This window comes from Peribacillus glennii (assembly GCF_003429105.1).
GTDB classification, from domain to species: Bacteria; Bacillota; Bacilli; order Bacillales; family DSM-1321; genus Peribacillus; species Peribacillus glennii.
Window position 1 is genome coordinate 979,192 of record NZ_QVTD01000003.1, and the last position, 230,686, is coordinate 1,209,877.

Annotated in this window: 233 protein-coding genes, 1 other RNA gene, 5 pseudogenes and 1 riboswitch (2 of these 240 running past the window's edge); of the genes and pseudogenes, 38 read left to right on the forward strand and 201 right to left on the reverse strand. The window is 44.2% G+C overall.

Features of this window, described 5'->3' with window-relative positions; all coding sequences use genetic code 11:
- From D0466_RS06185 to D0466_RS06200, 4 genes are all read right to left on the reverse strand, one after another.
- Nucleotides 1-530: the 5' portion of an ABC1 kinase family protein gene (locus D0466_RS06185; protein ID WP_117321649.1), read on the reverse strand. The gene continues 1,159 nt to the left of window position 1, outside the view; 530 of the gene's 1,689 nt are visible here — the first part of the coding sequence; the start codon lies at nucleotides 528-530; the stop codon falls past the left edge of the window.
- Between the two features lie 231 nt (nucleotides 531-761).
- Nucleotides 762-1,250, reverse strand: coding sequence for an aldehyde dehydrogenase family protein (locus D0466_RS06190; protein ID WP_117321650.1), 489 nt, complete (start codon nucleotides 1,248-1,250; stop codon nucleotides 762-764).
- A gap of 36 nt (nucleotides 1,251-1,286) precedes the next feature.
- Complete coding sequence (locus D0466_RS06195) at nucleotides 1,287-3,434, reverse strand: DNA topoisomerase III (protein ID WP_117321651.1); 2,148 nt, start codon at nucleotides 3,432-3,434, stop codon at nucleotides 1,287-1,289.
- A 217-nt stretch (nucleotides 3,435-3,651) separates the two neighbouring features.
- Nucleotides 3,652-4,353 (reverse strand): FAD-binding oxidoreductase, encoded by a 702-nt coding sequence (locus D0466_RS06200; protein WP_117321652.1) that lies wholly within the window; start codon nucleotides 4,351-4,353, stop codon nucleotides 3,652-3,654.
- Between D0466_RS06200 and D0466_RS06205 the strand changes: the two are divergent.
- A pseudogene (locus D0466_RS06205) lies at nucleotides 4,338-4,756 on the forward strand (RrF2 family transcriptional regulator). The gene D0466_RS06200 and the pseudogene D0466_RS06205 sit on opposite strands and share 16 nt — an antisense overlap.
- A 148-nt stretch (nucleotides 4,757-4,904) precedes the next feature.
- On the opposite strand, the gene D0466_RS06210 reads toward D0466_RS06205, so the two are convergent.
- From D0466_RS06210 to D0466_RS22125, 4 genes are all read right to left on the reverse strand, one after another.
- A complete protein-coding gene (locus D0466_RS06210) occupies nucleotides 4,905-5,903 on the reverse strand; it encodes an HD-GYP domain-containing protein (protein WP_117321653.1) in 999 nt (332 codons plus the stop codon).
- A 66-nt stretch (nucleotides 5,904-5,969) separates the two neighbouring features.
- A complete protein-coding gene (locus D0466_RS06215; protein WP_117321654.1) occupies nucleotides 5,970-6,170 on the reverse strand; it encodes a zinc-finger domain-containing protein in 201 nt (66 codons plus the stop codon).
- A gap of 8 nt (nucleotides 6,171-6,178) precedes the next feature.
- Nucleotides 6,179-6,841, reverse strand: a complete 663-nt coding sequence (locus D0466_RS06220; RefSeq protein WP_117321655.1) for a reverse transcriptase-like protein — start codon at nucleotides 6,839-6,841, stop codon at nucleotides 6,179-6,181.
- Nucleotides 6,842-6,905: 64 nt separating this feature from the next.
- Nucleotides 6,906-7,058, reverse strand: coding sequence for a hypothetical protein (locus tag D0466_RS22125; protein ID WP_158555851.1), 153 nt, complete (start codon nucleotides 7,056-7,058; stop codon nucleotides 6,906-6,908).
- Between the two features lie 71 nt (nucleotides 7,059-7,129).
- Between D0466_RS22125 and D0466_RS06225 the strand changes: the two genes are divergently transcribed.
- Both D0466_RS06225 and D0466_RS06230 read left to right on the forward strand, forming a co-directional pair.
- A complete protein-coding gene (locus tag D0466_RS06225) occupies nucleotides 7,130-7,531 on the forward strand; it encodes a reverse transcriptase-like protein (RefSeq protein ID WP_117321656.1) in 402 nt (133 codons plus the stop codon).
- On the forward strand, nucleotides 7,528-8,439 hold the full coding sequence (locus D0466_RS06230; protein ID WP_117321657.1) for a DMT family transporter: 912 nt from the start codon (nucleotides 7,528-7,530) through the stop codon (nucleotides 8,437-8,439). Before D0466_RS06225 ends, D0466_RS06230 begins: the two co-directional genes overlap by 4 nt.
- A gap of 153 nt (nucleotides 8,440-8,592) precedes the next feature.
- On the opposite strand, the gene D0466_RS06235 is transcribed toward D0466_RS06230, so the two are convergent.
- Nucleotides 8,593-8,862: a DUF6123 family protein gene (locus tag D0466_RS06235; RefSeq protein ID WP_117321658.1), complete on the reverse strand. Its 270-nt coding sequence runs from the start codon at nucleotides 8,860-8,862 to the stop codon at nucleotides 8,593-8,595.
- A 186-nt stretch (nucleotides 8,863-9,048) separates the two neighbouring features.
- Here D0466_RS06235 and D0466_RS06240 point away from each other — a divergent pair, with 186 nt between their 5' ends.
- Nucleotides 9,049-9,183: a small, acid-soluble spore protein L gene (locus D0466_RS06240; protein WP_117321659.1), complete on the forward strand. Its 135-nt coding sequence runs from the start codon at nucleotides 9,049-9,051 to the stop codon at nucleotides 9,181-9,183.
- Between the two features lie 45 nt (nucleotides 9,184-9,228).
- Here the strand turns inward: D0466_RS06240 and D0466_RS06245 are convergent, their stop codons facing one another.
- From D0466_RS06245 to D0466_RS06265, 6 genes are all read right to left on the reverse strand, one after another.
- Nucleotides 9,229-10,062, reverse strand: a complete 834-nt coding sequence (locus tag D0466_RS06245) for a 5'-3' exonuclease (RefSeq protein ID WP_407675622.1) — start codon at nucleotides 10,060-10,062, stop codon at nucleotides 9,229-9,231.
- A gap of 151 nt (nucleotides 10,063-10,213) precedes the next feature.
- Entirely contained in the window at nucleotides 10,214-10,945 is a 732-nt protein-coding gene (locus D0466_RS06250) for a DNA polymerase beta superfamily protein (protein ID WP_158555852.1), read from the reverse strand.
- 45 nt (nucleotides 10,946-10,990) lie between these two features.
- Nucleotides 10,991-14,689 (reverse strand): dynamin family protein, encoded by a 3,699-nt coding sequence (locus D0466_RS06255; RefSeq protein ID WP_117321662.1) that lies wholly within the window; start codon nucleotides 14,687-14,689, stop codon nucleotides 10,991-10,993.
- Between the two features lie 121 nt (nucleotides 14,690-14,810).
- A complete protein-coding gene (locus D0466_RS22130) occupies nucleotides 14,811-15,008 on the reverse strand; it encodes a hypothetical protein (RefSeq protein WP_158555853.1) in 198 nt (65 codons plus the stop codon).
- Nucleotides 15,009-15,083: 75 nt separating this feature from the next.
- Nucleotides 15,084-15,623 carry an isoprenylcysteine carboxyl methyltransferase family protein gene (locus D0466_RS06260; RefSeq protein ID WP_325048681.1) on the reverse strand — a complete coding sequence of 180 codons (540 nt, stop codon included), beginning with the start codon at nucleotides 15,621-15,623 and terminating at the stop codon, nucleotides 15,084-15,086.
- The gene (locus D0466_RS06265) at nucleotides 15,623-16,711 is read right to left on the reverse strand and encodes a type III polyketide synthase (RefSeq protein WP_233522585.1); all 1,089 of its coding nucleotides are present in this window, start codon (nucleotides 16,709-16,711) and stop codon (nucleotides 15,623-15,625) included. The genes D0466_RS06260 and D0466_RS06265 overlap by 1 nt, the downstream gene beginning before the upstream one ends.
- A 148-nt stretch (nucleotides 16,712-16,859) precedes the next feature.
- Between D0466_RS06265 and D0466_RS06270 the strand changes: the two genes are divergently transcribed.
- The 3 genes from D0466_RS06270 (at nucleotide 16,860) to D0466_RS22135 (ending at nucleotide 18,428) form a co-directional block, all read left to right on the forward strand.
- Nucleotides 16,860-17,315 (forward strand): chemotaxis protein CheX, encoded by a 456-nt coding sequence (locus D0466_RS06270; protein ID WP_117321663.1) that lies wholly within the window; start codon nucleotides 16,860-16,862, stop codon nucleotides 17,313-17,315.
- Between the two features lie 559 nt (nucleotides 17,316-17,874).
- Entirely contained in the window at nucleotides 17,875-18,237 is a 363-nt protein-coding gene (locus tag D0466_RS06275; protein WP_117321664.1) for a hypothetical protein, read from the forward strand.
- Nucleotides 18,234-18,428 (forward strand): hypothetical protein, encoded by a 195-nt coding sequence (locus tag D0466_RS22135; protein ID WP_158555854.1) that lies wholly within the window; start codon nucleotides 18,234-18,236, stop codon nucleotides 18,426-18,428. Before D0466_RS06275 ends, D0466_RS22135 begins: the two co-directional genes overlap by 4 nt.
- Nucleotides 18,429-18,491: 63 nt before the next feature.
- On the opposite strand, the gene D0466_RS06280 is transcribed toward D0466_RS22135, so the two are convergent.
- Nucleotides 18,492-19,022: a hypothetical protein gene (locus D0466_RS06280; RefSeq protein ID WP_117321665.1), complete on the reverse strand. Its 531-nt coding sequence runs from the start codon at nucleotides 19,020-19,022 to the stop codon at nucleotides 18,492-18,494.
- A gap of 437 nt (nucleotides 19,023-19,459) precedes the next feature.
- Between D0466_RS06280 and D0466_RS06285 the strand changes: the two genes are divergently transcribed.
- Genes D0466_RS06285 through D0466_RS06295 form a run of 3 tightly spaced genes read left to right on the forward strand, consistent with a single transcriptional unit; the run spans nucleotide 19,460 to nucleotide 21,764 of the window.
- Nucleotides 19,460-19,612, forward strand: coding sequence for a cytochrome c oxidase subunit 2A (locus D0466_RS06285; RefSeq protein ID WP_117321666.1), 153 nt, complete (start codon nucleotides 19,460-19,462; stop codon nucleotides 19,610-19,612).
- Between the two features lie 20 nt (nucleotides 19,613-19,632).
- Nucleotides 19,633-20,112: a cupredoxin domain-containing protein gene (locus D0466_RS06290; protein ID WP_117321667.1), complete on the forward strand. Its 480-nt coding sequence runs from the start codon at nucleotides 19,633-19,635 to the stop codon at nucleotides 20,110-20,112.
- Entirely contained in the window at nucleotides 20,109-21,764 is a 1,656-nt protein-coding gene (locus D0466_RS06295; RefSeq protein WP_117321668.1) for a b(o/a)3-type cytochrome-c oxidase subunit 1, read from the forward strand. The genes D0466_RS06290 and D0466_RS06295 overlap by 4 nt, the downstream gene beginning before the upstream one ends.
- A gap of 173 nt (nucleotides 21,765-21,937) precedes the next feature.
- Here D0466_RS06295 and D0466_RS06300 read toward each other — a convergent pair whose 3' ends face one another.
- A complete protein-coding gene (locus tag D0466_RS06300; protein ID WP_117321669.1) occupies nucleotides 21,938-22,855 on the reverse strand; it encodes a DMT family transporter in 918 nt (305 codons plus the stop codon).
- Between the two features lie 49 nt (nucleotides 22,856-22,904).
- Nucleotides 22,905-24,428, reverse strand: coding sequence for a carboxypeptidase M32 (locus D0466_RS06305; RefSeq protein ID WP_325048682.1), 1,524 nt, complete (start codon nucleotides 24,426-24,428; stop codon nucleotides 22,905-22,907).
- Nucleotides 24,429-24,537: 109 nt separating this feature from the next.
- On the opposite strand from D0466_RS06305, the gene D0466_RS22530 reads away from it, so the two are divergent.
- On the forward strand, nucleotides 24,538-24,681 hold the full coding sequence (locus tag D0466_RS22530; protein WP_199484510.1) for a hypothetical protein: 144 nt from the start codon (nucleotides 24,538-24,540) through the stop codon (nucleotides 24,679-24,681).
- A gap of 73 nt (nucleotides 24,682-24,754) precedes the next feature.
- Here the strand turns inward: D0466_RS22530 and D0466_RS06310 are convergent.
- From D0466_RS06310 to D0466_RS06350, 11 genes and pseudogenes are all read right to left on the reverse strand, one after another.
- Nucleotides 24,755-26,669: pseudogene (locus D0466_RS06310) on the reverse strand (ATP-dependent DNA helicase).
- Between the two features lie 209 nt (nucleotides 26,670-26,878).
- Nucleotides 26,879-27,055, reverse strand: a complete 177-nt coding sequence (locus D0466_RS22140) for a hypothetical protein (protein ID WP_158555855.1) — start codon at nucleotides 27,053-27,055, stop codon at nucleotides 26,879-26,881.
- A 111-nt stretch (nucleotides 27,056-27,166) separates the two neighbouring features.
- Nucleotides 27,167-28,306, reverse strand: a complete 1,140-nt coding sequence (locus D0466_RS06315) for a THUMP domain-containing class I SAM-dependent RNA methyltransferase (protein ID WP_117322235.1) — start codon at nucleotides 28,304-28,306, stop codon at nucleotides 27,167-27,169.
- On the reverse strand, nucleotides 28,224-28,658 hold the full coding sequence (locus D0466_RS22145) for a PAS domain-containing protein (protein WP_158555856.1): 435 nt from the start codon (nucleotides 28,656-28,658) through the stop codon (nucleotides 28,224-28,226). The genes D0466_RS06315 and D0466_RS22145 overlap by 83 nt, the downstream gene beginning before the upstream one ends.
- A 269-nt stretch (nucleotides 28,659-28,927) precedes the next feature.
- Nucleotides 28,928-29,317, reverse strand: an RNA gene (gene rnpB, locus D0466_RS06320) — RNase P RNA component class B.
- 299 nt (nucleotides 29,318-29,616) lie between these two features.
- Nucleotides 29,617-29,928: a cell division regulator GpsB gene (gpsB, locus tag D0466_RS06325; RefSeq protein ID WP_117321670.1), complete on the reverse strand. Its 312-nt coding sequence runs from the start codon at nucleotides 29,926-29,928 to the stop codon at nucleotides 29,617-29,619.
- A gap of 118 nt (nucleotides 29,929-30,046) precedes the next feature.
- Nucleotides 30,047-30,592: a DUF1273 domain-containing protein gene (locus D0466_RS06330; RefSeq protein WP_117321671.1), complete on the reverse strand. Its 546-nt coding sequence runs from the start codon at nucleotides 30,590-30,592 to the stop codon at nucleotides 30,047-30,049.
- Between the two features lie 235 nt (nucleotides 30,593-30,827).
- Complete coding sequence (locus D0466_RS23600; RefSeq protein ID WP_267897382.1) at nucleotides 30,828-31,373, reverse strand: CotD family spore coat protein; 546 nt, start codon at nucleotides 31,371-31,373, stop codon at nucleotides 30,828-30,830.
- A gap of 344 nt (nucleotides 31,374-31,717) precedes the next feature.
- The gene (locus tag D0466_RS06340) at nucleotides 31,718-32,971 is read right to left on the reverse strand and encodes a ribonuclease H-like domain-containing protein (RefSeq protein ID WP_117321672.1); all 1,254 of its coding nucleotides are present in this window, start codon (nucleotides 32,969-32,971) and stop codon (nucleotides 31,718-31,720) included.
- A gap of 126 nt (nucleotides 32,972-33,097) precedes the next feature.
- Nucleotides 33,098-35,365 (reverse strand): DEAD/DEAH box helicase, encoded by a 2,268-nt coding sequence (locus D0466_RS06345; RefSeq protein WP_117321673.1) that lies wholly within the window; start codon nucleotides 35,363-35,365, stop codon nucleotides 33,098-33,100.
- 213 nt (nucleotides 35,366-35,578) lie between these two features.
- A complete protein-coding gene (locus D0466_RS06350; protein ID WP_233522554.1) occupies nucleotides 35,579-36,352 on the reverse strand; it encodes an alpha/beta fold hydrolase in 774 nt (257 codons plus the stop codon).
- A gap of 387 nt (nucleotides 36,353-36,739) precedes the next feature.
- Here D0466_RS06350 and D0466_RS06355 point away from each other — a divergent pair, with 387 nt between their 5' ends.
- Nucleotides 36,740-37,207 carry an Hsp20/alpha crystallin family protein gene (locus D0466_RS06355; protein ID WP_117321674.1) on the forward strand — a complete coding sequence of 156 codons (468 nt, stop codon included), beginning with the start codon at nucleotides 36,740-36,742 and terminating at the stop codon, nucleotides 37,205-37,207.
- Between the two features lie 105 nt (nucleotides 37,208-37,312).
- Here the strand turns inward: D0466_RS06355 and D0466_RS22845 are convergent, their stop codons facing one another.
- The 4 genes from D0466_RS22845 to D0466_RS06375 all read right to left on the reverse strand — a co-directional run bounded on the left by D0466_RS22845 (nucleotide 37,313) and on the right by D0466_RS06375 (nucleotide 40,068).
- Nucleotides 37,313-38,041, reverse strand: a complete 729-nt coding sequence (locus D0466_RS22845; RefSeq protein ID WP_233522555.1) for a YppG family protein — start codon at nucleotides 38,039-38,041, stop codon at nucleotides 37,313-37,315.
- 92 nt (nucleotides 38,042-38,133) lie between these two features.
- Complete coding sequence (locus D0466_RS06365) at nucleotides 38,134-38,505, reverse strand: YppE family protein (RefSeq protein WP_117321675.1); 372 nt, start codon at nucleotides 38,503-38,505, stop codon at nucleotides 38,134-38,136.
- A 112-nt stretch (nucleotides 38,506-38,617) separates the two neighbouring features.
- The gene (locus D0466_RS06370) at nucleotides 38,618-38,896 is read right to left on the reverse strand and encodes a hypothetical protein (protein ID WP_117321676.1); all 279 of its coding nucleotides are present in this window, start codon (nucleotides 38,894-38,896) and stop codon (nucleotides 38,618-38,620) included.
- Nucleotides 38,897-39,087: 191 nt separating this feature from the next.
- On the reverse strand, nucleotides 39,088-40,068 hold the full coding sequence (locus D0466_RS06375) for a DUF2515 family protein (RefSeq protein WP_117321677.1): 981 nt from the start codon (nucleotides 40,066-40,068) through the stop codon (nucleotides 39,088-39,090).
- 294 nt (nucleotides 40,069-40,362) lie between these two features.
- On the opposite strand from D0466_RS06375, the gene recU reads away from it, so the two are divergent.
- Entirely contained in the window at nucleotides 40,363-40,965 is a 603-nt protein-coding gene (gene recU, locus D0466_RS06380) for a Holliday junction resolvase RecU (RefSeq protein WP_117321678.1), read from the forward strand.
- Between the two features lie 13 nt (nucleotides 40,966-40,978).
- Complete coding sequence (locus D0466_RS06385) at nucleotides 40,979-43,621, forward strand: penicillin-binding protein 1A (RefSeq protein ID WP_233522556.1); 2,643 nt, start codon at nucleotides 40,979-40,981, stop codon at nucleotides 43,619-43,621.
- 12 nt (nucleotides 43,622-43,633) lie between these two features.
- On the opposite strand, the gene D0466_RS06390 is transcribed toward D0466_RS06385, so the two are convergent.
- The 19 genes from D0466_RS06390 to D0466_RS06480 all read right to left on the reverse strand — a co-directional run bounded on the left by D0466_RS06390 (nucleotide 43,634) and on the right by D0466_RS06480 (nucleotide 61,744).
- Entirely contained in the window at nucleotides 43,634-44,176 is a 543-nt protein-coding gene (locus D0466_RS06390; protein WP_117321680.1) for a YpoC family protein, read from the reverse strand.
- Nucleotides 44,173-44,829 (reverse strand): endonuclease III, encoded by a 657-nt coding sequence (gene nth, locus D0466_RS06395; protein WP_117321681.1) that lies wholly within the window; start codon nucleotides 44,827-44,829, stop codon nucleotides 44,173-44,175. Before nth ends, D0466_RS06390 begins: the two co-directional genes overlap by 4 nt.
- A 24-nt stretch (nucleotides 44,830-44,853) precedes the next feature.
- Complete coding sequence (locus D0466_RS06400; RefSeq protein ID WP_117321682.1) at nucleotides 44,854-45,549, reverse strand: DnaD domain-containing protein; 696 nt, start codon at nucleotides 45,547-45,549, stop codon at nucleotides 44,854-44,856.
- Between the two features lie 209 nt (nucleotides 45,550-45,758).
- Complete coding sequence (gene asnS, locus D0466_RS06405) at nucleotides 45,759-47,051, reverse strand: asparagine--tRNA ligase (RefSeq protein ID WP_117321683.1); 1,293 nt, start codon at nucleotides 47,049-47,051, stop codon at nucleotides 45,759-45,761.
- Between the two features lie 522 nt (nucleotides 47,052-47,573).
- Nucleotides 47,574-48,758: a pyridoxal phosphate-dependent aminotransferase gene (locus tag D0466_RS06410; RefSeq protein ID WP_117321684.1), complete on the reverse strand. Its 1,185-nt coding sequence runs from the start codon at nucleotides 48,756-48,758 to the stop codon at nucleotides 47,574-47,576.
- Nucleotides 48,759-48,774: 16 nt separating this feature from the next.
- On the reverse strand, nucleotides 48,775-49,257 hold the full coding sequence (locus D0466_RS06415; protein WP_142919900.1) for a cell wall elongation regulator TseB-like domain-containing protein: 483 nt from the start codon (nucleotides 49,255-49,257) through the stop codon (nucleotides 48,775-48,777).
- A gap of 5 nt (nucleotides 49,258-49,262) precedes the next feature.
- Nucleotides 49,263-49,433 carry a YpmA family protein gene (locus D0466_RS06420; protein WP_117321686.1) on the reverse strand — a complete coding sequence of 57 codons (171 nt, stop codon included), beginning with the start codon at nucleotides 49,431-49,433 and terminating at the stop codon, nucleotides 49,263-49,265.
- 173 nt (nucleotides 49,434-49,606) lie between these two features.
- Nucleotides 49,607-50,452 (reverse strand): ComEC/Rec2 family competence protein, encoded by an 846-nt coding sequence (locus D0466_RS06425; protein ID WP_117321687.1) that lies wholly within the window; start codon nucleotides 50,450-50,452, stop codon nucleotides 49,607-49,609.
- Between the two features lie 124 nt (nucleotides 50,453-50,576).
- Entirely contained in the window at nucleotides 50,577-53,363 is a 2,787-nt protein-coding gene (dinG, locus tag D0466_RS06430) for an ATP-dependent DNA helicase DinG (RefSeq protein WP_117321688.1), read from the reverse strand.
- 153 nt (nucleotides 53,364-53,516) lie between these two features.
- Nucleotides 53,517-53,900 (reverse strand): aspartate 1-decarboxylase, encoded by a 384-nt coding sequence (gene panD, locus D0466_RS06435; protein WP_117321689.1) that lies wholly within the window; start codon nucleotides 53,898-53,900, stop codon nucleotides 53,517-53,519.
- Between the two features lie 16 nt (nucleotides 53,901-53,916).
- Entirely contained in the window at nucleotides 53,917-54,765 is an 849-nt protein-coding gene (gene panC / locus D0466_RS06440) for a pantoate--beta-alanine ligase (protein WP_117321690.1), read from the reverse strand.
- On the reverse strand, nucleotides 54,762-55,598 hold the full coding sequence (gene panB / locus D0466_RS06445) for a 3-methyl-2-oxobutanoate hydroxymethyltransferase (protein ID WP_117321691.1): 837 nt from the start codon (nucleotides 55,596-55,598) through the stop codon (nucleotides 54,762-54,764). The genes panC and panB overlap by 4 nt, the downstream gene beginning before the upstream one ends.
- Nucleotides 55,599-56,148: 550 nt before the next feature.
- A complete protein-coding gene (locus D0466_RS06450) occupies nucleotides 56,149-57,129 on the reverse strand; it encodes a biotin--[acetyl-CoA-carboxylase] ligase (protein WP_199484511.1) in 981 nt (326 codons plus the stop codon).
- Entirely contained in the window at nucleotides 57,114-58,310 is a 1,197-nt protein-coding gene (locus D0466_RS06455; RefSeq protein ID WP_117321693.1) for a CCA tRNA nucleotidyltransferase, read from the reverse strand. The genes D0466_RS06450 and D0466_RS06455 overlap by 16 nt, the downstream gene beginning before the upstream one ends.
- Nucleotides 58,311-58,324: 14 nt before the next feature.
- The gene (gene bshA / locus D0466_RS06460; protein WP_117321694.1) at nucleotides 58,325-59,467 is read right to left on the reverse strand and encodes an N-acetyl-alpha-D-glucosaminyl L-malate synthase BshA; all 1,143 of its coding nucleotides are present in this window, start codon (nucleotides 59,465-59,467) and stop codon (nucleotides 58,325-58,327) included.
- Nucleotides 59,468-59,469: 2 nt separating this feature from the next.
- Nucleotides 59,470-60,189: a bacillithiol biosynthesis deacetylase BshB1 gene (gene bshB1, locus D0466_RS06465; RefSeq protein WP_233522557.1), complete on the reverse strand. Its 720-nt coding sequence runs from the start codon at nucleotides 60,187-60,189 to the stop codon at nucleotides 59,470-59,472.
- Nucleotides 60,164-60,583, reverse strand: coding sequence for a methylglyoxal synthase (gene mgsA, locus D0466_RS06470; protein ID WP_117321695.1), 420 nt, complete (start codon nucleotides 60,581-60,583; stop codon nucleotides 60,164-60,166). Before mgsA ends, bshB1 begins: the two co-directional genes overlap by 26 nt.
- 14 nt (nucleotides 60,584-60,597) lie before the next feature.
- Entirely contained in the window at nucleotides 60,598-61,398 is an 801-nt protein-coding gene (gene dapB / locus D0466_RS06475) for a 4-hydroxy-tetrahydrodipicolinate reductase (protein ID WP_117321696.1), read from the reverse strand.
- Complete coding sequence (locus D0466_RS06480) at nucleotides 61,385-61,744, reverse strand: nucleotide pyrophosphohydrolase (RefSeq protein ID WP_117321697.1); 360 nt, start codon at nucleotides 61,742-61,744, stop codon at nucleotides 61,385-61,387. The genes dapB and D0466_RS06480 overlap by 14 nt, the downstream gene beginning before the upstream one ends.
- 301 nt (nucleotides 61,745-62,045) lie before the next feature.
- Here D0466_RS06480 and D0466_RS06485 point away from each other — a divergent pair, with 301 nt between their 5' ends.
- Complete coding sequence (locus D0466_RS06485; RefSeq protein ID WP_117321698.1) at nucleotides 62,046-62,918, forward strand: YitT family protein; 873 nt, start codon at nucleotides 62,046-62,048, stop codon at nucleotides 62,916-62,918.
- A gap of 76 nt (nucleotides 62,919-62,994) precedes the next feature.
- Here the strand turns inward: D0466_RS06485 and D0466_RS06490 are convergent, their stop codons facing one another.
- From D0466_RS06490 to D0466_RS06640, 30 genes are all read right to left on the reverse strand, one after another.
- Nucleotides 62,995-63,672: a zinc metallopeptidase gene (locus D0466_RS06490; RefSeq protein ID WP_117321699.1), complete on the reverse strand. Its 678-nt coding sequence runs from the start codon at nucleotides 63,670-63,672 to the stop codon at nucleotides 62,995-62,997.
- Between the two features lie 58 nt (nucleotides 63,673-63,730).
- Nucleotides 63,731-64,516 (reverse strand): sporulation protein YpjB, encoded by a 786-nt coding sequence (ypjB, locus tag D0466_RS06495; protein WP_117321700.1) that lies wholly within the window; start codon nucleotides 64,514-64,516, stop codon nucleotides 63,731-63,733.
- 126 nt (nucleotides 64,517-64,642) lie between these two features.
- On the reverse strand, nucleotides 64,643-65,233 hold the full coding sequence (gene lhaT, locus D0466_RS06500) for a lipoprotein heptaprenylglyceryl N-acetyltransferase LhaT (protein ID WP_117321701.1): 591 nt from the start codon (nucleotides 65,231-65,233) through the stop codon (nucleotides 64,643-64,645).
- A gap of 172 nt (nucleotides 65,234-65,405) precedes the next feature.
- Nucleotides 65,406-66,173, reverse strand: a complete 768-nt coding sequence (locus D0466_RS06505) for a menaquinol-cytochrome c reductase cytochrome b/c subunit (RefSeq protein WP_117321702.1) — start codon at nucleotides 66,171-66,173, stop codon at nucleotides 65,406-65,408.
- A 64-nt stretch (nucleotides 66,174-66,237) separates the two neighbouring features.
- Nucleotides 66,238-66,912 carry a menaquinol-cytochrome c reductase cytochrome b subunit gene (gene qcrB, locus D0466_RS06510; protein WP_117321703.1) on the reverse strand — a complete coding sequence of 225 codons (675 nt, stop codon included), beginning with the start codon at nucleotides 66,910-66,912 and terminating at the stop codon, nucleotides 66,238-66,240.
- A gap of 3 nt (nucleotides 66,913-66,915) precedes the next feature.
- Nucleotides 66,916-67,422: a QcrA and Rieske domain-containing protein gene (locus D0466_RS06515; protein ID WP_117321704.1), complete on the reverse strand. Its 507-nt coding sequence runs from the start codon at nucleotides 67,420-67,422 to the stop codon at nucleotides 66,916-66,918.
- Between the two features lie 173 nt (nucleotides 67,423-67,595).
- Nucleotides 67,596-68,051 (reverse strand): YpiF family protein, encoded by a 456-nt coding sequence (locus tag D0466_RS06520; RefSeq protein WP_117321705.1) that lies wholly within the window; start codon nucleotides 68,049-68,051, stop codon nucleotides 67,596-67,598.
- A gap of 504 nt (nucleotides 68,052-68,555) precedes the next feature.
- Nucleotides 68,556-69,098: a ReoY family proteolytic degradation factor gene (locus D0466_RS06525; RefSeq protein WP_117322240.1), complete on the reverse strand. Its 543-nt coding sequence runs from the start codon at nucleotides 69,096-69,098 to the stop codon at nucleotides 68,556-68,558.
- A 46-nt stretch (nucleotides 69,099-69,144) separates the two neighbouring features.
- On the reverse strand, nucleotides 69,145-70,416 hold the full coding sequence (locus D0466_RS06530) for a tetratricopeptide repeat protein (RefSeq protein WP_117321706.1): 1,272 nt from the start codon (nucleotides 70,414-70,416) through the stop codon (nucleotides 69,145-69,147).
- A 32-nt stretch (nucleotides 70,417-70,448) separates the two neighbouring features.
- The gene (locus D0466_RS06535; protein ID WP_117321707.1) at nucleotides 70,449-71,327 is read right to left on the reverse strand and encodes a gamma-glutamyltransferase family protein; all 879 of its coding nucleotides are present in this window, start codon (nucleotides 71,325-71,327) and stop codon (nucleotides 70,449-70,451) included.
- A gap of 119 nt (nucleotides 71,328-71,446) precedes the next feature.
- Nucleotides 71,447-72,733, reverse strand: a complete 1,287-nt coding sequence (gene aroA / locus D0466_RS06540; protein WP_117321708.1) for a 3-phosphoshikimate 1-carboxyvinyltransferase — start codon at nucleotides 72,731-72,733, stop codon at nucleotides 71,447-71,449.
- A 31-nt stretch (nucleotides 72,734-72,764) separates the two neighbouring features.
- Nucleotides 72,765-73,871, reverse strand: coding sequence for a prephenate dehydrogenase (locus D0466_RS06545; protein ID WP_117321709.1), 1,107 nt, complete (start codon nucleotides 73,869-73,871; stop codon nucleotides 72,765-72,767).
- Nucleotides 73,872-73,896: 25 nt separating this feature from the next.
- Nucleotides 73,897-75,009 carry a histidinol-phosphate transaminase gene (gene hisC, locus D0466_RS06550; protein ID WP_117321710.1) on the reverse strand — a complete coding sequence of 371 codons (1,113 nt, stop codon included), beginning with the start codon at nucleotides 75,007-75,009 and terminating at the stop codon, nucleotides 73,897-73,899.
- A 133-nt stretch (nucleotides 75,010-75,142) separates the two neighbouring features.
- Entirely contained in the window at nucleotides 75,143-75,514 is a 372-nt protein-coding gene (gene aroH / locus D0466_RS06555) for a chorismate mutase (RefSeq protein ID WP_117321711.1), read from the reverse strand.
- A 26-nt stretch (nucleotides 75,515-75,540) separates the two neighbouring features.
- Nucleotides 75,541-76,629 (reverse strand): 3-dehydroquinate synthase, encoded by a 1,089-nt coding sequence (gene aroB / locus D0466_RS06560; protein ID WP_117322241.1) that lies wholly within the window; start codon nucleotides 76,627-76,629, stop codon nucleotides 75,541-75,543.
- A 6-nt stretch (nucleotides 76,630-76,635) separates the two neighbouring features.
- A complete protein-coding gene (gene aroC / locus D0466_RS06565; protein ID WP_117321712.1) occupies nucleotides 76,636-77,808 on the reverse strand; it encodes a chorismate synthase in 1,173 nt (390 codons plus the stop codon).
- Nucleotides 77,809-77,942: 134 nt separating this feature from the next.
- Nucleotides 77,943-78,752 carry a CheR family methyltransferase gene (locus D0466_RS06570; RefSeq protein ID WP_117321713.1) on the reverse strand — a complete coding sequence of 270 codons (810 nt, stop codon included), beginning with the start codon at nucleotides 78,750-78,752 and terminating at the stop codon, nucleotides 77,943-77,945.
- A gap of 348 nt (nucleotides 78,753-79,100) precedes the next feature.
- Nucleotides 79,101-79,547: a nucleoside-diphosphate kinase gene (gene ndk / locus D0466_RS06575; RefSeq protein ID WP_117321714.1), complete on the reverse strand. Its 447-nt coding sequence runs from the start codon at nucleotides 79,545-79,547 to the stop codon at nucleotides 79,101-79,103.
- 105 nt (nucleotides 79,548-79,652) lie between these two features.
- Nucleotides 79,653-80,615, reverse strand: coding sequence for a heptaprenyl diphosphate synthase component II (gene hepT / locus D0466_RS06580; RefSeq protein WP_117322242.1), 963 nt, complete (start codon nucleotides 80,613-80,615; stop codon nucleotides 79,653-79,655).
- Nucleotides 80,616-80,649: 34 nt separating this feature from the next.
- Entirely contained in the window at nucleotides 80,650-81,360 is a 711-nt protein-coding gene (locus tag D0466_RS06585; RefSeq protein WP_117321715.1) for a demethylmenaquinone methyltransferase, read from the reverse strand.
- Between the two features lie 5 nt (nucleotides 81,361-81,365).
- Entirely contained in the window at nucleotides 81,366-82,193 is an 828-nt protein-coding gene (locus D0466_RS06590) for a heptaprenyl diphosphate synthase component 1 (protein WP_117321716.1), read from the reverse strand.
- Nucleotides 82,194-82,429: 236 nt separating this feature from the next.
- Nucleotides 82,430-82,675, reverse strand: coding sequence for a trp RNA-binding attenuation protein MtrB (mtrB, locus tag D0466_RS06595; protein WP_117321717.1), 246 nt, complete (start codon nucleotides 82,673-82,675; stop codon nucleotides 82,430-82,432).
- A gap of 39 nt (nucleotides 82,676-82,714) precedes the next feature.
- Nucleotides 82,715-83,281 carry a GTP cyclohydrolase I FolE gene (gene folE / locus D0466_RS06600; protein WP_117321718.1) on the reverse strand — a complete coding sequence of 189 codons (567 nt, stop codon included), beginning with the start codon at nucleotides 83,279-83,281 and terminating at the stop codon, nucleotides 82,715-82,717.
- Between the two features lie 133 nt (nucleotides 83,282-83,414).
- On the reverse strand, nucleotides 83,415-83,687 hold the full coding sequence (locus tag D0466_RS06605) for an HU family DNA-binding protein (protein WP_117321719.1): 273 nt from the start codon (nucleotides 83,685-83,687) through the stop codon (nucleotides 83,415-83,417).
- 481 nt (nucleotides 83,688-84,168) lie between these two features.
- Nucleotides 84,169-85,647, reverse strand: coding sequence for a stage IV sporulation protein A (gene spoIVA / locus D0466_RS06610; RefSeq protein WP_117321720.1), 1,479 nt, complete (start codon nucleotides 85,645-85,647; stop codon nucleotides 84,169-84,171).
- 242 nt (nucleotides 85,648-85,889) lie between these two features.
- The gene (locus D0466_RS06615) at nucleotides 85,890-86,618 is read right to left on the reverse strand and encodes a hypothetical protein (RefSeq protein WP_117321721.1); all 729 of its coding nucleotides are present in this window, start codon (nucleotides 86,616-86,618) and stop codon (nucleotides 85,890-85,892) included.
- Between the two features lie 14 nt (nucleotides 86,619-86,632).
- A complete protein-coding gene (locus D0466_RS06620) occupies nucleotides 86,633-86,830 on the reverse strand; it encodes a DUF2768 domain-containing protein (protein WP_117321722.1) in 198 nt (65 codons plus the stop codon).
- Between the two features lie 417 nt (nucleotides 86,831-87,247).
- Nucleotides 87,248-88,300, reverse strand: a complete 1,053-nt coding sequence (locus D0466_RS06630) for an NAD(P)H-dependent glycerol-3-phosphate dehydrogenase (RefSeq protein WP_117321724.1) — start codon at nucleotides 88,298-88,300, stop codon at nucleotides 87,248-87,250.
- A 16-nt stretch (nucleotides 88,301-88,316) separates the two neighbouring features.
- Nucleotides 88,317-89,627 (reverse strand): ribosome biogenesis GTPase Der, encoded by a 1,311-nt coding sequence (gene der / locus D0466_RS06635; RefSeq protein WP_117321725.1) that lies wholly within the window; start codon nucleotides 89,625-89,627, stop codon nucleotides 88,317-88,319.
- 244 nt (nucleotides 89,628-89,871) lie between these two features.
- Nucleotides 89,872-90,507, reverse strand: coding sequence for a YphA family membrane protein (locus D0466_RS06640; RefSeq protein ID WP_117321726.1), 636 nt, complete (start codon nucleotides 90,505-90,507; stop codon nucleotides 89,872-89,874).
- Between the two features lie 339 nt (nucleotides 90,508-90,846).
- On the opposite strand from D0466_RS06640, the gene D0466_RS06645 reads away from it, so the two are divergent.
- The gene (locus D0466_RS06645; protein ID WP_117321727.1) at nucleotides 90,847-90,981 is read left to right on the forward strand and encodes a YpzI family protein; all 135 of its coding nucleotides are present in this window, start codon (nucleotides 90,847-90,849) and stop codon (nucleotides 90,979-90,981) included.
- Between the two features lie 96 nt (nucleotides 90,982-91,077).
- On the opposite strand, the gene fni is transcribed toward D0466_RS06645, so the two are convergent.
- The 9 genes from fni to prsW all read right to left on the reverse strand — a co-directional run bounded on the left by fni (nucleotide 91,078) and on the right by prsW (nucleotide 98,987).
- Nucleotides 91,078-92,124 (reverse strand): type 2 isopentenyl-diphosphate Delta-isomerase, encoded by a 1,047-nt coding sequence (fni, locus tag D0466_RS06650; protein ID WP_117322243.1) that lies wholly within the window; start codon nucleotides 92,122-92,124, stop codon nucleotides 91,078-91,080.
- 11 nt (nucleotides 92,125-92,135) lie between these two features.
- Nucleotides 92,136-93,272, reverse strand: coding sequence for a 30S ribosomal protein S1 (gene rpsA / locus D0466_RS06655; protein ID WP_117321728.1), 1,137 nt, complete (start codon nucleotides 93,270-93,272; stop codon nucleotides 92,136-92,138).
- 122 nt (nucleotides 93,273-93,394) lie between these two features.
- Nucleotides 93,395-93,976: a lysophospholipid acyltransferase family protein gene (locus tag D0466_RS06660; protein WP_199484526.1), complete on the reverse strand. Its 582-nt coding sequence runs from the start codon at nucleotides 93,974-93,976 to the stop codon at nucleotides 93,395-93,397.
- 2 nt (nucleotides 93,977-93,978) lie between these two features.
- Nucleotides 93,979-94,653 carry a (d)CMP kinase gene (gene cmk, locus D0466_RS06665; RefSeq protein ID WP_117321730.1) on the reverse strand — a complete coding sequence of 225 codons (675 nt, stop codon included), beginning with the start codon at nucleotides 94,651-94,653 and terminating at the stop codon, nucleotides 93,979-93,981.
- 174 nt (nucleotides 94,654-94,827) lie between these two features.
- Nucleotides 94,828-95,013, reverse strand: a complete 186-nt coding sequence (locus D0466_RS06670; protein WP_117321731.1) for a DUF5359 family protein — start codon at nucleotides 95,011-95,013, stop codon at nucleotides 94,828-94,830.
- A gap of 62 nt (nucleotides 95,014-95,075) precedes the next feature.
- Entirely contained in the window at nucleotides 95,076-95,735 is a 660-nt protein-coding gene (locus D0466_RS06675) for a flagellar brake protein (RefSeq protein ID WP_117321732.1), read from the reverse strand.
- A 152-nt stretch (nucleotides 95,736-95,887) separates the two neighbouring features.
- The gene (gene ypeB / locus D0466_RS06680; RefSeq protein WP_117321733.1) at nucleotides 95,888-97,240 is read right to left on the reverse strand and encodes a germination protein YpeB; all 1,353 of its coding nucleotides are present in this window, start codon (nucleotides 97,238-97,240) and stop codon (nucleotides 95,888-95,890) included.
- Between the two features lie 16 nt (nucleotides 97,241-97,256).
- Nucleotides 97,257-98,132 (reverse strand): spore cortex-lytic enzyme, encoded by an 876-nt coding sequence (sleB, locus tag D0466_RS06685; RefSeq protein WP_117321734.1) that lies wholly within the window; start codon nucleotides 98,130-98,132, stop codon nucleotides 97,257-97,259.
- Between the two features lie 189 nt (nucleotides 98,133-98,321).
- On the reverse strand, nucleotides 98,322-98,987 hold the full coding sequence (prsW, locus tag D0466_RS06690; protein ID WP_117321735.1) for a glutamic-type intramembrane protease PrsW: 666 nt from the start codon (nucleotides 98,985-98,987) through the stop codon (nucleotides 98,322-98,324).
- Nucleotides 98,988-99,099: 112 nt separating this feature from the next.
- Between prsW and D0466_RS06695 the strand changes: the two genes are divergently transcribed.
- Nucleotides 99,100-100,074 carry an asparaginase gene (locus D0466_RS06695; protein ID WP_117321736.1) on the forward strand — a complete coding sequence of 325 codons (975 nt, stop codon included), beginning with the start codon at nucleotides 99,100-99,102 and terminating at the stop codon, nucleotides 100,072-100,074.
- 101 nt (nucleotides 100,075-100,175) lie between these two features.
- Here D0466_RS06695 and D0466_RS06700 read toward each other — a convergent pair whose 3' ends face one another.
- The 11 genes from D0466_RS06700 to D0466_RS06745 all read right to left on the reverse strand — a co-directional run bounded on the left by D0466_RS06700 (nucleotide 100,176) and on the right by D0466_RS06745 (nucleotide 109,483).
- Nucleotides 100,176-101,144, reverse strand: coding sequence for a YpdA family putative bacillithiol disulfide reductase (locus tag D0466_RS06700; protein ID WP_117321737.1), 969 nt, complete (start codon nucleotides 101,142-101,144; stop codon nucleotides 100,176-100,178).
- Between the two features lie 49 nt (nucleotides 101,145-101,193).
- On the reverse strand, nucleotides 101,194-101,370 hold the full coding sequence (locus D0466_RS22150) for a hypothetical protein (protein WP_158555857.1): 177 nt from the start codon (nucleotides 101,368-101,370) through the stop codon (nucleotides 101,194-101,196).
- Nucleotides 101,371-101,486: 116 nt separating this feature from the next.
- On the reverse strand, nucleotides 101,487-102,764 hold the full coding sequence (locus D0466_RS06705; RefSeq protein ID WP_117321738.1) for a Glu/Leu/Phe/Val family dehydrogenase: 1,278 nt from the start codon (nucleotides 102,762-102,764) through the stop codon (nucleotides 101,487-101,489).
- A gap of 255 nt (nucleotides 102,765-103,019) precedes the next feature.
- Nucleotides 103,020-103,601 (reverse strand): genetic competence negative regulator, encoded by a 582-nt coding sequence (locus D0466_RS06710; RefSeq protein ID WP_117321739.1) that lies wholly within the window; start codon nucleotides 103,599-103,601, stop codon nucleotides 103,020-103,022.
- A 135-nt stretch (nucleotides 103,602-103,736) separates the two neighbouring features.
- Nucleotides 103,737-104,519 (reverse strand): metallophosphoesterase, encoded by a 783-nt coding sequence (locus D0466_RS06715; RefSeq protein ID WP_117321740.1) that lies wholly within the window; start codon nucleotides 104,517-104,519, stop codon nucleotides 103,737-103,739.
- A 4-nt stretch (nucleotides 104,520-104,523) separates the two neighbouring features.
- The gene (locus tag D0466_RS06720; protein ID WP_117321741.1) at nucleotides 104,524-104,907 is read right to left on the reverse strand and encodes a hypothetical protein; all 384 of its coding nucleotides are present in this window, start codon (nucleotides 104,905-104,907) and stop codon (nucleotides 104,524-104,526) included.
- 107 nt (nucleotides 104,908-105,014) lie between these two features.
- Nucleotides 105,015-105,503 (reverse strand): YpbF family protein, encoded by a 489-nt coding sequence (locus D0466_RS06725; RefSeq protein WP_233522558.1) that lies wholly within the window; start codon nucleotides 105,501-105,503, stop codon nucleotides 105,015-105,017.
- 121 nt (nucleotides 105,504-105,624) lie between these two features.
- On the reverse strand, nucleotides 105,625-106,197 hold the full coding sequence (locus D0466_RS06730) for a LysM peptidoglycan-binding domain-containing protein (RefSeq protein ID WP_117321743.1): 573 nt from the start codon (nucleotides 106,195-106,197) through the stop codon (nucleotides 105,625-105,627).
- A complete protein-coding gene (locus D0466_RS06735; protein ID WP_117321744.1) occupies nucleotides 106,184-106,768 on the reverse strand; it encodes a CPBP family intramembrane glutamic endopeptidase in 585 nt (194 codons plus the stop codon). Before D0466_RS06735 ends, D0466_RS06730 begins: the two co-directional genes overlap by 14 nt.
- The gene (locus tag D0466_RS06740) at nucleotides 106,758-108,275 is read right to left on the reverse strand and encodes a RecQ family ATP-dependent DNA helicase (RefSeq protein WP_117321745.1); all 1,518 of its coding nucleotides are present in this window, start codon (nucleotides 108,273-108,275) and stop codon (nucleotides 106,758-106,760) included. Before D0466_RS06740 ends, D0466_RS06735 begins: the two co-directional genes overlap by 11 nt.
- Nucleotides 108,275-109,483, reverse strand: a complete 1,209-nt coding sequence (locus D0466_RS06745; RefSeq protein ID WP_158555858.1) for a helix-turn-helix domain-containing protein — start codon at nucleotides 109,481-109,483, stop codon at nucleotides 108,275-108,277. The genes D0466_RS06740 and D0466_RS06745 overlap by 1 nt, the downstream gene beginning before the upstream one ends.
- 150 nt (nucleotides 109,484-109,633) lie before the next feature.
- Here D0466_RS06745 and D0466_RS06750 point away from each other — a divergent pair, with 150 nt between their 5' ends.
- Complete coding sequence (locus tag D0466_RS06750) at nucleotides 109,634-109,882, forward strand: ferredoxin (protein WP_101632244.1); 249 nt, start codon at nucleotides 109,634-109,636, stop codon at nucleotides 109,880-109,882.
- An 84-nt stretch (nucleotides 109,883-109,966) separates the two neighbouring features.
- On the opposite strand, the pseudogene D0466_RS06755 reads toward D0466_RS06750, so the two are convergent.
- Nucleotides 109,967-110,549 (reverse strand): annotated as a pseudogene (locus tag D0466_RS06755) (ECF transporter S component).
- Between the two features lie 173 nt (nucleotides 110,550-110,722).
- Nucleotides 110,723-110,856: riboswitch (FMN riboswitch) on the reverse strand.
- Between the two features lie 326 nt (nucleotides 110,857-111,182).
- On the opposite strand from D0466_RS06755, the gene serA reads away from it, so the two are divergent.
- Nucleotides 111,183-112,757 carry a phosphoglycerate dehydrogenase gene (gene serA, locus D0466_RS06760; RefSeq protein ID WP_117321747.1) on the forward strand — a complete coding sequence of 525 codons (1,575 nt, stop codon included), beginning with the start codon at nucleotides 111,183-111,185 and terminating at the stop codon, nucleotides 112,755-112,757.
- Between the two features lie 120 nt (nucleotides 112,758-112,877).
- Here the strand turns inward: serA and D0466_RS06765 are convergent, their stop codons facing one another.
- The 17 genes from D0466_RS06765 to D0466_RS06845 form a co-directional block, all read right to left on the reverse strand.
- Nucleotides 112,878-113,627 (reverse strand): peptidoglycan DD-metalloendopeptidase family protein, encoded by a 750-nt coding sequence (locus D0466_RS06765; protein WP_117321748.1) that lies wholly within the window; start codon nucleotides 113,625-113,627, stop codon nucleotides 112,878-112,880.
- Between the two features lie 217 nt (nucleotides 113,628-113,844).
- Nucleotides 113,845-115,104, reverse strand: a complete 1,260-nt coding sequence (locus D0466_RS06770; RefSeq protein WP_117321749.1) for a GerMN domain-containing protein — start codon at nucleotides 115,102-115,104, stop codon at nucleotides 113,845-113,847.
- A complete protein-coding gene (gene sigX, locus D0466_RS06775) occupies nucleotides 115,082-115,630 on the reverse strand; it encodes an RNA polymerase sigma factor SigX (RefSeq protein WP_117321750.1) in 549 nt (182 codons plus the stop codon). Before sigX ends, D0466_RS06770 begins: the two co-directional genes overlap by 23 nt.
- Nucleotides 115,631-115,784: 154 nt before the next feature.
- A complete protein-coding gene (locus tag D0466_RS06780) occupies nucleotides 115,785-117,569 on the reverse strand; it encodes an ATP-binding protein (RefSeq protein WP_117321751.1) in 1,785 nt (594 codons plus the stop codon).
- Nucleotides 117,566-118,282 (reverse strand): response regulator transcription factor, encoded by a 717-nt coding sequence (locus D0466_RS06785; protein ID WP_117321752.1) that lies wholly within the window; start codon nucleotides 118,280-118,282, stop codon nucleotides 117,566-117,568. The genes D0466_RS06780 and D0466_RS06785 overlap by 4 nt, the downstream gene beginning before the upstream one ends.
- A 58-nt stretch (nucleotides 118,283-118,340) precedes the next feature.
- Nucleotides 118,341-119,519 carry a c-type cytochrome biogenesis protein CcsB gene (gene ccsB, locus D0466_RS06790; protein WP_117321753.1) on the reverse strand — a complete coding sequence of 393 codons (1,179 nt, stop codon included), beginning with the start codon at nucleotides 119,517-119,519 and terminating at the stop codon, nucleotides 118,341-118,343.
- Entirely contained in the window at nucleotides 119,500-121,161 is a 1,662-nt protein-coding gene (gene resB / locus D0466_RS06795) for a cytochrome c biogenesis protein ResB (protein WP_117321754.1), read from the reverse strand. The genes ccsB and resB overlap by 20 nt, the downstream gene beginning before the upstream one ends.
- 16 nt (nucleotides 121,162-121,177) lie before the next feature.
- Nucleotides 121,178-121,711 carry a thiol-disulfide oxidoreductase ResA gene (gene resA, locus D0466_RS06800; protein ID WP_117321755.1) on the reverse strand — a complete coding sequence of 178 codons (534 nt, stop codon included), beginning with the start codon at nucleotides 121,709-121,711 and terminating at the stop codon, nucleotides 121,178-121,180.
- Between the two features lie 142 nt (nucleotides 121,712-121,853).
- Complete coding sequence (locus D0466_RS06805) at nucleotides 121,854-122,588, reverse strand: pseudouridine synthase (RefSeq protein ID WP_117321756.1); 735 nt, start codon at nucleotides 122,586-122,588, stop codon at nucleotides 121,854-121,856.
- A 384-nt stretch (nucleotides 122,589-122,972) separates the two neighbouring features.
- Nucleotides 122,973-123,479, reverse strand: a complete 507-nt coding sequence (locus D0466_RS06810; protein WP_407675608.1) for a spore maturation protein — start codon at nucleotides 123,477-123,479, stop codon at nucleotides 122,973-122,975.
- Between the two features lie 30 nt (nucleotides 123,480-123,509).
- Complete coding sequence (locus D0466_RS06815) at nucleotides 123,510-124,103, reverse strand: nucleoside recognition domain-containing protein (protein ID WP_117321758.1); 594 nt, start codon at nucleotides 124,101-124,103, stop codon at nucleotides 123,510-123,512.
- Complete coding sequence (locus D0466_RS06820) at nucleotides 124,096-125,250, reverse strand: D-alanyl-D-alanine carboxypeptidase family protein (protein WP_407675609.1); 1,155 nt, start codon at nucleotides 125,248-125,250, stop codon at nucleotides 124,096-124,098. The genes D0466_RS06815 and D0466_RS06820 overlap by 8 nt, the downstream gene beginning before the upstream one ends.
- Before the next feature lie 220 nt (nucleotides 125,251-125,470).
- Nucleotides 125,471-126,388, reverse strand: a complete 918-nt coding sequence (locus tag D0466_RS06825) for a superoxide dismutase (RefSeq protein ID WP_233522559.1) — start codon at nucleotides 126,386-126,388, stop codon at nucleotides 125,471-125,473.
- A 158-nt stretch (nucleotides 126,389-126,546) separates the two neighbouring features.
- Entirely contained in the window at nucleotides 126,547-127,035 is a 489-nt protein-coding gene (locus D0466_RS06830) for a YpuI family protein (protein WP_117321759.1), read from the reverse strand.
- 32 nt (nucleotides 127,036-127,067) lie between these two features.
- A complete protein-coding gene (locus D0466_RS06835) occupies nucleotides 127,068-127,478 on the reverse strand; it encodes a hypothetical protein (protein WP_117321760.1) in 411 nt (136 codons plus the stop codon).
- Between the two features lie 64 nt (nucleotides 127,479-127,542).
- Nucleotides 127,543-128,124, reverse strand: coding sequence for an SMC-Scp complex subunit ScpB (gene scpB, locus D0466_RS06840; RefSeq protein WP_117321761.1), 582 nt, complete (start codon nucleotides 128,122-128,124; stop codon nucleotides 127,543-127,545).
- A complete protein-coding gene (locus tag D0466_RS06845; RefSeq protein WP_117321762.1) occupies nucleotides 128,111-128,878 on the reverse strand; it encodes a segregation/condensation protein A in 768 nt (255 codons plus the stop codon). The genes scpB and D0466_RS06845 overlap by 14 nt, the downstream gene beginning before the upstream one ends.
- Before the next feature lie 210 nt (nucleotides 128,879-129,088).
- On the opposite strand from D0466_RS06845, the gene D0466_RS06850 reads away from it, so the two are divergent.
- Together D0466_RS06850 and D0466_RS06855 are read left to right on the forward strand one after the other, a co-directional pair.
- Nucleotides 129,089-129,187 carry a YjcZ family sporulation protein gene (locus D0466_RS06850; protein ID WP_117321763.1) on the forward strand — a complete coding sequence of 33 codons (99 nt, stop codon included), beginning with the start codon at nucleotides 129,089-129,091 and terminating at the stop codon, nucleotides 129,185-129,187.
- 129 nt (nucleotides 129,188-129,316) lie between these two features.
- Nucleotides 129,317-129,853, forward strand: coding sequence for a DUF309 domain-containing protein (locus D0466_RS06855; protein ID WP_233522560.1), 537 nt, complete (start codon nucleotides 129,317-129,319; stop codon nucleotides 129,851-129,853).
- 246 nt (nucleotides 129,854-130,099) lie between these two features.
- On the opposite strand, the gene D0466_RS06860 is transcribed toward D0466_RS06855, so the two are convergent.
- Nucleotides 130,100-130,465 carry a GNAT family N-acetyltransferase gene (locus tag D0466_RS06860; protein WP_117321765.1) on the reverse strand — a complete coding sequence of 122 codons (366 nt, stop codon included), beginning with the start codon at nucleotides 130,463-130,465 and terminating at the stop codon, nucleotides 130,100-130,102.
- Between the two features lie 501 nt (nucleotides 130,466-130,966).
- On the opposite strand from D0466_RS06860, the gene D0466_RS06865 reads away from it, so the two are divergent.
- Nucleotides 130,967-131,839 (forward strand): DUF1002 domain-containing protein, encoded by an 873-nt coding sequence (locus D0466_RS06865; RefSeq protein WP_233522561.1) that lies wholly within the window; start codon nucleotides 130,967-130,969, stop codon nucleotides 131,837-131,839.
- Nucleotides 131,840-131,901: 62 nt separating this feature from the next.
- Here D0466_RS06865 and lysA read toward each other — a convergent pair whose 3' ends face one another.
- From lysA to D0466_RS06915, 10 genes are all read right to left on the reverse strand, one after another.
- On the reverse strand, nucleotides 131,902-133,224 hold the full coding sequence (gene lysA / locus D0466_RS06870) for a diaminopimelate decarboxylase (RefSeq protein WP_117321766.1): 1,323 nt from the start codon (nucleotides 133,222-133,224) through the stop codon (nucleotides 131,902-131,904).
- 214 nt (nucleotides 133,225-133,438) lie between these two features.
- Complete coding sequence (locus tag D0466_RS06875) at nucleotides 133,439-134,914, reverse strand: spore germination protein (RefSeq protein WP_117321767.1); 1,476 nt, start codon at nucleotides 134,912-134,914, stop codon at nucleotides 133,439-133,441.
- On the reverse strand, nucleotides 134,874-135,476 hold the full coding sequence (locus tag D0466_RS06880; RefSeq protein WP_117321768.1) for a stage V sporulation protein AE: 603 nt from the start codon (nucleotides 135,474-135,476) through the stop codon (nucleotides 134,874-134,876). The genes D0466_RS06875 and D0466_RS06880 overlap by 41 nt, the downstream gene beginning before the upstream one ends.
- A 209-nt stretch (nucleotides 135,477-135,685) precedes the next feature.
- Nucleotides 135,686-136,108, reverse strand: a complete 423-nt coding sequence (locus D0466_RS06885; protein WP_117321769.1) for a stage V sporulation protein AB — start codon at nucleotides 136,106-136,108, stop codon at nucleotides 135,686-135,688.
- Nucleotides 136,098-136,718, reverse strand: coding sequence for a stage V sporulation protein AA (locus tag D0466_RS06890; RefSeq protein WP_117321770.1), 621 nt, complete (start codon nucleotides 136,716-136,718; stop codon nucleotides 136,098-136,100). Before D0466_RS06890 ends, D0466_RS06885 begins: the two co-directional genes overlap by 11 nt.
- A 155-nt stretch (nucleotides 136,719-136,873) precedes the next feature.
- On the reverse strand, nucleotides 136,874-138,166 hold the full coding sequence (locus D0466_RS06895; protein ID WP_117321771.1) for an NCS2 family permease: 1,293 nt from the start codon (nucleotides 138,164-138,166) through the stop codon (nucleotides 136,874-136,876).
- A 151-nt stretch (nucleotides 138,167-138,317) separates the two neighbouring features.
- Nucleotides 138,318-139,076, reverse strand: coding sequence for an RNA polymerase sporulation sigma factor SigF (gene sigF / locus D0466_RS06900; RefSeq protein ID WP_117321772.1), 759 nt, complete (start codon nucleotides 139,074-139,076; stop codon nucleotides 138,318-138,320).
- 13 nt (nucleotides 139,077-139,089) lie between these two features.
- On the reverse strand, nucleotides 139,090-139,530 hold the full coding sequence (spoIIAB, locus tag D0466_RS06905; RefSeq protein ID WP_117321773.1) for an anti-sigma F factor: 441 nt from the start codon (nucleotides 139,528-139,530) through the stop codon (nucleotides 139,090-139,092).
- A 2-nt stretch (nucleotides 139,531-139,532) separates the two neighbouring features.
- Nucleotides 139,533-139,883: an anti-sigma F factor antagonist gene (gene spoIIAA / locus D0466_RS06910; protein ID WP_117321774.1), complete on the reverse strand. Its 351-nt coding sequence runs from the start codon at nucleotides 139,881-139,883 to the stop codon at nucleotides 139,533-139,535.
- A gap of 335 nt (nucleotides 139,884-140,218) precedes the next feature.
- The gene (locus D0466_RS06915; protein ID WP_142919914.1) at nucleotides 140,219-141,385 is read right to left on the reverse strand and encodes a D-alanyl-D-alanine carboxypeptidase family protein; all 1,167 of its coding nucleotides are present in this window, start codon (nucleotides 141,383-141,385) and stop codon (nucleotides 140,219-140,221) included.
- Nucleotides 141,386-141,649: 264 nt separating this feature from the next.
- On the opposite strand from D0466_RS06915, the gene D0466_RS06920 reads away from it, so the two are divergent.
- Entirely contained in the window at nucleotides 141,650-142,018 is a 369-nt protein-coding gene (locus tag D0466_RS06920) for a VOC family protein (RefSeq protein WP_117321775.1), read from the forward strand.
- 122 nt (nucleotides 142,019-142,140) lie between these two features.
- Here D0466_RS06920 and D0466_RS06925 read toward each other — a convergent pair whose 3' ends face one another.
- From D0466_RS06925 to spoIIM, 7 genes are all read right to left on the reverse strand, one after another.
- Nucleotides 142,141-143,445, reverse strand: a complete 1,305-nt coding sequence (locus D0466_RS06925; protein WP_117321776.1) for a pyrimidine-nucleoside phosphorylase — start codon at nucleotides 143,443-143,445, stop codon at nucleotides 142,141-142,143.
- Between the two features lie 115 nt (nucleotides 143,446-143,560).
- Nucleotides 143,561-144,373 carry a purine-nucleoside phosphorylase gene (locus D0466_RS06930; protein WP_117321777.1) on the reverse strand — a complete coding sequence of 271 codons (813 nt, stop codon included), beginning with the start codon at nucleotides 144,371-144,373 and terminating at the stop codon, nucleotides 143,561-143,563.
- A 13-nt stretch (nucleotides 144,374-144,386) separates the two neighbouring features.
- A complete protein-coding gene (gene deoB / locus D0466_RS06935; RefSeq protein ID WP_117321778.1) occupies nucleotides 144,387-145,574 on the reverse strand; it encodes a phosphopentomutase in 1,188 nt (395 codons plus the stop codon).
- Between the two features lie 327 nt (nucleotides 145,575-145,901).
- Nucleotides 145,902-146,795 carry a site-specific tyrosine recombinase XerD gene (xerD, locus tag D0466_RS06940; protein WP_117321779.1) on the reverse strand — a complete coding sequence of 298 codons (894 nt, stop codon included), beginning with the start codon at nucleotides 146,793-146,795 and terminating at the stop codon, nucleotides 145,902-145,904.
- A gap of 6 nt (nucleotides 146,796-146,801) precedes the next feature.
- Entirely contained in the window at nucleotides 146,802-147,029 is a 228-nt protein-coding gene (locus tag D0466_RS06945; protein WP_117321780.1) for a YqzK family protein, read from the reverse strand.
- A gap of 175 nt (nucleotides 147,030-147,204) precedes the next feature.
- On the reverse strand, nucleotides 147,205-147,663 hold the full coding sequence (fur, locus tag D0466_RS06950) for a ferric iron uptake transcriptional regulator (RefSeq protein ID WP_117321781.1): 459 nt from the start codon (nucleotides 147,661-147,663) through the stop codon (nucleotides 147,205-147,207).
- Nucleotides 147,664-147,905: 242 nt separating this feature from the next.
- Entirely contained in the window at nucleotides 147,906-148,553 is a 648-nt protein-coding gene (gene spoIIM / locus D0466_RS06955) for a stage II sporulation protein M (protein WP_117321782.1), read from the reverse strand.
- 164 nt (nucleotides 148,554-148,717) lie between these two features.
- Here spoIIM and D0466_RS06960 point away from each other — a divergent pair, with 164 nt between their 5' ends.
- A complete protein-coding gene (locus D0466_RS06960) occupies nucleotides 148,718-149,281 on the forward strand; it encodes a GNAT family N-acetyltransferase (RefSeq protein ID WP_117321783.1) in 564 nt (187 codons plus the stop codon).
- A 178-nt stretch (nucleotides 149,282-149,459) separates the two neighbouring features.
- On the opposite strand, the gene D0466_RS06965 is transcribed toward D0466_RS06960, so the two are convergent.
- From D0466_RS06965 to D0466_RS06975, 3 genes are all read right to left on the reverse strand, one after another.
- On the reverse strand, nucleotides 149,460-149,642 hold the full coding sequence (locus D0466_RS06965) for a hypothetical protein (RefSeq protein WP_117321784.1): 183 nt from the start codon (nucleotides 149,640-149,642) through the stop codon (nucleotides 149,460-149,462).
- 98 nt (nucleotides 149,643-149,740) lie between these two features.
- Nucleotides 149,741-150,934, reverse strand: coding sequence for an endonuclease Q family protein (locus D0466_RS06970; protein WP_117321785.1), 1,194 nt, complete (start codon nucleotides 150,932-150,934; stop codon nucleotides 149,741-149,743).
- Nucleotides 150,935-151,486 (reverse strand): NUDIX hydrolase, encoded by a 552-nt coding sequence (locus D0466_RS06975; protein WP_117321786.1) that lies wholly within the window; start codon nucleotides 151,484-151,486, stop codon nucleotides 150,935-150,937.
- Between the two features lie 133 nt (nucleotides 151,487-151,619).
- Between D0466_RS06975 and mciZ the strand changes: the two genes are divergently transcribed.
- A complete protein-coding gene (gene mciZ, locus D0466_RS06980) occupies nucleotides 151,620-151,781 on the forward strand; it encodes a Z-ring formation inhibitor MciZ (RefSeq protein ID WP_117321787.1) in 162 nt (53 codons plus the stop codon).
- Between the two features lie 207 nt (nucleotides 151,782-151,988).
- The gene (locus D0466_RS06985) at nucleotides 151,989-152,900 is read left to right on the forward strand and encodes an aldo/keto reductase (RefSeq protein WP_117321788.1); all 912 of its coding nucleotides are present in this window, start codon (nucleotides 151,989-151,991) and stop codon (nucleotides 152,898-152,900) included.
- A gap of 193 nt (nucleotides 152,901-153,093) precedes the next feature.
- Here D0466_RS06985 and D0466_RS06990 read toward each other — a convergent pair whose 3' ends face one another.
- The gene (locus D0466_RS06990) at nucleotides 153,094-153,354 is read right to left on the reverse strand and encodes a YqkE family protein (RefSeq protein ID WP_117321789.1); all 261 of its coding nucleotides are present in this window, start codon (nucleotides 153,352-153,354) and stop codon (nucleotides 153,094-153,096) included.
- A gap of 346 nt (nucleotides 153,355-153,700) precedes the next feature.
- Here D0466_RS06990 and D0466_RS06995 point away from each other — a divergent pair, with 346 nt between their 5' ends.
- A complete protein-coding gene (locus tag D0466_RS06995) occupies nucleotides 153,701-154,627 on the forward strand; it encodes an alpha/beta hydrolase (protein WP_117321790.1) in 927 nt (308 codons plus the stop codon).
- Between the two features lie 22 nt (nucleotides 154,628-154,649).
- Here the strand turns inward: D0466_RS06995 and D0466_RS07000 are convergent, their stop codons facing one another.
- Nucleotides 154,650-154,979, reverse strand: a complete 330-nt coding sequence (locus D0466_RS07000; protein WP_117321791.1) for an iron-sulfur cluster biosynthesis family protein — start codon at nucleotides 154,977-154,979, stop codon at nucleotides 154,650-154,652.
- Between the two features lie 170 nt (nucleotides 154,980-155,149).
- Here D0466_RS07000 and D0466_RS07005 point away from each other — a divergent pair, with 170 nt between their 5' ends.
- Nucleotides 155,150-155,365 carry a CDGSH iron-sulfur domain-containing protein gene (locus D0466_RS07005; RefSeq protein WP_117321792.1) on the forward strand — a complete coding sequence of 72 codons (216 nt, stop codon included), beginning with the start codon at nucleotides 155,150-155,152 and terminating at the stop codon, nucleotides 155,363-155,365.
- 97 nt (nucleotides 155,366-155,462) lie between these two features.
- Here the strand turns inward: D0466_RS07005 and D0466_RS07010 are convergent, their stop codons facing one another.
- The 5 genes from D0466_RS07010 to D0466_RS07030 form a co-directional block, all read right to left on the reverse strand.
- Nucleotides 155,463-155,798, reverse strand: coding sequence for a YolD-like family protein (locus D0466_RS07010; protein ID WP_117321793.1), 336 nt, complete (start codon nucleotides 155,796-155,798; stop codon nucleotides 155,463-155,465).
- 278 nt (nucleotides 155,799-156,076) lie between these two features.
- Nucleotides 156,077-157,336, reverse strand: coding sequence for a Y-family DNA polymerase (locus D0466_RS07015; RefSeq protein WP_117321794.1), 1,260 nt, complete (start codon nucleotides 157,334-157,336; stop codon nucleotides 156,077-156,079).
- 247 nt (nucleotides 157,337-157,583) lie between these two features.
- Nucleotides 157,584-158,114 carry a DUF3221 domain-containing protein gene (locus tag D0466_RS07020; RefSeq protein WP_117321795.1) on the reverse strand — a complete coding sequence of 177 codons (531 nt, stop codon included), beginning with the start codon at nucleotides 158,112-158,114 and terminating at the stop codon, nucleotides 157,584-157,586.
- A gap of 176 nt (nucleotides 158,115-158,290) precedes the next feature.
- Nucleotides 158,291-159,082 carry an SDR family NAD(P)-dependent oxidoreductase gene (locus D0466_RS07025; RefSeq protein WP_117321796.1) on the reverse strand — a complete coding sequence of 264 codons (792 nt, stop codon included), beginning with the start codon at nucleotides 159,080-159,082 and terminating at the stop codon, nucleotides 158,291-158,293.
- Between the two features lie 15 nt (nucleotides 159,083-159,097).
- Complete coding sequence (locus D0466_RS07030) at nucleotides 159,098-160,063, reverse strand: MBL fold metallo-hydrolase (RefSeq protein ID WP_117321797.1); 966 nt, start codon at nucleotides 160,061-160,063, stop codon at nucleotides 159,098-159,100.
- A 754-nt stretch (nucleotides 160,064-160,817) separates the two neighbouring features.
- Here D0466_RS07030 and proC point away from each other — a divergent pair.
- Both proC and namA read left to right on the forward strand, forming a co-directional pair.
- Entirely contained in the window at nucleotides 160,818-161,672 is an 855-nt protein-coding gene (proC, locus tag D0466_RS07035; RefSeq protein WP_117321798.1) for a pyrroline-5-carboxylate reductase, read from the forward strand.
- A 191-nt stretch (nucleotides 161,673-161,863) separates the two neighbouring features.
- Entirely contained in the window at nucleotides 161,864-162,880 is a 1,017-nt protein-coding gene (gene namA / locus D0466_RS07040) for an NADPH dehydrogenase NamA (RefSeq protein WP_117321799.1), read from the forward strand.
- 89 nt (nucleotides 162,881-162,969) lie between these two features.
- Here namA and rnz read toward each other — a convergent pair whose 3' ends face one another.
- The gene (rnz, locus tag D0466_RS07045; RefSeq protein WP_117321800.1) at nucleotides 162,970-163,908 is read right to left on the reverse strand and encodes a ribonuclease Z; all 939 of its coding nucleotides are present in this window, start codon (nucleotides 163,906-163,908) and stop codon (nucleotides 162,970-162,972) included.
- Between the two features lie 177 nt (nucleotides 163,909-164,085).
- Complete coding sequence (locus D0466_RS07050) at nucleotides 164,086-165,600, reverse strand: amidase (RefSeq protein ID WP_117322248.1); 1,515 nt, start codon at nucleotides 165,598-165,600, stop codon at nucleotides 164,086-164,088.
- A 270-nt stretch (nucleotides 165,601-165,870) separates the two neighbouring features.
- Here D0466_RS07050 and zwf point away from each other — a divergent pair, with 270 nt between their 5' ends.
- Nucleotides 165,871-167,340, forward strand: coding sequence for a glucose-6-phosphate dehydrogenase (gene zwf, locus D0466_RS07055; RefSeq protein WP_407675623.1), 1,470 nt, complete (start codon nucleotides 165,871-165,873; stop codon nucleotides 167,338-167,340).
- Nucleotides 167,341-167,758: 418 nt separating this feature from the next.
- On the opposite strand, the gene gndA is transcribed toward zwf, so the two are convergent.
- The 5 genes from gndA to mce all read right to left on the reverse strand — a co-directional run bounded on the left by gndA (nucleotide 167,759) and on the right by mce (nucleotide 173,934).
- Nucleotides 167,759-169,171 (reverse strand): NADP-dependent phosphogluconate dehydrogenase, encoded by a 1,413-nt coding sequence (gene gndA, locus D0466_RS07060; RefSeq protein ID WP_117321802.1) that lies wholly within the window; start codon nucleotides 169,169-169,171, stop codon nucleotides 167,759-167,761.
- A 130-nt stretch (nucleotides 169,172-169,301) separates the two neighbouring features.
- On the reverse strand, nucleotides 169,302-170,603 hold the full coding sequence (locus tag D0466_RS07065; protein WP_117322249.1) for a DNA polymerase IV: 1,302 nt from the start codon (nucleotides 170,601-170,603) through the stop codon (nucleotides 169,302-169,304).
- A gap of 140 nt (nucleotides 170,604-170,743) precedes the next feature.
- Nucleotides 170,744-171,865: a M20/M25/M40 family metallo-hydrolase gene (locus tag D0466_RS07070; RefSeq protein ID WP_117321803.1), complete on the reverse strand. Its 1,122-nt coding sequence runs from the start codon at nucleotides 171,863-171,865 to the stop codon at nucleotides 170,744-170,746.
- Nucleotides 171,866-171,964: 99 nt separating this feature from the next.
- Nucleotides 171,965-173,515, reverse strand: coding sequence for an acyl-CoA carboxylase subunit beta (locus tag D0466_RS07075; RefSeq protein ID WP_117321804.1), 1,551 nt, complete (start codon nucleotides 173,513-173,515; stop codon nucleotides 171,965-171,967).
- Nucleotides 173,512-173,934: a methylmalonyl-CoA epimerase gene (gene mce / locus D0466_RS07080; protein WP_117321805.1), complete on the reverse strand. Its 423-nt coding sequence runs from the start codon at nucleotides 173,932-173,934 to the stop codon at nucleotides 173,512-173,514. The genes D0466_RS07075 and mce overlap by 4 nt, the downstream gene beginning before the upstream one ends.
- A 170-nt stretch (nucleotides 173,935-174,104) precedes the next feature.
- Between mce and prli42 the strand changes: the two genes are divergently transcribed.
- On the forward strand, nucleotides 174,105-174,200 hold the full coding sequence (gene prli42, locus D0466_RS22155) for a stressosome-associated protein Prli42 (protein WP_158555859.1): 96 nt from the start codon (nucleotides 174,105-174,107) through the stop codon (nucleotides 174,198-174,200).
- Nucleotides 174,201-174,704: 504 nt separating this feature from the next.
- Here prli42 and D0466_RS07085 read toward each other — a convergent pair.
- The 14 genes and pseudogenes from D0466_RS07085 to D0466_RS07145 form a co-directional block, all read right to left on the reverse strand.
- The gene (locus D0466_RS07085) at nucleotides 174,705-175,694 is read right to left on the reverse strand and encodes an aromatic acid exporter family protein (RefSeq protein WP_117322250.1); all 990 of its coding nucleotides are present in this window, start codon (nucleotides 175,692-175,694) and stop codon (nucleotides 174,705-174,707) included.
- A 128-nt stretch (nucleotides 175,695-175,822) separates the two neighbouring features.
- The gene (locus tag D0466_RS07090; protein WP_117321806.1) at nucleotides 175,823-176,260 is read right to left on the reverse strand and encodes a BrxA/BrxB family bacilliredoxin; all 438 of its coding nucleotides are present in this window, start codon (nucleotides 176,258-176,260) and stop codon (nucleotides 175,823-175,825) included.
- 274 nt (nucleotides 176,261-176,534) lie between these two features.
- Nucleotides 176,535-177,674, reverse strand: coding sequence for a methylmalonyl Co-A mutase-associated GTPase MeaB (meaB, locus tag D0466_RS07095; RefSeq protein ID WP_117321807.1), 1,140 nt, complete (start codon nucleotides 177,672-177,674; stop codon nucleotides 176,535-176,537).
- A complete protein-coding gene (scpA, locus tag D0466_RS07100) occupies nucleotides 177,674-179,833 on the reverse strand; it encodes a methylmalonyl-CoA mutase (RefSeq protein ID WP_117322251.1) in 2,160 nt (719 codons plus the stop codon). Before scpA ends, meaB begins: the two co-directional genes overlap by 1 nt.
- A 34-nt stretch (nucleotides 179,834-179,867) precedes the next feature.
- On the reverse strand, nucleotides 179,868-181,796 hold the full coding sequence (locus tag D0466_RS07105; RefSeq protein WP_117321808.1) for a methylmalonyl-CoA mutase subunit beta: 1,929 nt from the start codon (nucleotides 181,794-181,796) through the stop codon (nucleotides 179,868-179,870).
- A gap of 285 nt (nucleotides 181,797-182,081) precedes the next feature.
- A complete protein-coding gene (locus D0466_RS07110) occupies nucleotides 182,082-183,374 on the reverse strand; it encodes a dihydrolipoamide acetyltransferase family protein (protein WP_117321809.1) in 1,293 nt (430 codons plus the stop codon).
- 95 nt (nucleotides 183,375-183,469) lie between these two features.
- Nucleotides 183,470-184,453 carry an alpha-ketoacid dehydrogenase subunit beta gene (locus tag D0466_RS07115; RefSeq protein WP_117321810.1) on the reverse strand — a complete coding sequence of 328 codons (984 nt, stop codon included), beginning with the start codon at nucleotides 184,451-184,453 and terminating at the stop codon, nucleotides 183,470-183,472.
- A 12-nt stretch (nucleotides 184,454-184,465) separates the two neighbouring features.
- On the reverse strand, nucleotides 184,466-185,461 hold the full coding sequence (locus D0466_RS07120; protein WP_117321811.1) for a thiamine pyrophosphate-dependent dehydrogenase E1 component subunit alpha: 996 nt from the start codon (nucleotides 185,459-185,461) through the stop codon (nucleotides 184,466-184,468).
- A gap of 45 nt (nucleotides 185,462-185,506) precedes the next feature.
- On the reverse strand, nucleotides 185,507-186,928 hold the full coding sequence (gene lpdA / locus D0466_RS07125; protein ID WP_117321812.1) for a dihydrolipoyl dehydrogenase: 1,422 nt from the start codon (nucleotides 186,926-186,928) through the stop codon (nucleotides 185,507-185,509).
- A gap of 124 nt (nucleotides 186,929-187,052) precedes the next feature.
- A complete protein-coding gene (gene buk / locus D0466_RS07130) occupies nucleotides 187,053-188,171 on the reverse strand; it encodes a butyrate kinase (RefSeq protein ID WP_117321813.1) in 1,119 nt (372 codons plus the stop codon).
- A gap of 81 nt (nucleotides 188,172-188,252) precedes the next feature.
- Nucleotides 188,253-189,350 (reverse strand): branched-chain amino acid dehydrogenase, encoded by a 1,098-nt coding sequence (bcd, locus tag D0466_RS07135; RefSeq protein ID WP_117321814.1) that lies wholly within the window; start codon nucleotides 189,348-189,350, stop codon nucleotides 188,253-188,255.
- A 24-nt stretch (nucleotides 189,351-189,374) separates the two neighbouring features.
- Nucleotides 189,375-190,026, reverse strand: a pseudogene (locus D0466_RS07140) (phosphate acyltransferase); the annotation flags it as partial.
- A 123-nt stretch (nucleotides 190,027-190,149) separates the two neighbouring features.
- Nucleotides 190,150-190,335: a hypothetical protein gene (locus D0466_RS23605; protein ID WP_407675610.1), complete on the reverse strand. Its 186-nt coding sequence runs from the start codon at nucleotides 190,333-190,335 to the stop codon at nucleotides 190,150-190,152.
- 76 nt (nucleotides 190,336-190,411) lie between these two features.
- Complete coding sequence (locus tag D0466_RS07145) at nucleotides 190,412-192,484, reverse strand: sigma-54 interaction domain-containing protein (RefSeq protein WP_117321815.1); 2,073 nt, start codon at nucleotides 192,482-192,484, stop codon at nucleotides 190,412-190,414.
- A gap of 169 nt (nucleotides 192,485-192,653) precedes the next feature.
- Here D0466_RS07145 and D0466_RS07150 point away from each other — a divergent pair, with 169 nt between their 5' ends.
- Complete coding sequence (locus tag D0466_RS07150) at nucleotides 192,654-192,884, forward strand: DUF2627 domain-containing protein (RefSeq protein WP_117321816.1); 231 nt, start codon at nucleotides 192,654-192,656, stop codon at nucleotides 192,882-192,884.
- Nucleotides 192,885-192,945: 61 nt separating this feature from the next.
- Here D0466_RS07150 and D0466_RS07155 read toward each other — a convergent pair whose 3' ends face one another.
- The 27 genes from D0466_RS07155 to D0466_RS07285 all read right to left on the reverse strand — a co-directional run bounded on the left by D0466_RS07155 (nucleotide 192,946) and on the right by D0466_RS07285 (nucleotide 219,485).
- Nucleotides 192,946-194,526, reverse strand: a complete 1,581-nt coding sequence (locus tag D0466_RS07155) for a DUF342 domain-containing protein (protein ID WP_117321817.1) — start codon at nucleotides 194,524-194,526, stop codon at nucleotides 192,946-192,948.
- A 609-nt stretch (nucleotides 194,527-195,135) separates the two neighbouring features.
- Nucleotides 195,136-195,930 carry a sporulation transcription factor Spo0A gene (gene spo0A, locus D0466_RS07160; protein ID WP_117321818.1) on the reverse strand — a complete coding sequence of 265 codons (795 nt, stop codon included), beginning with the start codon at nucleotides 195,928-195,930 and terminating at the stop codon, nucleotides 195,136-195,138.
- Between the two features lie 362 nt (nucleotides 195,931-196,292).
- Nucleotides 196,293-197,585 carry a SpoIVB peptidase gene (gene spoIVB, locus D0466_RS07165; RefSeq protein WP_117321819.1) on the reverse strand — a complete coding sequence of 431 codons (1,293 nt, stop codon included), beginning with the start codon at nucleotides 197,583-197,585 and terminating at the stop codon, nucleotides 196,293-196,295.
- A 187-nt stretch (nucleotides 197,586-197,772) separates the two neighbouring features.
- The gene (gene recN / locus D0466_RS07170; protein ID WP_117322252.1) at nucleotides 197,773-199,488 is read right to left on the reverse strand and encodes a DNA repair protein RecN; all 1,716 of its coding nucleotides are present in this window, start codon (nucleotides 199,486-199,488) and stop codon (nucleotides 197,773-197,775) included.
- Nucleotides 199,489-199,509: 21 nt separating this feature from the next.
- On the reverse strand, nucleotides 199,510-199,959 hold the full coding sequence (ahrC, locus tag D0466_RS07175; protein WP_117321820.1) for a transcriptional regulator AhrC/ArgR: 450 nt from the start codon (nucleotides 199,957-199,959) through the stop codon (nucleotides 199,510-199,512).
- A 223-nt stretch (nucleotides 199,960-200,182) separates the two neighbouring features.
- Complete coding sequence (locus D0466_RS07180; protein WP_117321821.1) at nucleotides 200,183-201,034, reverse strand: TlyA family RNA methyltransferase; 852 nt, start codon at nucleotides 201,032-201,034, stop codon at nucleotides 200,183-200,185.
- Nucleotides 201,035-201,040: 6 nt separating this feature from the next.
- The gene (gene dxs, locus D0466_RS07185) at nucleotides 201,041-202,933 is read right to left on the reverse strand and encodes a 1-deoxy-D-xylulose-5-phosphate synthase (RefSeq protein WP_117321822.1); all 1,893 of its coding nucleotides are present in this window, start codon (nucleotides 202,931-202,933) and stop codon (nucleotides 201,041-201,043) included.
- A gap of 407 nt (nucleotides 202,934-203,340) precedes the next feature.
- On the reverse strand, nucleotides 203,341-204,237 hold the full coding sequence (locus D0466_RS07190) for a polyprenyl synthetase family protein (protein ID WP_117321823.1): 897 nt from the start codon (nucleotides 204,235-204,237) through the stop codon (nucleotides 203,341-203,343).
- 2 nt (nucleotides 204,238-204,239) lie between these two features.
- Nucleotides 204,240-204,473, reverse strand: coding sequence for an exodeoxyribonuclease VII small subunit (locus tag D0466_RS07195; RefSeq protein ID WP_407675611.1), 234 nt, complete (start codon nucleotides 204,471-204,473; stop codon nucleotides 204,240-204,242).
- Nucleotides 204,460-205,815: an exodeoxyribonuclease VII large subunit gene (gene xseA / locus D0466_RS07200; RefSeq protein WP_117321825.1), complete on the reverse strand. Its 1,356-nt coding sequence runs from the start codon at nucleotides 205,813-205,815 to the stop codon at nucleotides 204,460-204,462. The genes D0466_RS07195 and xseA overlap by 14 nt, the downstream gene beginning before the upstream one ends.
- A 275-nt stretch (nucleotides 205,816-206,090) precedes the next feature.
- Nucleotides 206,091-206,969, reverse strand: coding sequence for a bifunctional methylenetetrahydrofolate dehydrogenase/methenyltetrahydrofolate cyclohydrolase FolD (folD, locus tag D0466_RS07205; RefSeq protein WP_117321826.1), 879 nt, complete (start codon nucleotides 206,967-206,969; stop codon nucleotides 206,091-206,093).
- Nucleotides 206,970-207,027: 58 nt separating this feature from the next.
- Complete coding sequence (gene nusB, locus D0466_RS07210) at nucleotides 207,028-207,420, reverse strand: transcription antitermination factor NusB (protein ID WP_117321827.1); 393 nt, start codon at nucleotides 207,418-207,420, stop codon at nucleotides 207,028-207,030.
- 554 nt (nucleotides 207,421-207,974) lie between these two features.
- On the reverse strand, nucleotides 207,975-208,379 hold the full coding sequence (locus D0466_RS07215) for an Asp23/Gls24 family envelope stress response protein (RefSeq protein ID WP_117322253.1): 405 nt from the start codon (nucleotides 208,377-208,379) through the stop codon (nucleotides 207,975-207,977).
- A 34-nt stretch (nucleotides 208,380-208,413) separates the two neighbouring features.
- Complete coding sequence (accC, locus tag D0466_RS07220; RefSeq protein WP_117321828.1) at nucleotides 208,414-209,766, reverse strand: acetyl-CoA carboxylase biotin carboxylase subunit; 1,353 nt, start codon at nucleotides 209,764-209,766, stop codon at nucleotides 208,414-208,416.
- A 13-nt stretch (nucleotides 209,767-209,779) separates the two neighbouring features.
- Nucleotides 209,780-210,283 carry an acetyl-CoA carboxylase biotin carboxyl carrier protein gene (gene accB / locus D0466_RS07225; protein WP_117321829.1) on the reverse strand — a complete coding sequence of 168 codons (504 nt, stop codon included), beginning with the start codon at nucleotides 210,281-210,283 and terminating at the stop codon, nucleotides 209,780-209,782.
- Nucleotides 210,284-211,346: 1,063 nt separating this feature from the next.
- Complete coding sequence (locus D0466_RS07230; protein WP_117321830.1) at nucleotides 211,347-211,925, reverse strand: SpoIIIAH-like family protein; 579 nt, start codon at nucleotides 211,923-211,925, stop codon at nucleotides 211,347-211,349.
- A 17-nt stretch (nucleotides 211,926-211,942) separates the two neighbouring features.
- Complete coding sequence (spoIIIAG, locus tag D0466_RS07235) at nucleotides 211,943-212,611, reverse strand: stage III sporulation protein AG (RefSeq protein ID WP_117321831.1); 669 nt, start codon at nucleotides 212,609-212,611, stop codon at nucleotides 211,943-211,945.
- Nucleotides 212,608-213,228 carry a stage III sporulation protein AF gene (gene spoIIIAF / locus D0466_RS07240; protein WP_117322254.1) on the reverse strand — a complete coding sequence of 207 codons (621 nt, stop codon included), beginning with the start codon at nucleotides 213,226-213,228 and terminating at the stop codon, nucleotides 212,608-212,610. Before spoIIIAF ends, spoIIIAG begins: the two co-directional genes overlap by 4 nt.
- A gap of 18 nt (nucleotides 213,229-213,246) precedes the next feature.
- Nucleotides 213,247-214,440 carry a stage III sporulation protein AE gene (spoIIIAE, locus tag D0466_RS07245; RefSeq protein WP_117321832.1) on the reverse strand — a complete coding sequence of 398 codons (1,194 nt, stop codon included), beginning with the start codon at nucleotides 214,438-214,440 and terminating at the stop codon, nucleotides 213,247-213,249.
- Nucleotides 214,441-214,480: 40 nt separating this feature from the next.
- Entirely contained in the window at nucleotides 214,481-214,876 is a 396-nt protein-coding gene (spoIIIAD, locus tag D0466_RS07250; protein ID WP_117322255.1) for a stage III sporulation protein AD, read from the reverse strand.
- Nucleotides 214,877-214,883: 7 nt separating this feature from the next.
- Nucleotides 214,884-215,087: a stage III sporulation protein AC gene (gene spoIIIAC, locus D0466_RS07255; protein ID WP_101632157.1), complete on the reverse strand. Its 204-nt coding sequence runs from the start codon at nucleotides 215,085-215,087 to the stop codon at nucleotides 214,884-214,886.
- A gap of 21 nt (nucleotides 215,088-215,108) precedes the next feature.
- On the reverse strand, nucleotides 215,109-215,624 hold the full coding sequence (gene spoIIIAB / locus D0466_RS07260) for a stage III sporulation protein SpoIIIAB (protein WP_117321833.1): 516 nt from the start codon (nucleotides 215,622-215,624) through the stop codon (nucleotides 215,109-215,111).
- Nucleotides 215,625-216,548, reverse strand: coding sequence for a stage III sporulation protein AA (spoIIIAA, locus tag D0466_RS07265; RefSeq protein WP_117321834.1), 924 nt, complete (start codon nucleotides 216,546-216,548; stop codon nucleotides 215,625-215,627).
- Between the two features lie 143 nt (nucleotides 216,549-216,691).
- On the reverse strand, nucleotides 216,692-217,249 hold the full coding sequence (efp, locus tag D0466_RS07270) for an elongation factor P (RefSeq protein ID WP_117321835.1): 558 nt from the start codon (nucleotides 217,247-217,249) through the stop codon (nucleotides 216,692-216,694).
- 11 nt (nucleotides 217,250-217,260) lie between these two features.
- Complete coding sequence (locus D0466_RS07275; protein WP_117321836.1) at nucleotides 217,261-218,322, reverse strand: M24 family metallopeptidase; 1,062 nt, start codon at nucleotides 218,320-218,322, stop codon at nucleotides 217,261-217,263.
- On the reverse strand, nucleotides 218,323-218,769 hold the full coding sequence (gene aroQ, locus D0466_RS07280) for a type II 3-dehydroquinate dehydratase (RefSeq protein ID WP_117321837.1): 447 nt from the start codon (nucleotides 218,767-218,769) through the stop codon (nucleotides 218,323-218,325).
- 206 nt (nucleotides 218,770-218,975) lie between these two features.
- Entirely contained in the window at nucleotides 218,976-219,485 is a 510-nt protein-coding gene (locus D0466_RS07285; protein ID WP_117321838.1) for a YqhR family membrane protein, read from the reverse strand.
- A 159-nt stretch (nucleotides 219,486-219,644) separates the two neighbouring features.
- Here D0466_RS07285 and D0466_RS07290 point away from each other — a divergent pair, with 159 nt between their 5' ends.
- The gene (locus tag D0466_RS07290; protein WP_117321839.1) at nucleotides 219,645-220,592 is read left to right on the forward strand and encodes a DUF1385 domain-containing protein; all 948 of its coding nucleotides are present in this window, start codon (nucleotides 219,645-219,647) and stop codon (nucleotides 220,590-220,592) included.
- 104 nt (nucleotides 220,593-220,696) lie between these two features.
- Nucleotides 220,697-221,071, forward strand: coding sequence for an SA1362 family protein (locus tag D0466_RS23450; protein WP_407675612.1), 375 nt, complete (start codon nucleotides 220,697-220,699; stop codon nucleotides 221,069-221,071).
- Nucleotides 221,072-221,114: 43 nt separating this feature from the next.
- Here the strand turns inward: D0466_RS23450 and D0466_RS07300 are convergent, their stop codons facing one another.
- Nucleotides 221,115-222,005, reverse strand: a complete 891-nt coding sequence (locus D0466_RS07300) for a patatin-like phospholipase family protein (protein WP_117321841.1) — start codon at nucleotides 222,003-222,005, stop codon at nucleotides 221,115-221,117.
- A gap of 86 nt (nucleotides 222,006-222,091) precedes the next feature.
- Nucleotides 222,092-223,117: a spore photoproduct lyase gene (splB, locus tag D0466_RS07305; RefSeq protein ID WP_117321842.1), complete on the reverse strand. Its 1,026-nt coding sequence runs from the start codon at nucleotides 223,115-223,117 to the stop codon at nucleotides 222,092-222,094.
- Nucleotides 223,118-223,273: 156 nt separating this feature from the next.
- Between splB and D0466_RS07310 the strand changes: the two genes are divergently transcribed.
- Nucleotides 223,274-223,462, forward strand: a complete 189-nt coding sequence (locus D0466_RS07310; protein ID WP_117321843.1) for a hypothetical protein — start codon at nucleotides 223,274-223,276, stop codon at nucleotides 223,460-223,462.
- Between the two features lie 66 nt (nucleotides 223,463-223,528).
- Here D0466_RS07310 and D0466_RS07315 read toward each other — a convergent pair whose 3' ends face one another.
- Nucleotides 223,529-224,767: an MFS transporter gene (locus D0466_RS07315; RefSeq protein WP_117321844.1), complete on the reverse strand. Its 1,239-nt coding sequence runs from the start codon at nucleotides 224,765-224,767 to the stop codon at nucleotides 223,529-223,531.
- Between the two features lie 298 nt (nucleotides 224,768-225,065).
- On the opposite strand from D0466_RS07315, the pseudogene D0466_RS07320 reads away from it, so the two are divergent.
- Nucleotides 225,066-226,410, forward strand: a pseudogene (locus D0466_RS07320) (IS3 family transposase).
- Between the two features lie 67 nt (nucleotides 226,411-226,477).
- Here the strand turns inward: D0466_RS07320 and D0466_RS07325 are convergent.
- Nucleotides 226,478-229,036, reverse strand: a complete 2,559-nt coding sequence (locus D0466_RS07325) for a vitamin B12-dependent ribonucleotide reductase (protein WP_117321845.1) — start codon at nucleotides 229,034-229,036, stop codon at nucleotides 226,478-226,480.
- A 402-nt stretch (nucleotides 229,037-229,438) separates the two neighbouring features.
- Nucleotides 229,439-230,275 carry a lipoate--protein ligase family protein gene (locus tag D0466_RS07330; RefSeq protein WP_117321846.1) on the reverse strand — a complete coding sequence of 279 codons (837 nt, stop codon included), beginning with the start codon at nucleotides 230,273-230,275 and terminating at the stop codon, nucleotides 229,439-229,441.
- Between the two features lie 183 nt (nucleotides 230,276-230,458).
- On the opposite strand from D0466_RS07330, the gene D0466_RS07335 reads away from it, so the two are divergent.
- On the forward strand, nucleotides 230,459-230,686 hold the 5' portion of the coding sequence (locus D0466_RS07335; RefSeq protein ID WP_117321847.1) for a rhodanese-like domain-containing protein. It continues 156 nt past the right edge of the window; 228 of the gene's 384 nt are visible here — the first part of the coding sequence; its start codon is at nucleotides 230,459-230,461; the stop codon falls past the right edge of the window.

The following is a 230,686-nucleotide window of genomic DNA, read 5'->3' on the forward strand; positions in this document are numbered from 1 at the left end:
TTGATGACGCTTATATCCGTTTGAAATAATTTTTCAACCGTAGGACGAAGCACTTTTACAGCAACTTCATCCCCTGTCTTTAGCCTGGCGCGATATACCTGGGCAAGTGACGCTGAACCGATAGGATCTGGGTCAATCCATTCAAAGGTATCAAGCCCTTCGGGAAGTTCATTTTCCAGGATATATTTGCAATAGTCAAAATGGATGGGCGGTACTTTATCGAGCAGATTTTCGAGCTCTTGCGTAATTTCTTCCGGCAAAATATCATTCCTCGTAACCAAAACCTGGCCGAGCTTAATGAAAGTTGGACCTAATTCCTCAAACGCCATCCTCATGCGCCTTCCTATTTTCCGAAGCTTTTCACTTTCCTCCGGAGATCGGTTTCGTTTCCGGAACAGCCTGAAAATACTTGCATCTCTTAAAAAGTAGCCAAGGCCATGCTTCATAACTACAGCAACAATCCTTCTCTGCCTATTCGCCTTCGTTATATCAGCATTGTGCGGATTGATCACACTCTTAATGCTTTCCATATCCTCTTGTGAAATTCCAAGTGATCTTTACCTCAGCAACTGGCATCATGTAACCTCCTTCCGGGGTCTGTTCCCCGCTACTTAAACGCTTTACCGGATTGGAGAACAGGCCCCCATCATTTCAAACTTTACTGGCTCGGGCAACTGCCCCTCACCGCTTTAACGCTTTACTGAATCGGGGACTGACCCCCATCGTTTTAATGCTTTACAACGGTGAGGGACTGATCCCTTTTAGAAAAATGTTAGCGGTTGGTCGTTTAGGTCGACTATGACTGATTTTGTTTCGAGGTAGGCGTCTAATGCGTTTGGGCCAAGTTCTCGTCCCAATCCGCTTTGTTTGAAACCTCCAAATGGAGCGGACGGGGTAAGAACCTGGTAGGTATTAACCCAAATTGTTCCCGACTGGATTTCCTGGGCCAGCCTAAGGCCGCGCTTTAAATCTTTGGTCCAAACCGCTGCAGCCAGACCATAGATTGTGTTGTTTGCCATTTCAATAACATCATCTTCATTTTTAAAGGGCAGCACGGCTCCCACCGGACCGAAGATTTCTTCCTGAGCAATCCGCATGTCGGGCTTCACATCGGCGAATACAGTCGGCTCTACAAAAAAACCTTCACTCCGCCCGCTGACAGCAGCAGGCCAGGATGCTGAATTCTTAATATTGCAATTGGGAATGCTCGAACCGATCCTGAGAACCCTAAGAGTTTTATAGGCAATCATTCTAATAGGGACAAGCCGTTACAGGCTTGTCCCTATCTATTTAAACGCAAAGCCGATCCGCTTGTCCCCTTCATTCCACTCCAAAAAGGCATCGAATGTCTTGTCGGCTTTTTTAAACCCTTTTATTAAATCCGTTCTTCCATTTTCAAGAAGTTTCTTTATATTCGTTTGCGATATTTTCTTGGTTAGCATTTTTTTAGGCAGGGTGAAGCTGCACATTGTTTTTTTATAGTTGGAACAGCCATAGAAATCGCCTTTATCAATGACAGTGCCATCACAAAGCTTGCATTTTCCTATTGATTTTCCAAGCGACCCTTTTGATTTTGTTCCTTGTATCGATTCTGTGTCCAATCCCTCGAAGTTCCATTCCTGTGACATGACCTTCGCGTCATCAATGATTTTTGCTGAAAGCTTTTTTACTTGCTCCATGAACGCAGCGGGCGATGCCTTTCCTTCGCCAATTTCCTTTAAGCGCTTCTCCCATTTGGCGGTCATTTCCGGCGAGGCCAGGATTTTATCGCCTATCGCGCTGATCAACACTTTTCCTTTATCAGTTGCATACACTTGGTTTTTCTTAACATCTATATATTTTCTGTCCTTCAACATTGTAATGATGCCGGCTCGGGTTGCTTCAGTCCCGAGGCCTTCCGTCTTCATCAATACTTTCTCCAGCTCTTCGTTATCCAGGTGCTTTCCGGCAGTTTTCATCAAGGTAATCAATTGCCCTTCTGTATAACGTTTGGGCGGCTGTGTTTTGCCTTCTTTTACCTGGACCTTTGAAACTTTCCCTTCTTCACCCTCTGAAAGGATCGGCAATATGACATCATCATCTTTCTCGTTTTGATAAATTACTTTCCGCCAGCCTTCCTGGATTTGCTGCTTACCCTTTGACACAAACTCTGCCCTTTTGTCCACAAGTGTTTTAACCGTTGTATAATCGAAAATCGCCTGATTATAATGGGCCGCAATTAGGCGGCGGATTACTAAATCATAAATTTTCTGTTCATCTGCTGAAAGCTGCTCCGGATTTTTTACTTGTTCAGTCGGGATGATGGCATAGTGGTCTGTCACTTTTTTTTCATTCACATAGCGTTTGTTGTTCAACAGCGTGGAAATCGGCAATGGGAATAAATCTTTATATTGAGGAAGGCTGCCAAGCTTTTGGAGAATATCAGGAAATGTCTCTGCCTCTCCTTCTGTAACATAATTTGAATCGGAACGCGGATAGGACACAATTCCTTTTTGATATAAACTTTGTAATACATCCAATGTTTTTTTAGGTGAAAACTTATAAATTTTATTTGCAGTCGCCTGCAAGGAAGATAGATTGAAAAGCATCGGGGGCTGGAATTCCTTCCGTTCCTTTTGAATATCAGAAATCACTGCCGGTTTATCCTTGCAAAAGGCGGCGATCTTTTTTGCCATTTCTTCTTCTTTAATGCGCGGCTCATTATCCTTATGCCATTTGCCTTCAAACTTCTTCCCTTGAATATCAAAGCTGGCGATGACTTCCCAGAAAGGCTCCGATTTAAATTCTTCAATTTCTTTCTCCCGTTTGACGATTAAGGCGAGTGTCGGTGTCTGCACGCGGCCGGCAGAAAACACATCCGACATCCCCCGCTTTTTCAGCAGAATACTATAAACCCTTGAGGCATTCATCCCTACAACCCAATCGGCGCAGGCCCTTGTGTAAGCTTCATAGAAAAGGCTCTTTGTTTTTTCTTCATCCAACAAGTTTTGAAAGCCTTCATAGATGGCTTTGGGCGTCAAAGATGAAATCCAAAGCCGTCTCATCGGCTTTTTTGCACCGCTCAGGTTAACGATATTCCTGATGATCAGTTCACCTTCCCGGCCTGCATCTCCAGCATGGATGATTTCGTTCACTTCCGGTTTCCTGATGAGCGAGCGCACAATGTTAAATTGCTTTGCCTTCGATCTGGTGACTTCGTATTGAAACCGTTCCGGGATGATCGGAAGCGTATCAAGTGTCCACTTTTTCCATTCAGGCCTGTATGTCTCAGGGGAAACGAGCTGGCACAAATGACCCACAGCCCACGTCACATATGCCCCCTTTTGAAATAGCTCGTTCGGCAAAATTTCAATATATCCCTGTTGTTTTTTCGTTTTGAATTGCTTCGATAGAGCAGCCCCCTGGTCGGGCTTTTCGGCAATAATCAGTTTCATAGGTTCACCTTCATAATAAAACTTTCCCAAATCATTATAACCTTTTCAAATGGTTGATGTCTTTATAATGCCAGGTTTAATCTGCGTTCTTTTTGATAACCATTAATTTTTTTCACCTTACACCAGACGCTGGGGAAAACCTTGTATTTTACTGTCCTTTTCTATTGAAAAAGCCATCTGTCCTCGAAAAGACAAACGGCACTATTATAAATATTTATTATGCTTCCAAACTTGCGGCGGGGCCAAAGAATTCATAGTTGATCTGTGCATCGTCCACACCGAACTTTTTCAGGCTTCCGACGATTGTGCGGAGGAACGGAACCGGTCCGCATACATAGTAATCTGCTTCGCTGCCCGTAATATGTTCGTTCAGCCACTCAGAATCAATAAAACCCTCTTTGGCGAAGAACTCATCCTTGTGGTCTTGTTCAGCAGGTTGTTCGTACACATAGTATAACTCGAAGTTTTGCAACGCACCCTTTAACGTTTTTAATTCGTTTTTAAATGCCTGGACCCTACCGTTTCTTGCTGCATGGATGAACTGGACCTGTCGAACAGGCTGTACTTCGGCTATGGCACTTGCCATGCTAATGAATGGCGTTATGCCGACACCCCCGCTGATAAAAACGATCGGAGTTTGTTTTTTGGTATCAAGGATGAATACTCCCGCAGGCGCTGTAACTTCCAAAATATCACCTGCATTGATGTGGTCATGCAAGTAGTTTGAAACTTTTCCGTCCGGTGATGTCCCATCAGCTTCCCTTTTTACAGAAATCCGGAAATATTCCTTCCCTGGCGCAACTGACAGGCTGTACTGGCGGTTGAATAAGTACTCTTCTCCCGGAATTTGAAGCCTGATTGTGATGTACTGGCCAGGTTCAAACAAAGGAACCGGAGTATCTTTTGTTGTATTTAGCATCCCAAAAGAAAGAACGGTTGTTCCTATAAAAGAAATAGCCGAAGCATACGATATTTCGAAGAATCATCTTATGAAGATCATATATAATCAGGGTAAAATGGGATACATCGAAACGGTGCGCGGCCGAAATGGAGGCATTCGCCTTGCCAAATCGCCATCGGAGAGCAATATCGGGGAGATCGTCCGCAAAACGGAAGAGGATTTCTATTTGGTTGAATGCTTTGAGCACGGCCATAATAATTGTGTAATCGCGCCGGTTTGCTCCTTGAAGCATGTTTTTAACAAAGCGCTGGATGCTTTTTTGCAGGTGCTGGATCAGTATACCCTGGAGGATATCCTTGAAAATAAAGTGATGCTTCTCATGGACTTTTTTAACTTTAAAAAAAGCCAGGCACATGACTAATAGTGGCTGTCTTAAGCAAAGGGGTTAGAGCCTACCACACTATATCCAGATAAAAACTGTATTTCAAGATCTAAATGGATATGTTGTGGGTTCAGAGCCTTATGAGACAGCCTCAAATCCCCCCTATTGCTCCCCGTACCTTCCTTCATCAACCGATGACCTTCTGTATCTCAATCGCCTTCTCCACCTTCAGATCAATTATTCCTCTTTCGGTTTTAATCAGCGATTGTAAGGGTTGGTAGGGATTTATCAGGATGATTTCACCATATTCGCTGTTCGTCAACAGCACTTTTTTGCCCACCAAGGCTCCCATCATTCTGTTCATGAATACTAAAAGAACATTTGGATCAAACTTTCCGAAAACATCTTTATTCATTTGGCTTATCACTTGATAAAATGGGATTGCATCATGATAAACCCGATCAGAGGACATCGCATGGAATACATCGGCAACCGCAACAATTTTGGAAAATAAATGCATGTCATGACCCTTCAATCCAAACGGGTACCCTTCCCCATTTTCTCGCTCATGATGCTGCAGTGCTGTCAACGCTATCGAAACAGGTTCTCCCGGCACCTGCTTTAACAGTTCGTACCCATAAATCGTATGCTTCTTCATCTCTTCAAATTCCCCGGCTGTAAATTTCCCCGGTTTATGGAGGATATCATCGCTGATTTTCATTTTCCCGACGTCATGAAGCGTTGCTGCCAGTGTCAGCCTTTGCAATTCCGCACCTTGCAAGCCCATCCATTTACCGGTCAATGTTGCAATGATACCCACGCTGATATTGTGATTATAGGTATACTCGTCCTTTAGCTGTATTTCTTTAAACAGATAGTAAATATGAGGGATTTCCGCTGCGCGCTGGATTATCGGCAAGATATCGTTGCGGATTTCATCCATTGGCAGATTTTCGGTATCTCTGACATAATGAAAAATGTCCTTAATTTTCCTTGAGGCTGTCTCCACCTCTAAACTAATTTTCTTAATTTTCTCTGGCACAGTCAATATATCATTTCCTTCGTTAATCAAACAGGAAGCGTTACCCTTCCCATCTTGTTTCATGCGGAGAATTAGAGTGTCAATTTCCTGTATTGTCAATGGAGTCAAATTATTATGAATAGCAGGACGTTTATTACTAGTCATGCGGCTCCCCCAATTACTTTTTATCTCTATCTTCGTATTTATCTAAAAATTTTTCAGGCAGCAAAATCAACTTCTTGGCAAATCTGTCAGCTGTGAGCCGATTGTTCTTATTTTTTGTCCGACTGTACATTGGGAGATGCAGAATTTATGGGCGCAATTTCTCCCTTTTTCTTTTCTTAAGGTGCTGTATAGGAAGCAATCCTTACAATAATCTTCAAGGACAGTTTCCAATTCTGAATAGATGACTTTTCGGTTCTTCAATTCCATTGCTCCTTTTATTTTTCGGTTACATTCAGCTTGCTGAAAATTTCTTCGCCATTCAGTGCCTGGCTCGCGAGTTTGTCAGCTTCTGTATTTTCTTTCCTCACAATATGTTCATATACCGGCTTAATCCCGAGGTTATTGATTTTTTCCTCGATCCGGTCAAGCCAACGGTTCAGGTTTTCCTCAAAAACCGGCCATTCACCGGAAAGTTGGTTAAGCACAACCTGGGAATCGCCCCTGAATGTGCATGACCCAGGGCGCACCCCCAATTCTTCCAATTGCCTTACAGCTTCGAACATGGCGGCATACTCAGCTTCATTGTTCGAAACCAGTTCCGCCAGGACGGCATTCATCCGAATCCGCCACCTTGTTTTGCCCTGGGTATAATATATGACAACCCCTATGCCAGTTAATCCATTTTGTTTCTGATACCCGCCGTCAAAATAAACAATCACATCCTGCGGCTCATCTTCTATCTCAGCGAGCAATTTTCTCAATTCTTTTGTTGACCAGGAAGTACCTGCTTCGTCCCTGAATTCTACATCTCTTAGCCGGCCGGCCTTTTGAAGGTCTTCTGTAATGATTAAGGCATTTTCCGCGTCCAGCCAATCGGAGACAAATTCACAAGTAGGCTTCTTAGGACTTCCATATGTCCATGACATGATTACTTTCATATTTTAACCCGCTTTCTTCCATTTCTATAATAATGTTCGGATATGGGCATTAAAAAACCTTCTTTTAAAAATAATTTCCCATTTGTTTGTTGTAAAACCGCCCTCGATCGAAATTTTCTAAATTGACGAAGCCAATAAAGCCATGTTTTTCCACCAACAGCTTGCTTAATGTAACAATATAACCGTTTTCGCCACCTGCCTGCATTCTTAAAATCATTGTTAGTTTCCTTTATTTGCTTTAAAATGTAGACGGAAATGATTCATTCAGGACTGCAGAGGAGGACAATCATGATCGAAGTATATACCGACGGGGCAAGCGCGGGAAATCCCGGCCCAAGCGGTGCAGGCATTTTTATTAAAAATAACGGCCAGGTGGAACGGCATTCGATTCCTCTCGGCATTATGGAGAACCACGAGGCGGAATACCACGCACTGATAAAAGCGCTTGAGCTTTGCATTGAAAAAGAATACAAGTCCGTATCATTCCGCACTGATTCCCAGTTGATCCACAGGGCAATCGAAAAGGAATTTGTAAAGAATAAACGTTATTCTCCGCTATTGGATAGAGTCCTTGAACTGTCGCGTAAACTTGATCTTTTCTTTTTGAAATGGGTTCCAGGGAGCGAAAATAAATCTGCTGATGAATTGGCAAGAAGGGCAATTCGCATGAATGCAGGTGAAAAGGAATGAAAAAAACATCCATCTCCGATTTTACGTTACTTTTCGTTGTTTTTATTTGGGGAGCAACCTTTGTGATGGTGCAGAACGCCATTTCGTTCCTTGAGCCCTTCAGCTTCAATGCCGTGCGATTCCTTATGGCATTTCTATTGCTTTTGGTATGGTACCTTTTATTTTCTCACAAAAAAATGATCGCCTGGAACACAGCATTATTGTTCTCCGGGGCGAAGCTTGGGCTCTGGCTATTTCTTGGGTATGCCTTTCAGACTTTCGGGCTGCTATACACAAGCCCGGCGAAAGCCGGATTCATTACCGGTTTGAGCGTTGTGCTCGTTCCACTCTTTTCCTTGGCGCTAATAAAGCAAAAACCGACGAGGAATGCCTTGCTCGGTGTAACGGCAGCAACCCTCGGACTATACTTAATGACAGTAGTCGAAAATTCTTCTTTCACAATCGGTGATGTCCTGGTATTCCTGTGTGCCATTAGCTTTGCGATGCATATCATAACAACAGCAAGATTTGCAGGCGTGTTCCCGGCGCTTCCGCTTACCATTGTACAGATTTTCACTGTCTCCTTGTTATCGTTTATTTCAGGTGCTTTTTTTGAAGACTTTTCCGTTGTCCTAAATCCTGGCGTGATGCTTAAAACAGAGGTCTGGCTGGCTTTGTTTGTTACTTCCTCTTTGGCGACGGCCTTTGCTTTTCTCGCCCAGACCTATTTCCAGGCGTATACCTCACCGACCAGGGTGGCGGTGATTTTCGCCATGGAGCCGGTATTTGCCGCCCTTACGTCTTTCTTTTGGATCGGGGAACGGCTTACCTATAATTCGATTGCGGGTTGCCTTTTTATCTTTCTCGGCATGATTCTGGCTGAGCTGCCACAGAAGCCTAAGGAAAATAGTTCAACAGCCGGCATATAAAAACGGCAGAAGTTTTCTGCCGTTTTGCTTGAACTTTACGAGAAATATTACTGGGCATACTGATGATCAGAAGAAATTGTCACCAAGTACTATGAATGTGCATCAGGGCACCTTCCGCTCTGGCTTTCCACTCTCGCATATCGGTCGGTTTCTTTACGTGAGCAATCCCCGTTCCTTGGCGAACAGTTCCGCATCGGTTCGCGTATTCACCTTGTTTTGCTTTAAAGCTTCAAGAAGAGATATGTAAAAGCTCCCATCAAAATCCTTTTGTGCCTTTAGGGTCATTTCTATTGCGACATTAACAAGAAAATCGCTTGCATTCGTATATTGTTTCCCAAAATAGATAAATCCAATGGCATCCTCACCGAAAGAAAATCCTTTGGATTCCAGGAAGGCAACGTATTCTTCCACTGTTTTCCCCACGAGCAAACACCAGCCTATCGACCAAATTCAACCTAAATCTTACCTTAAAAATGAAAATTTGCCTATATGTTTTTCGACAAAAGTTGCCATAATACCCCCGCCTGTTTCTACAAACAATATAGGAAACTTAACTATTATTAGCAGGAAGCCTCTGCGTAAATTCGCACGGAAGGAGGTGATTTTCAGGTGAGCAAGAATCGAAACAGGGGGACAGCAGCACATAGCGGCGTCAATCCACAGGGCTATTCGACCGGCGCTGAAAGGGCTAGAGATCCAAAAACGAAGCTTGAGAATGCAGCAAAGAGGGATAATACAAAGTAGTAAAAATAGAAACCGCCTGTCCTATTTAGGCAAGCGGTTTACTGTTTATATAATTAATTTCTCAACGGTTCTGAATCCATTTTCCATTGCCATTTGAAGGACCTTATCGCGGTCATAGCTAAAGTGTGCTTCTTCAAGCGAGCAAGAAACAGGCACATCGCATTTTATTTCCGCAAGCTTCCTGGAGAGGTGAAGCATATCCACCGCTTGTTCAATTTTCGCGCGTTGTGTTTTCGTCAAGGAATGGACGTTTTCCAGGATTCCTTCGATGCTTTCATGCTGGATGAGCAGCTTTAATGCGGTTTTTTCGCCAATGCCCTTTACGCCCGGATAATTGTCGGACGGATCGCCCATCAATGCCTTCAAATCAATCATTTGTCGAGGGGTGATGCCTTTCCATTCAAAAAAGCTTTCCGAATTATGGACTTCATAATTGCCGAAGCCTTTTTTTAAGAGAATAACCGATATATTATCATCAAGCAGCTGCAATATATCCTGATCACCAGTTAAAATGTAGACCTCACTTTCAGTGGCGGATGATTTTGCTATTGTACCGATACAATCATCAGCTTCAAAGCCCTCAAGGCCGATATTTGGAATATCGAACGCTTCCACTGCTTCCTTTACAAGGCCGAACTGTGGGATCATTTCAACCGGCGGTGTAGAACGGTTTGCTTTATAATCTCCGAACAGTTCATTGCGGAAGGTCTTGCTTCCCATATCCCAGCATACTGCAACATGGGTGGGAGAAAAATGGTCCACAGCCGTAAGCATGTGCTTTAAAAATCCTTGTACTGCATTTGTCGGAACACCATTTTTATTTATCATAAACTGGCCTGTAACAGCCGTTGCATAAAAAGCCCGGAACAACAGCGCCATGCCATCTACAAGCAGTAAGGAGGGAACTTGTTCTTCATTGCTATTCACATAATCACTCCTATAAATAAATCCAAACTGTAAAGATAGAGTCACTCTATCTATTATACCACAACAGCCTGCTTTTTCGAAGGTCTTACTGGAACCATTAGAATCAAATGCCAAGGCACTTCCAGGCAAGTTCATTCAATTCCCCTTCCATACCTTTTCCTTCCGGCAAACCAGACAGCATGCTTTGAATCGCAATCAATTCTTCCTCAAGCAGCACAGATGTGTCCATTAACGCTTTTCCTGATAAATATCGATTCTGTTTTTTCAACCGAAAAAGCTCTTCAATACTATACCGTATCGCGCTGTTCATACTGGCCCCATTCAACAGCTCATCTATGTGAAGTGGCGGAAGTCTCCGTTTCTGCAGTAACACCAAAAGCATCAAGTAACAGCGGGCCACCTGGACCATTGTTTTATGCGCTTTTTTCTCCATGACTGCTATTTTTTTCAAATATGCCAGGTTGGTACGGCACATATTAAAATAATGCAGGCCCAGAGTCCGTTTGGAGTAATGAGTCTGTATGAGTTCCTTAATTTCACATACAAATTTGTGATTTGATATGTCGATCGTTCGGGAATGAAACCATTCGAACATACCGGGGTTGCTCTTTTGCATGAGGCGAAATGCTTTGAATATATCCCAGCCCTCTATTTCAAACTCAGCATTTTTGAATGTGATAACCTCATGCTTTGCTTTCAAGGAAAGATAATCACGCATATTTTTTTGCATAAAAACAAACCGGATATCACGATCGGATTCAGGTGTTTGTAGGCCAAAGGAATGGCTGCCGGTTTCAGCAGCCATCCATATTTCAACCCCATTTTCTTTTTCCATGATTCTTAGAAATTGAACAGCGTTCATATCCCATCAACCCTATTGTCATGTAAGTTCCTTTATTTCCTTCAAGATTGACTCATAAAATGGAACATCGATGGTTTCTTGAAAAGCGGAACGTAGCCCATTGTAAATTTCATCGATTTCAGAATCCGAGTCCCGCTTAAGCTTTTGCAAGCCTTCTTCAAAGAGTTCGGAATAGAAGGTATACATCCGTTCTCTTTGGTCAGCCGTATATATTAAAGCCGGCTGCTCCAGCCCGGCCTGCAGGGCTTCGCTCATCTTGATTTTATCATTTTTCTCAAAAAATGATTTGGTGTTCTTAAAAATGGCCAGTTCTTTCTTGAAATCCGTTTCATCTAGATCTTCAAATGCCTGTTTAAATTCCATTGTTTCACTTGCGGCCGGCTCGTAGTCCCTTAAATGAAGGCTTCCCCTAATTTTTTTACTCAATGCATGCAGGGTTGCCTGTTTTTCTTTTAGCAGATTTCCTACAAAAAGTTCACTACGCAATGCTGTTGCCCTCATCTCCTGCGATAAATCGAAGCCTAGAGAACCGAGGAGCTCTTTTAACGATTTCCGCAATGCGGCTTTCATATCACGGCCATCATCCTTAAGTACTGCGGGGTTGAAGGATTCTTTGAAAAAGTCGGCAAATCGGAAGAAAACACGCTGCTTGCTGTAAAATGCGAGCTCATCGATCTCTTTCCTTAGCTTTTGTTTTTCCGTTTCCCCCTCCAGTTTACCCAGGATTTGTTTTATTTGACCTAATTCTGTCTCCAGAGCGGCTAATGCGGCACTTTTCGAACGTTCATCCTGCAAGCTTGCGGCCATAACCTCCTCCAGCAGCTGCAAGACCCTTGATAGTGCTGCCTTGGAAGACTGTAGTGCGAGCATAGTTAAATCATTCTCGATAAATTCGTTGAATTGTGATTCAAAATGCGGCAATCCGCTGTCTGGCAGGAAATGATGGGAAAACCTGCTGCCTTCCAATTTCTCCGCAAGCGCCCCCTTGCTTGATAACGGAAATAGCTTGGGGAATCTGATACCGAATCCATTCAGCTGTCCCTGAACGTAAGCTGTTACTTCATTAAGCTCATCGCTTGTTTGAGCCAGATCGACCGCATTAATGATGAAAAACATCTTATCCATCGCGAAGGAATCCTTAACCCGGCCAAGCTGGATGAGAAATTCCCTGTCAGCCCTTGAAAACGGATGGTTATAGTACGTCACAAAAAGGATCGCATCCGAATTTTTAATATACTCGAACGCAGCCCCCGTATGCCGGGCATTGATTGAGTCCGCTCCCGGCGTATCGACCAGCACGATCCCCTGCTTCGTCAATTCACAGTCATAATACAGCTCAATTAAATCGACAAAACACGATTTTGATTCTTCAGCTGCAAAGCTTTTAAAGCCCTCAATGCCAACCGGAAAGTTTGTTCCAAGTTTTTCTTTGTATTCGGGAAAACCTTTTACAAAAGCTTTAATAAATGATAGATGTGTAGTACCGGTGTCCGTGGCTGTGGATCGATCCATCAGTTCACCCGCCCTCCGAAAAGCCTCATCCAGGGAATTCGCTGCGATGTCATAGGCGGAAAGGGCAATTGAAACGTCTTCAAGCAGCATTTCCGCGGTCTTTAACGTTATGGTTGCCGTGCCATGTGGGTGCCCATCTTTTGGAGCCATGATTTTATTGATCGCTGCTGTAGTCGGATTTGGAGACACAGGCAATACGCTTTCGCCCATCATTGCGTTCGCGAACGATGATTTTCCTGCACTGAATGCTCCGAAAAGAGCGACTGTAAAGGTTTGCGATTGCAGCCTTGCCGCTTTCTCCTTAAGCTCGCCGTGCAAAGAATGGAAACCCTTCAAGGGTTGAATCAGGTCTGAGACCTTTTTTAAATCGGCTGCAGTCCTTTGCAATTTATCCTTGCCGCTCACATCGACGGTTTTTTTCTCCTTTATCACTTCCGATTTAGAAGGCTGGATTTCAGCTGTCTCGTTTTGCAAAGTTTTCTCCCGCGATTGTTCGTCGGCCATTGTATCGCCCGTATGACGGACCGTTACATCGTTTTCCTCGCTCAGCCATTTCTCCAGCAAAAGCGCTGTATTCATCACTTCCTGGGATGGCTCCCTGCTTGCCAATAAATGAAGCAATGCCTTTTTTTTCTTTTGCACGTTATTATTCATGAACGCCACTGTTTCAAAAGCTGACTGATAACGGGCATAACCTTTCAATTCCTTTTCAATAATGCCGATTTCCCCCACGGTTTCGTTCTTTACATAGCTGTACAGGGTTTGAATAAAACGGTCCGCTTCATTCCTGGCCGACTTTTTTATTGCTGCTGCAATCTCATTAGTGTAATTAAGGACATATTCACCTGTAATGCTCACCTGGGATTTCAAGGCATTAACCAGCATTTCTTTAGAAACCGCTACTTCTATGCCTTGCGCTTCTTTTTCAAGCTCGCTGTTATAAATACCTGCTTCTTTCAGGGTGCCTGCAGCCAGTTCCTTCAGATGCCACTCGAGCTGGGTTTTCACTTTTTCCTGCAGGTCCGACAAAATCGCCCGTTCCCTATTTTCCCGTTCCTCTTCTGTTTTCTTTTTCGAAAAAAACAACCCTACCTTGAACTCAGGCTGGTTTGACTCCAAATATGCCGCCGCCAGATCCCTTGTTTGTGCCGGCATGATATAGGCATTTTTCAGGATTGATTCCAGTCCGGCATCAAATTCCTCTTTCACAGTGTCTGGAAGTTTCGTTATCCGGTCCTTTTTGTCAATTAGCGATAACAGACGGCCGGAAACCTCCTGCTGTTCCTCCAAAGGGAGTTCCGCCAAAATTTCAAGTGAGGGCGCATTTTCCTCCTCCAGTTCTTCCCTTATCCTTTTCGCATGTTCTTCCACGAGTCTTTCCGCCGCTTCCATAACTGACCGAATCCGGGTGTCCTCCCCCACTTCCCCTTGCTTAAATATAAACTCCTTGACTTCCTGTATTTGATTGTTTTCACTTTCCAGATTCCTTACCGATGTAAAGAAAAAACCATTTGGGTAGACCCCCCAGTTGGCAAAGGCCTCTATGACCGAGCTCTTGAATTCAGCAAAACCGAGTTCCGTGTCATCATGCTTATCAATCATATTAACGATCAAATAAATGCTTTTATTTGCGTCCTGCAATTCTTTTGTAAAATGAAAATTCACTTCGGACTGCACATGGTTATAGTCCATCACATAGAAAATGACATCTGCCAAATGCAGTGCCGACTCAGTGGCAACCCGGTGGGCATCATCGGTAGAATCAATTCCGGGAGTATCCATTACCGCGCAAGTTTCAGGCAGCGGAAATTCACTCGAACTGATGGTAATTGATGATACCCTGTCCCCGTCTTTACAAAAAGCTTTTACTTCCCTGTAATCATAGGGTGCAGGAAAAAGGACTGGCTTGGTGTTATAGTAATAAACCTTCGCATAATCACCGCCGCGCTGGAGTTTCACTGTATTCGCACTTGTTGGGATAGGGCTGGAAGGAAGGACATCATCCCCGAGCAAATAATTGATCATGCTGGATTTCCCGGCGGAAAAATGCCCGCAAAAAGCAATCGTTGTCTCCCGATTATGTAGCTTCATGACCAATTGCTTCATTTTCTCAGCATTCGGATAATCCCTGCTGGACTCGAATGCCTCGTACAGTGCTGTTAAAGACTCTATTTTCTGTTCCTGTTTGATTGATTGTTGGACCATTTATGCTTTCCCCTTAGTCGTTTGAGTATTGTTAATACTCATTTTATTGTAATCGATTTCGTTTTGCTTTCCTATATCTGATTTACCATTAATGGAAAAAGCAAATAAAAAAACCAGGTGATTACCTGGTTGAAGGCACAGGAACGAATTCTTTCCGTGCTTTTTCTGAAGTGAATGTATGTTTGGGAGCAGCTTGTGCCGGCTGCCCAATATTCTTCAATACGTATCTCATTACCAATAAATATGTAACCATCGTCAATAATACGAATAATAAAACCATAAAGAACACCGTCCTTCTATATTCTGGTTGTTTATTCAATGAGAATAATTTTCATCTTCAATTTTGATGTTATCACGAACGATAATCATTTTCAATAAGAAAAATGAAATTTTTTCACTTTTCACTTTTTTGTTGAAATATGGTGTTATACCTCGTCAGATTTCCCAGGGCATTTTCTTCCTCTGGAATACGGACGGCCATCATCCACAGGTTTAGCAGCGTAAACAAAATGCCTGTGATAAAGGCGTCGAACAGAAGGGAAATAACAATAATTTCCACCGCTACCACGAGATAATTCGGATGTTTCATGTACTTATAAGGGCCTTTTGCAGTAATGTCGGACTCCGGGAGAACAATGATTTTTGTGTTCCAGAACTTTCCGAGAGATATGATCACCCAGATCCTGCATGCCTGGGCCAAGATAAAAATAGCCAGCCAAACTGGCCATAAAGGAGCGGTAACAAATCGATTCAACATAACTTCCAAAATTAATGAGCTTAAGAACCCAATATGCATTAAGACCATCCACGGATAATGGGACTTACCGAATTCAATGGCTCCCTGTTCCTTCATCCAATTTTCGTTTTTCTTTGCTATCGATAATTCGACAAGGCGCTGCAGGACCAGAATTGAAATAAACAGCCAAAAAAACACTATTCCCACCTCATTAATAATAGCTCAGATGAAAATCCAGGCCCAAGCGCGGCTGCCAGTCCCAAATCACCTTTTTGCGCTCCGTTGCGCATGAACTGTTCGAGCACATATAAAATCGTGGCTGACGACATATTTCCATATTCCTGAAGGATCTTCATTGAAAGTTCTGTCTTTTGTTGACTAAAGCCGAGCGCCTCTTCATACGCTTGAATCACTTTCTTGCCGCCCGGGTGTGCGATAAAGTGTTCCACTTCTTGCAAGGATAAATTGTGTTCCGTTAAAAACGCTTCTACATTCGGTTTTAACCATTCCTTTACAATCCTTGGAATATCTTTAGAAAACACGACATGCAGTCCCCCGTTTTTCACATCCCAGCCCATGACATCGAGTGAATCCCGCATAAGTGTTGACCTGGTGGACAGTATCTTTGGCATGGAATCCTGCTTGCAAAATATTTTGCGCCGTACTTCGTCCCCGCAAACAAGGGCACAGCCGATACCGTCCGAAAAAAGGGATGTGCCTATAATATTGCTCTTTGAAACATCATCCTTCTGAAACGTCAAACTGCAAAGCTCCACGCAGAGAACCAGGGCCAATGCATTTGGAAATGCTTTGCAATATTCGTATGCCCTCGATAGTCCGGCAGCCCCTCCTGCGCAGCCAAGCCCCCAAATCGGTATTCTTTTCGTATATTCACTAAAAGGAAGCAGGTTCATGATTCTCGCGTCAATTGTAGGAGTTGCCAAACCGGTGCTTGAAATGAAAATAAATGCATCAATCTTCCCGGGGTCAATGTTCCGTTTTAGAAAATCCAGGTTGCCCAAGCATTCCACAATCGCCTGGCACCCATAATGCACAGCCTGTTCAATATAAATTTCATTCTTCTCTTCAAAACTGTGATCCGCCTTAAACCATTCGATATCCTTTGAAAAGTAACGGGATTCCACCTGTCCATTTATAAAAGCGCCTAAAAGCCTTTCTATATTCTTATAGGAAGAACCGAACATCTCTCTGGTAAAATCCATGACAGCTTCCTGAGATATTTTGTGGGGCAGCTTGATATGAGAGGCCGAAAGAATATAAGGCAATGCATTCACACCCTTAATGAATTTTCTATGTTTATTATTCCGCATTTTTCGCCATAATATCGTGAAAGTTCCCCATTTTTTAACATTTAAAACGTATATTCTGCCATTATTTGTTATGCTTAATTTATTATTTTTACGGAGGTTTATCATGGCTGTCAGTTTAACAGTAGCTAACGTACTAGATGGAACGATCCAGTCTGTAAAAGCAGTTATTCCACTATCGATGGAAGCATTGACGCCTACCTTGGTTAAACAGCCCTATAACCATTCATCCCTTGGCGTTTTGATTGGCATGACAGGAGATATCCGGGGAAGGTTTATCATTGAAGGCCTGAAAGAAACAATAGGCAGAATAGGTGAAGCGATGTTCGGGATTCCAGTCGAAGGCGAAATGCTTGAGTCTTTCGCAGCAGAGCCTGGAAATATGATTGCCGGCAATTTAGCGGCCATTCTTGCCACTAACAATCTCGAAATGGATATTACCCCTCCCACCGTACTTATTGGTCAAACAAAAATCTACGGCTTTGATAAAGCCCTGAACCTCCCTATCCAAATAGCAAGTATCGGCTCCCTGAATATTCTTCTCATGATTGATATGCCTTAACAGGTTTGAAAACCCACTGGATGCGCGCCTTTATAAAAGCGAACACAGAGGTTCGGGGTTAGAGGACTGTGTTCCACACAGGCGAAGACAAAACTAAGTTGCGCACTGGATCTGTCGACCGGTTCTATTCTTAACAAAATACATTTCCATACGAAAAAAATCAGGATGATGGGTGCATCCTGATTTACTAGAAACTATTCACAGTCCGGATTTTTCTGAAACTGGACATTGATTTCAATAGATTGGAAATCCTCTTTCCCGCATACACGGCAACTGCTTTCTTCATTGTGCAAGGTTCGGCAGTGAACGCAGTATTTTTGCTCCATTTTTTCACAGTCCCTTTCAGCTAATATTATTTCATTCTATGCATAACAGGATCAATTAGTTCCAGTTAAATATTTTGTTAAGATAGTAAAATGCAAATCAGCATATTGACGGACTTTCAAGATTTTAGTTCTGCTATATGGCCTTTGCCGCTGAAATTGTTTACCTGTTTCATAATTGGGAATTACTTAAAAAGAGGTTCCAACAATTCAGACAACAAGGAGGAGTACAAGTATTGAACAGTTTTATGAATGGTGTTATTGACAAAGCAAAAGCAACTTTAAGCCAGGCAGCCGCAAACATGAAAGAAGCAATTTTTTCAATAACCGGTACTTCATCTGTATCCGTCAGCCAAATGGCTGGCTACATTGAGAACCATCCTGACACAAAATGTACCGGCAGGACGATGTTGGGACAAAGGTATTCCTTTTACCGATTAAGTATTGGGGATATTCATTATTACATGGAAAAGAAGGATTCATTTATCTTGCAGGTCGACGTTTTTACTCGCGAGCATAGTATCGTATCCTTCCGTTCATACAGGGACCGCCATTCTCTGTCGGCACCTATAAATATTCCTGACATTCCGGCTAAATGACCCTTTTTGGAGTCATTAGACAAGCCTCCGATGCCAATCTTGCCAACCTAGAGGGTTATGGCAGCCAGATAGTGACAGAGGACAACCTTGATATTTTCCTATCAAAAATTAAAAATACGCTGTCCACTCTCTTTCTATCGAAAGCAGATGTAGACAGCGTGTTTTTAATGAAAAAAAGGATGAACAATTAGATGTCTTTGTTCAAACTGGTAAAGGAGCTGGAATCAATAAACCAGTCATCCAACCATTTACTCTCATTTTTTCTTTATTTTTATTAGTTTATAATGAATTTCAGTATCAAAGTCATTGTAGTCAGCGTTTGTTGTACTCAAAATCACACCTTTGCCAGGAGCAAAATATGAAGTATGGAATCCAAATCCTTTTACAGTTTCCCTTACCTCCACTACTTTTGTAAAAGTACCTGCTGAAGTCTTGATCGTTCTATTTGTTGATTTTATAGTATAAGTAGAATTACTAGAGGGTTCTGACCACCTTTTTCCACTTTTAATGGGATAAGCTAATATTTTAGTCCCTTCTTGATATAAGCCTGTTTTGGTTTCTTTATATGCCGTCCCAAAGTCTCTATTACTCCATTTGTAATATCCGTCCTCTTTCTTCCAGAACTCTAAATAAAATTTAATCCCATTCCCATATTGGTAATTATAAATATATTTGGTGTTCATCAAATAACTAGTTTGCTTTGCTTTTACTGTTCCACTAAATAAAGGCAATGTAGTACAAAATACAAATCCAAAGGCTAATATAATCTTGAATAAATTCTTCAAACGCAATCTCTCCTAATTGTATGTATTTTAATAGACTTAGGTCCATTAACATGAAAATTTTACCACAGAAATGATAAGGTGGAATATTAAAATCCTTTAACTCGTCAAAGAAACGATTTTATTACATGACATAAACACGCAAAAAAACTTTACCAGGAATACGCGCATCAAATGGACATACCCCATTTTTCAAATTACTCGTAAAACCATTTTCGGATCATTCCACCACTCTAAACTTCACATTTCTTTCACATCTTCACGGGGTCAAAAGTGATGAAGGTCACTGTTAAATCAATTTCCCCCTATTATCATGTTAATTAAGTATAGATTGAACAATTTGTGAAACGAGAGAAAGCAACTAGAATTTAACAAATTGTTTTGTATGATGAAAATGTACTCATACAATTTCTGAATTTTTTAGAAAGGAGTGAAATGTTATGGCTATGCCGGAATTAAAAACGAAAACACAAACAAAAGTGGAGGATGACCATTCTTCCCTTAAAGGGACGCTTGCATCCGTTTTCGTACTTGGATGTATTCTCATTATTACATGGGTGAGTGTGTATTTCTTGTATTTAGACCGTCTATAGGAATTTAAGGGGGAAAAATTATGCATATGCATAAGTTCGAAAAGATTTGGCTCGTTTTCGGTATCGGCTCGCTGCTTGTTTTCCTTAATGTTGTTGGTGTCAGCGCTTTCTACATGGGAAACCAGCCACCCAGCTGTTTAACAACAATCGACCCGGAAAAGGTGGATACGACCAAGCCTTTCAATAAACCTGGGCTTCACAAGGTTGAAGGAAAGGATTGGGACTATGAATTGGTGTTCGTAGCCTCCGCGTTTTCCTATAATCCGGCAAAAGTGGTGGTTCAAAAAGGGGTGAAGGTAAAGATTATGGCTACAACAAAGGATGTTATACACGGCTTTGAAGTAGCAGGAACAAATATCAATATGATGCTTGAACCAGGTTATGTAAGCGAATATGTAACAACGTTCAAAAAGACAGGCGAATTTCTGATTCTATGTAACGAATACTGCGGTGTAGGTCACCATATGATGAGCTCCAAAATTGAGGTGGTTGAAAAATGAGAAGCACAACTGAAAAAATGAAAGTGGATCCTCGTGACGCCAAGCTATCCATGGCTCATTTCTATGTTGCGTTTATTGCATTGGCGCTTGGCGGCCTTGCAGGGCTTTTGCAGGTTTTGGTCCGTTCAGGGAATTTCCAACTTCCAGCCCCGATTACTTACTATCAAGTATTGACAGTACACGGTGTTTTACTGGGACTTGTCCTTACTACATTCTTCATTATCGGGTTTCAATTTGCAGCAATGAGCCGTACAGCCGGGACCCTGTCAAACGGGGCGAGAAAATCTGGGTGGCTCGGCTTCTGGTTGATGACAATTGGAACAGCCATGGCCGCGGCAATGGTGTTATTAAATAAAGCATCTGTGCTTTTCACATTCTATGCGCCGCTGCAGGCCCACCCTATCTTTTACGGCGGGTTAACGCTGGTTGTAGTCGGCAGCTGGATCGGTGGCGGGGCGATGCTCACATCATATGTAAGATGGCGCAAGCAAAATCCCGGCAAAGTCAGTCCGTTATTAAGCTTCATGGTCGTAGTCAATATGCTTCTTTGGCTTGTGGCCACCATCGGTGTTGCAGCAACCGTATTATTGCAAATGCTCCCATGGTCTCTGGGACTTGTAGATACCATTGATGTATTGATCAGCCGTACACTGTTCTGGTATTTTGGGCACCCGCTTGTATATTTCTGGTTATTGCCTGCCTATATGTGCTGGTACGTAATCATCCCCAGAATCATTGGCGGCAAGATTTTCTCAGATTCATTGGCACGTATGTCATTTATTTTATTCTTGCTATTTTCAATCCCTGTAGGCTTTCACCATCAATTGACTGAACCCGGTATTGACCCGGCATGGAAGTTCCTGCAGGTTGCCTTAACATTCCTGGTTGTCATTCCATCGTTAATGACAGCATTCTCCCTGTTTGGCACTTTTGAAATGTACGGACGCCAAAAAGGGGCTAAAGGTTTATTCGGATGGCTTAAAATGCTGCCTTGGGGCGATGCCAGATTCACTGTGCCTTTTATTGGGATGGTCACGTTTATCCCTGCAGGGGCAGGAGGCATGGTTAACGCATCACACCAAATGAACCAGGTCGTGCATAACACAATATGGGTAACGGGGCATTTCCATTTAACCCTTGCTACCGCTGTTATCCTGACATTCTTTGGTATCTCTTATTGGTTGATTCCTCACCTTACAGGCCGTGTACTGACAAAGAAAATGAACAAACTGGCACTAATCCAGGGCTGCCTTTGGGCAATCGGAATGATTTTCATGTCCGGAGCGATGCATGCTGCAGGCCTTCTTGGAGCACCGCGCCGATCATCATTCTCGACTTATGGCGGATCTGCCCAGGCAACTGAATGGATACCGTATCAAATTGCACAGGCTGTTGGCGGAACAATCCTGTTTGTTGCAATTATCCTTGTTTTAATCATATTCATTAACCTGGCTTTCTTTGCGCCTAAGGGTGAACAGGAATTCCCGGTTGGAGAAGCGGCGGAAACGGCAGAAAAGACACCTTTGATTTTCGAGAACTGGAAACTATGGCTTGGAGTCACCGTCGTATTGATTCTATTCGCATACACAATCCCGCTTATCGATATGATCCAGAACGCACCTCCTGGCCAGAAAGGTTTCAAACTCTGGTAATAAGAAATACGGAAGCGTGCTGTAGAGGATCGTTGAAAAACATGCCACATCCTGTGGCAACATTGGCAATAGTACATCCATGTACGGGGAAGCTAGACACCAGTACATGTTGAAAAATTGATGCTTTGCTATAATTTAAAGAAGCAGGCATTCAAGAAGATTGCCTGCTTCTCCTATACCATTTGATTATGCCCTTTTTCAGCTTTGCCGCTTTTGTTGCCGGGCATTTTATTATAATACAGAACCGCTCCTAGGATTACAAAGGCACCGGCCATCTGCAAAACTGATAATCTTTCGCCATAAAAGAGAAATCCAAGGAACATCGCAGTTACGGGCTCTATTGTTGCAAGTACAGCGGCCCTGCTCCCATCCATTTTTCCTAATCCCCATGTATAGAGCAAATAGGCGATTACAGTGGAAAACAGGCCCAGGCCTATAATCAGCATCAGCGTCTTCGGTGCCATGATCTGTTCTGCCTTACGCCATATCCCTGTAACAGGAAGCAAGCAAATGGAAGCAGTAAAAAATGTATAAGCTGTTATCGTAAAGGTATGGTATTTCTTTAGAGCCAGCTTTCCAAAAATACTATATAAGGCATATCCAAGCCCTGAACCGAGTCCAATTAAAAATCCGATGCCATCCCCTCCGGACAAAGCATGGCCTTTTACACCGGCTATTAAAATGCTTCCTAAAACAGTACAGCCTATGAGCAATATTTTAGGGAGGGTTATGATTTCCTTAAAGAACAGGCTGGAAAATATCATAACGAATACCGGAGATGTATAAAGCAAAATGACTGCCGTGGAAATGGACAGCATATTCATGGCTGTAAAGTAGCACCAATTAAAGAAAACAATGCTGATGATTCCAGTACCAATGAATAAGTAAATGTCCGCAACGCGTATTCTCAACAGATTTCGATTCTTTATGACTCCAACTGCAAGCAAAAAGAGGCTTGCACAACAGACCCTTACGGTCACGATTTCCATCGCAGATAATCCTGCATCCGTCAAGCCTTTTACAAAAATACCGATGATTCCCCATAGGGAAGCTGCCGCAACCACCGTTAATAGCGGTAATACATTCTTCATAACACTATTCCTTTTATAAGGGGGGATGACTCTGCATCCACCCTGTCATCTATTTAAATTGATAAACGCTTCCGTACTTTTCTTCCAGGTAACCAATGAGATATTTTGCATTTAATCCTTCACCTGTAATCGATTCTAGGATTTCCAGAGGCTTTTTCGTTTTTCCAAATTTGTGCACTTTTTCATTCAGCCACTTTTTGATCGGTGCGATATTTCCAGCTTCAAGGAGCTGATCGAAGCCGGGGAGATCCTTAAGCATCGCATGTTTTAGTTGGGCCGCATACATATATCCCAGCGCGTAAGAAGGGAAGTAGCCGAAGCTGCCGCCTGACCAGTGTACATCCTGTAAAACGCCTGATGCGTCGTTCTCCGGTTTAATCCCAAGGTATTCTTGATACTTCTTATTCCAGACCCCAGGCAAATCCTTCACTTCCAGCTCATTATTGAATAGAGCTTTTTCAATTTCATAGCGAATCATGATATGAAGGGAATATGTAAGTTCATCCGCTTCCACCCGGATTAAAGATGGTTTGGATTCATTGATCGCACGGTAAAAATCATCCAGTTCCACATGGTCGAACTGGCCTGGGGCATGCTGCTTCAAAACCGGAAACTGTTTTTTCCAGAAGCTTTTATTCCGGCCGATGAAGTTCTCAAAGAAAAGGGATTGGGATTCATGGATCCCCATTGAGGTTCCATCATCCAATAATGTACCCGTCAAATCCTTTGAAATATTTTGTTCATAAATTGCATGGCCGCATTCATGGATGGTGCCGAAAATCGCTCCCCTGAAATCATGTTCATCATAGCGGGTTGTTATGCGTACATCTCCCACATTGAGCCCCGTTGCAAACGGGTGCACTGTTTGATCCAAACGGCCTGCTTCAAAATCATATCCAAGCTGTTTCAGGATCTCAAGGCTGAATTCCTTTTGTTTTTCCTTTGGAAACCTCTTATACAGGAAAGAAGTTTCAGGCTTGTTTTCGCTTTTTGAAATCGCTTTGACCAATGGTACGATCCTTTCACGCAATTCGCCGAATACCTGGTCAAGAACCTCTACGGTCAAGCCGGGTTCATACATATCAAGAAGTGTGTTATATGGATTTCCCTCATAACCCCAATAACCTAGAAATTTCCTGGTGTATGCCACAATCTTTTCAAGGTAAGGTTGAAACATTGCAAAATCGCTTGCCTCCCTGGCATCTTCCCACACGCTTTCCGCTTTGGATTGAAGGACGACAAATTCTTTATACTCCTCTGCTGGAATTTTCTTATTCCGTTCATATTCTTTTTTACACTCTTCTACCATTTTATTTGTAGTATCAGAAAGTTCGTGTCTTGCAGCGTCAGAAGAAAGATTGGCAATGAAAGCAGCCATGTCTTCGCTCGTCGACATTTTGAAGACCTCTGAAGATAGCATCCCTACCACTTCAGATCTCCGCTCAATCCCTTTTTTCGGAGCGCCAGTGCGCATGTCCCAATATATCAGTGATAGTGCTTCACCATATGCCGATATTTTTTTCACATATTCTAAGAATTCTTTTTCTATTTTTTCAATCGAAGCAGACACCATTGATTCCTCCTTTTGCGTTACGGATTTATTCTATCATATAATATAACTAAAATTACCATTTATTTGAATTAGCCATTTATCATCTAACAAACCGGGGAGCTGATTGTAGATGGAAGAAGAGTTGGTTGGATACTGCAGGAACTGTGAAAAGAAAATTTTTTGCCGGAACGGCTTTCTTGATGGAGTATCGGAAGGAAAGAAGCTTCTATGCTTTAGATGTGCAGATCTGAAAGAGACAGACAAAGTGGAATAAAATTTTAAACGGTAAGGGAATAGTGTCATCCTTCCAAGTAAAAAACCGGGGATATCCTCCCCGGTTTCACTTTTTAAGGTGCTGTAGGCAATACAGCAATCATTTTGTCCAGAACATTTTCCGGGAGGTTTTTTTCCGTAAGAATATGCACATTCCCAGAATCATGCGATGTCCTGATAAGCCGGCCGATTCCCTGGCGCAGCCGCAGCAGCATATATGGCATGTCTACTTGCTCAAAAGAATTGCTTGCAGACGCACGTTTTGCTTCAAATACCGGATCATGGGGAGGAAACGGCAGCGAGAAAATCACCACGTTTTGCAATGATTCCCCTGGGATGTCCAGCCCCTCCCATAGATGATAGGAAAGCAATACGGAATGCTTCTCCTCCTGAAATTTCTTCACGAGATCGCTGATTTCCGATTCCCCTTCAAAATAAAATGGATAATCCGAAAATCCGGCATGATCCTTAAACCATTGCAGCTCTTCCTTTGAACGAAAAAGGACAAGCGTTCTTCCCTTTTCTTCTTTGATGCTTTTCAAAGTGTATTCCATTTTTTCTTTCATGTTGCCATTTTCAAAAACGGGCATGAAAATTCTCATTGCTTCGTCATAATCGAAAGGCGAATCAACTGAAAAGCTGGTATATTCTTTAATGCCTAGGCTCTGGGCAATGTAATCGAAGGATTTATTCTCAGAGAGTGTCGCAGAAGAAAAGATATAGGGCATTTTTTTTGAAAAAACCTCTTCCGCCAAAATATCTTTCACAAGGCGTGGCATGATGACAAGGGTCTTGGAGCCTTCGTTTTCCTCAAACCATGTCACGGCCTGCTCATTCCTAAGGAACAATGAAAGGGAGTAGCCCAATTGTTCCAAATATTCTTCAGTCACCTTTAAATCATATTCATTAATTGTGTACATTTCCGCTTCAAACACCAGGCTTTCTTCCAGCTGTTCTACTTTTTGATGCAGCTTTTGGGCAAACTGGCCGACCCGTTCGGAGGAAGGAATCCTGTATCGGCCCGATCCCTGTACCGGAATTGCAGCTTGTGCCAGGTAATGAAAGAACTGTTCATTTATTTCTATTACTTCCTTCGATGACATAGAGCGTTTCGTCACGTACATCGTTCGCGGTAAGCGATTCAAGAACCGAAGTAAGGGTCGCTTCGCCAATTTTATAGGTCAATGCTTTTTGTGCGGAAAATTCCAGCAAGTGCCCTTCGTCAAAAATGACACAGCTTTGCTCAGGCAGCAATGGAAGCTGTCCCTCACGCTTTCTCTTTTCCTTGGTCCAAACATGCTCCATAAAGAAATCATGGGAACAGATAATTAAATCTGTTGATTTACGGTAAAAATCCCTGGAAAGCGTCTGGCCGCATCGGTGCCGCATATCACATGTAAAGCAATTTTGCAGTTGGTCCCAACCGACTTTTGACCAGTCTTCATCATTTAAGTAAGGATATTGTTTCCGGTCGCCATACGGTGTATAAGCCGACATAGAGCCCCCGCCGTGTACAAATTCAGGGAGCTCTTCATGAAGCCGGTCGATGGCTTCCGAATCGACAGTGTTTACGGCATGATCAAGCTTTTTAAGACAAACATATTGATCATGGTATTTTGCAAGGCGCACATCAACATCAATACCGAGGGCGGTTTTGATCTTTTCGATATCCCCTTCTTCCTTTACCAGCTGTTCGATAAGAGTTTCATCGGCACAGGAAATTATAGCAGGTTTATTCGTATATCTGGCATAGCAAATGGCATAAAGAAGATAGACAAGCGTTTTGCCAGTCCCCACTCCAGCTTCAGCAAAAGCAATTTTCTTTTCTTTAAAGGCTTTTTCCAGCTGGAACGCCATAAAAATCTGCTCATCGCGTTCCTCGAATCCCTTTTCAGGGAGAATATCGTAAAAAACATCACCAATCCACTCGGAAAATTTATCATAAAAAGAATCTTCCTTCGTTACCGAAAAAGGCAGCGTCTGCAGCATTTTGTTCTCCCCTTTTAATTTCATCCACGCTAACTTGCAAGGCCATTAACTGAACCTATAATTATTTCGTCGGAAATTTTTATTATCACTTACTATTGTTTTTCGGTCAAGGGAAAAGCCGGTTTATTGCATAAAAAAGTGCTGGAACTTCCTTGGTGCAAAAGCAAGGCTGCTCGCCCAAAGAAGGTTCCAGCATAATTTAATCCCTATCAGTCGTCCTTGCCATAATCTCGCTGCAGGTGGAATGACAGTGCTTGAAATAGATTTTTCTCGGCATCCATCAATTGTGCTATGGAATTCTTATCATCCCCATCGAGCTTAATCGACTCATAGGAGGTATATAAAGCCCTTGTAATCAATCCGAAGTCCATTAGTTTTGTATCCACACAGGTCACCCCCAATCCGCTTGAGAAAAGATAGATACATTTTATGCGGATTGGGCAAAGGTTATGCTTTTATTTTTACTAATGACGGTCTTGAATACTTCCAATTTTCTTTTAGTTTTTTCTCGGCGGCCGCTTTCCCCAATATTGGTAGTAATCGGTCTTGATAAAACCGTTGAAGAGCTTGCGTTTTTTCGTTGCTGGCTTTCCATACAGCTTTTCAAAGTCAGGGTGGGAAGTGATGATATAGATTGACCACGTATCAAGCTTGCTGAAAGCCTGTCCCATCTCCCGGTACATTTGCTGGACGGCCTTTTTCTCGCCAAGCCGTTCTCCATAAGGAGGGTTGCCCACAATGACTCCAAATTCTTTTTGTGTCGTCAAATCCCTCACTTGCATTTGTTTAAAATTGATTAATTCTCCGAGTCCGGCTTCCATGCTGTTCTCCTTTGCTACCTCGACCATTTTATGGTCAATATCATACCCGGAGATATCAAGCGGTTCATCATACTTTGCAACGTCTTCAGCTTCCTGCCTAACTTCCTCCCAGGTTTTGCCGCCCATCCACGGCCAGTTTTCAGATACGAATTCTCGATTAAATCCGGGAGCAATATTTTGTCCGATCAATGCCGCTTCTATCGGAATTGTACCAGAACCTGTGAACGGATCGATAAAAGGTTTATCAGGGAGCCAGTTCGTCAACATAATTAATGCCGCTGCCAGCGTTTCCTTTAATGGTGCTTCCCCCTGCCCCGTCCGGTATCCCCTTTTATGAAGCCCGGCGCCGCTTGTATCGATCGTCAGCGTTACAATATCCTTGAGCAAGGCTACTTCCACTTTAAAAAGGGGACCATTTTCTGCAAGCCAGGAGGAACGTTTGTAAGAACTTTGCAATCTGTTTACGATTGCTTTCTTAACGATGGCCTGGCAATCGGGGACGCTGAATAAAGTGGATTTCACTGATTTTCCGCTTACAGGGAACTCTGCATCCTCCGGCAGAAATTCCTCCCAATTTAGGGCTTTAGTCTTTTCAAACAGCTCATCAAAGGTTGTCGCCTTGAATTCGCCTACTTTGATTTTTATCCGGTCAGCTGTTCGCAGCCACATATTGGATCTTGCAATAGCCTTAACGTCACCCTTATAGGTTACTTTTCCGTTTTCAACTTCACATTCATAACCAAGACCCCGCACTTCCTTGGCTACAACCGCTTCGAGACCCATGGCTGCTGTAGCGATGATATCGTACATTTTCATAAAAACACCAACTTTCATAAATATCAGAAAAAACCGCAACATAATTGGTTGTTTTGCCAACGTCATCCATTATGGAACTTATCGTCCGCCACTCCAGAAATATCTGACCATCCTTGCGCTTATTCCATATCTCGCCATACCAGCGCCCTTTTATACTTATTTCATCCCACATTTCATCATAAAATGCTTGATTATGTAATCCGGACTGGAGAATTTTTGGCGTCCGTCCAATTACCTCTTCCCACGAAGCCTGTGACAATTTGAAAAGCCGGATTGACCGAAATGATTTTTTGGCTGTATCGTTGATCATCACGCCTTCTTCGATGTTCTCGAATATCTTTTCAGCAAGCATGCTATGCTGTCTATATTGTCTTTTCAAACTTATGTCGGAAAAGGTGATATGACCTGCCTATACCACTGAAATTTGCATTATAGATATTATGATAATGTAAATTTCGTTGTTCGTGCGTAATTTTCATTCATATTTCACTATATATCATGCAAAATTCATAAAGCTGACGAATATCCGATACCTTATGTGAAATATTCTCCTCAAATAAAAATAAAAACTCTCCTTGCGAAAGGAGAGCTGCTCATTTTGAAAGGTAAATTATGATAACGTCCTATAAGCCATGTTTTGTTCCTCAGTACTGCAAGCGATTGTTCATCTCGTACTTCGGCGGTAACCATCTATCTACAGGAGCAAATACCCCTGTCCTTCTCCTCGTTCATTTCCAAGAAAGAAAGCTCCCCTACCAAAATTTGGGTTTCTCGCTCGTGGGGTTTACCTCGTTCCACCCTCCCCGTTTCCGGGAAGGCTCCGTCACTGTGGCACTTTTACAGGTATTCATGCCATATCCCCATGGGGACTTAGGCATTTTCCCGGCCGTCAGCAAGCGCACTTGCTGCCCTGGCTTATTTTTTCGCCAGGCACGAACACTACGGGCATCTCAGCCCGTGCGAGCATGGACTTTCCTCTACAGCCGTAGGCTGCAGCGATTACCTGAACGTCATTCACAACAATACTTATTATAATAAATTGCTTAGTAAACATCAATGGTAAATCAATCTATATTAGTTGAATTTATCAATATTAAAGCTGCCATTCAAAAAATTTTCGGTTCTCTCCATGTGAATCCTGCGTGTCACATGCCTTTCAGGATAGCTGAAAGGTGGCTGTGTCTTAATAGGGCCGACAAGAGAACGAGCCTTTTTTCACGGGCTATATGGATTAGCGCAAATGAGCCAATAACCAACAATATTTTTAATTTCAACTGATACGATTATTCATTCACTTTATAAAAAGGCTACTAATCGTATAATTTGCTGCCGAACACATGCTTTTCAAGGTTGGACAGCCTTTTTAAGATATCAAAATTGGTGGTGCCGGGTGTTACGCTCGTTGCCGGCTGGTTCTGGCGCCTTGACATATCGTCTGCCTGCTTTCTCAGCCTCAGGTTTTCCTGTTTCAATTCCTCAATTTCCTGATGGAATGCTTCGTAATCTTTTATGACCACGTCGAGGAATTGGTCTACATCTTCTGGTTTATATCCGCGCATTGCCGTTTTGAAATCTTTTTCAAGAATGTCTTTAGCCGTTAATTTTATCTTATCAGATAGCATAAGATTCACCTCAATACTTTCGCCAACATCGATTTATACTATTATTTTTTCAAATATGCCTTGATTTGTCAACGGAACATCTTCATTTTGGAAAAGGCATAGGAACACAAGCTTTTTTTCAATTCCATTGATCTTCTTCAGCAGCCTGCTGAAGATCATCGAATGAAATCCGAATAATTGGATAAGGATGAGCCGCCCTGTATTTTTCAGCTTCAGCTAAAGCGTACTTGGGGGTACCCTCTCTTTCCTCATCATATACTATGATGATTCCATCGCTTTTGTGGACCATGAATAAGTTCTTTGCCCTTAATTGCTGCGGGCCTTCGTAGGGCTTTTTCGAAATTGAATCAACGAAATCCGCCTGGGCTAAAATATTTTGATAATACTGCTTGTTAGTTTCATTCCAGGTTTCTTCCTGCCCCAAAAATGGTGTCAATACACCAAGTTTAACATCCTTATACTCATCCTTCAGTTCAAACAAAACTTCAGCAGCCCACAGTTCTACACCAAGCTGGCCGGAAATGATGAACCACTCGGCACCTTCGTCGATTAAAGGGACCAGCCGCCGCTTTATCGCCCGTTTAATATATTTTACTCCTTCATGGTCATTCTTAAATATGCCAAATTCAAAAGGTTTATAGCCGGTTATGTATATAACGTTCAATCGGGATAGTCCTTTCTTTCACACGGAATTGTTAGAAAACCCGCCGATGGGGAAACCTTAAAAAGCGTTGATTAGACATAGCTATAAGGTAAAGACCGGCCAAAGGATGTAAGTAACACAGGCGAAGACATTGGCCCTTGGAGTTCTTAGTCTGTATTATGATTTATGAATTAGGAAAGGTTTATGTTTTCCTATTAGCTAAATAAAACAAGGGCTTTATCGCCCTTGTCATCCGTCAGAAACCAAATGGTCTTGGCGGGCAGCATTTGTGGTGTATTGGTGCAACCGGAGGCCTGCCCGGGCAAACCACGTGCTGCTCAAAACATTGATTTACTGTAGACTGGGTATGCGGGAAGTAGTGCTGGTGTGTGAATACATGCTTATTGACATTTGTTGTGTGAGATGGATGAACGTGCGGCACTACATGCGGAAACACGTTCGTATTCACAAAGTTTTGCGGTGGTGAAACCTGTGCAGGCAATACCTGTGTGGGAGCCACATTGGTTGGGCCGGCCGGACCAAATGGACCAGGACCCATACCTGCTGGAGAAACCATTGGTCCCATTCCCGGATAAGGGCCTGCCTGTGCACCCATTACTCCAGGGCCTGGCTGCGGTCCCATTCCATAGGAAGGACCCATCTGTGCCCCCATTACTCCAGGGCCTGGCTGCGGTCCCATTCCATAAGAAGGACCCATTTGCGCACCCATTACTCCTGGGCCTTTCCCGGCAGGGCCCATTTGTGCACCCATTACGTTAGATTGCTTTTTCATATGTTCCATATAAAAAGCGTCCCCTTTCTTCATAGTTTGGATTACAATAACAGACTATGAATCAAGAGGTACAGTTGTACTAATCAAAAAACCTAATTTTATCATAAAAAGGAGTAAAAGCCATCCTTCAATGTCGAAAACACCAAAGCAGTTAGACAAATGACAACAAAAAATAAAAATAAAATCGTTTTATACATGTTTCCCGCCCCGTCATTTAATCTGAAAGTTTCCTATAACGTGCTTTAGACGTATAACGAACCTCTCACAAACATACATTTTACACACATTGACAGTACAGGACAATATTTCTTTATCAAAACACAAAGAAAAATTTTTACAATTCTGTGCCCTTTTCAGTTGGACGCTTTAAGCTTTCTTTTCAACCGCTCACAGCGTTTATACAGGTTCTGTACGAGAGTTGCTGAAGATGAAGACAGTCCCTCCAGTTCCTCCAGCAGCTTGGACGACAGCATCAGGGCTTTCCTGTAGTCCTTATAATGGTGTTCAAGCAGTTTGCTCGCTTCAAGCAGTGCTTCCTGTTTTTGTTTTATGGTTCCCGATTCAGCCACTTCTAGCCATATGTCCAAAGCTAAGCCGTATTGTTTATTCTTTTTCATTTGATAGGCTATAGCGTGCCTGGCGGTGATCCGCTCTCCATTTGTTCCATGAGTGAGCAGACGGCGATACGTTTCAAGCGCTTCATCTGTTTTTCCAAGATAATTAAGCCAGCGTGCAATTTCAAGCGTTTCTTCGCCATATCCGTCAACCTGGAGAATTTGTCTTGATAAGTGGATATAGAGCGTAATCAAAGAAAGAATGTCGATTTCATTATGCTTCATGACACCAAGCAAAATTTCAGGATCCTTTCTTTCGACAAAATCAAAGAAAATCATGGGTGCTAAATATCCTGGTATATCACTTTCCCTCTTCAATCCTAGTATTTCTTCTTCGACTGCCGAGAGCTTTACTTTTGCCAATCTGTTTTTCCAAAGTCTCCTGGAAGCATGGTATAAGTCAAAATGCCCAAATTCCGGTAAACGGGGAACATGCTCTCTTATCAGCGTATGCCTTGTTTTTAGCTGGGGCCAGTCGAATGCTTTTCCATTGTACGTGACAAGAGTGTCATAATTAATATTCTTCAGGAAGCTTTGGTATAGGGGGATCTCGTTCCCGGGCTGTGGCAGAACGTGCTGCCTCAGGACGATCGCTTCTTTCTCAAGGAAGGCATATCCTAGCAAGAAAATCGTATTCCCTGCACCTCCGCCAAGACCGGTTGTCTCTGTATCGAAGAAAAATAAATCTTGGGCACCAAGGCCCTTGGCAGACAGTGGGTGGTCAAGCGGCGATTTATTCCAGAATCCGACGACATCAATCAGTTCCTTAAAGGAATACTTTCCGTGCCGGTAATTGATTGGATAGCGCACCTCCCGGATAAAACAATACTGGTTATCAAACCAGTAAACAGTTGTATCGTTCTCCTGCCATTTTTCGATAAAAGGAATCTTTTCATTTACTATTGTTTTGGTTTCTGGGCCGGTATTATTCTTATCCTGGCTGTCCAGTTTCATATGGCCTTTCATGCGGCCCAGTTTATTTTTTAAAGACAATGGTCTCACCTCGAACCCTGAGTAACAATCTTATAAAAAAACAAAAGCGCTCTTTATTAAAGCAAACTTTGATTACCATCTGCCACGTCCTGTGCACAACGTCGACGCCACCATATCCTGTGGAGGTCAGTTTGCAAAGAGCCCCAGCAAAAGGATAGCGTCTTTCTTTGATCCCTGTGAAGCGGTATCCGTGCCAATGCAGGAAGGGCATCCGCTTTCGCATTGGCACCGTTCCACCATATTACGGGTTTCTTTTAAGATTGTCCCAACCTTCTCATACACCTTTTCACTAAGGCCTATTCCGCCCGGATAACTATCATAAATAAAAATTGTTGGTTTCTCATTATGGGCAGCTTTCACCTGAGGATATACATGGATATCGTTCGGGTCACACATAACGAAAAGGGGAATCATGTAATGTAATGCATGGGATGCGCCGATCAATCCTTGCTCCATCCGATTATCGTCCCAAGCGAGGACCTCCGGATTAAGAGAAAGCATCGCCGAATTCGTATGAAGCTCCACCTCCGGGAGTGTAATGGGGCCTGAACCGATATTATCATGCGTTTCAAACTTGATCTTCTTGAAAATCGTCGCCATTGCCCTTACAGATACATCTCCATAGGCAGCTTCATTTGAGCTGAAATTCTTTTGCTTGTCCACTTCCAGCACCGATAGCTGGACGGCAAGGTTTGCATCCGTATAATAATCCACGTTTACTTCGCGGACGTACGCCTTCTTTTCCTCCCAATCAAGCAGCTCGACCTGGTATTGAATCCCCTGGTGGAGATAGATCGCTTCATCATGAAGCAATGTCATTGCACTGAAGGTATCCATTTCACCAATCACTTTGTTATCCGGTGCTTCTGTCTGGTCGATGATGACCACATTTTCCTGGGAGGCAGAGCGCAAGCTGATATTATGGGCCGGGAAAGCATCATCCATCCAAAACCATTTGTCTCCGTTTTGGTGAAGTACTCTTTCTTCCGTTAAAAATTCAAGAACATCCATGATTTCCGCCCTGCCGAATGTGTCCCCCTTTTGAAAAGGCAGCTCGTAGGCGGCACATTTGATATGGTCCACGAGAATTACCAGGTTGTCAGGGTTTATCCTTGCTGTTTCAGGACTTCGGGAAAAGAAATACTCCGGATTTTGGATCATATACTGGTCCAGTGCACTGGAGCTCCCAACCATGATGATCAACGCCTCATCATGCCTTCTCCCCGCACGCCCGGCCTGCTGCCAGGCGCTTGCGATCGAACCGGGATAGCCTGTCATGATGCATACCTGAAGCTGGCCGATATCCACGCCAAGCTCAAGCGCGTTTGTGCTCACAACCCCGTAAATGCTGCCTTCCCTCAGCCCTTTTTCAATCTCACGCCGTTGCTTTGGAAGATAACCTCCGCGGTAGCCCCTTATCGACTTAGGCCCCAGTTGCTTCGAGACCAGTTCCTGCAAATATGTGAGCAGGATTTCGACCCTGACCCGGGAACGCGCGAACACAATTGTTTGGATCTTATTGCGCAAAAATTCCATCGCGAGGGTTCGCGCCTCGAGCACTGCACTCCTGCGGATATTTAAGGGCTTGTTCACGACGGGGGGGTTATAAAAGACAAAATGCTTCTTCCCACTTGGCGCGCCATTGTCATCAACCAGCAGCATATCCTGCTCGGTAAGCTCCTCTGCCAGTTGTTTTGGGTTTGCAATCGTAGCCGAAGTGCAAATAAATACCGGGTCGCTTCCGTAAAACTTGCATATCCGTCTTAGCCGCCTGATCACGTTTGCTGTATGACTGCCAAAAACGCCCCGGTATATGTGCAGCTCATCAATAATTACATATTTCAGATTTTCAAACAGCGATACCCATTTCGTATGGTGGGGCAAAATTCCCGAATGCAGCATATCCGGGTTGGTAATCACGATATGCCCTGCTTTACGGATCTTTTGCCGGATATTCGATGGGGTATCCCCATCATATGTATAACTGTTTATGTCGGCTTCCATATCTTCTATCATCTCATGGAGCTCGCTTTTCTGGTCGTAGCTTAATGCTTTCGTAGGAAAGATATAAAGAGCCCTTGTTTTCTCATTTTCTAAGATCGACTGCAATACCGGAAGATTGTAACAAAATGTCTTTCCAGATGCTGTCGGTGTTACTGCAACTAAACTTTTCCCCTGGACAGCCGCCCGAAAGGCAGTCGCCTGGTGGGTATATAGCCCGGATATCCCCCTCTTTTGCAGAGCCTTTCTGATTGTTTCGTCCATTCGTTCCGGAAAAGGGACACTTGATGCTTCCCTCGGCTCAATTGTATGCCAATGTACAATATTTTCCAGATGCTTTTCATCGGTTTTAAACTGTGCTATCATTTCCTGCAAGTTTTTCCGTAACTTCATAATCGTTCACCCCAATACTATTATTTTAACGAATGAACGTTCGATTAAAAAGAAAAAAATCATTCCCTTTTTCAGGAAATGATTAAAGAATTCATGTTAACAACCTGATTTCATGAATGTAAAGCTGGGCGCCAATGGCTCCAGTCGTGTAAAACCCGGGTTTCAAATGAGTTTCACCATAGGCGAAATAAGCCAAAAATCAATAATGGATGATTACCTCGGGACAAAATTCTTTATTGCTTCTGCAACCCTTCCCGGGTCCTCCAGCATCCCCATATGGCCGCAATCCGGAAGCAATACTTCCTTGATATGGTTCTTCCCTGTGACAGAAAACGTTTTTTCAGGAGCAATCACCTTATCTTTTGCGCCAGCAATTAATAGAACGGGAACATTGGAGTTACTTAGGACATGATTGCGGTCGCCTCGTTTTCGCATCGCATTCAGGGCACCGATTGCGCCATTGATGCTGGTTTGGTATCCAATCTCTTTTGCTGCTTCTTTATGAATTTGCCGGCTGTTGTCACCGGTGTCGGCGAACAGTTTTGGGACCAATCCATCCACGAAAGGTTTAAGGCCATGCATTTCGATTTGTTCTATTGATCTCAATCGACCTTCCTTCGCTTCCTCGCTGTCCGGATATGCTGTAGAATGCACTAAAGAAAACCCTGCTGCCATCCCTGGAAATTGTTCAGCAAAAGACAGGGTCACATAGCCGCCCAGGGAATGCCCGAATAGGTATACGCGATCAACTGACAGGTGTTTTAATAAATTATGGACATCCCTTGCCATATCATCTATTTCGAAATCTTTGTCCTCACTTTTCGACTCTCCATGCCCCCTTAGGTCGACAGCAATGATCCGGTATTCGTCCTGCAAGCTTGGGATTACGTCCTTCCAATATCCTCGGCTGCCGCAAAAACCATGGATCAGCACAATGGGTGTTCCTTGCCCGGAATCAGAGTATGAAAGCATATTTTTTTTAAGCATTTCTATCATCCTCCCCCGTTTTGATATATTTATCATTCTTCCCTCATGTTCTCCCCTTAAAACTATTGGCTCCTTTATACCAAAATCACATACTAACATGATGAAAAGAATGGCCCCTCCGATGAAGAAGGCCAAAACAAATAAAGCTCTGGGCTGGACCGGCAGTAAGTTCTCTGCCTCATCGACTTCCCCGTTCCCTCACTGAAATATTACTTCATCAAAGCCTTGAAACCGTGTAATTAGTGACGCACATGAACATTTTTTTCCTGTTTTCAAAAAATTTCAAAATTAGTGATTTAGGGAGCGGAAAATTGTTTGTACAAAACACCAATATTTTCGTATTTACATAGCCTAATTAGCAGCGGTATTTGAAAGGAGAGACAACAAATGCCTGATTCAGAGAAAAATAAGAATCGGAGATCATCACATGGACAGACGTTTAATGAATTCATGACTACAATGGACCGGCTTTTTGCGGAAAAACCGATTAAAGGCCTTCTTCAATCGATGGATGATTTTTTCGGGACCATAGAACGGGGCTTTCCTGTTGAAATTATTGAAAAAGATACTCACTTCCATATCAAAGCTGCCCTTCCGGGAGTCAAACGGGAACAAATAGATATTGAGATGCTCGCCCAAGGGGTAATCATCAGCGTAAAGAATTTTGTTCAACCTGTAAAAATGACCGGAAACAAAACGCCAGCAAAACGAAAGCAATCATCAAAAACCGTTTCAAGAACGATTACCCTTTCAAAGCCAATCGATGAGCAAAGGGCTACAGCAAGCCATCGCGACGGGGTATTGGAAATCAAAGTGCCAAAGCTAAAAGGAAAGCGGATTGCGATCATCGACTAAAGTACAATATGTGCAGTCAAAAAGGCCAAAACCTGAAGAAAACAGTAGAAGCCAGAGCAGGCTTCATATTTTCTTACCGGTTTTGGCCCTTTCATTATTGCGAGGTTACACTTTAAGTTTTCCGCCGAACCCTTTTACTATCGATGATACCTGGCTGAAGGTGCTCATCATTTGCCCTGCTGTGTTCATCATTTTATTTATGTCAATCGATCCATCCTGTGTCTTAAATTGGTTCAAAACCGATTGGATGCCAGATGGCTGTTTTTTCATGAATTGCTGGCTGGGATACGGGTTTGCGAATGCTTGTTGCACAGGCGGCCTTTTCTGAACAGGCTGAAGTGGATTTTCAAATGGATTTAGCCCGTTGTTTTTATTGGGCTGCTGCGGATGCGCTGCGGGCGGATATTGCATATTCATATGTTGCTCGGGCAAAAAATGAGACGGGAACGGTACAGGATTACCATTCATATAGATGCCGGGCGTTGGTTGGTTTGCGGGCGCTCCATGAGGAGCCACTTGAAAGTGCATACCTCCATATGCCGGCTGTTCGCCCCCTTGAAAATACGGATGACCTTCATTTACATACTCTAAAATGGGAGACTTTATGTTTCCCTGTTGGTAAGCGGGTCCCCCTGGCATGTAGTGGAAATTCGCAGGTGGATAGGAATCCTGGTAACTGTGAAGGGCGTCACCGTTCATTGCGGTGTTATATTGGTCGTGGACAGCTTCGAAATACTGGGCATGGAATGGAAATCCACCCAAAAATGCCGGAACGGAATTTCTGTGGTATCCGTCCCAATGCGCCTCGCCGGAAACGAAATTCCTGTTAATCACAAGTCTTTCCTCCTCTTCATGGCATTAGCTGTTATACTATATGAGAGTGAAAAGACATTGGTGAGTATCCCACTTGCCGCAATTTCATCCTTTTAGTTGATGGGATTAGTAATTTCAGTCAAAACGCTTTTCAAGATAAATTGAACCGATTGAACATGGCTCTTGAACCTGTTATAGCTGGTTTTAGGAAAAAAAGCCTGGACAGCAATATCGGTCAAATTTTGTGCCGTCTGGTCGATCTGCTGAGGAAAGATATATCGAAAGCTTTCTGCTTTCATCCACTTCTTCATTTGGCCGGCCCATTCCGTTGTTGTATGGTGAACCTCATCCGCAAAGGGTTTTACTTCCGTATAAAAATCGCGTTCCTTTCCGGTTTCGCGGACATCTTCATATATCCGGTCCGCTGTTTCGCAAAGACTGATTAATTTCTTCGTTAGTTCTAAGGCAATTTCTTTATCCTTCATTATTTCCTCCTATTCTTTATTCCCTAAAGTATATAGGAAGCAGGGGGAATTTGAAAAATATAGGCTCCTGAAAAAATAAAAAGCAGCTTATCCAAGCTGCGAAGGTTGAAAGCTAGAAACCCAACTTAGGATTCATAGGCATTTGCTGATTCATGGCGCTTTCTTTTCTTAAGATATAGGATTTGTTTTCAATTTCTTTTACTTTCCAATCCTTTTCTGCCTTTTCAAACGCGACTTGAGCGGAGTGGACCATAGCCATCTGATTTTCCCAAAGCTGGCAGCGACCGGTGTTATAATTTTCACTTATCGTTTCCTCCAGTTGTTCCAAACGCGCGGTTATTTCACCAAGGAGTTCCAGGACTTCATTTGCATCTGCTCTCTTTATTCCCATGAAAAAACCTCCTCTTCTCTTTGCCTTTATTATTCTTGGTTTATCACTCGAGCACCTTCATGTTTGACAAAACTAGAAGGAAATCGGCAAAGAAAGTGGAATTCACTAGGATTTTCCCTTCAATTCGACAACTGCGCGGAATGATTCCACAGATCCTGCAAAAGCTAAAACAACAACCGTGTCAATTTTATTTATTGCCGGAAAAAGTCCCTTGCTCCGATGATGAAATGCAGCTGTTTCTGCTTTTTGCGGTACCAGTCATTCAACTTTATTTCTTCAGTCAGGCTGGGCATAGTAAACCATTGGCTGTTAATCTCTTTTTTCTTGTCCCATTGGTCAAGCTGGTGTACGGAATGGGAAATGATTGGATACACCATTCTCAAAAAGGGTGTTTCCCTCCATTTTTTATAAGGAAAATACTGCTCATAATCATGCCTTGAACCGGTTGGCTCTGTCTGACGCGCAAATTCATAAAAGAACGGAAACAAGTCTTCTTGAAACAAAATCATTGAAAGCTTCTTTCCAAGGTCAATCCGGGCATCCACGCTCCTGAAATGTGACACCGAATGGCCGTATATATCTCCGGAACACATCGGGAACAACACAGTGCTGAAATGCATCCAGTCCTGCAATTCGAATAAAAGGGAATGAAATATAAACGGATTGTAATAATGATGCCTGATGACCGGTTCTTCAATGACATTTTGTTCGTTTATAATTAACGCATGGAGGAGCCTGGTTTCATCTCCGGATTGCCAGAATGCTGTCCATTCATTTTCCGAAAAACGTGAAATCGAAAAGTGTCGCGACAAATGAAACAAAGGCATACCATATTTCGTCGAATAATGATAGAGCAGCAGTTGCGGGAACGCATCATGAAAAATCACCCAGTTAGCGCGCTCATATGTCATAAACAAGGAATGCCGGTAATTTCGGGATATCAATTTGGGAAACCACGCCCCTTCAAGGTCGCACATATTCCATCCGGCATTCCTCGATACCATGCCGGCCAAAAATGACCATTTAATATTAGGATGAACCGAAAAGAAATACTCATAGGCTTTTGTCCTTGATATGTTGTCCTTATTCCATTTGTTCGTCAACACCGCAATTTTTTTCACCAGTTTTCTTTCAGGCTCGGTCAAGTTCTGTAATGTAGGGCTTTGCTCCATTTGTTTCACTTCTTTCAGTTAATATATAAGTTGAACTGTAAAATAACCAACAGATAAATTCATATTATTGTTGATTTTTGGCTCATATTAATCCTAGTTGCTTAAGCCAGGTTTTAAAATAATAAACCAAAAATTACAATGGCATGCATCTTTACATTCATCTATTCAACTTATAATTGAGGCTGTGACCTCGTCTACAAATGTTATCGTATTGGGAAATAAACAATATTATTCACCGTTTTTCTTTCTTTTTTGCTATCATAATATGAGTGTAAAAAAAGGAGGGGTCAGCCGTTGGCTTTCCATTACCCAAACGGCCGGAGGTTTGTCCCGGCACCAACAAAACCCGGCGCCCGTCCGGCAAAACAGATGAGCTACAGCAACCGTGGAAAAACGCTTGAGGATGATTTAAACGAAAGCAATCAGTACTATTTGTCGAATGGCATCGCCGTCATCCATAAAAAGCCTGTTCCTATTCAAATAGTGGATGTGCACTATCCGCAAAGAAGCGCTGCGGTAATAAAGGAAGCATATTTCAAACAGGCATCCACAACCGATTACAATGGTGTATACAAGGGAAAATATATCGATTTTGAAGCGAAGGAAACTGGAAGCCATACGTCCTTTCCGCTTAAAAATTTCCACGAACACCAGATCGAACACATGAAAAGTGTTGTAGGACAAGGCGGAATTGCTTTTGTGATCATGAAATTCACTGCCGGTGAAGAAACATTCTTAATGCAATCAGAGTCCCTTGTCCAATTTTGGGACAGGATGCTGTCCGGCGGCAGAAAATCCATTACCAAAGCTGAAGTGGAGAGTTGTTCCATAAAGATTCCGCTTGGCTTTCAACCAAGGATTGACTACATTAAAGCGATCGATTCAATTATTTCATAATTTTTATTCGTAGTTGTTAGAAAGGCAGGTAGCTGTAATGGCTGAAAAATATAAAACGAGAACAGAGCGCCGTAAGCAAACCCAGGTGCAGAACAAAGGAAAGCAGAAAAAGCCGAAGGGCCTTTTTAAAAGGGTTTTTCTTTTCCTTGTTACATTGGGAATCATCGGGATGGTAGCGGGAGGGGCGACATTTGCCTATTTCATCAGCGATGCACCGAAGCTTGATGAAAAACTCCTGAAAGATCCGGTTCCATCAACGCTTCTTGATATAGATGGGAAGCCGTTTAAGGAAGTCGGGCAAAAAAGGGAATACGTGGAATATGAAGATGTGCCAAAGCTTGTTGAAAACGCGTTCCTCGCAACCGAAGACGTGCGTTTCTATCAACACCATGGTGTGGACATTAGGCGTCTTGGCGGAGCAGTTATGGCAAATCTCACTCAAGGATTTGGCGCGCAAGGTGCAAGTACAATCACACAGCAGGTAGTAAAACGTTCTTATCTGTCACCTGAGAAAACCCTGAAACGGAAGGCCCAGGAAATGTGGCTTTCCTTGCAGCTAGAACAAAAATACACTAAACAAGAAATTTTTGAAATGTATGTCAACAAAATTTTCTTTGAAAACCGTGCAAACGGTATTGGAACCGCTGCTGAAATCTATTATGGAAAAGAATTAAAAGATCTTGAGCTTCATGAAGCCGCCATGCTTGTCGGCCTGCCGCAGAGCCCCGCCCGATATAATCCGTTCGAGCATCCACAAAGGGCGGAAAAACGCCGGAATGTTGTGCTTCATTTAATGAATAAGCACGGCTTCATCACAAAGGAAGAAATGGAACAAGCCCAGGATATCCCAATCAAGAAGGGACTCGCAAAAAAAGGGCAGAACCAAATGGACAGCACTCCTTATGAAGTATTCGTGGACCAGGTAATCAAGGAAGTTGAGAAAATGGGGGACTACAATATTTTCGCTGACGGCCTTGAAATCCATACTACGCTTGACAGGGATGCCCAGGAATATGTGCACAAAATGCTTACCACAAATGAAATCATTAATTTCCCGAGCGATACATTGCAAACGGGAATTACCCTGTTGGATACAAAAACAGGTGAAATTCGTGCAATAGGCGGCTCCAGAAGCGCTGACTTCAACAGTGGCTGGAATTATGCCACTGATACGAAAAGGTCCCCCGGGTCCACCATAAAACCGATTTTTGATTACGGTCCGGCTATCGAGTATAAAAAGTGGTCCACATATGAACAAATCGTTGATGAACCATATCAATATTCAAATGGCGTAAAAATAAACAATGCCTCAAGGCAGCATTACGGCAAGATGACCATCCGTGAAGCGCTTGGGCGCTCCCTGAATATCCCGGCCCTTAAAACCTTCCAGGAGGTCGGGATTGACCGCGCACAAGGATTTGGCAAAAATTTAGGCCTGCCAATCAAAGAGGATTTGGTTGAAGCGGATGCGATCGGTGGCGGGAAACTTGAGGTTTCCTCCCTCGATATTGCAGGAGCCTATAGTGCTTTTGGAAACAGCGGCATTTACAATGAGCCCCACTCTGTTAAAAAGATTGTGCTGCGGGATAAAAGCACAACGATCAAGAATAAACCGGAGTCGAGGGCGGTTATGAAGGATTCAACGGCCTTTATGGTTACCGACATGTTAAAAAGTGTCTTGAAGCAAAGTTACGGTACAGGTGTCCTTGCAGATATCCCGGGACTTCCGGTTGCAGGCAAGACAGGGACAACCAACTATTCTGCGGAAGATAAAATAAAGTATAATGTAGAACCGGGCGGTGCCCTTGATTCCTGGTTCGCCGGGTACACAACAAATTATACTGCCGCTATCTGGACCGGGTATGAAAATAAATCAAATTTCCTGGGCAAAAGCTCACAGGGAATTCCTAAGGAAGCTTTCCGCAAGCTTATGCAGCATGTTTCAGAAGGAAAAGAAACAAAAGACTTTAAACAACCAAGCAGCGTCGCGAAAGTCGGAATTGTCAAAGGGTCAGACCCAGCCATGCTGCCGAATGAATATACACCGGAACACGAAATAGTATATGAGTATTTTCTAAAAGAAAATGAACCTACCGAAGTAACGAAAAAATACGAAAAACTTAAAGCGCCATATAACGTGAACGCTGTTTATGACCAGAATGGCAATGAAATTGAATTGGTTTGGGATTATGAGGAAAGCGAAGATAAAGAACCTGAATTTGAAGTCAAAATTTCCAGTGATAAAGGCGGCGAAAGGGAAATCACCTTAAATGAACATGCGTTAACAATTCAAAGTGTCATACCAGGGGCTAAGTATACCTTTACTGTTACTGCACTAGCAGATGGCCAGCGCAGCGACCCTGTATCGACTACAATTGAGATAGCTGATCCAAACGCCATGGAAGAGCTACCGGGTACAGACCCTGAGGAAACATTGCCACCAGGTGAAGAAAATGCTCCTGGCAATGGCAATGGCAATCCGGGCAACGGAAATGAGCAGGGAAATGGCAATGATTCCGGGAATGGAGGATCCCCTGGTAATGGCAATGAAGATGGGGACGGAAATGATGACGGTCAAGAGAACCCCTCTGAAGGCTGGCCAGGTAACGGCGGAAATGTAACCAATCCCCCAGCTACTGATTCCGATGATGATTAATGCAAAAAACGTCTAAGCTCCAGGCTTAGACGTTTTTTTAGAAACAATTTCTTTTTTATAATATTGTTTCTCCAACTCAACAAATAATTGCCCAAGCTGGATAAAGGAATGATAAAGACCAGGGCGTGAAAGTATAAAGCTCAACCTGTCCGCTGTGTTTACCGGTTTGAATGGAAAAGTTGCAATGGAGGTTTTCCATTTATTAAGGCTGACCGGCTGATTGTGCAGCCAGAATAGAGCCGACATAAATAGGGACAATCCGTCTATCATATAAAGTCTTGCATCGTCGGCTTTTCTTTCGGAAAAGAACAAACCAGCCCTCTGTTTTATTCCTTCCCATTGCGCAAAAATGTTAAGGAGAGGCGGTTGAACCGCCTCCCATGGACGGTAACCGCCCAAACCATTCCAATATAATAGTTCATAAACAAAATAGGGGGCATCGGAAGCAGTGGACCATTCTTGTAAACCGTCCCGGGAAATTTCGGCAGCTTCAATGGAAAAAAACAACGGATGCTTCAGTTCATCAGGAATGCGGCATCTTATAAGCCCGCTCATTTCACTTCTTTCCTTTTCATCCTTTTCTTCCCTTCCCGGCAGAGATCGAGAAGTGGGCAGGTCTCACATTTGGGCGATTGTGCCTTGCAATGGTACCTACCAAAGAAAATCAGGCGATGATGGGTGACCGACCACTCTTCCTTTGGTACCTTGGCCATCAATGTTTTTTCCACTTCCAGCACGCTGTCTTTCCATCGGCATATTCCCAGGCGTTTGCTGACCCTTTCGACATGGGTATCGACCGCTATTGCAGGGACTCCAAAAGCAACGGAAACGACAACATTGGCCGTCTTTCTCCCAACGCCAGGCAAGTTCGTCAATTCATCCCGGTCCCTTGGAACTTCCCCGCCGTATTCCTCGATGATCATCCCGGAAAGCTTTTGGATATTTTTAGCCTTGTTCCGGTACAGTCCGATTGAACGAATGTCCTGTTCGAGTTCTTCAAGAGGGACACGTATGTAATCCTCAGGCTTTTTATATTTTTGAAAGAGATTTTTCGTAACTTTATTTACTAAAGCGTCCGTACATTGGGCGGATAATGCAACCGCAACGACCAGTTCAAACGGATTTGAATGGTTCAGTTCGCAATGGGCGTCCGGAAACATTTCCCCTATAATATCCAGGCACTTTCGTATTTGTGCTTTATTAAGCATCTTATTACTCCTTTAAACTGTATATCACTGTTCCAGCCAGTTATAAAAAGGGATTTCATTCGATGCGGCGGCTGGTTTCACCCTTTTTGCCCGCTTCTGGTGAATGCGAAATTTTTCACTATGTTGTTTTGCTTGTTCCATGGTTTTAATTCCGTTTCTTTTCCATTCAAACAAAATCCGGTCAATATAACGGAAATTCACCTTTCCGGATAATACACTTTCCCTTAACGCCGCTTTAATGATATCAGCATGGTGGTCCTCTTCCATCCACATGGCAAGCGTTTCGCATTCAAACGGGGACAAAGGCCTGCCGAATTCTTTTTCAAAAATGGTATACAGGCTTTCATTATCTGCTGCGTTCTTTACAATTTCAGCCTCATTCTGCGTTTTCAGGAAGCATTCGATCATTTTTTCAAACATCGGTTCGATTGAATAGCTTTCATGAAGGATGGAACCTGGATATTCCTCCTTGATTTCAATGAAGCCCTTTTGGACCATCCTTTGGACCATCCCAAGGCATTGTTGTTCCCCAAAAGTCATTCTTTCTGCAATTTGCCCAGGTGTCGGAAACTCGTTTCCATTTTCCCGGAAATTATGGAGCTGTAATAATAGCATGACCTCTTCTTCATTTAGGCCCATCGCTTTATAATGGCTAAAAAGAAAAGAAGGAATCGTGATCGTACCTTCCTTGAACCATGCAAATAATTTATCCTTAATCATGATAAGACACCTCTAACCAAGTATAACACGAAATGGATTGGCGGATTAAGCGCCAAATAAGATGAAAGTTTTAACAGCATCGGTATTTCAAGAAGAAAAAAGAACGGCATCGCCGCTTATCGGCAATGCCGTTCAATTCACTTATATTATTGGAATAATCAATTTATAGCTTCAGGCTATGAGATTTTTGGCTCACCATGTGCAACCATTTACGGATACAATCTGTTTAATAAGCGCGGGAATGGGATGGTCTCTCGTACATGCTCCACTCCGCTGATCCATGCTACGGTGCGCTCAAGGCCAAGGCCGAAACCGGAATGCGGCACAGAGCCGTATTTCCTAAGTTCAAGATACCATTTATAAGCTTCCTCGCTCAGTCCGTGTTCCTGGACGCGCGCTTCCAATAATGCATGATCATGAATCCGCTGCGAACCCCCGATGATTTCTCCATAGCCTTCAGGGGCTATTAGATCCGCGCAAAGCACAACTTCTTCCCGTTCAGAGTCCGGCTGCATATAGAATGGTTTTATCGATGTTGGATAATGCGTGATGAATACCGGTTTATCATAGCTTTCGGCGATTGCCGTTTCGTGCGGTGCCCCGAAATCATCGCCCCACAGGATATCATCAAAGCCTTTTTCATGAAGGAACTTAATGGCATCATCATAAGAGATACGCGGGAAAGGTGCTTTAATTTGTTCAAGCTTGGAAGTATCCCGCCCAAGAGTATTCAGCTCAAGCTTACAATTACCAAGGACCGACTGGACGATATGGGAGACATACTGCTCCTGGACCTGGAGATTATCTTCGAATTCATAAAAAGCCATTTCGGGTTCGATCATCCAGAACTCGATCAAATGGCGTCTTGTCTTTGATTTTTCCGCACGGAAGGTAGGGCCAAATGAAAAGACTTTGCCGAGTGCCATCGCTGCCGCTTCCATATACAATTGACCGCTCTGTGAAAGATAAGCGTCTTCTTCGAAATATTTGGTAGCAAATAGTTCGGAAGTTCCTTCCGGGGCACTCCCGGTCAAAATAGGCGGATCGACCTTGACGAAGCCTTCTTTATTAAAGAATTCATAAGTGGCCCTGATGATTTCATTACGGATTTTCATGACCGCGTGCTGGCGTTTGGACCTCAACCATAAATGTCGGTTATCCATAAGGAATTCAGTTCCATGGGCCTTTGGCGTAATCGGATAATCGACTGATTCATGGATCACTTCGATATCTTTGACAAGCAGTTCATAGCCAAAAGGGGAACGCTCATCTTTTTGGACGATGCCTGTTACGTATAAGGATGATTCTTGTGTCAATGCTTTGGCCCGTGCGAAAACTTCCTCGCCAACATCGTCGCGTACAACAACTCCCTGGATAAACCCGGAACCGTCACGCAGCTGCAAAAACGCAATTTTTCCGCTTGAGCGTTTGTTTGCCAGCCAGCAGCCTATCGTGATTTGCTGGTCGACATATTTATTAGCTTCCGTTATCGTAATTTTCACGTTACATTTCCCTCCAAATTTACAACCCAAACTAAAAATTCACCTTTTACATTATACATTTACAACTACAGGGCAGGCAAATACATTCTGGATAGGGATGAATATCTATATTTACAAAACCCGCCGATTGACGAGCCTTTGCAACGAGAAGACAAAGGCCAGTCAAGTCTTCAAGATGTGGGCCACACAGATGAAGACATAAGGAAGTGGCGGCCTTGTCGGTCTTCTCCTTTAAGCAGCAAGAAAGTTTCATACTTTCCCCAAAAAAGAAAACCCGCCGATTGACGGGTCTCAACATAGGCGAAGATTGCCCTGGCATACTGCCTGCATGAGTTCAGGTATGATTTTAACAGGCGGAGGAACCTTGATTATGCTCCATCAGTAAAACCATGGCTTCACATTATATTAGCTTCGCTGAAATGGAGATTATCAAACATAGCAATTTTCAAAGAAAATTATATATTTTAATGCTTACCTATAGTTTATATCTGAATTAACAATCCGTCGGAAGTATAGGGCTTCTTAGGCCATTTTGGCGTTTACAAATTTATGGATTCTTTCAACCGCCGTCTTTAATTGATCAAGCGATGTTGCGTAAGAAAGGCGGATATAGTCATCCGCTCCAAAGCCGGAACCTGGGACGACAGCTACCAGCGCTTCTTCGAGCAAAGCCTCCACGAAACTGTCTACACTATGATAACCTGTAAGTTCCACAGCTTTTTTCACGTTCGGGAACAAGTAAAAAGCGCCCTGCGGTTTCAGGCATGTAATTCCGGGAATTTCGACAAGCTTTTGATGGATAATGTTCAGCCGTTCTTCAAAGGCTGCGCGCATTTGCTCTACTTCATCCTGTGGGCCTGAATAAGCTGCAATTGCACCGTATTGGGCAGTCGTCGTCGGATTTGATGTGCTATGACTGGCAAGATTCGTCATCGCTTTAATGATCGCTTCTTCCCCCGCTGCATAACCAATCCTCCATCCGGTCATGGAATGCGATTTGGACACGCCATTGATCAGGATCGTTTGCTGTTTTAATTCAGGTGACAATGATGCTATTGAAACATGGACAGCGCCGCCGTATAAGAGCTTTTCATAAATCTCATCGGACACGATCAATACATCATTCTCCAGGCATACTTCGCCGATTGTGCGCAACTCTTCCTCCGAGTAAATCATGCCCGTGGGATTGCTTGGCGAATTAATGACGATTGCCTTTGTTTTGGCAGTAATGCTTTCTTCAAGCTGCTCCCTCGTTAATTTAAAGTCGTTTTCTTCTTTTCCTTCAACATATACCGGGATGCCTCCGGCAAGCTTGACCTGCTCCGGATAGCTTACCCAGTATGGAATCGGTACGATGACTTCATCGCCTTCATCGAGAATAGCCTGGAACAAGGTATACAGCACATGCTTTGCCCCTGATCCGACCATGATTTCAGACATCTGATAGTTAATGCCTTGATCTCTTTTTAATTTGGCTGCAATCTCTTCCTTGAGCTTTGGCAGCCCTGCAGAAGGGGTATATTTTGTATGGCCCTCTAACATAGAATTATAGGCGGCATCGATGATATGCTTCGGCGTATTGAAATCCGGCTCGCCAGCGCCAAGACCGATAATGTCATGGCCCTGTGCTTTAAGTTCCTTGGCTTTTGCTGTAATGGCCAGCGTTGATGATGGTGTCAATGCCTGTACACGGCTAGCTAATTTCATGAAAATATCCCCCATTCTATATACTTCGGTAATATTTAAGCCATTCCCCGGTCTTGAAATCATAATAGTCGTAATTATAACGGTTCGAACTATCAAGGTATGTGATTTCCCAAAGCGGTGTGTTATTTTCCATACCGAGTTTTATGGAAATAATTTCTTTCGGGTTTTTACCTGCTATCTTTAAAATTTCGTTTTTTGACTTTCCGGCATCATAATTTGCGGTGAACGGCTTTTTATTAGCATCATTCGGCAGCCACACTGCCTGTTTTTCGCCGCCGGCCGTTTTGCCTACCACAACATTATAGGAATCCTTGCCATTATAGATGAAAAAATCATCCATTGTAACAAGGCCGCTAGCCTCTTTTGCGGCACGGAACGCGTCCTGTGCTGCATCCTTTTTTGGCCCTAATGCGTTCATGTAGGCACCTGCGATAATACCAGCCACAAAGAGCAAAGCTACGGCAGTACCAATCAGCCATTTTTTCAAAATGCGTCTCACTCTTTCTATGTACGATAAATCGTAAAAATTGCTTTTTCTTGATTATCAGATTCGAGCGCAAGCCCGAACATCAGGTCTTTTTCTTTTAAAGTGCGGTTCAATACATCGACAATTTTGTATAAATCCGGTGAATTTTGGATCGTCACTGTCGAAAGCACTTCAATTTTGCTTTCCATTCCTTGATTCCTCCAATAAGTATTTATTTCTCTGTTTTTGATCAATAAACTGATAACAGGATTATAAAATTCATTATAACAGCTTGGCATCCATTTCGTTATAAATATTCACTCTTTTGCAAATTTCTTTTTACTGGCTTGTAAAATGTGGGATTCTTTCCCAAGCGTTTGTATCAGTTTTTCGTATGGAGAAAATTCCTTATAGGGAATATTTCATGGTTGGCTTGGGTAAATTTTGTTGAGATTGTACCCTGATTGGCAATGTTAAAAACCTCTATCCAGAGTTCATGGCATTTTTTGACCATTTCCTTCTGTTCCGGTTTTTCAGTATGTTCATCGAGGATCACGGCATGCGGGTCCAAATGTTCTGCCACTTCAAGCGGCATAGCCAAAAATGGGGCCCGGACGATCTGAACGCTTGACGGTGTTAATGCCAAAAGCTTGTTCCTGATTATTTGAGAAGATGTAGTTACATATAAAAGGTGATTGTTCCTGATCTTTATCGATAAATCCAGCCCTTCTTCTTCTCCCTCTTCACTCTCGTGAAGCACACCGATTTCTATCTCGTCCAAAAAGGTTTCTTTTGATTGGCTGTTCCAAAAATCTATTTCTATGTCAGGGAAATCGCTCAAGAGCCCGTTGACCTTTTCATTCATCCCCTTGCCCGCAATAACCCGGGCAACATTGTATTGATCTACAATATCTTTTACATTGCCATCGTACCCATCACCTGAACTGGTCAGGATAATAGAATCTATGTGTTTAACCCCATAGAGGCGAAGCCATTTTTTCAGTTCTTCGTAGTCCTCGGCCGCTCCTGTATTGATCATGATAGCCGAACCCCCGGCCCCCTGGATGATAGAAGACTCTCCTTTACCAAGATCAAAGAATGTAACCGCGTATTCCTTCTCCATTAGGTTCAGGTCTATTTTCTCTATTTCCTCAGGGACAGCAGGTTCCATGCCTGCAATTGGCAGCAATCCGGTTAAAGCGAGCATTAAGGAAAAAATCAAATTCACGAAACTTCCTCCAAAAAAATGACTTTATCCATAGATTGCCTGTTTCCTTTGAAAATTATCCCTGCCGCAATGGTAAAATGCAGCCTTTTCTTGTAGATTTTGTCCTATATGCCGGGACATCCTTTCATATCCATTCTTCAATTTTTCGTTCCAAAGCCCTTACTGAGACTTCCTCCCACTTGAGTCCCGCAACTGCCCCCAAGAATTCCTTTCCATACCTTGCCGTGCTGATACGGCGATCCAGGACAAGCAATACACCCTTGCCGACTTTCGAACTTATCAAACGGCCGAAGCACTGGCGAAATCTTAGCACTGCTTCCGGCAGCAAATACTCCGAGAATGAATTTTTACCTTGCTTTTCCATAAGCGAACATTTAGCCGCTGTAACCGGTTCTTCAGGCGGGGAAAATGGAAGTCTCACGATCACAAGGCATGAAAGATCGATCCCCAGCAGGTCAATGCCTTCCCAAAGACTTGCTGTACCAAATAAAAGAGCCTTGTCAAAGCTTTGGAAGTTTCGTAGCAGCTTTAGCTTGCTTCCGCCTGTTATGCCCTGTGCCAACAGGGTGAACTCTTCAAGTTCCCCCGAATCCTTCACACGCTGGAAGGTTTCCCGCAGCATGTCCTGGGAATTGAATAATATTAGCATCCTGCCGCGCGTCGCCCTTGCTGCAGAGATAAGGTGCTCAGAAGAAGCCTTTGTAAACTCACTTTGGGAGACTAAGTTCATTTCAGGCATATCTGACGCAATAAATGCCTTTACTCTTTTGGAATAGTCAAAAGGGGAGGGCAGCTTGACTGCTTTCATATCCGTATCTTTAATGCCAAGCTGTCTTTTAAAAAATTGGAAAGAATTCTTGGCTGATAAGGTTGAGGAAGTCATGACCACACTTTTTTGGGAAGCCAATAAAGTCTCCCATAAAGCGGCTCCCGCCGCGATAGGCTGAGAAGATAAAGACAGACCGTGGTGGGGAGCAGATTTTGTATAATCCATCCAATAAATGTATCCATCCGATGGTTCGATAAAAATTCCCCTTAACACTGAGCTGATTTTTTTCAACTTTTGAACTTGCATTTCGAACTCCCCGATGAAGAACCGTGAATTTTTCCCTAATGCATCTATCTGTTTTAGGGCGTCAACCCGCTCTTCCAACTGTGATGTAATCACCCCTAATTGGTCAATCAATCTCTCAGCCAGCATGGATACCTGTTTCCACTCCGGATGTTCCTTCACTTTCATTGCCAACCGTCCCGTTCCTTGATCGCTTAGGTGCGTCTCAGCAATCCCGGAAAGCAGGTAAAACAAGTTCTCAAATCCGTAGTTAAAATCCCCCAGCGCCTGTTCCAAGCCGGCAATGCTCTTCAATCCTTGAAGCTTGTTGTCCTTAACCATCTTCTGCAGCCTGTATAACAGCAGTTTCTGCTCGTAGGTCCCGAACCGGTTAAGCAGCGTCTTAACAGAAATATAGTCCAGCCTGCAGCCCAAATACTTGGCAGCGGCATGCTCTAAATGCTGTGCTTCATCCAGTATTACGAAACCATCAGCCGGGATCGTTCTTTCACCAGAAAGCAGGTCTGCCGCCAAATAGGCATGGCTGGTGACGATGAGATCCGCGGTCCGTGCCACTCGCCTGGCCCTTTCATAAAAATCCGCCGCAGCCCATGGCTGGAAAAGGGCCGGATCAATGTTACCATTACTTTGAAGCCTTTCCCAAAACAGCTTGCCGCCGCTTGTTAAATTAAGTTCATCCTTGTCGCCTGTCTCTGTTTCGGTCAGCCAAATTAGAATCTGCATTTTAGCGAGAGCCGTTTCATAATTGTCGTCTTTTTCACGAAGTGCCCGTTCAAATTTGGCCAGGCTTAAATAATTGCTCTTGCTTTTTAACAGCACGGCATTGATATTGAACGGCAGCATTTCTTTTAATTTCGGCACTTCTTTATGAATGAGCTGCTCCTGTAACTGGATCGTATACGTGGAAACAAGAACAGTATTCCTTTGCTGTTTTGCAAAAAAGGCAGCCGGAATCAGATAACCCAATGTTTTACCGATTCCGGTGCCCGCCTCGATGATCGCGTGGCGACCGAGCTGAAAAGATTCGAACACCAGATCTATCATTTTAAACTGATCCTGCCGGTATTCCATGTCTCGAATCGACCTTTGCATCAACTCGGCCTTTTTTTCATTGTCCGCAGGGTAATAGATTGTAGATTCCTGATGTTCATATGCATCTTTGCCGCTTTCCTTTTTTAAGGCAAGGCCGCGGAATATTTTTATGTCATGGCGGCGAACCTCAGTTTTTGCCAATTTTCCAGACATTAGTTCATCAAGCAAATCAGAAATATCGCTTTTTAATGAAAAAGAAAGCTTATAAAGCTTTTTAAGTGTAATTAACGGGAGTGTGGCAAGTTTTTTATTTAATTCCAAAAAAAGTAGCGCGGTCACATAAGCATCGCTGTCAGCACGATGCGGCCGGTCATGTTCCAGATTTTCCTGCCTTGCCAGTTGGTTTAATTTATAGCCGTCCGAGGTCGGTTTCGTGATTTTTGCCAGCTCGACCGTATCAATGGCCGATCCAAAAAAACCTTCAAAGCCGCAGCGGGTCAATTCTTCCTGGAGGAAAGAAAGATCGAACAGAACATTATGGGCAACAAAACAAGAATCGCGAAGGAACTCAACGATCCTTGGGGCTACCTCTTCAAATTCCGGGGCATCCTTAACTATGTCATTGGTAATGCCTGTGAGCTCTTCAATAAATACCGGCACTTCCTGCCTAGGGCAAATGAATGTTGAAAACTCCTCAACAATTTTTCCATTTTCGATCGCCACACCGGCAAACTGGATGATCCTGTCGCCCTTTTTCGGTGAATTTCCCGTAGTTTCCAAATCAATAACTGCATATCGCTGCGCCATTTTTATGTACACCTCTAAAAAATTGCCTTTTAACAATTCAAATCTTCTTTATACCATATCATTTATTACTGCTTTAAGGAAAGGTGCAAAACTGCTGTATCGCCCCTGGCTTCCTGTGTATAAAAAAATCCCTCAGGAAGTGAGGGATGGATTTTACAGTATGGTTGCTTCAGGCTCCTGTGCGATTAATTCGACAATTTTATTATTTTCGTCCATAATGGCAACCTTTGGCTTATGGTCATGGACCTTTTCTTCAGGGACGATTACATAAGATATGATAATGACAATATCATCGGGCTGAACTAAACGGGCTGCAGCCCCATTAAGGCAAACAACGCCCGATCCTCTTTTCCCCGGTATAATGTATGTCTCAAGCCTTGCCCCATTATTATTGTTTACAATGGCAACTTTTTCATTTGGGAGCATACCGACGGCATCCAATATATCTTCATCGATCGTTATGCTTCCCACATAATTAAGGTTTGCCTCCGTTACGCGGGCACGGTGTATTTTTCCATTCATCATTGTGCGGAACAATGCCAAGCACCCCTTTCTAGGATAATGTCATCGTGATATTATCTATCAATCTTGCTTTTGTGAATTTCGCGGCAAGCGCGATCAGGATTTTTCCATGCAATTGTTTCACTGCTTTAAGTTCAGGATAGGAATAGATTTCGATATAATCAATTTCGGCTCCTGTATGAGTCCCAATATGTTCTTTGATCATCCGGATAATTTCTTCCGGGCGATCCTCCCCACTCGTGATGGCCTGCTGTGCAAGAAGGAGGCTTTGGTATAATTCCTTGGCATCCTTTCGTTCCTCCTCCAACAGGTACACATTGCGCGAACTTTTCGCAAGTCCGTCTTCTTCACGGACAGTCGGGACAGGAACAAGCTCGATAGCGAAATTAAAATCACGGATTAATCCGTCAACCACAGCAACTTGCTGGGCATCCTTCATCCCGAAGTATGCTTTATCCGGTTTGATGATATTGAACAGTTTGGTAAGCACAGTAGCCACCCCATCAAAATGGCCGGGCCTTTTGCTGCCGCATAATACATCCGTCCTGCTTTGAACAGTGACCTGGACAGATATTTCATCGTGGTACATTTCCTGTACCGTTGGGAAAAAGATGTAATCCACGCCTGCTTCCCTTGCGACTTTTTCATCCCTGTCCATATCGCGGGGATATGTTGCAAAGTCCTCGGTCGGTCCAAACTGGATAGGGTTGACGAATATGCTCAGGGCGACAATATCATTTTCTTTCCTTGCATGGTTTAATAGACTAAGATGTCCATCGTGAAGATAACCCATGGTCGGGACGTAACCGATCGTTTTGCCGAGTTTCTTCTCGGCCGTGATGGCTTCTTGCATTTCGCCCACAGTTGTGATGATTTTCATACTTTCCCTCCGTATAGTGCAGAAACTTCCTCTTCCTTCATGGAAAAGCTATGCTTGTCCTCAGGAAATTCCTTATGTTTTACCTCTTTTACGTATTGTGATAAGGCAGTAAAAATCAATCCGTTTGCATCTCCGAATTGCTTGACGAACTTAGGCACTCGGTCAACTCCGTAATTAACGACATCATGAAAAACAAGAACCTGGCCGTCTGTCTCGGCACCAGCGCCAATCCCGATCGTTGGAATGTTCAGCGTCCTGGTAATCATTTCAGAAACCTGGTGGGGAACACATTCAAGCACTAATGCGATTGCCCCTGCTTCTTCACACTTTTTTGCGTCGTCAAGCAGCTTTTCGGCAGCTTCGGCGTCTTTCCCCTGTACTTTATATCCCCCAAGCACACCGACAGACTGCGGAGTCAAGCCGAGATGGGCAACTACGGGCACGCCCGCTTTTGTAAGAGCTTTGATCTTTTCGATAACATCGTCTGCCCCTTCTACCTTTACTGCATCTGCCTGGCCTTCCTGGATAATGCGGGCTGCGTTTTTTAATGTTTCATCTAAAGAAAGGTGATAACTCATAAAAGGCATATCTGTTACGACAAAAGTATCACGTGCGCCTCTTTTAACAGCCTTGGAATGATGGATCATATCGTCCACGGTGACTGGTATCGTAGATTCATAACCTAAAACGACCATTCCAAGCGAGTCACCGACGAGGATCATATCGACATCGGATTGCTCGGCAAGCTTTGCTGTAGGAAAATCATAGGCTGTCAGCATGACAATCTTTTCATTGTTTTGCTTCATTTTCATGAAATGTCCAGAGAGTTTCATTTTCGCTTCCTCCTTTTTTTGTTAGAGGAGATGAAACACCAGCGTTTAAATAAGTTGAACTAACGAGTTACGCAATTGATAAATAATTTTGTTTATTTTTGACTCATTTTAGCTTTGCTGAATGGCATGTGAAACCCTGGTTACACATGAATGAGCCAAAAATATAATGGTACTCATACATTCAATTTATATTGCCGCTGCCATTATCACTTCGCATGCATATAAAAAGAGGCTGACTTAGGGAACACGCAGCAAAAGTTGCCGACGTTACGGTAATGGCAAAAACTGCACATCTGTAACAACGGTTTTCCCTTTAACTGCTTATCCAAGCCGGCCTCTTGATAACATCAGAAGTTTCATCCCTCCGTCCCCGTCCGGCATTCCGGATCAAGGCAGAAATTTGGTTGTCCAATTACATACAAGGTGCAGTTCAGAAAAGATACTGCCCAAAGAAATTATAACAAGTTCCATTTTAAAATGCTATTACTATCAAGGACATCTTAAAAATATTTATAATAGGAAACGAGCTTTGACGCCCTCGAATACACTCCTATGGCAACTCGATATCAGCAGAATAAATGTTATGAATTTGCCCGTCATGGCCTTCGACAAGCAAGACGCCTTCTTCCGTAATGCCGAGTGCTGTGCCATGGATCGTTTCGGTTAAGGTAGAAGCCTTAATTTCCTTTCCAAGACTTACGGCATAGCTTTCCCAAAGTACCTTGATTGGCGCAAAACCCTGTTCCAAATAAAGCTTATACAGGATCTCCATTTTCACCAGGATGTGCTGGATCAGCTTTGCGCGTGAAACTTGATGTCCAGTTTCAATGAACAAGGAGGATGCTTTTTCCAGCAGATCCTCAGGAAAATCCCCGTTTTTTTGGTTGACGTTGATGCCGATTCCGATAATTACAGAATGGATGCGGTCAGCCTCGGCCTGCAGTTCGGTCAGGATGCCTGTGACTTTTTTTCCATTGATCAGGATATCGTTCGGCCATTTGATTCCGGGCATTAATTCCGTTGCTTCCTCTATCCCCTGGACGACTGCGACGGCCGCCAGCAATGTCAGCTGGGGTGCCTGTTGAAAAGGGATATTCGGCCGCAGGATCAAACTCATCCAAATGCCTGTATACTTCGGAGAATACCAGTTTCTTGAAAGCCTGCCCTTGCCGAAGCTCTGCTCTTCCGCGACAACCAGAGTCCCTTCAGGCGCACCGCTGCCCGCTAAACGGTGGGCAATTTTTTGCGTGGAATCAACCGTTTCTTCATAGTGGATCGCCTTTCCGAAAACCTCGGCCGCAAGTCCCAGCTGAATTTCATTGGCAGTCACCTTTTCGGGTTTCGTGACGATCCTGTAGCCCTTTTTTCGCACAGCTTCCAATATATACCCCTCGCTTCGCAACTCTTCAATATGCTTCCAGACTGCAGTCCGGGAACAACCGATATATTCAGCGATTTCCTGCCCTGAAATAAAATTTCCGTCCGCTTTTGAGAATGCTTCGATTAGCTTCGTTCTTATATCCGATTGCAAAGTTCGAGCCACCCCTTTATATCAGTTTTTCGATTGATTACATCTTCCCGGAGAACGGCTGAAAGGATAAGCTCCATCTCTTCCTTCACCCAGGGGCCGGGACGTTGCGCAAACCAGGCGACCAGATCATTTCCATCCACCGCCAGCTCTTTCAAGGAATGTATAGGCAGCCTGTGAAATGCTTCCTTTACTTTCCATTCCGCTTCATTGCCATTAAAATGATCAAGGACTGCAATGATTTTTGTGACTTTTGCGGCCTCATTAAGCCCCGAGTGAAAAAGGGCCATTTTATCCTCTGTGAAATCAGTTCCCTTTTCAACATGAAAACGCAAGCGGCCGATTTCCCTGATTTGTTTGACCGGCATTTTCCATATTCTTAAAAAAGCTTCAGTATCCTCAATATTGCCGATTACCAGTAATAAAACCCATAATTCCACGGGATCATCGAGTTTTTCAATATTCAAAGTTTGAAGGATTTCCAGAGTTTTTCCCAGACTTTTAAAGCCGGGTAAAAATTTATAAAGGCCGCTTTCTGAAAGTAAATGAAAAGCTTTCTTTCTGTTTTTGCCCTTCAGCAGTTTTTCAAATTCTGCATATATCCGTTCAACAGCTATATTTTCAAGCAGGGCACCGTTGTTTTTCAATGACTGCAGGGTTTGGCCATCCAAGTCAAATGAAAGCTGGCTCACGAATCGAAGGCCCCTCATCATCCGGAGCGCATCCTCACGGAACCTTTCATCAGGATTGCCTACAGTCACGATAAGTTTTCCTTCGATTGCTTTTTTTCCCAGGAAAGGGTCTATGATTTGGCCGTTCTTGTCCATTGCCATTGCGTTCATCGTAAAGTCCCGTCGTTTAAGATCTTCTTGAAGTGAGCGGATGAACTGCACCGAATCGGGACGGCGGAAATCAGTGTAGTTTCCCTCCGTCCGGAATGTAGTAATCTCATAGCCAGCTCTTTCATGCAAGACCATCACAGTTCCATGTTCAATACCCACATCAACCGTTTTGGCAAATATCGTTTTAATCTCGGAAGGGGTGGCAGATGAGGCAATATCCACGTCATTTATTTCTCTTTGCAACAGATAATCACGGACTGAGCCGCCCACAAAAAACGCCTGAAAGCCAGCATCTTCGATTTGTTCGAGAATGGGGACAGCCTTCTGGAAAATCTTGTCCATGGAGAGAATCTCCTTTATTGGTTAATTGGTTTTGAAGCCACTAATTCCCGGTATATCGATTCATATTTAGCCGTAATAATGTCCGAACGGAATTTGGATTTCACCTTTGCCACAGCAGCTTTTGAAAACCGCTTATGCAAATCCGGATCCGTCAAAAGTCCGACAGCCCTATCTGCCACAGCCTGGTTATCACCCAGGTCTAATATGTAGCCTGTCTCACCATCCTCTATGACTTCCGGAATCCCGCCGACATTGGTGCCTATGCTTGGGACTCCGCAGGCCATGGCTTCAAGCAAAACGAGGCCGAAGCTTTCTTTTTCTGAAAGCAGCAGCATTAAATCACTGATGGAATATAAATCTTCCAATTTATCCTGCTTGCCTAGAAACAAGACTTTTTCCTCGATCCCAAGTTCTTGGACCAACCTGCAAACCACTGTCATTTCAGGGCCATCCCCGACAAGAAGCAATTTTGCCGGGATCTTTTCTTGAATGGAAGCAAAAGAACGGATTACATCCTGCACCCGTTTGACGGCACGAAAATTTGAAACATGGATACAAACCTTTTCGGACTCGTTGATGCCGTACATTTCACGTAAATGGCTGGAGTCCGTTTTTTGGTAGACTCGTTCATCTATAAAATTATATACAGTCCGGATATCCTTATCAGGAGCAATCAACTCTTTTGTCTGGATGGCAAGAGCATTGGAAACCGCTGTAACGATGTCCGATTTTTCAATTCCGAATTTAATTAAATCATTCAACGAAGGGTCATATCCCAGCACCGTTATATCCGTACCGTGCAACGTTGTCACGATTTTAACATCAGTGCCAGCCATTTGTTTGGCCAAAATCGCACATACCGCGTGCGGAATTGCATAATGCACGTGGAGGACATCAAGTTGTTCCCTTTTGATGACATCGGCCATTTTGCTTGCGAGCGCAAGGTCATAGGGAGGGTATTGGAAGACGGAGTATGAATTGACTTCCACCTGATGATAAAAAATATTATGGTACATCTTGTTTAACCGGAAAGGAAGGCTTGAAGAAATAAAGTGTATTTCATGCCCTTTCTCGGCAAGCAGCTTCCCGAGCTCGGTAGCCACCACGCCTGATCCCCCAACAGTGGGGTAACAGGTAATCCCAATTTTTAATTTCATAATTATTCTCCTAATAAATCGTAAGAGAGCAGGAGCGGTTTTTTTGAAATAAAACCCTCGGCGTATGCAACGCCTGCTCCTTGTCCGAATAAACGCTCCCTTGCTTCGACCGATTCTAAGTAACCGTTAACCAGCGGTGTCATAGCGCCGGTTTCACTTTTTTTGAATTGGCTTTCATATGCCCGGAGGCTGTCCAGCTTTTGGCCGATTGCATCCGAAATATCGACCACAAAATCAGGCTTATGGAAGCCATTAATCATATACAGATACAAATTTTCTGCCTTATGAGCTTCGACTTCAGAGTGTTCCATATATTTGCGGATACCTGCAGAAAACGCCGCTTCTTCCAACAGCCTGGCGCAATTTCCATGGTCGGGATGCCTGTCTTCATAATAAGGGGCAAAAAGCAACTTCGGTTTATATTGCCTTATGACAGTAGCGATTTTACCAACAGCTTCTTCGGTCATGTATAACCCGCGATCAGGCAGATCAAGGGAAATCCTTTTTACACCGAGGATGGAGGCGGCCTTTTCGGCTTCCTTCATCCGTGTTTCAACCGTGCCATTGGAAGACAGCTCCGCTTTCGTCAGGTCGCATATGAGTATTTTTTTGCCTAGGGCTGCATATTTAGCAATCGTGCCGCCCATGCCGATTTCTACATCATCCGCATGGGCTCCGAACGCAACGATATCCATTTTATTTTCCACTTGGCTCACCTTCATCGTCTATGATATCCCTCCAAGCCATATAACCGTTTTTGAGTCCCAGGACCAACACTTCGGCAGTTCCCATGTTTGTTGCGAGCGGTACATTATATACATCGGACAGCCTGATTAAAGCTGATACGTCCGGTTCATGGGGCTGGGCAGTCAAAGGGTCACGGAAAAAGATGACCATATCCATTTCGTTCCTTGCGATTAGAGCGCCAATTTCCTGATCTCCACCTAGCGGCCCCGAGTTGAATCTATGTATCGGAAGTGATACTTCGTTTATAATTTTTTGGCCGGTGGTACCGGTCGCATATAATTCATGCGGTTCGAAAATATCTTTATAAGCTGTCACAAACCTGATTAAGTCTTCTTTTTTGTTATCGTGGGCGATTAATGCTATTTTCATCTGGGACCCGCCTCCTACTCGATGATATTTTCCAATCCGTAAACAAGGCGATCTTGTCGCATAACTGTATCAACGGCCAGCTTTACGCCCGACATAAAGGATGCCCGGTTAAAAGAATCATGTCTTAACGTCAGCATTTGCCCGTCAGCACCGAACATGACTTGCTGGTGGGCGATTAAGCCTGGAAGCCTTACGCTATGTATATGCATGCCGTCAAAATTGGCACCGCGCGCCCCTTCAATCGTTTCCTTCTCGTTTGGATGCCCTTGCTGCTTGCTTTGCCTTATGCTTTTGATCATCTCCGCCGTTTTGACGGCTGTTCCTGAAGGTGCATCCAATTTTTGGTCATGATGCAGCTCAATGATTTCGACATCCGGAAAATATTTAGCTGCCATTTGGGAAAATTTCATCATCAGGATAGCCCCGACTGCAAAATTAGGCGCGATGATGCATCCTAGCCCTGTTTCCTTCGTCAAACGCTCCAATCTCTCCAGATCATCAATGGAAAAACCCGTTGTTCCTACAACCGGACGGATCCCGTGGGTTAAGGCAGTTTCAGCGTGAAGCATGCCTACGTCCGGTGTTGTGAGGTCGATCAGCACTTCAGCTTTCACTTCGGTGAAACATTTTTCCGGATCAGAATATACAGGTGCATCAATGCCCTGGAACCCTTCCATCTCATTCATATTGATACCGCCATGCTTTCTGTCAAGAACAGCCGCGAGCCGGTATCCTTCTGTTTCATGGACAAGCTTGACTGCTTCCCTGCCCATTCTCCCCCTTGGTCCCGCTATAATTATGTTAATTGTTTCCATTTTCATCTTCTCCTTCTTCCCCTATTCTTGTCCATCTGTCTTTATCACGAGTGTTGAATTTATGCATGACCGCATCATGTGCTTTCTGCAAATCAATGTTCAAAGAGTTTGCAAAACAGATTACTACAAAAAGCATGTCTGCGAGTTCTTCTTCAACCGTATTTTCCTTTTCAGATGATTTTTTCGGTTTCTCTCCATAAAAGTGGTTCACCTCTCGCGAGAGCTCCCCGAGTTCTTCAGAAAGCCTTGCAAGCATGGCCAAAGGGCTGAAATACCCCTCCTTGAACTGGCTTATGTACTGATCTACTTCCGCCTGCATGTCGCGCAATGACTTATTATTGCCCATTATATCACCCTTTTCAAAGCTTTTGCCTGCACTAATGGCTGCAGGAAAACTATTTCGGCCTTCAGTATTACCCTTTATGTATTTTTGTCGACATAATCAACTGCCGTTCCCTTTTTAGGGCATACTAAACAGCGGATTAACGCGGAAAGCTTGATCCATTCTTATTAATGTTAGCTAAAACTTCGGGTTATGACAACATTTTAGCCACAGATGCCTTAATTGCTACTGGATGTTTATTCCTTTATAATAATTGTCACGTGCCCACAGATGAAAAACAAAGGGTCTATGGAGGTATAAAAAAATGTTCACCGGCGTAAAGATCAAAAATATATTGTTCATTTTATTTGGCTCTGCCATATTCGGATTCGGCCTTATTCATTTCAATATTCAAAACAATCTCGCTGAAGGGGGCTTTACTGGGCTTACATTGATTATCTATCAATTGGCCGGCATCAACCCTTCCTATTCCAACCTGATCCTGAATATCCCTATCTTTTTTCTAGGCTGGAAATTTCTTGGAAGAACAACTTTCATATATACGATTGTCGGCACAGTTAGTTTGTCAGTATGGCTTTGGATATTTGAACGGTATCAATTTGACATACCGCTTGGCGAGGATCTTATGCTAGCCGCGCTTTTTGCCGGTGCTTTCATCGGCATCGGACTTGGAATCACTTTTCGTTTCGGCGGAACTACAGGCGGAGTGGACATTATAGCCAGGATTATGCTGCATTTTTACGGATGGAGCATGGGAAGAACGATGTTTTTGTTTGATGCGATAGTAATAACGCTTTCCATTCTTACTTATCTAAATTACCGCGAAGCAATGTACACCATGGTAGCTGTTTTTATCGCTGCCCGAGTTATTGATTTTATGCAGGAAGGTGCGTACTCGGCCAGGGGGGCACTTATCATTTCCGATAAGAACAAGCATATTGCCGATAAGATTATGAAGGAAATGGATCGGGGCGTCACGGTTTTAAAAGGCTATGGTTCGTTTACGAAAACAGACCGGGAGGTTCTTTATTGTGTAGTTGGAAGGAATGAAATTGTACGTCTGAAAACCGTAATTACTTCAGTCGACCCGCATGCCTTCGTTTCTGTAAGTATTGTCCACGATGTATTGGGAGAAGGCTTTACATTGGATGAAAACAAGAATCCAATTCAACGGTAAAGGCGGCGGCTTTCCTAATGGTTTTGGCATAAAAAAACCAACCTCGGCTCCGTTCCGAAGTTGGTTTTTTTATCAGTTAGTCTTCGCTGCGCGTCATTCCCGTATAAATCAGGATCAGCCTGACCAATTCGAGTACGGCGACAGCGGCGGCGGCAACATATGTCAAAGCTGCGGCATTAAGGACTTTTTTCGTTTCCCGCTCTTCATCATTCCTGATGATTCCCAAGGAAACAACCTGGTCCATCGCTCTTGATGAGGCATTGAATTCAACGGGAAGGGTAACGATTTGAAAGACCACGGCAGCCGCCATGAAGACAATACCAGCCAGCAGGAAGCCTGATAAATTGGCAAAGATTCCGATCAAAATTAAAATCCAGGATAAATTGGATCCAAGGCTCGCAACAGGCACTAAAGCATGGCGGATGCGAAGGAATGAGTATGCCTGCTGGTCCTGGATGGCATGTCCAACTTCGTGGGCCGCGACTGCCGTACCGGCTACGGAATGGCCATGGAAATTATCCGATGACAGCCTCACTGTTTTTGAACGTGGATCATAATGATCGCTTAGCACGCCCCTGGTTTCTTCCACAGTAACATTATAGAGGCCATTTTGGTCCAAAATCTGCCTTGCCACCTGGGCTCCGGTCATTCTTGATGATGAAGGCACCTGCGAATATTTCTTATATGCGCTTCTCACCCTCATTTGGGCATAGATTGGGATAAGGATGATGATCGCCAAATAAATGAGATACATAACTTCCTCCTGATGACTTGAATATTAATATAATTGTATGGCTTTCAGTGCTTACGTGTCAATCATTCCGCTCTTTCATTGACTTTTCCTTGTCGCCTTTATACTTTCTCCAGCCGACATAGGATAAAGTCAATATAATGATGCTTCCGGTTGAAATTATGACCCACCATAAAGAGGGGTCCGCTTCATCCTCTTTCATCTCATCAAAAATAGACTTTAAATCCTTCCCGAGGGCGTCCAGTTCCTTTTGGCTGCCTTTTCGGGAAAAAACCTCCGTACTGTTTTGATTAATATACTGCAGCCGATCATCCAATCTCAGGATTCTTTCCGGCGCAACATCAACCTTTAGGCTTGGTTGGATCATCTCATATTGCGATAGCAGGGCATTCAGCTTCACATGAAATTCTTCAGGGTTTTGTTTCTTCATGGCAGCCTTTGCCTGGCTGAATGTTCCCATCATTTGTGCTTCCATTGCGGTCCATAACGGCTGATGTGTCGACTTAATCGCATCGATGACAAGCCGGAATTTTGTAACAGAATTCGTTTTTTCCGAATGGGAAACCCCGCTGTTTTTTACGGCCGTCAATGCCTGGTTATGGGCCACAGTGATAATCCGGAGTTCGTCCATGCTGAAGATCTGTTCTCTTGCAGTGACTTTCAGGAATCTCTCCGAAAAATAGGACAGCATTTTTTCCGTATCTTCATATCTCCCTAGCTTAGCTAGCTGTAACGCTTCATCAGCAATTTCATCTAATTTTATCAAACTAGAAGAGGATTCTGCATTTACATTTGAAAACGAAACCGCAAATATAATGGCTGCCAGTAACAGGATCTTTTTTACCATACCCTTGTCCCTCCTCATTCCTCTATTTAACAATATGAGAGAGGAATTTAGAGTAGACCATCACCTGAGTATTTATTTTTGGCCGCATCAAAACCCATTTTTTTCATCTTGAAAACGTTATGAAATCTAAATGGAAAGGATATGTCGGTTTTTCCGAACGCCGAAATAGTAGGCAATGAGTATCGATAACAGGCTTAACCAAAATGTAAAATAACCAATCCTGTCCATATATAGCATTAGATCACGGTAGACCGGCATCATTTTGAACACATAATCGATGATATCATTATGCAGGGTCCATATGGCTGCGAAGATCAGATGCCAAGTTTTTATCCTGTAAAACGGGGAATAAAGGATTCCCTGAACTGCCATCGCGCCATGGGAAGCGATCAACATATACCCTTGCCAAGGCAAATAACCCGTTGTATAAAGCGTAAGAAGATTCATGACCACAGCCCACATACCATATTTAAATAAAGTCACTATTGCCAGTGCTTCTATCAGTCCCCAGTTTTTTTTCATTAAAAATGCGATGAGGACAAACACGAAATACAAGCTCGCGGTCGGGCTATCCGGAACAAAAGGCAGGAAGATTCCCGGGGTTTCACGCAATTGGGGAATGTACCAATAGTATCCGTAAATCGTTCCCACTATATTTATGATAAGCAGTAAAACCAAAATGTTTTTATTGGCGAAAAACGCGTAAAGGATGTTCATTTCTCTTACCTCTTCCCTGTCCTAAACAACCGGCCCTGTAGTGCCATATTTTCACATTACCTTTAATTGGTTTATTTTCCAAACCTTCCGCACTACACACATCTTTTTCTATTTACATGTGCTATTTCCTGGACAAAAAAACTGACGGATCTCTCCGCCAGTCGCCAGGATGTTATTTTGTCTTCGCATTTGAAATGAATTCGGCCAATACCTTCAATTCCTCGTCAGAACCTTTGAAAACGCCAGGAGGCATATTTCCCTTTCCTTCTTTAGCAATTTTCGCAACTTCTTCAGGCGAGAGGCCGGTATCGAGTAATTTTGGTCCTGTGCCGCCTGAAAGTTCATTACCGTGACAGCCAGCACAGCTTGCCTTATAGTGCTTATAGCCGTCGCTTTCTTTATCAACGGAGCTTTCAGCAACGATTTGCCCTTGTTTTTTCGCCGCTTCCCAGTCATGTGTCGCAACGGACTCCCATGTTAAGTAAAATATGGAGGCAACCGCCAAAAGCATGAAACCTGTTGCAAACGGGCGCTTAGAAGGACGTCGCTGCGGCCCGCGATCAATAAATGGGGCAAGCAGCAGCGCACCAAATGCAAGGCCTGGGATAACGAGAGCCCCAATGACATTGTATGGACCGGATGCATAAGTGTATTTCAGCAATTGATAGAGAAACAAGAAATACCAGTCAGGCAGCGGAATATAGGCAGTATCCGTCGGATCGGCAATTTTCTCCAAAGGAGACGGGTGAGCTACTGTTAAACATAAATAACCTATCAGGAAAACCGCTCCAACCATCCATTCCTTTAATAGAAAATTAGGCCAAAACGCTTCCGTTTTACCCGGATATTCCGAATAATCCTTCGGAATGTTCGGTTTACGATGTTCTGCCGCCGGAATACGAGAATCTCCGACGAACTTCATCCCTTTTCCACGATGCATTGAACAATCCCCCTCCTTTATGAAAAGGTCAGTAATATTCTTAAATCTGGTTCGCTTTTACATATTATAGCGGTCCTGAAATCCCCTGTTTGCGGATCATCAGGAAGTGTGCAGCCATCAAGCCCAGAAGTGCCCCAGGCAAGAAGAACACGTGTATCGCAAAGAAACGGGTAAGCGTTTGCGCCCCAACGATTGTCGGGTCCCCTGCGAGCAATGTTTTGATGGCAGTACCCATAAACGGAACGGATTGTGCAATTTGCAGGCCTACTTTAGTAGCAAATAGCGCTTTCATATCCCATGGCAGCAAATAACCTGTGAAACCAAGGCCTAGCATAACAAAAAATATTAAAACTCCGACAACCCAGTTAAGCTCGCGTGGTTTTTTATAGGCTCCTTGGAAGAACACTCGTAAAGTATGTAAAAACATCATGACGATAACAAGGCTAGCTCCCCAATGGTGCATTCCGCGGACAATCTGCCCGAATGCTACTTCATTTTGCAAATAGAATACAGATTCCCATGCATTTTTGATATCAGGCACATAATACATTGTCAGGAACATGCCTGAAAGGATTTGGATAACCGTAATGAAAAATGTAAGCCCGCCGAAGCAGTAAACAAACGCTGAAAAGTGATGTGCCGGGTTTACATGTTCGGGAACTTCGTGGTCAGCAATATCCCGCCATAGCGGCGTAATGTCCAACCGGTCGTCTACCCAGTCATAAATCTTGTTTAGCAATTATTACGCCCCCTTATGCGGTTTTATTGGACCCAAATGAAGAAATCCGTCTTTTTCCTTGAAATCATACATATCCAAAGGTGCAATCGGCGGTGTTCCTTCAACGTTCATACCGTCTTTTGTATATCTGCCATAGTGGCAAGGACAGAAAAACTGGTTTGGATTAGACTTGTCCGTATTCCAGTCAACAGTACAGCCTAAATGTTTACACACCGGCGATAATGCAACGATTTTGCCATTATCGTCTTTATAAACCCATGCGCTTCCTGTAACCTCGGACTTGTACCAGGCGTCAACTTGCTCGAATGTGAAGTCGACACGCTTCGGTTCAGCTGTAATTTCAGATACCTTTTGTTTAGTAGCGATATAATCACTACCGGCACCCGCCTTCAATACAGGGTCTACGGCAAATCGTACCATCGGCATCAACATACCCGCCGCCATGAACCCGCCTACTCCAGTAAGTGTGTAACTAAGGAACTGACGTCTTGAAACATTATGTTTGCTCATGCATTTTCCCCCCCTCTATCACTAAGCTTCGAGTCCAACGGACCAATTAATAGAAACACTATAAAACTAGGACATTACAATGATATATCAATAATTCATTAAGGTCAATATTTCCATAAATCTAAAAGATGGCAAGAATGTGTCCAAAATTCTTAAAATTCGAAAAAGACGGATTACGCCTCATTCCATTTCCGGGTAAATAAATCAAAAACCTGCCGCGCCTGATCGACTATCATCGTCCTTGCCTGCCCTTCTTCCAAATGCTCCAGAGGAATAGACGGAATCCAGATCAATGTCCCCCCGAATTCCTGTTCATATGCTTTCCATTCACTGTCTGAAGTAATGAAAAAAATGTTTCTAAAGCTTTCTATTTCTTTTCTCCAAGCATGGACAAGCTCCATTTTCTTCCCGATTTCTTCACCCGCCAGGTAAGACAGGGGAGGCATCAGCATAACTCGCCCTTTAAACTGGTTCTCTATGCTCGCGGTGAGCATGTCAATGAAAACATACATGGACGCTGATTGATTCCTGCCCTTCTGAAAGGAAACCGGTATGAGCGGGACAACCGCAGTATCAATATACTCCCTTGCTTCTTCGAAAGTTTCTAAATCCCCTGGTGTCCATTTCAATTCAAATTCCTCCTTATGTGTAGATCAAGATCAATATCTATATTACCATCAAAAATCTTTGAATAAAACGACGTCCGGACATGTATTTGTCCCGTGTACCGTTTTTGTCAGAAAAGTGGAAGCGACATGCATGATAGAGGGAACGTCGGCTAAAGTGCTGCCACATGCTGTGGCAAACGCTGACTTCAGCACATCCTCCTATTAACAAAGCTTTCCTTCTTGCGATGTATTGCTCTAGAAGCGTTGCTTGTACTGTGGAAGCCCGGAGTGGGGTCGCTTTATGACCTCAATGCCGACTAAAACCTTCAACATCCTCATGTCTTCGCCGGCACTAGTATAGTGTACGCCGTAGCTAGACTCCATTCATGTTGAAAGTTTTATATTTTCCTATCCTGTTAGTTGATTTAAGCCACTTGGTTCACTTGGTCTGTGTTCTCTTTCTGCCAAAAATAAAAAACCTTCCCTCATTAAGGGCAAGGCTTTAACAGTGCGTTCTTTAATATTTTATTTTCCCATTCTGTTCAACTGCTCGGACAAAAACAGGAAAGCTTCTTGATCATGGCGGTCCAAGGCATCGTCGATTTCTTGGAGGATTTTTTTCCTTCGGAATGAAAGAATCGTTTTTTCCAGGAATTGTTCGGCAAGGATTTTATCTTTTTCATTGCTTGTGCCTGATTTAGGCATAAACGGATTCTCCTCCAGCACTGCCGCGTATTGATAGGAAGAATAGGCGGATTTAAAGTTCAGTTGGATATAGATTTCCTCGTCGCGATTCAGCCTGATATCGTGAAAGGATTTCTCGGCATCCGTCGTCATGATGTTGGACTTGTAAAACCTGAATGGGGCCTCCTCAACACAATGCGTTGACATGACGAGCCCCCTTGGGCAATATTGGGCATTTTCCACAAAATGAACCTTTTGCATCAATTGATCATGGCTCATCAGGTAGTTCAAAATCCAGACGCACTCTCTTCTTTTCAGTTGGTAATGATTCAAAAACCAGCGAATAAAATCTTTCTTTTCGTGCACAGATACAGGGGCAGCCATCATGAGTTCCCTCCTCTGTAATAATATTGTCCCGGATTATGGCTTCCTAAATATCGTCCTGCCCATCGGCCAGTCGTTCCAAAATCAAAGCATACTCGTCATTGGATGGATCGGCGCTTGCAAGCTTACTAAATATTTCTCTAGCGGTGTGCCTGTTTCCTTCTTCAATTAAAAAGAATCCATAGTCTTCAAGAAAATCCTGATTGTTCTTAAATGAATTATATGCTTTATGATAGTCATTTAATGCCTCATCATATTGCTCTAATTTTTGTCGACTTACAGCGGACAGCCAATCAAACTGCGGGTCGTCTTCACCATATTTCCTGACTTCTTCCATGCATTCCAGGGCATCCTCAAAACGTTCTTCCTGCATAAACAGCTTTATTAACGTTAAGGCAGCTTCCAAAAATCCTGGATCTATCGCAAGCGCTTCTCTGAACAATTTCTCGGCATCATCCGGCTCTCCTTTTTTCAGGGCAATCTTGCCGCCGTAAAAATACAGGTCCTTGTTAAATTCATCAACTACAATTCCCTCTTTTACTGCAGCCAGCGAACGGTCCAGGTCTTCCAAATGCTCATACGCCTTGGCCAGATATAAATATAACGAATAATATTCCCTGTCAAGCCCTTTTAACTCTGTAAATTTCTCTATGGCTGTTTCATAGAATCCAGCTTGATAGGCTGTAAACCCGTATTCAAACAAAGTATTGATTTCCAAGCGTTCATCCAGGGCCTTCTTAAAGTAAGGAATTGCCTCCTCGAATTTGCCCGAACCGCTCAAAGACTCAGCGATTCGCTGGTTTATATTTACTCCGCCCACCTCCGTCCCTGATTCCAACACTTTTTGATAGCTTGCCACGGCGTCCTGTCCCCTGCCCTGCTGGTAGAAAAGTTCCCCAAGCGCGAAATCAATCAGCGGTTCATCAGGAAGCAATTGTTTTGCCTGAATCAATTTCCGTTCGCTTACTTCATCCATTCCCTGCATCTGGTATAGGTCCGCCTCCAGAAGAAGCGCGCTCGGATACATATGATCCTCTGGACTGATTTGCTCAAGTAATGTAAAGGCCTCATCTTCTCGGTCGCCGTCAATAAAAATTTCCGCCAGCGACAAAATCAGCTCGCCTTCACCTGGAAATAACGTTAATAATTCCTCGTAAAGATCTTTTGCTTCTTCCATAAAACCAAGCTGTAACAATTCCTCTGCAAGCAAATGCATGTCTTCAGGAGACCCGGACGCCTTAATGCGCCCTATTTGGATTTCAGCCCGGCCAATTTCACCGTTTTTCAAAAGTTGAACAGTTTCTTCTACTATATTCATTGGTCTTTCCTTTCCATAATAGAAATACTAAATCAATCCGATACGAAAAAACCTGGAGTAGTTATGTTGAGTTCGTCGCCTTTAAGCTCCGAGAGATCAATTCCAGCTCCGGCCCTTATTACTTTGCCTTTCAACACAGTAACAACCAGTTTACCATAATCAAAAGAGGGAATTCCATTCTCAACGTTTAGCAAAGCATTTTCCAAAAACAAGTTATAGCTTACTTCTCCATTGGAGTGCAAATCTCCTCTTTGCGGATAGATGCCAATTTTTTTCAAGTCATTGAGGGTTAATGGTTCCTCTTCATTTAGAGTGGCTGATATATGCGGGATATTATGTTTGGATAGAATCTGGCACCAGTGGTGCAGAAGCGGACCAGGATCCATTCCGGTATCTATGGAAGGTATGAAGACAGGGTTGTAGGGAAAGGCTGCCTGCTTAATCCAGCTCCAGGCAATATTGTTAAATGATGAAGGATCCTTCATGTTGATAAAAACGGCAGGGATTTTTTCTTTTTTGCAAAAACTGATTACTTTTGGTGTGACGAGGTTTTGGGGGATGCTGAATGCGAACAGGTAATCCAGCGGGCACTGCTTGAGCCGTGAGCGGTATTCCTTAAGCTTGGAGGTCAGCTCATATTCGTATTTGACCGGTACCGTAACAATGATTGTGGACGCCCCTTTACCTATAAACGTACATTTTAAATAGTTTTCATCAGGATATACCTGAAAGTTCATGGCAACCATTACATTTGCAGGGGCCATAATGAACTGGCCTGCCTTCATCCTCATGTGGCGAAGACGGGTGACAGGCAAATGGATGGAATAAATCCTGTTATCTTTTACTGCAATTGATGTATCAACAAGTTTTCCATGCTGATACAGTTTCGCATACTCAATAATATAGGCCATATACCCACCTCTTAACTTGTCCTTAAGAAAGGCTATGACAGAATCATCGATTTATGCTTGATCACCGTATATTTTTCAAGCCAGGCACACCAAAAAAACCGGGGAAGAGCCCCCGGTCATTAATCTATTAAAGTGGAAAGGTGTTCGAAAAATCCCGGATATGACACTTCTATTGCGGAAGGGTCGTGCAGATCCATCTCACCCTGTGCAACAAGACCGGCAATAGCCAGCATCATTCCTATTCGGTGATCCCCATGGCTGGAAACGGTTCGGCCCGTAAGTTTTGCCCCCCCATTAATGATCATGCCATCCTCAGTCGGCGTAATATCAGCTCCCAGGGAAGCCAGCTCATTGGCCACGGTATCAATCCGGTTTGTTTCCTTCACTTTCAGCTCTTGGGCATCTTTAATGACAGTCACACCTTGTGCCTGAGTTGCAAGCAGGGCGATAACCGGTATTTCATCAATAAGGCGCGGGATAAGATCGCCGGAAATTTCGATCCCTTTTAAATTTGATGAGCGTACAATGATATTTCCGGAAGGCTCTCCTTTTTTCTTGAGAGTTTCAACCTCGATATCGGCACCCATCTGCTTCATTACATCAATTATGCCTGTGCGGGTAGGATTCAATCCAACATTCGTCAGTTTCACTTCACTGTTTTTGGTAATCGCCGCAGCTACCATGAAAAAAGCAGCTGACGAAATATCCCCTGGAACTTCAATATGGGTTGCCCTAAACATTTGGTTCCCCTTAACCGTTATCCGGTCTCCGTCCCTTTCAATGCGGCCTCCGAATTCGGCAATCATTCTTTCTGTGTGGTCTCTTGTTTTTGTGGGCTCGATTACAACCGTTTCTCCTTCAGCCTGGAGTCCGGCAAGCAGGATCGCTGATTTCACCTGGGCGCTTGCCATCGGGAGTTCATAGGAAATCCCACGCAGTTTTCCGCCCTTGATCGTCAGCGGCGTGAATTTCCCGTCATTTTCTCCATCGATGACCGCGCCTAACTCTCTTAAAGGTTTGACCACCCTCGTCATCGGGCGTTTGGCTATCGAACTGTCGCCGGCTAGCACAGCCTCAAACTCCCTCCCTGCCAGAATGCCAAGCATTAACCGGATCGTAGTGCCGGAGTTTCCGACATCCAGCATTTCAACAGGCCGCTCAAGCCCTTCAAAGCCCTTTCCAACAACACGGACGGCCGAATCTTCTTCTTCAATCCTGACACCAAGCTTCCGGAAGCAGGAAATTGTGCTTAAACAATCTGCCCCAGGGAGAAAGTTGCCCACTGTAGTTTCACCATGAGCGATGGCCCCGAACATAATCGACCTGTGGGAAATTGATTTATCTCCTGGCACTCCCAGCATACCTTTAAGCGATTTGACATTCGTTTGTAACCTTTGGCTTTTCATATGACCATCCTTCCCTCAGAGCTTACGGCGCTTACGCAATAAATGTCTCATAGTTTGTATAATGCTTTATGCATTCTTCCGCTTTTATCCTGTCATGGTCAGTCTGAAAGCTCACAACCAGTACTCCGTAAATCTCATCTTCACGTGTCTCCATAATTCTTATATTTGTTATCGATATGCCCTCATGGGCAAAATAACCGGTGATTTCCGAAATGATACCCGGGTAATCCGGTACATCAATATACAAATCATAAAAAGCTGGTATTGCCCCTTTGGCACGTACCGGAAGCTCATCTCGAAATTCTTTGGCACTCTTGAAAAATTTAAGGATAGATTCATAATCATCCACTTCAAGAAGCGATTTTACGCGTTCCATTTCTTTAAGCCAATCGTCCATTAAATCCATAAGCACCGATTTGTTTTGCATCAGTATATCCCGCCACATTACCGGGCTGCTCGAGGCAATTCTGGTAATGTCCCTGAACCCACCGGCAGCTAGGCGGGAAACCAGGATGTTTTCCATGTTGTAATTTTTTGCCTGGCCGACGAGCCCCGCTGCAACAATATGAGGAAAGTGGCTGATCACACCTGTCAGCAAATCATGTTCGTCAGGTGTAACGATCAGGAAATTGGCTTTCGTTCCGTCGAGCCACTCCATCAATTCGCTTAGCTTTCCTTTATCTGTATTTGCTTCAGGAGTCAATAGATAGAACGCGTTCTCAAAAAGCCTTGCTTTTGCGGCACCCGGACCGCTTTTATGGGAACCCGCCATAGGATGGCCCCCAATGAAGCAAATCCCCCTGTCTGTAAGGCATTTTGCTTCTTCGACCACTTTCTTTTTGGTACTGCCCACATCCGTAACAATAACCCCCGGCTTCAAGCACAAAGACGCAAGGGAAGCCATGATTCGCCTTGTCTCGGCTACCGGAACCGAAAGGATAATGAGGTCTGCCGCTCTTGCTGCCTCTTCAATGGTGAAAACCCCTTCGTCAACAACACCGAGCATTTTGGCAAGTCTGATATTTTTTTCACTAACATCATATCCGAATATAAATGCCTCACGATGTTGTTGCTTTATTGCAAGACCTACAGACCCGCCAATCAGGCCGAGCCCGATTATTAATACGTTTCCCCTCACCTGATCTCACCCCGATACAAACGGTTTATTGCATTTTTGCCCCTTCACGGTTTTTAGAAGCAAGGTATTCCTTCATGATGGCAATGATCCCATCATTTTGTTCCGGCGAACCGACTGTGACCCTTACTGAGGACGGAAAACCAAGCGCATTTCCGGACCGAACGATGAAACCTCTTTCTAGGAGGAATTGAAACACCTCGTCCCCATCGGTGCCAAAATCAATCAAAATGAAATTGCCCTGGGAAGGGTAGTATGATAAGTTCTCTTCTTCACAAAAACGGTAATATTGCTGAAGCCCTTTGCGGTTTTCCTGCTTGCATTTTGCAACAAACTCCTGATCGCCTATGGCCGAAATCGCCGATAGCTGGCCCATTGTGTTCGTGTTGAACGGTTCGCGTGCCGGTTCGAGCATGCGGATGATTTCCTCATTTGCGATTCCATACCCAATCCTCAAAGACGCGAGACCATAAATCTTCGAAAAAGTCCTTAAAACAATAAGATTTTTATAGGATTCGATCAGCTTTACACTATCCGGATAATCATCAGCCTCAACATATTCAAAGTATGCTTCATCAATGACAACAAGGACGTCTTCAGGCACCCGGTCCAGGAAATCAATTAGGTCAGCGGATGGAATATAAACGCCTGTTGGGTTATTGGGAGTGCACAACCAGACTACCGAAGTATTTTCATCTATTTGGGCAAGCATGCCTGTTAAATCATGCGCCCCGTCGATAAGCTCCACTTCCCTGATCTCCGCACCCTCTATTACAGCATTGTGGCGGTATTGCGGAAAAGTCGGGGCAGCCAATACCGTATTTCTTGTTGGGTGAAGCAGACTTCGGGAGATGATCTGAATGATCTCATCGGACCCATTTCCAAAAATTAGTTCCGTTTCCTTAACCCCAACGTGGTTTGCGACAGTTGTTCTCATTAAGGTTGCATACCCGTCCGGATATATGGCAAGCGAATCGCTGAAGTTTCTGACGCTTTCTTTAACGGCTTCAGACGAGCCATAAGGATTTTCATTGGAAGCAAGTTTCGTGATGCTCTCAAGGCCGTATTGCCTTTTTACTTCCTGAATTGATTTGCCGGGCTGATAAGGCTTCAGCTGTTGTACAGCACTTTTCCACTTCATTTCATTCACCTCATTTTATAAATCAACGCTTTAAAGCAGCAAAGTATAAGGGTATTATACCATACTAATACGCAGCAGCCATGGTAGTTTCGATATTTTTTTGCCAATTGTTGAACTGTTGCTGCCTGCTTTTCTACTGCTGTGTTTCTTTTAAATCAGGACGCAAAGCAATCGCCTTTTCCAAATAAGCATGCCGGATATCCTGCTGGGCTAGTTCTGTATTCAGGTGAATCATGATCCGAATACAGAATTTCAGAGAATTTGGTACCGGGATTTCCTGCATGCACATGACCGGCACATAGGTCCAGCCGTTGAACTTGCGAAGTGCCTTGGCCGGAAAGACTGAATTGATATCATCTGTTACGGAAATAAAAACGGAAGCAACGTTTTCCGGCTCTATTTCATTTTCTTCAATCATATTCACCAGCAATTTTTCCGTTGCTTCGATAATGTGCTGTTCTTCATTCCTGTCGACTGTAATCGCACCCCTGACTCCTCGAATCATCTTTCTCCCCCTTGGTTTGCGGTCATTTAGTTTTTTCTGTATATCACTGAGAGGTTATCCATAATTTCACTGTCAGATATATTTGCCATCTTTGGACTGCCCACTTTTTCGAGCAAGACAAATGTAACAATGTCGCTGATCACCTTTTTATCCCGTTTCATAAACGACAGTATATCCGTCTTGTTTAAACCTTCGTGAATCTCTGTTTCATAGCCTAAACCGCGGGCCCAATCGATAAACCCTTCAAGATCGATATCCAGCTGCAGCTTTTTCCGGCTCAAATGCAGGGCAAAGATGGTCCCGATCATAACGGCTTCACCATGCGAAAATTTTCCATATCCAGCCAATCCTTCGATAGCATGTCCAAGCGTATGGCCGAGGTTCAGGTAGGCGCGGACACCTGTTTCTTTTTCATCTTCCTCAACAATCGCCGCTTTAATTTCAATCCCTCTTTTGATCATATGCAAGAGCTGCTCTTCAGTCAGTGTATCCAACCGGGTTACATTCGCGAATAGCCAACTGTAAAACCCCGGATCCTGGATTAAAGCTTCCTTAACAACCTCCGCAAAACCCGACCTTAACTCCCTGGGAGGCAAAGTTTCCAAAAAGGATAGATCAAAAAACACGGCTTCCGGCTGATGGAAAACGCCAATCATATTCTTTCCTTGCGGATGGTTGATAGCCACCTTCCCGCCAACTGCGCTATCATGTGAAAGCAATGTAGTAGGCACCTGGATAAACGGGATGCCCCTCATGAAGGTTGCCGCAACAAAGCCGGCAAGGTCGCCGACCGCTCCTCCCCCAAGCGCGATAATCATTGATTTTCGGTTTAAGTTTTGGGAAAGCGCATAGCTCTGGCACGCAAAGAATACATCAAATGTTTTAGCATGCTCCCCTTCAGGGACTACATAATCCAAAATTGGGATACCAATACCGGACAATAATTCCTTTACGGTATGTAAATGAAGACCGGCAACTTTTTCGTCTGTGATAATCAGTATTTTCCCTACCTGGGAAAAGTGTTCCCGAATAAATTCCGGCAGGGAGTTGGTAGCATTTCGCCCGATGAAAACCGGATAGGACTTGGACGGCGTTTTTACTTTAATGGTTTCCATTGCCAATTAAAACTCCTTTGCCTCTGCCTTATGAGTTTCGATCGCCTCAACCAATTTTTCAAAACGGTCGGCCGGAAATTGATCGATCAGGGCTGCGGCAAGCTCCCATGCGACAACGGCTTCTGCAACGACGGCTGCCGCCGGGACTGCACAACTGTCGGAACGCTCGATGCTAGCTGCAAAAGCTTCTTTTGTATCGATGTCCACACTTTGCAACGGCTTATATAAAGTTGGGATCGGCTTCATGACACCGCGAACAATGATTGGCATGCCTGTCGTCATACCGCCTTCCAGGCCGCCCAGCCTATTTGTTTTTCTGTAGTAGCCATTATCCTTGCTCCATAAGATTTCATCATGCACTTCACTTCCAGGCAGATGGGCCGCTTCAAAACCGATACCGATCTCTACACCCTTGAAAGCGTTAATGCTGACAATCGCAGCCGCCAGCTTAGCGTCAAGCTTCCTGTCATAATGTACATAGCTTCCGACACCTACAGGCATTCCTTCTACAATCACTTCAACAATCCCGCCAATGGAATCACCATTTTTCTTAGCCTCATCGATTGCATCCATCATAGCTTGTTCAACATTGCTGTCAAAGCAGCGTACAGGTGATGCTTCCGTGTGCTCCTGAAGCTCTTTTATGGATGAATACGCAGTCGGGTGTGCTTTGACCCCTCCAATTTCGATTACATGGGAAGCCACTTGAATACCGAGAAGGGCCAATAATTTTTTGGCAACTGCACCTGCGGCTACCCTGACAGTCGTTTCCCTGGCAGAAGAACGCTCAAGCACGTTCCGCAAATCCCTGTGTCCGTACTTTATCCCGCCGTTTAGGTCCGCATGCCCAGGCCTTGGCCTTGTTATTTTCCTTTTCACTTCCTCTGATTCCGGCCCGCTAATGGGCTCACTGCCCATAATTTTGGTCCAATGTGTCCAGTCCTTGTTTTCAACTACCAGTGCTACAGGCGAACCAAGTGTATAACCATGCCTGATGCCCGAAGCGATAAATGCCTTGTCTTTCTCGATCTGCATCCTCCTGCCGCGGCCATATCCTTTCTGCCTGCGTGCAAGCTCATTGTTTATGTCTTCCTGATTAATCGGCATGCCGGCAGGCAACCCCTCGATGATGGCAGTCAACTGCGGGCCGTGGGATTCCCCGGCCGTTAAATATCTCATTTACTTTTTCCCCCTTTTATCTCTTTAAAGGATTTATGTATCAATATACCATAGTTTTTAGAAAAGTGGGAACTGTTATCAAGCTTTGAAATCAGAAAATATAAAAAAAACCAAATTCCCGCCCAGAGGGGAATTCAGCCTTTTTTGCCTGCGCTTAGAATAAATTTGCCTGATTGTTTTTTATAAAAGAACGTATCTTCCGTATCGAATTGATAGGAGGCAGGGTTAAAAATCTGTTCCGTACTTCCGACAAAGAAAACTCCGTCCTCTTTCAGGGATTCACTGAATTTATTGTAAAGCGTATGTTTTGCCTCTTCTGTAAAGTAAATGAGCACATTGCGGCACACGATCAAGTCAAACCCTGAATCAAAACGGTCAGCAAGCAGATTCTGTTTCTTGAATGTTACCGTCCGCTTTATTTCATCTGCGACCTTGTAGAAGTCTCCTTCTTTTATAAAATATTTTGCCTTCATATGGCCAGGAACCTCGTTCAGGGAGCGGGCCGGATAAACGCCCATCTTCGCCCTCGCCAGTACATTCTCATCAATGTCTGTGGCCTGGATTTCAATTTGGGATAATGATACAAGGTTCGATAAAACCATTGCAATAGTATACGGTTCCTCACCGGTTGAACATGCTGCGCTCCATATTTTCAGCTTCCTCGACGAACTCAGCAATCTTGGAAGAATCTTTTTCTCAAGCACTTCCCACCTTTTTGCATTGCGGTAAAATTCGGAAACATTGATCGTCATCCTGTCCAGAAACTCATTTAGAGCGGCAGAGTCCTTTTGAATGGCTTGGTAATATGCACCAAACGATTTATACCCCTTTTTTTCATATAACGAAATTAGCCTGCGCTTCATTTGGGCTTCTTTATAGAGTGATAAATCGATTCCTGTCAATTTTTTTATATGTGTTATGAAATCCATGTATTCGTGATGCATAGACTATGGCTCCTTCAAAATATATTCATTTTAATATGTTTCCTCAATTAAGTATATCGGTATTAAATCGATAGAAGTTTGCAATTTGGGAATATTTCTTGAAATCTTTCTTTTGGGCATAAAGAAACTCGCGCATTGGCGAGTCTTGAAAAGCAAAGACAGAGTGGAGAAGTTGAGGCGTACAGGGTCACATAGGCCTAACCATAAGGAGGTAGCGTAAATTAGTCTGTGTTCTTCTTTCCTTAACTCTTTGTCACTATGTCGTGTGAACATCGGCGTTGCCAAGTCATACTTTCTTAAAGTAAAAAAGCCTTGCCGGCAGGCAAAGCTTTTTTTATTATGAATCTATTAATAAACCCATTGGCTAATCAATTTAGGGTATTCTACCAATTCTTCTTGTTTGAAGAATAAGCCGATTTCACGCTCTGCGCTTTCCGGAGAATCAGATCCATGGATAACATTCTTGCCCACATTGACTGCAAAATCTCCGCGGATTGTAGCTGCTGCCGCGTCTTTTGGGTTTGTCGCCCCCATCATCTGGCGCGAGGTAGCGATTACATTTTCACCTTCCCAAACCATAGCAAATACAGGTCCTGAAGTAATGAAATCGACTAATTCCCCAAAGAACGGCCGCTCTTTGTGTTCACCATAGTGCTGCTCGGCAAGCTCTTGTGAAATCGACATCAATTTTGCGCCAACAAGACGGAAACCTTTTTTCTCGAAACGTGATACGATCTCACCGATCAGGTTGCGTTGTACACCATCAGGTTTAACCATTAGAAACGTTTTTTCCATGAATGTCCACTCCTAATATGTATGATAGATGCCCTTTTTCCAGACAATCCAAAAAAATAGTATCATTTTTTCGAAATATTCGCAACCCTCGGTTACGACAATTATTTAATACTTGCGTTTACCAATGAATTTGGCTATTTCATATAACGTTTTTTTTGCACGGTTTGCAGGCAGTTCCGCAAGGACTTCAAAGGCTTTCTGCAAATAGGCATTACCCAATTCAGCGGCTTTTTCAATAGCGCCGGAAGTGTTGATTAATTGGAGCAGCTCCGCTAATTCTTCCTTGGAAGTATTCTCATGTACCCTCTCCACCCTTGCCTTTATGGCAGGGTCCTTCATCGCAATCAATACGGGGAGGGTGATATTTCCCTGGCGCAAATCGCCTCCGGCGGGTTTTCCGAGTTCCTTTTCCGTAGCAGTAAAATCGAGGATATCATCCGTGATCTGATATGTCATGCCGACAAAATACCCAAAACGGAATAAGTGTTTATGAATGTTTTCCTCCACATCGGCCGCGATTGCCCCTAATTGGCAGCTCGAAGCGATAAGGAGTGCAGTTTTACGCTTAATTTTCCTTAAATATGTCCTTAAATTCTGGTTAAAGTCATACTTATCCCTGATCTGCTCAATTTCACCTTTGCATACTTCGACGATTGTATGTGCCAAGAGCTGGTGTGCCAGAGGATTTTTAATATTGGACATCACCTCAAGGGATCGTGCAAAAATATAATCGCCCGTGTACATGGCGATCCGGTTATCCCATTTGGATTTGATGGTCGGTGCTCCTCGTCGCAGGTCCGAATCATCGATCACATCATCATGGACGAGCGAGGCCATATGGATCAGTTCAAGAACGATTGCGGCGTTTTTGATAACATGGATATCATAATTGCCAAACTTTGCAGCCAGCAATACAAAAACTGGGCGAATCCGCTTTCCCCCTGATTGCAGCAAATGCACAGAAGCTTGTCTAAGAACAGGTGAATCGGCCTGTATGGAAGCTTCTAATTCTTTTTCGATTATTTTCAAGTCTGTATTCAAATCAGAATACAACGTTGTAAGTTTCATACACTCCACCCAGCTTTGTAAATGCTTTTCATGCTCATATCGCTTTTCGGCCAAAATGTGTCGCTGCCACCCCGCCGCTATGGGCTTTATAGCTAACATTGGCAAAACCGGCTTCCTTGAACATGGATGCCAGTTCTTTCATGCCAGGGAAATCGCGTGCCGACTCCTGCAGCCACGAATATTCCTTATAGCTTTTGGCGAACAGCTTTCCAAAGACAGGCATGATAAACCGGAAGTAAAAATAATACAGCTGTTTAAAACCTATCAATGTCGGCTGGGATGTTTCGAGGCATACAGCCATCCCGCCCGGTTTTAGAACCCTGTGCATTTCTTTAAGCACTTGCATATAATCCGGAACATTGCGAAGCCCGAATCCAATGGTTACATAATCAAAGGTATTATCTTCAAAGGGCAGTTCCATCGCATTTCCGTGGATTAAGTCTACATATTCGCCAATTTCCAGTTTTCTCACTTTTTCTTCCCCTATTTTCAGCATATTCTTGCTGAAATCAAGGCCTGTGACCTTTCCCGCAGACCCTGTCTTTTCTGCCAAGGCAATGGTCCAGTCGGCTGTGCCGCAGCAAACATCAAGCGCGATTGCGCCATGAGGGACATTCATATGGTTCATGGTGGCTTTACGCCATCTAATGTGCTGCTTAAAGCTGATGACAGAGTTCATCTTGTCATAATTATCATAGATTTTTTCAAAGACATGATGGACTCTTTGTTCCTTCGACTGTTGCATTGTTTTTACCCTTCTTCCACAAATGAATTTGCCGCATGTGCCGTATAATCCAAAATGGCCCCTATCCTGCTAGCCAGGACCCCTTGTTTTGGACCTTTCTTTTCCAGAGTCCGGCGGAGCGAAGCATGGGCGCTTGCAATACACTGATCCATTTTATTCAGAACGAAAGCAGCCTGCTCGTTTGATAAAGGGCCTGACTTATCCTTTTTCGGATAAAACATCTTTTTTAAAATCTCGAAAATGATGGATTGTCCGGTTTCCAGGTAGCTCTTCTTTTCCAGATGCAGACGGTTCAAGAGAAGGATATCTTCGGCCAGGTCCTTCCATACGGGGCTTCCCATGCTTTCGGCCACTTTTCGAATCAATGACGATTCGATCGCTTTTAATGTTTTAATCAGGCCAGACATGTCGGATAAAGACTTTTGGTAAAGCAATATTTTATGTTCATTTACGTCTTTAATCGCGCTCGCCAGTACCCTGATTAACGTGATGTTCTCCACCTCGGCAAGAAGCTGGTAGTACAAACCGCTGTAATAATCCCCGGCCAACACTGTCAACTGCCGGCTTTTCATCTGGCTTCCATCGTAATCAGGGACATTGGAATTGGTTACAGATTCATGTGCATCGAGGGCCATTTGAACCAGCATGGTGGATACTATATATTTTTTCCGGTCAGCTTCCGTTATCTCCAAATCATTAAACAACCCTGCTAAGAGGAGCAGCTTATCTTCATCGATTGTCGGCTTTTCCAAAAACATCTGCAAATAAGGATGATTCGTTTTTGCTTGTATCAATTCTTTCAATTCTGCCAAAAGAGTAGTTAATTTTAACAACTGAAATCACCCTTGCATCCGTCGTAAAATAATTTTTATTTACCTGCTACCGCTGTACGCAGGTCAGTTTAAAAACACAAATCATTATAACATAAAAATAATGCGATAGTACCTATAGTCGTACTATTTTATTTATGGCGTTCTCCAGAAAAAGGGTGGGCATAAAGGAAGGACTGTCAAACCAATTATGCCGGCCAATTTGGGTAAAAGAGAAAGGCTCGCAGCCCTGTATAAGATTATTTTCCCGGCTGGCTCCTCTTCGCTTCACTCTCTATCTCTCCAAAGGCAGTATAAATCTTTGCATTCCCCCTGATTTTTATCGCTGAAGTATGTTCGGTGAACTGGGCAATCATTACTTCACCGGAATCAAGTTTTTCAGAATGGTGGAATCTTGTATCCGTCCCCCTTGTCAACCCTATTACGTTGACGCCATCTTCGACTGCCTTGATTACAACATAATCACGTATCAATTTTTCCTCCATAATGTACGCCTCCACATCTTCGAGTTTTACCGGGCCTTATTAATCTTTAATGAAAGCAAGTACTTCGGCCCTTGAACGGGCATCCTCGGCAAAAGCTCCGCGGACAGCGGAAGTGACTGTTTTCGCGCCGGGCTTCTTTACCCCCCGCATCGTCATACACATATGCTCCGCCTCGACCACCACCATTACACCATGAGGCTCAAGCTTTTCCATAATCGAGTCCGCCACCGTCGATGTAATTCTTTCCTGCAGCTGCGGCCTCCTCGAGACAGCCTCTACGGCTCTGGCCAGCTTGCTTAAACCCGTCACTCTCCCGTTCCTTGGTATGTAAGCAACATGCGCTTTTCCATAAAAAGGGACCAGATGATGCTCGCATACGGAATAAAACGGGATATCCTTTACCAGCACAAGCTCTTCATGGTCTTCCCCGAATATCGTTTCAAAATATTGCTTGGGGTCCTGGCTTAGTCCGGAAAATACTTCTTCATACATCCTTGCTACACGTTTTGGGGTATCTAAAAGACCTTCACGGTCTGGATCTTCACCGACCGCTTCCAAGATCATTCTTACGGCTTCTTCTATTTGGGCATGATTAACGTTTCCCATTGCTGTTCCTCCTTAAAACACAAGCATTATGCAAAAAAACATATTAACCAATTTTAACATACTTTGAAAAAAAGAAGCAAAAAAGGGGTCCACTCACGAGTGGGCCCCTTTTGGCTTAAAGTACCGTATGTAATTACTTCACAGCGTCTTTAAGTGCTTTACCAGGCTTGAATGCCGGCACCTTACTTGCAGCGATTTCGATTTCATCGCCGGTCTGCGGGTTACGGCCTTTGCGAGCCGCACGCTCACGAACTTCGAAGTTACCAAAACCGATCAATTGTACTTTATCACCGTTTTTCAAAGCGTCTAAGATTGTATCAAAAACAGCATCAACCGCTTTTGTAGCATCTTTCTTGGAAAGCTCTCCTGCTTCAGCAACTGCGTTAATCAATTCTGTCTTGTTCATGCCATTCACCTCCTCCCAAAAGGATTTGTATAAAAAATCAATATTACAAACACTGTATAATAGTGATTTGTTACTAAGTTAATAATTTCCTTTTGTTTCCAAAAACGAAGATGGAAATTAGTCGCTGTAACCTATGGCAAGAATTCTCAAATGGGTAAGAATGGCGATATAACGCGTTTTCTTAATGTAGATTATCACAAATGCTATTCCATTAGCAAGGGATAAAAAAAAATTGTGGGAATCTTTTCTTAAAAAAAGCATATATTATTTATTTATTCTTCAAAAAGCCACGATAACTCAGCAAGGGAACAGGAGGCAGCACTAAAAAACCCAACTGCTTGCGGGCCTGTTTAAAGGCCGAAATCAGGTGCGCCCGTGCCCACAGGATATGGATTACATAGAGCAGACATGGGGACATGGTGCACTTAGTTTGTGTACGCATAAAAAGAACCAGCCTGCTCCAGGCTGGTTCGACCTTAACCTATAGAATAATCGCAATCAATCCGCCGGACCCTTCGTTTATGATTCGCTCCAATGTTTCTTTTAATTTGTAGCGGGCGTTTTCAGGCATTAGCGATAATTTGGCCTGGATTCCTTCCCTTACAATCGAACTTAAGGAGCGGCCAAAAATATCGGAGTTCCAGATTGATAGTGGATTATCTTCAAAATCTTGCATTAGATAGCGTACCAGCTCCTCACTTTGCTTTTCTGTACCAATGATCGGAGCAAATTCCGACTCCACATCCACTTTTATCATATGGATGGAAGGTGCTACTGCTTTCAATCGGACACCAAACCGCGATCCTTGCCTGATTATTTCCGGTTCATCAAGGCTCATATCGGCCAACGAAGGTGCGGCTACGCCATAACCGGTCTGCTTCACCATTTTCAGCGCATCTGAAACTTGATCATATTCGGCTTTCGCATGAGCGAAGTCCTGCATGAGCGCAAGAAGATGGTCTTTTCCGCGGATTTCAACACCGACAATCTCTTTTAATATATCATCATAAAGCGCATCCGGTGCATAAAGGTCGATTTCCGCTACACCCTGGCCCATCTCAATGCCGGCAAGGCTGGCGCGTTCGATGAACTCAAAATCATTGAAATGACCTACAACTCTGTCAACATCTCGCAGCCGCTTTATATCTTTTACTGTTTCTTTGACAGCCTCCTGGTAGCTTTCCCGAAGCCAATGGTTTTCTTTTAGAACCAATACCCAGCTTGGAAGGTTTACATTCACTTCCAAAACAGGGAATTCATACAATGCTTCACGGAGAACATTCAAAACGTCGGTTTCGCGCATTCCTTCCACACTCATGGCCAAGACCGGAATATCATATTTTTCCTGAAGGTTCTCCCTCAGGGCGACCGTATCAGGATGATGAGGCTGTACCGAGTTAACAATCATGATAAATGGTTTGCCGACCTCTTTTAGTTCTTCTATGACCCTTTCTTCGGCCTCAATATAATCGCTTCGCGGAATCTCCCCGATCGTGCCGTCTGTCGTTATGACAACTCCTAGAGTTGAATGGTCCTGTATAACCTTTCTTGTGCCGATTTCGGCAGCTTCATGAAAAGGGATCGGCTCTTCGTACCATGGAGTATGGATCATGCGGGGTCCGTTTTCATCTTCATATCCTTTTGCCCCAGGCACAGTATAACCGACACAATCGACGAGCCTGATGTTTACATCAAGGCCTTCAGCCACATGAATCGACGCTGCCTGGTTCGGGACAAATTTCGGTTCAGTCGTCATGATCGTTTTTCCAGCTGCGCTTTGAGGCAGCTCATCCTGTGCCCTTGCGCGGTCCGCTTCTGTACTTATGTTCGGTATGACCACCAATTCCATAAACTTTTTAATAAATGTAGATTTACCGGTGCGCACTGCGCCCACAACACCTAAGTATATATCTCCGCCGGTACGTTCAGCTATATCTTTAAAAATATCTACCTTTTCCAAGGTATCCCCTCCCGATATTAGAGTTGCTGGGATAACATCATCCGTTTATGCAATCTAGGACACTATTAGTTTATGATGTTGTCCTAAAAATATATTCCTGATTTTTTAACATGAAATCCTCCTTTTTTCCCTACATCGGATTTGTTTTTATATGAGTGCTGTTTATTGTAAGGTTAAGGATTTTCAGAAGCTAAAGAAATAACCCTTCCCCTACAATATATTTTGCAGAAAAAGGGTTATGCCTATTTTGTTAAGAATATGGGTTTATTTGTTTTTTGGTCAATGGTGTATGGAAGCGAATAAGCGGGGACAAATTCCGAACTTTCCGCCAATACCGGCCGGATATCCTCACCCGGTTTAAACTGTTTATCTATTTTTTGTACAGAATCAACTAAATCTGGCGTATAGTCCACAAACAGCTCTGCCTTTGAATTCGTCACGATGGACAGCGGTTTCCCTGAATATGGGCTAACGATTGTGGGATCCTCTTTCAAGCCCATTTTTTTGTAATCCAGCGTAAACACATCGTCTGCCAGCTGCTCTTTAAAAGGCGGATAGCCATTATTCTCCCTATGAATCCTAAGGCGCAGATTCAGGTCCTGTAGCTGCTGCGCAATCCGGATATCAAATATTTTCACAGTTGGGTTTGTTTCTTCATCTATAATTACATATTGAAAAACTCCGCCAGATTCATATGAATTCCCTGGAGGTTCAGCCATATAGGTAGGAACTATTTTTTTGAAATCGATAAGGTGCTTTTGATAATACGGGGTATCCCCCGGTTTCGTCTTTATTGGCAGGATTCCACCCTCATCTTTTTTGAACTGGTCAACCGCACTTTGGACAGATTGGATTTGCTCCTTATATGGAACCTGATTTTCCGCGCTCCTCTGTTCGGGGTACAGGCACCCAGTCAATAATGACATTGCCAGTAGCAAAATCGCTGTTAATTTGATTCTCAATCTCTTCATTTCATTCAACCTCACTATGCAGTCGGTCCGCTTAAAACGACAAATAATATGATTAAACCGGCGGAAATCATCAATATGTAAGCAATCACTGCCGTCAAAACACGAAGGATGCCCTTTAGTTTATAACGGCTGAAATAAATCATTAGAATGGAAATAAACATAAAGATCATGGCAGCAAACGAAATCCACATCTTCTGTAAAGCTGGTGTCATTTGTTTCACTCCTTTTTAGATGGCTCTGATGAAAGGTTTTCAAAGGGAATTCCATGAAATATAACAAAAAATTCCGGCAAGAATTTCCTTAGCCAATCCGAAAACATTATACCACATGCAGGGTTTGTCGAATACGTAAAAAATTCCGCCAGATTGGCGGATATACGAGGGAAGACACAACTTATCGCACGAATGGCGACAGTCGTTGTATTTTCTTATACTTTTTTTCATTAAGAAGTTTAAACTTCTTAATGAAAAAAAGCAGAAGATAGAAATCATCCATCTTCTGCCATTGACTAAATCCCCCATAAACCAGGTCAGATTACCAGTTTACTACGATGCATTGTATGCGGCACAGGAGGAAACCGTATCCTCTAACGCCTATATTTGAAAAATAAATAAACCAATGGCTGATATTTAATCGCCCAGCCTCGCCCCAAGTATGTTGACCAGGTCCTCCATCTCAGCTGTTTTCGTCCTATTCATTAAACGATCCACAGATTCTTTGACATTTTCGCCGTTAAACAGTACATGATACAGTGCCGATGTAATCGGCATGTCCACATTGTATTTTTTGGCCAGCTGATAAGCCGCTTTTGTTGTTCTTACACCTTCCACGACCATTCCCATATTTTCAAGCACTTCATCGAGCTTTTGCCCTTTTCCAAGCAGATTGCCTGCGCGCCAATTTCGGGAGTGTACACTCGTACAGGTAACGATCAAATCGCCAATGCCAGCAAGGCCGGAAAATGTTAGGGGATTCGCACCCATCGCCGTGCCCAATCTGGAAATTTCTGCAAGTCCCCTTGTAATCAAAGCGGCTTTCGCATTATCCCCATACCCAAGGCCATCCGTTATCCCTGCAGCAAGGGCGATGATATTCTTCAACGCACCTCCAATTTCGACACCGACGATGTCGGGGTTCGTATAGACCCTGAAGTTCTGGTTGATGAATAAGTCCTGTATCCTTTCGGCTGTCTCCATATTCCGGGAGGATACCGTTACTGTGGTTGGATGGCGCAGGCTCACTTCCTCCGCATGGCTAGGCCCTGAAAGGACGACAACGCCAGCAAGCAGGGATGACGGCAGCTCTTCTTCAATCATTTCGGAAATCCTGAGCAGTGTGTCCGGTTCAATCCCCTTGCTGACATGGACAATTGTAAAGGGATTTTCCGCTACCGGTGCAATCTTGCCAAGCACCTCGCGAATGGCCTTTGTCGGAACAGCCAGAACGAGGTCTGTGATTCCATTCATAACCTCCCTCAAAGAGGTGTACCCTTTGATGCCCGCCGGAAGCTTTAAACCTGGCAAATATTTATGGTTGGTATGGCGTTCGTTAATTTCATCAATTTGTTCCTGTTTATGCCCCCAGATCCTGACATCGTGCCCATTATCGGCAAGTACCAACGCCAGGGCCGTCCCCCAGCTTCCCGCACCAATAACGGCGATGCCTTGTGTATTTTTAGGCATATTACGAGCACCTCCCTTATTTTCTAGGCCGCCCAAAGATTTTGATCGGTGTTCCCTCGAAATTGAATGCATCCCGCAACCTGTTTTCCAAGAAACGCTCATAGGAAAAATGCAGCAGCTCAGGATCATTTACGAATACCACAAAGGTTGGCGGCTTCACAGCAACCTGGGTCGTATAGTAGACTTTAAGCCGCTGTCCGTTATGGGTTGGTGTCGGGTTCATGGCAATGGCATCCATTAACACTTCATTCAACACATTTGTCTGTACCCTCAGTGAATGCGATTCGCTTACCCTGTCGATGACAGGAAGCATGGAATGCACACGTTTCTTTGTAATTGCCGATACATAAACAATTGGCGCATAGTCAAGGAAAAGAAAATGAGCCCTGATGTTTTCCTCGAATTCCTTCATTGTTTTCTCGTCTTTTTCGATTGCATCCCATTTATTGACTACGATGATCACAGCACGTCCCGCCTCATGGGCATAGCCGGCAATTTTTTTATCTTGCTCCCTGATGCCTTCCTCTGCGTTTAAGACGACAAGAACTACATCAGATCGTTCGATGGCCCGCAAGGCACGTAAAACACTGTATTTCTCAGTGCTTTCATACACTTTTCCTTTTTTTCTCATCCCAGCCGTATCAATGATGACATATTCTTTCCCATTAAACGTATATGGCGTGTCAATAGCATCCCGGGTGGTCCCTTCAATGTCGCTTACGATTACCCGTTCTTCACCGAGAATTGCGTTTACAAGCGAGGATTTCCCGACATTCGGGCGGCCGATCAGGCTAAATTTAATGACATCTTCTCCGTAGTCCTGTTCTTCATGCTTTGGAAAGCTTTTAGCTACCTCATCAAGCAGGTCCCCCAATCCTAAACCATGGGAGCCGGAGATTGGAAATGGTTCCCCAAAACCGAGTGAATAAAAATCGTAAATCTGTTCGCGCATTTCCGGATTATCAATCTTATTCACCGCAAGAACTACCGGCTTTTTGGATTTATACAAGATCTTAGCGACTTCCTCATCAGCTGATGTGACTCCCTCGCGGCCATTCACCATAAAAATGATGACATCCGCTTCATCTATGGCTATTTCCGCTTGTTGGCGAATTTGCTCAAGGAATGGCTCATCCCCGATATCAATTCCTCCAGTATCGATAATGTTAAAATCGTATGTCAGCCATTCGCCAGAGCTGTATATCCTGTCCCTTGTTACACCTGGGACATCCTCGACTATCGAAACACGTTCTCCGACTATTCTATTGAATATAGTGGATTTCCCGACGTTTGGCCGCCCCACTATCGCTATTACCGGTTTTGGCATTGCATTCCACCCTTTCTGGATTGATATGTTTATGAAATTTATGAAGGCGTTTGAAAACCGCTCTAACAATCGGAATATGTATATAAATGCCAGCGGTCCCCCGCTGTATATGTGCCCGCTTATTATTCTTCATCGAAAACATAATATTTGATTTTTCCATATGCTTAGGCAAGTGCAGCGCATGGCTGCACCAGTTTCTAACTATCATATAGTATCAAATTTTTCCGCAATCAACAATGTTTGTCTATTTTGGCTCGGCGTGTAAATCATCTATGCCGGCTGTCCCTTTTCGTACTTTTTGATTTTCGATGGCAGTCTGCACCCTCCTGCTGGCAAATTCAAAAAATACCCACGCGACATGCATCAGCAAAATAAGTGCTGCCATATCCATCCAGGCATAAGTCCCTGCCGAGTATGGAATATTGTTAAAACTCAATGTACCTGCATAAAGGCTATCCCCTATTATCATGCCGTTAATAAGGGCGAAAATCCTCAATTTCCATTCGTCAAAAAGGATAATCGCGAGGTAATTCATTAATATTCCCATCATCCACTCGATTCTAACAACCACCCAGATAGGATCCAGAAGGGCAAACAATTGAACGGTTGCATAGCACAGTGATATTATGAGGCACCCGAAAATGAAACCTATTGTTTTTACGAAAGTAAGGTTTCTAATATAGAAGCAACAAATAATAAACAAATAGACAAAAGAAATATTTATCGCATAATGGTAAATCTGCAGTTCATAGGCTGCCAAACACATAACAGCCAGCAAATGCAATAAAATCGCATACCGTGGCTGATATGTATCCGGGACAAAAAACATGAATACCACCCAGACTATCCATAAGATCCAATAAAAAAAATTTCCATCCATACAAACTTCCTCCTATTATCCCCATTATGTTCTGTTTCAACGAAGCTTAAACAGCCCCTACGAGCCTCCGGGGTCAGCGTTCAAAACCGAGCACATAAAATTTATGGAAATATAGAAAAGCGCTAGCGCCGTGTAAAAAGGAAAACGGTACGGGTATATCCTTGTGCGCCGAATGAAAATTTTATACTTTCTTATCTATTTAAAAACTTATACGATATGCTTGCCTTGAAATGGTGAATAAATAAGGAGCGGCGCACTTCAACTGTGTTTTGTTTTATGCAGACAGGAAAGTATAATACTTTACTATCTGCCCACGATAGAACTATAGGAGGTGTTAACATGGGAGTAGACCGCCAGGAAAAAAAACTAAGGGAAAGCGGACGTGTCGAATCGGACCGGGACCGTGCATTAGATAAACCGGGAGCAACACAGCTGGAGGGACCAAAAGAAGCCAGGAGCAGAAATAAAGGATAAAACATCACTATACGAAAACAAAAGCTGCAGTATGCGGGTTTTTTCAGCAGACTGCAGCTTTTTACATCACTATATGTATGCCATAACACTTGGACACTACCTCGCATAACGGGTACAGTCGATCCCCCGCTGCGTAAGCCAGTGAAAGGTTTCTCCGCTAATAATAAGCCTGGCTTCCTGCAAAGCTTTTATGTCCTTTGCGCCAAGGGCGGTCATAATCACCTTCAAATCATGGAGGGTGTCCTTAAGCTCTTTGATTAACTCGGGGAGACCCTTTTCTTTCAGGGTTTTGATGAACTGCCCCGCCATCCCTGCAGCGATTGCCCCTAAAGCAAGGCATTTTGCCACATCCAATGAATTCTGAATTCCACCTGAGGCGATAATTGCCATGCCGCTCTTGACGGACACCGCTTCTGCAATCGAAACAGCAGTCGGTATCCCCCATTCATTAAAATAGGAGAAGGATGTCTTGCGTCTTTCATTTTCAATTCTCGCAAAATTCGTACCGCCAAAGCCGCCGATATCTGCTATCGATACCCCTGCAGAGGATAATTTACTGACAGTTTCCCTGCTCATACCAAAACCGGTTTCTTTCACAATGACAGGGACCGACATTGCTGCGGTGATTTTTTCGATGCGAAGCAAAGTGTCCTTAAATGATCGGTCTCCTTCAGGCATTGTCAGCTCCTGTATGACATTCAAATGGATTTGAAGCGCATTTGCACGAAGCATCTCCACCGCCCGCTTCGCTTCATCAACACCTGCCTCACCGCCAAGGTTTGCGATGACAATGCCATCGGGATTCATCCTCCTGACAATTTCAAAGGAGCCGGCCTCAGCAGGATCTTTTAGGGCAGCCATTTGCGAACCTACCGCTATGGGTATTCCCGCTTCCCTTGCGGCTATCGACAGTTCTTTATTAAGATGTTCTGTTTCTTTCCCGCCGCCCCCGGTCATTGCGTTTATGAAAATTGGCGAACTTGCATGAAGTCCGCCAATTACTGTATCAAGAGAAACATCTTCTATTGATAAATCCGGTAAGCTTTGATGAACAAACGAAATATCCTCGAAACCCGATAACCTATGCTGTCCAGTTTGCAATGCATAATTAATGTGATCTAATTTTCGTTGTGTTCTCGCCAAGCCCATCACCATTATTTAAATTTTTTTAGCTGCTCCCCAATCATGTCGCCAAGCTGGAAGCCATTGGATTCCTCAGGAAGTTCATAATTGGAGTCTTCATTAGCTTGCTGCTCCAGAAGTTCTTTTATACTTAAGGATAAACGCTGCTCCTGTTCGTTGACATCAAGGACTTTCACCTTCACGGTTTCGCCTTCCGTCAGAACTTCGTGAGGTGTACCTATATGTTTATGCGAAATTTGCGAGATATGGACAAGACCTTCGACACCGGGGAAGATTTCCACGAAAGCACCAAAAGAAACAAGGCGTTTGACAGTGCCCTCAAGTACGGAGCCTTTAGCTGCCCTTTCTGCGATATTTGACCAAGGACCCGGCAGCGTTTCTTTAACGGATAGCGAGATTCTTTCATTGTCGCGGTCGACCGAAAGCACCTTGACTTTTAATTTATCCCCTTCTTTTACGACATCGGAAGCTTTCTCTACATGCTGATGTGACAGCTGTGATATATGGACGAGTCCGTCCACGCCGCCGATATCGACAAATGCACCAAAATCAGTGATTCTTTGGACAGTTCCTTCGATCACCTGTCCGCTCTGGATTGAATCAAGCACTTCACCCTTCTTCTTTACCTTTTCATCTTGTACGACAGCTCGATGGGAAAGGATCAAGCGATTTTTTTCCTTATCCAGTTCCACAATTTTGAATGTTAATGTTTTGCCTTTATAATCGGCAAAATCTTCCACGAAATAATCTTCCACAAGAGATGCGGGAACAAATCCCCTGACGCCCAGATCAACCACGAGGCCGCCTTTGACCACATCCTTGACCTCAGCTTCAAATACTTCCTGAGTTTCAAATTTCTTTTCGAGTTCGTCCCATGCTTTTAATGCATCAATTTTGCGCTTCGAAAGGATGAGGGCTTCTTCTTCGACCTTAATGACTTCAAGTTCAAGCTCATCTCCTTCGGAAATTGCGTCAGTTGCTTTTTCCACATGCAGGCTGGAGAGCTCGCTGATAGGGATGATGCCATCCGTCTTACTGTTCTCCACATCTACAATCACCTGTTTTTCTTCAACTTTGGTTACCCTCGCTTTAACCTTATCGCCAACTCCATAGTTGTTTACTTCTACTTGGTTCATGTCTTCTGTCATTTCGAACTCCTCCTTAACCCATGACTGCTCGGCAGAATTTCACTTCGTATAATTTGATAATTTGGAATAATCCCCTATTTTATAAATTCCAATAAAATTCGGGAATTGTCAAGCAAGAAGGATTACTTGCCAGCCGAAAGAAGAGCCCTGATTTCATCCATGATGATTTTGGTAGCTTCATCCGCGGATATCTTTTTTGCGCGGTATTCTGTGAAATCAATCGGGTTACCATAAATGACTTTCAACGGCCGAAACAATTTATAAGGTCCGATGATCGCACACGGAACGATTTTTGCTTCCGTGCGAAGCGCAAAAAATCCAGCTCCTGCCAACCCTTCGCCAAGCTCGCCGCTCTTGCTTCTGGTCCCTTCAGGAAACAGGCCCAAGACCTTTCCTTCCTTTAGCAGGGATAGGCCGGTCCTCAGCGCCTCCCTGTCACTCATTCCCCTTTTTACAGGGAAAGCATTTACCCTTGGCAATATGTCCTTTAGAACTGGCAGGTGAAAAATTTCTTCTTTCGCCATAAAATGGATGTCACGGGGACAGGTAATCCCTACTATCGGGGGATCGAGATTTTCGATATGGTTGGCACAAATCAAGACGCCCCCGTCTTTCGGAAAATTCTCCTTACCTATTGTTTTAACCCTGAAAGCCGGGCTCAAAACTATTTTTACAATGTTTTTGGCAAATGTGTAGAACTTCAAATTCATCTTGTCCTTTCTTCAATCAATGACATGATTTTTTCAGCCACTTTTTGTATGGACAATGAAGTCGTATCAATTTCTACTGCATCCTCCGCTTTCCGGAGCGGGGCTACTTCCCTTTCAGAATCAAGTTTATCGCGCAAGGAAATTTCTTCCTTTAATTTCTCGATATCCGATTCGAATCCTTTTTGGATATTTTCTTCATGCCTTCTGTGTGCCCTTTCTTCAACGGAGGCAATGAGGAAGACTTTTACCCTGGCATTAGGGAGCACATGTGTCCCGATATCCCTTCCATCCATCACGATTCCGCCTCTTTCCGCAAGGTTCTGCTGCCGTTTCACCATTTCTTCGCGCACCCGTCTGTGCTTGGACACCTCGGATACCGATGCGGTCACCTCATTATTGCGGATCTCTGCTGTCACATCCCGGCCATCGAGGAAAACAAGCTGGCCGTTATCAGTGGGCTTAAGCTCGATCACAGTTTCGCCCAATAAATGGGCCAAAGCGATTTCATTGCCGATGTCCACTCCCTCATTCAATGATTTATATGTGAGCGCACGATACATTGCGCCAGTGTCTACGTATATGTAGTTTAATTGCCTTGCAACGATTTTCGCGACCGTGCTTTTTCCTGCTGCAGCGGGTCCATCAATCGCAACTGATATTTTCTTTTCCATACTTCCTCCCTAGTCCTGACAGTCAAGCTGTTATTCATCACCTATAGTTTATCACAAATGCCTATTCATTCATGAATAAAATAAATATTTTCCCGTGCATAAGAGTCCGTTTTAGTGATGGAATCCGTAAATTTTTATGGCCGCATGGCCATAAAAAAAAGCAGGGATACCCTGCTAATCATTTAAATTGTTGAACGTTTCGATAATTTTCATATAATTATTCTTTGTAACGCCTTCGTATTCGGCCAGCCTCTTTAATTCCAAAAAGGAATCCTCACGGTGAAACAGTATCTGGAAAGCCAGCAGGCTTATCGCCTGGATAATGATCAGCTTAATGATCATACGTTCTATCGTTTTCATATGCCATTCCCCGCAGTCTTTTTACAGACAGTATGGAAAAAAAAATCACTACTTATTCCTCTCTACTCCATCAGCCCTTTGTTCTTCATTTCCACTTGTTTCTCGAAAATGAAACGAATCAAATTTTGCCGGTCCCCCTCGCTCAAATCCATAAATTGCACTGACAATTTATTAAAGCGGTCTGAGCTTGCGCTGATGCGGATCACCTTGCTTTTCAGCTTCAAATAACGGATTTCCCCAGTTTTTAATGGAAGCGCCAGCCAGACATATATGATAGGGGTTTCTGCGAGATTGATCACTTTTGGAATCCTTAGCGCCGCTCCTCCAGCGCTAATATCATCCGTCACCGCCCGAAACGCCCGAAACTCATTACTTGCTGGGTGAACTGCTGCATCGACCGGAGTTTCTATTCGAACGAATTGCCTTCTCTGGATTTTCACTAATGAATCTTTAGGGGGGCGGGCCAATTGGATCATGGCTATTTGCGCTTTTACCCGCCCTAGTACTTCAGTATCAAAAATAAATACGGCATTGTCGCTATCCGCAAACGTGACTTTCAGCTGGGACCCATCAAGCAAAAACGCAATTTTTCCGGTAGAAGTATTCACAGGATAGTCTATGAAAATGCTGTCTTCATTCATTTCAACTACCATGGATTTGTATTGTTCAGGCTGCAGCGAAAATTTTGGTTCTAAAAGCAGTGTATCTCCGATTTTAATCATATTTCCCCATCTCCAGCATGTATATATATAAAGTAATATTCAGCACCTAAGCACATTTAATGCTGCAAATCCAAATTAAGGATACTCTATTATGGCATGTAAAGAAAAAAAGGAAAAGCACCTATCCACTTTTCCTTTTTTTCTTTAATGTATTACACAATATTTTCATACACAGGCTCTGAATTTTTAAGCTTCTCAACTTTCTCTTCCTGTGATGTGTTAGCATTGATAAAAATTCTGTACGTATCTTCGCCGATCGTACCGAGGAACTCATAGCAAAGGACCTCTTCGCCAAGATCATTTTCAATCAATGCTTTTCGTTCTTCCATTACCTTAACATTAGGGTTGATTTTGGCTCTTGCCTGTTCCATCGTTACAGATGCTTTTCCTATCTCCCTTATTTTATGAGATTTTAGGAACTCATCCGCCGAAAATCCGATAATGCTGCCATCATCCAAGGCTACCTTCACCTTGACAGAGTCAGCATAAACCCTTACACCTTCTACAGAGGTAACAAAATTGAACAGGCCGATATTATCATATTGGGCACTCTCGTAAAGATCGAGTGAATCAAAATCATTTGTTTTCAAGAATGCCAATGCCTTATTGCTGGCCGTGTTCAAGTCAATACGGGATCTATTGACATCCCTGGTATTAATATACCAGATCGGGTAGCCGCCTTTTTTCGTGATATCCATGTTTACCTCATTTTTGGTTTTAGGATCTGTCAGGCTAACACTGTAAAATCCAAACTCGGATCCCTTTCCGCTTTCTTCTACCCTGGCTTTTGGAGATCCGGACATGTTCGCATATTGCCTTGCTTTTGCGACGGCATCTTGTTTGCTGATCTTCTTCCCTTTTATATTCTTAAAGTTGTCCTCCTTTTGTTGCCTGCTGGAGAAATTCGGGTCAAGATTGGAGGTTTCGCTATATCCTTTCACCGTTTTTTCTACCGTTTTAAAACCATCTACGATTGTATTATCTGCGTTTTCATCATTGTTTGCCAGGGCGGTCTCTACATCCATCCACCTAAGATTGTTCTTGATGACAAGATATTGAACTTTCCTCAATTCATCCTGTACTTCCCCGGACTCCTTATACAAGGATTGAAGCCGCTTATATTCTTTATCATTTAAAGGTTCCTTTTCGAGATCCCTTACGGCTGTCCGATAGCTGAAGTCGCCAATGTCTGATAACAATTCTTCAGTTTTGTTAAAAGGCATTAAAGTAAGCGGAAGCTGGCCGACATCAAGCTGCGCCTCGGATGTGATCCGCCACACATCTGTCAGCGCCGGGCTGAGTGAATTCCTTGAGTTCATCGCAAGAGTATTCCCGATTTCGTCATGCAGCACATCCATCTGGTATGATAAATCATGGAAAGCCCTTTGATAGTTATTCTCTGCATTGATCAGGACCGCATTTTTCTCTTGATGTTCCTGATAACCCCAATAGCCGGTGCCAATTAACGCAACGGCAAGCACTCCCACCAAAATATTCCGAATCATATAGTATCACCTCTTTTTATTTACAGAAAATATGTTTCCCGATTTTTTTAATTTGGGGCCTCGTCCAAATCCAGGGGCTTGTCGCTGTATCCGGATTAAAATAATATTGTGCGTTTCCAGTGGGATCCCACCCATTGATGGCATCGATAACCGCTTCCCTGGCTCGTTCATTCGGGGTCAGCCAAATCTGGCCGTCCGCAACCGCAGTAAAGGCGCGCGGCTCAAAGATCACTCCAGAAATCGAGTTCGGAAAAGAAGGGCTTTCCAGCCTGTTCAGGATTACTGCAGCAATGGCCACCTGACCAATATAAGACTCACCGCGTGCTTCTCCGTAAACAGCATTGGCCATCAGCTGAATATCATTTTGGGAATAACCTCCCGGGACATTTGCTGCAGTCGCAGCGGTCCTATTACGGTTTCCGTTTTTCGCTCCACCATTATTCCTTGCTGTTTGCCTTGCCTGGGCCTTGGCTCCGCCGGCGGCCCTTTTCCTCGGTTTCACCTGTTTTTCAATAGGGACCCCGCCGTAATAAGTAAATTGATTTCCTTTAGCGATTTGTGTATGTACCCATTTGCCATTAAAATTAGAGGCACCCACAAGTTTCTGCCTCGTTTTCAGCCCTCCAAGCCCGTCGACGGGCAATCCGAAATCTTTCTGGAAATTCCGGAGGGCCCAGTAGGTGCCCCAGCCATAAACGCCATCGATTTTCCCGTTATAGTAGCCGATATTTTGCAAGCGTGCCTGGAGCTCTATGACATCATCGCCAACAGCCCCTCTTTGGATGACCTGGCCGCTAAATGCATGGACCGAAGTTTCGTAAGTCAAAGAGATACAGACTGATAAGAAAAAAAACAAAAGCAAACGTTTGCTCTTTGACGAAATTACTTTCATCAAAAACACTCCCTCTTTTCTTATATTGACATTACCCCTATTTTCTTCTTAAAAGGTGTTTTTATTCCATACCATTATAAAAAGGAGACAGGCTGAGAGTCTGTCTCCTTTTTAAGTATAAAATTAGCAGCATGTATTGATGGTTAGCCTTGACCCGCAAGGAATACTAGATCATAGGGTGCCATCGTATTATAGTGTTTCAGATGCATGGAAGTCCGAAAGCACTCTTGCCATCTTCACCTTTTTCAAACCTAGCCACCATAAGAAAACCATAAATGGCATAATCCAATAAAGCCACGAGTCCTGTGTCATCAGGATGTAATCATAGATGCTATGCAAAAGAAATGGAACTGCAAAAGCAAGGAAAACGTATTTCTTCTTATTCTTTTTCGCAAACTTGCCTTTTCCGAGGTAATAACCCATGATTACCCCGAACAGCGCATGGCTTGAAACCGGCAAGATCGCCCTCGTCATGGCATGTTCCACCCCATTCGCGACCAGGTAAAGGATGTTTTCCATGGTTGCGAAACCAAGGGAAACAGAAGCGCCATATACGATGCCGTCATAAGGTTCATCAAACGCTACATGGGGATAAATGGCAAAAAATAAGATAAACCATTTTAAAAACTCCTCCAAAAGTCCCGCCCAGAGAAAGGCTTGCTGGGCATCCCCTTGAAATATATGCTCCGTTTTCAGCACATACTGCAAAAACATGATCGGAAATACAAGAAACACACCAAACACAAAGGCTTTTATCACAACAGAAACAGGCTCTGTTTCATAATAATCTTTTAAATAGAAATAGCAGAGCAAGGCCAGACCAGGCGCAATACCCGCTGAGAATAAGACCAGCATATTCTGACCCCTTTTCATTCGTTTTCATTAATCGTATCATGGAATGAGGAAAAAGAAAATTGAAAGAAACACCGCTTGGCGGTAATTTCTTCGTACGGAACTGGAGGTACATATGAAAAAAAATATTTTAGTGATTCATACAGGCGGGACAATATCTATGTTAGAAGATGCCGAAACCGGCGCCGTGAAACCGGCTGGCGAAAATCCGATCAAAGGTGTAACTGAAAACATAAAAATGCTTGCAAACCTTTTCATAGAAGAGCCATTCTCGCTGCCATCGCCGCATATCACGGCCGTAGAGATGCTTCAATTAAGTAAGCTTATCGAGAAATATATGAACGAAATAACTTTGGACGGAGTGGTAATCACCCACGGGACGGACACCCTTGAAGAAACTGCTTATTTTCTGGATTTGACCGTACATTCTGATATTCCGATCGTGGTCACTGGAGCGATGCGTTCAAGCAATGAAATCGGGTCGGACGGATTATATAATTTAATTTCTTCAATCAAGGTTGCTGCCTGTGATGACGCTAGGGGAAAAGGTGTACTTATTGTTTTGAATGATGAATTGCATACGGCAAAAAACGGAACCAAAACTCACACCAGCAATGTCTCGACCTTCCAAAGCCCTCAATATGGGCCGATAGGTATAGTCACAAAAAGGGGCATCGTTTTTCACCATTCACCGATTCATACAGAAAAATACGGACTGCAAACGATTTCCAAACAGGTCGCTTTATTAAAAGCACACGCCGGCATGGATTCTTCATTATTTTTTGCCTTGAAAGAAATGAAAATAGACGGCCTGATCATTGAAGCGCTGGGCCAGGGCAACCTCCCTCCCCAGTCCATCGATGGTGTCCGAACCCTTTTGGATTCAGGTATCCCGGTTGTGATTGTCTCAAGATGCTTCAATGGGATTGTCCAGGATATTTACGGCTATACCGGAGGAGGAAAACAACTTAAAGAAATGGGGGTCATCTTTTCTAACGGCTTAAATGGCCAAAAGGCAAGAATAAAGCTTTTGATTGCCCTTCATAGTACAACGGAGCGGGAAGAATTGCAGGAAATTTTTTTGAAATAGCGAGGGATTTAAGAATCCTTCCAAAAATCGATATCGGCCGGCCCATAGCTACTCTTTCGAGAATACGGGCCGATATCCATTTTTCATTCAGGTACCTCCTTTTATTTCTTCCCTTTTCGAATATGCTGCGCGATCAACCCTCCATGGAATCGGCCGTTTTCAATGAAAATTTCATTTGCATTATTGCCCGCGGCTATAACGCCGGCGATAAAAACCCCTTCAACATTTGTCTCCATGGTCTCACTGTTAAAAAAAGGCCGGCCTGAGCCAAGAGCAATCTCCACACCTATACGTCGAAGGAACGAATGGTCCGGATGGTAGCCTGTCATGGCAAAAACAAAGTCATTTTTTATCGTTTTAATCTCATCTTTCACATGATAAATCACGTTATCTACAGTTATTTCATCCACCTCGGCATTAAACTCCATAGTGATAACACCACTTCTTACCAGAGATTCAAATTCAGGAAGGATCCAGGGTTTAATGCTTGGGGAATATTCACTGCCACGGTAGAGCACAGTGACGCGCGCTCCTGCCTTCACGAGTTCCAGAGCTGCGTCAACGCTGGAGTTCTTTCCCCCGATTACCACAACATCTGTATCGAAGTAAGGGTGCCCTTCTTTAAAATAATGGAATACTTTGGGAAGATCTTCCCCTGCGATTCCCATATAATTCGGATTATCATAATACCCTGTCGCAATGACTATTTTCCCAGCCTTGTATGTTGTCTTATCGGTCAAAACGATAAAGGTGCCATCCTGTTGTTTTTTGATTTCCGTCGCTTTTTCAAAAGCATTTATCCTTAACTCTTTCCGTTTTGCCACTTCGCGATAATAGGCTAATGCCTGGTTGCGGACGGGCTTGCGGTTTTCCGTTATGAATGGCACGTCTCCAATTTCAAGCTTCTCGGCTGAACTAAAAAACGTTTGGTGGGTTGGATAATGATATAAAGCATTCACGATATTACCTTTTTCAATAACCAATACCTTCTCCCCTGCTTCTTTTAACGAAATTGCCGCTGCGAGCCCGCATGGCCCGCCCCCGACAACGATTACATCTTCCGATTTCATCTCTCGCTCCACTCCTTTTGCCAAACTCAGGTTTATATATTTGTTCTTCTCATTCATGAATCGATACATTCATCATGCCAAAACCACCCATTTGATTTTTCTTGACCAAAATCTCCCATTGAGAGCCTTTGCCAAGGCGGCGATTAGGCTCAGCCCGTGCCCCCAGGTTTGGGGTCACATAACAGAAGACGTAGGGACGCGGCGCAATTAGTCTGGGCTCTCGCATTAAACTAATAGGGAAGTTTTATATTTTCCTTTCTGCCAAATGAAAAAATCTCCCACCATAAGTCATGACAGGAGATTTTATGGATGGTTTTTAGGTACGGCGATCCTGTTTACCCTTTAAATCCAGCCCCGGAACCGTGAAGCTTCCGCCATTTTTCTGACTCCGGTCATATAGGCAGCGAGGCGCATATCGACCCGGCGTGTTTGGGCGGTTTCATAAATATTGTTGAACGCTTTTACGAGTATTTTTTCAAGCTTTTCCTCGACTTCTTCCGCGGACCAGTAGTAGCCCTGGTTATTTTGGACCCATTCAAAATACGAAACCGTAACGCCGCCTGCAGATGCCAGCACATCCGGAACGAGCAGGATTCCCCGGTCTGTCAGGATCTGTGTGCCCTCAATGGTAGTGGGGCCATTTGCGGCTTCCACAACGATTTTTGCTTTGATATTATGTGCATTTTCTTCCGTGATCTGATTTTCAATCGCGGCAGGAACAAGAATCTCACATTCGAGTTCAAGCAGTTTTTTGTTGGAAATTGTATTTTTAAAAAGCTTCGTAACTGTTCCGAAGCTGTCTCTCCGGTCCAATAGATAATCTATATCCAGGCCGTCGGGATCATATAAAGCCCCGTATGCATCCGAGATGCCGACAACTTTAGCCCCTGCGTCATGCATGAACTTTGCAAGATAACTGCCTGCATTCCCGAAGCCCTGCACAACAACCCTGGCTCCCTTAATATCGATGCCCTTCTTTTTGGCGGCTTCATTGATGCAAATGGTAACACCTTTCGCAGTCGCGGATTCCCTGCCGTGAGACCCGCCTAGAACGAGCGGTTTCCCTGTAATGAACCCTGGTGAATTAAATTCATCGATACGGCTGTATTCATCCATCATCCATGCCATAATTTGCGAATTGGTAAATACATCAGGTGCGGGAATATCCTTTGTCGGACCAACAATTTGGCTGATGGCACGCACATATCCCCGGCTCAGCTTTTCAAGTTCACGGAACGACATATTACGCGGGTCGCATACGATTCCGCCTTTCCCTCCGCCATATGGCAAATCTACAATACCACATTTCAGGCTCATCCAGATGGACAGCGCTTTTACTTCACGTTCAGTGACAGATGGATGGAATCTGATGCCGCCTTTTGTAGGCCCTACAGCATCATTATGCTGTGCGCGATAGCCCGTAAAAATTTTTACCGACCCATCGTCCATCCTTACCGGTATCTTTACTGTTAAAAGCCGTAACGGCTCTTTCAAAAGCTCATAAACCTCCTGGGGATAACCGAGCTTTTCAAGCGCTTTATGTATTACAGTTTGAGTCGATTTCAGCACATCATGTTTTTCCTCTTGGGTTGTATGATCAGTACCTTTTTCGGCTGCCATCTGTGTACCTCCTAAAATCAAATAATCGGCTAGCAGTCACCTTCCATGACATAGTATACACCTTTGCTCTGCTAATGCAAAGCAAAAAAGTGACCCCTTTCCTGGATAAAAAACAGGATTGAAACCGCTGTTTTATAACAATCTTTCGCTTTACCCCATTCATTCCCTGTACCTTTTTACCCTAAACAGGTTTTAGGCTGGCCGGACAGAAAACTTGGCAGCAAAATGCACCGCAAAACCTGTCCGCCAGCTACCTCATTTATGGAAATATCTTGTCAGTAAATCAACCGCGTCATTTAATACAACTGCCTTTCCATATTCCTGGAGACGAAAGAGGGTCAATGTCGATACAGAGCCATATTCTGCCGCCAGGGATATCACAGTATCATAGGCACTCTCCTTAACGCCCTCAATAAGAAAATAATAGTTGTCCTCAAACCGATAGAGGGAAGACCGGACAATACCGATGGCTTTCAATGAATAGCATAACTGGATGACATCCTCAAGGTCACAAAAGGAGTAGAGGATATGCGGATGTTCACCAACCAAGACATGTAAATCAAGAAATTCTTCTTCTTCATCATCCAATATGTCCTCTTCGGCTTTCGTTACGATAATGATCAAGCCTTGAGCCTGCAAAGCAAATATTTCTATCGCAATGGATCCGCTCATCTTAAAACTCAACTCTTCACAAGCCTCTTCGATCATTTCCTGAAAAAGCTTGTGAACCTTAAGCGAATTGCCATGAATGTCCTCTTTCGTCAATCCTCTGTCAATTAAATCATCGAAGGTTAAAAAAATCTTGATTTTATTGTTGGTTAATCGCTCAAGCTTCATAAAAAAATGCCCCCTGGATACCATCTTCATACATCTTATGAAGGCGGGTTTCAGGGGTGCATATCTTTGGAATGTGATAATTAACAATTTTCAAATAATCGAAGGCTGGGTTACATTCTAAATACGGCAGAGCTCTTATTTGGAAGAGGCCGGTTGTTTTTTCAAATGGAGGAGATGAGTTTCCGGCTCTGCACCGAGCCTTAAGGGGAGGCTTGTCGTGCCATATCCATTGCTGGTCAGGATTACCGTACCGCCCTGCTTCCGCATTCCTCCTAATTTATAAGGTCCTATACCCATAAACCTGATTTGGCCTCCATGTGTATGGCCGCTTAGTACGAGACTGATCTTGTTTTCTTTTTTTATCTGTTGCATGACGAGCGGATTATGGCTGACCAGGATTTTAAATGCCTGTCGTTCCGAATCCGCAAGCGCCAAATCGAGACGGTCCCGCTCCATTGCTATATCATCGATCCCAAGGAGTTCGATTTTCTCGCCCTGTTCCGATTCAAATGTAACCAGGCCATTATCCAGAATTTTGACGCCGTGCCTTAGAAGTGTAGCGTCAAGCATATGGTAATCCCCTTCATAATCATTATTGCCCCATACAAAATAAACGGGGCCGACTTTTTTTAGCTTTGCCAGGTTCTTTTCCACCCTTGTAAGCGGCACTCCCCCTTCTTTCAAATCTCCTCCGATGATGACTATATCCGTTCTTCCGTTTACGCGGTTGATAATTTCATCTGATATGACACGCCTGTGTATATCAGAAATAAAAAAAATGCTTAAAGTGCCGAATGTCGCAGGAAACTCTTCAAAGGCCAGGTCATTTTCAACTACCTTGTCCAAATAAGCCGTCTTGACCATAAAAAAAATCATGCCAATGAGCGAGACTGCTATAATTATATAAATCACTGCCATCTTGTTAACCTCGCATACCCTTACCGGGTTTTTCTACAGAGATAATACCATAAGCGCAAGCAAAAATAAAAAATATTGCTGAAAGGGCAGTATTCATCAGGGATAACAGATAAAAAGATATAGGTATGAAGCACGCCAGCATCCATTCCATTTTATTTGTATCAGAAAGATGCCAATTCAATAATAGTTCGACATTGCTTTTGATGAGGCCTGCAAAATTTAAAAAACCTGTGATAAAAGCGACCGTTGCCGCGAAAAACTTGATTGGATCGACAATGAGTACGGCAAAAAAACGGGATAACTCGAACGGATAGGTAACAGGCGCCCATATTATATATAAATAACCGCATAGAGTTCCAATGATCAATCTAGATATTTTTTGCAGCATAAAAAAACCTCCCATTTACCTTATGAGAGGGAACAACCTGACATTCTAACTTCATTTACATTTGGGTATCCCGATGCCCGAAGCCTTCAGTTCAGCAGAAAAAGCCGTTATTTGTTTTCGTGGTACAAATTAATGTCGTAATTGTTCTTCATCATTTCGAAAACTTTATGGCGGTTTTTCCACTGTGCCTCCTGTTTCCACAGATCCTTGCTTCTATCGATGATTTCACAGCGCAGCCCGTGAAACTCCGTCTCCGCTTTATCACGTTTTTGCTTTAGCATGATCATAAGGCCATATAAGCCAATCGTGGTGACAAGAAAAAAGAAATGATTGAAATTATCGACAAACGCACTGAACATGGCAAAAAAGGAAAAAGAATAAGGACGGGCGATATAAAAATACAAATAAAGCAGCAAAATCGCAGCCATGCCCATGGATGCCCAGATGCTTAGTTCGTGATTCCTTTTTGCTTTATCAAATTTCCTTTTCCTGACGATCACATTCTGCAGCATTTGTTTTGTTGCCTGATCTGTATGTTCGTCCAATAAAATGATAGCGGGTTCCAATTCCGTTCCTCCTCCTACGCCAACGTTCATTCAAAATAAATATATTTGCCTTTTTCCTTTTTTATGCCGCCAACCTTACCTGCCAAGAACCGCCCCTATCAAAAAAGCCCTCTGGCACCATACATATCCGTTTGCGCCAAAGGGACTATATTTATTTTTTTATCGGTATTTTTAAAGTCTCCCCTGCCTTGACTTCGGATCGGTCCAGGCGATTCCATTTTTTTATCAATGGTATGCCTTCATCTGAGTTATAGTATTTCAACGAAATGCTGGCTAGTGTCTCCTGCTCAAGTACAATATGGTGAATTATTTTGTAGCCATTTTCCTCTTCGGTTTCTAAAGATTGGCTGGCATCATTTCCCTGAGAATCTCCTCCAGAAGCGGAGATGCCGGCTTCTTCGGCCTCTCCGTTCAATTCTACCGTTTCAAATGGAGCTTCTTCCTGCACGCTTTTTAGGGACCCTTGCCCGTAGTGCATATAAAGGGTGTAAAAGGCAACCGGCATCAAAATAAAGAACATCGCAAGAAGCTTAAGCATCGGAAACTTGATTTTCCGCTTTTTCTTTTTCCTTTTTCTTCGCTGGAATTCACTTCTCGATGGCAATGGTTTTCTTTTTGCCTCCTGTTCCATATTTGCCCCAGGTGCCGTACCTTGGTGAGCATTTCTCAAATCCGGCTCCATTTCTCTTAACCTCTCTCTTTCAATGTTATCATCCTTTGTCATTTCCCCTTATTTTCACAATGATCCCAAGTATAAAATCAATCAGGAAATGGGCGAAGACCGTTACAAGTAAATTATCCGTCAGTTCAAAAATCAATCCGATAAAGAAACTTAACACAGTGATATTCAGGAATAAAAACCAATTGAACAAATATCGAAAATGAACGACAGCAAAAATCAAACTGGACCAAAACAGGCCCAGATGGGTTTGAATAACTCCCCTGAACAAGATTTCCTCACTAATCGCAACCGATAATGCGACTAAAAAAATCATCGGATACGAAAGGCTTTTAAAAATCCTCTCATTAACGCCCCCATCATCCTGGTAGCTTTCAGGCAAAAGCTTCATCGCCAAGAGATCGAATAAAATTACAATAGCAGCAGCAGAGCCGCCTATAAACAAAATATTCCAATACTGAAAACGGAATAACTTAAAAAACTGGGATTGATTATCGAATAAAAAGATCCCTAAAACGGCGGAAAGCATTAATAGTATGATATGGGTAAGAAATAAATTCATATGCAGCTCTTTGTCAGTAAGCTGTTTGATGATTTCGGCTTGTTTATTTTTCATGGCTGTCTTCTGCTTTTAGTAATATTTTCGCCAATTCCTGCTTCCAGCCTGTATATGAATCTGCGGCCTTCCCCGATTCCTTTACTTGCAGCTTTTCTGTAAAACCGCGACTGAGGCCGCAGTTTGTACAGCATTGTGTATTCCGGGGTGCTGGTTCCTCATCGAAATAACGCAATAGTCCGTTGCGCAGACACCCATTTGATCCCAGCCAACGAAAGAACAAATGCAATTTTTCTGTCTTGTACTCTCTCCGCTCGGCCACATAGCGCTTCATCGCATCCTTCAATTGCGTCCCGGTGTATTTTTGTATATTTAGCCGAATGAAGTGCTTGATAAACCGCCACTGGGTTTCATTCAATGAAAATTGCCGGATGATCGTCTCCTCGACAGCTTCAGGGACCTTCCCCAATATAACCGTTTCAAAATTCAAATAAGAAAAGATCCCCTCCAGCTGTACTTCTGTTGGGAGTTCCTGCTCAAAAAGATGGAGGGGAAGCCCCTCATCTCCTTCACTGTATAAAATAATTGCCACACTTTGCTTGCCATCCCTGCCAGCCCTTCCGATTTCCTGCACGTAGGCTTCCATGCCGGACGGCAGGTGAAAATGGACAACGAACCTGACGTCCTCCTTATTTACCCCCATTCCGAATGCGCTTGTCGAGCAGATGATCCGCAATTGCCCGTTTAAAAATTGGCGTTGTATGATTATTCTTTGTTCCTGCTCCATGCCTCCATGATAAAAGGCGACATTTTCAATGCCATGTTCCTTTAAGTATATAGCTGTATGTTCGGCCGCTTTTTTGCTTGAAAAATAGACAATCCCGGGTCCGTCAATTTCCCGCGCCAGTTCTAAAAGCCTATGCAATTTCCCCTCATGCCCTTGTAACGTTTCAACCGCTAAAGCAATATTGCCGCGGTCCACAGAGGAAGTAATCTGTCTAACATAATCCAGGCAAAGCTGTTTTTCAATATCTTCCCTTACTTCTTTTGTGGCCGTTGCGGTCAAAGCAAGCGTCAAAGGGTTGGAAAGTTTCTTGCGGACATGGCCGAGACTTAAATAGTCAGGCCGGAAATCATACCCCCATTGAGATATGCAATGCGCTTCATCAATCACGAACAGCCCGATATCAAGATCCTTCAGTGCGCGGATAACACTTTCACCTGCAAGCATTTCAGGAGATAAAAAAATGAATCTGTACTTTTTTATGTGTTGGAGGCTTGCTCTTTTCTGCCGTGGATCAAGAAAGGAATTAAGCGCGAGCACGCTCTTTTCCCCCATAAGCCTCAGTTGTTCCGCCTGGTCCTGCATCAGCGATAAAAGAGGGGAAACAATAACAACAGGTTTTTGCAGCAAATATGCCGTGAGCTGGTAACACAATGACTTGCCTGAACCGGTCGGCAGCATGCCGAGTGTATTGTGCCCATCAAGTAAGGAAGCAATGATCTCTTTTTGGCCTGGGCGAAAAGTGGTAAATCCGAAATGTTCATATAAAGATTCCTCCAGCATCAAGACATGTCACCTGCCCTTGTTAAAACAAGACGGATTTGAAAAAAGGAAACCTGCGGGTCGCTTATTTCGTTCTTGATAATCTTGAGCTGTTTGGTTTTTGCCCGCCTTACTGTTTCATGTATTTTATCGGCGACTTCCCCAGAGACAAACGGTCCAATAGAAAAACTTGGCATGGCAAGGGCTATTTCCACGATATGGTCTTCTATGGTGTTAGCTTTCAGCCCCCTCATGACAGCAATTTGTTTCGGCTCCTTTCCTTCCTTCAGCATTTTCATTGTAAGCCTTGCAGATTCTGTTAGCGGCTTGTCCGCACTCGGGGGATATTCCTTTATAATCGAAAAAAGGATGGGGAAATTTTCTTGTTTGTTTCTGATTTCTTTAAGAATGAAATGCAGTGTCCCCCAAAAAACAAAACGCACATACACCTCATCCGACCTTATTGATTCCGATATTTGGCCAAAGGTGCTCCCTATCCTGTGTACGCCTGTCAAACGCATGACAAATATATATCTTTCGATGTCACTTTTCTGTTCAAGGAGGGTGGACAGCTCCTCGAATAAAGAACGCCCTATAGCCCCCCTGCTCCCAGGGTATTCCTTGAAAAACCCTTTGACCCAATTCTGTATGCCTTCATCTCTTTGGATAGGATAGAAATGATATCGTTCGTGAATCATATGAGAAAGAGACTGGACCAGGAGCGACAGCCTTCCCCAAAAGGCGGAATCCAGGTTGTTGAAATTCCAGCTATCAAGGCTTGAAGGAATAGGCTGGTTCTTCAAATATGCGTCTAATGCGGCTTTTCCCTTGCCGGTAAGACGGTAGTGATGATCCCTTCCTAGTGGAAGAACCCATCCCTTTCGCAAAAAAGCTGTGACACAGTGATCCAAATAATCTCTACCGATAGCCGAGTAGGCGGCAAATAGCTTTCTCAGGCCGAAAAGATGGGCATCCTGGATAGTTTGGGAAGATTTCTTTCCCTTTAATAAATGGTAAATCGCAAAAATGCTCCGTTCACCATTGAATTTATCGAGGCAATTAAGGAAAATTGCCTCTAAAAAGGTCGATTTTAACACACTAATCACTGCCTTGAAATAAAATAATTTAATACTTCCATCATTCCTATTGTACCAGAACACACCAACATACTGGGTTATTTCAATCAGGACCTTCGTTAAATTGTTAAATTCTCTTATATTGTTATTCATGTGCAAAATACGGCAAACCCTGCATATCAAACGGATTATGACCACATTTCTATTGAAAAGTTTATGTATCAGTTTTACAATAGGTATGTGAATTGGAATTTTCATGTTTGGATTATAGGAAAATACTGTCGTATTGGGAGGGATTAATTCATGGCGAAGTATACAATCGTTGACAAAGACACTTGTATCGCATGCGGTGCCTGTGGTGCTGCTGCTCCGGACATCTATGATTATGACGATGAAGGGATCGCATTCGTAACGCTCGATGATAACGAAGGGATCGTAGAAATTCCGGACGTTCTCATAGATGACATGATGGATGCATTCGAAGGCTGTCCTACAGATTCCATTAAAGTTGCTGATGATCCGTTTGACGGGGACCCGCTAAAGTTCGAATAAACCCGAAAAGCCATCTCTTAGAGATGGTTTTTTCAATCGCAAAAAGGCCAGTCTATATACAGGGAGAATAGACTGGCCTTTATCTTATGCATTTTTATATAATGATTGTTTTTCGAGCCATGGCTGCAGCTTAACAAAGATCAGCATGAACGCGGCCGTAATCAAGAAGCCTTTAAGGATATTGAACGGCAGGATGGCAGTCGTGACAAACTGTCTTGCATCTGTTGCCGACATGGCAGCCCAGCCCATGAAAATCGTATACGCCGGCAGGAACACATAATAGTTTAGCACGCTCATCAGCGCTGCCATAGTAAGCGTTCCTGCAATAAGACCCAATGTCATGCCCTTTTTTCGAGTTCAACCTTTTATAGACAAAGTACGTTGGCAGGATGAACAGGACACCGGCCGCTAAATTTGCGATATGGCCAACCGGAACCCCGGTCAGGCTGCCGGTCATTACATAATCAAGCAAATTCTTAATCAGTTCGACTATTATTCCGGCTACCGGGCCGAATATTAAAGCAGCTATCAGTGCAGGTATGTCACTGAAATCAATCAGGAGGAATGTCGGGAATCCCGGAAGAGGGAAATTCAGCACCATCAAAACATAGGAAATGCTACCCAGCATTGCCAATGACACAAGTTTTCTTACTTTAGAGTTTTTCATAATAAATCTCTCTCCTTCTTTTTGTGTCTACCCCACGAAAAAGAGGAAAGGCCCCTAAAAGTTTGAATATCCGTCCATCAAAAAACCCAATAATTCATAGAATCATTGGGAGAAATAAGCGGTATATTCAAATAAACGTTCAATCCCTGCTTGTTTGAACGCCATCCGGAAACCTCCATCTTCTCCCATCCAGACTATACTGTCGGCTTTGGAATCTCACCAAATCCTGCCCCAAGAGGCTCGCGGGCTTAGAAGCAATTGCTTCATCACCGCCGGTGGGGAATTGCGCCCCGCCCCGAAGATAGACTATTAAATTATATTACACTTTCAAATTATAAACGATTTTTAATCATTTGGGTAGCAATTTACAAACTGAATTTCCTTTGATATATTACTGTGTCCGTTCGGGCAGTTCCTAAAGCTGATCATTGCTTTAAGGGCAAATGAACGAAAAAATTCAAACCAAAATGTTCTATAAGGAAACACCTGCGTCTATCAAGGAACATCCAGGCCTTGACCTAACAATGACACATTTGAGGCGCTTGCAATGTTGGTTATCAAATTGACAGTAAATAGCCACTCTTGTAAAATTAACAGAAATTTAAGAGAATATTTTTAGGCAGGTGTCTATTTGTGTATCGTATTCTAGTAGCTGATGCCATTAAACCTGAAGGTCTCGGACCTCTTTTGCAGGCATCCCATATCGAACTTGTTCAACAAAAAATAGAAGAAGCCGAGGAGAGCCTTCATGAATTCGATGCTCTTCTTGTAAGAAGCGCCACAAAAGTTACCGATGAATTAATCCAAAGAATGCCCAAATTAAAAATCATCGCCAGAGCCGGCGTTGGTGTCGATAATATTGACGTCCCCGCAGCCACGAAACGCGGTATTGTAGTCGTTAATGCTCCTGATGGAAACACCATTTCAACCGCTGAACATACCTTTGCCATGATGGCAGCCCTGGTCCGCCACATCCCCCAGGCACATTCTTCTGTTAAAAACGGGGAATGGAAACGCTCTTCCTTTACCGGAACGGAATTGAATGGCAAAACTCTTGGTATTGTCGGTTTTGGCCGCATTGGCGGGGAAATTGCAAAAAGGGCCAAAGTATTTGGAATGAATGTTTTAGTATTTGACCCTTTCCTGACTTCAGACAGGGCAAAGAAATTGAATGTAGCTGCCCTGCCGTTAAAAGAATTATTGCCGCTTGCAGACATCATTACCGTACATACTCCATTAACAGAGGAAACAAAGGGGTTGTTAAACGGTAAAAATCTTCGCTCATGCAAAAAAGGAGTCTACCTGCTAAACTGTGCACGGGGAGGAATCATCGATGAGAATGATCTGTATGAATTGCTTCTTGAAGGCCATATAGCAGGTGCAGCAATTGATGTATTTGTTGAAGAGCCGCCTTTGGGGAATAAACTATTGGAGCTCGATTCCGTGACCGTCACCCCTCATTTGGGGGCTTCGACTAAGGAAGCGCAGCTTAATGTCGCTACACAGGTAGCACAGGAAGTCCTGTTATTCCTTAATGGGAATCCAGTCGCCAACTCCATTAATCTTCCGGCCATTTCAAAAGAGCAATTCGAAAGGGTGCAGCCATTCTATCAATTGGTCCAGCAAATGGGGTCAATTGGTTCCCAATGCATGAAGGAAGGAATCCGTGAGATTTCGGTTACCTATGCGGGCGAAGCATTAAACTTCGATACAAGCATTCTAACGAAAAGCCTGATATCCGGTTTCTTCAAAACACGGCTTGATATCCCTGTCAACGAAGTGAATGCTCTGCTTGTTGCAAAAGAGCGCGGAGTTACTATAGGAGAAAAAGTTTCATCAGATACGTATGGCTATTCAAATTGCATCACCATAACCGTCAAAGGCGATAACACGCAGCTGGACATCCGTGGAACCCATGTAGAGAATTATGGTTCAAGGATTGTCAGCCTGAATGGATTTAACATCGAATTCCTCCCTGAAGGGAATTTCCTTTATATCCAGCACACTGACCAGCCTGGTGTCATCGGGAATGTCGGGAAAATACTTGGCAACCATAATGTAAACATCGCAACTATGCAGGTAGGCCGTAAACAGGCAGGCGGGGAAGCCATCATGGTCCTTTCCTTTGACAAACCTTTAAGTGATGAAATGTTTGAAAAGCTCAACAATCTTGAGGATATTTTTTTCATGTATAGAATGTCTTTATAACGAACAAACAAAAAGGCTGTCCGATTTAGATCAGCACAGCCTTTTTTTACATCCGGGAAAGATAAGCATTTTTTTGGGAAACCACCCTTCCTCTGAGCAAAAAACTTGAGCATCCCTTTGTTACTTAACCTTCAAAGCCCCGCCCGGCCAGATGGTGTCATTCTTCAATCGATTTAACTTCTTAAGGGAATTGACGTTCGTTGAATGTACCTTTGCTATTCTGTAAAGGGACTCACCCTTCTGGACGATATGTATGTGTCCTCTATACCCGGGCAACGGAATTCCTTTAGCTGGCGAAGCCTGTTCAGAAACTTGCCTGGAAACGGCAACTGATTCCTGCGTATTGTAGGTCGAGACGGGAGATGCTTTAGCGGTTTTGTCAAATGCCAGCATGGGATTCATTGCATTCCTTTTATCCGCTGTCCATTCCCGTTTATGCAATTCAAAGTGTAAGTGCACGCCCCGTGATCTCCCAGTATTGCCCATTTTTCCGATAACTTCGCCTTGTTTTACCTCGTGTCCTTCTTTGACCAGGCGCTTATTCAAATGGGCATATATCGTTTCAAACCCATTGCTGTGCTTTACGAAGACCACGTTTCCATAACTGCTTGAATAATAGGATTTGGTGACAGTACCCGCGTCCGAAGCTACAATATCTGTATTTAATGAAGCTGCGATATCTATTCCTTTATGGTTGCCTTCTCTCGTGCCAAAGCGGTCTGTTATGATTCCATCTGCAGGCCATAGCCAATTTTCTTTAGGGGATGTGCCAGCAGCCGAAGCATGTCCCGTTTTGCCTCCCATAAACAAAAGTCCGATACAAACAGCCAAAATAACTACAATCAAAAAACGTTTCGCATAATCAACCATTCCATTGCCTCCTAGCCATTTTTACCGCCATAATGGCAAAGTCTCTAAAAATCATATGCTGGCAACTGGAAACACATTCCTGCTGCTATATCCCATGTTCTTTATTATTGATGGGCTTTAAAATAATATGCATAATCTTTTTTTTAATGAAACCGAGAAGATTTGTCACTGAAAAATCCGCCTGATTACCCAGGCGGATTGCGAAAGAACACTTAATTCAGTTGATTCTGTTAGGAGCGACAAGGACAGGTAATGGTTTCTTCAAATTATACGGGCCAATCGTCCCGACCTTTGCGTTTTCGAATTCAACATGCCCGTATCCGAAATTTTTTGCCGTAAAAAGTATCGCTTCCAATGCCCTTAAATATTCTTCATTATCTTTAAGCTCAGTCGCGCCGCTAAGTTCAATCACCACATTACTGCCTTCCTTTTCCACGCTCTCCCAGGCGAAACCTGCCGGTATGGAAGGAAGAATTGTAGGGTCTTCTGTCCCGTTTTTCATTGCCTCCAGAGCCTGGTCAATAGACTGATAAGAAGTATTTGATGGAACCAGCAGTTTTGGTGAAGAATCATCTAACCGATAGATCAGGTATGCTTTATTGTCAGTTTGATTAATTGTGAGTTCCTTTAAGGGTCCCATATGGGAAAACTCCACACCTGGCTTGCCATTAGCAGAAAAGGTCAACTTTTCGACACCATGATATTTAAAGGTTTCCTGCAGGACGGAGAAGAATAACATGTCTTCAAGCAACAGTTCACTTCCTTTTGGAATATCGATGTTAATCGCTCGGCCGTCACTTCCGGCAGTCATTTTTACATCGAGAGGGAAATATTCTGTCAATCCCAGACTTTCTTCATCCAAAACGGACATAGCTTTCTGCAATCGGCCTACCGATCCGCCCGGGATTTCTTCTTCCGCAATGTAGGTAACAGGGACAACATAATTCGCCTGTTTATCAGGAACACCGACCGTAATAACGGACGGGGATTTGACGTCGGAAGCAACTACAGAGTATGCACTCAATATGACGGATTTCTTGCCATTGACCTCTGCTTTCGATTCCTCCTGGGAATGTCCTTTATTCACCTGCAGGTTATTTAATTCGGAAGTCTCCTTTTGAGTGTCGGTCATCCCTTTCTCTTCACCTTCAGGGGAGGCAGTGCTTCCAGAAGGATCTTGTTCATCCACCGATGCAGCCTTTTCGCTTTGTGAATCATTGTCCGCCGCTTTTTGCTCCATGTTTTCTCCCTTGGTTGCCATTTCTTTCTGGCCTGTTATATATGTGGAAGCAAGCACTGCAAGCAAGAAAAGGGCCGAAACAGCTGCTAAGAAAGGCACCCAATTTCTCCGGCGTTCCTTTCCTTCCCTTAATCCAATCCTTTGATAAATATCCCCTGGATTACGTTTATCTTTAATATCCGGCAGGTTTCGCAATAATTCTTCGATGTCTCCATCATTCCATCGGGACCTTTTCAATGGGCGGATCCTCCTTTCCAGCTTGTTCCTCCATAACTTTTTTAATAAGCTTTAAAGCACGGTGCTGTGTTGTTTTCACTTTACTTTCTGTCCAGCCAAGCACCTTGGCCGTTTCTGCAATCGAAAGAGACTGAATATATCGCAGTATGGTTACTGACCTTTGGTCTACAGTACAATGGTCAAGAGCGTTATAAACCAAGCGGATATTTTCATTTTGTAAAGCAACTTCCTCAGGGAGGGGACAAGTGTCGCGTACGTTTTGCCGGTCCCAGTCAAAGCTTTCAACAAGTCTCTGCTTCCAGCTTTTTTGCTTTCTGAAATGGTCGATCGCCACGTTTCGGGCGATGGAAAAAAGCCAGGTTTTCTCACTGCTTTTTCCTTCAAAACGGTGATATGATTTCAAAACTCTGATATAGACCTCTTGAACCAGATCTTCAGCAGTTTCCCTGTTTTTAACGAGATAAAAAAGAAATTGATATAGGTGATGATGATATTTTTCATAGATTTCCTGAAAAACGGAGTCCATTCTTCCCCTCCCCCGTCATACTTATAGTCGTAATGTTCATGAAAAAAGTTACATTTTAACTATAGACTCTTTCCATAATAAAAGGAAGGGCAATAAAGCCCTTCCCTGTTAATGTTTCGGGTGAAACAAGAAAATCCGCCAAACTTTTTTCTTCTTATTCAATTTCTATCATTTTTCGAGGCAGGTTAAAAGTAAATGTCGTACCTTTTCCTTCCAGGCTGTTTACCGCTATATACCCATCATGGGCTTCAATGATATTCTTAGCGATCGCAAGGCCTAGTCCAGTGCCTGATCGGCCCCTGGTCCTTGCTTTGTCCGCTTTATAAAACCTTTCAAATACAAAAGCCAGGTCCTCCTGGGGAATGCCTGATCCACAGTCTTTTACATCGATCATGAGGCCGTACCGTTCTTCAGCCCGCTGGATTACTTCTACGGTTCCACCTTCAGGACTATGGCGAATGGCATTGTCGATGAGGTTGGTCAGGACCTGTTCCACACGATCCGGGTCAAATTCCCATACAATGCCTGGCTCCTCCATTTTTGCTACGATCTTAATATTTTTCTCCTTAGCGAGGCCATGAAATTTACTGGCAATCCTTTTTAGATACGGATGTACCTTCACCCTGTCATAATTAAGGGTGATATGGCCCGCCTCCATTCTGCCCAAGTCCAACAGATCATTGACAAGGCGCCCCATTCGCAATGATTCATCATATATCACGCGCGCCATCTCTTTCTTCTCTTCCTCGCTCTCCGCAATATCATCGATGATCGCTTCGCTGTAACCCTGCAGCATGGATATTGGTGTCCTTAATTCATGGGAGACATTCGCGATAAAGTCTTTGCGCAGCTTATCGAGCTTCCGTTCCTCCGTCATATCGCGAATCACCGCAACTGCCCCCCGTATTGTTTCAATGCCATATAACGGACTGACAATAAGGACCCAATCACGTCCCTGAAGCGTAATCCCGCCTATTTGCTCGCGTCCCAGCATTTCCGTCTGGTCAAATAGGTTCATTAGCACGGATGGTACTGTATTGGCATTTTCCCGGTTGAATCCTTTTTCATAATGCCAGCTTTGGAGAAATCGTTCTGCCGGAGGGTTGGTCTCAAGGATGGTCCCATCTTTATTAAAGGTAATCACCCCGTCAGCCATGCTGCTAAGAATGCTAGAAAGGTGTTCCTTTTCCTGGCTTAACGCGTTGATATTGAATTTCAGCTGTTTACCCATTTGATTAAATGCAGTAGCCAGCTCACCGATCTCATCCTGGGTCAGGATGGGCACCTTCGTATCAAATTTACCTCTTGCTACCTCAAATGCAGCTTGCCGCATTTTTCTCAGCGGTGCTGTTATCCGCGTGGATAGGAAAAATGCAAAAATCGTGGTCAAAATGATTGCGACACCTGCGGCCAGCAATACAAACTTTGTCGTTGACCGGGTCGTTTCCTGCATTTCTTTAAGAGATTGATACAAAAAAACTTGATCAATCTTCCCCTTTAATTCCAAAGGAACCCCAACCACGATTGCCGTTGTTTTTCTGTTTCCTTCGCCTTCTATTGGCAAAGGCATCTCTTTTTTGATTGTTTCTTCCCCGGAAAATACTTTGGCCAGGTCCCTATCTCCCTTTAAAAACCCGGGAGTCACGCCGGTATCTTTCTCATCGGTTGAAAAGATGATTGTGTCCCCTTCAAATACAAGCATTTTTGTTTCATCGCCAATCATCTTTGACGCAATTTGGAGAGCCTGTTTAGTATCAGGATTCGAATGCACAATTTCGGCAATCCTCTTCGCGTTTTTTGTCAATTCATTTTCCACTTCATCAATCTGGAAGTTTTCAAAGAACTCCAATAACAACACCGTGAGAATGATCAATACGAATGAAACCAGCAGCAAAATTGTGATCCAAAGTTTACCGACTACACTGCGCCAGAACATCAGTCATTAATCACTTCGAATTTATATCCCACACCCCATACAGTAACGATCATTTTTGCAGCATTTTCGGAAATGCGATTCAATTTTTCGCGCAGGCGTTTCACGTGGGTGTCTACAGTCCGAAGGTCTCCAAAGAATTCATAATGCCATACTTCCTTCAATAATTGCTCACGGTCAAAAACCTTGTCCGGCGATTTTGCCAGAAAATATAATAGTTCATATTCCTTTGGCGTCAAAGATACTTCATGGCCGTCAGCAGTGACCCTATGGGCATCATTGTCGATTGTTAAGTGAGGAAAGACGATAACATCCTTTGTCGTTGTGTCAGTTTGGATGTAGCTAGTTTTAGATGAACGGCGAAGCAGGGCCTTGACTCTCAGCACTACTTCACGCGGGCTGAATGGCTTCACAATGTAATCATCCGTCCCGACTTCGAAGCCCTGGACACGGTTAATTTCTTCACTCTTTGCCGTAAGCATGATTACGGGAGTGGCTTTCTTTTCCCTTAGTTCTCGGCAAACTTCAATGCCATCCTTGCCAGGCATCATGAGGTCAAGCAGGATTAGATCATAATCCTTATCAAACGCTTTCATCAAAGCGATATTACCGTTCTCCGCTTCTTCAATGATGTATTCCTCCCTCTCAAGGTACATCCTTAACAGGCGGCGGATTCTTTCTTCATCATCCACGACTAAAATTCTCGTTCCGGTTTCCATGGCCTGACTTCATCCCCTTTAGTTTAATTACAAAGAAACCCTGGCTGCCTGCAAGCCTTTATGCATATGAATGCAGTCCTGCAATGACAAGGTTTACAGCTATTAAGTTGAACATGATTATAACAAAACCGATCATGGCAAGCCACGCCGACTTCTCCCCATGCCAGCCGCGTGACATGCGCAGATGAAGAAAAGCTGCATAGAATAACCATGTAATAAGAGCCCAAACCTCTTTTGGATCCCATCCCCAAAAACGGGTCCAGGCCATCTGGGCCCAAATCATTGCAAAAATCAACGCACCAAGCGTGAAAATCGGAAAACCGATCAATACGGAACGGTAGCCGATCTCATCGACCAGATCAAGATTAACATTCTTTACAAGCGGCTGCAGCTTGGCAGATATCCGTTTACGAAGGATCAGCCTGATTATGCCATAAAGGACGATTCCTCCAAAGAAAGACCATATAACAGTGTTCAATTTCTTGGCATTTATGATCGCAGGAACCTTCACTAACGGTTCAATGCGATCTTGTGTCAACAATTTGCCTTCATGCGGCCCTATCAAAGCCGGGATACTATATGTGATTTTTGCCTCTGTTTCATTCTTGTCGATATAAGTAAAATCAGCTTTATAATCCATCATTGAGAATATGGTAGCGACCAGGACAAAACCAAGGGTCGTCACCAAAGCAAACATCGTGGCTTCAAGCCAGAAGGTACTTTTACTGGATCTTGACTGGTCGACTGATTTCAATAAGTAAATTAACCCGGCCGCAAAGCTGATTGCAAGGATTGCCTCCCCTGCCGCGGCAGTCGTTACGTGGATATGAAGCCAGTCACTCTGCAGTGCAGGAATTAAAGGGGAAATCTCCCTTGGGAACATGCTGGCATACGCGATAACCAATACGGCTACAGGGAGCGTAAATACGCCAAGGACCGGTGTTTTGTAAATAAAGTAGATAATGATAAAAGCACCGACAAGCATCATGCCGAAGAATGTCGTAAATTCAAATAAATTGCTGACCGGGGCATGGCCGCTTGCAGCCCATCTTGCAATAAAATAGCCCAGTTGTGAGATGAATCCCGCCAAGGTAACCCAGATGGCAATGAATGCCCACCTATTTTGCCCTTTCTCTGCCTGCGCCCTTTTATCCTTTATCGAACCTGCAAAGAAAAAGGTAGCAACCAAATATAATACGAATGCGATATATAAAAGATTACTGCTTAGTTGAGCCACTATTTATCTTCCCCTTTTTTGAAGACTTCCCTTCCTGAAGCTGGTCGGCCGGTTCTATAAGACTAGTATTCTTGATAATCCGGTTAATGTCCCGCTTCAAGCCATGCCAGTTTTTGTTCGTATGGGCAGCCATCCAGATTTCCCCGTCCTTCTTTTGGATCCAAATACGGCGGTGGTTCCAATAGGCACCCTGGATGACTCCTACCATGAAGATTATACCGCCTGCGAAAAGAATCCAAAGCGTTAAATCTTTTCGAATCGTTAAAGCTGAAACATTTTTTGTCTCGATTCCCGCGAATGCCAGCTTATAGTCATTTTCTCCCAGAGGCTCCAGCGTCTGTTTAATGGCGACAAAGCTTACTTCACCCTTGGGCGTGTCAGGTGTAAACATTTTAAAGATGAATGCCGGGTTATTTGGAATCTTCGATTTCGTGCTCGGCTCGCCATTCTCATCAAACTCAAAATCAGGAAAATAGCTCATCAATTCAACGGAATAGCCTTTTTCCAAATCATATTCTGGCTTTGGATCGTATAAATCCACAGTGATTAATCCGAATGTTTCACCGGATTCCTTATTGGTGAGATGAAATTTCATTTTGTTCAGCTCGTCCAGCTTGTAATCGACCTGATAAGCAGCATAATGGTCATATTTTAGCGGCTGGTTTACTTTTATCTTATGGTCTTTAATTTTTGTAAGTTCCGGTTCTTCCCCGGGTATCGCCTTGCCGTCACGTTTATACAAAGTAACATTAGACTGGTAGTTTTTTGCTATCATACCGTTTTTTTCAATCGCTGCAGAAAAGTTCTCATGTTCTTTGTCTTGTTCGTATACCTCAAGTATGAACTTTTCACTGGAGAGGTAATACTGCCCCTTCGTTCCAGGAATTTCCTTCGTTTCCCCTTCTCGGATCCAAAGCAATTCATCGACATACATTCCGGGAACGAAACGCAGCATGGCTCCAATCAGGAATACGATCAAACCGATATGGTTGACATAAGGCCCCCATCTGGAAAAACGCCCCTTTTCCGCGAGGATGTTACCGTTTTCCAACCGTACCTTATATCGGTGTTCCGATAGGTGTTTTGCAATCTGCTCTAATTCTATTTCGCTGTGATCAGGTTTTGTAATCCCAAAGATCCGCTGCCGCTTTAAAAAGCCCTCATGCCTGGACACCGTTTGCTTTTTTAAAGAACGGTATAATGGAAAAAACCGGTCAATGCTCGCAATCAGGATGGACATGCCGATTGAGGCAATCAAAATCAAATACCACCATGAGCTGTACAGGTTATGAAAACCAAGATGGTAATACAATTTTCCAAACCAGCCGTATTCCTCTTGATAGTACTGGTCCGCTGTTACAGTCGGGGGTATGTAAAATTCCTGCGGCAATATCGTACCGACTGCAGAAGCAACGAGCGTAATGACAATCAGCCAAACGCCGACCTTAACCGAAGAAAAGAAATTCCATATCTTGTCTATTATCGTTTTATTGTAGACTTGCGAACGTCTGGCACTTCCTTCATAGCGCATGTCCACAAGCTTCGTTCCTGATTGTGACTCATCCAGTATCCTGCCGCATGCTTCACATAGGATAGTCCCATGCGGATTGACATGCCCGCATTCGCATTTCACATCAGCCATGTAAAAAACTCCCCCGCTAGTTAGGTTTTATCCTCTCCATATGATTCTTAATAATCTCTTCCGTCAATTCTCCTTTCACCGTATCGACAATCTTTCCATCCTTATCAATTAGGAATGTAAACGGAAGGGGATCGATATCATAAGCGGTCTGGACCTGTGAATCCTTGTCTATCAGCACCGGAAAAGATAATTTATGCCTATCTACAAAATTTTGGACAGAATAATTGGATTCGCCAACATTTACAGCCAGGATTTGGACACCTTTATCTTTGTAGGCTTTATATTGATTATCCATGTATGGCATTTCCCGCTCGCAAGGCTTGCACCAGGTTCCCCAGAAGTTTAAGAAAACTCCCTGTCCCTTGTAATCCGAAAGCTTATGCTTATTGCCCTCAAGGTCTGTCAGTACAAAGTCCGGAGCCTCGGAGCCTTTTTTGGCTGCGCTATTATTGTCTTTATTGAAGTTGGCATATAATGTATAAACCAAAGCTCCCACCAATAGGAAGAGGATGACTGTTCTTACAAACAAGCGTTGCTTTTTCTTCTCCATATTAACTCCCCTAGCCTCTAGTAATGTTCGTCCCTCCATTATATCATTTAACAATATGAACACATGATTTTCATTTTTGAAGGTTATGTGACAATGTTCTAAGTTCTTCGAAAAGTAAGGAACACTACCTCAACGTATTGGTTCAAAAACGGTTTTCGCCCGTAACAGCCAGTGCCCGCAGCTGTTTCACTTCATGAGGGGTCAATTCCCTGGATTCACCGGCAGAAAGCCCGTGCAATGTCAGGAAACCATATTTCTCCCGCTTTAGTTTCAATACAGGATGGCCGATGGCATCAAACATCCTTCTTACCTGCCGGTTCTTTCCTTCATGAATGGTGATTTCGACAATTGCCGATTGTTTTTTCTTGTCAATGGACAGTACCTTTGTCTTGGCAGGTGCCGTCTTGCCATCCTCCAGGGTTATTCCCCTTTCAAGCTTGCGCAAATTCTCGCGCAGCGGAAGCCCCTTTACCTTTGCCACATAGACTTTATCGACTTCATGCTTTGGGTGCATCAATGCATTTGCAAATTCGCCGTCATTTGTCAGAAGCAGCAATCCTGATGTATCATAGTCCAGGCGGCCGACCGGATATATCCGTTCTGTTACTTCAGGAAAGAAATCTGTAACAACCTTCCTGTTCTTATCATCCGTAACCGCAGAAATCACCCCTCGCGGCTTATAAAACAAAAAGTAAACCGGGACTTCCTTTGTAAGCGGCACTTCATTTACCTCAATTTTATCGTTGGGGCCCACCTTTGTACCAAGCTCTTTAACGATTTTTCCATTTACCTTTACTTTTCCTTCAATAATCATTTCTTCCGCTTTCCGTCTGGAAGTCAGCCCTGAATGGGCGATAACCTTTTGTAAACGCTCCATCTATTTCACCTCATATGTACCTGGATTTCACTCGTGCTCGAGTATGACATAATCATACAATTATTGCACATTAATAAGAAAAGCGGAAGCGCCCTGGTGAAGAACGTTGACTAAAGGCTCCCACGTCCTCGAAAAGCTGGGCTTTCCTTCTCGAGATGTAACGCTCACGAAGCTTTCCTCGTACTGTACTACTCCGCCGATATCTTCATTATTTACATCACCACATGATAATTTACATAGTGGTTCAGAGCGCCTTACTTGCTTTCATTAAAGAGTGTACCATACGCTTATTTCTCTCACCAAAATTTCATATTTTTTGACGAATCCAATTATCGTCCGAAAACAAAACAAAAAGGCACCGCCTGGCTGCCTTTTTGTTTCGGTTCATTTCGTTCCAAATACTAGTGTTACGACTATGATGGCCGCGATGATCCCCACCAGGTCAGCGAGCAGGCCAACCTTGACTGCATCCCCCATCTTTTTAATCCCAACGGCGCCAAAATAAACAGTCAAGACATAAAAGGTAGTGTCTGTACTTCCTTGAATCGTCGCTGCCAGCCTGCCAATAAAAGAATCGGGGCCATGAAACGAAATTAAATCGCTTGTCATCCCGAGCGCCGCAGTCCCCGATATGGGCCTGATAATCGCAAGAGGCAATATTTCAGCGGGAATATGAAGCATCTGCAAAAGCGGTTTTAAAAACTGGACTATGAAATCAAGCGCCCCTGACGCGCGGAAAACCGATATCGCCACAAGCATCCCAACTAAAAAAGGTATGATCGAAAATGACATTGTGATCCCTTCTTTCCCGCCTTCAACAAAAGCCTCATATGTAGGGATTTTTTTGGCTGTTCCGTAAATCAGGATAAAACAGATTAATATAGGAATCATCCAAACCGAAATCGTGGTCATCCAATGCAACTATTTCACCCCATTCCGGGTACGCTTCAAATAGAAATAACGGTCAATCGCTATTGCTGCAACTGCCGAAATGGCAGTTGCGATGATTGTCGGAAAAACAATATCCGTGGGGCTTTTTGAGTGATATGTCATTCTAATGGCGATCACAGTAGTCGGAATCAACGTTATGCTGGAAGTATTGATGGCCAGAAAGGTGATCATCGACCTGCTAACTGTAGCCTTTCCCCCATTTAATTCTTTTAACTGCTCCATTGCCTTTATCCCGAGCGGCGTCGCGGCATTTCCAAGCCCAAACAGATTAGCCATCATATTTGAAAGGATATAGCCCATTGCCGGGTGATTCGGCGGTACTTCAGGAAACAGGCGGCGAACGAGCGGCCTGAAAAAGCCGGAAAGTTTATCAAGCAGGCCGGATTCCTGCGCGATTTTCATCAAGCCCAGCCAGAAAACAAGGATGCTCATCAGCCCAAAGCAGAGAGTGACTGCGTCTTTTGCACTTTTGAACAACGCTTCATTCACTTGATCGATCGTTCCGTTTACCATTGCAAACAATACACCGATGACCGTCATGCCAACCCATAAATAATTAACCATTTTTGTTTAATCCCATTGAGAAGATAAAGGTTTGCTTCCATATGGAGCCCCATGATTGCCGGCTGAACGTTTGTCTCTCTTTTCCGAAATAAATCGATCTTGTCCCAATTAAATTCTCGCCTAAATAAATCTCTGCAACCCCGACTTTCTCCGGAAAGTCTCCTTTCGCTTTCCATTCTTTTTTTAGTTTCAGAAGTTTTATTTTTACTTTGATATCTTCCTGCTCTCTCTCGGTCAGCGGGAAGAAAAAACTGTGTCTTGTATAAACATTGCCCTTATAGGGCTTTTTCTTGACCTCTTTGATCGAACCGGCTGTTAAAATTTCCGTGTTTTTGTAATCCTTAAAGGCAGACTCGTACATGTTAATATGGTCATTCCAGTCATCCGAAGCGTTCAGCGTTACAGCGATTAAATCAAGATCATCCTTTGAAGCCGTCGTCACCAATGTCCGCTTGGCAAGTTTGGTATATCCGGTTTTCCCTCCTGTACAATACTCATAAAGCTGTGTCAAAAGCCGGTTTTTGTTCTTCCACACATAATCCCAGCTCTCCATTGAATTGGGGGCGCGGTGGACCTTTGTTCCGGAAATTTTCCTGTATGTTTCATTATCCATCGCGTAACGTGTGAGCAATGCCATATCGTAGGCAGTTGAATAATGTTCACTGGTATTATCAAGTCCATGCGGATTGGAAAAGTGTGTGTTCTTCATGCCGATCTCCTCAGCTTTGCGATTCATCATCCATATAAATCCATCGAGGCTCCCGCCAACATATTCGGCTATGGCAACGGCCGCATCATTTCCCGAACGGAGCATCAATCCATATGTTAAATCCTCCAGCATTATCTTCTCGCCGTTCTTTAAATATAAGGAGGACCCTTCTGTACCTACTGCCTGGCGTCCTACCGTTACCGTTTCATCAAGTTTGCCGGATTCGATTGCCAAAACTGCCGTCATGATTTTTGTAATACTGGCAATCCTGCTTTTTTCATGGGCGTTATGCTCATAGATGACCCTGCCGCTTCTCTGTTCCATTAAAATGGCGCTATGGGCGCTGATCGGCGATGCCGCATTTGTACTTGCGGGATATAGAGCAATGGACAAAAGCATAATCAAGAATAATGGAAGCCTTCTATATAAAAAATTCATGGATATTCCCACGTCCCTTTATGTTTTGTACAAGTTTATGCAGGGGGACAAGGGTTATGAATAAAAATAATTAAGAAAAAGCGGAAACTCCCTTGCAGAGGATTGTCGGCTAAAAACGCCTCCTCCCGTGACAACGTCAGCAGTCTTGCTATTTTACCCATTATTAAGATGACCGACCGGCCTGTCAGCCAATCGGCGCTTTCACATCGAAAATCAAGAGTTAATACGCCTGCCAGACAAGCTTCCGGGCAGCCATAAATCTATCGGTAACACGGGGCCAATTTACTACATTCCACCAATTTTCGACATAGGAGGCCCTGTTCGTCGTATATTGAAGGTAATAGGCATGTTCCCAAACATCTAGAACCAAAAGAGGGATCGTATCCCATTGCGTGAGGTTCATATGCTTTTCTGATTGCAAAACCTCCAAACGCCTGGAACGGGGGGACCAAACAAGCAGGGCCCAGCCGACTCCCTCGACTTGTTTCGCAGCTTCACTAAAGTGTTTTTTAAAAGCCCCGAAGCTGCCAAAATCCTTCTCCAGCTGTTTAAGCATTTCACCTTCCGGCGAACGTCCTCCGCCGGGTGCCATCACTTCCCAGAAGAGGGTATGCAGGTAATGGCCCGAACCATGAAAGGCAGCTTCCCTTTCCCAGTGCTTCAAAAGGTCGAAATTATTCGTGTCTCTGGCCTTTTTCATCATCAGCTCTGCTTTATTCAACCCGTCCACATACGTCTTATGGTGGCGGTCATGGTGAAGCCTCATAATATCGGCAGAAATGGCGGGCTCTAAGGCATCGTATGGATAAGGGAGCGGGGGTAAAGTATGCTTGCCGGGTTCGATTGATTTCATTCTTTGATCCTCATTATGCTCCCCGCGAGCAGCCCCCTGTATTAATTGTTCAGCTTCGAAATATAGAGATTCCCCAGCCTTGCGCAATGAAACGATTTCTTCTTCCGATGCCAACCTGTCGCGAATGGAAGCGGATAGACCTTTCACCTCCTGGATGCGATGGATCAATTTCTCTCGTAACCCATGCTGGTCCAACTGCTCTGATATACCTTCAGCCCATTGTTCTACTTGGATAGCATATTCACAGTATTCGTTCATTTCCCATTCTCCCTTCGTATGTCTCATATACGGTCTGTCCCTCCAAACTGATCACCATTGCCTTCTGTTATGCATCCGGAAGCCCCTCACAATAAGGTAAGCATTGTATTTTATGAAAATAGGCGCCAAGAGTGAAAGATTTCAGGCAAAAAAAAGACGGCTTGCAGGCCGTCTTTGTAAGTAACTTATTTGGATTGCATCATTTTCGTTCGGTAATCCGTTTCATAGAATGCAAGATCTTCACGCATAGCCTGGAAACCGGCTTCGAGATCCTTTAACAGGGCCGAAATGCTTTGGGGCACTTCAAAATGGAATTTTATGGAGTTTTTTCCGGTATAGGCACTGCGGCTGTCTTCATACCAGCGGTCAGACTTTGGGGCAAAGTACTCTTCGATACATTGATGGTAAATCCTGTACAAGGTTTTTTCGGCTGCCGCTTTGTTGAAGGCCTCATTTTTAAGGACGATCTGGCATGCTTCCAGGCCCTCTTCACAGTATACAAGCAGTCTCCTAATGCTTGATAACAGCCCTTTATAGTATTGTTCATCACCGCTTTTCTCCTGCTGCAGTTTCGATATAGTCGCCTCGTTCAAAAACTGTTCCAGCTTATCAACCGTATTTGCTAAAAAGCTCCGGACATCCTCAAGCTGAGATTTAACAATCAAATTCCCCAACCGTAAACCCTCCTTAAATCATGGTAATTTGGTCAATTGATGAAAGAAACACCGGGATCAAGCCTGTATTCTTTCAGTTGCCCGAGTGATTCGAACACTTCCGGCAGCTTTCTTAGATCCAGCCCGCTGAAATAGGAAGTGAATTCTTCTTTCGTATTGATGAATACCCGCTTTCGCGAGCGGAATCCAGGGTTTTTCAGCAAACAAACAAGGGCTGCGATATCATACAGAAAAATCTCCCTTCCAGCGGCTGAAAAAAGTGGGTTTCCGGAATAAGATGTAAATTCATTTATGAATTCGTCAAAATAACGCACATATAAAACGTGGAATGTTTTTTCTTCCCCATCCTCTATGTAAGTCACCAATGACCGGTTAAAAAAATCCTCCGGGGAATTGGACTGCGCTTTCTCCAGCTCATAACCCTTGCATTCTTTAATGATCAATGCAATCCCTCCGAAAATTGAAAAACATTATTATTAGTATATTATCACAATTCAAAATAAAATGTTATTCGATTGTGTCGCGGAATTTTCCAAAAAAGAGATCGGCTTCCTCCTGCTCATAGCTTTCCTCACCATTTTCGGAAAGAGGTGGAAGCTCCTCCAAGGAATTAAGCCCGAAATAGTCCAAAAACTCCTTTGTTGTACCGTAAAGATACGCCCGGCCTGATCCTTCCGCCCGGCCCACTTCCTTTACCAATACCTTTGAAACGAGTGTGGATAGGGGCCGCTCTGTTTTCACACCCCTGATTTCCTCTATTTCAGCCCTCGTTATCGGCTGTTTATAGGCAATGATAGCGAGTGTTTCCAGCGCAGCCTGGGACAGCCCGTGTGCACCAGGAGTTTCTACAAGCCGTTTCAAATAATCCGAATGCTCTTTTTTGGTGGCAAGCTGGTAAACTCCGGCCATTTCTATAAGGTGTATCCCCCGTGAATCATCTTCATATTCAGCCATCAATGACTCGACGATATCCACTGCCTGCATGTCTGTAATATCAAGCACCGCCGAAACCTGCTTCAGGGAAAGCCCCTCATCCCCGGCGGCAAAAAGCATCGCTTCAAGGATGCTTTTCCAATTAATAACTTCCAACTGCTTCTACACCATCCTTAGCTGCCACAAATATTTCTGAAAAATTGCCTTCCTGATCTACGAAAATCTCATTTAACTTCATCAATTCAAGAACTGCCAGAAAAGTCACCACTATATGTTCTTTATCAGGGATGGGAAACAATTCATAGAATGTTTTTCTCCCGCCGAATACCCGCAGGTCGGCAACGATTTCATCCATGCGTTTCTCTATCGACATTTCCTGGCGTGCGACCTTCGTGAATAATGGCTTTTGCAGCTTTTGGCGGCGGAGAAGTTTTTGAAAAGCCCCGAGCATATCGTATAGGCTAATGTTAAGATCCATCCTCACGACTTCGCCAGGCTGTGAAAATTCGGATAAGTCACTTGGAGGCTTGGTAAAGACAAGGTTCCGCTCTTCTTCAAGCACTTTAAATTCATTGGCTGCGTTTTTAAATTTGCGGTATTCCAGTAGCTTTTCCACAAGCTCGTCCCTGGGGTCTTCTTCATAGCCAATCCCGTCTCCTTCATCTTCATGGGACTCCTCTTCATGCTTTGGCAGCAGCATCTTGCTTTTGATGGCAAGCAGCGTTGCGGCCATGACCAGGTATTCGCTTGCTACATCCAATTCGAGCTCTTTCATGGCATGTATGTATCCAACGTATTGTTCGGTGATTTCAGCCATTGGGATATCGTATATATCTATCTCCAGGCGATTGATCAAATGAAGAAGCAAGTCCATGGGCCCTTCAAATGCATCAATTTTAATTTTGTACATATATAAAACCCCGCTATATATCCTTATTGCCTTTGCCGGCTACATTCGGCGGCTATACATAGTATAGTGGATTGCAGGAACTTATCCAATAGATATCGCCTTATTCAGTCTGCAAATATTTTTTCGAGTTATCCGCCCAAACATTTTGGGCATTTTATCATACTCTGGGAATAAAACCTGAATAAATTGACAAATCGAGGAGGGCTTTACATGGGGGACAAAGACTTCAAATATGGCGGCGGATTTGCTTTAATCGTCGTATTATTCATTTTGTTGGTTATAGTTGGTTGTGCTTGCGCTTGGTTCTAGACGAGAAAACCAAAGTGGGGCTGAACATGACCGGTCAGTCCCTTTTTTAATAGAAAAAAAAGAGAAGATTAGTTTCGCAGCATGAATATGTTACAATGTTGTATACATATGAAAAGGAGATGGTATGATTTGAATTATCCCGGTCCATATTTATTGTATTTGGTCCATTTTCATGGAGACCGAGATTACTTTGAATGCCATGAGGTCCTCGAAGAATATTGGAAAAAGGTTGCACCCGGAGAACGGGAATCCCATTGGGTCGGGCTAATCCAGATTGCCGTTTCCTTCTATCATTATAGAAGGAAAAACATGAAGGGTGCACTTAAGACAATGAAAAAGGCAGTATCAATTCTGGGGAAGAAATCCCTGGAAATCAAAAAACTGGGGATTAATCACGCAGAATTACTTTTATTACTTTCCGAAACGATCAATAGGATGGAAAACAGGAGTGAATACGAGAGCATTGATCTTCCGATTACCGATCCTGGATTAATGGAAGCGTGCAAGAACATGTGTTCAGAACGAGGTTTTACATGGTGTTCAAAAAGCGATTTGGCCAATCCGCAGTTAGTCAACAGGCATTCACTGCGTGACCGTACCGATGTGATCTTGGAACGGTACCATCAGTTGTCCCTAAGGCATGGCGGAAATGCCCGCAAAATCTGAAGAACCTTATTCCGTAGCGGGAATAAGGTTTATTATTTTCGCCTTAAAATATAACGTGCCAGCATGTAGTTCAGGTAATGTAGTACGAAGTTTAGGAATAAAGTAGAACCTATGCTCAGTACGTCGCGTCCTATATGTCTTTTACTTGTGTGACCACATGCTGTACGCCTCAACTCTCCCTCTGCCTTCGCCTTTTAAATCTAGTAAAAATCGGTGAGTTTTTTTAATCCGCTATTTTAATTTGGCTTATTCAATGCCTTCGCGATGCTCCCAATCACAGTGGTCCATGAATGGAGCGGTATATTCATTGGGCTTTAATTCTTTATCAGGGTACAGCTCCTTAATAGCCTGTATCATCCGCTTGCCTACTCCCTGATGACGGAAAGACGGGTTGACCGAAATATGCTGGATCGTTAAATGCTGCCCGTCAGATGATTTCACCCCTATGAGGCCGATAATGTCTTCGTCCTTCCATAAAAAGAGATGCATATTTTCTTCGTTTTCGTAAGATTTCATCGTTTGCTGAAGTTTTTTTATATCTTTTTCAGTGGGCATAAACGATAAAAGGCCCATCGCAATTTTTTCATAGCTTTTTTTGTATTTTATTAACATATGTTATCCCTCGTTACAAAAGACCGTCTTATTTTGGAACGTTTTAGAACGTTTGACCGGATGTAAAATAGTTGAATGCAATTATTATCATACATAATTAGTGTTTCCGTTTCAATACCGCTTTAACCCGTATTCACCCTCGGCGTTGATGAAGCGATAATAAGCCAAATAAGGATCCGCGAAATCAGGCAAATGAAATTGCCGAAACGCGTTACCTGCTCCGCTCATTAACAAATCTCTCTTTTCTCTAAATCTATCTTTTAGTTGAAGCGTTTTCCTGGATATTGATTATATTCTACAATAAATACCCCGTTTCTGACAAATCACGTTTACATCAATGGTTTTCCTGCAGGAAGTAAATGGTACTCTATAGTGACCGCTAAAAAATTTTTGAAACTAAAAGGCTTTCTGATTATACTGTTATAGATGAGGAATCTTCTTCATTCGAAAATATGAATCTTTTTGCAATCATTTTTCGTCTTATTGTTAAGGAGGAGAAATATGAAAACTAAAATGACGAAGACATGGGTACTCCTATCCCTTTTATTAAGTTTGCTGCCAATTACAGCATTTGCTGACGCAGCCGTTGGGGATATGACCGTCACACTGGGCCAAAATTTGACCGAGGAACAAAAGCGGACGCTCCTTTCCGAGATGAATGCGCCTCAAGGAGTAGAAATCCTTACGGTGACAAATGCGGAAGAACATCAATATCTTGGAAACCATATTCCAAAACGGCTGATTGGAACGAAGGCCATATCTTCCTCTGCGATTACTCATGAAGATTCAGGAACAGGCCTGAAGGTTCAAACAAAGAATATCAACTGGGTAACCGAGGAGATGTATATAAATGCCCTGGCTACTGCTGGAGTGAAAAACGCATCCATATATATCACGGCCCCGGTCTCGGTATCAGGTACAGCTGCGTTGACAGGGATCATCAAAGCCTATGAGGTTTCATCAGACAAGGCCATTCCCGAGGACGTGAAGCAGGCTGCCAATGAAGAAATGGTTAAAACCGCAAAGCTTGGGGATGAAGTCGGCTCTGATAAAGCAGCGGCCCTTATGACGAAAATCAAGGAAAACATGGCGGAGAACCCTCCGGAAACGGAAGCTGAGGTCCGTGATATCATTGAAACATCAGCAAAAGATCTGGGCATAACGCTTACAGACGCACAAATTCAGAGTTTGGTTGATTTATTCAATAAATTAAAGGACTTGAACATCGATTGGAACCAGGTTGGGACCCAGCTGGACAAAGCAAAAGAAAAATTGACAACCTTCCTTCAATCAGAAGAAGGCCAGACCTTCCTTGATAAGCTGAAAGGGTTTTTCGGAAGTTTAATAGACGCAATCAAAGCTTTATTTTCTTAACTTGTGTGCTGTACAAAAAGCGGAACCCTGCATTATTGCCTGGTTCCGCTTTTTTTGATGATTTACTTATTATTGATTGCTTCCTGTAATGGTACATCAAACTGGATGAGATCCTCGTATGTCTCCCGCTTGATTACCAGCCTTGCTTCCCCTTTCTCCACGAAAACGACAGCAGGCCTTGGAATCCGGTTGTAATTGTTCGACATGGAATACCCATATGCCCCTGTACAGAAAACAGCCAGTATGTCACCGCGGCCGGCCTTTGGCAGCGGCAAATCCCAAATCAGCATATCCCCGCTTTCACAGCACTTCCCGGCTATTGAGACCGTTTCTTCTGGTTTTTCCAACGGCCGGTTGGCTAAAACGGCTTCGTACTTTGCATCGTATAAAGCCGGGCGGATGTTGTCGCTCATGCCCCCGTCTACCGCCAGATATTTTCTGATATCCGGGACCTCTTTTTCTGAACCTACTTTATAGAGGGTGGTGCCGGCGTCGCCAACAAGTGAGCGGCCGGGTTCAATCCAGACCTCGGGCATATCCAAATTGGAATCATCAAACTGATTCTTTACTTCTGTTACAATTTCTTCCACATACACAGAAGCCGGAAGCGGTGTATCTTCTTCTGTATAACGGATTCCGAATCCGCCGCCAAGATTAAGCACGCTCGGCTGGAAATCGAAAGACGCGTGCCAGTTTTTCAATTGGCCGATAATTTTTCTTGCAGCCAGGATAAACCCGGTCGTTTCAAAAATTTGTGAGCCGATGTGGCAGTGCAGGCCAAGCACTTCGATCCAATCGCTTTCAAGTGCCTGATTGAGGGCGCGTTCGGCCTGCCCGTTCAATAGGTCAAAGCCGAATTTGGAATCTTCCTGCCCTGTTAAAATATAATCATGGGTGTGCGCTTCTATACCTGGTGTAACCCGAAGCAGGATTTGGATTTTTTGCCTTCTCGCAGAGCATAACCCTTCCAGTAGGGAAAGTTCTGAAAAATTGTCTACAACGATGCATCCGATTTCATGTTCCAGAGCCATTTCCAATTCTTCAGCACTCTTATTATTGCCATGGAAATGAATCCGGTCCTTTGGAAATTCAGCCTTTAATGCGGTATACAACTCCCCTCCGGAGACCACATCAAGCGATAATCCTTCTTCTTTCGCGACCTGCACCATGGCAATCGAAGAAAACGCCTTGCTTGCATATGCTACCTGGGCTGTTACCCCCAACTTTTCGAACGTCTTTTTGAACCCTCTTGCCCGCTTTCGAATCAACTCAACATCATACACATAAAGCGGTGTCCCAAAGTGGGCTGCCAGTTCCATCGTATCGACACCGCCAATTTCAAGGTGCCCCTTGTTATTAACACTTGCTGTTCCATAAAAATGCATGTCTACTTCCCCTTCCGCTATAAGGAGCGATTCGCCCTAAACAAATGAGGCGGACCCATTCAGGAACACTGTTCATCACAGAGATCATTCCTGATTTAGGGCGCCTGCCTCAGAATTTTTGCTATGTTAAACGTATTGCTCAGCCATACCAAACGAATATTGGCTTATCCTTCATAATAAATTATCATATCTTTCTGGCAACTTCAACACTAAATTACTCCGGCTGCCTGTAGCGGTCCATTGGATGGACGACACTGGGCCTGATGCCTGATCCTGGAACCGGCCTCCTGAACAGAATCTGGGCAAAGGCCCGTGGATAGAACGGCAACAGGGGCCATAAATAAGGGGTTTTCATGGATTTTATGCTCGCCAGATATAGAATAAAGACCGTGATGCCGATCACTAATCCCGGTGCGTGAAAAAAAGCTGTCAGTATCAATAGGAACAGTCTCGCCATTTTATTTGCAATACTAAGCTCCAGGCTGGGAGTAGCATATGTCCCAATCGTCGCAACCGCTACATAGAGAATGACTTCAGGAACGAATAAACCGACATTGATGGCGATTTCTCCTATTAGAATAGCAGCAATTAAACCCATAGCTGTAGAGAGTGGCGTCGGGGTGTGGATGGCTGCCATCCTCAAAAATTCCATTCCAAAATCCGCTATAAATATCTGGACAACCGTTGGGATGCTCGTTTCTTTCTTTGGACCGATATATGAAAGGCTATCCGGGAGCAAAGATGGATCCATTGCAAATAGTAGCCAGAATGGTACCAGTAATAACGATGCCAGGATTCCCAGGAATCGCACCCACCGGATCATGGTCCCTACAGCTGGAGATTGCCTGTATTCCTCTGCGTGCTGCATGTGATGGAAAATCGTGGTCGGTGTAATCATGACACTTGGTGATGTATCCGCAATAATAATAACGTGGCCCTCCAACAGATGCGTGGCAGCAACATCCGCCCTTTCCGTATAACGGACAAGCGGAAAAGGATTGTATCCCTGCTTCACGATGAACTCTTCTAATGTTTTTTCAGCCATTGTAATTCCGTCTATTTTTATGCTTTTTAATTCCCTGCGGATGATATTCACCAGGTCAGGGTCAGCGATGTTTTCGATATAACCGATAGCTACGTCCGCTTTCGACCTCTCACCAACTTTCATGATTTCAAACCGTAATCTCTCGTCCCTTATCCGCCGTCTTGTTAACGCCGTATTGACTATTATATTTTCCGTGTAACCATCCCTGGCGCCGCGGATCGTTTTTTCCGTATCCGGCTCTTGGGGCGCTCTTCCAGGGTAGCTTCTTACATCTACAATCAATGCTTTTGGGGTGCCGTCTATTACGATTCCAATCAGGCCGGACAGGACCTGGTCAGCCATTTCATCCATAGTGTGCACTTCTTTAACCTGCTGATGGACAATCCTGTCCTTCACAAGCTCATATACCTTCATCGTACTATCGGCATTATTAAGGGCGATTACGTTTTTTATGACTGGAACAAGAACGGAAGAATCCACAAGCCCAGTTACATAATACACATGGATATCTTTTCTTTGGACCTTTAATTTGCGGACACCGATATCGAAGCTGACCCCCAGGCCAACCCTTTCCTTCATGTAGGTTTCTACATCAGTTACATTGTCAGGAATTGGTTTCATTGTTTTTTTCGTTTCCGATGCCATGACACCCGCTCCTTTCAAGAATGATTTCCACTGCCATTTTGGTGATAGGGGCGCCAATCCGGTAATCGTCTTTGCCGCCCATCTTTCCGATATCCCCTACACCAACTACGATAGGGGCATTCAGTTCGTCAACACAATATACGGTATCACCATTGAGCCGCCCCAACTCATACTCCGCAGCGCCATATTTATCCACCCCATATGGTGTGAGCTGGCCGTTATGGTCAATACTTACATCAACCCTCGTCCATTCCTCATGCCTGGTTTTTGAAGCAACAGCGATGATTCCCAGCACTTCAATATCCTCATGGGTTGCGACATACCTCATGGCCGTTTCGCCGCTTCCCTCCCCTACAAGGCCGCTGTCATCAAACATGACAAGGACAGGATCGTATGGAGTACTTTTGATGAGCGAAACGATCTCTCCTCCTGTAAGGACGGAAGGATTGCCCTGTGACATTGAGATACACCTTCCCCCGGCCTGCCTGGCTGCAAGTTCTACTGCACGCCTTGCATACACATCGCCGTCGGTTATCAAAATGACTTTTCTTTTTTTTGCCATAACAAATTTCCTTTCAGCTAAACGCCTGCTTGTTGTATATGCATATATACAAAATTCTCTATTCGCGGGCCTTCCGAGGCGAAGACTACAGGACGTCGAGCAACTTAGCCTGTGTTCTGCCTTTTTTCCAGAAAAGAAGGTTTTCAACCTTTCTTTCTGGCCAGCCATCGAATTGCCATTGAAGTATGCCCGACCAGGGTCGATGCTATCTAAAGATTTATATAATATAGCCACTGAAACAATGATCCCGCAATCTTTCCAAAAACGAACGCCATCATTAAATAAACGATTTTATCATCGACCCCGAGCCGTTTTGAAATGAGCGGAAACACATTCAGCACCTCAGTGAGCGCAGCAGCCAGCATTCCGTTAAAAATCCCGTCCGCAAGCCCTATTGGAAGCAGGAAGAGTTTGCTCATTCCAATTGAGGCATTTTGAAGGCCTAACCATCCGCCAGTAACCACACCTGCTACAATGGCCAATTCATAATGGTGGATCATTTTCATTGTTTTGGTGAGCTGGGTTAATCTCGGGATCACTTTCAGTACGGTAAAGAATGCCACAAAACCGGCGCCTACTGCCAGACCACCAGCAAATCCGACGAACGCCGCAAAAATGATTTTACCTGTCATCAAGCCGCCTGATGCTTTCTTTATTTTCATTCATAGTAACGTAGCGGTCCAAGTCTTGCTGGTAATTGAACATTTCTACTTCTAGAGGACTTGGTTCCTCGTTAAATCGCTTCCTGAAAAAATGGTTAAAGAATACCATCATCCCAAGACCGAGACCGATGCTGTAGGGAATCTGGATGAGCAGCGGTTTGCTGTCTTCCCTGCCCGTAATGATCTTGAACAGGTTTTGGTGGACGGTTTGCATGCTAACATCAACATGGAAATTCATGATCGTGATGGCGGCGCCGATGAACAATAGCAGCCAGACTACAATAAACATTGTCCAGGACACCTTTTTTTTTTCGAAAATCACTTCAACGATCGTTTGTGCCGGTCCGACAGTCTGAATTTCTACATCCGGGTTCTGCTCCCGGATTTTTTTGATCATCTGGATCATGTCAACAATGATGATATTCTTATCCTCATTGGTAACGGTTAACAAATCTGTATCTCCGAGTTCTGCGACCTGGCTTTCCGGACCCACTATTTTTGCAATGTCCTTCATTTTTACTTTCTGATTCGGCCTTACCTCTACGCGGTGACGCATCCTAACATAAAGCAGGTTTTCCATCACTCACACACCCCGTACATCAATTTCCTTATATGTGTAGTATGCATTTGCTTGACTGCTAACATTCAACGAAACAAAAACACCAAAAATTGCTAAATAAAAAAATACCACAGCGCACTTAAGTCTGTGGTATTTCTCTTATATATATACGTCGATCAATGAGTAGGAAAGAAGATCATTTGTATCAAGAATATAACACCGAAGATGAAAATCAACGGATGTACATGCCTGGCTTTACCGCTGAATATTTTCATCAAAGGATACGTAATGAAACCTATTGCGATTCCCGTAGAAATGCTTGAAGTAAGCGGCATGGTGAGGATGATGACAAACGCCGGAAATGCTTCATCGAATTGTTTCCATTTAATCCGGGCCAACCCCTCCATCATAAAGCAACCAACGATAATCAGAACCGGCGCGGTAATTGATGCCAGTGATGATATCGCTGCAATCAATGGTGAAAAGAACATGGATATGGCAAACAATATGGCGACAACCACCGCCGTCAAACCGGTTCTTCCACCGGCTGCAACTCCTGTACTGGATTCCACATAGGCTGAAGAGGGGCTTGTTCCGAAGAGGGATCCTGCCGTTGTGGCGATAGCGTCTGCGAGAAAAGCCATTTTTGCCCTTGGCAATTTTCCGTTTTTCATTAATCCAGCCTGCTCAGTAACCGCAATCATCGTTCCGGTAGTATCAAACAGCGTCACAAGCAAAAATGCGAAAACAACGGCGTAGAGGCTGTTCGAAAAAACGCCTGCAATGTCAATATCGTAAAAGACCGGCTGCGGCGGGGCTGAGATGATTTTGTCAAACTTCAGCAAGTTCATGAAATAGCCGATAACCGCGGTGATCAACATTCCAAAGAATAAAGCGCCCTTAATATTTCTTGCCATTAAGATCAATGTCAGGAATAACCCGATAATGGTTAAAAATGTAACGGGTTCATGCAGGTTGCCCAAGGTGATCATAGTATCCTTATTGGGAACGACAATGCCGCTTTGCCTTAAGCCAAGAAAAGCAATAAATAAGCCGATCCCTGATGTGATGCCGTATTTTAACGAATCCGGGATGGCGGTAATGATCGTTTCGCGGAGCTTTGTGACACTTAGGAGAATAAACAATAGTCCCGCAATGAATACCGTTCCGAATACGGTTTGGTATGATAATCCATGGGCCCCGACAACACTTGCAAAATACGCATTCAGTCCCATGCCGGGCGCAATCGCAATCGGAAGCTTTGCAAAGAATCCCATGATCAATGTGCCGGTTATTACTGCAATGATTGTCGCCATGAAAACCTGCTCAAACGGAATACCGATCGAGGAAAGGATTGCGGGATTTACAATGATGATATATACCATTGTCAAAAAGGTTGTGACCCCGGCAAAAACTTCCGTACGGGCTGACGTACCGTGCTCTTTTAAAGCAAAATATCTTTCAAACATCTTATATAACCCCCATGTTTGTATAAAAACCGAATAAATAAAAATCCACGTATAATAATATTCGTTTTTTCAACTTTAATCAACAACCATTTTCCGATTTTCTTTATTTTTCTCTACCAAACAGTTCTTAGCAAATGAAAAATCACATGGATCATTGATCCATGTGATTTTTCATTTGCTGCAGTATCTTTTTTTCCAGCCTGGATACCTGGACCTGGGAAATTCCCAGGCGAACCGCTACCTCCGATTGGGTCTGGTCTTTATAGTATCTGAGATATACAATGAGCCTTTCCCGTTCATCCAATTCCGAAATGGCCTCTTTGAGCGTGATTTTATCAAACCATTTCGATTCATTCGTATCGGCGATTTGATCAAGCAGCGTGATTGGGTCGCCATCATTTTCATATACGGTTTCATGGATGGAAGATGGGCTGCGGCTTGCTTCCTGTGCCATGATGATTTCCTCCGGCGAGAGTTCGAGATGTTCCGACAGTTCATTCACGGTCGGCACCCTGCCAAGCGTTTTAGATAAATCTTCCTTTGCCCTCCGGATTTTATTCGCCATCTCTTTTAAGGATCGGCTGACTTTCACCGTTCCGTCATCACGGATAAACCGCTGGATTTCGCCGATGATCATCGGCACTGCATATGTTGAGAACTTAACTTCAAAGGACAGGTCAAATTTATCGACTGATTTTAATAATCCGATACATCCAATCTGGTATAGGTCATCAGGTTCATAGCCTCTGTTCAAGAAGCGCTGGACAACTGACCAAACCAGTCTCAAATTGCTTTTTACAATCTTGTCTCTTGCTTCCTGGTCCCCACTCTGGCTGCGACGGATTAAATTCCGTAGTTCATCATCTTTTAAATGGACCTGGCTTTTCGTGTTTTTAACCTCCACATCCATATGCAAAACTCCCTTAATTTGCCAAAGCTTTACTTTTTGTTAAATGCTTTTTTAATCGTATGATGGTCCCTTCGCCTTTATGGGAAATGACCTGCATTTCATCCATAAAGTTTTCCATAATTGTAAACCCCATGCCGGAGCGCTCCAGTTCCGGTTTTGTCGTATATAATGGCTGGATGGCTTCATCGACGTCGTCAATTCCAACGCCTTCATCCTTGATTGTCAATTCAACTAGATCCCCTTGAATTGCCACTGAAATATAGACAATCCCCTCGGCATCGTTTTCATAACCATGAATAATCGAATTTGTGACAGCTTCAGATACGACTGTTTTTATCTCAGTCAATTCATCCAAAGTAGGGTCAAGCTGGGCAATAAAGGCTGCCACTGTAACGCGGGCAAAAGATTCATTCTGGCTCAATGCCGAAAATTGCATTTCCATCTTATTTTTCATATCTACGCAACCCCCAATCTTTGTAAAGCGTTTTTCTCGGAAAGTTCCAATTTGATGATCTTAAACAATCCTGACATTTCGAACAACCGCTTTATTGAAGGAGAGATTGCGCAGACAACCATTTCGCCGTGATTTTGCTTGATTTGCTTATACCGGCCGAGAATGACCCCGAGCCCTGAGCTGTCCATAAAAGTAAGCTCTTCCAGGTTCAAAATAATATGTTTAACGCCATCCTTTTCAATTGCTGCACTGGCTAGATTTTTCAGTTCTTCAGCAGTGTGATGATCCAGCTCCCCATTTAACCGTATGCAGAGGACATCATGTTTGGCTTCCATTTCAATAGCAAGACTCACTATATACAGCCTCCTTATCTGTCGTATAATGAGTCAAATTCGCTTTTTCCGCTGCAATTTCCTTCCTGGCGACAAAACTAGTGCTCATTCGCCGTAAGTAGTTTCGGTTTATGGATATTTGACAGCAGATTACTTAAGTAGATCCAATTGAATTATAGCCATTGATAATATTTTGCTTCATTAATGTGACACCAGCGCCACATGCCTCCTTTTCAGCAAAGCTGAAAGATTGCTCCTGCTGCATGGGCCGATAGAAAGCTCCATTGTCGTCATCCTGTGTAGCGGGAGCTTAAATGGGCCAAATAAAAACAACACTGTTTTTCAATTCTTAGTTCTTATTTCGTTTGCGTAAACATGCCGAACGAACGCTTAAACATCTGCCACCAGCTAGCCTTATCGATATTTTCCTTTGCGACTATCGGCGAATTTACCAATGTCTTTCCATCTTTCATTACTTTGAAGGTACCGATTTTATCTCCCTGTTTAATCGGGGCATTCAAATTCTTATCCATTTTAATCGTTTTGGTAAAGTCCTTTGAACTTCCCCCTCTTTTTGTCAAAAGGGATATCGGCTCGCTCGTAATACCGGTCACTGTTTTCTTGTTCCCTTTATTTACATGGACAGATTCCAATACGACACCACGTTTATAAATAGGGTGTGTCATATATTGTGAAAAGGCATAATCCAGCATTTTGGTTACCTGTGCGTTTCTATCTTTCGGTGTAGGCGCACCCATTACCACTGCAATGACACGCATATCACCTTTTTTTGCAGTCGCTGTCAGGCAGTATTTCGCTTCATTTGTAAAACCTGTCTTCAGCCCGTCAACTCCCGGATAAAATTTAACAAGCCTGTTTGTGTTTACTAGCCAGAACTTTTTGTCAGTATCTTCACGCAGGTATGCCTCATAAGTGCCTGTGAACCGTGTGATATCATCGTATTTAAGCAGTTCTTTCGCCATGATGGCCATATCGCGGGATGTGCTGTAATGGTCGTTAACAGGCAGTCCTGTTGCGTTCTGGAACTTTGTATTTTTAAGTCCAAGGTCCGCGGCTTTTTGATTCATTTTTTTCACGAATTCTTCATGTGACCCCGCAATTCTTTCAGCCATTGCCACGGATGCGTCATTGCCAGACCCGATCGCAATGCCCTGCATCATTTGTTCAACGGTCATCTCTTCCCCCGGCTCAAGGAATATTTGCGATCCACCCATTGAGGCGGCATATTCACTTGTGCGGACTTTCTCATCGAATTTAAGCTCGCCTTTATCCAATGCCTCCATGATCAAAAGCATCGTCATGATCTTTGTCATGCTTGCGGGAGGGAGTTCCTGTTTCGAATTCTTTTCATACAAAACCGCCCCCGTATCTCTTTCTATCAATATGGCGGATCTCGCATTTTCAGCCAGATCGGCACCCTTTTTTTCCGCGGCCTCCGCTTGCGGAACAATGACACATGCAGCAACCATTAATGAGAAGCAAAATATAAGAAACCGCTTGATCATACAAACCCCTCCTTTTTGAATGCACGACTTTCTTCCACCATTCTTCCTACATCAGGAAAATGCCGGAAAGGATAAGTCCAATTGGCAATCTTAATCGGCAGAAAAAAAAACTCTGCTGTAAAATTGCACGATACTGCTAACAGCATTTCCAGAGAAGCCATATTTATACAAATTTAAATGTTAAAAAGGAGAAATAATTTTAGACAAAGAATATATATAGGGAATCCGTTCATATCAAGTTTAAGTAGAGGTGAAGACAAAGTGGCTTTTTCGATTTTAGGCATCGATCACGTCCAGCTTGCCGCCCCGAAAAATTCCGAGGGAGAAGCAAGGCGATTTTATGGGGAAGTTTTGGGCTTTAAAGAGCTGACGAAACCGGAGAACCTCCAGAAAAACGGGGGGTGCTGGTTTTCAGGCGGGACCATGGAATTGCATATAGGCATAGAGGAACCTTTCACTCCTGCCAAAAAAGCCCATCCAGCCATAAGGGTTGGGAATTTGCAGGAATTCAGGCGGCATCTGGAGAATAATGGAGTGAAAACCCGGGACGAGCAGCCGTTGCCGGATGCACTTAGGTTCTATATTGAGGATCCGTTCGGAAACCGGATTGAAATACTGGAAAGACTATAGAAAACTCGCTGATTGGCGAGACTTGTAACTTGTGCTGAAAAGAAGGTTTTTATTTTTTCTGCATAGGTAAAAAAGCTGATTCAAATGGATATTACTCCGCTAAAATCAGCTTTTTTGGATCACTATGCCATGATTTCTTTATAAATGAGTGTCGGCTTTTCGACTCTCCCGCTTGAAATTATGATATTTTCATACAGCTTTTCTTTTACTTCATCCACATTTTCGAAATTGCTGTAAATGGTAACCAATGAATCACCTTTTTTCACTTCATCGCCAATTTTTTTCCGCAAAACCAGACCCACTGCCAGGTCGATCACCGAATCCTTTGTGGCGCGTCCTGCTCCAAGCAGCATGGCAGCCGTCCCGACCTCGTCCGCTGTGATTTCGGATACGAAACCATCCTGTTTAGCTTCAAGCTCACATGTATATTTCGCTTGAGGCAATCTTGAAGGATCGTCCACAACTTTCGCGTCCCCTCCCTGGGACTCCAGGAATACTTTGAAAGCGCGCAAAGCCGAGCCGTTTTCAATGGCTTGTTTAAGCAATGACCGGGCTTCCGTGAGGTTATTTGCTTTTTTGCCTAGCAACACCATATGGCTTCCGAGTGTAAGCGATAGCTCTGTCAGGTCGCTTGGGCCTTCCCCCTTAAGCGTATCTATGGCTTCCTTTACTTCGAGTGCGTTTCCAATTGCATAGCCCAGAGGCTGGCTCATATCGGAGATCACTGCCATCGTGTTGCGGCCGACATTGTTCCCGATGTTTACCATCGCCCGGGCCAGTTCCTCCGACTCGAGAAGGGTTTTCATGAATGCCCCGGCGCCTGTTTTTACATCTAGTACAATGGCATCTGCACCGGCGGCAATCTTCTTGCTCATGATGGAGCTTGCGATCAGCGCGATGTTATCCACTGTGGCGGTTACGTCACGCAACGCATAGAGCTTCTTATCGGCAGGCGTCAAATTTCCGCTCTGGCCGATGACAGCAAGCTTGTGTTTGTTTACTAAATCAATAAATTGTTCATTTTCAATTTCCACATGGAAACCTGCAACTGACTCCAGTTTATCAATTGTTCCCCCTGTATGGCCCAGGCCTCGGCCTGACATTTTTGCCACAGGAACCCCCACGGAAGCAACAAGCGGGCCAAGCACCAGGGTAGTCGTATCGCCTACTCCCCCGGTACTGTGTTTATCTACTTTAATTCCTTCAATTGCCGAAAGGTCTATTTTATCCCCGGATTCCACCATAGCCATTGTTAACTCGGCCCGTTCCCGTTCCGTCATCCCTTTAAAATAAATGGCCATCGAAAGGGCACTCATCTGGTAATCCGGGATGGAACCATCCGTAAATCCTTCAATGATAAATTGAATTTCCGCCTCAGATAACTCCAAGCCGTCTCGTTTTTTCTCGATTAAATCCACCATTCTCATTTCCTATCACCCTTTTTGAAGGTATTCACGCCATCTGAGGTATAAATTTTTCTGTTTTATCCGGGGGAAAGATTCCCCACTTCAAAAAATCGTTAGTCCTTAAGTGGCGGGCAGTTCAAATTTCTCTGACGATTTCTTTAATAAAGCTCAAAAAGCTGGATTTTACCTTTTCTGTCGTTTCAATTACTTCTTCATGGGACAGCGGCTGATCTAGAATTCCGGCCGCCATGTTCGTGATGCAGGAAATGCCAAGGACCTTCATGCCTGAGTGCCTTGCGACAATGACTTCCGGTACGGTCGACATTCCGACCGCATCCCCGCCCAATATTCTTGCGAGCTTCACTTCTGAGGGGGTTTCATAGGTGGGCCCGGAATTACCCACATATATTCCTTCTTTTAAGTCAATATTCAGTTTGCCCGCAATCTTCTTGGCTACAGCTTGCAAAACCCTGCTATAGGCTTCCGACATATCCGGAAAACGCGGGCCGAATCGGTCATCATTCGGTCCGATCAACGGATTGGTTCCCGTATTGTTAATATGGTCGGTGATCAGCATCAGATCGCCAGCTTTAAACCCCTCATTTACGCCTCCCGCCGCGTTCGTAACAATAAGCGTTTCAACGCCCAAAAGCTTCATCACCCGCACCGGGAATGTGACCTTATCCATGGAGTAGCCCTCGTAGAAATGGAACCTCCCCTGCATGGCCACAACCAATTTTCCGCTAAGCTCTCCAATGACTAACTGTCCTGCATGCCCCGCAACCGTTGACACCGGAAAATCAGGAATATCGTGATAAGGGATTTTTACCGGATTTTCAATTTCGTCGGCAAGCACTCCAAGCCCGGAGCCCAAAATCAGTCCTATTTCCGGCTTGCCATTCAGCTTTCCTTCTATAAATGAAACGGCTTTTGCTAATTTCTCAAACATATCACTGTTCTCCTTACTTCATATCTCCTAAAATGCTTTTGCCGAAAGATGGCATTTTTACATCAAAATTAGCTGCGACAGTAGCCCCGACGTCTGCAAATGTGTCACGGACCGGGATTTCTTTGCCCTCCCCAAAACGCTTGGAATAGACAAGCAGCGGCACGTATTCACGTGTATGGTCCGTACCGTGATGGACCGGGTCGTTTCCATGGTCAGCGGTAATGATCAAAAGATCGTCCTCCGTTAATTTTTCAAGTACCTCTGGCATCCGTGCATCAAATTCCTCGAGCGCCTTTCCATAGCCTTGCGGGTCGCGGCGATGGCCATACAATGCATCGAAATCGACAAGGTTCAAAAAGCTTAATCCGGTAAAATCCATGTCGATTGTTTGGAGCAGTTTGTCCATGCCATCCATATTGGATACCGTCCGCAATGATTCGGTCACACCCTCGCCATCATATATATCGGAGATTTTCCCGATGGCCAGTACATCGTATCCCGCATCATTCAGCTCATTCATAACCGTTCTGTCAAATGGCTTTAAAGCGTAATCATGCCGGTTTGCGGTCCTCTTGAAGTTTCCGGGCTCCCCGATAAACGGGCGCGCTATCACGCGTCCCACCTTAAATTCGTCGGCCATGGTGATCTCGCGGGCAATTTCACAAATTTTATATAATTCTTCTAAAGGCACGATATCTTCATGGGCGGCAATCTGCAGAACCGAGTCAGCAGATGTATATACGATCAACGCGCCCGTATCCATATGAGTCGCACCAAGCTCGTCAAGGATTTCAGTACCGCTGGCCGGCTTGTTCCCGATGATGCTCCTGCCGGTTTTGCCCTGCAGCTCCTGGATCAGAAGTTCGGGAAATCCATTCGGGAATGTCATGAACGGTGTGCTGATATTAAGGCCCATAATCTCCCAATGCCCGGTCATTGTATCCTTGCCTCTTGAAGCCTCTTTCATCTTTGTATAATAGGCAGCCGGGCGCCCGGCCTTTTCGACTCCTTTTATTTCACGGATATTGCTTAAACCCATATTTCCTAAATTGGGCATATTCAATCCATTCATTTTTTCAGCAATATGGCCCAGTGTGTCGGCACCCTGGTCGCCAAACAGGTCGGCATCCGGCGCTTCCCCGATCCCGACAGAGTCCATCACAATTAAAAAGATTCGTTTAAAACGTGAATTTTCCTGCATGTGTATCCCTCCAATTTATTGTTCATTTCTAGCTCTATAATGTTTCATTTTACCCCCAAAAAAGCCAAATAATCTTTAAACATATGTAAAAGGGTTTGAAGTCAGAAGTCTGACATCTATAGTGTAATCGATTGAATCTCCTGAAGACAATTATAAATTGCCCAATATTTGTTGATCAGTTTAAGTTGAATATTTATGATCTTCAAGCTGTTCATTTTTGTCCCGAATTCATCATGCCAGAATAAAAAGCTGGCAGAATAAGCAATCCTTGCAGCTCACTCTTTAAACCAGCTCCTTTAATATGTTATCTATTAATCTATTTTTTCATTAGGCACGCGGATGGAACTTCGAATAGACTTCTTTTAACCGGACATTTGTCACATGTGTATAGATTTGTGTTGTCGAGATATCCGCATGGCCCAGCATTTCCTGGACAGCGCGAAGGTCTGCCCCGTTCATCAATAAATGCGTCGCAAACGAGTGCCTTAACGTATGCGGGGTCAGTTCTTTTTCAATATTCGCCTGCCTAGCGAGTTTTTTCAATATTTTCCAGAAACCTTGACGTGTCAGCCTGTTTCCATGGTGATTCAAAAAAAGTGATTCGGTCTTCTTCTTGCCGGCAGAAAACTTCCCCCTGCCCATGTTTAAATATTGTTCAATTGCTTGTAAGGCAGTTTGACCAATGGGGATGATCCGTTCCTTATTCCCTTTGCCTACACAGCGCACAAAGCCCATCGTTGCATGGATGTCGCCAACATCCAGGTTAATGAGCTCACTGACCCGCATGCCTGTCGCATAAAGCAGTTCAAGCATCGCTTTATCCCTGAACCCATACTCATCCTTCAATTTAGGTGCCTCAAGCAAAGCCTCTACCTCCTCCATGCTTAACACCTTTGGAAGGCTCCGCTCTGCCTGCGGCGTTTCGATATGCACGGATGGGTCCTGGTCACACACTTTTTCCCGGATCAGGAATTGATGAAAGGACCGGATGGATGCGATATGGCGAGCAAGCGTTTTCGACGATTTTCCCTGGTCCTTTAAATGCGACAGAAAATGGATAATATGCACCCTCCTGCATTCGTTCCAGCAATTCAACTGCTCAACATTCCTTGAATAGGCCATATAAGATTTCAAATCACGTTCATAAGAAATAAGCGTATTTTTCGCCAAACCCTTTTCCACCGTTAAAAAATGAATAAAATCTCTCAGTTGGTCATCCATTGTGCATTACTCCCCGTTTAAATACAAAAGCATGAAGCGGTCAAACCAGGAATCACTGCTGGATTCCACAGCTTTTGTTACCTTGATTGCCGCTCCCTTCGGCTCGTCATACCGATGATAGTTTTCATACTCCCGGTTTAACCATATCATTCCGATGTAAAAAAGAACAGTAAAGCCGACGAAAAGTATGAAAACTTTAGCTGTGTGAACAACAACCCTAAAAGGAGAATTCATCTTTTTCCCTCCATTGATACTTCCGGTATGCAAAACTTGGCATCTCCGGACCATTCTCTTATTTCAATCTATGCCAGCGGGGACAAGTTTTATACATACTAACCAAAGGAAGAGTGTTCATGAAAGGATTATGATCAAATAAAAAACCTCTTCCGCCAAGGAAAAGGTTATGTAATCAATCATTGTCATTTTCTATTTTTTCCTGGCATCTGTGGCAGATCCCATGGAATGTCAATCGATGGTCCTTTATTTTGAAGTTCCAGTCCCTTTCCACGATGGCCTCTACGTCTTCAAGCAGGTCATCCTGGATTTCATCGACTGCACCGCATTCGATGCACACAAGATGGTGGTGAAAGTGGGCGGCGCCTTCCTGCCGTAAATCATATCGGGACACTCCATCCCCAAAATTTATCTTATCAACTATCTTCAATTCAGTAAGCAATTCCAGTGTACGATATACAGTTGCCAAACCGATTTCCGGCGACTTTTCTTTGACAAGGAGGTAAACGTCTTCGGCGCTTAAATGATCCTCTTCATGTTCAAGTAAAACGCGGACGGTTGCTTCCCGCTGGGGCGTAAGTTTATAGCTTGACGAGTGCAACTGTTTCTTTATTCTATCAATTCTGCTTTCCATACCTTTTCCCTCCCGCGCCACTATCTATATTATTATAACAAAAGAGGGAAAACTGTCAAAATACAATTGTTACAACATGAAAAACATTTTAACTTAGAAAACCGCAAGCACCTTGTATGAAAGAAACTTCGACTAACCCCTGCCACGTCCTGCCACAAACGCCTACCTGCCGCATCCTCTCAAAGGGCAGGCTTTCCTCCATTCGATGTAACACTAATGGGGCCTGCCTTGTCCTATGGAAGTTAATTACCAAGAAAGCTTACGACGCTTTTCATGAGAGCAGGCGACAAATAGGCTTCAATCGCTCCGGCCGCCGTAAGGAATACGACGGAAACTGCAAGTGTCAGTATATAACGAGAAATGATAGGCTTCAGCGGTTCCCGGTCCTGTTTTAATAAAACCCTGCGGATCATTTTCATCGACAATGACAACGACAGTGCCGCAATCACAATAAAAATGGGGACGATAAAAATGTTTTGCGGAAGGATGGAAACGAAAGCAAGGAGAAAACCGTTCCAACCCATCTGGTTCACCAGGAATCCGACCGTAAAACCAACTACCATCCCTTTCAAAAATAGCAAAATGAGTATGACCGGAAGGCCAATAATAGAGATGCCCAATATCCAAATGAATCCGATATATTTTACATTATGCGCAAGGCTCGTCGTGAACATTACATGGTCCGAGGCAATTTTCCCCTGTGATACCTGTCCGAAAAACTGGGACAGATAATAGAATAAATCCTCTTTTTGCGTAAAGCTAAGGCTGTTCACCAGGACGGCCCCAAAAATGACACCCATTAAAAACAGCACGGTTATGAAAACATACAATGAGGAATGTTCAGCAATATGGTTTTTTGCGGCATTTTGTAAGGCAGACCTTTTTTTCATCTCATATCCTCCCGATTGTCATTACTAGATTCTATGTTTGGAAGGGCTATTTATGACTGACATTTTGGGTTTCGTGATATGCAGGCCGCTATTAAAATGATGTATCTTGCCGCTGGAAATTATGATATGATTTTCCATAATATTTTTTCCAAGGGGGTACCTGGATGAATCCTATATTAAAAGAGTTCCCTGAAATGATTGAAACCGAAAGGCTTTATATCAGGCCTTGCAAGCCTGGTGACGGAAAAGCGGTCCATGATGCCATCATCCATTCAAAGGAGGAGTTAAGACAGTGGCTCCCTTTTGCGAACCATGATTCAACCGAGGACGAAACCGAAATTAATATCCGGAAGGCATTTGCGAGATTCATAGAGCGTGAAGATATTCGCCTGCATATTTACCGCAAGGAGGGTGATGTTTTCATAGGTTCCACCGGGCTTCATAGGATCGATTGGGATCTTCCCAAATTCGAAATCGGCTACTGGGCCGATGCAAGATACAGCAACAAAGGCTATATTTCCGAAGCTACCCAAGCACTTACAACGTTCGCCTTTGACTTTTATGGTGCAAAACGGGTTGAAATCCGCTGCGATCCTGACAACATAAACAGCCGGCGCATTCCGGAAAAACTGGGTTTTACACTTGAAGGCATTCTGAGGAAAAGCAGCCTGAGCGCTGACGGACACAGGTTGCGTGATACTTGCGTATTTGCGAAGATTCCCGAGTAACAATCATTCAATCGCTAATGGATATTGTTTTAAAATAAAGGAAGGCAGCCGGATAAACCGGCAGCCTTTTACTTTCCTATGCCCGGATTTTGTCCTTCAAATCTCCGATGAAGGACATTTCACTGATTTGATTCCCGGATTTTTGTCCTTACTATCCCGAATGAATGACAAGTAGTGATTACCGCAAACGATCCCCGTATGTTTTCGCCAGTAAGTTGTCCCCGTCGATCATATCTTCACCAGTTCGATCGGTTGATCGTTCACGTTTTACGTGTACATTATTTAATTCTTCTCTGTTAAACAAATCATTCTTGTGGCTGCCGGGGTTTCCCCCAGATACGTTGCCTTGTCTTTCTTGCATAATATCAGCCTCCTCCAACAGATATTTTGCTTTTTTATTTTCTGTTGTAACATGCAAAATAAACTAAGAAAAAACTGTATTGCAGAGAGCCGGCATATTCATTTTTTCGATTTTCTATCCAGACCAGCTGTAACTTTCCCGTATTTTCCGCCCCCGCCCGCTTCGATTCCCATGTTGCCTTTTCTGGCTAAATCGATTAAACCGGCAATTTTCTCCGGAACAACCGCCTTTAGTTGCTCCAGGCTCACACGGTGGAGAATATCCATTTCCGTTCCAAAAGCATCAAGCAGCCGTTCCAGGGTTTTCGGGCCCAATCCGGGGATAAACTCCAACGGCACCTGATGGATGTAAGGCGGACGCTCCCTTTTTTTCAGCAGAGGAGTCGAATCCGAGAGCTCCTTGATTCGCGTGGCAACGCCTTTAATGAGCTTATTACTCCCGCATTCCAGACAGATGCCTTCCGTTCCCTCGACCGGATTTAAGCATGCGGAGCAAACGGTGCGGTGATACTTGCCCAGCCGCGGGTTCAAGCCAAAGTTGGCGATGATCTTCCTTCCGTCCACTTCTTGCAATGCCTTTTCAAGCTCTATGAAATTTGGCTGCTCCAGTTTCATTTCCTGATACTCCCTTGCAATTTTTCCAAGGGAATGCGTGTCGGAATTCGTCAGGTATGCAAAACCGTTCAGCTCGCTTATGGCGTCGGCCATTTGCGTATCCGAACTAAGCCCAAGCTCAACTCCGTCGATAAGAGCTGGATCAAACACCTCTTCAAGGCTTTTCGTGACACCCTTTCCATACAGGCTCTTAAAAGGAGTGAACACATGGGCTGGTATAAAAAGGCCGCCATACGCCTTCACTGTTTGCTGGAGCGTCTTTGCATCACAGTATATTCTTTGGGAGCTCAAATTGATGTTCGTCACCAAGCCGCTCATCCACGCTGAGAATTGCTTCATGACGGAAAGCGTCGGAAAGTAGGCCAACACATGAATAGGCCCCTTGGAGTTACCATCATAGATTTCAATTTCAGATCCTGGAATGAACGTAGTTGCGCCATATTGAAGGCCGCCTTCCGAATGTTCCGAGACGGTCCCTGCTTCCATCAACTCCTCGATTTCTTCAATCACTTCCGGTGAATGGCAATCTATGATGCCAATCATATCTAGCCCTTTCCGTTCACGTGATACCTTTAATACATTTTGCAGTGTTAATGTTTTCGCACCTGTGATTTTTACAGCCCTACCTGTCTTCGTCCTGCCGATATGGATATGCAAATCGGCATAATAAGAATCCATTTATTGCCCCAGCGCCTTTCTAAGCTGCAAATATTGAATGGCATAAGCTGTCTTTGCGTCGCGGATTTTTCCATCCTTGATGTATTGTTCTGCCTCTATGAGCGAGAGTTCATACACCTCGACAAATTCGTCTTCATCAACACTGGCCGCATTTTCCTTTTTCCGGATGCCATGTGCAAAATACAAATGGACAATTTCATCGGCAAAGCCTGGTGACGTATAAAAAGAAGTGATATGCTCCATCTTTTCACATTCATAACCGGTTTCTTCCTCAAGCTCGCGGCATGCCGAATCAACCGGATCTTCCCCTTTTTCAAGCTTTCCGGCTGGTATTTCGATCAGGCTGCGTTCCATCGCCTTCCTGTATTGCTCCACCATTACGATTTTATTTTCTTCTGTTACCGCGATCACAGCAACCGCTCCCGGATGCTTGATGATTTCCCTTTTGCTCCTGTTTCCATCAGGCAGCTGCACTTCATCCACCTGCAGGCTGATGATTTTTCCTTCAAATATCTTTTCAGATGATAATGTTTTTTCTTCAAATTTCTTCATATGTACACTCCTTGTTCTAATGTAAGGATAATTGTTCATACATTTTACCATAATACAGTCACACAACACCGCCTTGGGCATCCAATGCCGGCTGAATCATGGAATTTATATAATGGATTGGGAGGTTCTTTTCGTGAAGGTATATGTATTAAATAACGGGATTGTAATGGCGGGCAAAGCCTGGGAGATTAAACAAAAGCTTAAACAATTTCAGGACAGGTATACCTATGTGAATGATTGGGTCCGTGATGTGCATGGACCCGCCTCCGTGCCATCGTTAAGACGGATCAAGTGAAATCTATTCCGGGGCGTCGGACAATTTCACGTCCGAGATCCAGTTTTATCCCCGAAATCTTGATTTTCTTCCGGGAATCTGCATTTTATGAAAAAAATGCTTGATATTTCCAGACGCGCGATCGGACAGCGGTCTGTATCCTTTGTGCTGAACCCCCTCCCTGCTATACAATAATATAAAAAACGAGTATTAAAGGGAGCGATTGGTTTGAAAAAAAGGAAACTTGGCAACTCCGACTTATCCGTTTCGGAAATAGGCCTGGGCTGCATGTCGCTTGGTACGGATGAAAAAGAAGCAGCCGCCATTATCAACGCTGCTTTGGACGAAGGGATCAACTACTTCGATACAGCTGATTTATATGATTTCGGCCGCAATGAGGAAATTGTTGGAAGCACATTGAAATCCGTCCGGGATCAGGTCATCATTGCCACCAAGGTCGGTAACCGCTGGAATGAATCAAATGACAGCTGGAGCTGGGATCCGTCAGCTTCGCACATAAAAACCGCAGTCAAAGATAGCTTGAAGCGGCTTGGTACTGACTATATCGATCTCTATCAGCTTCATGGCGGAACGGCTGATGACAATATCGAAGAAACAATCGGCGCATTTGAAGACTTGAAGAAGGAGGGTTGGATCCGTTTTTACGGAATTTCTTCCATCCGCCCGAACGTCATCAAACAATATGTGAAAAAGTCATCCATCGTTTCAGTGATGATGCAGTATAGCCTGCTTGACCGGCGCCCCGAGGAATGGATGCCGCTTCTTGCGGAAAACAACATCCACATTATTGCCAGAGGTCCGGTGGCAAAAGGGCTGCTCAGCGACAAAATGCTCGAAAAAGCTTCAAACGAGCAAGGTTATTTACATTATAGCTATGCAGAGCTTCAAGATTTATTGCCGGCGTTGAAGGACAAGCTTTCCCCAAGGCATCTGAATGAAACCGCGATCCAATATGTCTTATCACATCCAGCTGTCGGAGCGGTTATTCCGGGCGCAAGTTCAATCGGACAGCTTCGGGAAAATTGCCGTGCCATAAGCGCCAAGCCGCTTTCCGAACAGGAACTCAGCCTGTTGAAAAAGCTCACAAAAGCCGGCATCTATGAGGCACACCGGGAATAGCATGATAAAAGGGAGCCATTCTCCGTAACATTGGAATGGCTCCCTTTTTTCAAAAGATAAACAAGTATATTTTCAACCATATATTCATGTCCGGCTTCGACCTCCCAAAATGTACTAGTGCCGATCAAGACATCAGGCTTTGGCAGTGTTTAGTCGGCGTTCCCTGGACACAGGGTGTTCCTCATTCCTGCCTTTACTTAAACTTTTTCCAATCCATCCCGCTTTCATTAAGCAGTTCTTCAAAGGACTTGTTTTTCTCCTTCAATCTTCGTTCTTCTTTTTTTCTCGTTTCCTCCGCGGCTTTTTTCGCAGCTTGTTCATCCGAAAGCTGTTTTTGCGTTTCGCGAAGCCGGGCCATTATATCCCCTCCGAGGAGATCCCCCAGCTTCAACGAATCATTTTCCTTTTTTTGTGCTTGATGATGATTTTTATGCTTTTGCTGTTTCTTTTTCATTTCTATATCCTCCCATAATCATAGCTATATTATATCATGCTGCGCCTGCATCTTTTGTTAGAAAACTCGCCGATTGGCAAACCTTTTTTGAGATGAAGACAGAGGCATAGTCAGGCCCGATAATCAAGGCTTCGGCAGCGTCACATCGCACGAAACAAAGCGCCGGCTTAGTAAGGATGTGGGTCACACAGGTGAAGACATAAGGACGCGGCGCAGTTAGCCTGTTCTGCTATATGAAGGAAGAAAAGTTTTTACCTTCCTTTCTGCCAAAATAGCATAGATGTGTTTTCCGGCCATCAATAAATGGTAAAATGAAGAAATGACAGCGTGGAAGTGGAGGATTTTCATGAAGAGATGGCTTGTTATCGTTGGAAGCATGCTCGGTTATATCATCGGTGTGGGCGTTTATTTCTCCCAAAGGGTACTTTTTATGAAAAAGAAAGACATTGAGTTCGTGCGGGACCGAGAAATCACCGCCAATCGATTTATCGTTTCTCATTACGATGAGCTTCCGAAAGAAGAAATTTGGGTTTCTTCCCCATCCGGTTATGATTTGAAATGTGTATTCGTCGAGCCCCGCCAAACAAAAAAATGGGTGATCATTTGCCACGGCGTGACAGAAAATAAAATCAATTCTATCAAATATATGAATATGTTTTTGCAGCGCGGGTTTAATGCCGTCATTTATGACCACCGCCGACATGGCGAATCCGGGGGACTTACAAGCAGCTACGGCCATTTTGAAAAATTGGACCTAAAAGCGGTTATTGATGAGCTAAAACGAAGAAAAGGCGAGGATATCATCCTTGGAATCCACGGCGAATCAATGGGGGCCGCCACACTTTTGCTTTATGCCGGCACAATCGAGGACGGGGCCGATTTTTATGTGGCAGATTGTCCATTTTCGGATTTTGAAGCCCAGCTGAAACACCAGCTAAAAAAGGAGGTTCCTCTGCCATCCTGGATGGTGTTGCCCATCGGCACTGCCTTCATTAAGCTCCGCGGCGGCTATCACGTCAAGGACATATCGCCGATTTCTTTTGTGAAAAATATAAAAAAGCCGGTATTGTTCATTCATAGCGAGCCTGACGATTTTATCCCTGTCTCCATGACAAAGGAATTATACAGAAAAAAAGAAGGGCCGAAGCAGCTATATATTGCTTCCGTCGGTGCCCATGCCCATTCTTATAATGATAACAGGGAGGAATATGAAGAAGTGATTGACAGGTTCCTGAATGACCTGGTGTTTTCCAAAGCAAATCAAACAGGCTGACCAGTCAATGGCCAGCCCCTGATTATGCTTGTGTCCTGTCAAAAAAGCTCATGCGCGGATTGAGGATCCCGTTTGGGCTTTTTAGCTGAAAGCTGTTTGCTTCAGGTACAAAATCAATTTTCATCGTTTCATCCAAGAAAATCATTTTTGTCTTTTCCAGATAAACCGGAAGAAAATTCGTTTCGATTTTTTCATGATCCTGCTTATGGCTATCAGTATACGAAAGGTTTGTCACGCCGCTCATGACGCAGCCGCATCCGTCTGTATCATAGTTTAACGTCATATGCCCCTGTTTTCCATTGATTTTATCGGAAATTTTATTGATGGCTTTTTCAGTCCATTCTATTTTCATCGCGCGATCCCCTTTCCAGTTCGGGTGCTGTAATCCAGGATACCATTATACCGAAAGATTTCGATCCTGTTAATTTATCTGATTACAGCTTATTTTTTTAGAAAATATTTGAAAATGAAAACATCTACCATTAGGATAATTATATGTACGTATGAACAGGAGGTTTTTAAATGTCAAAAGTTCAAATTAAAGTGAATGATAACGGTTCATTGAGGGTTACAGGCGATGTGGAGCTGATCGATGGAGAGGGCAACATTTTTCAAACGAAGCCAACTTTCTCTTTATGCCGCTGCGGCATGTCCCAAAACCAACCATTCTGTGATGGCTACCATAAAGGCAAGTTCGAATCAAAGGTTCGCGCCATCAAAGATGACGGCCAGGAATGACTGGATTATAGCAGCAAAGAATGCATCACTTTAGGAAGCTCGCCGATGCCGACGAGCTTTATGATGATGATGTACTGCCGTTGTCCGCACACTCTATTTACTCTCCTGCTGTACGCACATCGACTATGTCAGCGAGGCGGACATAATGGGCCTCATCAAACCGGTCCACCACATGAAGCTTTTGCTGCAATTCATTGTAATAATGGATCGTACCGATCAATAGCTGGTGGCGGCGGTTTTCATAATAAATGATGTTGACGGCAGAGCCGGTTTCCATCGCCTCGCCTATTGCCATATTCATTTCTTCCAGCTGCTGTTCGTCCAAATCCCGCCTTTCTTCATATGTGTCCTCTTGTGCCCAATCACGCAGCAGCTTTACGTGCTCAGGCAGCATCATTGATGTCCATTTGATGCGCCCCCGATCCCGAATCATTGGTTAAGTCCCTCCTTATTAGAAAAGCGGAAGCGCCCCGTTCAGCCCCGACAAGCATAAGGCGCACCTCTTAGGAGGGCCTGCGCTCCGGAGAGGGGTGACTTATGACCTCAAGGGGGCTGGGCGCTGTAGCTAGACACCAAAACATGTTGAAAATTTTATACTTTCTTATCTTATTAAAATCGGAAACGCCCCCTATTAAGGAATGTCGACAAGTGTATTTTCGGCCAGTCCTGCACGCCGCAGACCAATGCCCGCCAAATTTTAAATTCGCGCGCCTATGCCTTATGTCCACCAAGAAGCTTGCTCCGCTGGACAGCGGTTCCCGCCTCCGTATAGGAAACCGCCCTCAGCAGCGCGTTGGAACCATGCTTGCGGCGAATGCCATCCACCGTATAGCCCAGCTTCCTTCTTTTCCAGCGGGAGGAATCAAACAATGTCAATTGCATCTCGTTATCCTCCGTGATGTTTGAAAGCGTGATTGAAATGTTCCTGACTGTTTTCGGAAGGTAGTTTTCCTTAAACAATTCAAGACATATCCTGTATAAATCCATCGTAATGTTCGTCGGCTCATCGACCGACCTGGACCGGTGAAAGCCGCCGCCAAATTCTTCTTGGCTGTAGCCAATCCCGAGGCTGATCGTCCGTCCCGCTTTCCGGTGCGCTCGTGCCCTCCTTGCCACCTCCTCGCACATTTCCAGAATCACATGCTTTACTTCCGCTTCTTCTTTATAATCCCGAAGCAAAACCTGGCTTTTTCCAAAGCTGACCTGCCCCTCCATAATCGGTGCGCCCATATCGGACATGTCGATTCCCCAGGCATGGTAATAAAGCTGGTTTCCCATAATCCCGAATTTGGCTTCCAGTTTTTCAAGGCTGTAGTTAGCTAACTGCCCCACGGTGAAAATTCCCATTCCATTCAATGTTTTCTGTAGCCGCTTGCCAATCCCCCACATTTCGTTAAGGGGCGAAATCGGCCAGAGCTTTGTTTTTACATCCTCGTATGTCCATTCGGCAATTCCCTTCTTTTTGGCTTCCAAATCAAGGCACAGCTTTGCCAAAAGCATGTTTGGCCCGATTCCAATCGCACAAGGAAGCTGGAATTCGCGTTCGATTTCATCCCTGATTTTTGCAGCAATGGTGCGTGCATCGCCCCATAAAGGGTGGGCGCCGTCGACCTTCAAAAAACTTTCGTCCACGCTGTACACGTGAATCGCTTCCTTTGGAACGTAACGGTTGAACAGCCGGGTGATTTCTGTGGATATGCGTAAATAGGTGGCCATCTTGGGTTCATCCAGTATGATCCGCGGATCCTCGGGAATTTCGAACATCCGCGAGCCGGTTTTAATGCCGAAATCTTTTTTCAGCTTAGGGGATGCGGCCAGCACGACACTGCCTGGGCGATCTTTATTGGCGATGACAGCCAGGTGGCATTCAAGAGGATCAAGGCCGCGCATGACGGCTGAACAGCTTGCATAGAAGCTCTTCATGTCAATGCATATGATCTGTTGCTTTGGCATCGTGATGTAATCGACCATTAGCGATCCTCCTCCAAGCAGAATGTATGTTCGTTTTTTGTATTATACCCATATCTTAATCGAATACACGTTCGTGTTCAATGGAAATTTTACTGCAAATTTCAACATTTTGACCTGATTTCCTTGCCGGTTCCATTTTTCGCAAAATCCGTGACGTTATTTTAAGCATAGAAAAGGGCTGTCTCATAGCTGAAAATCAACTTATGAGACAGCCCTTTTCCACGGGAAAGACTCCCCCGCGGCCATATTATTCTTCATATAAAACATTAAACGAAATTTCATCCACCGTCACTGTAAAAGAGCTGTCCAAATTGGAACGGCTCATCATTTCCAGCTGGTAGACCCGTTCAGCAGCCAGATATGTCAGTTTCCTGACAAAAAAGCGCTGGCTATCTCCTTTCTGAACATTTGAGATTGCGGATGTGACAACTTTCTGTTCTTTCAAGCTTTCTTCATCTATCTGGATAATGATCAGCCTGGCAATTGCACGGCCAGGAAGCGATTCTTCCATTTCCCCCGCATACCAAACTTTCGCCTTCATTCCAATCATTACGTCTTTCATTTTTAATTTATCGCCATTTGAATCCTTGATCGACGTGTTTTCCGATACGGTGTAATATGTATTTTTAATTAACACTTCTTTTCCATCAGCCAGGTCAGTGATATATCCGGTTTCCCCTTTTGTAATTTCTTCCATATTCGTTCCGTGGCCAGGACCGCAGCCAGCCAATGCCACAAGCATAGAAATATGCAGAAGCATTTTAGCTTTTGCCTTCATCCCGCATCCCTCCAACTCCACAATAGACGAACACTCAAAATCTTAGAAATTCCAATATTTTACTTGAATATACACAAAAACTTGATGCCGGTAAAGAAAATCGCCTCTTTCATATTTTAAAAAGAGACGATAAGCAATTGTATTTTTTAAAGCGTTAAAGCGATGGGGATTAGCCCCTATTTCTTAAAAAATGCATTTTTTCCGACTGCTTCTACAGTTCGTGGGAAAAGGGTATAGAGTAAGCTCCCCAGATTCATCCAGCCCGGCAGATTGATTTCCCGTTTTTTCGTGAGCATGGCGGAAACAATATTTTCCGCGACATAGTCCGGTTTTAGCATGAACTTTTGGATATTCTTCACATAAGTCCCGGATTCGTCGGCGATATTGAAAAAGTTCGTAGCAATTGGTCCTGGATTGACGGTTGTAACAAACACATCGTTCCTCATTAGCTCAAGGCGTAGGCTGTTCGAATAACCCAAAACGGCATGCTTGGTCGCCGAATAGACGCTTGATTTCGGGGTCGCGATTTTGCCCGCCTGTGAGGCAATATTAATGATATGTCCATGTTTCCGCCGGATCATTGAGGGAATAACTGCCTGCGTGCAGGCAATTAAGCCAAGCACATTCACATCAAACATCGCTTTCACCTCTTCAAGCCCGGCCTCGTGGGCTTCTTTAAAAACCCCAAAGCCCGCATTGTTCACCAATACATCAATTTCACCGGCAATGTCCGCAGCCTCTGCAAATACCGGTTTAATTTTAGCCGTATCGGCTACATCCAGCTTAAACGCGAAAGCTTCTGTTTGGTACTGGCTGGAAATTTCCTCCTTTAGCTCGTTTAATTTATCGATGCTTCTCGCAAGGAGGACAACGCGCGCCCCTTCGCTTGCCGCCCGGATGGCCGTCTCCCTGCCGATTCCACCGGAAGCACCCGTAATGGCCACGCATTTACCCTGCAGCCTGCCCATACATATCCCACCTTATCATTGCTGAACCGAATAAATGATCATTCCTGATTTTTCTTCTGTTTTAATTTCCCCTAAATTCTCGAGATAGTCAAGCTGCCCGACCGTTTCCGAAAGCGTCAGGCCCAATTCCTTCTCGTAGACAGCAGGAAAGAGCCGCTTGCAAACTTCAAAGCCTGTCAAAGCGTTTTCCTCGAGTATCTTTTTGACATTCATGGCACGAAGATGCTGGCGTTCCCTCTGTTTTTTGATGAGGCCCGGCACATCAAACACCTCGTTGCCATGGCCGGTATACAGCATTGAAATAGGTATGCCTAGCCATTTGTTTAAAGAATCATTATATTGCAGCAGAGGCTTGGGCCGATCTTCGCCCGGAATGATAGGAGGCTCCATTAACGGGTTAGGCGATATTTTTTCCAGCAGATGGTCGCCGCCGATCATCACACCGTCTTTTTCGCGGTAAAAAGAAATGTGGCTCTGCGCATGACCCGGTGTTTCAATCACTTTCCAATCATCGTGTGCCGGCACAGTATCCCCTTCAACGAGTCCGGAACGAAGCACGCGCGGACTGACGAATTTCGCCGAGCGCCGAATTTGTGCGACCATCTTTTTATACTCCTCAGGCACCCCGAGCTTACGTGCAAAATCAAGGTAAAAACGCTCATGTTCTCCTATGAATTCGTCGCTCATAAGAAGGAATCTCTGGTTATTGGGATGGCCATATACCGGAACATCCACTGAAAAAAGTCCAAGGCCTCCTGCATGGTCGGGATGGTGATGGGTTAACACAACTTGTTCAATATCGTCCAACCTCAATCCAAGTTCTCCCAGCCCGCGCAGCAGCGCTTCTTTTCCTTGCTCTGTTTGAAGGCCCGTATCAATCAATGTCAATGCATCGCCCTTTATGATATAAACATTTACATCCCCTACCGGAAAAGGTGTCGGCAAGGAGATTTTCGCAACGCCGTTTTTCCATTCTGTCATTTTTTCTGCCACCTTGAATATTATATTTATATAAAGTGAAACTTACATCAGCGAGGTTCATTCCCACAGATGGATAGTTGAACCAATCGGACATTTACGGGCAGTTATCCCCTTCTTCAGACTTCTTTATTCTCTTTATATCTAGAATTGGGGGGTGATCCACGTGAATGCGGAATAAATATCTTCATAATAGCTGGAAAATATTACATAAAAAATAAAAACAAAATTTTTTATTTACTACATATCTTACCTCTAAGACAGTGAATTGTCATTATTTTCACATAGTTTGAAATTATTTTTTTGATTTTTCTAACAATCCTTTCTTGACATAAGCCTTGTTCATGCCCCATAATCACAAGTAAAATTAAAACGGCATGGCAATGAATAAGACCAGTAAATACACTATGGCTAAAGAGAGTGGAGCTCACCGGCTGAAAGGCTTCACAGTCCCCTGGGATATTGAACCTACCTTACGAGCCTTCAGGAAAACCTGGCGTTCAACCGGCGATAACGGTTACCAGAGCTGCATTTTCCCGTGATTTACAAGGAAGATGAACAAAGGTGGTACCACGGAAGCAAAGGCCTTTCGTCCTTTATTTGGATGATGGGCTTTTTTTCATTTATAGTTGATAGCATTTATTTAAACTCATACATGTCCGAATAGGAGCTTATCTGAGAGACAGGTGCCGGATTTGCCGCAGGTTTTCAATATTTCACTATTCATTTTATGCGTTTCGTTAAAGGAGGAATATTCATGAGTAAGATCGCATTTATTGGTGCAGGTTCGATGGCTGAGGCCATCATATCAGGAATGGTTGCAAAGAATCTCGTCGAACCGGGAGAAATCCATGTTACAAACAGGTCCGATAAAGAAAGACTGGCTTTCCTGCAAAGCCGGTACGAGGTAACTGTCTCGGAATCATTGGAAATGCTGCTTAATGATGCCGATGTAGTATTCCTGGCCGTGAAACCGAAGGACATACTTAGAGCAATGGAGGCGGCGAAGCCTTATATAAACGAAGAAATGCTGCTCATATCAGTAGCCGCGGGCGTGGATACTGCCAGCCTGGAAGGAATTATCAGCAAGAAGGTCGCGATAATCCGGGCCATGCCAAATACATCGGCAGCCGTTGGCGAATCTGCAACCGCGATTGCGGCCAATCAATATACGAACCAGCCTGATCTTGATCTCGCCCGTAAGCTTTTCGAGACGATCGGATCCGTCACCAATGTCAAAGAAGATCAATTGAATGCGGTGACAGGATTATCTGGCAGCGGGCCGGCCTATATTTATTATCTTGTGGAAGCAATGGAGAAATCGTCGGTGACGATCGGGCTGGACAGGGAGACTGCCAAGCAATTAATCATCCAGACTTTGATCGGCGCAGCGGCCATGCTGACCAACTCTGATAAGCCGCCGGCCGTTCTCCGCAAAGAGGTTACATCCCCGGGAGGAACAACAGAAGCAGGAATTAAGGTCCTTGAAGAAAATGGAGTTCAGGAAGCGCTTATTTCCTGCATTCAGGAGGCAGCCATGCAATCCAAGAGATTGGGTGAGCAAATCAGCGATGAATTAGCCGGGAGCCTATTGCTCCGAAACGCAAGATAAACAGATGATACGCGCCCATCGCATGGTAACGCGTTAAAGCACCGGTGGTCTACCCCACCACGGTAATGCGTTAAATCCAGGGGGGCTGACCCCCACTCGGCAGCAGGTAGCAATCAGATTTTTAGTAGTAACATGCAATGATTGTTATACTAACCTTGTATTTGAATCGCAATTACAAGGAGAGTGGAAGCATGAGTGCAAAGCTATTTTCACCTTATAAGATTAAAAATGTCACGTTGAAGAACCGGATCGTGATGTCACCTATGTGCCAATACTCCTGCCCGGAAGAAGACGGCCTCGTCCAAACCTGGCATAAAACCCACTATACGAGCCGGGCAGTCGGCGGTGTCGGTTTGATCATCACCGAAGCCACTGCCGTAACTGCCCAGGGCCGGATATCGGTGAATGATCTGGGGATTTGGAGCGATGAGCATGTCGAAGGTTTGGCGGAACTGGTTTCACTGATTAAAGAACAGGGTGCAGTGACAGGGATCCAACTGTCGCATGCCGGAAGAAAATCAGAGGTCAGGGAAGAAATCATAGCCCCTTCGGCTATTGCATTTAACGATCAATATAAAACCCCAAGAGAAATGACCAAACAGGATATCCAAGAAACGGTTGAAGCCTTCAAAGCCGGGGCAAAGCGTGCCATAAGGGCCGGCTTTGATGTGATTGAAATACACGGTGCCCATGGATACTTGATCAACCAATTTCTCTCTCCTTTAAGCAATAAGCGGACAGACGAGTATGGGGGATCGGCCCAAAACCGATACCGCATCCTTAAGGAAACGATTGCAGCGGTGAAGGAAGTGTGGGACGGCCCGTTATTCGTCCGCTTATCGGCCCATGATTATCATGAAGACGGCATGACAGCCGAAAAATATGTGGAAATGGCCCGCTGGATGAAGGATGACGGGGTCGATTTAATCGACGTCAGTTCAGGGGCGGTCGTTCCTGCCCATATCAAGGCTTATCCGGGTTATCAGGTCCCATTCAGTGAAACAATCAAACATGGTGCCGGCATTGATACCGGGGCTGTAGGGTTGATCACTTCAGGCATACAGGCAGAGGAAATCCTGCAGAATGACCGGGCGGATTTAGTCCTCCTTGCCCGTGAGCTGCTGCGAGATCCGTACTGGGCCAGAAACGCCGCTAAAGAGGTACGGCATGAAATTGAACCGCCCGTGCAGTACAAAAGGGCCTGGTAATAAAAGTACGGTAGATGCAAAAACCATCCGGAACCATTGTTCCCGGATGGTTTTTTTTGGTTTGATATGTCGAATGCTTCTTCAGCAGCCTAATGTTGCTTATCCGGATAAAGCGGGATTTTGATGCTTAGAAGGTCCTCCGCAACAACGGTTTGCGGAAATATTTCCATGCTTTCTGCCCTGAGCCTGTGGGAATCCTCCGCTGTATAGCGCGAGCTTATATGGGTTAATAGCAAGTGTTTTGCATTTGCTCGTTTTGCCGTCTCTGCAGCCTGAACCGTTGTCGAGTGGAAATAGTCGTACGCCATTTCGTGCTCGTCTTGTGAAAATGTCGCTTCGTGGATTAGATAATCAGCATCCCTGGCGAGGACTTCAGCATTGTTACAAGGGCGAGTATCTCCCAGAATAGTGATGATCCTTCCCCTTTGCGGCGCACCAAGATAATCGGCCCCATTCAATATCCTTCCATCCTCAAGCTTCACGGTTTCCCCATTTTTCAGTGCTTTTAAGGCAGGACCCGGCTTCACGCCCTCAGCCCGCAGCTTATCGATGAGCAGGCTTCCAGGCCGGTCACGTTCAACAATCCGGTACCCAAGGCAATACATGCCGTGGGCAAGCGGCAGGGCCGACACGGTAAATTGTTCATCTTGAAAAACAATGCCTTCTTCTATTTCGATGACCTTAAGAGGATATTTCAGATGGGTTCCGCTTACCCGGATGCTTGTGGTTACAAACTCTTCTATTCCCGGAGGTCCATAGATCGCCAGCTCGTCCGTTCCACCCTGGAACGACCGGCTTCCCAGCAAGCCGGGCAGCCCGAAAAGATGGTCCCCATGAAGGTGGGTAATAAAGATTTTTTCAATCTTCCGCGGCTTTACGGGAGTCATCAAAATCTGATGCTGGGTAGCTTCGCCGCAATCGAACAGCCACACCGCTCCCCTTTCCTCAAGGAGCTGCAGCGCAATGGAAGATACATTTCTGGCCTTGGCCGGCATCGCGGCACCTGTCCCTAAAAATACTAAATCCACAATAGTTACCTCCGCTCAGCGATTATGTATTCTTTCAATATATCATAATAAGCTTGGCTTTTTAAGGGTAACCATGTATCCAAGTCCTTTTCCAACCGGCCGGCCTGAATCATACAATCGGTTTCAGGCTCATTAAGCAGCAACCGTTTAAAACCTGTTAGATTACATTTTTTATTTTTAGACAGGCTGTTCTTTCTTAAACATCGGATTCGTTTTTATGTCAATCCATTCATCAACAGTCTCGAGACGGGCTGCAAGGTCAAATAGGATATCTTCTTTCCCTCTTGCCGCAACAAACTGTACACCGCATGGCAATCCACCGGATGAGATATGAAGGGGGACAGACATTGCAGGCTGTCCGGTTAAATTCGCTAATTGCGTAAATGGCGTCCTCTTTAAGCTATTTTCTACTATTTTATCTACCATGCCGGTTTTTTTAACGAACCCCCCGGCCCCAAGCTTACCAATCATCTGAAGCAAAAGCTTTTCAGTTCCCCTGGAATTAAGTTCGCCAATTTTCGCAGGAGGGTATGCAGTAGTGGGGGTCATAAAAAAATCATAAGTTTCATGGAATGTTTCCATTACATGCGCTGCTTTATCCCACTCTCTTATACCAAGTACGAATTCTTCGGCAGTTGCTGCTTTCCCAAGAAGGCCGAGAAGCCATGTCGTAGGTTCGACGTCATCATATCTGACCTTTCGCCCTAGTAAATCTTCAAGCAGCCGGAGTGTTGCCGCTACTTCTCCAAAGTACATCATCATATAACTGCCCGCGAGTTTTTTCCCATCGACCGGCGCATCCTTCTCCTCGACGGAATGGCCCATCGATTCCAAAAGTGCCGCGGTCTTTCGCACCGCTTCGATGCAGTCTGGATCCACTTCCGTCCCGATGGGAGATGCTGTAGAAAAGGCAATTCTATATTTCCTTTCCGATTGGTTTTTAACTATTTGCAGATAGGAGCCATCAAAAGCAGGGGCATGGAAAGCGGCTCCTTTTTCATAACCCTGAATTTCGTCAAGCATCGCTGCACTGTCCCGGACACTTCTGGCGAGCACATGATCTGAGGAAGCCCCCTGCCATTGGCGCCCCGGGTCCGCAGCGGAAGGAGTGCGGCCCCTTGTCGGCTTCAACCCAAACAGGCCACAATAAGCGGCAGGAATCCTTATCGAGCCGCCGCCATCATTCGCCCCTGCAATCGGCACCATGCCTGAGGCAACTGCCGCCCCAGAGCCGCCGCTTGAACCTCCGGGTGTATGGTCCGCATTCCACGGGTTTCTTGTGGGGCCGTAAAAGGCAGGTTCCGTGATCCCCATCAATGCAAATTCCGGTACATTCGTCTGCCCCGTAAACACCACCCCCGTTTTTCTGACCCTTCGTACATATTCGGCATCACGCCAGGCCCGATAGGACTGCAGCGCTTTTGATCCGGACGTAATTTTTTCTCCCTCAATTTCCTGGGTTATATCCTTTAAGAGCATCGGTACGCCAGCGAAAGCTCCATTTATATCAATGTTGTGTACGTCCTTTTTTGCCTGCTCGTACATTTTATTGATTACAGCGTTGAGCTTTGGATTTTGCATTTCTATGTGCCTGATTGCCTCACCCAGTAACTCTTCGGGCTTAACCTCCCCTGCCTTTATTAATTGCGCTAGGCCCAATGCATCATAATCACGATAATCGAATCCATTCATCCATCCATCCCCCTGAATTTTTTTCCAAATCGGAAACATTTCCTACTCCAATATAAAATAATTATCTGAATAGTCAAAACTAATTTGCTTAGCAGAGGAGGAATATTATACGAATGTTTGCAAAAGAATAATGGCATGCGCATTATTTGCGTAATATGCCAACAAATTATATATTGGAATAGATGTTTTTTTCAGGAGACAGAAAAGTTGTGAAACTCGAGGAAAGAGGTTTTAACATTGATTGAAGACAACAAACCGACCGCATTAATCATGATATTCGGGGCGACCGGGGACCTGGCTAAGCGAAAGCTGTTCCCATCCATCTACCGATTATTCCAGAAAGAACAGATAAATAAATTCGCTGTAGTGGGAGTGGCAAGGAGACCGTTATCGAATGATGAATTCCAGGCCAATGTCAAGGATTCTATTTTGACCTTTGCCGGGGAAAACGAAAAAGTCGATGAGTTCGCTTCCCATTTCTATTACCATTCGCACGATGTAAGCAGTTCAGAATCATACATACAGTTAAAGGAAATCGCTGACCGTTTGGACAGCCATTATCAACTGGAAGGAAACCGGATTTTTTACTTGGCGATGGCTCCGGAATTCTTCGGTACGATTGCAGAACAGGTTAAAGAACAAGGATTGACGGACACGAATGGGTACAAGCGCCTTGTCATTGAAAAACCTTTCGGCCACAGCTTTGAAAGCGCGCTTGAGCTGAATGAACAAATACGTACTGCTTTTAACGAGGATGAAATCTACCGGATTGACCATTATCTTGGTAAAGAAATGGTTCAAAACATCGAAGTGATCCGTTTTGCAAATGCCATTTTTGAACCGCTGTGGAATAGCAGGTACATTTCCAATATCCAGGTTACCTCCAGCGAAACGCTTGGAGTAGAGGAACGGGGCCGTTATTATGAAAAAAGCGGCGCATTGCGCGACATGGTGCAAAACCATATACTTCAAATGGTCGCACTCCTGGCGATGGAGCCTCCAATCCGTTTGACAACAGAGGAGATACGTAGCGAAAAGGTCCGCGCGCTTCGTTCGCTTCGCCCGATGAAAAAAGATGAAGTGAATCAATATTTCGTTCGCGGCCAATACGCAGCAGGTACCCTGAATGGGGCGCAAGTGCCTGGTTACAGGGAAGAACCGATGGTCGACCCGGATTCAAATACTGAAACATTTGTTGCGGGCAAGCTAATGATCGACAATTTCCGCTGGGCGGGCGTGCCATTTTATATCCGCACCGGTAAACGCATGGATATCAAATCGACTAAGATCGTTGTCCAATTCAAGGATATTCCGATGAACTTGTATTATAAAACGGAGGAAACCCTCCATCCTAACCTTTTGGTCATCCATATCCAGCCTGATGAAGGGATTACGCTCCTTCTGAATGCTAAAAAAACAGGGACAAACATGAAATCGACGCCGGTGCAATTATCGTTCTCAAATAAAGGGACCGACCGCATCAATACTCCTGAAGCCTATGAAAGGCTTTTGTATGACAGCATGCGCGGGGACGCCACAAACTTTACTCACTGGGATGAAGTGGCCCTATCCTGGAAGTTCGTTGATAGCATTTCGAATTACTGGGAGAGCACAAAAGAAACTTCTTTCCCTAATTACGAGTCCGGTACCACAGGCCCGAAGAGTGCAGACGAGCTACTCGAAAAGGACGGCCATTCCTGGTGGCCAGTCGAAAATCTGGACCTTGAGGGAAATTGTTAATCGCCAATATAATGAAAAGAGGATATCCCTGGCGGGACATCCTCTTTTTTATTCCAATCTTTTAAGACACTTTTTTTCTTGATAACTTATCCTTTATAAGATTGATGATTCCATTGTTTCTTATCATACGGTTTTTAGCTGCCCCTCTGTTCAGCCAGAAGGAGATGCTTGTTTCAAGGATTACTAAAAAAAGAAATACAGATACAACAATCCAAAGCATGGTTGTTCATCCTCTCTCCTTTTGTTTGCCCGCCCCCTCAATTATATGCGGGGAAATGCAGCGAAATTAGTATCAACACCAGCTATCTCCGATGAGGGACATTTTGTTTTCCTGATCCCGGGATTTTTCCTTCATAATCTTCGGTATAAAAAAACGGGCTAAACCATTATAGGTCTAGTCCGCTTTGATCCAATATTCTTACTTCTCCATCCACTCGGTATGGAACGTGCCTTCTTTATCAACTCGTTGATACGTATGGGCACCGAAGTAATCGCGCTGAGCCTGAATGAGGTTGGCCGGCAGGGTTTCCGTGCGGTAGCTGTCGAAATAAGACAGTGCAGCCGCAAAGCTGGGAACCGGAATGCCGTTTACGGTTGCCGCTACGATCACTTCACGAAGCGCACCCTGGTAGCTCTCGACGATTTCCTTGAAATAAGGGTCCAGCAGCAGATTGTTCAGGTTGGCATCGCGATCGTATGCATCTTTGATTTTTTGCAGGAATTGTGCACGAATAATGCAGCCTCCGCGGAAAATCATTGCGATTTCCCCGTAGCTCAAATCCCATCCGTATTCTTCAGAGGCGGCTTTCATTTGGGCAAATCCTTGCGCGTAAGAACAGATTTTGCTCATATACAGCGCTTTGCGGATACTTTCAATGAACGCGTCCTTGTCACCGCCAAATGGCTTCGCTTCCGGCCCCCTCAACACTTTGCTCGCAGCGACACGCTCGTCCTTAAGGGCTGAGATGAAGCGGGCGAAAACAGACTCCGTGATGATCGGAAGCGGAACGCCCAGGTCAAGGGCGCTCTGGCTTGTCCATTTGCCGGTACCCTTTTGGCCGGCCTTATCAAGGATCACGTCAACCATCGGCTTGCCTGTTTCCTCATCGTATTTCTTGAAGATATCTGCAGTAATTTCGATTAAATAGCTGTCCAGCTCGCCTTTATTCCATTCTGCAAACACGCTATGAAGCTCTTCTGCTGATAATCCAAGGATATTTTTCAATAAGAAGTATGACTCTGATATGAGCTGCATATCACCGTACTCAATGCCGTTATGCACCATTTTAACATAATGCCCTGCGCCATCCGGACCGATATAGGTACAGCAAGGATCGCCATTTACCTTGGCGGAGATATCTTTTAAGATTGGGGCAACCAGCTCGTAAGCTTCTTTTTGCCCGCCAGGCATGATGGAAGGACCTGTCAATGCCCCTTCTTCTCCTCCTGAAACGCCGGTACCGATGAAATGGATGCCAAGCTCGTTAAGCTCTTCATTTCGGCGCTGAGTATCCTTGAAGAATGTGTTGCCGCCATCAATGACGATGTCCCCTTTATCAAGCAAAGGCTTTAATTGTTCGATTGTTGCGTCGGTAGGCCCGCCCGCTTTTACCATTAACAAAATCTTTCTTGGACTTTCAAGTGAAGAAACAAACTCTTCCATGCTGTATGTAGGCACAACGTTTTTCCCCTGTGCTTCTTTCATCATTTCATCCGTTTTTTCCCTTGAGCGGTTATATACCGATACAGAATAGCCTCTGCTCTCGATATTGAACGCGAGGTTCTTGCCCATTACGGCAAGCCCAATTACACCAATTTGCTGTTTTGACATGGATTGATCTTCCCTTCTTTAACTAATCGGACCTTTATACTCTAGCAAGTATTCCAATTATGTTCAAACCATTTTGCTTATTCTTACCTATTTTACACTGAAAGGGATAATTTACCCGGAAAAAAATCACTTATTTATCGTCATTTCGCATAGAGTGGATCGGTTTATCCTTCAGTGAGAAATTCTCGAAAAAATCCTTGCTGAAGCTGGTTTCGGAAGTCATGGACGACGGGATGCCGCTTTTTGCAGCATTCAGTCCCTTGTATATAATGCTCTTGCCATATTTGTTCTGGAGCTTCTCCACTGCCTCGTATAAAGGCTCTTTTTCTGCATCCTGCTCATATGAAAACAAATCCAGCTGCTTGAATGCCGCGTCTTTTTCCGTCACATCAAAGGCAGTTACTCCTAAGAGCCGGATCGCTTCCCCATTCCAATGCTTCTTAAAAAGCTCTGCAGCAAGAGAATGTATTTCAGCCTTTTCGGAAAAAGGATTGCCGACTGTACGGCTTCGAGTAACCGTGTGCCTGTCTTTATAGCGGATCATGACCCCGATTTTCTGGCCGACCAGGCCTTTATTCTTTAGCCGGATAGCAACTTTATTTGACAGCTTCCTTAAAATATCCACCAATTCCTTTTGATTGGCAGAATCATGCGGCAAAGTGGTCGAATTCCCTACACTTTTATGTTCAAAGATTGAATCAGGGTCGACTTGCCTTTTGTCGTTTCCGTTCGCGCGTTCTTTCAAACGGATGCCGTTGATTCCCAACACTTGCTTTAGCTGGATATCATTGGCCTTTGCCAGGTCCCCGATTGTATGAATGCCTAGGTTCCCCAGCTTATCGGCTGTCTTCCTTCCTATTCCATGCATGTCCCCGACCGGAAGAGGCCACAGCATTACAGGGACATCCCTTTTTCTTAAAATCGTGATTCCTAATGGCTTTTTCATATCAGACGCCGTTTTGGCAAGAAATTTGTTAGGGGCGATACCGATGCTGCAGGGCAGGTCCATCGTTTCAAGAATCCGCTTTTGGATGCTTTCGGAAATTTCCACAGGGGAGCCAATATCACCGCACTCTGTAATATCAAGATATCCTTCATCTATGGAAACAGGCTCTACCCAGTCCGTATACTGCCTGAGCAGCTCAAAAATGGCCATGGATGCTTTCCGGTATTTCTCAAAATCCGGTTTCATCACGACAAGCTGTGGACAAAGTTTTTTAGCTTCCCATAGGGGCATCGTGGTCTTGACGCCAAACTTTCTTGCCTCATAGCTGCAGGTTACAATAATGCCGCGGCGTTCTTCGACGTTGCCCGCAATAGCCAGAGGTTTTCCTTTCAAAGACGCGTCATAAGCCATCTCGACCGATGCGTAAAAACTATTCATATCAACATGGAGGATCACTCTTCCATTCTTCGGATACATATCGTTCACGTCGGCCACTTCCTTATCTACTCCTTTTTGTGATCGCGTTATAAACCATTGTAACAAAACAGGCACGAGGATACACCTTCCTTCCCCTTTCAAACAAGAACAAGGCGCCGGACTCCCGGCGCCTTGTTCCCAATAAAAAATTACTCCCCGGCTACTTCCTGGACAATGGCAATCACCATTTCTCCAAGCTTCACCAATTCCTCAACAGGTATTTTTTCGTTCGTTGTATGAATTTCTTCATAACCCACAGCCAGATTCACAGTCGGAATGTCAAAACCGGCAATCACATTGGCGTCACTGCCGCCTCCGCTTTGCTGCAGTTCACAAGGACGGCCAATTTTTTCCGCTGCTTTTCTAGCGACCTCCACCACATGGTCTCCGGCACCGTATTTAAATCCCGGATACATGACGATTACATCTACTTCCGCGCGGCCGCCCATTTCTACAGCAGCTGTTTCGAATGCTTCCTTCATCCTCGCAGCCTGCTGTTCCATTTTTTCTGGAATCAGTGACCGTGCCTCTGCCTGGATTTCCACATAATCGCAGACAATATTCGTCTGTGTACCGCCTTCGAAACGGCCAATGTTAGCAGTCGTTTCTGAATCAATCCGGCCCAGCGACATTCTTGCAATCGCCTTCGATGCAATGGTGATCGCGGAAACCCCTTTTTCTGGAGCGACACCGGCATGGGCGGTCTTGCCATGGATCCTTGCATTAACCTTAGCCTGTGTCGGGGCTGCTACCACGATATTCCCGACTTTACCGTCACTATCAAGAGCGTAACCAAATTTGGCCGTCACAAGCTGTCGATCAAGTGCTTTTGCGCCCACCAATCCAGATTCCTCGCCGACGGTAATGATGAATTCGATTGAGCCATGTGCAATATTTTGCTCCTTCAGAACCCTTATTGTTTCAAGCATTACAGCAAGGCCTGCTTTATCATCCGCTCCGAGGATCGTTGTGCCGTCAGACACGATATACCCATCCTTAATGGAAGGCTTAATTCCTTTGCCCGGAACGACTGTGTCCATGTGTGACGTAAAATAAATCGTATCTGTACCTTCTTTTGTACCTTTCAGTGTACAAACAAGGTTGCCTGCCCCATGTCCTGTCACACCGGTTGTGTCATCTTGAAAAACTTCAACTCCAAGCTCTGCGAACTTAGCTTTGAGCACTTTCGCAATTTCGGCTTCGTATTTTGTTTCGGAATCAATTTGGACCAATTCCATAAATTCCCGAACCAAACGCTCTTCATTAATCAATGTTCTTACCTCCAAAATTTATGTACTGTATCAGTATACTCCCGGGTAGGGCGTCCGGCAAATTTCAGGTATTTGCCTAACGCAGCCATATTAATCTGGTTACAAAGGAATATTCCCATGCTTTTTGTAAGGCCTGGATTCTTTTTTGTTGCGAAGCATATCAAGCGCCTGGACAATCTTGATCCTCGTATCTCGCGGATCGATGACATCATCCACCATGCCCTGGCTTGCCGCTACATATGGATTGGCAAACTTCTCCCGATACTCCTCGATTTTCTGGGCCCGGGTTTGTTCAGGGTCATCGCTATTCTGGATTTCTTTTGCAAAAATGATATTGGCCGCTCCTTGAGGGCCCATGACAGCAATTTCGGCATTAGGCCAGGCAAAAACGAGGTCTGCCCCGATTGATTTACTGTTGAGCGCCACATAGGCTCCGCCGTATGCCTTTCGAAGGATCACAGTAAGCTTTGGTACAGTAGCTTCCGAATAGGCATAGAGAATTTTTGCGCCATGCCTGATGATGCCTCCATGTTCTTGTTTTACGCCCGGGAAGAAGCCGGATACGTCTTCGAATGTGATGATCGGAATGTTGAACGAATCACAAAAGCGGATGAAACGGGCAGCTTTATCCGAGGAATCGATATCGAGCCCCCCGGCCATGTATTTCGGCTGGTTGCAGACCAATCCAACCACTTCCCCCCTGATCCTTGCAAATCCGATTACGATATTTTTCGCAAAATCCTTTTGGACTTCCATAAACGAACCGCTGTCCGCAACCTCTTTGATAACGGCACGCACATCGTATGGGCGAAGAGGGTCAAACGGGATCGCATCGGTCAAATCCGGCCGGTAATCATCATCCTCTTCCACATGAGAGCGCTGCGGCTTTTCTTCATTATTTTGAGGAAGGTAGCCAATCAGGGTCCTAACCATTTCAAGTACTTCCTCTTCTGTTTCTCCCTTGAAATGTGCGTTTCCGCTGATGGAATTATGTACACCCGCCCCTCCAAGATCCTCTGAGCTGATTTTTTCCCCTGTGACCGTTTCGATAACCTTCGGCCCGGTAATAAACATTTGGCTTGTTTTTTCAACCATGAATACAAAGTCAGTGATGGCTGGCGAATAAACCGCTCCCCCTGCACATGGGCCCATGATTACGGAAATTTGCGGGATGACTCCCGAATAAATGGAATTCCGGTAGAAAATGTGCCCATAGCCGTCAAGGGACACAACCCCTTCCTGGATCCTCGCTCCCCCTGAATCGTTCAGACCGACGAATGGTGCTCCGTTTTTCGCGGCCAAATCCATTACATTCGCGATTTTCTTAGCGTGCATCTCACCAAGGGCACCGCCGAAAACGGTGAAGTCCTGTGAAAATAGATAAATTGGCTTTCCATTCACTTTCCCGTAGCCGGTTACGACACCATCGCCCGGACCTTTAACGCCATCCAGCCCAAAATCCCTGCTACGGTGCTCAATGAAAGGATTCAATTCAACAAATGTCCCCGGGTCAACCAGAAGATCAATCCGTTCCCTCGCAGTCAACTTCCCTTTTTCATGCTGCTTGTCAATACGATCATCCCCTCCGCCCAGTTCAACTTCCCTGCGGCGGTCGTAAAGTTCGTTAATTTTTTCGTAGATGTCAGTCATTTGTGATCCCCCTTTGCTGTATCCCGTTCGCATAATTCTAACAGGACGCCTCCTGTTGCTTTTGGATGCAAAAACGCTACATTTGCGTTATGTGCGCCTACCCGCGGCGTCTCATCAATCATCTTGATTCCGTTGGACCGAATATATGCTATCCTCTCATCAATGCTTTCAACACCCAGGGCAATATGGTGGATGCCCTGTCCCTTCTTTTCAATGAATTTTGCAATCGGACTTTCGGATGATAACGCTTCCAACAACTCCAGCATCGTATTTCCCGCAGAAACAAAAGCTACCTTTACCCCCTGGCTTTCCACCGTTTCAATGCCCTCAAGCTTCAATTGAAAAACTTTCGTATACAGCGGCAATGCGTCTTCTATAGATGAAACGGCAATCCCAATGTGATCGATATTTTTTATCATAAAAAATCCCCCATTATCTTTACTATTATCCAGCTATAACAATATTCAACAAAAAACGAGAAAATCCTTCTCTCCTTCTTTGTAAAATTGTCCCGCTTATTAAGGCTTGTGTGTATCGGGTCCGCCGCGTTAAAATAAGGATAATCAATTCCTACAGGGGAGATTTTGTGATGAGAAATAAAAAAATCAGAAAAATCGTTGTGTATTTAATGTTGATTTCCATGCTGTTAACTTCACTTATGTCCGGGCTGGCATTTCTGATGTAAAAATAAGGGTCCTGGCAGGAAAGTAATGTTCTGTGCCGGGACCCTTTTACATTCATTTTTGCTATTTGATCGCACCTTGTTCTTTGGCGAGCGGATAATAATCTTTCGCTGATCTTGTGAGGGGGATTTTAGTGCCAATCGGCACTTTTATTATACAGCCGTTCAACTTCCGCATTTTTCAGGCGTTTGCACCCTTGTGAAATACACTTCCTACCGTCCAAGTCTGGTCCGTACCGTGAACCCCGAATGCTCTCCCGTCCGTGTTCTTAGCGTCGAAGCCGATCCAGCGGGTTCCTCGGATCACCGCCTGGAATGTTCTTTGTCCGGTAATAAGGATTAACAGCTTTCACTTTTACGGTAAACAATCCTTCCGGAGTCAATTCGCCGCTTCTTCCCGTCCCGGCATAGCAACAGGGGCATCGGGAAATGTAGGCGAAACCATAAAGGCGGGCAGAAAAGAGATAATTAGCTTCATGCCGAACCTCCTTTGCGCTTTTCCTTAATTTAAGCAGAAGAGGTTTTCTTCATGCGGCTTTCTGCACGCTTTGGGAGCCCTTTGAAGGAAAGTTTAAGCTGCAGATAGCGTTCCATTTCCTTTGAGAGCTGGTATAACGACGCCCTCGATTCGAAATCTTCCCTGGTTACCGGCAGTTCCATTCCTTTGAATTCCCGTTCCATTTCTTCAAGTTTCCTCAGATATATGATGGCTGTATTTTGCGGATGGACGTTATCGCTTAAGGTTTCAATAAAATCGGCCAGCATTACCGACGGTTTTACATTGGTCGGGATGTTCGCCACAAGCGGCAAAATACGCTCGATTATTTCAAATTGCTTTTCCCTCATCTTGAAGTAATGGTAATAAGCATCTTCTCCCCGTAAGAAGTGGTTTTCCACATCCCTGAACGCAAGCGACTGGGCTTCAGCGAGAAGCCGGTTTGTTTCTGTTATTTCTTTTCCATCCCAAGTTCCTTCTGTTGTCCTCAGGTAGTTCGCAATTTCCTTTAATATGGATCTGAAGTTGTTTTCAATTTGTTCCTGGTAATCGGCCAGTTTATTTTCCAGGCTCGGCATGTATAGGTTCATCAATAGGGCAACCCCGATTCCGACCGTGATCAAAGCCGTTTCATTTAACACCAGTTCCAAAGAAAGGTCCCCGGCATTGTAAAAGTGAAGGATTATGACACTGCTGGTGACTATTCCTTCGTTTATTTTAAGAGCCACGGCGGTTGGGATAAATATCAAGAGCATCAATCCGATTACAATGGGATGGTAAGCAATCGTTTCAAATAGAATAGCAGAAAAAGCCATCCCCAAAACGCAGGCAAAAAATCTTGACCAGGCAGCCTTTAACGATTTCTTTTTTGTAACCTGTACGCAGAGAATGGTTAAAATTCCGGCTGATGCAAAGTTATCCAGCCCAGCCAGCTGGGCGATAATGATCGCAAGCGTTGTACCCAGTGCTGTTTTCATTGTCCTATATCCGATTCTAAACATCATCCATAACATCCTAATCAGGGGTCAGTTCCCCAGTTCTTTAACGCATTAACGTGACAGGGGACTGATCCCCTAGTTTTCCTATTCTCCATCATAACAGAAAAAAAGACCCGAGAAAATCTCGAGTCTTATACTTCTTCGCAATATTGGTCAAAATAGCTTTGCAGTTTATTGATTACAGACATTGGGTCATGTCCTTCAATTTCATGCCTCTCGACCATCGTAAGGAATTTTCCATCCTTTAAGAGAGCAAATGATGGAGATGACGGCGGATAGCCTTCAAAATAATTACGCGCTTTTTCAGTTGCTTCTTTATCCTGGCCGGCGAAAACCGTTACAAGCTGGTCCGGGCGCTTATCATAGTGTATTGCATGTGAAGCAGCAGGCCTTGCAATGCCGCCTGCACAACCGCAAACAGAATTGACCATTACAAGAGTAGTCCCTTTCTTCCCGAATGCTTCATCCACTTCTTCAGGCGTTTTTAGTTCTGTATATCCAGCAGCCGTGATCTCCTGGCGGGCTTGGCGAACTACATCGTTCATTAAAAAGTTAAAATCCATGCTCATGGGTGATGCCCCCTCCAATAAAAATTTTCTACATTCTCATAATAGCAATGTGCGAATTACAATTCAATTGCGACGCACAGGATTGAAAGGAAAGATTCCAGCGACAAGATTTCGCGCACTTAATCTTCGCTCCTGTTTTCATAGTTAGTTGTTGATCGTATGAGAGAAATATGTTTAAGATACTACCGCACTGGGAAAGATTACATTACAACTAGATCCATACCCCTAACTCCCTAGATTGGATAGCAGTTTTTCCTGCTATCCCTTTTCTTTTTTATTCGTTTAGATCGTCGTTCCGGATTGCTCCATGGAACACTTCAAAGCACTCCTGTACGGCCTTCGACACCGTTTTGTTGCCCGATGCCACCTGATTTTCCAGCAGTGGAAGTAGGTCTTTTATTGCACCATTTTTAAAGAACATATTATGGAGGCTGTCATGGATCAAGGAGTGCATCCATTCCTTTGATTGCGACCTCCTCCTCTCTTCGAAAACACCTGAATCTTTTGTCATAGCCATAAAGTCGCCGATGGCTTCCCATAGTTCACTGATGCCATGGCCGGTTAACGCTGAGCAAGCAAAAGCCTTTGCTGGCCAGCCTTTAGTGGCAGGCTGTAAGAAATGCAGAATGCGGCTGTATTCCGCTTTTGTCTTCAGGGCAAGCGGTCGGTTATCCCCATCTGCTTTATTCACCACAATCGCATCGACCAGCTCCATAATGCCTTTTTTCATTCCTTGCAGCTCATCCCCGGCACCGGTCAGGACAAGAAGCATAAAGAAATCTGACATGCTTCGGACAATCGATTCGCTTTGCCCAACGCCGACCGTTTCTATCAGGATTATATCAAATCCCGCAGCTTCACATAACGCAATCGTTTCCCTTGTTTTGCGGTGAACCCCCCCAAGCGTTCCTCCGGATGGGGACGGCCTGATAAATGCTTTTGGGTTCCTGGCGAGCTCTTCCATTCTTGTTTTATCACCGAGGATGCTCCCGCCGCCTACCGATGAGCTTGGATCAACCGCGAGAACAGCAACATGATGACCAAGGCTGCATAAATACGTCCCGAAAGATTCTATGAAAGTACTTTTCCCGGCACCGGGAACTCCGGAAATCCCAAGCCTGACCGAACTGCCTGAGTGCGGCAGAATCAACTGCAAAAGCTGCTGGGCATCCTCAAAATGTTCGGGGGCATTGCTTTCAATTAGGGTGATTGCCCTTGCAAGCGTTGACCTGTCGCCTTTCAGAAGCCCTTTCTTAATTTCATCCAGGTCAATATTTCTCTTGCCCGGTTTAATAAACCGGCTTCTTCCTTCCCGGGCGGATTCAGGAAGGCCGGTCACGCCTTTTTTCACAACGGAGGCAAAGCCCCCGCTATCTATGCCTTCTGCCCATTCAGGCTTCTTTCCATTATCCATTACCTGGACACTTCCTCATACCCTAGCCGGCGGTATATTTCTTGCAAAACAGCTTTGGCTGATTGCGGTATGACCGTTCCCGGCCCGAAGATTGCTGCTGCCCCGTTTTGCTTAAGGAATTCATAATCCTGTGCCGGAATGACTCCGCCTGCAATGACGATAATGTCATCCCTGCCCAATTTCTTCAGTTCACCCACTAGCTGCGGAAGAAGAGTTTTGTGCCCCCCGGCAAGCGAACTCATCCCGATTGCATGAACATCGTTTTCCACTGCCTGCAGCGCAGTTTCTTCCGGTGTCTGGAAAAGTGGGCCGATATCTACATCAAAGCCCAGGTCGGCAAAAGCGGTCGATACGACTTTGGCGCCTCTATCGTGGCCATCCTGACCCATCTTAGCCATCAACAGTCGGGGCCGGCGTCCCTCATTTTCATAGAACTCTTCCGTCATCTTCTTTACTTCTTCGATTTCATCATCGTTTGAATAGGAAGAGCTGTATACGCCGCTGATAGAACGGATAGTAGCTTTATGGCGCCCCGATGCCTTTTCGATGGCTTCCGATATTTCTCCCAGTGTGGCCCTTGCCCTTGCTGCACGGACAGCCAACTCAAGCAAATTCCCTTCACCGCTCATCGCAGCATTAGCAAGTTCAGCCAGCGCATCCTGAACGTGCTCCTGGTTTCTGGCTTCTTTTAATTGTTGCAGTTTGTGGATTTGGCTCTCACGCACTGCCGAATTATCAATTTCAAGAATCTCAATCGGATCCTGTTTTTCAAGGCGGTATTTGTTTACCCCAACGATTGTTTCCTTGCCGGAATCGATTTGGGCCTGGCGTTTTGCTGCCGCTTCCTCGATCCTCATTTTCGGGAGTCCCGTTTCAATAGCCTTAGCCATCCCTCCGAGCTCCTCTATTTCCTCAATATGGACCCATGCCCGGCCCACGAGTTCATTCGTCAGAGATTCTACATAATAGGATCCTGCCCATGGGTCGATCACCTTCGTGATTCCCGTTTCTTCTTGCAGATAAAGCTGTGTATTCCTTGCAATCCGCGCTGAAAAGTCGGTCGGCAAGGCAATGGCTTCATCAAGCGCATTCGTGTGAAGCGATTGGGTATGCCCAAGTGCGGCTGCATGGGCTTCCAATAATGTACGGACAACGTTGTTAAAAGGATCCTGCTCAGACAAGCTCCATCCGGATGTTTGCGAATGTGTCCGTAAGGCCATCGATTTTGGGTTTACCGGATTGAACTGCTTCATCATTTTTGCCCAAATAAAGCGGGCAGCCCTCATTTTGGCAACTTCCATGAAATAATTCATCCCGATTGCCCAGAAAAATGAGAGTCGAGGGGCGAATGAATCAACCGGAATTCCTGCTTCCAGCCCTGTGCGGACGTATTCTAGCCCGTCTGCGAGCGTGTAGGCAAGCTCTATGTCGGCAGGAGCGCCGGCTTCCTGCATATGATAACCTGATATGCTGATGCTGTTGAATTTCGGCATGAATTTGGACGTGTATTCAAAAATATCAGCAATGATCTTCATCGACATTTCCGGCGGATAAATATACGTGTTCCGCACCATGTATTCTTTTAGAATATCATTCTGGATCGTCCCGGAAAGCTTCTCCTGGGTCACTCCTTGTTCCTCCGCTGTCACGATATAAAAAGCCATGATCGGAAGTACCGCACCGTTCATCGTCATCGACACAGACATTTGGTCAAGCGGGATTCCTTCAAATAGCCGTTTCATATCAAGAACCGAATCGATTGCAACACCCGCTTTTCCGACATCTCCGACAACCCGGGGATGGTCTGAATCATAACCCCTGTGCGTCGCTAAATCAAAGGCAACGGATAATCCTTTTTGGCCCATTGCAAGATTCCTGCGGTAGAAGGCATTTGACTCCTCGGCTGTCGAAAAGCCCGCATATTGGCGCACCGTCCAAGGCCTGTTTACATACATCGTCGGATACGGCCCTCTTGTGTAGGGAGCAATGCCGGGGACCCCTTTCATATGCTCAAAATCCTTCAAATCTTGTTTCCCATAAAGCGATTTAATTTGAATTTGCTCATTTGTTTCATATAGGAGGTCTTCAATGGATCCATTAATGGCGGCTTCCGCCTTGTTTTTCCATTCCTGGGTTGAGCCACCGGACTGCCCTTTCATTATATGGACTCTAGTAAAATCAGGTTTTTTCACGTCAGTTCACCTCCAGCTCAGTAAGCAATTGGGAAAGAATTTCAACCGCATTCGTTTTAACATGGATAAAGCCTTTCACGCCTGCTTGTTTTAAAGCATCCTCTAATTCCGCGCCTTGTTTTCCTGCAAGGTATATATTCACCCCGGGAAGGCATTCGATTGCAGCAATCGCAATTGACTTTGCCTGTTCCGCATAGTCACTGTCACTTCCGCAAATGCAATAGGTTTTAAGATTTGTTTCCGCGACAAAGGCCCGCACATCCTCTAGCGTGCTGCAGCCTTGGGTGTCAACTGTTCCAATACCTCCCGCTGCGGCTAATCCCTTTATGAAATCGGCTCTCTGTTTATATGCCTTTAATTCGCCGATATTGACCAAGCCTAGCTTCGGTGCTGCCCCGCTGCCGGCTGCGTGGGCTTCAGCACGGAGCCGAATGTGTTCAAAATCTTCAGCGACCCTGCGAGTTGGGATAGGAACAATTTCAACGAAATCTGTCTTGCTTTCATGCTGATTTTCCATCCCTTTTACAAACTGTTGCCCATTTTCCGCTGGATTAGGATAAACATTCGTTCCAATTATGCTTTGTTTCCTGTAAGCTGCGTTTTTTTGCATTTGGATAAAAACGGACGCGACTTCCGACTGGATGGCCCCTTTCTTCAGTGCGTCAAGAATGCCACCCTGCCTGGCGATTTTCAGGAATTTATCCCAAACAGCCTCAGTTATATCATCCGTCAGCTTCTCGACATAGAAAGATCCGCCGGCAGGGTCCGTAACTGCAGGAACATGTGACTCTTCCCTCAAAATAAGCTGGGTGTTGCGGGCAAGCCGTTCAGAAAATTCATTGCGCTTTCCGTTCAGCCTGTCAAAAGGGTGGATTTGTAAATATTGGATTCCGCCTACTGCTGCCGCAAATGCCTGGTTTGCTGTACGAAGAATATTCACGTGCTTATCATAAAGCGTTTCAGTTATCCCTGAAGTCACGGCATGAATGTGCATCTTGAAATAATCGGAAGAAACACCATAAGCTTCTGAGATAAGGGCCCATAAGCGTCTCGCCGCACGGAGTTTGGCAATATTCATAAAGTAATTGGAGTCAATGGCAAATGAGAATACTATTTTCTCGGTTAGTTCCTCCAGGCTGAGCCCATTTTTTTGGCCTTCGTCCAGATAAAAAACCGCCTCGGCCAATCCATAGGCAAGCTCTTGTACCGCATTGGCACCCCCGTTATGATAATTGGAGGCCTTTACGAGAATCGTTTTAACCCCCGGGCAATCCTCTTTCGCCCTTCGAATTCCAGAAAACCAACTTTTAAAATATTTATCTATGTCTGTTGGCACATTCCCGGATGCTGCCCACTCCGCGACCGGGTCTTCAGCCAGGACTCCTTTTACTAATTGACCTTCAAATTTAAGCTTTTTTAACGATTCGATAACTAAAGGCAAAGAGGATACCCCATCACCTGCAAGATCGATAAAAACGGGAACTTCATGAAGAGGCAGGTCTTGCAGTAGTTTTTCAGGAGAATCGCCCAGCATGGCTGCTGGAAAGCAAATCGCATTTTGCCCACGGGCCAATGCCGTTTGCATATTTTGATTTGCATCTTCCGCAGAAGTGCCGTAAACCGGCTGACAGATTAACCACGGTTTTTCACGGTAGCCTGTAACATCAATGCCCCGGGTATATGGGGAGAATCCCGGAAATTCCTGCCCGCCATTCCCTTCAGGTAGGGATTCGGCTGTATAAAGCGGCTCCAGTTCGATTCCTTCATATGTATTCGTTCTTAACTTATCAATGGTCTTGCCCTTTAAACTGCTTTCAGCGGCTTTCTTCCAATCTTCAAGGGAATATTCAGGAAATGATAAAAGCTTTATTTCATCCAGCTTCATTTGTAATCGCTTTCTTTTTATGCGGATTGAACGCTCGCTCAGCATGAAATCGAAAGCTGCCCTCCCTTCATCTTATTAAGATAAGTATAACATTCTATCATACTTATATTCTAGAAAATAAGGAATAATCCTGCAATCAATACTTTTTTCGATAAAGATCTACCGTTGCTCAGGAATCCCGCTTACTGGGGAACCTTTTAAAACAAGACAGAGAAGCAGCCCGGCCTGTAGGATGTTGGTTACATTAGCTAATACATAGAAGTATGGTGAACTAAATCCATCATCTGTTTTTATGCCAAAAAAAAGCGCCGGTGGTTAACCGGCACTTTGTCAATAAATAGGTGTGTTTGCACTGGACATGTTTTCAATGATTTCTTTGACCCGTGCAAGGAAACGTCCGCATACAAGGCCGTCAAGCACACGATGGTCGAGCGACATGCACAAATTCACCATGTTGCGAATGGCGATCATATCACCTATGATTACCGGGCGTTTCACGATCGATTCAACCTGAAGGATTGCTGCCTGTGGATAATTGATGATACCCATAGATTGTACGGAACCGAAGGAACCTGTATTGTTGACCGTAAATGTGCCGCCTTGCATTTCATCCGGCTTTAGCTTTCCGCTTCGCACTTTGTTAGCTAGCTCATGAATTTCCCTTGCAACGCCTTTAATGGATTTCTCATCGGCATTCTTGATGACAGGTACAAAAAGCGCATCTTCAGTTGCTACGGCTATCGATATATTGATATCCTTTTTCTGGATGATTTTGTCACCGGCCCACATCGAATTGATCTGGGGGAAATCTTTCAGGGCTTGGGCGACTGCCTTTACAAAAAACGCAAAGTAAGTCAGGTTATAGCCCTCTTTTTGCTTGAACTCAGTTTTAAGGGAATCTCGGTACGCTACAAGGTTGGTTGCATCCACTTCAACCATGGTCCACGCATGCGGGATTTCCTGCTTGCTGCGGAGCATATTGGCTGCAATCGCCCTTCTGATTCCTGTAACCGGGATTTCCACGTCTCCTGCCACGGTGGGAACAACAGCAGGCTGGGCTTCAGCCGAGGCAGCAGACGGTGCTTCGTAGGAAACAGGGATTTCCTGCTTCGCTTCAATCTTTTGCTCTGCATTACCCGCTCCGGCCCGCGGAATATTGCCGGATTCAATCAGCTTCAATAAATCCTTTCTCGTAATCCGGCCTTCCCTGCCGGTTCCTTCAACCTGATTTAAATCGATGCCGTGCTCCTGGGAGATTTTTAGGACAGCGGGGGAATACCTTGCTTTACTTCGATCTGTACCGGCAGTTGAATGGCTTAAAATTGCTATGTTTTTTTCAGGAGGGAGGCTTACCTTTCCTCCAGCTTCTCCCGAATTTGTCCTTTCCACCTCGATAGAGCAGATTACTTCACCGACCCCCAGGGTTTGATCTTCCTCAGCCATCAGTTCTATTATGACACCCGAAAATGACGATGGAACCTCTGCATTTACCTTATCGGTCATGACCTCAGCGATTGGGTCATATTTGTTGACATGGTCGCCGGGCTTTACCAGCCATTTGCTGATGGTACCTTCAGTGACGCTTTCTCCCAGCTGCGGCATTTTCATTTGTTCAATTGCCAATCTATTATACCTCCCATTTCATTATTTCGAAGCTGTTAACTTAATGAGTTTTTCCCTTTAACAACATGTGAGTCGACTCGGCCCCATAGTGCACATTAGTACTCTGCCAATTCCCTCATTGCTTTTTCGACCTTGTCTGGATTTATCATAAAGAACTTTTCCATAGTTGGCGCATAAGGCATCGCAGGAATATCCGGTCCGGCCAGCCTCATGATCGGGGCATCCAGGTCAAAGAGGCAGTTTTCGGAGATAATTGCTGAAACCTCGCTGATGATGCTTCCTTCTTTGTTATCCTCCGTTATAAGAAGGACTTTGCCTGTTTTCGATGCAGCTTCGATGATTGCTTCTTTATCTAATGGGTACACGGTACGCAAATCCAGGATGTGTGCTGATATTCCGTCACTGGCCAATTTTTCTGCTGCCTGAAGTGCAAAATGAACACACAGGCCGTATGTAATCACTGTGATATCATCCCCTTCACGCTTTATGTCCGCCTTTCCGATCGGAAGTACGTAGTCGTCGGCAGGCACTTCTCCTTTAATCAATCGGTAGGCCCGTTTATGTTCAAAGAACAAAACAGGATCGTCATCGCGAATCGCTGCTTTCAACAGGCCTTTTACGTCATAAGGAGTGGAAGGTATGACAATCTTGAGTCCCGGCTGGTTCGCAAAAATGGACTCAACCGATTGCGAATGGTAAAGCGCTCCGTGGACACCGCCTCCATACGGGGCACGGACTACAATAGGACAGTGCCAGTCATTGTTTGAACGGTAGCGAATCCGGGCGGCTTCGGAAATGATCTGGTTGACAGCCGGCATAATAAAATCAGCGAATTGCATTTCCGCTATCGGGCGCATGCCATACATCGCAGCCCCAATGCCTACACCTGCGATGGCGGATTCAGCCAGGGGCGTATCAATGACCCGATCTTCTCCGAATGTCTCATAAAGGCCGTTTGTAGCCTTGAATACTCCACCTTTTCTTCCTACGTCTTCTCCAAGGACGAACACGCGCGGATCTCGTTCCATTTCTTCCCGAATGGCCATTGTAACAGCATCTATATAGGAAATTACCGGCATTTTTACTCCCCCTTACTCCTGTCCATATACGTATTTTAGAGCCTCTTGCGGGTCAGCGTATGGTGCGTTTTCCGCATAGTCCGTTGCTTCATTTACAATCTTCATGACCCTGGCATTAATTTCTGACTCCAATCCATCATCCATGACGCCTGTTTCTTTTAGATAGGCCCCAAAGGTGATGATCGGATCTTTTGTCTTTGCCTCTGCCACTTCGTCAGGAGCCCGGTAAGTACGATCATCATCATCACTTGAATGGGCCGTAAGCCGGTACGATACCGTTTCTATTAATGTCGGCCCCTCCCCGCGGCGTGCTCGGTCTGCAGCTTCTTTTACGGTTTTGTAAACTTCCAGAGGATCATTTCCATCGACGGTGAATCCCGGCATTCCATAACCGATGGCACGGTCTGACACGTACTCACAAGCCAATTGCTTTGAAATCGGTACAGAAATAGCATATTTATTATTCTCACACATGAAAATTACCGGAAGCTTATGGACGCCGGCAAAGTTTGCTCCTTCGTGGAAGTCACCCTGATTGGAAGAACCCTCTCCGAACGTTACAAAAGAAACAAGATCCTTACCTTCCATTTTTCCGGCAAGTGCGATTCCGACTGCATGGGGAACCTGTGTCGTGACCGGGGAAGAACCGGTTACGATCCTATTTTTCTTTTGTCCGAAATGACCCGGCATTTGGCGCCCGCCGGAATTTGGGTCTTCTGCTTTTGCGAATCCGGAAAGCATAAGGTCTTTTGCTGTCATCCCAAAAGTAAGGACAACACCGACATCACGGTAATAAGGCAGTACGTAATCCTTGCTTGGGTCCAGCGCAAAAGCAGCCCCTACCTGTGCGGCTTCCTGGCCCTGGCAGGAAATGACGAACGGTATCTTCCCGGATCGGTTTAAAAGCCACATCCGTTCATCAATTCTCCGCGAAAGAAGCATTGTTTCATATATTTTCAAAACTTTTTCGTCGCTAAGGCCTAACTCTTTATGACGATTTTCAACCATCACATTACCCTCCCTAGTGGCTAGTTTTTTTCAAAAAACACAATCTTACGCATGTATCGCAAGTCCATCCACTGCAAGTGCCGCCTCGCCGATTGCTTCCGACAATGTCGGATGCGGATGAATGGTGCGGGCAACCTCCCACGGGGTGGCATCGAGGACTTTTGCAAGCCCTGCTTCGGAAATCATATCCGTCACATGCGGCCCAATCATATGTATACCCAGGATGTCATCATTCGTTTTATCTGCAATAATTTTGACAAAACCGTCCGATTCACCGTATACCAAGGCTTTTCCAATCGCCTTGAACGGGAATTTGCCAATCTTGATTTCATGTCCCTTTTCACGTGCCTCATCCTCTGTAAATCCTACACTTGCAGCTTCCGGGTTTGAGTAGATGCATTTTGATAGTAAGGAATAATCAATCTTGTGCGGATTTTTTCCGGCAATATGCTCCACTGCCACGATCCCTTCATGTGAAGCGACATGGGCTAATTGCAGGCCACCGATACAATCCCCGATTCCGTATATATGCGATTCCTTCGTTTGATATACCTCATTAACCGCTATGAATCCTTTTTCGATAACGATTTCGGTATTCTCAAGCCCGATTCCTTCTATGTTCGCCTGCCTGCCTACGGATATCAGCATCTTATCAGCCTTGAATTCTTTCGTTTCGCCGCCGATCTCGGCTGAAATGGTAACAGTGTCACCCTTCCGCAACGTTTCGGGCAGGACCTTGGCACCTGTCACTATTCTTATGCCTTTTTTCTTCATCAACCTTTGCATTTCCTTGGATATGTCTTTATCCTCCGTCGGAATGATCCGGTCGGCATATTCGATCACTGTGACATCGACACCAAAATCCTGCAGCATAGAAGCCCATTCAATGCCAATCACACCGCCGCCCACAATGATGATTGATTCCGGGAGACTCTCCATGAGAAGCGCTTCATCTGAACTCATAACGAGACGTCCGTCAATATCTAGCCCAGGAAGCGTTTTTGGCCTTGAACCGGTCGCGACGATCACATTTTTCGGAATAAGCATCTCATTTTCAGAACCATCGTTCATCTCCACAGAGACCGTTCCAGGCATCGGTGAAAAAATCGATGGTCCGAGTATCCGGCCGGTGCCTTCGAAAATGTCTATTTTCCCCTGTTTCATTAAATGCAGGACTCCCCTGTGCAGCTGGTCTACGATCCGGCTCTTTCTTTCCTGTACCTTCATGAAATCCAGCTTTACTTCTCCTGTGATTACCCCAAATTCTTCACTTTTTTTTGAAGTACTGAATACTTCCGCACTGCGGAGTAAAGCTTTTGAGGGAATGCACCCCTTATGCAGGCATGTGCCTCCAAGCTTTCCTTTTTCCACGACTGCCGTCTTCAAGCCGGACTGGGCTGCGCGGATTGCGGCAACATAACCGCCCGTCCCGCCGCCCAATATGACAAGATCGTATTCTTTTGCCATCTCATTGCCTCCTTACGTTCCATTTCCTGCGGCATTTAACTTTTTATATACATAGATATTATGCTTTGAGCTTTCTACCAGGAGAACCAATCCCTGTTTATATCCGTGGCCAAAGGCCTCATTTTTACTTATTGCCCGATAATAAGCCTGATTTTGAACCCCAATTGGGATACTCTTTCGCTTCCTCTTCCCCTCGAAGAACCCTTAGTGCCCCTTCTGCTAGAGCCTGTAGCCCGTTTTCACCCGGCTGGACGAATACATCAGCAATCCAATTCACTCTTGAAGAGATTTTTTCGACAAATCCTTTTCCATAAGCGAGCCCCCCGGTCAATACAATCGCATCAACCTTTCCAGAAAGAACCGCAGCGCCGGCCCCGATTTCTTTAGCAACCTGGTAGGCCATTGCATCATAAACAAGTCTTGCCGTTTCATCACCATTTTCAATCATTTTTTCAACCTTGACCGCGTCGCTGGTACCTAAATAACCGGCAAGCCCGCCCTGGCCGACCAGCTTTTTCATAATTTCTTCCCGATAAAACTCCCCGGAAAAGCATAATTTCACCAAATCTCCGGCCGGAACCGTGCCTGCTCTTTCAGGACTGAATGGCCCACCTCCGTCCAAGCCATTGTTTACGTCTATTACTTTGCCATTTTTATGGATTCCAACCGTAATGCTGCCGCCCATATAGGCGACAATCACATTCATGTCTTCATACTCTCTCTTTAACTCTTTGGCAACCCTTCTGGCAACCGATTTTTGGTTCAATGCATGGAATTTGCTTTTCCTCTCAATCAAGGAAAAACCAGACACTCTTGCAAGGGGCTCAAGCTCGTCGACGACAACAGGATCTACGATATAGGCCGGGATGTTAAGGCCAGTCGCAATTTGATATGCCAATATGCCGCCCAGATTTGACGCATGCTGGCCATTAAACCCGTCTTCCAAGTCTTTAAGCATTTGGTCATTGACAGTGTATGTACCGCCTTCTATGGCTCTTAAAAGCCCTCCCTGGCCGACTGCCGCGTCAAATTTTGAAGGATTAATGCCCTCCAGATCCAGTGTTTCAAGGATTGTATCCTTCCTGAATTCGTATTGTTCAATGATTTGCTCATATTTTCCAAGTGTTGCGGCTTCATGCCTGATCGTCCGTTCCATAATGGGTATTTCCCCATCAAAGACAGCGATTTTTGTGGAGATTGAGCCTGGATTAATGACAAGTATGCGATGCTTTATGTCTGGCAATCCTTTCCCCCTCCATTCATTTTTTCGCAGCAGCGGGTAGGATTACCCGCTCACCGCGGTGCAGAAGCGTATTTCATTCCATTATTTACGCCGGTTCAAAATATGCTTTTCATTTCGCAAAAATTGGCTGCGGGAATTTCTCATTCTTTCAATTCGTTCCTCAGCCATCCGGTCGGCCGCCATATAGGTGGGAATTCCATCACGCTTGGCGATTTCGATCACCTTTTCGATATTGTTATAGACCGTTTCCACCTTTTTCATTGCACGCTCCCGATTATAACCAATTAACTCATCGGCGACATTGATGACGCCTCCTGCATTGATTACATAATCAGGTGCGTACACAATACCCATTTCATGAATTCGGTCACCATGGACGGTATCCTTCAATTGATTATTCGCCGCACCCGCAATTACCTGCGCCTTTAGCTGCGGTATTGTCTGGTCATTGATCACAGCCCCAAGAGCGCAGGGGGCGTAAATGTCACAAGCCACCCCATAGATTTCATTTGGCCCGACGGCATTTGCACCGAATTCCTCGACCGCACGTTGTACAGATTCTTTGTTGATATCAGTAACAATCAGCTCGGCACCTTCTTCATGCAGATGGCGGCAAAGGTTGAAGGCCACATTTCCGACACCTTGAACGGCAATCACCTTTCCTTCCAGGGAGTCCGTTCCAAAAGCTTCTTTCGCAGCAGCTTTCATGCCTCTATATACGCCGTATGCAGTTACTGGAGAAGGATTGCCTGAAGAACCGAATGCCGGCGAAATACCTGTTACATAATCTGTTTCCTCGTGGATGATATCCATATCGGCTACAGTGGTGCCGACATCTTCTGCAGTAATGTAGCGGCCGTTCAACCCTTGTATATAACGCCCGAAAGCCCGGAACATTTCTTCATTCTTATCCTTGCGGGGATCCCCGATGATGACGGTTTTTCCACCGCCGAGATTCAACCCCGCCGCAGCATTTTTATATGTCATACCGCGGGCCAGGCGGAGTGCATCCTCAATCGCGGCTTCTTCCGATTCGTATGTCCACATGCGTGTGCCCCCCAAGGCCGGGCCGAGAGTTGTATCATGAATCGCAATGATTGCTTTTAAACCCGACTGTTTATCCTGGCAAAAGACTAATTGCTCATAATCATATTTCTCAAGATTTTTAAATATTTCCATGAAAAATTCCTCCCCTGATGTAGGTTATTTATTGGATGCAGAGTAAACCGCCAGTGCGAGTGAAAATAGTTTACTCTCGGCAGAATCAGCCCTGGATGTTAATACAATCGGCGCCAGGACCCCCGCAATTACTCCCGCGACTTTCGCCCTCGCGACATGAGTGACTTATACAAAACATTGTACACTTCTATGGAAGGGCCAAGAAGTATATCCACGTTGCCGGCAACTTCACTTTGATCCCTTTCATGGAAGCCGCATGTAAAAAAACAGCATTATCAAGGCCGAGCGGGCCATCAACGATACAACCGGAGATTTGGCCTCTTGCATTCATTACTGCTAAAGAAGCTGCATCAAGCGGGTGCCAGCATCGCCGGATTCACTGTTTCCACAGCAGCTATAGGAGCAACCCTTGGTTTTCCGATTACAATCGACCGGGCAACCTGAACGGCATTCTGTAGGATTTGTGCTTTTTGGGCGAGGTCCGGAGTGATGTTCATTACAAAAATGGACCGGTCATAGTCTGGCACCTCGAAAGCGGCTACATGCGAAAGGATCTTTCCACTCCTTAAGCCATATTCTTTATGCAACACAGCTTTCATTAGCCGTGCAGTTTCAACCCGGCCTTTCATTAACACATCTGCCTGGCCGGTTTTCACCGTTTAACAGCCTTTTCTGCTGAACTGGATACATCTGCAGCGTGTTCAATAAGAATTTTCCTGTCGTCAGCCAGCCCTTGTTGATAGTTTTCAAGAAGGCCGATATTCAGGCTTTATTGCCAAACAATACAAAAGACGCCAAGTCAACGCTGTATCGCTTCCGCTACAGCCTTTATGACTTCTTCATCTTCGGCAGCCGCTACGGCAATAATCCTTTCTTCCGAATTGGTTGCTTGTTCAATGAGCGAGTCCAATTTCATACATGTGTCCAACCCTATCATCCACTTTAAATGTTCGCCCCCAAACATATATTGCAAGTAGCGTGCCAAATTTATATATATGAAAAACCATTATTTCTTGACTTATTAAAGACGTGTTCACGCAATAATCTGCACACTGTGCAAATTATTGCGTGCTATAATTTTCAATATTGAATTTTTCCATTTTGTAATATAAATTTCTTACTGAAATGCCTAGTGATTTTGCGGTTGCTGTTTTGTTTCCATTATGGTTGATTAAAGCTTGTTTTATCACTTCCCGTTCATACCTGTCCATCGTAATTGACAATGTTTCTTGAGGAAGATTTTCTTTACCAGGTATGGAATTGTCAGTGCCCCTCTCAACACCTTCGCTCAGCTCCGGAATATGGCCCGCTTCCATGACCGTTTCATTTATTTTCATAAATATGATAACCCTTCCCAAAATGTTTTCCAGCTCCCTAACATTTCCAGGCCAATGATATTGCTTCAGTTTTTCGATTGCAGAAACGGATATTCCCTCGATGTTCCGGCCATATTCCTGGTTGATTTTTTGGATTAAATGCTTTGCAAGTGCCTCGATATCACCTTTTCGATTCCTAAGCGGAGAGATATGAATGGGTATCCGGTTCAACCTGAAATATAAATCTTCCCTGAAACTGCCAAGCGTGATCGCTTTTTCAAGATTAAGGTTTGTAGCGGCAATCACCCTTACATAAATTGGGACCGGCTTCGTCCCACCGACCCTTACAATTTCATTTTCCTGTAGAACCCTTAGCAGTTTGGCCTGGATGTTAGGCGATAATTCCCCGATTTCGTCAAGAAAAATGCTGCCATTGTTCGCCTCTTCGAAAAGGCCTCTTTTACCACCGCGCTTCGCCCCTGTAAATGCTCCTTCCTCATAGCCAAACAGCTCGCTTTCCAGCAAAGATTCGGAAATGGCCGCACAGTTCACCCGCACAAATTTATTGAATTTCCTTTCACTTGCATTATGTATTGCATGCGCAAACAGCTCCTTCCCGGTTCCTGATTCTCCCCTGAGCAAAACGGTGGCTGGCGTTTTCGCGCTCAGCTTTCCCTGTTCGACCGCAAGTTGCATCTCTTCGGATTCACCGATTATATCAGCAAATGAATACTTCGCCTCAAGCGTGCGGATTATTTGCCGCGCACGATCGAGCTCCTTAGTCAGGTGCCGGATTTCAGATACATCATGAATGACCCCTACGCTTCCTTTCAGCCGGTTATCAACGATGATTGGGGCTACGTTCACGATTACATCCTTTTTAAGCGGACCGACCCTCAGGTTTACACCCCTTACCGGCCTTCTCGTCTGGAGCACCTGCATATGCATGCTTTCCCCTTCATAAATATCAGTTGTGGCAGGTTTTCCGATTACTTCGTCTTTACTCAGCCCGGTGATTCTTGTGTAAGCCGGATTGATGAGGATTCCATGCCCTTGTTCATCCACTACAGAGATGGCGTCATCACTGGATTGAATAATTGCTTGGAGCATCGTCTGGATTTCTTTCATGTTTGTTATTTCTTCAGCGAGGCCGACGACTTCAGTAATATCCTTGAAAACCGCAAAAGCACCAATCACTTTTTCATTCTCATCCGTAAGCGGAATGCGGGTGGTGATGATTTTTCTTCCATTATTCAACTCCTGTTCCTGGTTGACCTCGATCCTTTTTGTTTGGAGGACCTGTGGGAGCCGGCTGCCCGGTATTACTTTAGTGACAGGCTTCCCAATGACATTCTCACGCTTCACTTCCACCATCCGTTCCGCGCTCCGGTTAAAAAGGATGATCTTCCCTGTTTGATCAACAACGATCATGCCGTCACTCGTCGTATTGAAGATCAAGTCATGTTTATTTTTTTCTTTTTTCAATTTATCTATCAATTCCCTCTTCTCTTCAAAGAGCTTTGCGATGATATAAGCAACACTGCCCGGTATGAGTAAAAACCTTCCGCGTCCACTTTGGCGGATTTCTTCAAAAACCCGTTCATCTCCCGTGACTTCAATAACAATATCAAGAGAATCATCCAGCTGGTCCCTCCAGTCGGTGCCCGTGCGCATACCCAGCTTTCTTGCAAGCTGCATTCCCGGGGCTTCCATATTACTGTCCACCACACATTGAATAAAAAGACTTTCACTTTCCATCAAAATATTCAAAATGGCAGTCCCACCGGTTCCTGCCCCTACTATCATTACCTTTTGCAATGCAATACCCCCTTTACCCTCGCGCGCAAAAATTTTCATATACTCTTACATCAGTATGCAAATTTCTTCATGCTTATAATCATCTTAATAAAGAAGTTCGTGCTTGACAATTTATTAAAATCATCTATGATTTTCGTGTGGATCTTTTTTAGAGGGGAAAAACACCTGTATGAAACGGTTATTAGCTTTTCTGATACTTTTTATACCTGGAGCCCTTGCTGCATATGGGATTAAAATCATGAGGGATATGCTTTTTGGCATTTCGCAGTTTCCTTATCCCGCCCTCTGGGTGCAGTTCTTAGCCGGGCTTGTCCTTTGTGTAGGCGGTATCGGTTTTATCGCCGGGTTTGTCCTTCACCGGGACCGAAAGAAAAATAAAGTCCAGAATAGATTTAAATAGTAAAAGGCCCGTGAGTCATACACGGACCTTTTTACTTTATATTCAACTTTTAGCATCCCTATCAGTATTCGAAATGGATAAGATTATTTTCGGCAAAAAAGGTTCCTTTTGTGGTTTTGTCCAATCTTTTTTCCATGTTTTTTATTTGGAGAGTGGTTTCGGGAAAAGCCATTAGGCCGATGATGACTTCACCCTCCCCTCTTGTGTCAAGCAAGTCCATTATTGATATCCGTCGATGATCCATGCTTGCAATCTCAGCAATAGCGAGGTATAAATTATCTCCGGCCTTAGAAAATTCGGTTTTCTGGATTTCAGTTAAATCATGCGGGTATGACTCGAAAACATCCAGCTTCCTTTGTAACCCTTCAGCCTCTTGAACTTTTGACTTATATTCAAGCAGAAGCCTGTTCAATTCCTCTTTTAATTGATCTCGGTCGAAACCTCCCACGGACACAGACGTTTTTCTTTCCACCCTGTTGCCGATTACAGCCGCCTTTACTTTGCCTATGGCCTCGATGGTCCCGCCGATCAGTTTTCCTTTTTGCTCATCAGTAATAATATGTTTTCCCTTCAGGCGGCTTCCAAGTGAATAGTAACCAATGTGGATGCTTTCGCCCGCTTCCAGGATGCTCTCATTGGCATGCTTGATAAAAATGTTTTTCCCGGCTTTGATCACGGATTTGTTTTTTCCAAATATGCCGCCTTTTATGAAAACATCCCCATGTTGTGACTCAATTTTTTCAATGTTGCTGACCCCAAGTTCACTTAAAATGGATAAATCATTACTCGCCCATACGGAAAACCCGTCCATAACTGTCCCTGTTACAGTTATGGAACCGTTAAATTGGACATTTCCTGTTTCGACTCCTACATCGCCATCAATCAACAGATGATTCCCGACAGCAATTTTGCCCCCCTGGAATTCCACAACGCCGTCGATAAGGGCCCTTAAAACGACCTTTCCATCTTCCTCGTATTCACCCACAGTTTTGCGGTCATATATTAGTTTTTTATTTTTTCCTGCAGGGGCCATAACATATTGTCCTGTGATTGTCTTGCCGGGTATCCCGGCAGTAAGTGGGATTTTTTCCCCCAGCCAGTCTCCTTTTTTCACTTCATCGAGAAAATTCATGTCATAATAGTCAGCCTTTCCATCTTCCCTGATGGCAGGTTTCCGCTCCGACCGCTTATAGTACGCAACCACTGCATCCCTGCCTTGTATCGGAGTTGTGCCCTGGGCAATGATGATTTCCTCTGCGGCACAAAGGCCATGTTGAATGGCATCGATCCGGATTCCCTCTGTAATCCCGAATGTGTTCAATTGATCCAGAATAATCGTTACATAGTGGTTATATTGCTGTCTAACATCCTCTTCTTTGGCATTGATTTTGATTGCAGCTTTCATTTTATCATCGGAAACCGACCATTCAATTTCAGGTTTTAGGTCACCAATCTCAACCCTGGAACTATTGGCAAGATGTGTAGCATCTTTTAATTCTTTAAATTTTGTAAGGTTGATCCTGGGGTTGCTGGACAATAGCCTGTTCATGGAAAGCAGCGGAAACCCCTTTTTATTCACCGTTATGTATACCGAATTGTATTCCTCTTCCAATAGGAAAAATTCATTTTCCTCAATAATCATGAATTTTCCTCTCCCTTAAAGAAAAATCTGGCAGATATATCCTATATATTATAAAACAAGAAACAAAATATAAAAATAACAAATATAGCGTTTACATTGCTGCCCATATAGAAAAGCGCAAGCATCCTGTTATAAGGAACGCGGACTATATATGCGCGTCCTGGGGCAAACGTTGACGTGAGCACCGCACAAAAATTTTGATTTTTTGTGTGTTATCCTGTGCAAGTCGATCAGTATAAAGGGGCTCTTCACAGCAGAGTCTAGCAGCACCGTGGACTAAAATCCGTCACGACCTGTGACGGAAACTGACGTCACCATATCCCTGCGGCAGCCCGGAGAGGGGTTATTTATGGCCTCGACGCCGACTAACCCCCACGTCCTACGGCAACCTCGGCACTAGTACATACATGTATGTCGGAGCTAGACATCGAGCATGTTAAATGTGAAGACGGATTCTCCCCCGGCCTCATGGTAGCAAGACAAAGGGATTTGGCACACTTAGTCAGGCTCTGACTTGTGGCAGTTAAGAAAGTGCTTTCTGCAAAAAAAAAAGACCCCATGATGTCCTGAGGCCTTCTGAATTCCTTTTATCCACTGCTTCTAACCGTTTCAAGAAGCCTTGTGTTCCAGTCTTAATTTATCTGCGACCATTGCGATAAATTCGGAATTTGTGGGCTTTGCCTTGGACATGCTTACGGTATAGCCGAATAAGGATGAGATCGATTCAATATTGCCGCGGCTCCATGCGACTTCAATGGCGTGCCGGATTGCCCGTTCAACGCGGCTGGCGGTTGTATTGTATTTTTTTGCGATATCGGGGTAAAGGACTTTCGTAATCGAACCGAGCAGTTCAATATCGTTGTAAACCATGGAGATGGCCTCGCGTAAGTACAGATATCCTTTAATATGTGCAGGGACACCGATTTCATGGATGATGCTTGTAATGCTGGCACTTAAATTCTTTGGCTTTGAATCCTGCTGGCTTGTTCGGTAACTGTATGGAGGCTGCTTTTTCAAAACATTATTGGTTTTGCGGCTGACCTGGCGAATATGGCCGGCAAGGTTTTCCATATCAAACGGTTTTAGGATAAAATAGGAAGCGCCTAAATCTACCGCTTTCTTGGTTACATCTTCCTGGCCGAAGGCAGTTAACATTATCACATTCGGAACCTTCGCGAGCTTAGATTCCCTTATTTTTTCCAGCACCGCAAGGCCGTCCAGGTGCGGCATGATAATATCCAGAATCAAGACGTCAGGATCTGCCGTTTCCAACAAATTCAAACAATCCTGCCCATTGTGGGCTACGCCGATGACCTCCATATCATCCTGCCTTGAAATATACTCTTCCAGCAAGGAAACGAGCTCTCTATTATCATCCACCACGCAAACTTTTATTTTATTCACCCTTGATTTCCTCCTCAATTACAATAGTCCTTTTTTCTAATTTTCTAAATTCTATTGTAATTGAACTTTTCGACAATGGGAATGAAAATCCCTTTAATTTTAAAAAAATAATACAAAATCGTCTTTATTCTCTGATTAACTCTTGTTTTCGACTATTTTCGATAATACGACATAATCCGTTTGTCGAATATTCTGCTTTATATAGTTTATCACAAACGTTAGTAACAAAATATGGGGCACGTCACTGAAAATAAAAAAAGCGATTGAAATAAAAAGGGGCTCACCCCCTAACCTTACATCTGTTTCTGAAATAATTCAGATCTTGATGTAAAATTTCTATGGGTTGAGCCCCCTTAGACCGTTCAACTTGCTTTCGGATCGCTGTTAGTCTTTTCGTATATATTGATCCCTGCTTCGTTCAGCATCCACTCTATGTGGACCCCGTAGCCGCTTGTCGGATCATTTACAAACACGTGGGTTACTGCCCCGATTAATTTTCCATTTTGGATGATTGGGCTGCCGCTCATCCCCTGGACAATTCCGCCAGTTTTTGCAAGCAGCTCCTTATCTGTCACTTTTAACACCATACCTTTTGTTGCCGGAAATTTCTGCGGGATTGTACTGATAATCTCGACATCAAATTCCTCTACCTCTGACCCATTCACAACCGTAAGGATTTTGGCAGGGCCATCCTTTACTTCATGCGATAATGTAATTGGAATCGGCTCATCCGCAACTCCATTATTTACGCTTTGGTTCAATTTCCCAAATATACCAAATGGGCTGTTCCGGTTTATATTGCCAATAATTTGTCTATTTGACGAGAACCGGGCAAGTTTTTCACCCGGGTCTCCATTGCTTCCTTTTTCAATGGATGTGACTGTCGAACGGACGATATGGCCGTCCTTTACAACGATAGGCTTTTTCGTGTCCATATCGGATATGACATGGCCGAGAGCCCCGTACTTTTTTGTCCCTGGATCGAAAAAGGTCATCGTCCCAATCCCAGCTGCTGAATCACGGATGTACAGTCCCAGCTTGTACGCACCTTCATTCTTATCCTTTAAAGGTGTAAGCGTTGTTTTCATCGTCTGTTTTTCACGGTTTATCACCAGTTGCAGCGGTTTTCCACTTTCTCCTGCTGCCTGGACAAAAGGAGTGACATCTGACATTTTTTTAATTGTTTGGTTGTTGATTTTTGTAATGATGTCGCCAACCTGGATGTCGGCGATTTCTCCCGGTGATTTTTTTCCTTTAGGCGTATCAACTAAATGATGGCCTACAACAAGTACGCCTAATGTATTGAGCTTTACCCCGATCGATTGTCCCCCAGGTATTACCTTGAAATCCTTAATGACTTCGACATCCACCTTCTTGGTAGGCAATCCTGCAAACTCAAGAAGAAGTTCATTTGTACCCGGTTTTTCTGCTTTTACCGTAACCCCATCCCCTGCTTTATCCAGGGTTGCCCCTGACTCTGCCGTAATCACTCTTGCCGTTACAGGCATCGTAGAGGGCAAGCGGTAATGCTCACCTTCAAACAGGACCACTTTCTTAGGGATTGACATATATTCACTTAATGGCTGGTATAACCCTAATGCTATTAGCGAAACAAGGAGGATTCCACCGATTATTCTGTTTATCCATAGCTTCATCAATTCACTCTCCTCGCTTCTATCTAAGTTCCCCTGCTTTATGGCTACACTTTTAATGTAGCCTTGATAGCTTTCATTTATAACTTTGCGGCAAAATAAAAGCTATCCAAAAACGGATAGCTTTTCATCGAATCAATTTTTATATAAGATTTTTTCCCTTACGGGCATGTCAAAAAATCAGTAATGATCATTTCGCCTCTTTTAATTGTTCAGCCTGTTGAATCAACTCTTTTGCATGCTTTTTAGTTAGGTCCGTTATTTCCACCCCTGAGATCATCCTGCCGATTTCTTTAACCTTTTCGTCATTTCCAAGGGGCAGGACAGACGTTTTCGTCCGCCCGCTCTGGATTTTTTTAGCGATAAATAAGTGAGTGTCAGCCATTGCCGCCACTTGTGGCAGGTGTGAAATGCACAGGACCTGTGAACCGACAGCCACTTTATAGATTTTTTCGGCTATTGCCTGTGCAACCCTGCCACTGACACCAGTATCCACTTCGTCAAAAATAATGGAAGTGACTCCTTGATGCTTAGAGAAAATGCTTTTTAACGCGAGCATGATCCTCGACAGCTCACCACCTGAGGCGATTTTCGAAAGCGGTTTTAAGGGTTCTCCGGGGTTCGTTGAAATATAAAACTCAAGTTCATCCAATCCTCCAGGGAGAACACCTGCTTCATGGGCTGGATCAAATGAATATGCGGTTTTATGGAAATGTACTTCAAACACTGTTTTCTCCATATAAAGCTCTTTCAGTTCCTGATGGATTTTTTTCGTCAATTGTTTTGCGAATTTTATCCTGAGATCCGAAAGATTTTTTGCTTCCACCAACAGATCCGCCTTAATTGATTTCAGTTCTCCTTCAAGTTTGGCAATATGGGTTTCACGGTTAAGGATCGTTTCGATTTCTTCTTCAATGGCAGCGCCGTATTCGACGATTTCTTCGATAGTTTTGCCATATTTCCTCTTAAGCTGATTGATTTCATTCAGCCTGTTTTCAATGAAATCGAGGCGCTCTGGATCATATTCCAGTACATCAAGCTGATCCCTTATGCCAGCTGCAGCATCCTCTAAATTATAGTAACTGTTGGCCACTGCTTCAGAAAGCTGTTGGATAGAATCATCAATACCTGCTGCTTCCTCCATGTTATTCATGGCGACCGATAGCCAGTCAAGCCCCCGTTGTTCTTCACGGAGGGCCTGATAAGCCGTTTGAAGTGCCTCATGAATCTTTTCAAAATTATTGATTTTCTTTCTTTCCTCTGAAAGTTGTTCATCTTCCTGAAGCTTAAGGTCCGCCTTTTGGATTTCTTCATGCTGGAACTGGATCAAATCGAGGCGGTGCACCATTTGCTGTTCATTTTGGCTAAGCTTCTTAAGTTGTTTGGCAGCTGCATCATATTGCTTATACAGTTTTTCATATTCCTTAATAGCTTCCGCAAGTTTTCTTCCGCCAAACTGGTCCAACAGAGGAATATGTAGCCTCTCATCCATTAATTCCTGATGTTCATGCTGGCCGTGGATATCAATCAGGGTACGGCCGATTTCACGAAGGACCGCGATAGTCACCAGCTTGCCATTAATCCGGCAAACACTCTTTCCTGAAGCTGACATTTCACGGCGCAGGACAATCATTCCATCGCTCGCATCTATGCCAAATTCCGCAACTTTGGAAAAAACCGGGTGTTGCTCTTCATCCAATTGAAATAATCCTTCTATTTCCGCCTTCGATTCGCCATGCCGCACGAATTCGGCAGATCCTCTTGCGCCGACAAGCAAATGGATGGCGTCAATAATAATGGATTTGCCGGCGCCCGTTTCCCCAGTCAATACAGTTAAACCCTTTTCAAGTGAAATCGAAAGGGCCTCAATGATTGCAAAATTTTTGATAGATAGTTCCATTAACAAGCTCAAATCACCTCTCCCAAATTAGAGCATGTCCAAAAATTTATTGGAAATCGTCTCCGCATCTTCTGCGCTCCGGCAAATGATTAAGCACGTGTCATCCCCGCAAATTGTACCCAGAATTTCGTCCCATTCGAGATTATCTATCAGGATCCCGATTGCGTTCGCATTCCCGGGGAGGGCTTTCATTACAAGCAAATTGTTTGCCGAATCGATCCGTACAAATGCGTCCAATAGCAGCCTTCTAAGCTTTTGCAGAGGATTGAATCTCTGGTCCGCAGGCAAGCTGTATTTATAACGGCCATCCATTAACGGTACCTTAACAAGATGCAACTCTTTAATATCTCTGGATACGGTTGCTTGGGTAACGTTGAACCCTGCGTTTTTTAATTCATCAACGAGGTCATCCTGGGTTTCTATGTCATTGTTAGCGATGATCTCCCGAATCTTTATGTGTCGCTGTCCTTTATTCATCTAAAAAATGCACCTCTCGAGAAATTGTCGGCACTTGGTATTAGGCTTTATACAAGTAATGTTAGCGGATTTACGGCGAATTGTACATTAATTTTCTTTCATTTCCTGTTAATTGTACATAATTTGCCTTACATTGTAGAATTTCCTTTTGAGTTCGGTTTCATTCCGCATTTCTGTATCAAAGTTAAGAAGAAAAGGCTCCCTAGAGCCGCTTTATGCTGCTTTAGGAGCCTTCATTTTCTTCCGTGGTTTTTGATTTTTTCAGTTCCAGGTGAGCCTGGCCCACAATGTTTTGAACGGAATTTGCAAGCCTGTTTTCCCCTTGTTCCTTGCCGCCTTCCCAGTGCAGGTGCAACAGGAACTCAATATTTCCGTCTCCACCAGTAATCGGGGAAAAAGAAGCATCTTGTACATCGTATCCTTGCTCCAGCGCAAAGGCGATAATCTTGTCAAGAACCTCCGCATGGATCTTTGGTTCACGAACAATTCCCTTTTTGCCAACCTGCTCCTTGCCAGCTTCAAATTGCGGTTTGACGAGCGCCACTATGTCACTGTGCGGAACAAGCAAGGTTTTCAACACAGGAAGGATTAGTTTCAGTGAAATGAAAGAGACATCAATGCTTGCAAAATTGGGCAGTTCCCCTTCCAGGTTCTCCGGGGTGACATACCGGAAATTGGTTCTTTCCATAACTTGCACCCGCTCGTCCTGCCTAAGCTTCCAGGCAAGCTGGTTATAGCCAACGTCAAGGGCATAGGACATTTTCGCGCCGTTTTGCAACGCACAATCGGTGAAGCCCCCCGTAGAAGCCCCAATATCCATTAACACCTTATTCTCTATGTCCAGGTCAAAAACCTGCAAGGCTTTTTCCAGCTTTAAACCTCCCCGCGAAACATAAGGCATCACTTTCCCCTTGATTACAAGTTCCATGTCGGCGGGCACCTTTTCGCCAGGTTTGTCCAGACGCTCTTCATTGCCGTATACAAGGCCGGCCATAACCATGCGTTTTGCCTTTTCCCTTGTTTCAGCCAGCCCTTTATCCACTAATAAAACATCTAGTCTTTCTTTTTTAGCCATACTGCTTTATGCCCTTTTTTGCTTTTTTGGTGTGATATTGATGATCCGTTGCATTGCCCCCTCGACGGTCAGCCCAATTTCTTCAAGGAGCTTGTCGACACTGCCGTGTTCAATGAATTCATCCGGGATTCCCATCCGTTCGATTGTAGCCGCTGGTCCGCCGTAATCATGTGCAAACTCCAGGACGGCACTTCCGAACCCGCCTTGCAATACGGCTTCCTCAATCGTTAAAATCGGCAGCTTGGAATCCAGGATGCTGCTAAGCATTTTGTCGTCCAACGGCTTGATGAAGCGAGCGTTTACCACTTTCACTGAATAATCTTGTTTCTCCAGCAGTGATGCAGCTTTAAGCGCCAGGGGTATCGTTGTGCCAAAGGTTAAAATAACAGCGTCCGTACCTTCTTTCAAAACTTCCCACGAGCCAATTGGTATTTCCTTCCATTCTTCATCCAATGGAACGCCTATGCCGTTACCGCGGGGGAATCTCATCGCGATTGGGCCTTCATCATATTTAAGAGCGGTATTGACCATATGCTGCCCTTCGTTTTCATCTTTCGGCATCATTAATACCAAATTAGGCATGTGCCTTAAGAATGCGATATCGAATACACCCTGATGTGTTTCACCATCTGCACCTACCAGTCCGGCCCGGTCAATTGCGATAAAAACATTCAGATTCATTCGGCAGACATCATGAAGCATTTGGTCGTAGGCACGCTGCAGGAATGTAGAATATATTGCCAAGAACGGCTTCATGCCTTGAGTAGCCAGACCTGCTGCAACAGTGGTTGCATGCTGCTCGGCAATCCCGACATCATACATCCGGTCCGGAAACTCGCTCTGAAATCCTTCAAGCTTCGAGCCAACCGGCATGGCAGGAGTAATGGCGACGATCCGGTTGTCTTCCCTCGCCAGCTCGCGCACAGTTTCACTCACGAGCTTGCTCCAGGCAGGCGGCTCATTTAATGGCTTTACGAAAGCCCCGGTTTCTATTTTGTACGGCCCGGTGCCGTGCCATGTCCCTACTTTGTCGGTTTCAGCAGGATTATAGCCTTTCCCTTTTTTCGTTATCACATGGAGAAGGACGGGACCCTTTGTTTTCTTGGCATAGCGGAAGTTCTCGAAAAGCTCTTCATAATTATGGCCATCCACCGGCCCTAAATAGGTAAAACCAAGCTCTTCGAAAAAGATTCCGGAAACAAGGAGGTATTTCAGGCTATCCTTTAGCCTTTCAGCAGTTGAAGCCAGTTTGCCTCCCACTGCCGGTATCTTCTTCAATAGGTATTCCAGCTCGTCTTTTGCCCAATTATATTTCCCTGCGGTACGCAGGCGTCCCAAGACGCTATGGAGTGCGCCGACATTCGGGGCAATCGACATTTCATTGTCATTGAGTATGACGATCATATCCTTCTTCTCATGGCCGATATGGTTGAGTGCCTCAAGTGCCATTCCTCCCGTGAGTGCACCGTCGCCTATTACAGGGAGAATGAAGCTTTTCTCTTTTTTCAAATCCCGTGCAATGGCCATACCCATGGCTGCTGACAATGAGGTCGAGCTGTGGCCGGTTTCCCAGACATCATGCTCACTTTCATTGCGCTTTGGAAAACCACAAAGGCCGTTATGCTTTCTTAAAGAGTCAAACTCGCAAGCTCTACCTGTCAGGATTTTATGGACATATGATTGGTGCCCTACGTCCCATATGATTTTATCCTGAGGGCTATTGAACTCCTTATGAAGCGCAACCGTCAGTTCCACAACACCGAGGTTCGGTCCGATATGGCCGCCGGTAACGGATAATTTTTCAATCAGAAACTGGCGGATCTCATTTGAAAGCTGCCCCAGTTGTGCATTATTCATATTTTTAAGAAATGAAGGGTCTTTTATTGATAATAGATCCAAACAGCATCACACACTTTCATTTTATTTCTGCTATCGGCACCAGGGTTTGTGGAAATGGAAACGCTCTGCAGCTTTCCTCCGCAGGTTTGAAAACTCACCGATTGGCAAGCCTTTAAAAGGCGAAGAGCAAAGGTGTAGTCAGGCCCACAGGGTGTGGCACGCACAGGCGTTGCCACAGGACGTGTCGAACTTAGCCAGTGTTTTGCTTTATCCAGGCACTTTCTTGCCTGCCAAAAAGAGCCGCCGGCACCCAGAGTGATATCGGCGGCTATGTATTTCAGATCATATCACTGTCAGATTCAGCATACCGTGGGGCTTTCGCGCAAGAAACCCCAAAAATAGCAGGAAAATTTTTAACATGAGTATAACACATTCACGTTTTCTTAACAAATTTACAACAGTCTAACTTAGTGGTTTCTTGCCGCAATCAGGTTTGTGATTTCCTCTAAAAGCCCTGTATCGAGATTTGTTTTGGCTAAATGGGCTAACGCCTGAGCAATATGTTCATTTAGTTTTTGTTTTGCCCCGTCAAGAGTCAAAAGTGAGGGATAGGTGCTTTTATCGTTTCCCGCATCGCTTCCTACCGGTTTTCCAATCATTTCTTCCGTTCCTTCGATATCAAGAATATCATCCCGTATTTGAAAAGCAAGGCCGAGGTCCCGGGAAAATTGCAGCAGGTGCCGGCGCTGGTCGTAGCTTGCACCTGACAAAATCGCACCTGACAACACACTGATGGATAGCAATTTGCCTGTTTTATGCTCGTGGATATACTCTAGCTCGTTCAGGGACAAACTCTTATTCTCCCCTGCGATATCAGCCGCCTGTCCGGCTACCATGCCTTCCGCACCTGCTGCTTTTGAAAGCTCCCTGATCAATTCCAGGGCCGTTTCCGCCGGGACCTGCGGTTGTGCTGCCTGAGCGATTATCTGAAAACTGAGAGTCAGCAACGCGTCGCCTGCAAGGATGGCATTTGCTTCCCCAAACACCTTATGGTTTGTAGGCTTTCCCCTTCTTAAATCGTCATCATCCATGCTGGGGAGATCATCATGGATCAGGGAATACGTATGGATCATTTCAATCGCACAAGCTGCGGGAATGCCCAGGCGTGTGTCCTTGCCGAAGGCTGAAAGCACAGCAAACACTAATAAAGGGCGGATCCTTTTCCCGCCGGCCTCCAGGGAATAAACCATCGCTTTTTTTAAAATATCCGGTGCTTGAATCTTTCCGACATAGTTTATAAGCGCAGTTTCAAGAAGCTTTTTGTGTTCCGCTGCAAAAGATTCCAAGGTTCCCCCTTTTTCCACTGTTACTCCTCCTCCCCGGCCACAAAGCTTTCCAGCTCTCCATCCTCACGCAGTATTTGTGTCAGCTGCTCTTCCACAGCTTTCAATTTTTGGTGGCATAACCTTGATAAATCCATGCCTTTTTTATAAATGGAGATTGCCTCTTCGAGAGGGACATCCCCTTCCTCCAGCTTCTCAACGATTTCTTCAAGCTTGTCCATAGCCTGTTCGAATGTGAAATCCTCACTCATGGTCATTTCTCTCCTTAATCTCCTGCACTTCACATTGAAGCGCACCATCTTTTATTTGTACGGTTATTTTATCGCCTTTAGCAACCTGTTCCTTGCTTTTCACCAGGCTTTGATCATCAGTAAAAACAAGCCCGTATCCACGCTCCATAATTTTCAATGGGCTTAACGCTGATAATGTCGCGGTCATGTGGACAAATTGACGGCTGTTTTCCTTGACGACACCTTCCATCAATCTGTTCAATATTTTCTTCTGTGCCGCAAGCTTTTCTTTCGACTGGGATACAGCCTGGTAAGGATGCTGCTTCCTGAGACCGGTGTCCAGAACTTGAAGTGCCTCACTCTTTTTCAAAAAGTATCTGCCGCTCTCTCGCTTTAGCCTCTCTACCGTTTTATCAAGCTGCTCCATCTTTTGTTCATACATCTTTCTAGGGTAACGGAATGCATATGATTTTTCCAGCCTTTCAAGCTTCGTTTTCTCCAGGTTCACCAGTTCCTGAACCGATCTTGTCAGCCTGTTTTGCCTGTTCATAAGCCGTTCCATAACCTCGTTCAGATGGGGTACTGCCTGCTCCGCAGCACCAGTGGGGGTTGGGGCCCTTAAATCAGCGACGAAATCGGCTATCGTAAAATCAGTTTCATGCCCCACAGCCGAAATGATCGGGATATCAGAATCAAAAATCGATTCAGCGACAATTTCTTCATTAAAGGCCCAAAGCTCCTCGATGGAGCCGCCGCCGCGCCCCGCGATCAATACATCGGCCTCTCTCCTGGCATTTGCCGAGGCGATTGCCTTCGCAATGGATTTAGCAGCATTCGCTCCCTGTACCAGAGCGGGATATATAATGATTCTCGCAATCGGGTATCTTCTTTTGATCGTGATCAGGATATCCCTTAATGCCGCACCTGTCGGGGACGTAATGATTCCAACGGTTTTTGGGTAAAGTGGAATCGCTTTTTTATGGTGTGGTGAAAATAACCCTTTGGCCTCCAATTTTTTTTTCAGCTGTTCATAAGCCAAATACAAATCTCCAACACCGTCCGGAGACATGTCCTTCACATAGAGCTGATATTGGCCGCTTTGCTCATAGACGGATATGTCGCCCCTGACCAATACCTTCATCCCGTTTTCGGGAGAAAATTTGAGCGAATTGTTATTTGCGGCAAACATCACGGCAAGCAATCTCGCTTTTTCATCCTTTAGGGTAAAATACATATGCCCGCTTGAGTGCTGTTTAAAATTTGAAATTTCACCCCTTATGTATATGTCCTGCAAATGGGGATCGGCATCAAATTTACGTTTAATATATTTCGTTAAAGCTGTTACGCTTAAATATTGTTGGTTATCCATTTTATAACTCCCTTAAAAACGAACATAAGTTTCAATCTCCAGCCCCGTCATAGATAACGGCTTTGTTTTTGAAACTGAAACTAACAACATCAGGCGGTGTAGGCGAGAACACTGCTCTACTGTTTAAACAAAGCCAATGAGTATTTTTGGAATAAATGGGAGCCAATCATTCATTTTCTGTACCCCGCCTTTTCTCCGCACAAAAAGGATAGAAAAAAAGCTGTCTCTGCCATTATAAACAAGAGTACAGCTTCTTTTAAGCAATAATGCCTATTTTATTTCGAATTTAATGTTTCCAGTTCGTTGTTGTGGGCTTTTTTCGCAGATTTTACCGTGTTTTTCATCAGCATCGTGATAGTCATCGGGCCGACACCGCCTGGTACCGGAGTTATATAGGATGCTGATTCTCGTACTTCCTCAAATGAAACATCGCCGCATAGTTTTCCTTCGTCATTACGGTTCATGCCGACATCGATTACTACGGCCCCATCTTTGACATGCTCCCGTCCAATTGTATCCCTTTTGCCTACAGCAACTATAAGGACATCAGCTTTCTTGGCGTGTTCTGCCAAATTGTCCGTGCGTGAATGGCAATAAGTGACCGTGGCATTTTCGTTCAGCAAAAGCTGTCCGACCGGCTTGCCGACAATATTGCTCCGGCCGACAACAACCGCATGCTTTCCCTCCAGGCTGTAGCCGATGAACTTAAGCATTTCCAAAATGCCGTACGGTGTGCAGGGAAGAAAAGCATCCTGGCCTGTCATCATCCTGCCGACATTGATCGGGTGAAACCCATCGACATCCTTTTCAGGGGAGATGCTTTCGATAATCTCCTTTTCGTCGATATGCCGAGGCAGCGGCAATTGTACAAGAATTCCATGGATGGCTGCATCAGTATTTAGTTCATTAATCTTTTCAACAAGCTGCTGATGTGAAACGGATTCCGGCAGTTCAATTAGAACAGAATGCATCCCAAGTTCCCGGCAAGCTTTTTGTTTGTTTGAAACATACGTACGGGAAGCCTGGTTATCACCTACCAACACAACGGCCAGGCCCGGTACGATATCCTTTTGGCTAAGCATTTCCACTTCCTCGGCGATTTCTTTCCTTATTGCCTTTGCAATTTCTTTCCCATCGATTAGTTTAGCTGTCATCGGCGAAGTTTCCTCCTAACAAATGAATGGTGAAAAAAAATGCTGCATGCACTTTATTTTATTGATCCAGGGAATCCTTTATTTTTGATAAAACGGCATTCACAAAGCGACTGGACCCGTCATCCCCGAATTTCTTTGCGACTTCGATGCTTTCATCCATGGCAACGCTGACAGGGACATCTTCACTGTACAGCATTTCATAGACAGCAATCCTAAGCAGGTTACGATCGATATTCGCAAGCCTTTCAAGCGTCCAGCTTTCAAGATTTTTCCTGATTAATCCATCAATTTCCGCTTTATTTTCGATTGTGCCTGTTACCAGTGTCTCGAAATATTCATCAGATTCTTTTCCATTCAATACGCTCTCGATGGCCTCTCTCGGTTCCGATTTGCCAATCTCGATCGTATAAAGTGCCTGCAACGCTTTTTCACGGGCTGTTCTTCTTTTCATAATTTTGCTCCTTTTACATCCTCTATTATATATGATAATCACATAAAAAACGAACATTAATTCCTAATGAATTGAAAAATATTAAGAATTTCGTTAAAAACAACCGGGTTTGGAGCACCTGACCGCCAAGAAACCACACATTTTACAATGTAACAGAAATAATGAATTAGAGAAACCATTATTTATAGCGTTAACATATTTTGTATGCCTCATAACACAGCAGCATAAACAATATTAGTGGAATTTATGAATTTAAACGTTGGCCGCCATTATATTATTGGTTCATTTATATAAAACCCTGGCTTTCAAATGCCTTCAACAAAGCGAAAGATTTCTAGAACGGCAAGGGTGGAAAGAAAACTTGCTTGCTCCCTGCCCTGAAAAGTTCCTGCCAAATAATCCAAAAGTCAACAATATTATTTATCACTGCGTAATTCTTTAGTTCAACTTATATCTAAAATGTGATTAATTCAGGAAATCCGGATCATTACATTAGAAAGACCCGGCTTTCGCCGGGCCCAGCATGTTCACGGTTTTTCTAACCAGTTGAATTCTTAAATTTCCTGCTCGATTTCCTGTTCATTCTTCGCATTTTCAAATTGAATCCCGACAACATGGACATTCACTTCATCAGCTTCCAACGCAGTCATATTCAATAATGCTTCACGGATATTATCCTGCACTTTTTGGGCAACGTTCGGGATTGAAACGCCAAACTTCATGACACAGAATAAATCTACTTTGATCCCTTCCCCAGTGAGATCTACCTTTACCCCTTTGCCATGGTTTTTCTTTCCTAGACGTTCAACGACTCCGGATGCAAAACCTCCGCGCATATATGCCACGCCGTCGACTTCACTGGCCGCAATGCCGGCGATTACTTCTATGACCTCCGGAGCTATCTCAACTTTCCCTAGCCCATTATTGCTTTCACTCATTTCCAGCATTGTACTCTCCATTTCACTCATCCAAAGCACCTCCTGATTCTTTTCATTATGAATTCATTACATCATATAATTCAAGGAATTTCGTATTAAATTCCCCAGATACGAATTGTTCATGCCCAAGCAATTTTAAATGGAACGGAATCGTTGTATGGATTCCCTCAATGGCAAACTCGCTTAGCGCCCGTTTCATTTTTTCTATCGCTTCTTCTCTCGTCGCCCCATGGACGATCAATTTGGCAATCATTGAATCATAGTATGGAGGAATGGAGTACCCGGGATATGCAGCCGAATCGACCCTAACACCGAATCCGCCTGGCGGCAGGTACATCTGGATTTTTCCCGCTGACGGCATGAAATTCTTTTCCGGATTTTCCGCGTTGATTCGGCATTCAATCGCCCACCCGTTAAAGGTAACGTCCCCTTGCTTCAAGCTGAGCTTCTTTCCTGATGCCACGTGGATTTGTTCCTTGATCAGATCAACACCTGTGACCATTTCCGTGACAGGGTGCTCCACCTGGATCCGGGTGTTCATTTCCATGAAATAAAATTTGCGGTTTTTATAATCATAAATGAATTCAACAGTACCAGCACCGGCATAATCGACAGCCAATGCAGCCTTTACGGCAGCATCACCCATTTCATGGCGGATTTCACTATCTAACGCAGGGGAAGGGGTTTCTTCAACCAATTTTTGCAATCTTCTTTGGATGGAACAATCCCTTTCACCAAGATGGATGGCATTACCGTGTAAATCTGCCATCACCTGGATTTCCACATGGCGGAAATCTTCTATGTATTTTTCAATATATACCCCTGGATTGCCGAATGCAGTCAATGCTTCCTGCTGGGTGATCTGTATCCCTTTTATTAAATCCTCTTCGTTCCTTGCGATTCGAATCCCTTTTCCGCCCCCGCCGGCAGTGGCTTTGATGATCACCGGGTATCCGATTTCCTCAGCAAGCGTGATAGCTTGATCATTGTCTTTGATAATCCCCTGGGATCCCGGAACAATCGGAACTCCTGCTTTACGCATCGTTTCCCTCGCAACGTCCTTTGTTCCCATTTTGGATATTGCTTCTGGCGAAGGGCCTACAAAAGTTATGCTAACCTCGCGGCAAAGTTCCGCAAAATCGGCATTTTCAGCAAGGAACCCATATCCTGGGTGAATTGCATCAGAACCAGTAAGCTTCGCGGCACTTATGATATTCGTGAAATTCAGGTAACTGTCTTTTGATGCTGTCGGGCCGATACAGTATGCCTCATCTGCCAGCTGGACATGCAGGGCCTCCCTGTCAGCTTCCGAAAAGACTGCGACCGTTTCAATCCCCAATTCCTTACAGGCCCGGATAATACGGACGGCAATTTCCCCCCGGTTTGCGATCAATAGCTTCCTTATCATTTATAACAGCTCCTTATTCAGGCTTGACTAAAAACAACGGCTGGCCGTATTCAACCAACTGGCCGTCTTTCACCAGTATTTCAACGATTTCGCCTTCTACTTCCGCCTCTATTTCATTGAAGAGTTTCATCGCTTCAACAATGCAGACGATAGAGTCCTTTGTAACCTTTGAACCCGTCTTTACATATGCATCTGTGTCCGGCGAAGATGATTGATAGAATGTGCCCACCATCGGCGAAACGATTTTCTGTAAATGTTCCTGGTGTGCTTCTTCCTTGGGCGCAGCAGGGCTTGCTTCAACAGCTGCGATTTTTTCAGGTGCCTGTGCAGGCTTATCAGGCTTAACCGGTTCCGACTGTACCGGCTCGGCTGCCGGCTGATGCCCGACGGACACAGGCTGTTCCTGTCCGGTCTTTTTCAGTTTAATTTTCGTGCCTTCCTGCTCATACACAAATTCATTAATGCTTGATTGGTCAACCAGTTTAATTAATTCCCTGATTTCCTGTACCTTTAACATCTTGGCACCCCTTGTCTACTTTTATTTATGACTAGATAGTAACATGATACGATAATACCTTATCAAAATTCAATACATAGCTTAGCAATACAAAACCGGCAGCTAATTTTACCTGGTAAAATGGAAACTTGCAAAATTAATATAGGACATTTGAAAACGGTACCGAATTTATAATCCAGGAGGAAGAGCGGGGTTCAAACGGACTATTTTTTAATGAATCAAAAATAAAAAGGCGGTGTATGTATTGATTTATTGCAACAGCTGTAAAAGGAGGACTTAACCTGAAAAAACAGTCTCGTAGTCAGGGCAACACTGGTCTGTGTGATACTTGCTTCGGTGGTGGACACGGCAATGAAAAAAGATATCGCAGTGATTTTGTCCATTGTGATCGGAGGCGGTCTCGGGGTTTTGATAAAATAACAGACTACCATTCCAATATGGAATTGATTGAAAGCTCGTCCCGCCAGGTTGGGAAATCAGAAAGCGACTTCAGTCAATCATCGAGGAAGCGAGCGCGGCACTTGAGGAATTGTCTTCTAGCATACAAACGCAGGCAAACCAGAATACCCACCTTGTCCATTCCATTTCAGCAGCAAATGAAGCCGTCAGCAATTTAATGAAACTGCACGAAGACGCCTATGAGTTTTAGTTAGCTACGTATATATGTTGAATTTTTAATTTACAGCCGCCCTCCAGCCCATTCATGTGAAACCAAAGTTTCCGAGACCTTTCAGCTATGCTACTAAGGCTGATCCAACTGCCTTTGACCAGTGAAAGCCCGCTTTCTCCTCAACTATGCAAGGGGCTCAAATGAGCCAAAATAAACTATATTATTTATCAATGCGATAAACAAAAGTTCCACATATAGACTAAAAGGCCCCCTGTCATCAGGCGGCCTTTCACTGGCAGAAAATAAAGTATAAAACTCCTTCCTGAATAACGCAAAACAAAGGCTAGGTGCGCTGCGTCCTGTAGCAACGCCTGTGTGACCCACGCTATTGCGGGTCTCTACACTCTGTCTTCGCCTTTAAAATAGGCTCGCCAATCGGTAGTGTTTCTAACTTTATTTTTCCGGCTGGAAATTCACTACTACATCATGTGTGCTGTCAAATTCTTTGTTGACAAGCTGGATAATGGAATTGGCGGCGGAAGGGCTCAGTTTATCCGCTTTAACAGTGATGTCCACATCCTTGCCGTTTACTCGGACAAGCGCTGCATCATAATCCATTGTCAAAACCAGTTTTTCAATGATTGTTTCTTTTTCTTCCACACTATTTAATTCCTCAATTTTCTGTTTCGCATCGCTTATTTCTTCGGCTGATAGTTTCGTATTGGCCACAATCGCTGTAAGTTCTTCCTTCTGTTTGGAACGGAGATCCGTGAGTTCCATGCGGAGGGCTTCAAATGCATCATCGCCAGCCTCCCGTGTCACTACGGTTGCGCCATCCTTGGTTTCTTTTTTAGCTACCGGCTGTTTGGCATCTTCCTTTTTCACCCCAGCTTCTTGTTGCTTTTCCTCTTTTTCCTCGGTACCCGCCATGTTGACAGGCTGCTTTTCCGGTGTCGTTAAATAATAGACAGATAATACGACAACAAGGCTTAACATCGTCAATAACCAGACTGTTTGCTTTTTTAATAACATGATATGTTTCCCCCTTATTATTTTTTAGGCATTACAGAAACCCGATGGCTTGGTACATCAAGTGACCTGGTCACCGCTTCGACAATCCACTTTTTGATTTCTATATGATCGGCGCCTTTTGCCACTACCAGGACACCACGGATTTTTGGCTTTTTTGTCTCGAGAACGATTGGACCTTCTTTTTCACCGCTTTTTACGATCACAAGCTGCTCATCAATATTCGTATCTTCCACTGTCCGCTTTCCGCCTTCTTGGTCGGTTTCCTCGGTCACCTGCTTTTGGGTAACCTTGTTTTTCTCGAAGATTTTTTGTTCGGATGCATCGACATTTACCACGACCTTGACATCATCCACGCCGGCAATCGCTTCCAGGGCCTCTTTCATCTCCAATTGCAGGTATTTTTCATAGTCTTTAATTGTTTTGATTTCTGCAGGATCTTTTCTTCCAAAGGCCGGGACGTCTTCTTCTGAATCTTTCCCATTAAAAGCAGGAATTGCCCCGCTGGTTTCTGAGGCCGTTTTGCTTTCCTGACCAGACTTCAAAACGCTGCCGGCCATCATGATCCCTATCCCAATGATCAGCACTACCAAGGCATAGGCATATAGAGAAGGTTTTTTCTCTTTTGGTTCATTATCTTTGTTAAATAATTTGGACAGCCAGGTTAATGGACCTTTATCATTTTTCAATTTTCCCCACGCACTCCTTCCCCGGCTATTTCGATGAGCCCTTCATCTACGGACCATTTTGCTGCAAGGAAACTCTTAATTTCATCCAGATCGGCTGCCCTGGCATATGGAGCGTCCCCTGCATTGATTTCTATTTTCTCCACAACCTCTACTGAGCCTGATTCATTTTTTGCCTTGTCCAATTTGAGTACGATTTTTTGCAAATCCTCCGGCATGTTGGGTTGTTTCAGGTTTTTGACCTCCAAATCAATCGTTTGGATTTCCATTTCGTACTTGTTCATCAACTCCTCTTCCGCTCCCGCCTTTAAGCCGGCTGCCATTTGTTCTAAAATATATGCATGTTGGGAGGCTTGTATTTCTTTTTTCTTTATTTCTGTTAAATTTCCAAGATTCTTTTGCTCCCCGTTTTCAAAAGAGGCCGTCGCTTCTGCCAGCAGCTTGTCAAAATCTGTGTTAAACAATGAAAGCACCGGAGATATGATGATAGCAATCAGCAATAGGCCAATGACCATCTTTGCGTATTTTTGCATGGCCGAGCTTGGAAGCAGCATATCAACGACGGTGGCCAAAAGGACGAATATGATAATGTTGGTAATCCATTCTGTTAAAAAATCCAATGCCGCAGCTCCTTTCAATTACCGCACCATAAGTGTGATATTCCCTGCTGCAATGATTACAGTGATGCTTAGAAAAAACATAAGCGAAACGATAGCCAGGGCCGCAAAGATATAAATCATGCTTTTGCTGATAATGTCCAGACATTTGATGACTGGGCCGCCTCCAAGGGGCTGCAGGAGCCCCGCTGCCAATTTATAGATAAAGGAAACCGCCAGTATTTTGATAGCGGGAAAGGCTGTGATCAACAACAAGATCGCCACGCCCGCCATGCCCACTGTATTTTTCAACAGAACGGAAGCATTAATCACTGTATCCGTAGCATCCGTGAACATCCTCCCAATCACCGGAATGAAGTTGCCGGTTATAAACTTTGCTGTCCTTAGTGTCACCCCGTCAGCGACCGCCGATGATGCACCTTGAACGGAAATTACGCCTAAAAAGACGGTCATGAATGCCCCGAGTATCCCAATGCCCCAGTTCCGCAGCAACTGGGCCAACTGCGTGACTTTGTACTGGTCCGTCAATGTGCTCACTATGCTGAGGATCGCTGCAAGAAACAATAGGGGCAGCACAACATATTGAACCAAGACACCACTAGTGTTCATCAAGAAAATGAGGACCGGATGAAAAAAACCAGCAGATATGATTCCCCCTGATGCGGCAATCAGTGCAAGCAACAATGGAATCAGGGCCATGAGAAAGGAAATCATGAGATCAATTGTTTCCTTTGTGTACGTTATCGCGACATGAAAGCTATTCAGGGCCAGGATGATCAGGACCATATATACGATTGCATAGGCAACCTTCGAAACGGTGCTTGTTTCAAAGGCATTCTGGAGCGATTGAAGGAACATGCTGAATACTGTCAGCAGGATTAACGATCCCAGCAGCTTTCCGTTGACCAGCAGTTCATGGAAAATAAATTTCCCCATCCCTTTGAACCATTCCTTGAATGAAAATTGCTTCTCCCCGCTTACGAAATCCATGAAGCTTCCCTTTTGGCTTTCAGGAAGGAAGCCGCCATATTCATTTATTACGTCGTCCCAATATTGTTTTAACTCGTCCACCCCAAGCTTATCGATTTGTGACTGAACCAGCTCCGATTGCATGATTGGTTCTTCTTTTACCGTATTCTCGGCGTTTACGGGGCTTGCATGAAATAAAAAAAGAAACAAGAATAAGAGTGGAAGGTAGTGCATTCGCTGCTTCATATATTCACCTCACCTGCGGCCATTTGACCGTCGTTCACGGTCAGCTTGGTATCAGTTTAATGATGGTTTCAATGATTACGGTAAGAATTGGGATCGCCATTGCGAGGATCAATATTTTTCCTCCCAGCTCAATTTTTGAGGCAATTGAACCCTGGCCGGCATCCTTCGTGATCTGGGCAGCAAATTCCGCGATATAGGCAATTCCGATTATTTTTAAAATCGTTTCGAGATATACCATATTTACATTGGCATTCACGGCAATTTTCTCAAGCATTTGAATGATTTCATAAATTTTATCTGCCAAATAAAGAAAGATCGTACAGCCGGTGAAAACGACCAACAAGAATGCGAAATTCGGCTTTTGTTCTTTAACGATCAGAGCCAGGAAGGTAGCCACAAGTGCTATACTAGCAATTTTGATGATTTCGATGGCTATTACCTCCCTACTGGAACAAGAATACGGATTTGATTTTTTGGAACAGATTTTCCACGATGGATGCCACCATGAATAAAATGTATATAAAGCCAAAAAGGGTTACCCATTGGGCATATTCTTTCTTCCCGACCTGATCCAAAATCGTATGCAGGAATGCTACTACAATCCCGACACCGGCAATTTTAAAAATGATGTCCACTTCAATGCCCATCTCGATTCCTCCTGAATCTGCCTACATCAGCATAATTATTAAGAGCAGCCCTGACAAAAAACCAAGGCTCCTGACCATTTTTTCGTATTTTCCCTGCCGGTCCAGTGCGTCGTTCTCTTCCCTTTCCAGATGCGCCATGGTAAGCATGATCTGTTTTTGCTGATGGTATCGGTCATGCCTTCCAAGGGTTTCGCCAAATTGGGATAGAATTTCAAATTCGCCTTGTTTCAAAGCAAGCCATTTCCATACTTCTTTCAACGATTCGTCCCAGGCAATTTTTACAGTTGTTTCCCCTGATGTGAGCTTTGAGGAAAAAGATTCGAAAAACCATGAAAGCGGTTTAGGCATTTGCTTTGAAAGCCTTGACGCCGCATCCGCAAGCGGAGTGTGACCGTACATGATTTCAGCCTCTAAGGATTGCAGGGCAACCTTCAGCTGCCGCAGCTGTCTCGGCCTTTGGCTTAAGTGCCTAGATGCCTCAAAACCAGCCCAGGTCGTGGCTAAAATAATGATTGCGGCTCCTATCAGCTTTAGCATTCATGACACCCCCTCACGTCTTGTTAAGTGCTTGCCCTGGGCATCGAGAATTCTTAAGGCCCTTCTTCCCACTTCGTTTCTATCCAGCTCGATGAACCTCTGGAATATGTCTTGTTTAAGGATATGGGCAATATTAGGGCGCTTCTTCACTTCCGTAAGTGTATGTCCGTGAGTGGTTATGATCAATTTGATTCCGGCATTGACAGCTTCAAGGACAGCCATCGTGTCCTCGGCTCGTCCAATTTCATCGACAACCAATACGTCAGGCGACATCGACCGGATCATCATCATCATGCCTTCCGCCTTCGGGCATCCGTCAAGCACATCAATCCTTGGGCCGAATTCCAGCTGCGGCACGCCATGAACACATCCCGCGATTTCTGATCGTTCATCAACGATGCCTACCTTTTTCGGTCCGATGCCGCCCATATCAGGACCATTTGAAATCATTCTGGCGATATCGCGGAGCAAAGTTGTCTTCCCGCTTTGCGGGGCCCCGATAATCAAGGTATGATTCCATTCGTCCGTATATAAATGAGGCATCAATTCTTCCGCGATTCCAATCTTTTGCCTTGCGATCCTTATGTTAAAAGAGGAAACATCCCGTATTGCTTTTACAGTACCGCCCTCAAGTATTACCTTTCCTGCAAGGCCGACCCTGTGCCCTCCTGAAACAGTGATATACCCCCGCTTTAATTCTTCCTCAAGCGTGTATAAGGAAAATTGGCTTAAACGGCCAAGCAAGCTTTGGGCATCATTTTTATCCACCACATACGGCATAAAAGCCGGACGGCCTTCCACCACGATTTCAAGGGGCCTTCCAATACGAATCCGCAGTTCTTCGATTTTTTCCGCCGAGGTTTGCGAAATCCGCAGGAGCTGTTCAAGAATTTTCTTTGGTAAAAGAGCCAGGACTTCTTCCAAAGCTACCCCCTCCTATATGTCAATTTCATTAGTAGAAATGTATGCCTTACAGGGACACGTTATGACAAGCATCCGGTAAAGGCGATTAAAATAAAAAAAGGCACAAAAAAAACCGGGGCAGAATCCCCAGTTTTCTTGTGCCTTTATGCACGCGATACGTAACTTCCTTCAGTCGTATTGATGATCAAACGGTCTCCCTGGTTTACGAAAAAAGGAACCTGGACTGTAAGCCCTGTTTCAAGAGTTGCCGGCTTCGTTCCTCCTGAGGCAGTGTCTCCTTTAATTCCAGGCTCTGTTTCTGTCACTTCGAGCTCAACAGTGTTAGGAAGCTCCACTCCAAGCGTTTCGCTTTGGAAAGTCATGATATACACTTCCATGTTTTCTTTCAAGAATTTTAATTCGCGCTCAATGCTTGAAGCAGGAAGTTCGATTTGTTCATAAGATTCGTTATCCATGAATACATGGCTGTCCCCGCTGGCGTACAGATATTGCATTTTGCGGTTTTCGATATGCGCCTTGCTTACTTTTTCCCCGGCACGGAAGGTTTTTTCCTGGATTGCCCCAGTTCGAAGGTTACGCAGCTTTGAACGCACAAAAGCTGCACCCTTTCCCGGTTTTACGTGCTGGAACTCGATTACTTGCCAGATTCCATTGTCTACTTCGATTGTTAAGCCGGTACGAAAATCATTTACAGAGATCATTCATTGTCCTCCTACAGGATTATTAGTTCTTTTGTTGAGTGTGTGAGCGTTTCATTTCCTCGGATTGTAATGATTGTGTCATCTTCTATACGGACACCGCCAACGCCAGGTATGTATATCCCCGGTTCTACGGTAACAGCCATGCCTGGTTCCAAAATGGTATCAGACCTTACGGATAGTGCCGGGCCTTCATGGACCTCCAGTCCGATGCCGTGACCTGTAGAATGGCCGAAGTATTGCCCATATCCTTTTTCAGAAATAAAATTACGCGTGAGCGCGTCCGCTTCTTTTCCGGTCATGCCGGGCTTGATGCCTGCCATTCCCCTCAATTGCGCCTCAAGGACGATATCATATATCTCCTTTAATCTGGCGCTCGGCTTGCCTACTGCCACGGTACGTGTAATATCTGACACATATCCGTTGTAATATGCGCCATAGTCAAGGGTCACCAGATCCCCAGTTTCGATAACCTTGCTGGATGCCACCCCGTGAGGCAGTGCGCCCCGTTCACCGGATGCAACAATTGTATCAAATGATGAAGATGTTGCGCCCTGCTTTCTCATAAAGAATTCAAGCTCATTGGAGACTTCCAATTCTGTCAAGCCGGGCCTGATAAATTCGGCAATATGCATAAAGGCTGCATCGGCAATCTTTGCAGCTTCCTTTAATATCTTAATCTCAGATGATGTCTTTATCAAGCGTAACTTTTCGATCAGACCTGCCAGAGGAACCAGTTCACCTTCAAATGCTGCTTCGTATACTTTGTATAAGGAGAAGGTCATGTGATCCTGTTCAAATCCTAACTTCTTGATGCCCATCGCTTTTGCCTGATTTGCCACTTCTTCTGTGATCAGCCCTTGATGCTGGACAATTTCAAATCCCGCAGCCTGTTTTCCGGCCTGCTCTACATAACGGAAGTCGGTAATGAATTTGGCCTCTTGTTGTGAAATTAAGGCGACGCCTGCGGAACCCGTAAAGTTGGTCATATAACGCCGGTTATAGGTACTTGTAATTAAAAGTCCGTCAACCTGGGTTTTTTCGAGCTCTGCCCTGAACCGCTCCAATTTGTCCATTTAGTTTCTCTCCTTTAGGATATTAATGAGCGCCCGTAGCGCGAGTTCATACCCCTGAAGTCCGAGGCCGACGATTTGGCCCGCTGTCACAGGTGCCATAACGGACTGGTGCCTGAATTCCTCGCGGGCATGAATGTTTGAAATATGTACTTCAATTACAGGAATATCAATGCTTGCAATTGCATCCCTGACCGCATAACTGTAATGCGTAAATGCCCCGGGATTGATGATAATTCCCCCCACGCCGTTATCTTGGGCCCAATGGAGTTTATCGATGATGTCCCCTTCATGATTTGACTGAAAAAAGCTTGTATCGATTCCAAGCCCCTTTGCGCTTATCCCTAGCGAGCTTTCCAGGTCGGCAAGAGTGGCCAACCCATATTGCTCAGGTTCCCGTTTGCCCAGCCTATTGAGATTGGGCCCATTTATTACTAAGATTCTCCCCATGCTCCACCCGCTTTTTTCTGGGCCAATTTCTGTTATTCGCTAAAAACCGGCTGCCAGACTTATTGTTTAATAATCCGTTCTACTATAGAAAAAAGAATGTTCAACATGAACATTCTACCATAATTCTAAATTTTCTAGCACTAGAAATGAATGTGCCGGATGAAGCAGCGCATGCAACCATCATAACGATTTAGATCCGTAACAAATTATGTTATGTCCGTTTCCGTTTTCACTTTGGTTTGCTTTTCGATTTCCTGATGTTCATAGGAAATTGAATAACCAACAAATACTCCATATATGACGAAAATACAAATGCCCGTGATAATCGTTTTGGCATTCATTTTTGCAAAAGTCGGAAGGTCCGGAAACATCGGCCTGAAAATGAAAACCAGCAAAAGAAAGATGACCAAACCGTATAAGATTCCCGCAAATATATTCCTGGTTTTCTTTAATAACGCATAATAGACAAGTGCTGCAAAAATAGACAATATCCCAAAGAACAACATCGACATCACAACCCCGAGCCAGCCGTCCACCCAGGACAGGTCTGTCCAGGATGTCAGAATAAATTTTGGGCTATAGTCCATCAGATTGAAGTAAAAAACGAACTGGAGGGCTAAGCACAACAATATACCGCCCGTAAACCCAATAATGATCGTATCTTTTATAAGAGATACATGCCCATATCCATCTTTTTCATTATTTTCTCCATTCATTCCTTTCACCTCCGTTATGCAGTATGCCCATAAATAACACAAACGATAATAGTACAAAAATTCGGCTTTATCTTGTATGATATAAGTACCAATAAATAGCTTCCAACACAAAAAACACGGAATGCATAAGGTAAATTAACAACATAGGTTGGTGTAAAAATGTCCGAGAACCAAAAACAGGTATACGGAGGCCAGGCGGTCGTGGAGGGCGTCATGTTCGGCGGCAAACACCACACGGTTACCGCTGTACGGCGAAAGGATTCATCAATAGAGTATTTTCATGTACCACGGGAAGATAAGCCTTTCCTGCATAAAATGAAGAAAGTTCCGTTCTTGAGGGGCATTGTTGCGATCATCAATTCCAGTGCGAATGGATCGAAGCATCTGACTTTTTCTTCTGAACGTTTCGAAGTTGATCCGGCAGATGATGAAAAAGTCCAAGAGGAAGCTAAAGTGTCAAAAATGACAATGTGGCTTGGAGTGGCCGCTATCGGCGTACTCTCATTCATTTTTGGAAAGCTGCTTTTTACTTTGATCCCGGTGTTGCTGGCTGATTTGACAGAACCTGTTTTCGAAAGCAAAACGTCGCAAATTCTGGTCGAGGGCTTTTTCAAGCTGCTGCTTTTGTTTTTCTATATCTATTTTGTCTCGTTGACACCTATTATAAAAAGGGTGTTTCAGTACCACGGCGCGGAGCACAAAGTGATCAATTGTTTTGAAAGCGGCAAAGAGCTTACTGTAGAAAATGTCCAAGCCTCGTCAAGGCTCCACTATCGTTGCGGCAGCAGCTTCATCCTGTTCACCGTCTTCGTCGGTGTTTTTGTATATATGTTTTTCCCGACCGACCCTCTTTGGCTCAGGATTGTGAACCGGATTTTGCTCATTCCAGTGGTGCTTGGGATTTCATTTGAAGTGCTGCAATTGACAAATAAGTGGAGAGAGATCCCGTTCCTTCGTTTTTTCGGCTATCCGGGATTATGGCTCCAGCTCTTAACCACAAAGGAACCAGATGACAGCCAAGTTGAAGTGGCCCTGGCCTCCTTCAATGAGCTTCTTAGATTGGAAAACGAGACAAATGAAGGTTTAAAGACAGAAAATATTGTGTAAAATTACGTTATAGGAAAAATAAGTAAACGCTTCTGTTATTTATTTAAAAAACAAGTTTAAAATCCATAAAACTTGCTCATGATGCTCTTAAGGAGGTGTCTTTGTTGAATCGTTCCAGACCATACATTATCTATTGTCTCATTGCACTTGCCTTTATTGGCCTCGCAAGCCAATTGATCCAAAACCCCGGTGGGCTATTCAGAAGCTTGTTGATGATTGCATTGGTGACGGGAATTGTTTATTTCGTATATAAACGATTGACAAAGGATAAACCTGTAAAAAAAGAGCAACGGGCATTTATCAAGGCCGCTCGCCAATCGAAAAAACGACAGAAACTTAAAACAAAAGAACGCAGTAATGTTGCAAGCTTTTCTTTAGCCAGATCCTCAAAAATAATTAAACCGCGAAAGAAATCCGACGTTCAATTGACCGTCATTGAAGGCAAAAAAAATAAAAAGAAAAATCGGGCTTTGTTTTGAAACAGCCCGATTTTTTGTGCTTACATTCTAAGCCTTGCAACCTTTAGTATGTCCATCGCCTCAGAAATTTTTCAGTCGATTTCCTGCCTTCGTTAATTAGTACCGCTTTGTTTTTTTCCGTTAATTCAAATTCAGTAGCCGACACGCCCTTCATTGGGATAAATATTATATTTTTTACATGCTTTCTCGATATATAGCGGGAATCATGGGCATCCTTCATGGTTTTAAACAGGGCATTGAACATTTCTATCGCATTATCGATTTCATGCGGCTTTTTACATTCTTCGCCTCCGCTCAATTTCAAGCCGAGGACGGGGCGAACTTTTTTCACATGTTCCGAATCAAACAGCCACATGGGAAAATTGCTTAGAACCCCTCCGTCAACGAAAACATGGGCCCTGCTGTCCTTGTTAACCGACAGCTTCACCGGCTCGAAAAAATAAGGAATGCTGCAGCTCATACGAACGGCTTTCGCAACCGGGAAACTGCCCGGGTCAATTCCGTATTTTGGCAGGTCATCAGGGATTACCACCAGCCTCCCGTTTGTTATGTCAGAGACGATAATCCTCAAAGCCTGATATGGAAGGTCGGAAAAGGTATAAACCCCTTTCGCCGCAAGTTTTTCTCCGATCCACTTTTCAAGGGCATCACCCTTGTATAACCCCAGCTTCCAATATATCATCAGCCACTTTGCAAAGGGAATCGGCAGATAGCTCCTCCGGTTATCCAGCAGATCTGTTGTATCCATCTCGTCCAATATGTCGATCATCTCATTTCCTGAATAACCTGCCGAAGTGAATGAAGCTATGATCGATCCTGCACTCGTCCCGGCGGTGCGGCAGAATGTAAAACCTTTTTGCTCCAGCACCTGAACAGCCCCGACGAGGGCAAATCCTTTAATTCCGCCACCGGAAAATACCCCGTCTATCATCACATTGGCCCACCCCTGTTAAAGGCTTTTTTATACTTTAAGCAAGGGATAAGTCATCTGTTACTATTTTTTCATCAAGCTTGTGCAGTTCAAGTAAAGTACTGAACTTCACTTTCTGGAAAAAACTTTGCGATATACCCTTTTATTGTGGATTCCAACTGGGCAGCCTCTTCTGTCTGGTATACATATTTGCCGATTCCATACCTTCCCCATTTATATTTGCGCTTCGATTCATCCAGTTCAAGCTTTGTTTTTGGGTAATTTTTCTGAATGACTTTTTTTGCAGGGGCGGTAAAACGGTGCTGAATCAGTTCGAAGGTCAAATTCGATACATCGAGCCCCTGTAACGAATCGCTGAGCCGTTCAAATAATTCATGATAACCTGTTTTCCAGTCCTCATGAATGTAAATCGGCGCAACGATAAAACCTAGTGGATAGCCTGCGTCTGCTACCTTGCGCGCAGCTTGAATCCTTTCTTCAAACGAAGACGTCCCCGGTTCAAAATTTTTAATGACATAACGTGAATTGATGCTAAAACGAAACCGTGTCTTGCCATTGTGTTTCGCGTCAAGCAAATGGTCGACGTGATGAAATTTTGTAACGAATCTTAAAAGTCCATGATTTGTTTCCCCGAAAAACTCAATCGCCTTCTTTAATGAGTGGGTCAGATGGTCGATTCCGACAATATCAGAAGTACAAGCTGCTTCAAACCGGGTAATTTCCGGCATTCTCTCATCCATATATTTCTTCGCAGCGTCAAAAATCTCATCCAGATTCACATAGGTCCGGATATAAGGCTTGCTGCCAAGCGTCGTCTGGAGGTAGCAATAATGGCAGTGCCCCATGCACCCGGTGGCCAGCGGTATCGCATATTCGGCAGATGGTTTCGATGTGTCGAACTTCAATGTCTTCCTGATCCCGACAACGAGTGTCGATTTTGCAATCCGGTATTTCTGAAGGTCTGTTTCTCCTGGCAGTCCCCTGATTTGGTTATGGGATGTCGTTTCCCGGATTTCTATGTTCATACCCTCAAATTTCTCCTTCAATTCCCTGCCAAGCGGATAATCCAACGCCTGCGGTTCTATATAAACAAGCTGTGGGATAAATGGTTTCATATTTTTACTGCTCCTTTGTAAAAGGGTATGTTTGTCAGTAATGAGGGTTTAAAAAAATGACACCCTAATCCAGTAAGGATAGTTTCTCTGTATCCCTTACTTCTAATTACGGAATTATTATGGAAAAATCATTTCCAGCAGAAGGAGACAATTCAAATGAAAAAAAGAGAGCAACAATATGAGACATATGCCCCAAAGGAACCCAAGCTTACCATTGAAACAGACCATACCTATCCGAATGCAAATAATGTTCCAGGCGATTCTGTAGATGAATATATGTTTCTAAAAACGGCAAACGGAATTTTGGCAGGTCAAGAAATTGGACAGCAAAATGAAAATTTATAGTTGATCCAAACAGCGTGCAATACTAACGCCCGGTTACAAATCAAATGTGACCGGGCTTCCTCTTTTCTATGAATGCGTCTTATTGGGTTGCGATTTATCGCTGTGAATACATTTCCAAACAATGAATAAGAGTAGTATGCCTATGACTCCCGAAACAATATAGGTTACATTTAAATAGTTTTCCATCAAAATGGACATAATGGGTGGCCCGAATGCCACGCCGATAAATCTGGTGGAACTATAAAAGGACGAAATGGTTCCTCTTTCTTCTTTCTCTATATTTTCGGTAATCATAGCATCCAATGTTGGAAGCAATGCGCCTATCGCAATGCCAACCAGGCTGGTGACCACCAACAGAATGAACAGCCTCTCTTTGGCAAAGCCCACAAATACGACGCTAACAGAAATAACAATCAGGCAGGCCATAATCAGTTTTTTCATTAAAGACAGGCTGCCTTTTATTTTCTTTCCGCTTATATATGAAGCAATACAGAGCAGAAGCAGAGGGATCGCCATGATAAACCCTTTTATTATACCTTTTAAATCGTGCAGCTTCTCTAGTGTGTCCGACATGAAAAACAGTACCCCAAATAAAATTAGCATTAGAAAGGCACCCAACAAAAAAACGGTAAACAGCCATTTTCTTTCTCGTTTAAAAATCCTTTTGGTTGAATGGATAAAATCCTTGAACTTCTTTGGTTCCTCTTTCTCTTTGGGTACTCTTATAAAGAAAAAGACGAGGGCAATGGAAATGAGACTAAAAAAGGAAATCGAGAAAAACGGCAAAAACCATAAAACCGCGGCAAATATAGATCCTAGTATCGGGCTTAGCACCTTTCCGAATGTATTGCCGGTCTCTATGATGCCCAAGCAGGAGCTTGTCTTTTCATCATCATCTTTATACAAATCGCCTACTAATGGCAAAATGATCGGAAAAGCTCCCGAAGCCCCGATCCCTTGCAATATCCGCCCTATAATAATCCAAGTAAAGGGCTCTTCACTCTTCCATGAAGCATAGCCAGCGATTAACCCTCCAATTAAGGTTATGATCAAGGCTGGAATGAGTACTTTTTTTCTGCCAAACTTATCTGATAAATAACCGGCAACCGGGATCAAAAATATGGAAGCAAGGGAATAGCTGGTGATAATCATACTGGATTGAAATGAAGTGATGCCTACCTTATCCTCAAGCATTGGCAGGACAGGAATGAGCATGGAATTGCCAAGTGTCATCACAAGGGGAATCGATGCCATGCTTATTATGCACCAGACACTGACTTCATTTTCTAGTTTCTGCTTTACCATTCCTACACCTCAGCAAATGTTTATTAGTTGTATATTGTCCTAACTTGATGAAAAGATCTCGAACAAAATAAGGAAATTAATGACCTAAATAGGTTATTGGAGTAATAACGAATAAAAAAGCCATTTAAACGGTAATGTTTATTGAACAATTGAACTGAAATCCATGGCAAATAGAATTGTGCCGTTTGAAGCGCCATATATGTAACTTGATGGCGCAGACTAAAAAACCCGGCAGGATTTGTGAACTGCACCCCAATTGTTAGACACTTGAAGTCTAATAATTGGAGGTGCTTTTTTATTGGCCAAATTTACAGTAGAACAAAAAATTAACGGAGTAAAACAGTATTTAAGTGGTGGTGAAGGACATAGAATCATTGCTGAGAGAATCGGTGTACATTCCTCTGTATTTCTAAATTGGATTAAACAATACGAACTTCATGGCAATGAAGCATTTCTAAAACGCTATACAAACTATTCCGTTCAATATAAACTAGACGTACTAAACTATATGAACGATAATGGGACGTCTATAAATGAAACAGCTGCCATTTTTAATATCCCTTCTCCCTCAAGGGTGCGCGAATGGTTAAAGGCTTTTGAGTCTGGAGGAATAGACGCCTTAAATCCAAAGATAAAGGGGCGTCTTCCCATGAAAAAAGATAATCAAAAACCGGACAAAAAAGGAACTACAGAAACTTTGCAGGAAGAATTAGAACGTTTACGTATGGAGAATGCCTATTTAAAAAAGTTGAATGCCTTAGTTCAAAACAAGGAAAAATCACCAAACAAGACAAAGCGCAAGTAGTCTATGAATTAAGGCATAACTTTCCGGTGAACGCTCTTATTAAACTGGCGGATATCCCTCGTAGCTCCTATTACTACTTGGTGAAAAAAATGGGTCAGCCTGATCCAGATGCAGAACTAAAAAATTGCATTCAGACTATTTTTGACGAACATGAGGGGTGGTATGGCTACCGCCGTATCCGTGACGAGCTAAGAAATCCAGGCCACAAGGTAAATCATAAGAGAGTACAACGAATCATGAATGAACTAGGTCTAAAATGTTTAGTTCGTATGAAGAAATATAGATCTTACAAAGGAACAGTTGGCAAAATAGCTCCTAAATTTTGGACCGTAACTTTAAGGCTGAAAAACCAAAGGAGAAGTGGGCAACTGATATTACGGAGTTTAAATTGTTTGGAGAGAAGCTATATTTATCCCCCATTTTGGATTTATATAATGGTGAAGTAATTACATATACAATGGGAACAAGACCAGCCTACTCACTCGTCTCAACTATGTTAGATCAAGCTTTTGATCGTTTAACAGAGGATGATACACTCCTCCTTCATTCCGATCAAGGCTGGCATTATCAAATGAAAAAATACCAGCACACCCTAAAAGGACGAGGAATTACACAAAGTATGTCTCGTAAGGGAAACTGTTACGATTATGCCGTTGTAGAAAATTTCTTTGGCATCCTGAAATCAGAATTTCTTTATCTAAAGGAATTTGAAAGTATTCAGCACTTTAAGGACGAACTAGTGAAATATATCCATTACTATAACCACAAACGAATTAAGGCAAAATTAAAAGGCATGAGCCCGGTACAATACCGAGTTCATGCCCTCCAATCTGCCTAATGAAATAACCTGTCTAACTTTATTGGGGTCACTTCATTTGCTGCCGGGTTTTAAACCTACTGCTATTTTACAAGCCGCATTTCAATTGGGCACCACAATTTGTACAAGTGTTGCAGCCGCCCATTTCCTTTACTTCACCCTTACGGCATACCGGACAAGTGTTGCCTACCTCTGATCCGATTGTGACGTCTGTAGAGCGCAATTCATTAATGGTGTCCAAAAGGACCACTTTTTTCTTATCATCTTCAAATTCCAATTCAAACTCATCAAGATTGTTCTCTTCGGCTTTCAAGGTAAGCACTTGAGAGTCACGGCTTCCGTCAACATACACCGTTCCTCCCTTTGCTCCTCCTTTGTACAGGCGTTCATAAACCTTTTCGACCTGTTCAACAGTATACCCTTTTGGTGCATTCACTGTTTTACTGATCGAGCTGTCAATCCAGCGCTGGATGATACACTGCACATCGGCATGGGCTTCCGGTGCAAGTTCCATCGCAGATACAAACCAGTTCGGCAGGTTATCCGGATCAGCTTCCGGAGTTCGATCCAGGTATTCCTGTACAATATCGGCTTTCACTTCAATGAATTTTCCGAGGCGTCCGCTTCTGAAATATGTGAACGAAAAGTAAGGTTCCAATCCTGTTGAGACGCCGACCATTGTTCCAGTGCTTCCAGTTGGCGCAACAGTTAACAAGTGTGAGTTGCGGATACCATTTTCCAGTATACCGTCTTTAATATCATTAGGCATTTTCTTCATGAAGCCAGTTTCAATGAAGGCTTTTCTTAAACGGTTCGTATCTTCCTGGGTTTCGCCGTCAAGGAATGGGAAGCTTCCTTTTTCTTTTGCCAATTCTATTGAAGCACGATAAGAGGTAGTGGCAATAGTTTCAAACACTTTATCAATCAAGACATTGCCTTCCTCGGAACCATATTCGGTCTCGCAATAAATCAATAGGTCATGCAGGCCCATTACCCCAAGGCCCACACGGCGTTCGCCGAGAGCCTGCTTTTTATTTTCCTCAAGGAAATAAGGGGTGGCGTTAATGACATTATCCTGCATCCTGACACCGATTTCGACAGTCTTTTGCAGCTTTTCAAAGTTAACGGTTTTTGTTTCTTTGTCTGCCATCTCCGCAAGGTTTACTGCAGCGAGGTTGCAGACTGAGTATGGAGCTAGCGGTTGTTCCCCACAAGGGTTCGTCGCCACTACCTGCTGGCCATACGCCTTGGCATTCGTCATGTCATTGGCATTATCGATAAAGAAAATGCCTGGTTCTGCAGAGTACGTAGCACAAATATTGATTAAGTTCCAAAGTTCTTTGGCCTTTATTTTACGGTAAACACGGACTTTGTGCCCCTGCTTTTCCCACTCGCGGACATCCCCGACATTATGCCATTGTTCATTATAAATTTTCATTTCCTCTGTATCATAGCTTTCAACATCAGGAAAGCGGAGTTCATAAATGGCATCATTCTCAGCCGCATCCATGAATTCCTTGGTCAAACACACAGAAATGTTGGCACCTGTGAGGAATTCCGGGTTGTGGACACTGTAAGTTCCCCCGGCTGCCAATTTGTTTTCTGCTTCATTGATGATTTTATCGTTGAAGCCGCCTTGGCCAGGAATGTGCTTAAAATTGACAATCCCCTGGTACATTGCTTCTTCCTGCTCTGTATGGGGCGTGAATTTCAATTTTTCTTTGGCATATTTCTTGATGGTATCATCACTTGTATTTTCGATCAGGTAACGGAGAATCCTTGGATTTTGCATTTTTGAAATGATGAATTCAATGATATCAGGGTGCCAGTCTGAAAGCATGATCATCTGGGCGCCCCGGCGGCTCCCGCCCTGTTCAACCAGGTGCGTCAATTTTGCAATATCATCAAGCCAGGATACAGAACCCGATGATTTTCCGTTTACTCCCTTTGCCAGCGTGTTTCTTGGACGAAGAGTGGAACCGTTTGTGCCTACTCCACCGCCGCGGCTCATAATTTCCATAACCTGCTTGCGGTGTTCGGAAATGCCTTCCCGGGAATCCTGGACAAAAGGCATCACATAGCAATTGAAGAATGTAACTTCAGTCTCTGACCCTGCACCGTATAGAACACGGCCTGCAGGAACAAAGTTCAAATCGGCAAGCTCCTGATAAAACTTCTCAAACCATTCTTTTCGCTTTTCCTCGGTGGTTTCCACCGCGGCCAATCCGGTTGCGTTTCTTTTCGCGATTTGTTCATAGTAGATTTCAAGAGGTTTTTCGATCACATCAAGAGGTCGGTTGATCACACCCGTTTGCATTTCTTCCGGCTTATCAAGCGCCCCTCTATATTCTTCATCGACCAGTACATCTGCGGTCTTATTTTGCCAATCGATGTTAAGGATGAAGCCCGTCCCCCTGGCAGGGAATTTAGGATCTTCTTTAATTGTCAAAACAACAAAATCACCATTGGTCAAGGTAACTTTTTCAGTGTCCTTGAATGAATATCGGTCAATCATTACCAATCTTGAAACGCCTTTATGCGTCCGAAACATGTCAGGCGTGATTTCGTGCACCTGCGGGAATAAGGAAATATCCTTATTCAATCTTTCAACATCAATCTTCATTGGCTGTCTCAAAACAACAGACATGGCTCCCTCTCCTTTAATCACATTTACATCTTAGTTGTGAAATATCTATGTAGATTTTTCGATACTTCAATGACAATTCCCTTAATTAAGTATGTCGAAACTTCAAATACACAATATATAGTGTTTGGATTATTTTAGCTTATACTATATATAGTGTCAAAGATATTCCACAATGATTTTTGTCAAACTGAAAAAAACGCACAATCAGCAAGAAAATCAAAGAAATTAATCGATAATTAGTGCTATTTCCTCTTTTTTCGACCATTTTAGCACTTGTATTTTTCCACTATAGGGTGAAGTCCCGTTATTACTGGGAGAACGTAAAATCCTGATAAAGCAAGAAAAAAATTTTTTTCTGCCAAAATTAAAAAAGCGACGTAAAGCCGCTTTTTTCCCGGTTCATTATCTCATGAAATTCCATTCATCACTCTCATATTTTGTTTTAGCAAGCTCATACACTTCTTCCAGTTGCTTTTCGGTTAGAGCATACGGCTGCAGTTCAATTTCAAGACCATCTTGAAAACCTTTCCTAAAAGCTTCCTTAGCTTCAGGTATTCCAATTTTACGGTCAGTAAGATCGTGAATCGCGACTGCTTTGCTTTTGAAGCTTTTCATCATTCTTTCTTTAACCCTGTCATTTGGGAATTTGAACATGCCGAACAATCTTTCATCATCGAGATCGAACAATATGGAACCGTGCTGTAAAATGACTCCTTTTTGACGGGTTTGTGCACTGCCGGCTACCTTTCTTCCTTCAACCACCAATTCATACCAGCTTGGTGCATCAAAGCAAACAGAAGACCGGGGTTCCCGTAAAGCAGCCTTTTCCGTATCGGTTTTTGGAACGGCGAAATATGCTTCCAGGCCGAGATTGGTAAAACCTCTTAGAATACCTTCGGAAATGACACGATACGCTTCCGTAACATTCTTCGGCATATCAGGATATTCTTCCGAAACAATTACACTGTATGTAAGTTCATGCTCATGCAAAACTGCCCTGCCGCCAGTCGCCCTTCTGACAAAGCCTACACCATGCTTTTTCACTTCTTCAAGATTGATTTCCTTTTCTGCTTTTTGGAAATACCCGATCGACAGGGTGGGAGGATTCCAGCCATAGAAGCGGACTACCGGCGGTATCTCGCCTTTGCTGTGCCAATTCAACAGAGCTTCATCCATTGCCATATTAAAGGCAGGTTCACAATCTCCGGAATCAATGAAAGCCCAAACTTCTTTTCTCATATTAATACCTTCTTTGCTGTCATGATTACTATAGTAGTTTACCAAACTTGCCAGCTAATAAAAAGCAATCGGGCTCCTGTTGGCAAACACATTCAATGCAGAAAAAACTTTTTGATTAAATGCTGATTCAATACTATAATAAATATGTCTGTATTGCTTTAGCAGAGAAAGGGGTTTATCGCATTGACTTCGATATTTATTTTATTGGCGATCCTAGCCGCCCTCATTGCTTATTCAATTTTTAACTGGTTAAACCAGCGCCGGGTTGTCAAGACTTTAAGCCAGGAAGAATTCATTGAAGGTTATCGGAAATCACAATTGATAGATGTACGGGAACCGAGCGAATTTGAAGGCGGACACATCTTGGGAGCAAGAAATATTCCTCTATCACAGCTGAAAACCCGCCTGAAT

Excerpts from the sequence above, each read along its gene's own strand:
- D0466_RS06190 (WP_117321650.1), bottom strand. The coding sequence starts at position 1,250 with ATGATTGCCTATAAAACTCTTAGGGTTCTCAGGATCGGTTCGAGCATT.
- D0466_RS06195 (WP_117321651.1), bottom strand. The coding sequence starts at position 3,434 with ATGAAACTGATTATTGCCGAAAAGCCCGACCAGGGGGCTGCTCTATCG.
- D0466_RS06200 (WP_117321652.1), bottom strand. The coding sequence starts at position 4,353 with ATGCTAAATACAACAAAAGATACTCCGGTTCCTTTGTTTGAACCTGGC.
- D0466_RS06210 (WP_117321653.1), bottom strand. The coding sequence starts at position 5,903 with ATGACTAGTAATAAACGTCCTGCTATTCATAATAATTTGACTCCATTG.
- D0466_RS06215 (WP_117321654.1), bottom strand. The coding sequence starts at position 6,170 with ATGGAATTGAAGAACCGAAAAGTCATCTATTCAGAATTGGAAACTGTC.
- D0466_RS06220 (WP_117321655.1), bottom strand. The coding sequence starts at position 6,841 with ATGAAAGTAATCATGTCATGGACATATGGAAGTCCTAAGAAGCCTACT.
- D0466_RS22125 (WP_158555851.1), bottom strand. The coding sequence starts at position 7,058 with ATGATTTTAAGAATGCAGGCAGGTGGCGAAAACGGTTATATTGTTACA.
- D0466_RS06225 (WP_117321656.1), top strand. The coding sequence starts at position 7,130 with ATGATCGAAGTATATACCGACGGGGCAAGCGCGGGAAATCCCGGCCCA.
- D0466_RS06230 (WP_117321657.1), top strand. The coding sequence starts at position 7,528 with ATGAAAAAAACATCCATCTCCGATTTTACGTTACTTTTCGTTGTTTTT.
- D0466_RS06245 (WP_407675622.1), bottom strand. The coding sequence starts at position 10,062 with ATGGCGCTGTTGTTCCGGGCTTTTTATGCAACGGCTGTTACAGGCCAG.
- D0466_RS06250 (WP_158555852.1), bottom strand. The coding sequence starts at position 10,945 with ATGGAAAAAGAAAATGGGGTTGAAATATGGATGGCTGCTGAAACCGGC.
- D0466_RS06255 (WP_117321662.1), bottom strand. The coding sequence starts at position 14,689 with ATGGTCCAACAATCAATCAAACAGGAACAGAAAATAGAGTCTTTAACA.
- D0466_RS06270 (WP_117321663.1), top strand. The coding sequence starts at position 16,860 with ATGGCTGTCAGTTTAACAGTAGCTAACGTACTAGATGGAACGATCCAG.
- D0466_RS22135 (WP_158555854.1), top strand. The coding sequence starts at position 18,234 with ATGACCCTTTTTGGAGTCATTAGACAAGCCTCCGATGCCAATCTTGCC.
- D0466_RS06285 (WP_117321666.1), top strand. The coding sequence starts at position 19,460 with ATGGCTATGCCGGAATTAAAAACGAAAACACAAACAAAAGTGGAGGAT.
- D0466_RS06290 (WP_117321667.1), top strand. The coding sequence starts at position 19,633 with ATGCATATGCATAAGTTCGAAAAGATTTGGCTCGTTTTCGGTATCGGC.
- D0466_RS06295 (WP_117321668.1), top strand. The coding sequence starts at position 20,109 with ATGAGAAGCACAACTGAAAAAATGAAAGTGGATCCTCGTGACGCCAAG.
- D0466_RS06300 (WP_117321669.1), bottom strand. The coding sequence starts at position 22,855 with ATGAAGAATGTATTACCGCTATTAACGGTGGTTGCGGCAGCTTCCCTA.
- D0466_RS06305 (WP_325048682.1), bottom strand. The coding sequence starts at position 24,428 with ATGGTGTCTGCTTCGATTGAAAAAATAGAAAAAGAATTCTTAGAATAT.
- D0466_RS22530 (WP_199484510.1), top strand. The coding sequence starts at position 24,538 with ATGGAAGAAGAGTTGGTTGGATACTGCAGGAACTGTGAAAAGAAAATT.
- D0466_RS06315 (WP_117322235.1), bottom strand. The coding sequence starts at position 28,306 with ATGAAAATGTACGATATCATCGCTACAGCAGCCATGGGTCTCGAAGCG.
- D0466_RS22145 (WP_158555856.1), bottom strand. The coding sequence starts at position 28,658 with ATGCTTGCTGAAAAGATATTCGAGAACATCGAAGAAGGCGTGATGATC.
- gpsB (WP_117321670.1), bottom strand. The coding sequence starts at position 29,928 with ATGCTATCTGATAAGATAAAATTAACGGCTAAAGACATTCTTGAAAAA.
- D0466_RS23600 (WP_267897382.1), bottom strand. The coding sequence starts at position 31,373 with ATGGAACATATGAAAAAGCAATCTAACGTAATGGGTGCACAAATGGGC.
- D0466_RS06345 (WP_117321673.1), bottom strand. The coding sequence starts at position 35,365 with ATGAAGTTACGGAAAAACTTGCAGGAAATGATAGCACAGTTTAAAACC.
- D0466_RS06350 (WP_233522554.1), bottom strand. The coding sequence starts at position 36,352 with ATGCTTAAAAAAAATATGCTTTCATACTCTGATTCCGGGCAAGGAACA.
- D0466_RS06355 (WP_117321674.1), top strand. The coding sequence starts at position 36,740 with ATGCCTGATTCAGAGAAAAATAAGAATCGGAGATCATCACATGGACAG.
- D0466_RS06365 (WP_117321675.1), bottom strand. The coding sequence starts at position 38,505 with ATGAAGGATAAAGAAATTGCCTTAGAACTAACGAAGAAATTAATCAGT.
- D0466_RS06370 (WP_117321676.1), bottom strand. The coding sequence starts at position 38,896 with ATGGGAATAAAGAGAGCAGATGCAAATGAAGTCCTGGAACTCCTTGGT.
- D0466_RS06375 (WP_117321677.1), bottom strand. The coding sequence starts at position 40,068 with ATGGAGCAAAGCCCTACATTACAGAACTTGACCGAGCCTGAAAGAAAA.
- D0466_RS06390 (WP_117321680.1), bottom strand. The coding sequence starts at position 44,176 with ATGAGCGGGCTTATAAGATGCCGCATTCCTGATGAACTGAAGCATCCG.
- nth (WP_117321681.1), bottom strand. The coding sequence starts at position 44,829 with ATGCTTAATAAAGCACAAATACGAAAGTGCCTGGATATTATAGGGGAA.
- D0466_RS06400 (WP_117321682.1), bottom strand. The coding sequence starts at position 45,549 with ATGATTAAGGATAAATTATTTGCATGGTTCAAGGAAGGTACGATCACG.
- D0466_RS06410 (WP_117321684.1), bottom strand. The coding sequence starts at position 48,758 with ATGAAATTAGCTAGCCGTGTACAGGCATTGACACCATCATCAACGCTG.
- D0466_RS06420 (WP_117321686.1), bottom strand. The coding sequence starts at position 49,433 with ATGGAAAGCAAAATTGAAGTGCTTTCGACAGTGACGATCCAAAATTCA.
- dinG (WP_117321688.1), bottom strand. The coding sequence starts at position 53,363 with ATGGCGCAGCGATATGCAGTTATTGATTTGGAAACTACGGGAAATTCA.
- panC (WP_117321690.1), bottom strand. The coding sequence starts at position 54,765 with ATGAAAATCATCACAACTGTGGGCGAAATGCAAGAAGCCATCACGGCC.
- panB (WP_117321691.1), bottom strand. The coding sequence starts at position 55,598 with ATGAAACTCTCTGGACATTTCATGAAAATGAAGCAAAACAATGAAAAG.
- D0466_RS06455 (WP_117321693.1), bottom strand. The coding sequence starts at position 58,310 with ATGGACAAGATTTTCCAGAAGGCTGTCCCCATTCTCGAACAAATCGAA.
- bshA (WP_117321694.1), bottom strand. The coding sequence starts at position 59,467 with ATGAAATTAAAAATTGGGATTACCTGTTACCCCACTGTTGGGGGATCA.
- bshB1 (WP_233522557.1), bottom strand. The coding sequence starts at position 60,189 with ATGAAGGTGAGCCAAGTGGAAAATAAAATGGATATCGTTGCGTTCGGA.
- mgsA (WP_117321695.1), bottom strand. The coding sequence starts at position 60,583 with ATGAAAATAGCATTAATCGCCCACGATAACAAAAAAGAAGACTTAATC.
- dapB (WP_117321696.1), bottom strand. The coding sequence starts at position 61,398 with ATGGAAACAATTAACATAATTATAGCGGGACCAAGGGGGAGAATGGGC.
- D0466_RS06480 (WP_117321697.1), bottom strand. The coding sequence starts at position 61,744 with ATGGGCAATAATAAGTCATTGCGCGACATGCAGGCGGAAGTAGATCAG.
- D0466_RS06485 (WP_117321698.1), top strand. The coding sequence starts at position 62,046 with ATGTTCACCGGCGTAAAGATCAAAAATATATTGTTCATTTTATTTGGC.
- D0466_RS06490 (WP_117321699.1), bottom strand. The coding sequence starts at position 63,672 with ATGTATCTCATTTATTTGGCGATCATCATCCTTATCCCAATCTATGCC.
- ypjB (WP_117321700.1), bottom strand. The coding sequence starts at position 64,516 with ATGGTAAAAAAGATCCTGTTACTGGCAGCCATTATATTTGCGGTTTCG.
- lhaT (WP_117321701.1), bottom strand. The coding sequence starts at position 65,233 with ATGAACATCCTTTACGCGTTTTTCGCCAATAAAAACATTTTGGTTTTA.
- D0466_RS06505 (WP_117321702.1), bottom strand. The coding sequence starts at position 66,173 with ATGCATCGTGGAAAAGGGATGAAGTTCGTCGGAGATTCTCGTATTCCG.
- D0466_RS06515 (WP_117321704.1), bottom strand. The coding sequence starts at position 67,422 with ATGAGCAAACATAATGTTTCAAGACGTCAGTTCCTTAGTTACACACTT.
- D0466_RS06525 (WP_117322240.1), bottom strand. The coding sequence starts at position 69,098 with ATGGCTGCCCCTGTATCTGTGCACGAAAAGAAAGATTTTATTCGCTGG.
- D0466_RS06530 (WP_117321706.1), bottom strand. The coding sequence starts at position 70,416 with ATGAATATAGTAGAAGAAACTGTTCAACTTTTGAAAAACGGTGAAATT.
- D0466_RS06535 (WP_117321707.1), bottom strand. The coding sequence starts at position 71,327 with ATGGCCTATATTATTGAGTATGCGAAACTGTATCAGCATGGAAAACTT.
- aroA (WP_117321708.1), bottom strand. The coding sequence starts at position 72,733 with ATGAAAAGCCAAAGGTTACAAACGAATGTCAAATCGCTTAAAGGTATG.
- hisC (WP_117321710.1), bottom strand. The coding sequence starts at position 75,009 with ATGAAGTGGAAAAGTGCTGTACAACAGCTGAAGCCTTATCAGCCCGGC.
- aroH (WP_117321711.1), bottom strand. The coding sequence starts at position 75,514 with ATGATTCGAGGAGTCAGGGGTGCGATTACAGTCGACAGGAATGAAGAA.
- aroB (WP_117322241.1), bottom strand. The coding sequence starts at position 76,629 with ATGGAAACCATTAAAGTAAAAACGCCGTCCAAGTCCTATCCGGTTTTC.
- aroC (WP_117321712.1), bottom strand. The coding sequence starts at position 77,808 with ATGAGATATTTAACGGCCGGGGAATCCCACGGCCCGCAGTTGACTGCC.
- D0466_RS06570 (WP_117321713.1), bottom strand. The coding sequence starts at position 78,752 with ATGCATCACGAATACATGGATTTCATAACACATATAAAAAAATTGACA.
- ndk (WP_117321714.1), bottom strand. The coding sequence starts at position 79,547 with ATGGAAAAAACGTTTCTAATGGTTAAACCTGATGGTGTACAACGCAAC.
- hepT (WP_117322242.1), bottom strand. The coding sequence starts at position 80,615 with ATGAAACTTACAACGTTGTATTCTGATTTGAATACAGACTTGAAAATA.
- D0466_RS06585 (WP_117321715.1), bottom strand. The coding sequence starts at position 81,360 with ATGCAACAGTCGAAGGAACAAAGAGTCCATCATGTCTTTGAAAAAATC.
- mtrB (WP_117321717.1), bottom strand. The coding sequence starts at position 82,675 with ATGGAGGAAAAATTGATACGTGATTATGTTGTAATCAAGGCAGTCGAA.
- folE (WP_117321718.1), bottom strand. The coding sequence starts at position 83,281 with ATGGGAAACGTTAATCATGCCCAAATAGAAGAAGCCGTAAGAATGATC.
- D0466_RS06605 (WP_117321719.1), bottom strand. The coding sequence starts at position 83,687 with ATGAACAAGACAGAATTGATTAACGCAGTTGCTGAAGCAGGAGAGCTT.
- D0466_RS06615 (WP_117321721.1), bottom strand. The coding sequence starts at position 86,618 with ATGAAGAGATTGAGAATCAAATTAACAGCGATTTTGCTACTGGCAATG.
- D0466_RS06620 (WP_117321722.1), bottom strand. The coding sequence starts at position 86,830 with ATGACACCAGCTTTACAGAAGATGTGGATTTCGTTTGCTGCCATGATC.
- D0466_RS06630 (WP_117321724.1), bottom strand. The coding sequence starts at position 88,300 with ATGCCTAAAAATACACAAGGCATCGCCGTTATTGGTGCGGGAAGCTGG.
- der (WP_117321725.1), bottom strand. The coding sequence starts at position 89,627 with ATGCCAAAACCGGTAATAGCGATAGTGGGGCGGCCAAACGTCGGGAAA.
- D0466_RS06640 (WP_117321726.1), bottom strand. The coding sequence starts at position 90,507 with ATGGATGGAAATTTTTTTTATTGGATCTTATGGATAGTCTGGGTGGTA.
- D0466_RS06645 (WP_117321727.1), top strand. The coding sequence starts at position 90,847 with ATGGGAGTAGACCGCCAGGAAAAAAAACTAAGGGAAAGCGGACGTGTC.
- rpsA (WP_117321728.1), bottom strand. The coding sequence starts at position 93,272 with ATGACAGAAGACATGAACCAAGTAGAAGTAAACAACTATGGAGTTGGC.
- cmk (WP_117321730.1), bottom strand. The coding sequence starts at position 94,653 with ATGGAAAAGAAAATATCAGTTGCGATTGATGGACCCGCTGCAGCAGGA.
- D0466_RS06670 (WP_117321731.1), bottom strand. The coding sequence starts at position 95,013 with ATGAAAACGATAGAACGTATGATCATTAAGCTGATCATTATCCAGGCG.
- D0466_RS06675 (WP_117321732.1), bottom strand. The coding sequence starts at position 95,735 with ATGATTAAAATCGGAGATACACTGCTTTTAGAACCAAAATTTTCGCTG.
- ypeB (WP_117321733.1), bottom strand. The coding sequence starts at position 97,240 with ATGATTCGGAATATTTTGGTGGGAGTGCTTGCCGTTGCGTTAATTGGC.
- sleB (WP_117321734.1), bottom strand. The coding sequence starts at position 98,132 with ATGAAAGTAATTTCGTCAAAGAGCAAACGTTTGCTTTTGTTTTTTTTC.
- prsW (WP_117321735.1), bottom strand. The coding sequence starts at position 98,987 with ATGCTGGTCTTATTCTCAGCGGGTATTGCGCCTGGTCTGGCCTTGCTC.
- D0466_RS06695 (WP_117321736.1), top strand. The coding sequence starts at position 99,100 with ATGAAAAAAAATATTTTAGTGATTCATACAGGCGGGACAATATCTATG.
- D0466_RS06700 (WP_117321737.1), bottom strand. The coding sequence starts at position 101,144 with ATGAAATCGGAAGATGTAATCGTTGTCGGGGGCGGGCCATGCGGGCTC.
- D0466_RS22150 (WP_158555857.1), bottom strand. The coding sequence starts at position 101,370 with ATGCGAGAGCCCAGACTAATTGCGCCGCGTCCCTACGTCTTCTGTTAT.
- D0466_RS06705 (WP_117321738.1), bottom strand. The coding sequence starts at position 102,764 with ATGGCAGCCGAAAAAGGTACTGATCATACAACCCAAGAGGAAAAACAT.
- D0466_RS06710 (WP_117321739.1), bottom strand. The coding sequence starts at position 103,601 with ATGAAGCTTGAGCGATTAACCAACAATAAAATCAAGATTTTTTTAACC.
- D0466_RS06715 (WP_117321740.1), bottom strand. The coding sequence starts at position 104,519 with ATGGCAGTGATTTATATAATTATAGCAGTCTCGCTCATTGGCATGATT.
- D0466_RS06720 (WP_117321741.1), bottom strand. The coding sequence starts at position 104,907 with ATGCTGCAAAAAATATCTAGATTGATCATTGGAACTCTATGCGGTTAT.
- D0466_RS06725 (WP_233522558.1), bottom strand. The coding sequence starts at position 105,503 with ATGAACGTTGGCGTAGGAGGAGGAACGGAATTGGAACCCGCTATCATT.
- D0466_RS06730 (WP_117321743.1), bottom strand. The coding sequence starts at position 106,197 with ATGACAAAGGATGATAACATTGAAAGAGAGAGGTTAAGAGAAATGGAG.
- D0466_RS06735 (WP_117321744.1), bottom strand. The coding sequence starts at position 106,768 with ATGAAAAATAAACAAGCCGAAATCATCAAACAGCTTACTGACAAAGAG.
- D0466_RS06740 (WP_117321745.1), bottom strand. The coding sequence starts at position 108,275 with ATGCTGGAGGAATCTTTATATGAACATTTCGGATTTACCACTTTTCGC.
- D0466_RS06745 (WP_158555858.1), bottom strand. The coding sequence starts at position 109,483 with ATGAATAACAATATAAGAGAATTTAACAATTTAACGAAGGTCCTGATT.
- D0466_RS06750 (WP_101632244.1), top strand. The coding sequence starts at position 109,634 with ATGGCGAAGTATACAATCGTTGACAAAGACACTTGTATCGCATGCGGT.
- D0466_RS06765 (WP_117321748.1), bottom strand. The coding sequence starts at position 113,627 with ATGGTTGATTATGCGAAACGTTTTTTGATTGTAGTTATTTTGGCTGTT.
- sigX (WP_117321750.1), bottom strand. The coding sequence starts at position 115,630 with ATGGACTCCGTTTTTCAGGAAATCTATGAAAAATATCATCATCACCTA.
- D0466_RS06785 (WP_117321752.1), bottom strand. The coding sequence starts at position 118,282 with ATGGAAACCGGAACGAGAATTTTAGTCGTGGATGATGAAGAAAGAATC.
- resB (WP_117321754.1), bottom strand. The coding sequence starts at position 121,161 with ATGGCTGATGTGAAATGCGAATGCGGGCATGTCAATCCGCATGGGACT.
- resA (WP_117321755.1), bottom strand. The coding sequence starts at position 121,711 with ATGGAGAAGAAAAAGCAACGCTTGTTTGTAAGAACAGTCATCCTCTTC.
- D0466_RS06805 (WP_117321756.1), bottom strand. The coding sequence starts at position 122,588 with ATGGAGCGTTTACAAAAGGTTATCGCCCATTCAGGGCTGACTTCCAGA.
- D0466_RS06810 (WP_407675608.1), bottom strand. The coding sequence starts at position 123,479 with ATGATTCCTATATTAATCTGTTTTATCCTGATTTACGGAACAGCCAAA.
- D0466_RS06815 (WP_117321758.1), bottom strand. The coding sequence starts at position 124,103 with ATGGTTAATTATTTATGGGTTGGCATGACGGTCATCGGTGTATTGTTT.
- D0466_RS06820 (WP_407675609.1), bottom strand. The coding sequence starts at position 125,250 with ATGAATTTTTTATATAGAAGGCTTCCATTATTCTTGATTATGCTTTTG.
- D0466_RS06825 (WP_233522559.1), bottom strand. The coding sequence starts at position 126,388 with ATGAGACATACGAAGGGAGAATGGGAAATGAACGAATACTGTGAATAT.
- D0466_RS06845 (WP_117321762.1), bottom strand. The coding sequence starts at position 128,878 with ATGTACAAAATTAAAATTGATGCATTTGAAGGGCCCATGGACTTGCTT.
- D0466_RS06850 (WP_117321763.1), top strand. The coding sequence starts at position 129,089 with ATGGGGGACAAAGACTTCAAATATGGCGGCGGATTTGCTTTAATCGTC.
- D0466_RS06860 (WP_117321765.1), bottom strand. The coding sequence starts at position 130,465 with ATGTTAATAAAATACAAAAAAAGCTATGAAAAAATTGCGATGGGCCTT.
- D0466_RS06865 (WP_233522561.1), top strand. The coding sequence starts at position 130,967 with ATGAAAACTAAAATGACGAAGACATGGGTACTCCTATCCCTTTTATTA.
- lysA (WP_117321766.1), bottom strand. The coding sequence starts at position 133,224 with ATGCATTTTTATGGAACAGCAAGTGTTAATAACAAGGGGCACCTTGAA.
- D0466_RS06875 (WP_117321767.1), bottom strand. The coding sequence starts at position 134,914 with ATGGCATCGGAAACGAAAAAAACAATGAAACCAATTCCTGACAATGTA.
- D0466_RS06880 (WP_117321768.1), bottom strand. The coding sequence starts at position 135,476 with ATGGCAAAAAAAAGAAAAGTCATTTTGATAACCGACGGCGATGTGTAT.
- D0466_RS06885 (WP_117321769.1), bottom strand. The coding sequence starts at position 136,108 with ATGACAGGTAAAATCATTTTTGCGGCGTTCGTCGGATTTGCTGGTGGT.
- D0466_RS06890 (WP_117321770.1), bottom strand. The coding sequence starts at position 136,718 with ATGGAAAACCTGCTTTATGTTAGGATGCGTCACCGCGTAGAGGTAAGG.
- D0466_RS06895 (WP_117321771.1), bottom strand. The coding sequence starts at position 138,166 with ATGTTTGAAAGATATTTTGCTTTAAAAGAGCACGGTACGTCAGCCCGT.
- sigF (WP_117321772.1), bottom strand. The coding sequence starts at position 139,076 with ATGGATGTGGAGGTTAAAAACACGAAAAGCCAGGTCCATTTAAAAGAT.
- spoIIAB (WP_117321773.1), bottom strand. The coding sequence starts at position 139,530 with ATGAAAAATAAGATGGAAATGCAATTTTCGGCATTGAGCCAGAATGAA.
- D0466_RS06925 (WP_117321776.1), bottom strand. The coding sequence starts at position 143,445 with ATGAGAATGGTGGATTTAATCGAGAAAAAACGAGACGGCTTGGAGTTA.
- D0466_RS06930 (WP_117321777.1), bottom strand. The coding sequence starts at position 144,373 with ATGTTTGAGAAATTAGCAAAAGCCGTTTCATTTATAGAAGGAAAGCTG.
- deoB (WP_117321778.1), bottom strand. The coding sequence starts at position 145,574 with ATGCAGGAAAATTCACGTTTTAAACGAATCTTTTTAATTGTGATGGAC.
- xerD (WP_117321779.1), bottom strand. The coding sequence starts at position 146,795 with ATGGATGACCAACTGAGAGATTTTATTCATTTTTTAACGGTGGAAAAG.
- D0466_RS06945 (WP_117321780.1), bottom strand. The coding sequence starts at position 147,029 with ATGAATTCTCCTTTTAGGGTTGTTGTTCACACAGCTAAAGTTTTCATA.
- fur (WP_117321781.1), bottom strand. The coding sequence starts at position 147,663 with ATGGAAAGCAGAATTGATAGAATAAAGAAACAGTTGCACTCGTCAAGC.
- spoIIM (WP_117321782.1), bottom strand. The coding sequence starts at position 148,553 with ATGAAAAAAAGGTCTGCCTTACAAAATGCCGCAAAAAACCATATTGCT.
- D0466_RS06960 (WP_117321783.1), top strand. The coding sequence starts at position 148,718 with ATGAATCCTATATTAAAAGAGTTCCCTGAAATGATTGAAACCGAAAGG.
- D0466_RS06965 (WP_117321784.1), bottom strand. The coding sequence starts at position 149,642 with ATGCAAGAAAGACAAGGCAACGTATCTGGGGGAAACCCCGGCAGCCAC.
- D0466_RS06970 (WP_117321785.1), bottom strand. The coding sequence starts at position 150,934 with ATGGATTCTTATTATGCCGATTTGCATATCCATATCGGCAGGACGAAG.
- D0466_RS06975 (WP_117321786.1), bottom strand. The coding sequence starts at position 151,486 with ATGAAGAAATTTGAAGAAAAAACATTATCATCTGAAAAGATATTTGAA.
- D0466_RS06990 (WP_117321789.1), bottom strand. The coding sequence starts at position 153,354 with ATGAAAAAGAAACAGCAAAAGCATAAAAATCATCATCAAGCACAAAAA.
- D0466_RS06995 (WP_117321790.1), top strand. The coding sequence starts at position 153,701 with ATGAAGAGATGGCTTGTTATCGTTGGAAGCATGCTCGGTTATATCATC.
- D0466_RS07000 (WP_117321791.1), bottom strand. The coding sequence starts at position 154,979 with ATGAAAATAGAATGGACTGAAAAAGCCATCAATAAAATTTCCGATAAA.
- D0466_RS07005 (WP_117321792.1), top strand. The coding sequence starts at position 155,150 with ATGTCAAAAGTTCAAATTAAAGTGAATGATAACGGTTCATTGAGGGTT.
- D0466_RS07010 (WP_117321793.1), bottom strand. The coding sequence starts at position 155,798 with ATGATTCGGGATCGGGGGCGCATCAAATGGACATCAATGATGCTGCCT.
- D0466_RS07015 (WP_117321794.1), bottom strand. The coding sequence starts at position 157,336 with ATGGTCGATTACATCACGATGCCAAAGCAACAGATCATATGCATTGAC.
- D0466_RS07020 (WP_117321795.1), bottom strand. The coding sequence starts at position 158,114 with ATGAAGGCAAAAGCTAAAATGCTTCTGCATATTTCTATGCTTGTGGCA.
- D0466_RS07025 (WP_117321796.1), bottom strand. The coding sequence starts at position 159,082 with ATGGGCAGGCTGCAGGGTAAATGCGTGGCCATTACGGGTGCTTCCGGT.
- D0466_RS07030 (WP_117321797.1), bottom strand. The coding sequence starts at position 160,063 with ATGACAGAATGGAAAAACGGCGTTGCGAAAATCTCCTTGCCGACACCT.
- proC (WP_117321798.1), top strand. The coding sequence starts at position 160,818 with ATGAGTAAGATCGCATTTATTGGTGCAGGTTCGATGGCTGAGGCCATC.
- namA (WP_117321799.1), top strand. The coding sequence starts at position 161,864 with ATGAGTGCAAAGCTATTTTCACCTTATAAGATTAAAAATGTCACGTTG.
- D0466_RS07050 (WP_117322248.1), bottom strand. The coding sequence starts at position 165,600 with ATGAATGGATTCGATTATCGTGATTATGATGCATTGGGCCTAGCGCAA.
- zwf (WP_407675623.1), top strand. The coding sequence starts at position 165,871 with ATGATATTCGGGGCGACCGGGGACCTGGCTAAGCGAAAGCTGTTCCCA.
- gndA (WP_117321802.1), bottom strand. The coding sequence starts at position 169,171 with ATGTCAAAACAGCAAATTGGTGTAATTGGGCTTGCCGTAATGGGCAAG.
- D0466_RS07075 (WP_117321804.1), bottom strand. The coding sequence starts at position 173,515 with ATGACTGACATCTACGAAAAAATTAACGAACTTTACGACCGCCGCAGG.
- mce (WP_117321805.1), bottom strand. The coding sequence starts at position 173,934 with ATGATAAAAAATATCGATCACATTGGGATTGCCGTTTCATCTATAGAA.
- prli42 (WP_158555859.1), top strand. The coding sequence starts at position 174,105 with ATGAGAAATAAAAAAATCAGAAAAATCGTTGTGTATTTAATGTTGATT.
- D0466_RS07085 (WP_117322250.1), bottom strand. The coding sequence starts at position 175,694 with ATGTTTAGAATCGGATATAGGACAATGAAAACAGCACTGGGTACAACG.
- D0466_RS07090 (WP_117321806.1), bottom strand. The coding sequence starts at position 176,260 with ATGAGCATGGATTTTAACTTTTTAATGAACGATGTAGTTCGCCAAGCC.
- meaB (WP_117321807.1), bottom strand. The coding sequence starts at position 177,674 with ATGGATAATGGAAAGAAGCCTGAATGGGCAGAAGGCATAGATAGCGGG.
- scpA (WP_117322251.1), bottom strand. The coding sequence starts at position 179,833 with ATGAAAGGGCAGTCCGGTGGCTCAACCCAGGAATGGAAAAACAAGGCG.
- D0466_RS07105 (WP_117321808.1), bottom strand. The coding sequence starts at position 181,796 with ATGCTGAGCGAGCGTTCAATCCGCATAAAAAGAAAGCGATTACAAATG.
- D0466_RS07115 (WP_117321810.1), bottom strand. The coding sequence starts at position 184,453 with ATGCCGGTAATTTCCTATATAGATGCTGTTACAATGGCCATTCGGGAA.
- D0466_RS07120 (WP_117321811.1), bottom strand. The coding sequence starts at position 185,461 with ATGGTTGAAAATCGTCATAAAGAGTTAGGCCTTAGCGACGAAAAAGTT.
- lpdA (WP_117321812.1), bottom strand. The coding sequence starts at position 186,928 with ATGGCAAAAGAATACGATCTTGTCATATTGGGCGGCGGGACGGGCGGT.
- bcd (WP_117321814.1), bottom strand. The coding sequence starts at position 189,350 with ATGGAAATATTTAAAAATCTTGAGAAATATGATTATGAGCAATTAGTC.
- D0466_RS07150 (WP_117321816.1), top strand. The coding sequence starts at position 192,654 with ATGAAACGGTTATTAGCTTTTCTGATACTTTTTATACCTGGAGCCCTT.
- D0466_RS07155 (WP_117321817.1), bottom strand. The coding sequence starts at position 194,526 with ATGATTATTGAGGAAAATGAATTTTTCCTATTGGAAGAGGAATACAAT.
- spoIVB (WP_117321819.1), bottom strand. The coding sequence starts at position 197,585 with ATGAAGCTATGGATAAACAGAATAATCGGTGGAATCCTCCTTGTTTCG.
- ahrC (WP_117321820.1), bottom strand. The coding sequence starts at position 199,959 with ATGAATAAAGGACAGCGACACATAAAGATTCGGGAGATCATCGCTAAC.
- D0466_RS07180 (WP_117321821.1), bottom strand. The coding sequence starts at position 201,034 with ATGGCTAAAAAAGAAAGACTAGATGTTTTATTAGTGGATAAAGGGCTG.
- D0466_RS07195 (WP_407675611.1), bottom strand. The coding sequence starts at position 204,473 with ATGACCATGAGTGAGGATTTCACATTCGAACAGGCTATGGACAAGCTT.
- xseA (WP_117321825.1), bottom strand. The coding sequence starts at position 205,815 with ATGGATAACCAACAATATTTAAGCGTAACAGCTTTAACGAAATATATT.
- folD (WP_117321826.1), bottom strand. The coding sequence starts at position 206,969 with ATGACAGCTAAACTAATCGATGGGAAAGAAATTGCAAAGGCAATAAGG.
- nusB (WP_117321827.1), bottom strand. The coding sequence starts at position 207,420 with ATGAAAAGAAGAACAGCCCGTGAAAAAGCGTTGCAGGCACTTTATACG.
- D0466_RS07215 (WP_117322253.1), bottom strand. The coding sequence starts at position 208,379 with ATGGAGAGTACAATGCTGGAAATGAGTGAAAGCAATAATGGGCTAGGG.
- accC (WP_117321828.1), bottom strand. The coding sequence starts at position 209,766 with ATGATAAGGAAGCTATTGATCGCAAACCGGGGGGAAATTGCCGTCCGT.
- accB (WP_117321829.1), bottom strand. The coding sequence starts at position 210,283 with ATGTTAAAGGTACAGGAAATCAGGGAATTAATTAAACTGGTTGACCAA.
- D0466_RS07230 (WP_117321830.1), bottom strand. The coding sequence starts at position 211,925 with ATGTTATTAAAAAAGCAAACAGTCTGGTTATTGACGATGTTAAGCCTT.
- spoIIIAE (WP_117321832.1), bottom strand. The coding sequence starts at position 214,440 with ATGAAGCAGCGAATGCACTACCTTCCACTCTTATTCTTGTTTCTTTTT.
- spoIIIAC (WP_101632157.1), bottom strand. The coding sequence starts at position 215,087 with ATGGGCATTGAAGTGGACATCATTTTTAAAATTGCCGGTGTCGGGATT.
- spoIIIAB (WP_117321833.1), bottom strand. The coding sequence starts at position 215,624 with ATGCTAAAGCTGATAGGAGCCGCAATCATTATTTTAGCCACGACCTGG.
- efp (WP_117321835.1), bottom strand. The coding sequence starts at position 217,249 with ATGATCTCTGTAAATGATTTTCGTACCGGCTTAACAATCGAAGTAGAC.
- D0466_RS07275 (WP_117321836.1), bottom strand. The coding sequence starts at position 218,322 with ATGGACAAATTGGAGCGGTTCAGGGCAGAGCTCGAAAAAACCCAGGTT.
- aroQ (WP_117321837.1), bottom strand. The coding sequence starts at position 218,769 with ATGGGGAGAATCTTAGTAATAAATGGGCCCAATCTCAATAGGCTGGGC.
- D0466_RS07285 (WP_117321838.1), bottom strand. The coding sequence starts at position 219,485 with ATGAATGGAGAAAATAATGAAAAAGATGGATATGGGCATGTATCTCTT.
- D0466_RS07290 (WP_117321839.1), top strand. The coding sequence starts at position 219,645 with ATGTCCGAGAACCAAAAACAGGTATACGGAGGCCAGGCGGTCGTGGAG.
- splB (WP_117321842.1), bottom strand. The coding sequence starts at position 223,117 with ATGAAACCATTTATCCCACAGCTTGTTTATATAGAACCGCAGGCGTTG.
- D0466_RS07310 (WP_117321843.1), top strand. The coding sequence starts at position 223,274 with ATGAAAAAAAGAGAGCAACAATATGAGACATATGCCCCAAAGGAACCC.
- D0466_RS07315 (WP_117321844.1), bottom strand. The coding sequence starts at position 224,767 with ATGGTAAAGCAGAAACTAGAAAATGAAGTCAGTGTCTGGTGCATAATA.
- D0466_RS07325 (WP_117321845.1), bottom strand. The coding sequence starts at position 229,036 with ATGTCTGTTGTTTTGAGACAGCCAATGAAGATTGATGTTGAAAGATTG.
- D0466_RS07330 (WP_117321846.1), bottom strand. The coding sequence starts at position 230,275 with ATGAGAAAAGAAGTTTGGGCTTTCATTGATTCCGGAGATTGTGAACCT.